At 55.9% G+C, this 230,686-nt stretch carries 213 protein-coding genes, 5 tRNA genes, 3 rRNA genes, 1 pseudogene and 1 riboswitch (1 of these 223 only partly in view); of the genes and pseudogenes, 103 read left to right on the top strand and 119 right to left on the bottom strand.

Annotation, left to right across the window (positions count from 1 at the left end):
* Positions 1-838: the 3' portion of an aldose epimerase family protein gene (locus HZ995_RS04355; RefSeq protein ID WP_209357456.1), read on the top strand. Its footprint begins 149 nt before the window's first position; only the last 838 of its 987 coding nucleotides appear in the window; its start codon lies beyond the left edge, outside the window; its stop codon occupies positions 836-838.
* 49 nt (positions 839-887) lie between these two features.
* Here HZ995_RS04355 and HZ995_RS04360 read toward each other — a convergent pair whose 3' ends face one another.
* The 3 genes from HZ995_RS04360 to dgcN form a co-directional block, all read right to left on the bottom strand.
* Positions 888-1,751 carry a D-amino-acid transaminase gene (locus tag HZ995_RS04360; protein WP_209357457.1) on the bottom strand — a complete coding sequence of 288 codons (864 nt, stop codon included), beginning with the start codon at positions 1,749-1,751 and terminating at the stop codon, positions 888-890.
* 17 nt (positions 1,752-1,768) lie between these two features.
* A complete protein-coding gene (gene dgcA, locus HZ995_RS04365) occupies positions 1,769-2,734 on the bottom strand; it encodes an N-acetyl-D-Glu racemase DgcA (protein WP_209357458.1) in 966 nt (321 codons plus the stop codon).
* Positions 2,735-2,820: 86 nt separating this feature from the next.
* Positions 2,821-3,822: an N-acetyltransferase DgcN gene (dgcN, locus tag HZ995_RS04370; RefSeq protein ID WP_209357459.1), complete on the bottom strand. Its 1,002-nt coding sequence runs from the start codon at positions 3,820-3,822 to the stop codon at positions 2,821-2,823.
* 302 nt (positions 3,823-4,124) lie between these two features.
* Here dgcN and HZ995_RS04375 point away from each other — a divergent pair, with 302 nt between their 5' ends.
* Together HZ995_RS04375 and HZ995_RS04380 are read left to right on the top strand one after the other, a co-directional pair.
* Positions 4,125-5,087: an L-malyl-CoA/beta-methylmalyl-CoA lyase gene (locus tag HZ995_RS04375; protein WP_209357460.1), complete on the top strand. Its 963-nt coding sequence runs from the start codon at positions 4,125-4,127 to the stop codon at positions 5,085-5,087.
* A 119-nt stretch (positions 5,088-5,206) separates the two neighbouring features.
* Positions 5,207-5,827 carry a hypothetical protein gene (locus HZ995_RS04380; protein WP_209357461.1) on the top strand — a complete coding sequence of 207 codons (621 nt, stop codon included), beginning with the start codon at positions 5,207-5,209 and terminating at the stop codon, positions 5,825-5,827.
* On the opposite strand, the gene HZ995_RS04385 is transcribed toward HZ995_RS04380, so the two are convergent.
* Positions 5,824-6,276, bottom strand: a complete 453-nt coding sequence (locus HZ995_RS04385; protein WP_209357462.1) for an Lrp/AsnC family transcriptional regulator — start codon at positions 6,274-6,276, stop codon at positions 5,824-5,826. The two genes, HZ995_RS04380 and HZ995_RS04385, sit on opposite strands and share 4 nt — an antisense overlap.
* A 73-nt stretch (positions 6,277-6,349) precedes the next feature.
* On the opposite strand from HZ995_RS04385, the gene HZ995_RS04390 reads away from it, so the two are divergent.
* Both HZ995_RS04390 and HZ995_RS04395 read left to right on the top strand, forming a co-directional pair.
* Positions 6,350-6,943, top strand: coding sequence for a LysE family translocator (locus HZ995_RS04390; RefSeq protein ID WP_209358153.1), 594 nt, complete (start codon positions 6,350-6,352; stop codon positions 6,941-6,943).
* A gap of 76 nt (positions 6,944-7,019) precedes the next feature.
* The gene (locus HZ995_RS04395) at positions 7,020-7,982 is read left to right on the top strand and encodes an acetyl-CoA carboxylase carboxyltransferase subunit alpha (protein ID WP_209357463.1); all 963 of its coding nucleotides are present in this window, start codon (positions 7,020-7,022) and stop codon (positions 7,980-7,982) included.
* Here HZ995_RS04395 and HZ995_RS04400 read toward each other — a convergent pair.
* Together HZ995_RS04400 and HZ995_RS04405 are read right to left on the bottom strand one after the other, a co-directional pair.
* Positions 7,979-8,629 (bottom strand): GntR family transcriptional regulator, encoded by a 651-nt coding sequence (locus tag HZ995_RS04400; RefSeq protein ID WP_209357464.1) that lies wholly within the window; start codon positions 8,627-8,629, stop codon positions 7,979-7,981. The genes HZ995_RS04395 and HZ995_RS04400 overlap by 4 nt on opposite strands.
* Positions 8,630-8,660: 31 nt before the next feature.
* Positions 8,661-9,350 (bottom strand): M48 family metallopeptidase, encoded by a 690-nt coding sequence (locus tag HZ995_RS04405; protein ID WP_209357465.1) that lies wholly within the window; start codon positions 9,348-9,350, stop codon positions 8,661-8,663.
* Between the two features lie 106 nt (positions 9,351-9,456).
* Between HZ995_RS04405 and HZ995_RS04410 the strand changes: the two genes are divergently transcribed.
* Positions 9,457-9,780 carry a TIGR02300 family protein gene (locus HZ995_RS04410; protein ID WP_209357466.1) on the top strand — a complete coding sequence of 108 codons (324 nt, stop codon included), beginning with the start codon at positions 9,457-9,459 and terminating at the stop codon, positions 9,778-9,780.
* A gap of 87 nt (positions 9,781-9,867) precedes the next feature.
* Positions 9,868-9,943 (top strand) — tRNA-Ala (locus HZ995_RS04415).
* Positions 9,944-10,349: 406 nt separating this feature from the next.
* Here the strand turns inward: HZ995_RS04415 and HZ995_RS04420 are convergent.
* From HZ995_RS04420 to HZ995_RS04460, 9 genes are all read right to left on the bottom strand, one after another.
* On the bottom strand, positions 10,350-11,477 hold the full coding sequence (locus HZ995_RS04420; RefSeq protein ID WP_245168750.1) for a Gfo/Idh/MocA family protein: 1,128 nt from the start codon (positions 11,475-11,477) through the stop codon (positions 10,350-10,352).
* The gene (locus tag HZ995_RS04425; RefSeq protein WP_209357467.1) at positions 11,474-12,535 is read right to left on the bottom strand and encodes a sugar phosphate isomerase/epimerase family protein; all 1,062 of its coding nucleotides are present in this window, start codon (positions 12,533-12,535) and stop codon (positions 11,474-11,476) included. Before HZ995_RS04425 ends, HZ995_RS04420 begins: the two co-directional genes overlap by 4 nt.
* Complete coding sequence (locus HZ995_RS04430; protein ID WP_209357468.1) at positions 12,523-14,163, bottom strand: glycoside hydrolase family 43 protein; 1,641 nt, start codon at positions 14,161-14,163, stop codon at positions 12,523-12,525. Before HZ995_RS04430 ends, HZ995_RS04425 begins: the two co-directional genes overlap by 13 nt.
* A 12-nt stretch (positions 14,164-14,175) precedes the next feature.
* Positions 14,176-15,294: a Gfo/Idh/MocA family protein gene (locus HZ995_RS04435; RefSeq protein ID WP_209357469.1), complete on the bottom strand. Its 1,119-nt coding sequence runs from the start codon at positions 15,292-15,294 to the stop codon at positions 14,176-14,178.
* 9 nt (positions 15,295-15,303) lie between these two features.
* The gene (locus HZ995_RS04440; RefSeq protein ID WP_209357470.1) at positions 15,304-16,053 is read right to left on the bottom strand and encodes a sugar phosphate isomerase/epimerase family protein; all 750 of its coding nucleotides are present in this window, start codon (positions 16,051-16,053) and stop codon (positions 15,304-15,306) included.
* 25 nt (positions 16,054-16,078) lie between these two features.
* Positions 16,079-17,182, bottom strand: a complete 1,104-nt coding sequence (locus HZ995_RS04445) for an ABC transporter ATP-binding protein (protein WP_209358155.1) — start codon at positions 17,180-17,182, stop codon at positions 16,079-16,081.
* Between the two features lie 48 nt (positions 17,183-17,230).
* Positions 17,231-18,169: a carbohydrate ABC transporter permease gene (locus HZ995_RS04450; RefSeq protein ID WP_245168751.1), complete on the bottom strand. Its 939-nt coding sequence runs from the start codon at positions 18,167-18,169 to the stop codon at positions 17,231-17,233.
* Entirely contained in the window at positions 18,162-19,031 is an 870-nt protein-coding gene (locus tag HZ995_RS04455; protein ID WP_370394449.1) for a carbohydrate ABC transporter permease, read from the bottom strand. The genes HZ995_RS04450 and HZ995_RS04455 overlap by 8 nt, the downstream gene beginning before the upstream one ends.
* Positions 19,032-19,175: 144 nt before the next feature.
* Positions 19,176-20,411: an ABC transporter substrate-binding protein gene (locus HZ995_RS04460; protein ID WP_209357472.1), complete on the bottom strand. Its 1,236-nt coding sequence runs from the start codon at positions 20,409-20,411 to the stop codon at positions 19,176-19,178.
* Positions 20,412-20,593: 182 nt separating this feature from the next.
* Between HZ995_RS04460 and HZ995_RS04465 the strand changes: the two genes are divergently transcribed.
* A complete protein-coding gene (locus HZ995_RS04465; RefSeq protein ID WP_209357473.1) occupies positions 20,594-21,619 on the top strand; it encodes a LacI family DNA-binding transcriptional regulator in 1,026 nt (341 codons plus the stop codon).
* Between the two features lie 101 nt (positions 21,620-21,720).
* Here HZ995_RS04465 and otnC read toward each other — a convergent pair whose 3' ends face one another.
* The 7 genes from otnC to HZ995_RS04500 form a co-directional block, all read right to left on the bottom strand.
* Complete coding sequence (gene otnC / locus HZ995_RS04470; RefSeq protein WP_209357474.1) at positions 21,721-22,365, bottom strand: 3-oxo-tetronate 4-phosphate decarboxylase; 645 nt, start codon at positions 22,363-22,365, stop codon at positions 21,721-21,723.
* On the bottom strand, positions 22,362-23,591 hold the full coding sequence (gene otnK / locus HZ995_RS04475; RefSeq protein WP_209357475.1) for a 3-oxo-tetronate kinase: 1,230 nt from the start codon (positions 23,589-23,591) through the stop codon (positions 22,362-22,364). The genes otnC and otnK overlap by 4 nt, the downstream gene beginning before the upstream one ends.
* Positions 23,588-24,397 (bottom strand): N-acyl homoserine lactonase family protein, encoded by an 810-nt coding sequence (locus tag HZ995_RS04480; protein WP_209357476.1) that lies wholly within the window; start codon positions 24,395-24,397, stop codon positions 23,588-23,590. The genes otnK and HZ995_RS04480 overlap by 4 nt, the downstream gene beginning before the upstream one ends.
* Positions 24,394-24,675 carry a putative quinol monooxygenase gene (locus HZ995_RS04485; protein ID WP_209357477.1) on the bottom strand — a complete coding sequence of 94 codons (282 nt, stop codon included), beginning with the start codon at positions 24,673-24,675 and terminating at the stop codon, positions 24,394-24,396. The genes HZ995_RS04480 and HZ995_RS04485 overlap by 4 nt, the downstream gene beginning before the upstream one ends.
* On the bottom strand, positions 24,676-26,187 hold the full coding sequence (locus HZ995_RS04490; protein WP_209357478.1) for a tripartite tricarboxylate transporter permease: 1,512 nt from the start codon (positions 26,185-26,187) through the stop codon (positions 24,676-24,678).
* Position 26,188: 1 nt separating this feature from the next.
* On the bottom strand, positions 26,189-26,938 hold the full coding sequence (locus HZ995_RS04495) for a hypothetical protein (RefSeq protein WP_245168753.1): 750 nt from the start codon (positions 26,936-26,938) through the stop codon (positions 26,189-26,191).
* Between the two features lie 75 nt (positions 26,939-27,013).
* Positions 27,014-28,021 carry a Bug family tripartite tricarboxylate transporter substrate binding protein gene (locus tag HZ995_RS04500; protein WP_209357480.1) on the bottom strand — a complete coding sequence of 336 codons (1,008 nt, stop codon included), beginning with the start codon at positions 28,019-28,021 and terminating at the stop codon, positions 27,014-27,016.
* 137 nt (positions 28,022-28,158) lie between these two features.
* Here HZ995_RS04500 and HZ995_RS04505 point away from each other — a divergent pair, with 137 nt between their 5' ends.
* The 3 genes from HZ995_RS04505 to HZ995_RS04515 are packed head-to-tail and all read left to right on the top strand — an operon-like array spanning position 28,159 to position 30,952.
* Entirely contained in the window at positions 28,159-29,256 is a 1,098-nt protein-coding gene (locus tag HZ995_RS04505) for an isocitrate/isopropylmalate dehydrogenase family protein (RefSeq protein ID WP_209357481.1), read from the top strand.
* Positions 29,253-30,272, top strand: coding sequence for a Gfo/Idh/MocA family protein (locus tag HZ995_RS04510; RefSeq protein ID WP_209357482.1), 1,020 nt, complete (start codon positions 29,253-29,255; stop codon positions 30,270-30,272). Before HZ995_RS04505 ends, HZ995_RS04510 begins: the two co-directional genes overlap by 4 nt.
* 5 nt (positions 30,273-30,277) lie before the next feature.
* Positions 30,278-30,952 carry a GntR family transcriptional regulator gene (locus HZ995_RS04515; RefSeq protein WP_245168796.1) on the top strand — a complete coding sequence of 225 codons (675 nt, stop codon included), beginning with the start codon at positions 30,278-30,280 and terminating at the stop codon, positions 30,950-30,952.
* Between the two features lie 239 nt (positions 30,953-31,191).
* Here HZ995_RS04515 and HZ995_RS04520 read toward each other — a convergent pair.
* The 9 genes and pseudogenes from HZ995_RS04520 to HZ995_RS04560 form a co-directional block, all read right to left on the bottom strand.
* Positions 31,192-32,357 (bottom strand): annotated as a pseudogene (locus tag HZ995_RS04520) (IS3 family transposase).
* A gap of 314 nt (positions 32,358-32,671) precedes the next feature.
* Positions 32,672-34,549: a bifunctional sugar phosphate isomerase/epimerase/4-hydroxyphenylpyruvate dioxygenase family protein gene (locus HZ995_RS04525; protein WP_209357484.1), complete on the bottom strand. Its 1,878-nt coding sequence runs from the start codon at positions 34,547-34,549 to the stop codon at positions 32,672-32,674.
* Between the two features lie 3 nt (positions 34,550-34,552).
* Complete coding sequence (locus tag HZ995_RS04530; RefSeq protein WP_209357485.1) at positions 34,553-35,752, bottom strand: Gfo/Idh/MocA family protein; 1,200 nt, start codon at positions 35,750-35,752, stop codon at positions 34,553-34,555.
* A 9-nt stretch (positions 35,753-35,761) separates the two neighbouring features.
* A complete protein-coding gene (locus HZ995_RS04535) occupies positions 35,762-36,418 on the bottom strand; it encodes a hypothetical protein (protein ID WP_209357486.1) in 657 nt (218 codons plus the stop codon).
* Positions 36,408-37,607: a Gfo/Idh/MocA family protein gene (locus HZ995_RS04540; RefSeq protein ID WP_209357487.1), complete on the bottom strand. Its 1,200-nt coding sequence runs from the start codon at positions 37,605-37,607 to the stop codon at positions 36,408-36,410. The genes HZ995_RS04535 and HZ995_RS04540 overlap by 11 nt, the downstream gene beginning before the upstream one ends.
* Before the next feature lie 3 nt (positions 37,608-37,610).
* Complete coding sequence (locus tag HZ995_RS04545; RefSeq protein WP_209357488.1) at positions 37,611-38,906, bottom strand: TRAP transporter large permease; 1,296 nt, start codon at positions 38,904-38,906, stop codon at positions 37,611-37,613.
* A complete protein-coding gene (locus HZ995_RS04550) occupies positions 38,903-39,463 on the bottom strand; it encodes a TRAP transporter small permease (protein WP_209357489.1) in 561 nt (186 codons plus the stop codon). Before HZ995_RS04550 ends, HZ995_RS04545 begins: the two co-directional genes overlap by 4 nt.
* Positions 39,464-39,503: 40 nt before the next feature.
* A complete protein-coding gene (gene dctP / locus HZ995_RS04555) occupies positions 39,504-40,508 on the bottom strand; it encodes a TRAP transporter substrate-binding protein DctP (RefSeq protein ID WP_370395964.1) in 1,005 nt (334 codons plus the stop codon).
* Positions 40,509-40,570: 62 nt separating this feature from the next.
* Positions 40,571-41,665 (bottom strand): Gfo/Idh/MocA family protein, encoded by a 1,095-nt coding sequence (locus HZ995_RS04560; RefSeq protein ID WP_245168754.1) that lies wholly within the window; start codon positions 41,663-41,665, stop codon positions 40,571-40,573.
* A 187-nt stretch (positions 41,666-41,852) separates the two neighbouring features.
* Between HZ995_RS04560 and HZ995_RS04565 the strand changes: the two genes are divergently transcribed.
* From HZ995_RS04565 to HZ995_RS16145, 3 genes are read left to right on the top strand one after another with little or no spacing between them, the layout of a single operon-like run.
* Positions 41,853-42,524 (top strand): GntR family transcriptional regulator, encoded by a 672-nt coding sequence (locus HZ995_RS04565; protein ID WP_209357490.1) that lies wholly within the window; start codon positions 41,853-41,855, stop codon positions 42,522-42,524.
* Entirely contained in the window at positions 42,521-43,177 is a 657-nt protein-coding gene (locus HZ995_RS04570; RefSeq protein WP_245168755.1) for an HpcH/HpaI aldolase family protein, read from the top strand. Before HZ995_RS04565 ends, HZ995_RS04570 begins: the two co-directional genes overlap by 4 nt.
* Complete coding sequence (locus HZ995_RS16145) at positions 43,147-43,281, top strand: hypothetical protein (RefSeq protein ID WP_280720305.1); 135 nt, start codon at positions 43,147-43,149, stop codon at positions 43,279-43,281. Before HZ995_RS04570 ends, HZ995_RS16145 begins: the two co-directional genes overlap by 31 nt.
* A 24-nt stretch (positions 43,282-43,305) precedes the next feature.
* Here HZ995_RS16145 and HZ995_RS04575 read toward each other — a convergent pair whose 3' ends face one another.
* Positions 43,306-43,662 carry an AEC family transporter gene (locus HZ995_RS04575; RefSeq protein WP_209357491.1) on the bottom strand — a complete coding sequence of 119 codons (357 nt, stop codon included), beginning with the start codon at positions 43,660-43,662 and terminating at the stop codon, positions 43,306-43,308.
* 334 nt (positions 43,663-43,996) lie between these two features.
* Here HZ995_RS04575 and HZ995_RS04580 point away from each other — a divergent pair, with 334 nt between their 5' ends.
* Both HZ995_RS04580 and HZ995_RS04585 read left to right on the top strand, forming a co-directional pair.
* A complete protein-coding gene (locus HZ995_RS04580) occupies positions 43,997-45,781 on the top strand; it encodes a site-specific integrase (RefSeq protein ID WP_209357492.1) in 1,785 nt (594 codons plus the stop codon).
* 271 nt (positions 45,782-46,052) lie between these two features.
* Positions 46,053-46,412 (top strand): hypothetical protein, encoded by a 360-nt coding sequence (locus HZ995_RS04585; protein WP_209357493.1) that lies wholly within the window; start codon positions 46,053-46,055, stop codon positions 46,410-46,412.
* On the opposite strand, the gene HZ995_RS04590 is transcribed toward HZ995_RS04585, so the two are convergent.
* From HZ995_RS04590 to HZ995_RS04625, 8 genes are all read right to left on the bottom strand, one after another.
* On the bottom strand, positions 46,402-46,902 hold the full coding sequence (locus HZ995_RS04590) for a hypothetical protein (protein ID WP_209357494.1): 501 nt from the start codon (positions 46,900-46,902) through the stop codon (positions 46,402-46,404). The two genes, HZ995_RS04585 and HZ995_RS04590, sit on opposite strands and share 11 nt — an antisense overlap.
* A gap of 9 nt (positions 46,903-46,911) precedes the next feature.
* A complete protein-coding gene (locus tag HZ995_RS04595) occupies positions 46,912-48,540 on the bottom strand; it encodes a hypothetical protein (RefSeq protein WP_209357495.1) in 1,629 nt (542 codons plus the stop codon).
* 526 nt (positions 48,541-49,066) lie between these two features.
* Positions 49,067-49,627, bottom strand: a complete 561-nt coding sequence (locus HZ995_RS04600; protein WP_209357496.1) for a hypothetical protein — start codon at positions 49,625-49,627, stop codon at positions 49,067-49,069.
* Positions 49,628-49,776: 149 nt separating this feature from the next.
* Positions 49,777-50,253: a ribonuclease H family protein gene (locus HZ995_RS04605; protein ID WP_209357497.1), complete on the bottom strand. Its 477-nt coding sequence runs from the start codon at positions 50,251-50,253 to the stop codon at positions 49,777-49,779.
* Positions 50,254-50,429: 176 nt separating this feature from the next.
* Positions 50,430-51,107 carry a recombinase family protein gene (locus HZ995_RS04610; RefSeq protein WP_209357498.1) on the bottom strand — a complete coding sequence of 226 codons (678 nt, stop codon included), beginning with the start codon at positions 51,105-51,107 and terminating at the stop codon, positions 50,430-50,432.
* Positions 51,108-51,232: 125 nt separating this feature from the next.
* On the bottom strand, positions 51,233-52,045 hold the full coding sequence (locus HZ995_RS04615) for an HNH endonuclease (RefSeq protein ID WP_209357499.1): 813 nt from the start codon (positions 52,043-52,045) through the stop codon (positions 51,233-51,235).
* Positions 52,046-52,367: 322 nt separating this feature from the next.
* Entirely contained in the window at positions 52,368-53,144 is a 777-nt protein-coding gene (locus HZ995_RS04620) for an NYN domain-containing protein (protein ID WP_209357500.1), read from the bottom strand.
* A gap of 65 nt (positions 53,145-53,209) precedes the next feature.
* Entirely contained in the window at positions 53,210-53,677 is a 468-nt protein-coding gene (locus tag HZ995_RS04625; protein WP_209357501.1) for a BRO-N domain-containing protein, read from the bottom strand.
* Positions 53,678-53,929: 252 nt separating this feature from the next.
* Between HZ995_RS04625 and HZ995_RS04630 the strand changes: the two genes are divergently transcribed.
* The 8 genes from HZ995_RS04630 (at position 53,930) to HZ995_RS04665 (ending at position 62,249) form a co-directional block, all read left to right on the top strand.
* Positions 53,930-55,150: an AAA family ATPase gene (locus HZ995_RS04630; protein ID WP_209357502.1), complete on the top strand. Its 1,221-nt coding sequence runs from the start codon at positions 53,930-53,932 to the stop codon at positions 55,148-55,150.
* The gene (locus tag HZ995_RS04635) at positions 55,143-55,889 is read left to right on the top strand and encodes an HNH endonuclease (protein WP_209357503.1); all 747 of its coding nucleotides are present in this window, start codon (positions 55,143-55,145) and stop codon (positions 55,887-55,889) included. Before HZ995_RS04630 ends, HZ995_RS04635 begins: the two co-directional genes overlap by 8 nt.
* 386 nt (positions 55,890-56,275) lie before the next feature.
* Positions 56,276-56,488: riboswitch (cobalamin riboswitch) on the top strand.
* 105 nt (positions 56,489-56,593) lie between these two features.
* Positions 56,594-57,001, top strand: a complete 408-nt coding sequence (locus HZ995_RS04640) for a DUF1636 family protein (protein ID WP_209357504.1) — start codon at positions 56,594-56,596, stop codon at positions 56,999-57,001.
* Positions 56,998-57,780: an ABC transporter ATP-binding protein gene (locus HZ995_RS04645; RefSeq protein WP_209357505.1), complete on the top strand. Its 783-nt coding sequence runs from the start codon at positions 56,998-57,000 to the stop codon at positions 57,778-57,780. The genes HZ995_RS04640 and HZ995_RS04645 overlap by 4 nt, the downstream gene beginning before the upstream one ends.
* Before the next feature lie 11 nt (positions 57,781-57,791).
* Positions 57,792-58,727 carry an ABC transporter substrate-binding protein gene (locus HZ995_RS04650; RefSeq protein WP_209357506.1) on the top strand — a complete coding sequence of 312 codons (936 nt, stop codon included), beginning with the start codon at positions 57,792-57,794 and terminating at the stop codon, positions 58,725-58,727.
* The gene (locus HZ995_RS04655) at positions 58,727-59,776 is read left to right on the top strand and encodes a FecCD family ABC transporter permease (RefSeq protein ID WP_209357507.1); all 1,050 of its coding nucleotides are present in this window, start codon (positions 58,727-58,729) and stop codon (positions 59,774-59,776) included. The genes HZ995_RS04650 and HZ995_RS04655 overlap by 1 nt, the downstream gene beginning before the upstream one ends.
* Before the next feature lie 77 nt (positions 59,777-59,853).
* Positions 59,854-61,419 carry an acyl-CoA synthetase gene (locus tag HZ995_RS04660; protein WP_209357508.1) on the top strand — a complete coding sequence of 522 codons (1,566 nt, stop codon included), beginning with the start codon at positions 59,854-59,856 and terminating at the stop codon, positions 61,417-61,419.
* Positions 61,419-62,249, top strand: coding sequence for a hypothetical protein (locus HZ995_RS04665; RefSeq protein ID WP_209357509.1), 831 nt, complete (start codon positions 61,419-61,421; stop codon positions 62,247-62,249). Before HZ995_RS04660 ends, HZ995_RS04665 begins: the two co-directional genes overlap by 1 nt.
* Here the strand turns inward: HZ995_RS04665 and HZ995_RS04670 are convergent.
* Genes HZ995_RS04670 through hutI form a run of 5 tightly spaced genes read right to left on the bottom strand, consistent with a single transcriptional unit; the run spans position 62,246 to position 68,827 of the window.
* Positions 62,246-63,607, bottom strand: a complete 1,362-nt coding sequence (locus HZ995_RS04670) for a formimidoylglutamate deiminase (RefSeq protein WP_209357510.1) — start codon at positions 63,605-63,607, stop codon at positions 62,246-62,248. The genes HZ995_RS04665 and HZ995_RS04670 overlap by 4 nt on opposite strands.
* A gap of 4 nt (positions 63,608-63,611) precedes the next feature.
* Positions 63,612-65,282 (bottom strand): urocanate hydratase, encoded by a 1,671-nt coding sequence (hutU, locus tag HZ995_RS04675; RefSeq protein WP_209357511.1) that lies wholly within the window; start codon positions 65,280-65,282, stop codon positions 63,612-63,614.
* A gap of 4 nt (positions 65,283-65,286) precedes the next feature.
* The gene (gene hutG, locus HZ995_RS04680; protein WP_209357512.1) at positions 65,287-66,090 is read right to left on the bottom strand and encodes an N-formylglutamate deformylase; all 804 of its coding nucleotides are present in this window, start codon (positions 66,088-66,090) and stop codon (positions 65,287-65,289) included.
* Positions 66,090-67,589: a histidine ammonia-lyase gene (hutH, locus tag HZ995_RS04685; protein WP_245168756.1), complete on the bottom strand. Its 1,500-nt coding sequence runs from the start codon at positions 67,587-67,589 to the stop codon at positions 66,090-66,092. The genes hutG and hutH overlap by 1 nt, the downstream gene beginning before the upstream one ends.
* A gap of 23 nt (positions 67,590-67,612) precedes the next feature.
* Positions 67,613-68,827, bottom strand: a complete 1,215-nt coding sequence (gene hutI, locus HZ995_RS04690) for an imidazolonepropionase (RefSeq protein ID WP_209357514.1) — start codon at positions 68,825-68,827, stop codon at positions 67,613-67,615.
* A gap of 139 nt (positions 68,828-68,966) precedes the next feature.
* On the opposite strand from hutI, the gene HZ995_RS04695 reads away from it, so the two are divergent.
* Positions 68,967-69,671, top strand: a complete 705-nt coding sequence (locus tag HZ995_RS04695; protein ID WP_245168757.1) for a UTRA domain-containing protein — start codon at positions 68,967-68,969, stop codon at positions 69,669-69,671.
* Here the strand turns inward: HZ995_RS04695 and HZ995_RS04700 are convergent.
* Both HZ995_RS04700 and HZ995_RS04705 read right to left on the bottom strand, forming a co-directional pair.
* Entirely contained in the window at positions 69,666-70,988 is a 1,323-nt protein-coding gene (locus tag HZ995_RS04700; RefSeq protein ID WP_209357515.1) for a GH1 family beta-glucosidase, read from the bottom strand. The genes HZ995_RS04695 and HZ995_RS04700 overlap by 6 nt on opposite strands.
* 2 nt (positions 70,989-70,990) lie before the next feature.
* The gene (locus tag HZ995_RS04705; RefSeq protein WP_209357516.1) at positions 70,991-72,022 is read right to left on the bottom strand and encodes a LacI family DNA-binding transcriptional regulator; all 1,032 of its coding nucleotides are present in this window, start codon (positions 72,020-72,022) and stop codon (positions 70,991-70,993) included.
* Between the two features lie 247 nt (positions 72,023-72,269).
* On the opposite strand from HZ995_RS04705, the gene HZ995_RS04710 reads away from it, so the two are divergent.
* The 6 genes from HZ995_RS04710 to HZ995_RS04735 all read left to right on the top strand — a co-directional run bounded on the left by HZ995_RS04710 (position 72,270) and on the right by HZ995_RS04735 (position 79,677).
* Entirely contained in the window at positions 72,270-73,628 is a 1,359-nt protein-coding gene (locus HZ995_RS04710; protein ID WP_209357517.1) for an ABC transporter substrate-binding protein, read from the top strand.
* A 91-nt stretch (positions 73,629-73,719) separates the two neighbouring features.
* A complete protein-coding gene (locus HZ995_RS04715; RefSeq protein ID WP_209357518.1) occupies positions 73,720-74,727 on the top strand; it encodes a carbohydrate ABC transporter permease in 1,008 nt (335 codons plus the stop codon).
* Positions 74,728-74,741: 14 nt separating this feature from the next.
* The gene (locus tag HZ995_RS04720; RefSeq protein WP_209357519.1) at positions 74,742-75,890 is read left to right on the top strand and encodes a carbohydrate ABC transporter permease; all 1,149 of its coding nucleotides are present in this window, start codon (positions 74,742-74,744) and stop codon (positions 75,888-75,890) included.
* A gap of 10 nt (positions 75,891-75,900) precedes the next feature.
* Positions 75,901-77,550 (top strand): alpha-glucosidase family protein, encoded by a 1,650-nt coding sequence (locus HZ995_RS04725; protein WP_209357520.1) that lies wholly within the window; start codon positions 75,901-75,903, stop codon positions 77,548-77,550.
* A 4-nt stretch (positions 77,551-77,554) separates the two neighbouring features.
* Complete coding sequence (locus tag HZ995_RS04730) at positions 77,555-78,640, top strand: ABC transporter ATP-binding protein (RefSeq protein WP_209357521.1); 1,086 nt, start codon at positions 77,555-77,557, stop codon at positions 78,638-78,640.
* 68 nt (positions 78,641-78,708) lie between these two features.
* A complete protein-coding gene (locus HZ995_RS04735; protein WP_209357522.1) occupies positions 78,709-79,677 on the top strand; it encodes a LysR family transcriptional regulator in 969 nt (322 codons plus the stop codon).
* On the opposite strand, the gene HZ995_RS04740 is transcribed toward HZ995_RS04735, so the two are convergent.
* Positions 79,674-81,197 (bottom strand): trimethylamine methyltransferase family protein, encoded by a 1,524-nt coding sequence (locus tag HZ995_RS04740; RefSeq protein WP_209357523.1) that lies wholly within the window; start codon positions 81,195-81,197, stop codon positions 79,674-79,676. The two genes, HZ995_RS04735 and HZ995_RS04740, sit on opposite strands and share 4 nt — an antisense overlap.
* A gap of 178 nt (positions 81,198-81,375) precedes the next feature.
* Between HZ995_RS04740 and HZ995_RS04745 the strand changes: the two genes are divergently transcribed.
* Positions 81,376-83,811: a GcvT family protein gene (locus tag HZ995_RS04745; RefSeq protein ID WP_209357524.1), complete on the top strand. Its 2,436-nt coding sequence runs from the start codon at positions 81,376-81,378 to the stop codon at positions 83,809-83,811.
* Here HZ995_RS04745 and maiA read toward each other — a convergent pair.
* The 3 genes from maiA to hmgA are packed head-to-tail and all read right to left on the bottom strand — an operon-like array spanning position 83,808 to position 87,062.
* Positions 83,808-84,428 (bottom strand): maleylacetoacetate isomerase, encoded by a 621-nt coding sequence (maiA, locus tag HZ995_RS04750; RefSeq protein ID WP_209357525.1) that lies wholly within the window; start codon positions 84,426-84,428, stop codon positions 83,808-83,810. The two genes, HZ995_RS04745 and maiA, sit on opposite strands and share 4 nt — an antisense overlap.
* Positions 84,429-84,448: 20 nt before the next feature.
* On the bottom strand, positions 84,449-85,690 hold the full coding sequence (fahA, locus tag HZ995_RS04755; RefSeq protein ID WP_209357526.1) for a fumarylacetoacetase: 1,242 nt from the start codon (positions 85,688-85,690) through the stop codon (positions 84,449-84,451).
* 10 nt (positions 85,691-85,700) lie between these two features.
* Positions 85,701-87,062 carry a homogentisate 1,2-dioxygenase gene (hmgA, locus tag HZ995_RS04760; protein ID WP_209357527.1) on the bottom strand — a complete coding sequence of 454 codons (1,362 nt, stop codon included), beginning with the start codon at positions 87,060-87,062 and terminating at the stop codon, positions 85,701-85,703.
* 72 nt (positions 87,063-87,134) lie between these two features.
* Here hmgA and HZ995_RS04765 point away from each other — a divergent pair, with 72 nt between their 5' ends.
* From HZ995_RS04765 to HZ995_RS04775, 3 genes are all read left to right on the top strand, one after another.
* Positions 87,135-87,569 carry a MarR family winged helix-turn-helix transcriptional regulator gene (locus HZ995_RS04765; protein ID WP_209357528.1) on the top strand — a complete coding sequence of 145 codons (435 nt, stop codon included), beginning with the start codon at positions 87,135-87,137 and terminating at the stop codon, positions 87,567-87,569.
* Between the two features lie 141 nt (positions 87,570-87,710).
* Positions 87,711-88,580, top strand: coding sequence for a bile acid:sodium symporter family protein (locus tag HZ995_RS04770; protein ID WP_209357529.1), 870 nt, complete (start codon positions 87,711-87,713; stop codon positions 88,578-88,580).
* The gene (locus tag HZ995_RS04775; RefSeq protein WP_209357530.1) at positions 88,570-90,225 is read left to right on the top strand and encodes an FAD-binding dehydrogenase; all 1,656 of its coding nucleotides are present in this window, start codon (positions 88,570-88,572) and stop codon (positions 90,223-90,225) included. Before HZ995_RS04770 ends, HZ995_RS04775 begins: the two co-directional genes overlap by 11 nt.
* Here the strand turns inward: HZ995_RS04775 and HZ995_RS04780 are convergent.
* From HZ995_RS04780 to HZ995_RS04790, 3 genes are read right to left on the bottom strand one after another with little or no spacing between them, the layout of a single operon-like run.
* Entirely contained in the window at positions 90,222-91,715 is a 1,494-nt protein-coding gene (locus HZ995_RS04780) for a malonate--CoA ligase (protein WP_209357531.1), read from the bottom strand. The genes HZ995_RS04775 and HZ995_RS04780 overlap by 4 nt on opposite strands.
* Positions 91,712-92,968, bottom strand: a complete 1,257-nt coding sequence (locus HZ995_RS04785) for a malonyl-CoA decarboxylase domain-containing protein (RefSeq protein ID WP_209357532.1) — start codon at positions 92,966-92,968, stop codon at positions 91,712-91,714. Before HZ995_RS04785 ends, HZ995_RS04780 begins: the two co-directional genes overlap by 4 nt.
* A gap of 8 nt (positions 92,969-92,976) precedes the next feature.
* The gene (locus tag HZ995_RS04790; protein WP_209357533.1) at positions 92,977-93,363 is read right to left on the bottom strand and encodes a YciI family protein; all 387 of its coding nucleotides are present in this window, start codon (positions 93,361-93,363) and stop codon (positions 92,977-92,979) included.
* A gap of 92 nt (positions 93,364-93,455) precedes the next feature.
* Between HZ995_RS04790 and HZ995_RS04795 the strand changes: the two genes are divergently transcribed.
* Genes HZ995_RS04795 through HZ995_RS04825 form a run of 7 tightly spaced genes read left to right on the top strand, consistent with a single transcriptional unit; the run spans position 93,456 to position 99,311 of the window.
* A complete protein-coding gene (locus HZ995_RS04795) occupies positions 93,456-94,346 on the top strand; it encodes a fumarylacetoacetate hydrolase family protein (RefSeq protein ID WP_209357534.1) in 891 nt (296 codons plus the stop codon).
* Positions 94,347-95,009: a malonic semialdehyde reductase gene (locus HZ995_RS04800; RefSeq protein ID WP_209357535.1), complete on the top strand. Its 663-nt coding sequence runs from the start codon at positions 94,347-94,349 to the stop codon at positions 95,007-95,009.
* 2 nt (positions 95,010-95,011) lie between these two features.
* Positions 95,012-95,467, top strand: a complete 456-nt coding sequence (locus HZ995_RS04805) for an OsmC family protein (RefSeq protein WP_209357536.1) — start codon at positions 95,012-95,014, stop codon at positions 95,465-95,467.
* Positions 95,468-95,503: 36 nt separating this feature from the next.
* Entirely contained in the window at positions 95,504-96,586 is a 1,083-nt protein-coding gene (locus tag HZ995_RS04810; RefSeq protein ID WP_209357537.1) for a C4-dicarboxylate TRAP transporter substrate-binding protein, read from the top strand.
* A gap of 9 nt (positions 96,587-96,595) precedes the next feature.
* Positions 96,596-97,120, top strand: coding sequence for a TRAP transporter small permease subunit (locus tag HZ995_RS04815; protein WP_245168758.1), 525 nt, complete (start codon positions 96,596-96,598; stop codon positions 97,118-97,120).
* A complete protein-coding gene (locus tag HZ995_RS04820) occupies positions 97,117-98,424 on the top strand; it encodes a TRAP transporter large permease (RefSeq protein WP_209357538.1) in 1,308 nt (435 codons plus the stop codon). The genes HZ995_RS04815 and HZ995_RS04820 overlap by 4 nt, the downstream gene beginning before the upstream one ends.
* Before the next feature lie 17 nt (positions 98,425-98,441).
* Entirely contained in the window at positions 98,442-99,311 is an 870-nt protein-coding gene (locus tag HZ995_RS04825) for a dioxygenase (RefSeq protein WP_209357539.1), read from the top strand.
* On the opposite strand, the gene HZ995_RS04830 is transcribed toward HZ995_RS04825, so the two are convergent.
* Complete coding sequence (locus tag HZ995_RS04830; protein WP_209357540.1) at positions 99,291-99,986, bottom strand: GntR family transcriptional regulator; 696 nt, start codon at positions 99,984-99,986, stop codon at positions 99,291-99,293. The genes HZ995_RS04825 and HZ995_RS04830 overlap by 21 nt on opposite strands.
* 146 nt (positions 99,987-100,132) lie before the next feature.
* Here HZ995_RS04830 and HZ995_RS04835 point away from each other — a divergent pair, with 146 nt between their 5' ends.
* Complete coding sequence (locus HZ995_RS04835; RefSeq protein ID WP_209357541.1) at positions 100,133-100,966, top strand: FAS1-like dehydratase domain-containing protein; 834 nt, start codon at positions 100,133-100,135, stop codon at positions 100,964-100,966.
* Here the strand turns inward: HZ995_RS04835 and HZ995_RS04840 are convergent.
* A complete protein-coding gene (locus tag HZ995_RS04840; protein ID WP_209357542.1) occupies positions 100,951-101,997 on the bottom strand; it encodes a LacI family DNA-binding transcriptional regulator in 1,047 nt (348 codons plus the stop codon). The two genes, HZ995_RS04835 and HZ995_RS04840, sit on opposite strands and share 16 nt — an antisense overlap.
* Positions 101,998-102,243: 246 nt before the next feature.
* On the opposite strand from HZ995_RS04840, the gene hisD reads away from it, so the two are divergent.
* The 3 genes from hisD to HZ995_RS04855 are packed head-to-tail and all read left to right on the top strand — an operon-like array spanning position 102,244 to position 105,300.
* The gene (gene hisD, locus HZ995_RS04845; RefSeq protein WP_209357543.1) at positions 102,244-103,551 is read left to right on the top strand and encodes a histidinol dehydrogenase; all 1,308 of its coding nucleotides are present in this window, start codon (positions 102,244-102,246) and stop codon (positions 103,549-103,551) included.
* A gap of 1 nt (position 103,552) precedes the next feature.
* Positions 103,553-104,314: an SDR family NAD(P)-dependent oxidoreductase gene (locus HZ995_RS04850; protein WP_209357544.1), complete on the top strand. Its 762-nt coding sequence runs from the start codon at positions 103,553-103,555 to the stop codon at positions 104,312-104,314.
* Complete coding sequence (locus HZ995_RS04855; RefSeq protein ID WP_209357545.1) at positions 104,311-105,300, top strand: zinc-dependent alcohol dehydrogenase; 990 nt, start codon at positions 104,311-104,313, stop codon at positions 105,298-105,300. The genes HZ995_RS04850 and HZ995_RS04855 overlap by 4 nt, the downstream gene beginning before the upstream one ends.
* 1 nt (position 105,301) lies before the next feature.
* Here the strand turns inward: HZ995_RS04855 and HZ995_RS04860 are convergent, their stop codons facing one another.
* Entirely contained in the window at positions 105,302-106,003 is a 702-nt protein-coding gene (locus HZ995_RS04860) for a GntR family transcriptional regulator (protein ID WP_209357546.1), read from the bottom strand.
* A 124-nt stretch (positions 106,004-106,127) separates the two neighbouring features.
* Here HZ995_RS04860 and HZ995_RS04865 point away from each other — a divergent pair, with 124 nt between their 5' ends.
* The 3 genes from HZ995_RS04865 to HZ995_RS04875 are packed head-to-tail and all read left to right on the top strand — an operon-like array spanning position 106,128 to position 108,664.
* Complete coding sequence (locus HZ995_RS04865; protein ID WP_209357547.1) at positions 106,128-106,418, top strand: UxaA family hydrolase; 291 nt, start codon at positions 106,128-106,130, stop codon at positions 106,416-106,418.
* Between the two features lie 11 nt (positions 106,419-106,429).
* The gene (locus HZ995_RS04870; RefSeq protein WP_209357548.1) at positions 106,430-107,611 is read left to right on the top strand and encodes a UxaA family hydrolase; all 1,182 of its coding nucleotides are present in this window, start codon (positions 106,430-106,432) and stop codon (positions 107,609-107,611) included.
* Positions 107,612-107,662: 51 nt separating this feature from the next.
* Positions 107,663-108,664 carry an Ldh family oxidoreductase gene (locus HZ995_RS04875; RefSeq protein WP_209357549.1) on the top strand — a complete coding sequence of 334 codons (1,002 nt, stop codon included), beginning with the start codon at positions 107,663-107,665 and terminating at the stop codon, positions 108,662-108,664.
* On the opposite strand, the gene HZ995_RS04880 is transcribed toward HZ995_RS04875, so the two are convergent.
* Entirely contained in the window at positions 108,661-109,536 is an 876-nt protein-coding gene (locus HZ995_RS04880; RefSeq protein WP_209357550.1) for a LysR family transcriptional regulator, read from the bottom strand. The two genes, HZ995_RS04875 and HZ995_RS04880, sit on opposite strands and share 4 nt — an antisense overlap.
* Before the next feature lie 97 nt (positions 109,537-109,633).
* Between HZ995_RS04880 and HZ995_RS04885 the strand changes: the two genes are divergently transcribed.
* The 6 genes from HZ995_RS04885 to HZ995_RS04910 all read left to right on the top strand — a co-directional run bounded on the left by HZ995_RS04885 (position 109,634) and on the right by HZ995_RS04910 (position 117,081).
* The gene (locus tag HZ995_RS04885; RefSeq protein ID WP_209357551.1) at positions 109,634-111,079 is read left to right on the top strand and encodes an aldehyde dehydrogenase family protein; all 1,446 of its coding nucleotides are present in this window, start codon (positions 109,634-109,636) and stop codon (positions 111,077-111,079) included.
* Complete coding sequence (locus HZ995_RS04890; protein ID WP_209357552.1) at positions 111,079-112,053, top strand: membrane dipeptidase; 975 nt, start codon at positions 111,079-111,081, stop codon at positions 112,051-112,053. Before HZ995_RS04885 ends, HZ995_RS04890 begins: the two co-directional genes overlap by 1 nt.
* Complete coding sequence (locus tag HZ995_RS04895; RefSeq protein WP_209357553.1) at positions 112,050-113,717, top strand: hypothetical protein; 1,668 nt, start codon at positions 112,050-112,052, stop codon at positions 113,715-113,717. The genes HZ995_RS04890 and HZ995_RS04895 overlap by 4 nt, the downstream gene beginning before the upstream one ends.
* Complete coding sequence (locus tag HZ995_RS04900; protein WP_209357554.1) at positions 113,714-114,289, top strand: DUF3726 domain-containing protein; 576 nt, start codon at positions 113,714-113,716, stop codon at positions 114,287-114,289. Before HZ995_RS04895 ends, HZ995_RS04900 begins: the two co-directional genes overlap by 4 nt.
* Before the next feature lie 12 nt (positions 114,290-114,301).
* Positions 114,302-115,309 carry an Ldh family oxidoreductase gene (locus tag HZ995_RS04905; RefSeq protein WP_209357555.1) on the top strand — a complete coding sequence of 336 codons (1,008 nt, stop codon included), beginning with the start codon at positions 114,302-114,304 and terminating at the stop codon, positions 115,307-115,309.
* A 176-nt stretch (positions 115,310-115,485) separates the two neighbouring features.
* On the top strand, positions 115,486-117,081 hold the full coding sequence (locus HZ995_RS04910) for a tetratricopeptide repeat-containing sulfotransferase family protein (protein ID WP_209357556.1): 1,596 nt from the start codon (positions 115,486-115,488) through the stop codon (positions 117,079-117,081).
* 48 nt (positions 117,082-117,129) lie between these two features.
* Here HZ995_RS04910 and HZ995_RS04915 read toward each other — a convergent pair whose 3' ends face one another.
* From HZ995_RS04915 to hydA, 6 genes are read right to left on the bottom strand one after another with little or no spacing between them, the layout of a single operon-like run.
* A complete protein-coding gene (locus HZ995_RS04915; protein WP_209357557.1) occupies positions 117,130-118,110 on the bottom strand; it encodes an ABC transporter substrate-binding protein in 981 nt (326 codons plus the stop codon).
* A gap of 29 nt (positions 118,111-118,139) precedes the next feature.
* Positions 118,140-118,985 (bottom strand): ABC transporter permease, encoded by an 846-nt coding sequence (locus HZ995_RS04920; protein WP_209357558.1) that lies wholly within the window; start codon positions 118,983-118,985, stop codon positions 118,140-118,142.
* Complete coding sequence (locus HZ995_RS04925) at positions 118,982-119,842, bottom strand: ABC transporter permease (RefSeq protein WP_209357559.1); 861 nt, start codon at positions 119,840-119,842, stop codon at positions 118,982-118,984. The genes HZ995_RS04920 and HZ995_RS04925 overlap by 4 nt, the downstream gene beginning before the upstream one ends.
* Complete coding sequence (locus HZ995_RS04930; protein WP_209357560.1) at positions 119,839-120,264, bottom strand: GNAT family N-acetyltransferase; 426 nt, start codon at positions 120,262-120,264, stop codon at positions 119,839-119,841. Before HZ995_RS04930 ends, HZ995_RS04925 begins: the two co-directional genes overlap by 4 nt.
* Complete coding sequence (locus HZ995_RS04935) at positions 120,264-121,040, bottom strand: ABC transporter ATP-binding protein (RefSeq protein ID WP_209357561.1); 777 nt, start codon at positions 121,038-121,040, stop codon at positions 120,264-120,266. Before HZ995_RS04935 ends, HZ995_RS04930 begins: the two co-directional genes overlap by 1 nt.
* Positions 121,041-121,094: 54 nt before the next feature.
* Complete coding sequence (gene hydA / locus HZ995_RS04940) at positions 121,095-122,549, bottom strand: dihydropyrimidinase (RefSeq protein WP_209357562.1); 1,455 nt, start codon at positions 122,547-122,549, stop codon at positions 121,095-121,097.
* 119 nt (positions 122,550-122,668) lie between these two features.
* Between hydA and HZ995_RS04945 the strand changes: the two genes are divergently transcribed.
* Complete coding sequence (locus tag HZ995_RS04945; protein ID WP_209357563.1) at positions 122,669-123,373, top strand: hypothetical protein; 705 nt, start codon at positions 122,669-122,671, stop codon at positions 123,371-123,373.
* A 44-nt stretch (positions 123,374-123,417) separates the two neighbouring features.
* Here HZ995_RS04945 and HZ995_RS04950 read toward each other — a convergent pair whose 3' ends face one another.
* Positions 123,418-124,668, bottom strand: a complete 1,251-nt coding sequence (locus HZ995_RS04950; protein WP_209357564.1) for a Zn-dependent hydrolase — start codon at positions 124,666-124,668, stop codon at positions 123,418-123,420.
* 123 nt (positions 124,669-124,791) lie between these two features.
* Between HZ995_RS04950 and HZ995_RS04955 the strand changes: the two genes are divergently transcribed.
* Positions 124,792-125,424, top strand: coding sequence for a TetR/AcrR family transcriptional regulator (locus HZ995_RS04955; RefSeq protein WP_209357565.1), 633 nt, complete (start codon positions 124,792-124,794; stop codon positions 125,422-125,424).
* Between the two features lie 59 nt (positions 125,425-125,483).
* Entirely contained in the window at positions 125,484-126,101 is a 618-nt protein-coding gene (locus tag HZ995_RS04960; RefSeq protein WP_209357566.1) for a TetR family transcriptional regulator C-terminal domain-containing protein, read from the top strand.
* Between the two features lie 59 nt (positions 126,102-126,160).
* On the opposite strand, the gene preA is transcribed toward HZ995_RS04960, so the two are convergent.
* The 3 genes from preA to HZ995_RS04975 form a co-directional block, all read right to left on the bottom strand.
* Positions 126,161-127,465 carry an NAD-dependent dihydropyrimidine dehydrogenase subunit PreA gene (gene preA / locus HZ995_RS04965; RefSeq protein ID WP_209357567.1) on the bottom strand — a complete coding sequence of 435 codons (1,305 nt, stop codon included), beginning with the start codon at positions 127,463-127,465 and terminating at the stop codon, positions 126,161-126,163.
* Positions 127,466-127,483: 18 nt separating this feature from the next.
* Positions 127,484-128,803: an NAD(P)-dependent oxidoreductase gene (locus HZ995_RS04970; RefSeq protein ID WP_209357568.1), complete on the bottom strand. Its 1,320-nt coding sequence runs from the start codon at positions 128,801-128,803 to the stop codon at positions 127,484-127,486.
* A 163-nt stretch (positions 128,804-128,966) separates the two neighbouring features.
* The gene (locus HZ995_RS04975; RefSeq protein WP_209357569.1) at positions 128,967-129,908 is read right to left on the bottom strand and encodes an ROK family protein; all 942 of its coding nucleotides are present in this window, start codon (positions 129,906-129,908) and stop codon (positions 128,967-128,969) included.
* Between the two features lie 195 nt (positions 129,909-130,103).
* On the opposite strand from HZ995_RS04975, the gene hemP (HZ995_RS04980) reads away from it, so the two are divergent.
* On the top strand, positions 130,104-130,262 hold the full coding sequence (gene hemP, locus HZ995_RS04980; protein ID WP_209357570.1) for a hemin uptake protein HemP: 159 nt from the start codon (positions 130,104-130,106) through the stop codon (positions 130,260-130,262).
* Positions 130,263-130,455: 193 nt separating this feature from the next.
* The gene (gene hemP / locus HZ995_RS04985) at positions 130,456-130,614 is read left to right on the top strand and encodes a hemin uptake protein HemP (protein WP_209357571.1); all 159 of its coding nucleotides are present in this window, start codon (positions 130,456-130,458) and stop codon (positions 130,612-130,614) included.
* A 74-nt stretch (positions 130,615-130,688) separates the two neighbouring features.
* Here hemP (HZ995_RS04985) and HZ995_RS04990 read toward each other — a convergent pair whose 3' ends face one another.
* The 3 genes from HZ995_RS04990 to HZ995_RS05000 form a co-directional block, all read right to left on the bottom strand.
* Positions 130,689-131,990, bottom strand: coding sequence for an ABC transporter permease (locus HZ995_RS04990; protein WP_432417987.1), 1,302 nt, complete (start codon positions 131,988-131,990; stop codon positions 130,689-130,691).
* A 5-nt stretch (positions 131,991-131,995) separates the two neighbouring features.
* Complete coding sequence (locus tag HZ995_RS04995) at positions 131,996-132,802, bottom strand: taurine ABC transporter ATP-binding protein (RefSeq protein ID WP_209357573.1); 807 nt, start codon at positions 132,800-132,802, stop codon at positions 131,996-131,998.
* Between the two features lie 100 nt (positions 132,803-132,902).
* A complete protein-coding gene (locus tag HZ995_RS05000) occupies positions 132,903-133,895 on the bottom strand; it encodes a taurine ABC transporter substrate-binding protein (RefSeq protein WP_209357574.1) in 993 nt (330 codons plus the stop codon).
* Positions 133,896-134,295: 400 nt separating this feature from the next.
* On the opposite strand from HZ995_RS05000, the gene HZ995_RS05005 reads away from it, so the two are divergent.
* The 11 genes from HZ995_RS05005 to HZ995_RS05055 all read left to right on the top strand — a co-directional run bounded on the left by HZ995_RS05005 (position 134,296) and on the right by HZ995_RS05055 (position 148,164).
* Positions 134,296-135,696 (top strand): aspartate aminotransferase family protein, encoded by a 1,401-nt coding sequence (locus HZ995_RS05005; protein ID WP_209357575.1) that lies wholly within the window; start codon positions 134,296-134,298, stop codon positions 135,694-135,696.
* Between the two features lie 104 nt (positions 135,697-135,800).
* Positions 135,801-137,261 (top strand): PLP-dependent aminotransferase family protein, encoded by a 1,461-nt coding sequence (locus HZ995_RS05010; RefSeq protein ID WP_209357576.1) that lies wholly within the window; start codon positions 135,801-135,803, stop codon positions 137,259-137,261.
* A gap of 103 nt (positions 137,262-137,364) precedes the next feature.
* Positions 137,365-139,140 carry a sulfoacetaldehyde acetyltransferase gene (gene xsc / locus HZ995_RS05015; RefSeq protein ID WP_209357577.1) on the top strand — a complete coding sequence of 592 codons (1,776 nt, stop codon included), beginning with the start codon at positions 137,365-137,367 and terminating at the stop codon, positions 139,138-139,140.
* Position 139,141: 1 nt separating this feature from the next.
* Positions 139,142-139,891 (top strand): sulfite exporter TauE/SafE family protein, encoded by a 750-nt coding sequence (locus HZ995_RS05020; RefSeq protein WP_209357578.1) that lies wholly within the window; start codon positions 139,142-139,144, stop codon positions 139,889-139,891.
* Positions 139,888-140,904, top strand: coding sequence for a phosphate acetyltransferase (gene pta / locus HZ995_RS05025; RefSeq protein ID WP_209357579.1), 1,017 nt, complete (start codon positions 139,888-139,890; stop codon positions 140,902-140,904). Before HZ995_RS05020 ends, pta begins: the two co-directional genes overlap by 4 nt.
* Positions 140,901-141,374: a hypothetical protein gene (locus tag HZ995_RS05030; RefSeq protein ID WP_209357580.1), complete on the top strand. Its 474-nt coding sequence runs from the start codon at positions 140,901-140,903 to the stop codon at positions 141,372-141,374. The genes pta and HZ995_RS05030 overlap by 4 nt, the downstream gene beginning before the upstream one ends.
* A gap of 77 nt (positions 141,375-141,451) precedes the next feature.
* The gene (locus HZ995_RS05035; RefSeq protein WP_209357581.1) at positions 141,452-144,250 is read left to right on the top strand and encodes a molybdopterin oxidoreductase family protein; all 2,799 of its coding nucleotides are present in this window, start codon (positions 141,452-141,454) and stop codon (positions 144,248-144,250) included.
* Complete coding sequence (locus tag HZ995_RS05040; RefSeq protein ID WP_209357582.1) at positions 144,247-145,017, top strand: 4Fe-4S dicluster domain-containing protein; 771 nt, start codon at positions 144,247-144,249, stop codon at positions 145,015-145,017. The genes HZ995_RS05035 and HZ995_RS05040 overlap by 4 nt, the downstream gene beginning before the upstream one ends.
* Positions 145,017-145,889 carry a dimethyl sulfoxide reductase anchor subunit family protein gene (locus HZ995_RS05045; RefSeq protein ID WP_209357583.1) on the top strand — a complete coding sequence of 291 codons (873 nt, stop codon included), beginning with the start codon at positions 145,017-145,019 and terminating at the stop codon, positions 145,887-145,889. Before HZ995_RS05040 ends, HZ995_RS05045 begins: the two co-directional genes overlap by 1 nt.
* A gap of 452 nt (positions 145,890-146,341) precedes the next feature.
* Complete coding sequence (locus HZ995_RS05050; protein ID WP_209357584.1) at positions 146,342-147,610, top strand: hypothetical protein; 1,269 nt, start codon at positions 146,342-146,344, stop codon at positions 147,608-147,610.
* Between the two features lie 38 nt (positions 147,611-147,648).
* Positions 147,649-148,164 carry a hypothetical protein gene (locus HZ995_RS05055; protein ID WP_348521227.1) on the top strand — a complete coding sequence of 172 codons (516 nt, stop codon included), beginning with the start codon at positions 147,649-147,651 and terminating at the stop codon, positions 148,162-148,164.
* A gap of 15 nt (positions 148,165-148,179) precedes the next feature.
* On the opposite strand, the gene HZ995_RS05060 is transcribed toward HZ995_RS05055, so the two are convergent.
* Together HZ995_RS05060 and HZ995_RS05065 are read right to left on the bottom strand one after the other, a co-directional pair.
* Entirely contained in the window at positions 148,180-148,824 is a 645-nt protein-coding gene (locus tag HZ995_RS05060) for a DUF1523 family protein (RefSeq protein ID WP_209357586.1), read from the bottom strand.
* Between the two features lie 11 nt (positions 148,825-148,835).
* Entirely contained in the window at positions 148,836-149,099 is a 264-nt protein-coding gene (locus tag HZ995_RS05065; protein WP_209357587.1) for a hypothetical protein, read from the bottom strand.
* A 215-nt stretch (positions 149,100-149,314) separates the two neighbouring features.
* Here HZ995_RS05065 and HZ995_RS05070 point away from each other — a divergent pair, with 215 nt between their 5' ends.
* The 4 genes from HZ995_RS05070 to HZ995_RS05085 all read left to right on the top strand — a co-directional run bounded on the left by HZ995_RS05070 (position 149,315) and on the right by HZ995_RS05085 (position 154,361).
* Positions 149,315-150,097 (top strand): ion transporter, encoded by a 783-nt coding sequence (locus HZ995_RS05070; RefSeq protein WP_209357588.1) that lies wholly within the window; start codon positions 149,315-149,317, stop codon positions 150,095-150,097.
* 30 nt (positions 150,098-150,127) lie between these two features.
* Positions 150,128-151,117 carry a P1 family peptidase gene (locus HZ995_RS05075; protein WP_209357589.1) on the top strand — a complete coding sequence of 330 codons (990 nt, stop codon included), beginning with the start codon at positions 150,128-150,130 and terminating at the stop codon, positions 151,115-151,117.
* 93 nt (positions 151,118-151,210) lie between these two features.
* Positions 151,211-153,397, top strand: a complete 2,187-nt coding sequence (locus HZ995_RS05080; protein ID WP_209357590.1) for an esterase-like activity of phytase family protein — start codon at positions 151,211-151,213, stop codon at positions 153,395-153,397.
* 106 nt (positions 153,398-153,503) lie between these two features.
* Positions 153,504-154,361, top strand: a complete 858-nt coding sequence (locus tag HZ995_RS05085) for a DMT family transporter (RefSeq protein WP_209357591.1) — start codon at positions 153,504-153,506, stop codon at positions 154,359-154,361.
* On the opposite strand, the gene HZ995_RS05090 is transcribed toward HZ995_RS05085, so the two are convergent.
* From HZ995_RS05090 to HZ995_RS05120, 7 genes are all read right to left on the bottom strand, one after another.
* On the bottom strand, positions 154,358-155,152 hold the full coding sequence (locus HZ995_RS05090; protein WP_209357592.1) for a phytanoyl-CoA dioxygenase family protein: 795 nt from the start codon (positions 155,150-155,152) through the stop codon (positions 154,358-154,360). The two genes, HZ995_RS05085 and HZ995_RS05090, sit on opposite strands and share 4 nt — an antisense overlap.
* Positions 155,153-155,293: 141 nt before the next feature.
* Positions 155,294-155,764 (bottom strand): Hsp20 family protein, encoded by a 471-nt coding sequence (locus HZ995_RS05095; RefSeq protein ID WP_209357593.1) that lies wholly within the window; start codon positions 155,762-155,764, stop codon positions 155,294-155,296.
* A 117-nt stretch (positions 155,765-155,881) separates the two neighbouring features.
* On the bottom strand, positions 155,882-156,694 hold the full coding sequence (locus HZ995_RS05100; RefSeq protein ID WP_209357594.1) for a trypsin-like serine peptidase: 813 nt from the start codon (positions 156,692-156,694) through the stop codon (positions 155,882-155,884).
* 3 nt (positions 156,695-156,697) lie between these two features.
* A complete protein-coding gene (locus HZ995_RS05105; protein WP_209357595.1) occupies positions 156,698-157,408 on the bottom strand; it encodes a trypsin-like serine peptidase in 711 nt (236 codons plus the stop codon).
* Positions 157,409-157,500: 92 nt separating this feature from the next.
* Positions 157,501-158,811 (bottom strand): glycolate oxidase subunit GlcF, encoded by a 1,311-nt coding sequence (gene glcF / locus HZ995_RS05110; protein WP_209357596.1) that lies wholly within the window; start codon positions 158,809-158,811, stop codon positions 157,501-157,503.
* 3 nt (positions 158,812-158,814) lie between these two features.
* Positions 158,815-159,939 carry an FAD-binding protein gene (locus tag HZ995_RS05115; RefSeq protein WP_209357597.1) on the bottom strand — a complete coding sequence of 375 codons (1,125 nt, stop codon included), beginning with the start codon at positions 159,937-159,939 and terminating at the stop codon, positions 158,815-158,817.
* Entirely contained in the window at positions 159,936-161,384 is a 1,449-nt protein-coding gene (locus HZ995_RS05120) for an FAD-linked oxidase C-terminal domain-containing protein (protein ID WP_209357598.1), read from the bottom strand. The genes HZ995_RS05115 and HZ995_RS05120 overlap by 4 nt, the downstream gene beginning before the upstream one ends.
* A gap of 78 nt (positions 161,385-161,462) precedes the next feature.
* On the opposite strand from HZ995_RS05120, the gene HZ995_RS05125 reads away from it, so the two are divergent.
* Positions 161,463-162,158, top strand: coding sequence for a DUF599 domain-containing protein (locus HZ995_RS05125; protein ID WP_209357599.1), 696 nt, complete (start codon positions 161,463-161,465; stop codon positions 162,156-162,158).
* On the opposite strand, the gene rlmH is transcribed toward HZ995_RS05125, so the two are convergent.
* Both rlmH and rsfS read right to left on the bottom strand, forming a co-directional pair.
* A complete protein-coding gene (gene rlmH / locus HZ995_RS05130; RefSeq protein WP_209358161.1) occupies positions 162,159-162,629 on the bottom strand; it encodes a 23S rRNA (pseudouridine(1915)-N(3))-methyltransferase RlmH in 471 nt (156 codons plus the stop codon).
* A 39-nt stretch (positions 162,630-162,668) separates the two neighbouring features.
* Positions 162,669-163,025, bottom strand: a complete 357-nt coding sequence (gene rsfS / locus HZ995_RS05135; RefSeq protein ID WP_209358162.1) for a ribosome silencing factor — start codon at positions 163,023-163,025, stop codon at positions 162,669-162,671.
* 309 nt (positions 163,026-163,334) lie between these two features.
* On the opposite strand from rsfS, the gene HZ995_RS05140 reads away from it, so the two are divergent.
* A complete protein-coding gene (locus HZ995_RS05140) occupies positions 163,335-163,862 on the top strand; it encodes a DUF2975 domain-containing protein (RefSeq protein ID WP_209357600.1) in 528 nt (175 codons plus the stop codon).
* Positions 163,862-164,068 (top strand): helix-turn-helix domain-containing protein, encoded by a 207-nt coding sequence (locus HZ995_RS05145; RefSeq protein ID WP_209357601.1) that lies wholly within the window; start codon positions 163,862-163,864, stop codon positions 164,066-164,068. Before HZ995_RS05140 ends, HZ995_RS05145 begins: the two co-directional genes overlap by 1 nt.
* Here HZ995_RS05145 and HZ995_RS05150 read toward each other — a convergent pair.
* A complete protein-coding gene (locus tag HZ995_RS05150; protein ID WP_209357602.1) occupies positions 164,032-165,411 on the bottom strand; it encodes a mechanosensitive ion channel family protein in 1,380 nt (459 codons plus the stop codon). The two genes, HZ995_RS05145 and HZ995_RS05150, sit on opposite strands and share 37 nt — an antisense overlap.
* 253 nt (positions 165,412-165,664) lie before the next feature.
* Here HZ995_RS05150 and leuC point away from each other — a divergent pair, with 253 nt between their 5' ends.
* The 5 genes from leuC to HZ995_RS05175 all read left to right on the top strand — a co-directional run bounded on the left by leuC (position 165,665) and on the right by HZ995_RS05175 (position 171,116).
* On the top strand, positions 165,665-167,065 hold the full coding sequence (gene leuC / locus HZ995_RS05155) for a 3-isopropylmalate dehydratase large subunit (protein ID WP_209357603.1): 1,401 nt from the start codon (positions 165,665-165,667) through the stop codon (positions 167,063-167,065).
* Positions 167,066-167,077: 12 nt separating this feature from the next.
* Positions 167,078-167,683 carry a 3-isopropylmalate dehydratase small subunit gene (gene leuD, locus HZ995_RS05160; protein WP_209357604.1) on the top strand — a complete coding sequence of 202 codons (606 nt, stop codon included), beginning with the start codon at positions 167,078-167,080 and terminating at the stop codon, positions 167,681-167,683.
* Positions 167,684-168,048: 365 nt separating this feature from the next.
* Positions 168,049-168,882, top strand: coding sequence for a hypothetical protein (locus HZ995_RS05165; RefSeq protein ID WP_245168759.1), 834 nt, complete (start codon positions 168,049-168,051; stop codon positions 168,880-168,882).
* 81 nt (positions 168,883-168,963) lie between these two features.
* Positions 168,964-170,070, top strand: a complete 1,107-nt coding sequence (leuB, locus tag HZ995_RS05170; protein WP_209357605.1) for a 3-isopropylmalate dehydrogenase — start codon at positions 168,964-168,966, stop codon at positions 170,068-170,070.
* Positions 170,071-170,171: 101 nt separating this feature from the next.
* Entirely contained in the window at positions 170,172-171,116 is a 945-nt protein-coding gene (locus HZ995_RS05175) for a DMT family transporter (RefSeq protein WP_209357606.1), read from the top strand.
* 306 nt (positions 171,117-171,422) lie between these two features.
* Here HZ995_RS05175 and HZ995_RS05180 read toward each other — a convergent pair.
* The 7 genes from HZ995_RS05180 to HZ995_RS05210 all read right to left on the bottom strand — a co-directional run bounded on the left by HZ995_RS05180 (position 171,423) and on the right by HZ995_RS05210 (position 178,624).
* Positions 171,423-171,499, bottom strand: a tRNA-Met gene (locus HZ995_RS05180).
* Between the two features lie 55 nt (positions 171,500-171,554).
* Positions 171,555-171,669, bottom strand: a 5S ribosomal RNA gene (gene rrf, locus HZ995_RS05185).
* A 100-nt stretch (positions 171,670-171,769) separates the two neighbouring features.
* A 23S ribosomal RNA gene (locus HZ995_RS05190) occupies positions 171,770-174,598 on the bottom strand.
* 461 nt (positions 174,599-175,059) lie between these two features.
* Positions 175,060-175,135: transfer RNA gene (locus HZ995_RS05195), tRNA-Ala, on the bottom strand.
* A gap of 18 nt (positions 175,136-175,153) precedes the next feature.
* Positions 175,154-175,230, bottom strand: a tRNA-Ile gene (locus HZ995_RS05200).
* Between the two features lie 149 nt (positions 175,231-175,379).
* Positions 175,380-176,846, bottom strand: a 16S ribosomal RNA gene (locus HZ995_RS05205).
* Together the 16S, 23S and 5S rRNA genes with 3 tRNA genes alongside form the textbook arrangement of a ribosomal RNA operon.
* A gap of 617 nt (positions 176,847-177,463) precedes the next feature.
* A complete protein-coding gene (locus HZ995_RS05210) occupies positions 177,464-178,624 on the bottom strand; it encodes an acetyl-CoA acetyltransferase (protein ID WP_209357607.1) in 1,161 nt (386 codons plus the stop codon).
* A gap of 214 nt (positions 178,625-178,838) precedes the next feature.
* Between HZ995_RS05210 and HZ995_RS05215 the strand changes: the two genes are divergently transcribed.
* Positions 178,839-179,723, top strand: coding sequence for a UTP--glucose-1-phosphate uridylyltransferase (locus HZ995_RS05215; RefSeq protein WP_209357608.1), 885 nt, complete (start codon positions 178,839-178,841; stop codon positions 179,721-179,723).
* 45 nt (positions 179,724-179,768) lie between these two features.
* Here HZ995_RS05215 and HZ995_RS05220 read toward each other — a convergent pair whose 3' ends face one another.
* The 3 genes from HZ995_RS05220 to HZ995_RS05230 form a co-directional block, all read right to left on the bottom strand.
* Positions 179,769-180,563, bottom strand: coding sequence for a 3-deoxy-manno-octulosonate cytidylyltransferase (locus tag HZ995_RS05220; RefSeq protein WP_209357609.1), 795 nt, complete (start codon positions 180,561-180,563; stop codon positions 179,769-179,771).
* 11 nt (positions 180,564-180,574) lie between these two features.
* Positions 180,575-181,540, bottom strand: a complete 966-nt coding sequence (locus HZ995_RS05225) for a KpsF/GutQ family sugar-phosphate isomerase (protein ID WP_209357610.1) — start codon at positions 181,538-181,540, stop codon at positions 180,575-180,577.
* A 124-nt stretch (positions 181,541-181,664) separates the two neighbouring features.
* Positions 181,665-182,246, bottom strand: coding sequence for a TetR/AcrR family transcriptional regulator (locus tag HZ995_RS05230; protein WP_209357611.1), 582 nt, complete (start codon positions 182,244-182,246; stop codon positions 181,665-181,667).
* Positions 182,247-182,327: 81 nt separating this feature from the next.
* Here HZ995_RS05230 and HZ995_RS05235 point away from each other — a divergent pair, with 81 nt between their 5' ends.
* The 5 genes from HZ995_RS05235 to HZ995_RS05255 all read left to right on the top strand — a co-directional run bounded on the left by HZ995_RS05235 (position 182,328) and on the right by HZ995_RS05255 (position 186,908).
* On the top strand, positions 182,328-182,789 hold the full coding sequence (locus tag HZ995_RS05235) for a (2Fe-2S)-binding protein (protein WP_209357612.1): 462 nt from the start codon (positions 182,328-182,330) through the stop codon (positions 182,787-182,789).
* 2 nt (positions 182,790-182,791) lie between these two features.
* Positions 182,792-185,038, top strand: a complete 2,247-nt coding sequence (locus HZ995_RS05240; protein WP_209357613.1) for a xanthine dehydrogenase family protein molybdopterin-binding subunit — start codon at positions 182,792-182,794, stop codon at positions 185,036-185,038.
* An 8-nt stretch (positions 185,039-185,046) separates the two neighbouring features.
* Positions 185,047-185,670 (top strand): hypothetical protein, encoded by a 624-nt coding sequence (locus tag HZ995_RS05245; protein ID WP_209357614.1) that lies wholly within the window; start codon positions 185,047-185,049, stop codon positions 185,668-185,670.
* A gap of 12 nt (positions 185,671-185,682) precedes the next feature.
* The gene (locus HZ995_RS05250; protein ID WP_209357615.1) at positions 185,683-186,030 is read left to right on the top strand and encodes a hypothetical protein; all 348 of its coding nucleotides are present in this window, start codon (positions 185,683-185,685) and stop codon (positions 186,028-186,030) included.
* Between the two features lie 212 nt (positions 186,031-186,242).
* On the top strand, positions 186,243-186,908 hold the full coding sequence (locus HZ995_RS05255) for a L,D-transpeptidase (RefSeq protein ID WP_209357616.1): 666 nt from the start codon (positions 186,243-186,245) through the stop codon (positions 186,906-186,908).
* Between the two features lie 87 nt (positions 186,909-186,995).
* Here the strand turns inward: HZ995_RS05255 and HZ995_RS05260 are convergent, their stop codons facing one another.
* The 18 genes from HZ995_RS05260 to HZ995_RS05345 form a co-directional block, all read right to left on the bottom strand.
* A complete protein-coding gene (locus HZ995_RS05260; RefSeq protein ID WP_209357617.1) occupies positions 186,996-187,262 on the bottom strand; it encodes a hypothetical protein in 267 nt (88 codons plus the stop codon).
* Between the two features lie 165 nt (positions 187,263-187,427).
* Positions 187,428-188,036: a TetR/AcrR family transcriptional regulator gene (locus HZ995_RS05265; RefSeq protein ID WP_209357618.1), complete on the bottom strand. Its 609-nt coding sequence runs from the start codon at positions 188,034-188,036 to the stop codon at positions 187,428-187,430.
* A gap of 77 nt (positions 188,037-188,113) precedes the next feature.
* Positions 188,114-188,635: a GXWXG domain-containing protein gene (locus tag HZ995_RS05270; RefSeq protein WP_209357619.1), complete on the bottom strand. Its 522-nt coding sequence runs from the start codon at positions 188,633-188,635 to the stop codon at positions 188,114-188,116.
* 45 nt (positions 188,636-188,680) lie between these two features.
* On the bottom strand, positions 188,681-190,294 hold the full coding sequence (locus HZ995_RS05275; RefSeq protein ID WP_209357620.1) for a GMC family oxidoreductase: 1,614 nt from the start codon (positions 190,292-190,294) through the stop codon (positions 188,681-188,683).
* Positions 190,295-190,359: 65 nt separating this feature from the next.
* Positions 190,360-191,478, bottom strand: coding sequence for a CaiB/BaiF CoA transferase family protein (locus tag HZ995_RS05280; RefSeq protein ID WP_209357621.1), 1,119 nt, complete (start codon positions 191,476-191,478; stop codon positions 190,360-190,362).
* Positions 191,475-192,638, bottom strand: a complete 1,164-nt coding sequence (locus HZ995_RS05285; RefSeq protein ID WP_245168760.1) for an acyl-CoA dehydrogenase family protein — start codon at positions 192,636-192,638, stop codon at positions 191,475-191,477. The genes HZ995_RS05280 and HZ995_RS05285 overlap by 4 nt, the downstream gene beginning before the upstream one ends.
* Positions 192,639-192,640: 2 nt before the next feature.
* Positions 192,641-194,788, bottom strand: coding sequence for a 3-hydroxyacyl-CoA dehydrogenase NAD-binding domain-containing protein (locus HZ995_RS05290; RefSeq protein WP_209357622.1), 2,148 nt, complete (start codon positions 194,786-194,788; stop codon positions 192,641-192,643).
* Positions 194,789-194,797: 9 nt separating this feature from the next.
* Complete coding sequence (locus tag HZ995_RS05295) at positions 194,798-196,006, bottom strand: acetyl-CoA C-acetyltransferase (RefSeq protein WP_209357623.1); 1,209 nt, start codon at positions 196,004-196,006, stop codon at positions 194,798-194,800.
* 97 nt (positions 196,007-196,103) lie between these two features.
* The gene (locus HZ995_RS05300) at positions 196,104-196,982 is read right to left on the bottom strand and encodes an SDR family NAD(P)-dependent oxidoreductase (RefSeq protein ID WP_209357624.1); all 879 of its coding nucleotides are present in this window, start codon (positions 196,980-196,982) and stop codon (positions 196,104-196,106) included.
* Between the two features lie 17 nt (positions 196,983-196,999).
* On the bottom strand, positions 197,000-197,905 hold the full coding sequence (locus HZ995_RS05305; protein ID WP_209357625.1) for an alpha/beta hydrolase: 906 nt from the start codon (positions 197,903-197,905) through the stop codon (positions 197,000-197,002).
* A gap of 1 nt (position 197,906) precedes the next feature.
* Positions 197,907-199,373: a flavin-containing monooxygenase gene (locus tag HZ995_RS05310; RefSeq protein WP_209357626.1), complete on the bottom strand. Its 1,467-nt coding sequence runs from the start codon at positions 199,371-199,373 to the stop codon at positions 197,907-197,909.
* A 93-nt stretch (positions 199,374-199,466) separates the two neighbouring features.
* The gene (gene speB, locus HZ995_RS05315; RefSeq protein WP_209357627.1) at positions 199,467-200,429 is read right to left on the bottom strand and encodes an agmatinase; all 963 of its coding nucleotides are present in this window, start codon (positions 200,427-200,429) and stop codon (positions 199,467-199,469) included.
* Positions 200,426-201,154, bottom strand: coding sequence for a type 1 glutamine amidotransferase (locus HZ995_RS05320; protein WP_209357628.1), 729 nt, complete (start codon positions 201,152-201,154; stop codon positions 200,426-200,428). Before HZ995_RS05320 ends, speB begins: the two co-directional genes overlap by 4 nt.
* Before the next feature lie 10 nt (positions 201,155-201,164).
* Entirely contained in the window at positions 201,165-202,511 is a 1,347-nt protein-coding gene (locus HZ995_RS05325) for a glutamine synthetase family protein (RefSeq protein WP_209357629.1), read from the bottom strand.
* Between the two features lie 9 nt (positions 202,512-202,520).
* The gene (locus HZ995_RS05330; protein ID WP_209357630.1) at positions 202,521-203,324 is read right to left on the bottom strand and encodes an ABC transporter permease; all 804 of its coding nucleotides are present in this window, start codon (positions 203,322-203,324) and stop codon (positions 202,521-202,523) included.
* Complete coding sequence (locus tag HZ995_RS05335; RefSeq protein WP_209358165.1) at positions 203,321-204,211, bottom strand: ABC transporter permease subunit; 891 nt, start codon at positions 204,209-204,211, stop codon at positions 203,321-203,323. The genes HZ995_RS05330 and HZ995_RS05335 overlap by 4 nt, the downstream gene beginning before the upstream one ends.
* A gap of 10 nt (positions 204,212-204,221) precedes the next feature.
* The gene (locus HZ995_RS05340; RefSeq protein ID WP_209357631.1) at positions 204,222-205,358 is read right to left on the bottom strand and encodes an ABC transporter ATP-binding protein; all 1,137 of its coding nucleotides are present in this window, start codon (positions 205,356-205,358) and stop codon (positions 204,222-204,224) included.
* A 66-nt stretch (positions 205,359-205,424) separates the two neighbouring features.
* On the bottom strand, positions 205,425-206,510 hold the full coding sequence (locus HZ995_RS05345) for a polyamine ABC transporter substrate-binding protein (RefSeq protein ID WP_209357632.1): 1,086 nt from the start codon (positions 206,508-206,510) through the stop codon (positions 205,425-205,427).
* A 140-nt stretch (positions 206,511-206,650) separates the two neighbouring features.
* Here HZ995_RS05345 and HZ995_RS05350 point away from each other — a divergent pair, with 140 nt between their 5' ends.
* The 4 genes from HZ995_RS05350 to HZ995_RS05365 all read left to right on the top strand — a co-directional run bounded on the left by HZ995_RS05350 (position 206,651) and on the right by HZ995_RS05365 (position 211,481).
* Complete coding sequence (locus HZ995_RS05350) at positions 206,651-207,301, top strand: GntR family transcriptional regulator (protein ID WP_209357633.1); 651 nt, start codon at positions 206,651-206,653, stop codon at positions 207,299-207,301.
* An 80-nt stretch (positions 207,302-207,381) separates the two neighbouring features.
* Positions 207,382-208,764 (top strand): glutamine synthetase family protein, encoded by a 1,383-nt coding sequence (locus HZ995_RS05355; protein WP_209357634.1) that lies wholly within the window; start codon positions 207,382-207,384, stop codon positions 208,762-208,764.
* A gap of 11 nt (positions 208,765-208,775) precedes the next feature.
* Positions 208,776-210,170: an aspartate aminotransferase family protein gene (locus HZ995_RS05360; RefSeq protein WP_209357635.1), complete on the top strand. Its 1,395-nt coding sequence runs from the start codon at positions 208,776-208,778 to the stop codon at positions 210,168-210,170.
* Positions 210,171-210,179: 9 nt separating this feature from the next.
* Entirely contained in the window at positions 210,180-211,481 is a 1,302-nt protein-coding gene (locus HZ995_RS05365; protein WP_209358166.1) for an NAD(P)/FAD-dependent oxidoreductase, read from the top strand.
* A 27-nt stretch (positions 211,482-211,508) separates the two neighbouring features.
* Here the strand turns inward: HZ995_RS05365 and tmpB are convergent, their stop codons facing one another.
* Together tmpB and tmpA are read right to left on the bottom strand one after the other, a co-directional pair.
* Positions 211,509-212,099 carry a (R)-1-hydroxy-2-trimethylaminoethylphosphonate oxygenase gene (gene tmpB, locus HZ995_RS05370; protein WP_209357636.1) on the bottom strand — a complete coding sequence of 197 codons (591 nt, stop codon included), beginning with the start codon at positions 212,097-212,099 and terminating at the stop codon, positions 211,509-211,511.
* Positions 212,096-213,232: a 2-trimethylaminoethylphosphonate dioxygenase gene (gene tmpA, locus HZ995_RS05375; protein ID WP_209357637.1), complete on the bottom strand. Its 1,137-nt coding sequence runs from the start codon at positions 213,230-213,232 to the stop codon at positions 212,096-212,098. The genes tmpB and tmpA overlap by 4 nt, the downstream gene beginning before the upstream one ends.
* A gap of 105 nt (positions 213,233-213,337) precedes the next feature.
* On the opposite strand from tmpA, the gene HZ995_RS05380 reads away from it, so the two are divergent.
* Complete coding sequence (locus tag HZ995_RS05380) at positions 213,338-214,189, top strand: LysR family transcriptional regulator (protein ID WP_209357638.1); 852 nt, start codon at positions 213,338-213,340, stop codon at positions 214,187-214,189.
* Positions 214,190-214,223: 34 nt separating this feature from the next.
* On the opposite strand, the gene HZ995_RS05385 is transcribed toward HZ995_RS05380, so the two are convergent.
* From HZ995_RS05385 to HZ995_RS05395, 3 genes are read right to left on the bottom strand one after another with little or no spacing between them, the layout of a single operon-like run.
* On the bottom strand, positions 214,224-215,282 hold the full coding sequence (locus tag HZ995_RS05385; protein WP_209357639.1) for a 4-oxalomesaconate tautomerase: 1,059 nt from the start codon (positions 215,280-215,282) through the stop codon (positions 214,224-214,226).
* A gap of 33 nt (positions 215,283-215,315) precedes the next feature.
* Positions 215,316-215,987 (bottom strand): 4-carboxy-4-hydroxy-2-oxoadipate aldolase/oxaloacetate decarboxylase, encoded by a 672-nt coding sequence (locus HZ995_RS05390; RefSeq protein WP_209357640.1) that lies wholly within the window; start codon positions 215,985-215,987, stop codon positions 215,316-215,318.
* Positions 215,988-216,008: 21 nt separating this feature from the next.
* Complete coding sequence (locus HZ995_RS05395; protein WP_209357641.1) at positions 216,009-216,740, bottom strand: PIG-L deacetylase family protein; 732 nt, start codon at positions 216,738-216,740, stop codon at positions 216,009-216,011.
* 215 nt (positions 216,741-216,955) lie between these two features.
* Between HZ995_RS05395 and HZ995_RS05400 the strand changes: the two genes are divergently transcribed.
* Complete coding sequence (locus tag HZ995_RS05400; RefSeq protein ID WP_209357642.1) at positions 216,956-218,140, top strand: LysR family transcriptional regulator; 1,185 nt, start codon at positions 216,956-216,958, stop codon at positions 218,138-218,140.
* Here HZ995_RS05400 and HZ995_RS05405 read toward each other — a convergent pair.
* Entirely contained in the window at positions 218,127-219,020 is an 894-nt protein-coding gene (locus tag HZ995_RS05405; protein WP_209357643.1) for a LysR family transcriptional regulator, read from the bottom strand. The two genes, HZ995_RS05400 and HZ995_RS05405, sit on opposite strands and share 14 nt — an antisense overlap.
* Positions 219,021-219,159: 139 nt before the next feature.
* Between HZ995_RS05405 and HZ995_RS05410 the strand changes: the two genes are divergently transcribed.
* Genes HZ995_RS05410 through HZ995_RS05425 form a run of 4 tightly spaced genes read left to right on the top strand, consistent with a single transcriptional unit; the run spans position 219,160 to position 221,350 of the window.
* On the top strand, positions 219,160-219,858 hold the full coding sequence (locus HZ995_RS05410) for an alpha/beta fold hydrolase (RefSeq protein WP_209357644.1): 699 nt from the start codon (positions 219,160-219,162) through the stop codon (positions 219,856-219,858).
* A complete protein-coding gene (locus HZ995_RS05415; protein WP_209357645.1) occupies positions 219,859-220,191 on the top strand; it encodes an extradiol ring-cleavage dioxygenase in 333 nt (110 codons plus the stop codon).
* On the top strand, positions 220,191-221,033 hold the full coding sequence (locus HZ995_RS05420; RefSeq protein WP_209357646.1) for a class III extradiol dioxygenase family protein: 843 nt from the start codon (positions 220,191-220,193) through the stop codon (positions 221,031-221,033). The genes HZ995_RS05415 and HZ995_RS05420 overlap by 1 nt, the downstream gene beginning before the upstream one ends.
* Positions 221,033-221,350: a YciI family protein gene (locus HZ995_RS05425; RefSeq protein ID WP_209357647.1), complete on the top strand. Its 318-nt coding sequence runs from the start codon at positions 221,033-221,035 to the stop codon at positions 221,348-221,350. The genes HZ995_RS05420 and HZ995_RS05425 overlap by 1 nt, the downstream gene beginning before the upstream one ends.
* 298 nt (positions 221,351-221,648) lie before the next feature.
* Here HZ995_RS05425 and HZ995_RS05430 read toward each other — a convergent pair.
* A tRNA-Leu gene (locus tag HZ995_RS05430) sits at positions 221,649-221,735 on the bottom strand.
* A gap of 261 nt (positions 221,736-221,996) precedes the next feature.
* Between HZ995_RS05430 and HZ995_RS05435 the strand changes: the two genes are divergently transcribed.
* Positions 221,997-222,974: a complex I NDUFA9 subunit family protein gene (locus HZ995_RS05435; protein WP_209357648.1), complete on the top strand. Its 978-nt coding sequence runs from the start codon at positions 221,997-221,999 to the stop codon at positions 222,972-222,974.
* A gap of 46 nt (positions 222,975-223,020) precedes the next feature.
* Here the strand turns inward: HZ995_RS05435 and HZ995_RS05440 are convergent, their stop codons facing one another.
* A complete protein-coding gene (locus HZ995_RS05440) occupies positions 223,021-223,824 on the bottom strand; it encodes an undecaprenyl-diphosphate phosphatase (protein ID WP_209357649.1) in 804 nt (267 codons plus the stop codon).
* A 218-nt stretch (positions 223,825-224,042) separates the two neighbouring features.
* On the opposite strand from HZ995_RS05440, the gene HZ995_RS05445 reads away from it, so the two are divergent.
* The 3 genes from HZ995_RS05445 (at position 224,043) to HZ995_RS16205 (ending at position 230,618) form a co-directional block, all read left to right on the top strand.
* Positions 224,043-225,476 carry an NAD(P)-dependent oxidoreductase gene (locus HZ995_RS05445; protein ID WP_209357650.1) on the top strand — a complete coding sequence of 478 codons (1,434 nt, stop codon included), beginning with the start codon at positions 224,043-224,045 and terminating at the stop codon, positions 225,474-225,476.
* Between the two features lie 84 nt (positions 225,477-225,560).
* Positions 225,561-230,099: a glutamate synthase large subunit gene (gene gltB / locus HZ995_RS05450; protein ID WP_209357651.1), complete on the top strand. Its 4,539-nt coding sequence runs from the start codon at positions 225,561-225,563 to the stop codon at positions 230,097-230,099.
* Between the two features lie 144 nt (positions 230,100-230,243).
* The gene (locus tag HZ995_RS16205) at positions 230,244-230,618 is read left to right on the top strand and encodes a DUF4189 domain-containing protein (protein ID WP_432417988.1); all 375 of its coding nucleotides are present in this window, start codon (positions 230,244-230,246) and stop codon (positions 230,616-230,618) included.
* Positions 230,619-230,686: the final 68 nt, after the last annotated feature.

Below are 230,686 nucleotides of genomic sequence, written 5' to 3' on the forward strand. Positions count from 1 at the left end.
ATTGGTTCTGGGCTACGAGAACGTCGCCTCCTATGTCACCAATCACGGGTTTCTTGGGGTCATCGTCGGGCGCTATGCCAATCGGCTGAAAAATGGCCAGTTTGAGATTGATGGTCGGCGGTTTCAAGTGGACCGCAACGACAATGGCAACGCCTTGCACGGCGGATCGCAGGGCACTTGGGCACAAATCTGGGAGATAGCAGAGCAAGGCGATGACTTTGTCACGCTGACGCTGACGCTGCCGGATGGGCATATGGGTTTTCCGGGCCAGTTGGACATCGCGTGTCGCTATAGCGTGATGCCAAATGCCACGCTGGATATTCAGATCACCGGAAAGACCGACGCGCCGACGTTGTGCAATCTGACTCCACATTGCTATTTCAACTTGGATGGGCTCGCGGATGTCGCCAATCACCAGTTGCAGATCAATAGCGCGCGCTTTGTTCCAGGCGACACGTTAGGCATCCCGTTAGGACATATCGAGTCTTCCGATGCTTCTATGGATTTTCGCAGCCCGCGCCCCGCGCATGACGCGAACATTGACGTCAGCTATTGCTTTGACACATCGCAGGGCTTGCAGGAGCACGCGCGGCTTACCAGTGACATATCGGGGCGATCTGTGACGGTACTGTCAAATCAGCCCGGGCTTCAGGTGTTTAACGCTGCTGAAATGCAGACCCCCGAAAACGGTCACGCAGGCGCGCCCTACGGGCCCTATTGCGGCGTCGCCTTTGAGCCGCAAATTTGGCCCGACGCGCCAAATCAGCCGGGTTTCCCCGATGCCGTGCTTAGGCCTGGCGAGACCTATCTGAACCACAGCCAGTTCCGGTTTTCATAAAGAAAGGCGCTCGAGATCGAGCGCCTTTTTCGCAGTACTCTAGAGTGGATCAGATCGCTTTCGCGCGCGCCTCATCCAAATAAATCTCGCGCAGACGTTTCGCCAGAGCACCCGGGGTCCCATCGCCCAAAGCGACACCGTCAATCTCGACAACAGGCATCACAAAAGCGGAGGCCGACGTGGTGAATGCCTCATCCGCCTCTTTGGCCTCATCAATCGTGAACAGACGCTCTTCAATCTGCATCTGAGCCTCTTCGGCCAGACGCAGAACCGCCTTACGGGTGATCCCATGCAGGATGTCGTTGGACAAAGGCCGCGTGACGATCTTGCCATCTTTGACGAAATAAGCGTTGTTCGAAGTGCCTTCCGTCACGTGACCATCCTCGATCATCCACGCATCATCCGCACCAGCCGCCTTCGCCATCATCTTGCCCATGGACGGGTACAGCAGCTGCGTGGTTTTGATATCGCGACGACCCCAGCGGATGTCCTCGATGGAAATGATCTTGGCACCCTTTTGCGCGGCAGGGCTATCCGCCAAACCTGGCTTGTTCTGGGTGAACAGAACCAAGGACGGCTCGGTCGTCTCAGGATCAGGGAAAACGAAATCGCGATCCCCATCAGAGCCGCGAGACACCTGCAAATATACAAGCCCTTCGTCAATCTCATTGACCTCGACCAGCTTACGGTGGATCTCCAGCAGCTCTTCCTTGGTGCAAGGCGCCTTCATATCCAGCTCTTTGAGCGAGCGTTCCAGACGCACCGCATGGCCCTCAAAATCCACCAGCTTGCCACCCAGAACCGAGGTCACCTCATAGACCGCATCGGCCATCAGGAACCCGCGATCAAAGATGGAAATCTTGGCTTCGGTCTCTGGCAGATATTCGCCATTCACAAAAACGGTGCGGGTCATGTTGGTCTCCGTAAGTCCTAACCCCAGAGCGCCGTCGTGGACGGATGCACCCCAGAGTCGTCAAATCTCAATGCGTGGTCACGGTCTTCTGCCAGAAGCAGCGGGCCGTCAAGGTCTGTTACGCGCGCACCCTGCGCGACGAGCACGGCGGGGGCCATGGCCAGCGAGGATCCCACCATGCAGCCGACCATGACGTCATAGCCCTCAGCCAACGCCGCCTCGCGCAATTTCAGTGCTTCGGTCAGGCCGCCGGTTTTGTCGAGCTTGATGTTCACCACATCATATTTGCCTTTGAGTGCAGGCAGGCTCGCGCGATCATGGCAGCTTTCATCTGCACAAACCGGCACGGGGCGCTCCATGCCCAGCAAGGCATCATCTTCGCCCGCTGGCACGGGCTGTTCAACCAAGGCCACACCCAAGCGGAGCAAATGCGGAGCCAGATCGGCATATACCTCGGCCGACCAGCCCTCATTCGCGTCTACGATAATGGTCGCATCCGGCGCGCCGCGTCGCACGGCTTCCAGACGCGGCATATCATCCGGCGTACCCAGCTTGATTTTGAGCAGCGGGCGAAATGCGTTCTCGCGCGCCTGAGCTTCCATCGCCTCTGGCGTATCAAGCGACAGGGTGTAGGCCGTGATCTCTGGCCCGGGCTTGGGCAAACCCGCCAGCTCCCAAACGGGCTTTCCAGCCAGTTTCGCCTCCAGATCCCAAAGCGCGCAATCCACAGCATTGCGCGCAGCCCCTGCAGGCAAGAGATCTTGCAACTCGGCCCGTGTGAAATCCGCCGGGAGCCCTTCGATCTCTGCGGTCACGGACTCAAGCGTCTCATCATAGCGCGCATAGGGCACGCATTCGCCCCAACCACTCGCGCCGTCTTTGGAAACCTTGACCGTCAAAACCTGCGCCTCTGTCCGCGCGCCCCGCGCAATTCGAAAGACCTGCGCCAGCTTAAACACATCGCGCGATACTCTTATGTCCAAAAGCTCAGCTCCCAGCTTTCATCTTGCTAAAATACTCCCGCCGGAGGCATTCCAGATCGCCCACAACGCCTCCCCGTGAGGGTAGATCAGATCGCTGCCAGCGCGTCCACCAAGCGACCCGCGCCGTGGCGGTAGGGATCGACCGTCGGCAAGCCCATCTCGGCCTCAACCTTGGCACAATAGGCCAAAGCGTCTTCATCGCTCAGATGCTGAGTGTTGATGGAAATACCTGCCACAACCACATCAGGATTGGCGACCCGCGCCAATGTCAGGGCGACATCCTGCAGCTCAGACAGGGATTTCAGCTTATAGCCCGGCAGCCCCCGCATATGGTCACGGGTCGGCTCATGACAAAGGATCAGCGCATCCGGCTGCCCGCCATGCACCAGCGCCATGGTCACGCCGGAATAAGACACGTGGAACAATGAGCCCTGCCCTTCGATCATATCCCAGTGGTCATCATCATTGTCGGGCGTCAGATACTCGACGGATCCCGCCATAAAGTCCGCGATCACCGCGTCCAAAGGCACGCCGCTGCCGGTGATCAGAATGCCCGTCTGACCTGTCGCGCGGAAGGTCGATTTCAACCCGCGCTCCTGCATCTCAGCGTCCATCGCCATCGCCGTGTACATCTTGCCAACGGAACAATCGGTCCCAACCGCCAAGCAGCGTTTGCCTGTGCGTTTCACACCGGTTGCAATTGGGTAAGCAACCGTTGGCACCCGCACGTCATGCAGGGTCCGACCGTTGGTCTGCGCCGCCGCAACCAGATCGCCCTCATCTCGCAGCAGGTTGTGCAGGCCGGACGCCAGATCATAGCCCTTTTCCAGCGCTGAAATCAGCACGGCTTTCCATTTCTCGGAAATCACACCGCCACGGTTCGCTACGCCAATCACCAAAGTGCGCGCGCCGGCCGCGAGGCCTTCGTCCAGAGTCATCTCGGTCAATCCAAGGTCAGCGCCGCAGCCGTCCAGGCTGATCTGCCCAACCGCGTTTTCCGGACGCCAATCGCGAATACCAATCGCCACTTTCGCCGCCAACATGTCAGGCGCGTCGCCCAGGAACAGAAGATAAGGAGTTTCAATCATAGCCAAGCCCCACAGAATTCGAGTCACGCAAGAATTCCCGAAAATCTGCGCAAGTTTCTCTCAAATTGACGGCGCATCGGGGCTGGATAAATAATTTTCTTATGTATCTTCCAAATTATTCGAATATTCTCCCAACATCTCATAATATCCTCGAAGATCCTGCGACTTTCCGCGATATGAGACCTATGACGCGGCGTCGCAGCAATCTCATGCCGCAATTGCGAAAAGAACCTTGCGAACGTGCGCGCAATTTAATAACCAAACCACAACACTAGACGCAATATCCTTTCCAGGAGACCGAAATGAGCTTTCGCATCCAACCCGCCGCACCGGCCCGCCCAAACCGCTGTCAGCTGTTTGGCCCAGCCTCTAACACTAAACTCTTCGCCAAGATGGCAGCCTCTGCGGCCGATGTGATCAACATCGACCTCGAAGATTCTGTCGCGCCAAGCGACAAAGAGATGGCGCGCGCTAATGCGATTGAAGCGATCAATACGGTCGATTGGGGCAACAAATATCTCTCCGTGCGGATCAACGGTTTGGACACGCCCTACTGGTATCGCGACGTCGTGGATCTGCTGGAGCAATCCGGTGAGCGCCTGGATCAGATCATGATCCCAAAAGTGGGCTGCGCTGAGGACATCTATGCAGTCGACGCACTGGTCACCGCGATTGAAGCCGCGAAGGGTCGTCAGAAGAAAATCTCTTTTGAGGTGATCATCGAATCTGCAGCGGGCATCGCCCATGCCGAGGAAATCGCGGCGGCGTCGCCACGTCTGCAGGCCATGAGCCTCGGAGCCGCGGACTTCGCAGCCTCGATGGGCATGCAGACGACTGGCATCGGCGGCACGCAGGAAAACTATTACATGCTGCGCGAAGATCAGAAATACTGGTCCGACCCATGGCATTGGGCTCAGGCCAAGATCGTGGCGGCCTGCCGCACACACGGCGTTCTGCCGGTCGACGGGCCATTTGGTGATTTCAGCGACGACGAAGGCTACATCGCGCAGGCGATGCGCTCGGCGACGCTGGGCATGGTCGGCAAATGGGCGATCCATCCGAAACAAATCACGCTGGCGAACCAGGTCTTCACCCCATCGGAAGAGGCCGTCAACGAAGCCCGCGAAATCCTTGCGGCGATGGAACAGGCCAAAGCCAATGGCGAAGGCGCGACCGTTTACAAAGGCCGTCTTGTCGACATCGCGTCCATCAAACAGGCCGAAGTGATTGTGGCGCAAGCCGAACTGATCGCAGCCTCAGCTTAAGTCGCGTGCCGCTCCCTCGGGCGGCGCGCTCTTGGCAACCCGGTTGATTGCTCTTTCCTGCCGGGTTGCCATTCTTGGTCAAATCTGCGCCATTTGCCGTGCCTAGAACGAGACCGAACATGACCCAGCCCATCACCCTGATTCACACCGCTGAAATCCACCGCGCGAGCTTTTCGGCACTGCGCGACCGGATCGCGCCAGAGGCAGAGCTTGTGCAACACGTCCGCACGGATTGGCTGGACAAAGCGCGCAAACATGGGGTGCGTCAGGGTTTGATCGACGAGATCGCGGACCTTATCCACCAAGCCCCAGGCCCCGTCGTCTGTACCTGCACAACGCTTGGTGAAGCGGCGGCCGCGCTTGGCGCGATCCGTATTGATGCACCGATGATGGCGGAAGCGTCGCGGGCGGGCGGGCCGATCCTGATGGTCTATGCGCTTGAAAGTACCTTTGAGCCGTCCCTCGCACTTCTGGACTCCGCGCTACAGAACGCGCAGCAAGAAACCCAGGTGCTTCCGCTTTTCATCGGACAGTTCTGGCCGCTATTCGAAGCGGGCGAAGTCGAAGCCTTTACCGCCTGCGTCGCCGGAGCGGTCAAAGATGCGGTTGCCCACAATGACGTGGGATGCGTCATCCTTGCACAAGCCAGCATGGCCGCGGCTGCGCCTTTGCTGACCGACCTGGGCAAACCGGTCCTGACCTCTCCCGGAAGCGCCTTACGCGCGGCCCTTTCGGCCTAAGCGCGCTCGTCTTTAGGGGAGCCCATAACAACATAGGATGTGATGGAGTTGACCTGAGGCACAGTGCCCAAAACATCCGTGTGAAAGGCTTTATAGGCCACAAGATCAGTGGCCTCGACGCGCAAGAGATACTCAACAGACCCTGTGATATTGTGGCATTCCACTACCTCGGGCGCGCGGGCAATCGCGCGTTCGAAAGATTCCTGAGCCTCTTTCGTGTGCTGGTTCAACCCAACGGTAATATAGGCCACAAAACCGATGCCCCGTTTCGAGCGATCCAAGACCGCGCGATACCCTGCAATGACACCAGATCGCTCCAGATCCTGCACCCGTCGCAGGCAGGCAGACGGCGATAGCCCGACACGATCGGCCAGTTCCAGATTTGAGATGCGCCCATCGCGCGAGAGTTCGCGCAATATCTTGTCGTTGATATGATCAGTTTTCGCCATTGATTGCAAAAATAGATACAAAGTGACAAAGAACGCAATTCAAATGCGCAAATTTTCCGCCACATTCACCCCTATGACCTACGAAATCCTCACCGGCCTTATCGGCTTTGCCTTTGTCACCTCGATCACTCCGGGGCCCAATAACCTGATGCTCATGGCCTCGGGCGCCAATTTTGGCTTTATGCGCACCATTCCGCATATGTTGGGGATCGGCATCGGCTTTACGGTCATGGTCGCTCTGGTGGGCTTTGGGTTGATGCAGATCTTCGATCTGGTGCCATACAGCTACGAAGCGCTCACGGCCGCGAGCATCCTCTACTTGCTTTGGCTTGCTTGGAAGTTCGCCAATGCGGGCGAACCTGAGACCCAAGGCGCTTCCGCCAACCCGATGAATTTTCTGCAGGCAGCGGCGTTTCAATGGGTGAACCCAAAGGCGTGGTACATGGCGCTCTCCGCGATCACGCTTTACGCGCCCACGCGCGACATTACGGCTGTGCTTTTGGTCGCACTGGCCTTCGGCGCCGTCAACCTGCCCTGCGTCAGCAGTTGGACCGTTCTGGGCCAACAGATGCGCCGTTTCCTGACCAACAGCGTCAGGCTCAGACTGTTCAACTGGACAATGGCCCTGCTCTTGCTGGCCTCAGCCCTTCCTGCGCTATTTGGCTAGAACTTCGCACCCAGATCTGTTGCAATTCCCGATCCGCGTCGTCATATAGCACAGTCAAGGTGACGTGGAGTGAACGATGACCAACTACCTCGATTTTGAAAAACCGCTGGCGGAAATCGAAGGCAAAGCCGAAGAATTGCGCGCGATGGCGCGGCAGAACGAGGAAATGGACGTCACAGACGAAGCCGCAGCGCTGGATCGCAAGGCCGAAGAGCTGCTGCAAGAGCTTTATAAAACGCTGACCCCTTGGCGCAAATGTCAGGTCGCACGCCACCCCGAGCGCCCGCACTGCAAAGACTATATCGAAGCGCTGTTCACGGAATATACGCCGCTCGCGGGCGACCGGAACTTTGCCGATGACCATGCGGTTATGGGCGGTCTGGCACGGTTCAACGACCAGCCTGTGGTCGTGATCGGCCATGAAAAAGGCAATGACACCAAGTCGCGGATCGCGCGCAACTTTGGCATGGCGCGCCCGGAAGGCTATCGCAAAGCGATCCGCCTGATGGAGATGGCGGATAAGTTCGGCCTGCCGATCATTGCCTTGGTGGACACGCCCGGTGCCTACCCCGGCAAAGGTGCCGAAGAGCGTGGCCAGTCCGAGGCCATTGCCCGCAGCACCGAGAAATGCCTGCAGGTCGGCGTACCAGTGATTTCGATCATCATCGGCGAAGGCGGATCCGGCGGGGCTGTGGCCTTTGCCTCGGCCAATAAGGTCGCGATGCTGGAACATTCGGTTTACTCGGTGATTTCCCCCGAGGGCTGCGCGTCCATCCTTTGGAAAGACGCCGAGAAGATGCGCGAAGCAGCGGAAGCCCTGCGTTTGACGGCTCAGGACTTGCTGAAACTGGGTGTGGCGGATCGCACCGTGTCGGAACCTATGGGCGGTGCACATCGCGATCGTCCGGCGGCTATCGAGGCTGTCGGAAAAGCGATCGGCGATATGTTGAAAGAACTGTCCGAACTGGATCGCGACGGCTTGATCGCTGCGCGCCGCAAGAAGTTCCTCGACTTGGGCAGCAAAGGCCTCGCGGCCTAATTCGCGAGCAACCTCAGACCCTGCGTCACATCTGACCGTACCGCCAATCGCAATCCCGGCTCGTCTCCCGCCTTTAGGGCTGCGAGGATCAGTCTGTGATACTGTGGCGGCTCGGTTTTACGCAGCTTGCCATAGAGAGCCCGCATCGTCGGACCAAGTTGCAGCCAAACGGTCTCTGCCATCGCCAACATAGCAGGCGCCTGCGCGCGCAAGTAGAGCGCTCGGTGAAAATCCAAATTCGCGCGGATATATTTGACCGGATCACGCATCGCGACCGCATCAGCGACACGCCCATTGATGGTCTGCAAACGATCAATCAGCGCCATGTGCGCACGCGGCAAGGCACGGCTGGCGAGCTCCACCTCAAGGAGCGCACGCAAGGACGCGAGCTCTTCGATCCGGTCAGGGGTCAGCTCTGGCGTCGAAATGCGCCCCGAGCTGGACATGGTCAACGCCCCTTCGGCAACCAAACGCCGTACCGATTCCCGCGCAGGGGTCATCGAGACCTCATATTCCGCCCCAATCCCCCTGAGGGTCAGAGGTACGCCGGGCAGGATTTCCCCATGCATAATGCGACTGCGAAGGCCGCGGTAAACGCGATCATGGGCGGAGGTCGAGGCCTCTAGTGGCTTGGTCGTGGGCAACATTCAGCAAATGTGATCACAAACCTAGAGGCCGTCAATCCTCAAATCTATAGCGATGCAGCTTTTCGCCATGCTGCCTCAGCCAGGTGCGTTCTGCTTTATGGGGGCCAAAGAGCGTATGGACCTCGTCCCAGAAGGCCTTGGAGTGGTTCATCTGCGCCAAATGCGCGACCTCGTGGGCCGCCACATAGTGCAGCACTTCTTCGGGTCCCATCACCAAACGCCAGGAAAACATGAGCGCGCCCGCGCTGCTACAGGATCCCCAGCGCGACCGAGTATCTCGCAAGGTTATCCGCGCGTAAGGACGCCCCAGATCCCGAGAATACCCATCACAGGCCTCAACAAGCCTGTTCCGGGCCTCGGTTTTCAAAAACGCCTGCACCCGCGCCCCTACGCGCGCGCCGGAAGGCACCAACAGAGCCTCTCCGTCACGCTTCACTGACCGTCCCTGCCCCGCCCCAACAGTGAGCAATTCACCCTGGAACGGCAGCTCAGTCCCAAGCGTCACCTGCACAGCCTCAGGCCGTGCCGCCATATTGCGCACAAGCCAATCGGCCTTAGATTGCGCAAATTCCAACGCCTCAGACTCAGGGACTCGGTTCGGCAGGGTCAGCGTCACACGCCCATCCAGCCGAGACACACGCAAACTGATCCGACGCGCCCGCGCAGAGCGTCGCAGCACAATCGGAATATCCGGCGCGCCTGGCACAAAAAATTCAGTCATTTCGCCCCCCACGCCACTTGTTTCACGTTACCCTTTGACTATCTCCGCCACTTATGGCAGTTGGCCCGAACTGTCGACAAGACTCACGTGATTAAAGGGGAAACCTATGCCCAAAGAAGAATGGGGCGTAAAGCGTCTGTGCCCAACCACTGGCAAGCGTTTCTACGACCTGAACAAAGACCCGATCGTCAGCCCATACACCGGCGAAGTCGTCGAGCTGGACACCGGCAAGAGCCGCATGATCGCAGCCGATAGCGAAGACGCAGCGACGCTGAAAGCCAAAGCCAACGACGGCGATGATGCGGACGTGTTGGATGATGATGACACCGTCGATCTGGAACTGGATGATGATGTTCTGGACGAAGACGAAGACGACAATGTCTCTCTCGAAGAGATTGCGGACATGCCGTCTGAGGACGACGACTCTTAAATGAATAAAGGTGGGATTTTTCACTTGATCCCACCTTTCCCAACGCCTAACTAGGCGCGCAGGGATCGCGATAGATCCAACAGGTTTGGGGCCTTAGCTCAGCTGGGAGAGCGCTACAATGGCATTGTAGAGGTCAGGGGTTCGATCCCCCTAGGCTCCACCAAATCTCCGAAAATAAATCAGCATTATTTTCAAATGGTTGCACGGTACCCGGCTACCTCCAGGCAATCGTGTCACCGTTTTTCTAGTAGTCCTCGGTCACTGTCGTGTCACACGTTTGTATCGTTCTTAGTATGCTGAACAAGGATTGGCTATCGGCCGCATTCGGCTCATAGCGGACATTCATGCGATTTACCCAATGCTGCGGTGCTGCTCGTCAAACCGGACTATCGCCACGCTGGCGTATTCCGAGCATAGTTGGTTGTCAGCTATGGGCACAAAGCTGCCGCGCTGCAATTTGCCTCAACAAATATACATAGCGAAATAGGCTGTTGAATGAACAACCATCGCGCACTTAGCCCTCGACGCGATCCCCCGCTAATGGATCGTGATGTTGTCCAAACATGTTGCTAAGAATTTACCTTCACCCAAGCACTATTGTTTTCCGAAGATTTCACACAGGCCGAGACAAAAGCCATCCCGAACACACCATCATTGATGTTGGGAAGTGGATCACTTTGCGGTGCGTCAGATTTCCTGTCATGAGCCCGAATGAGTTTTGCTGCATCAGCATAAATAGTTCCAAAGGCCTCAAGATATCCTTCGGGATGCCCAGACGGAATACGCGTGTCGGCAGGAGACGTTCCTGGACCACCCCTAGTCAAAACCTGTTTTGGTTCGCCGAAACGAGTGAATAGCAGCACATTCGGGTTCTCTTGCGACCATTCGATACCCGCCTTGCTCCCATAGATCCGTAAAGTGAGATTGTTCTCGTTGCCAACAGCCACCTGGCTAGACCAGAGCATTCCTTTGGCCCCACCTCCGAAGCGCAGGAACACTTGTGCATTGTCGTCCAAGCCCCGCCCAGGGACGAAAGTGTCAAGGTCAGCGGCAACTTCTTTCACTTCGAGGCCAGTTACGAAAGTTGCCAAATTTATCGCGTGGGTCCCAATGTCGCCAATGCATCCCCCCGCGCCAGATTTGGCTGGGTCCGTGCGCCAGTCAGCTTGTTTATTTGAAACTTCCTCGGCCAACCAGTCCTGCGCGTATTCAACTTGAACAACGCGAATGTCACCCAGTTCACCACCGGCAATCATCTGTCGGGCTTGGCGGACCAAAGGATATCCCGTGTAGTTGTGAGTCAAAACGAAACACTTGCCAGACTCTTTCACAGCATGTGCGATGTCGCGTGCTTGATCTAAAGTTGCAGACAGTGGTTTGTCGCAGATGACGTGGATGCCGTAGTTCAAAAATGAAATCGCCGGACCCGCGTGAGCATGGTTCGGTGTCACGATTGCAACGGCGTCAATTCCATCAGCTCGGTCCGCTTCAGCTTGGGCCATGGCCGCAAAGTTGCTGTAGCTGCGGTCGTCAGAAATTCCAAGCTCACGTGATGAAGTCAAAGCGCGCTCAGGATCAGAACTCAACGCACCGGCGACAAGCTCCCATTGATCGTCGAGACGTGCTGCCATCCGGTGCACAGCGCCAATGAAAGCTCCCTGCCCCCCGCCGACCATGCCAAGCTTCAATCTTGTCATTTATTCAGCCCCAGCATCTTGTTAATCTGCGCCTTGTCGACCTCGCCTCCAGCAAAGTCATCAAAGGCTTTGTCCGTCACTTCTATAATGTGATCGCGGATGAACGGAGCCCCCTCCGCTGCGCCCTGTTCTGGAGACTTCAGACAGCATTCCCATTCTAATACCGCCCAGCTTTCATAGCCATGCGTCGCCAAACGCGAAAAAATGCCTTTGAAGTCAACTTGCCCATCGCCCAGGCTCCGGAAACGCCCAGCGCGATTGAGCCAAGGCTGATAGCCAGAATAGACGCCTTGCCGACCGTCCGGGTTAAACTCGGCATCTTTGACGTGATAGGCGCAGATTCTTTCGTGGTATATGTCGATAAAGCTGAGATAATCCATCTGCTGCAGGAGAAAGTGCGATGGATCATAATTGATCTGCGCACGCCGTTGACCGTTGACGGCGTCTACAAACATCTCAAAAGTTGCGCCGTCAAAAACGTCTTCGCCCGGATGGATTTCAAAGCCAATGTCTACGCCATTATCCTCGTAGGTATTCAGGATCGGCGTCCAGCGACGGCCAAGTTCTGCAAAGGCCTCTTTGATAAGCCCGGCTGGGCGCTGTGGCCAGGGGTAGAGGTACGGGAACGCAAGGCTTCCTGTGAAGCTGACCGAAACATCAAGCCCTAGTTTACGGCTGACTTTGGCAACTTTGGTCACTTGATCCACAGCCCAGGCCTGACGCGCTGCTGGCTTGCCCTTTACATGGTCAGGCGCAAAAGCGTCAAAGGCAGTGTCGTAAGCTGGGTTAACTGCAACCAACTGACCCTGCAGATGCGAGGATAACTCGGTGACGGAAACACCTGCATCCGCACAAATGCCCTTTACCTCATCGCAGTAGCAGTCGCTTTCCGCCGCTAAATCGAGATCAAATAGGCGCTTATCAAAAGTCGGGATCTGCACGCCCTTATAACCAAGGCCCGCCGCCCATTTCGTAATGGTTTCTAGTGAGTTGAAGGGAGCATCGTCCCCTGCAAATTGAGCGAGAAAGAGCGCAGGGCCTTTAATCAATCCTGGCATAGTAAACTCCTCTTTTTCGTGGTGTTCGCAGCTGCCAAATCCTGCGGTGCATATGTAAATGCTGTGAAGTCTGCAGTTCGTGCTTGTCCTGTGATGTCAAACGCAAACATTCCGACGAAAGCGCCAGTAAAAGAAGCATGCTCTCCGCGACCACCTTCGTCAGAGATAACGCTAGCGTCTAACTCTGGCCCGATGGACTGCCAGCTGCCAGATGTTCGATAAAAGAACTGTTGCATCTTGCCGTTTACCTCAACGCCAAGCTCTATCGCATCATCACCCAGTCCAACGGGCGCACACGGAAAGCTGAGTTGCCCGTCGGGCCAATCTCCAGCACAGGATAAGATCGTTAAGACACGACCAAGTTCTTCTGTCCATGTCACCGTGAGTGCGTGAAATTTATGACGATTATAGTAGGTCGTCAGCCCAGCACCGTGTTGGTACGCCGTTGGGTCAAATCTCTGCAATTGGCAGGTCGCCGTATACGTGTGATCCTCTTGGCGGCGTGCCACGAGAGATTGTTCAAACCAGCTGCCTAGGCTTTCTCGTCCAATCAGACGCAGTGCGTCGCCAGTCATCTCAAACAGGCGACTATGGTCGGGAGTGCGAAGCCACTGGAAGTCTTTAGGTAATTTTGGTGCGCTGAGATCGTAAGACACCGGTTTTCTCTTTGGAACTAGTACAGGTTCAGCGAGTGTCACGCGCTCTGGTGGTGCCAATCCGCCGTCAGCCAAGTACAGCCAGCCGTCATCGCCCCATTTGCATTTCGCTATCCCGGTTTCGCGACCACATGGTGAGAATAGACCTTCCAACGGACGACCACATAGATAGGTATGAAAGACTTCACCCGATGGCGTCTCAACCATCTGACCATGCCCTGTGCGCTGCATTGCATTATCTGGAGCATCTTTTGCTGTCATAACAAAGGTATTGGGGTGTATCTCATACGGACCCCAAATGTCGCGAGACCGCGCCAGTGTCACAGCATGCTCGTAGCCCGTGCCTCCTTCGGCGGTTGTAAGATAGTAATAGTCGCCGCGTCTAAAAATATGCGGCGCTTCGGTCAAGCCGTGCGCGCTGCCCGCGAAAATGTTTTTGACTGGGCCAATCAAACCCTGCTCCGGATCCCATTCCTGCAGAAGAATGCCGTCAAATGCGGGATGTTTGGGATGACCACCCACAGAATTCGAGACATGGTTCCATTGCATATTGCTGAAGTATTTCCGGCCGTCCTCGTCGTGAAAAAGGCTTGGGTCAAACCCTGACGAGTTGACGTAGATTGGATCGCTCCATGGCCCTTCGATAGATGGAGCCGAAACAATGTAGTTGTGCGCATCCTTGAAGTTTCCATCCAAACGTTTGACGTCGGTGTAAACCAACCAAAACAGCCCATCGGCAAAACTTAGGCACGGAGCCCAAACACCGCAGCTGTCGGGATTTCCGCGCATGTCCAGTTGTGATGCACGGGACAGTGGGCGCGCCACCAGATCCCAGTTCGCGAGATCCTGAGACGCATGGATCTGTACGCCAGGGTACCATTCGAACGTCGAGGTGGCGATGTAGTAGGTATCGCCCGCACGACAGATCGAGGGGTCAGGATTAAAGCCGCGAAGAATTGGATTCTGAATCATCGGCGCTCCCGCTTATGCAAGCAGTGCTTGGGCTGCCGTTGCGGACAGAGCCGCGGGGCGCTCGCACGTAGTTGTCATTTCGACAAAACGACCTTCCTCGCCTGACGTGAGAATGGCTGTCATCACATCAACGACGTGCAACGAAAACTCGAGTGAACAGCGATGCGGGCGATCCTCTAGAATTGCTTGCGCCATATCGGCAAGGCCAGCTGCGCGATAGTTCGCATTTGGCCCATCATTCGCGACAGACAAAGGATGCTCCCAGCTGGGTACGTTTACGAACGTTTCTTTGTCCGTCATGCGCACCTCACCCCCAAAGAAATTAGGGTCCGGCACGTGCAGGGTTCCTGTCTCTCCGTAAAGCTCCATATTGGCATGACCGTGCTGCCAGACATCCCAGCTGGCGCAATAGGTCACTTGCGCGCCTGATTTGAACTGAAGAACCGCGTGAATAGTCGTTGGTGTTTCGACAGCGATTTTCTCACCGTTTCGAGGTTCACTTGTGATTGTGCGCTCGTCGGACCCTTTGGATGACATTGCGACGACGCGCTTTACTGGCCCCAGAAGCTGAACAAGGTTCGAGACGTAGTAAGGCCCCAAATCAAGAATTGGCCCGCCCCCTGGCTTGAAGAAAAAGTCTGGGTTCGGGTGCCACATCTCCATACCCGGGCTTTGAACAAAACAAGTGCCCGAGGTGACTTTTCCAACAGCACCCGCATCGATCAGCGATCGAGCCAACTGATGCGCGCCGCCCATAAACGTGTCTGGAGCCGACCCAACACGCAGCCCTTTGGCATCCGCTAGAGCCTTTAGGCTTTGCCCCTCTTCAACGGTCAGGACAAATGGTTTTTCTGAATATGCGTACTTACCAGCCTTAAGAATGCGCGTTGAAACTTCGTGGTGTGCGTTTGGTACGGTCAGGTTAACGACAATATCTATGTCGTCAGAGGCCAAAAGCCCGTCCACGGTTTCTGCACGCAAGCCAAATTCTTCCGCCCGAGCTTTTGCAGCATCCATATTCATATCGGCGCAGGCGCGCATTTCGATACCTGCAAACATCGGGGCGAGCCGCATGTAAGCCGCCGAGATATTGCCGCAACCGATCACGCCTATTCCAAGTGTTTTGCTCATAACTGCCTCTCAATATGTGCGGAAAGCTTCAATGGACCGCGTCGCAAAGCGGGTCACATCAGAAGGGTTGTCATGTTCTGCCACAAAAAGCGTCACGCCATGGGCCCTTAGCGCAGCGATCAATGCCGCCCAATCCATTGTACCTTGACCCACGTCAGCCCAGCCGTCCTCGTCTTCGCATTCTCCTTCGGGTGCGATGTCCTTAACGTGTGCAGCTGTAATCCGCGCCCCGTGGTCGGCAATCCATTGCATCGGATCATGACCGCCACGAATGACCCAGGCGACGTCCATCTCCCACTCGATATCCGGCGCGTTTTCCAACAGGATGTTCATCGGCAGCGTACCGTCAGCCAAAGGCATGAACTCCCAATGGTGGTTGTGCCAACCAAACGCGAGGCCTGCATCCTGTACGCGCTTGCCTACATCGGACAAACGAGCAGCATAGGCTTTCCAATCCGCACGCGTTGCACCGTTTTGCAGTTCTTGATCGGGTGCAGGACAAAAGATCTTTTGGATCCCCAGTGTTTTCGCCGCTGCGATTGAGACCACAAAATCATCCTCGCAGCTTGCCAATGGGAAGAAGTGACCGCTTGTCATGGTCAATCCATGCCGATCTAGCAGGTCTTTAAACTCCGCCGGGTTTTCATAAACCCCGCCAAAGCCTTCGACCTGAGTGTAGCCCAATTTAGCAATGCTTGCGATGACATCAGCCCAAGGCGTGAAGTTCCGTGCAGAATAGAGTTGGAACGAAAAACTCATAATTGTCTTCCTGTATACTTCGCCTCTATAGGCGTTCTTCGGTTGTACTATCGAAAATGTTCGCCAATGCGGCAGAGAACCCGATGGTCAGTGGATCCCCTGTTCTGAGTTCGGCCTGTCCGTCCAGGCGAACCCAGATTTGATGTTCTCCAACAAGCACGCGGGCTAATGTGTCCGAGCCCAATGGCTCGACCAGTTGCACTTTGCTTTCCAGTTTGATCGGGCTGGATGCTGCTTCCTCGCCGCATTGAATATGCTCGGGACGAATACCAAACCACGCCGCACCGTTGTCTGCTGATGAAGTGCCAAATTCATATCCGGCGGTAGAAAAGTCGCCTGCCGAGCACGTGAAGCTGCCTTTGGAGAGGTCACCGCTAAAGAAGTTCATTGTTGGGGAACCGATGAACTCCGCTACATACTTATTTGCAGGGCGGCTGTAGATCTCATTGGGGGTTGCGAGTTGCAAAATCTTTCCCCCCTTCATAATCGCAATGCGGTCAGCCAAAGTCATAGCTTCGATCTGGTCATGGGTCACATAGATCATTGTGTTGTCGAGGGTCTGGTGCAGTTGCTTAATTTCAACCCTCAAATCTGCACGCAATTTCGCATCGAGGTTGGAAAGCGGCTCGTCGAAAAGAAAGACATCAACGTCGCGTACCAAGGCTCGGCCAATCGCGACCCGTTGCCTTTGACCTCCAGACAGAGCGGCAGGTTTGCGTTTCAATAAAGGCTCGATTTGCAGAGTCTTCGCGGCGCGTGCGACACGCTCAGCGATTTCCGCCTTCGGCACGCCCGCATTCCTCAAGCCAAACGAAAGATTCCCTTCGACACTCATTTGCGGATAAAGCGCATAGCTTTGGAACACCATGCCAATGCCGCGATCCGAGGGTTCTTCCCAGGTGACATTGCGACCACCGATGTGGATCTGACCATCGGTGACGTCCAATAGCCCAGCGATGCAGTTTAGCAATGTCGACTTGCCACAGCCAGATGACCCCAAGAGAACTAGAAACTCACCTTTGCCAATTTCAAGGTTGAGGTCTTTGAGCACTTCGACAGAGCCAAAACTTAGATGGAGGTTCTTTATTTCGATGCTGGAATCCTGATGCACGGGCTTAGCCTGTCTCATCAAATCAGGGTCGAGCTCGATACCATTCGTTGTTGTATTTCCCATGACTTATCCTTTCACGGCACCGGCGGCGATACCGCGGACAAACAGTTTTCCAGAGACGAAGTAGATCACCAGCGGCACCAGGCCCGTCAGCAAAGTCGCGGCCATATTTACGTTGTATTCTTTGACGCCCTGGACCGAATTCACGATGTTATTCAGCTGCACCGTCATTGGATAGATTTCAGGCTTGGTGTAGATCACGCCGAACAAAAAGTCGTTCCATATGCCGGTGACCTGAAGAATGATCGCGACAACAAAGATCGGCAGCGACATCGGCAGCATGACCTGAAAGTAGATCCGCCAGAACCCTGCCCCATCGACCCGCGCCGCTTTGAACAGCTCTTCAGGAACGGAAGCGAAGTAGTTGCGGAACAAGAGCGTCAGGATCGGCATACCAAAGATCGAATGAACAATCACAAGCCCCCCGAGCGTTCCCATCAGACGAAAGTTGGTACCTGTTGCCGCTGCGATGACATCGCCAGTTTCACGAAGTAGGATAACGATTGGATAAATCATCACCTGATATGGGATGAAGGCTCCAAAGATCAGAATAGTGAAGAACACTTCAGACCCTTTGAACTTCCAATTCGCTAGTGCATAACCGTTCACCGAAGCGATGATGATCGAGATAATCACCGACGGAACCATGATACGTACGGAGTTCCAGAAACCGCGCGACAAACCTTCACAATTGATGCCGGTGCAGGCCTGTGACCAGGCTTTCACCCAAGGCTCAAATGTAACCTCCACAGGCAAGGCGAATACATTGCCCAGACGGATCTCTGGCATGCCTTTCAAAGACGTTACGATCATGACGTAGAGCGGGAGCAGATAATAAACCGAAGCCACAAACAAGGTGCTGTAGAGCATGATGTTGGCGGGCGACAACCGCTTGCGCGGCTTTGGGCCACGTGGACCCTCGAGGCGTGTCGATGGATTAGTCACGACGTTTTCCTCCGAATTCCAAATATGCCCATGGGATGAGAACAACGAGCACGCTGACGAGCATCATCGTCGAGGCTGCGAAGCCCTGACCGAGGTTCTGTGACTGGAACATTTTTTCGATAACGTATTTGGCAGGCACTTCCGAGGCGATGCCCGGCCCACCCGATGTTTGGGCCACCACAAGATCGTAAACTTTGATGATACCAGAGGCGATTAGGACCAATGCGGTCACAAAAATCGGGCGCATCATAGGAATAATCACCACCAGATAGGTCTTCCAGGTCGCGATGCCATCGACGCGCGTGGCCTTCCAGATGTCCTCATCAATGCCGCGCAGACCCGCGAGCATTATCACCATGATAAAGCCCGAGCCCTGCCAGATCCCTGCGATCAGAATGCCATAGATCACGATGTCCGGGTTGTTCAGTGGGTCAAAAGCAAACCCGCTCCACCCCAGTTTCTGCACGACAGATTGAATGCCGAACTGAGGGTTCAGGATCCACTGCCACACAAGGCCTGTTACGATAAAACTCAGCGCGAAAGGATAGAGGAAAATTGTGCGAAATACTGCTTCCCCTCGAATTTTGCGATCCAAGAGAGCCGCCAGTGTAAAGCCGATCACAAGGCTAAGGATCATCGAACAGATCCCATAGATTGCCAAGTTCTCAATCGAAACCAACCAGCGCCGCGTGCTCCACAGACGTTCATATTGATCCAAACCCACCCATTTGTCTGGCGCGGGTAGCAAGCGAGATCGGGTGAAGGAATGATAGATCGTCCAGACCGTACAGCCGATAAAAACCACCAGAGCAGTGAACACCATAGGGATCGACGCGATCTTCGCTGTCATGTTTTTGAACATGCGATTGGGCGGCTTTCGCGAACTTCTGTCCTGTCGCACGGACGCATTCTCGGTGATCGACATGAAAATTACCTACGTATTGAAGCGACCACACATTGGCGGTCAGCGCGGGTTCAGCTCCGAAAAGCTGAACCCAACGGTGGATTAGTCAGCGTCTGCAATGATCGCCGCGAAACGCTCTTGGGCGTCAGCCGCGGAGTATGACGGATCATTCCAAAACTCGACCATCAGGTCTTCGATCTGACCTGAAGTGTCCGGAGACAACGTCTGATCGCCACTTGGGAGGATGGCGCCGGAGGCCAAGATCTCGAGACCCTTCTGCATACAGTCATTCGCTGCAGACAGATCGACGTCGCCACGCACTGGCAGCGAGCCTTTTTTCAGGTTGAAGGAAACCTGAACTTCTGGAGACAACAACAGTGCCGCCAGCTCTTTCTGAGCGGCTTCGATGTCTGCGTCGTTCTGTTTCGGGAAGTAGAACGCGTCACCGCCGGTTGAGATGATCTCATTCACACCCAAGCCTGGCAGACAGGTGTAGTCTACGCCTGCGGTCTGTTCTGCAACGGCGAATTCACCTTGCGCCCAGTCACCCATAATCTGACCTCCTGCTTGGCCGGTAATGACGAGGTTGGTCGCTTGGTTCCAATCCTGAACGTTTGAGTTTGCAGCAAATGTCCGCGCGTTGGCGGCTGCTTCAAATACGCGTGCATAGTCCGCGCCACCGGCAACTGCAGCATCTTTGTCAACGTTGACGGCTGTCCAGGCATCAATGCCTGCGATTGCGATCGCCATCACGCCAAAGGCACCTGAGGACTGCCAAGGCTGTTGGCCCATCGCCAGTGGGATCTTGCCAGCAGCTTCAAGCGCGGGCGCTGCAGCGACAAACTCGTCCCAATTGCTTGGTACGTCGACCCCTGCGTCAGCGTAGGCTTTGTGGCTCAGCCAAATCCATTGCCAGGAGTGAATATTCACAGGCGCGCAATAAACGCGACCATCCACGGTACAACTGTCCAGCAGTGAAGACGGGTTTACGATATCTTTCCATCCCTCAGCTTCGGCAACATCGGTGAGGTCGAGAAGCAATCCTGCTTCGATCAACTCTTCTGCCTGACGGCCATGGTTCAGCTGGGTGGCATGCATTGGGTCACCGCCGAGAATACGGCTGATGATGATTGGCCGCGCCGTACCACCAGAGCCAGCGATCGCACCATCCACCCAATTGTGCTCCGTCTTTTCGTTCAGCGCCTTAGCGAATTCAGACACCGCAGCGGCTTCACCGCCGGACGTCCACCAATGAGTAACTTCGAGATCAGCAGCTGTCACAGCGGTCGCTGCACACAGTGCTGTTGTTCCCACCAGAATGTTCCGGATTATGTTCATTTTTTCCTCCCTTTTCGGACCCACGGGTCCAGCGCTCAATTTAGAGCGCAACACTTTGTAATCGATTACATTGCGAAACAAACGATTGCTTGTAATCGATTACAAAGATAGTCTAACTGGCAGCCCCTCTGTCAACACTATAATAATTTGATCGTGAAAATAAGTTATGAAGGCTTTGAGCATTGGATAGAAAAGCGGTTACAGTACAAGACGTTGCAAGAGTTGCTGGCGTTTCAACTGCGACAGTGAGTCGAGCACTTTCAGACCCAAATAAAGTCAGTGAAGATGCCCGTACCGCTGTCAGAAACGCCATTTCAGCAACCGGATACAGACTAAATAAAGCTGCAAGAAACCTGCGAAAGCAGCAAGCAGGTGCTGTACTGATTCTAGTGCCGAATCTCGGAAACCCATTCTTTTCGCAAATTCTTCAGGGAATCTCGGCCGTATTCTCAGAGACCGAGTTCTCGATTTTGGTATCCGACACATCTGATCAATCGAAACGTGATCTGAATCTTGTCGACTACTTCCTCGACCGCCGGATCGATGGTTTGATTTCTCTGGATGGCGCCCTTTCGATTTCCGAACTAGAATTGTTTAAGCATCACTCCGTCGACGACAGGATTGTATTTGCCTGTGAATGGAGCCCTCTCGTCGACTTCCCTTCGGTTCGAAGCAACAATGCTATGGGTGCGAAGTTGGCAATCCAGCACCTATACGACCTTGGCCATCGAAAGATTGCACACATCACCGGACCAGAAGGCAACGTTCTAACGCGCGAGCGCCGCGAAGGAATGCTTCAGGCACGGCAAAAGTTGAACCTTCCAACCTGTGCAGAATGGATAATACGAGGTGATTTCTCGCTGAACTCTGGCTTTCTCGCAGCACAAGAAATTGCAGGTATGGACGATCGTCCAACAGCCGTTTTTTGCGCCTCTGACATGGTGGCAATCGGGCTTATTTCTGGCCTAAAGCGTGAAGGTATCTCGGTACCTAACGACATTTCTGTGGTTGGCTTTGACGATATTGAAATCGCAGAGTTCTGTGATCCGCCGCTGACTACGATCAAGCAAAATCGGGTAGGACTTGGACGCGCCGCTGCAGAGCAACTACTTGCGCAAATGGGCGCTCGCGCTGGAAAACCAGACGGAATAGTGCAGCTGGACGTTCAATTACAGACACGCGAAAGTACCGTGGCACCAGCACCATAGACCGTCGACTGACGACGTTTAGACATCTCAAATTGCCTCAGAAAATTTTGGTCGACCCGCACTCAAATTGACTCGCTCCACCCATAGCACTTTGCCATCACTCATTTGTCGACAGGATACTTGCGCTTGATGAGCTCGACTTGGCACTGTGTCAATAATCTTGGATTTAACCCCCTTGCCAATACCGCAAGTTTCGCGGTTTCCTCTAGCTCTTCATAGGCATAGGCCGCTTTCCGGAGGCTTCGTCCTGAAACTACCGGACCATGGTTTGCCAGAATAACCGCGGCGTGTTCGCCGTTTAGTTCTCTCACCGATTGCCCCATACCGTTATCACCTGGAAGAAAGAATGGGAGAAGCTTCACCTTGCCCAGCAACATGATTGCATAGGGTGTCATCGGTGGCAGCACATTGTCCGGATCAATACCAGGCAACATCGATAACAGCGTCGCGTAGGTCGAATGCAAATGCACGACTGCTTTTGCAGAAGGTCGAGTTTCGTAAAACGCCATGTGAAGAGGGATTTCCTTGGTGGGCGGATCACCATCCAACAACTCCAATGTGGGACTAAGGTGACTAATTCTGGACGGCTCCAGAGACCCCATAGAACTTCCTGAGGGCGTGATTAAGAATGAACCATCTGACAGCTTGACCGAAAGGTTTCCGGTGGACCCAGGGGTAAGTCCGCGATCGAACATAGATTTCGCAATGCGAGCAATGTCTTCGCAAGTTTGGGACAGCTCGCTCATGCACCTTCCTCCATCAACGCTAGTGCCCTTTCGAAAAAATCGGCCGAACCAAAATTTCCAGACTTAAGCGCTAGCGCTAGAGGTCGGTTGGGCAATCGAACCACCGGAACTCCAGGTGCGATCCTTGGACCAATAATCAGGCTCTTGGCGTCTAAGCCATTAACAACTGAACCGGAGGTTTCACCTCCCGCCACGACAATTCGCGAGACGCCACTATCCGCAAGCAATTTGGCAAGCTTGGCAAAGAGTTTTTCGATCGCTTGTGCTGCGATCTCTGTGCCAAACCGTTGTTGGGCCTCTTTCACAACTTCGGGATCTGCCGAAGAGTAAACGATGGGAACCTTTGTCTGTTCGACTGCCCAGTCTCTAATCGTCTCTGCTGACAAGACGCCGTTAATCACATCTTCGGCCAGCACTTCAAATGAAGGGTTTGATGCTTTGAAGTTTGCGACCTGTTCGCGTGTCGCTGCAGAACAACTGCCTGAAATTACGACGCCTTTTCCGATCAACGATGCCCATCGAGGTGTCGCAGGCTCCACTCCAAAATTGTGCGGCAGCCCCAAAGCAATCCCCGACCCGCCACACAGCAATACTTGTCCGTTGGCGGCATCTCCAATGGTGAATAGATCTTCATCGTGGATGGCATCGACGATGGTCATGGCTTTTGAAGACGGCAATGCCTCGCGGATGGCGATAGAGCCCCGTTTTACGACTTGTGCTGGAATATGCCTGACGTCCCAAGACGTCTGCGCGGCCAGAACACGCCTCAGGTCTGCATCTTTCATTGGTGTAAGCGGATGATCCTTCATGCCACTCTCATTGAGCAATACATCATTGACGAAAAGATGCCCCTGATAGACGCTGCGGCCGTTTTCGGGAAATGCGGGGCATGTTAATATATGCTTGGCGTCCAGACGGTCTGCCAAGGCTTCAAGAACAGGCCCGATATTTCCTTTTGGGGTGCTGTCAAACGTAGAGCAAACCTTCAAAACGACTTGTTCAACGCCCTGTTCCAGCAACCACTCGCAAGCCGCAAGGCTATCGGCCACGGCTTCGTTGACCGGCGCTGTTCTTGATTTCAAAGCGATGACGCCAGCCTGCAACGAAGCCTCTGCGGGCTCGTTTGGGACACCAATAAATTGAGTTACCGACATGCCAGCCTCGGCAAGAGTCAGGGCTATGTCGGATGCTCCCGTGAAATCATCTGCGATGACACCTAGTTTCATTTTGGGATCTCTGAGATTGGGCCAACGTCTAAGCGACTTATGTGATCCGCCAAACCTTTGGGAAAGATCTGTCGAACGATTGGATCATGGCCGGGAATGATAAGCTCTGGTTTAGAGGCCAACGTCTCAAGCGTCTTGAAACCATCCAGCATGTTCTTGAGGTCGACGACAATTGGGAATGGCTTTCGCGCGATGAAATTCTCGTAATAGTGAGCTGCGTCCGAGGCCAAAACCATCCAACCCGATTGCGTGCGCACGCGAACTGCCTGCAGGCCGCGCGAATGCCCCCCGATACAATGCACGGTGACACCGTCAGCAATCTGGCTGTCACCCTCATGAAACGTGAGTTTCCCGCGGTATAAGCGCGTTACGGCCTCGCACACATGGCCCGCAGTGAAAGGCGCGCGTAAATGATCGTGACACATGCATGGCCCTGTTGCGAAGGCCATTTCTTCGGACTGCATATGAAGATGCGCATTAGGAAACAGTGCCAACCCGCCTGCATGATCATAGTGCATATGTGTCACGATGATCTCGTTGATATTCTCAGGCAAAAGCCCAAAAGGTGCCAGAGCCTCGCCCGGATCTAACCGGATCGGGCGACCACGCAGCTTGGCTTCAGCGTGGTCATACCCCGTGTCGACCAAAATCGATCTGTTTCCATCTCGCAAAAGCCACATGAAGTAGTCCATTGCGTGGGGCGCATCATGATTGTCGTCAAAGATAAAGCTGTCCGCGCGGGTACGCTCATTTCTGTCCGCGTATTTAATCGCGTGAACTTCCCAAATTCCAGTGGCACCACTCATCTGTAGACCTCGCTAAACAACCGAACGTGTTTATCCAAAACCATATCCGCAATTTGGGCGTCGAACGTCAAAAAGTGGTCAGACGCAAGATGGACGTCAAAGGCAGCGCGGTCATCGTAGACTTCGTAGAGGACGATATCTTGAGCATCTCGACAGATCTCGAAAACATGGCATCCCGGCTCCGCATTCAGCGACTGCGCAGCATTCGCCTTCATGAGAGGTAAGAAATCCTTCATCCGCCCTTCTTTGATGGCAAAGGTGACGAGTACTACGAACACTTAAACTTCCTTTCCACGCAACCGGGCAAACCCGCGTTTCAACATCGGAATCTGCGCTGCAATCAGAGCGATATTCAAAGCTAAGAGGACTGCGGCACCTGGTCGAGACACAAAAAGACCCAGACTTCCATCCGACAGGAACAGCGACCGGCGGAAGGTTTCATCAAAAAGCCCCCCCAGAATAACCCCGATGACGAGCGGTGCGATCGGATATTTCATCATGTTCATAAAGTAGGCCACAAAGCCAACGCCGAGCATGAGGTAAAGGTCGTTGATACCGCCGCCCACGCTAAACGATCCGATGGCCGTCAAAACCATCACTATCGGCAGGAAAACAGTCTGTGGTATTCGCAGAATCTTGATAAAGAACTTCGCCGTAAACAGGCCCAGAACAAACATCGTAAAGGACGCCAAAACCATGATCGCAACGACACGCAGAATGATCTCTGGGTCGATTGTCGGACCAGGAATAACGTTGTTGATTTTAAACGCCCCCATGAGGGCTGCTGCAGGCGGTGATCCGGGAATGCCTAAGACCAACAATGGGATCAGCGCACCACCAATGCAGGCGTTGTTCGCAGTTTCCGAGGACAAAAGGCCTTCCAATGAACCTTTACCGAACTTGTCCCCTTCTTTGGAAACTGTTTTCCCGACTCCGTAGGAAACCCAACCTGCCACGTCTTCTCCGACGCCGGGCAACGCTCCCACACCTGTGCCAATAACTCCTGAACGCGAAATTGTCGGCATGTATCGGCGCACTGCGGCCAGATTTGGCAATATGCGCCCCTGCAATGCAACCATCTGCCCAACGTTCATGTGGCGCAGGCCGTCTATAATCTGAGGCACGGCAAATGCGCCCATCAAAACAGGTACGACCTGAAAGCCTGACAGCATGTAAGACCAGCCAAATGTGTAGCGAGGCTCCGATAGGAGTGGGTCCAGCCCGACCATCGCCATTGCGAGTCCAATCAGCCCAGATATCCAGCCCTTGATGACCAGATCTTCGCTCATCAAGGTACCTGACAAAAGGATTCCAAACAGCGCAAGAAGCGCCTTTTCAGGGCTGGCGATGTTCTGTGAAAGCAAAAGCAGCACCCATACAAAGATCAGGAGAGCGACAGTCCCAATCAACGTCCCAATAAAACTTGCTGTCGTCGTGAGGCCCAGCGCTTCGCCACCTCTTCCGGCCTTCGCCAAAGGATGTCCGTCCATTGCCGTCGCCGCGCTGGCCGCAGTGCCGGGAATATTGAGCAGAATGGATGGATATGACCCCCCATAAATTGCACCTACATAGGCCCCCAAAAGCGCGATAAGCGAGTAATCCAACGGGATTTTGTTGCCGAAAAACCCTGTCAAAATGGTAACGGCCAGCGTTGCAGTGAGCCCGGGAAGCGCACCGAATGTGATGCCCAGAAAGACTGAGATAATCAGATAGGCATAGGTTAATGGGTCGACGACCAGAGCGACAAAAGCGGCTCCAAATCCAGCCAATTGCAAGAAAATGAAGTCCATTCTAGCGGCTCCAGAGCGGTTTGATGTTCACGAAGTAATGATACTCAATTTGACTGAAGAGCAGTCCTGAACGGTTCGGGACATTCTGACGAAACCCAAACGCCATGGCCAAAACCAGGAGTGTTGGTGCCAGTATCGCAATGATCGGAATTGCACGCGCCACACGATCTTGGCGGTTTGTAGCAAGGACCCACAGAGTCAGTCCAAACCAGAGCACCAGCGCCACCCAATCGTCGTCATGGGCTTTCCATTCCGATCGCGGAAGATGCGCTGCAAGGGCATATAATCCTGCAATCGCGACGATCAGCGTCACCAGGATCATACGATCAGATCGACCTCCATGATAGCCATAGATAAGGCCCGTAATCAGCAATCCCGACCCGATGATGAAGTCGACCCGTGGCACCAAGCCAACGATGTAGAAAAACAGAATGAGCGCGAGCGTGCTAAATCGCAAAGCTTCGCTGCGATTCCAGCCTATCCCAACCCGTGTCAGAGCGAGCCTAGCCCCGCCCGCCTTTATTGAAATGTTCATGAGAACAAGCGACAGAACAAGCAGTGCTCCAAAGATGCCAAAAGGCACGAGGGCTGCAGAATTGTACCAATCAGCACCGCTTACTCCTGCGCGGTTTTGCCCGAACAGGGGGATGAAAGACGTGCGCCAAAGGAAAAATACAGACAGGAAAAACAGGACGATTGCGCCCCAAAAGTCCCTTGCGCGAAGGATTTCCTGTTCGGTGGGAGAGTTCAATTTTGCCTCCAGTGCAACCATGTTCGGGCAAGTGAAAGGCGCGCCTGGCGACGCGCCCAACTTGAGTTGATTGTTTTAAGGTTTCTCGATGCCAAGCGACGCGGGATCGACGGTCGTCGCGCCAAGGTCTTTCAGCGTGTAAGCAAATGTGCTTTCCAGTGTCGCGAACAGCGCCTGCGCTTCTTCGCCGTACTGGCCGCCAACATCATAGTTATTCGCGACAGCCCACTCGGCAACGACGTCAGACGCAATCGCCTTTTCAAAAGCATCGCCCAATTTCGCCTTCACATCATCAGACGCCGAATTGTGCACGGCAAAGCCGATGGCTTGCTTGAGTGGCAGGTATTTGTCCAACCCGTCATAGATGTCAAAGGCCGAAGGAACACTCATGCCTGCGATCTCGACGGACTCTGGTGTCAGCATTGCCAGCGGTTTAAGTTTCCCGCCTTCAATCAAAGCGGCCTGTTCTGCCAAAGAGGTCACAACCAATGCGACTTCACCTGCAATCGCGGCTTCTTGGCCCGGAGCAGACCCTTTGTAAGGTACGAATTTGAATGTGGCATTTGCACCATTCTCGATCGCCAAAAGGTTCAGGTGATGGATAGAGCCAGCGCCTGAAGCTGCTGCCGGAATAGTACTAGGCGCAGCTTTGGCTGCATCAACCAGCTCTTGCAATGTGTTGTAAGGGCTGTTCGCAGGCACAGAAATCAGGTCTGGCGAACCTCCGACGATAAACGGATACCAGTAGTCAAATTTCTGGTCCCAGCCGCCTTGTACAGCAGCCGTCACGTTGGATTCCGAAAGACCGACCAAAGTGTAGCCATCGTCCGCTTGGTTTTGCACATAGACCATGCCGTTGGATCCGGCGACACCACCAGTTTGGTTGATAACGTTGATCGACACAGGAAGGTGTTTTTCCATCTCGGCCATGATCATGCGATTGATGGAGTCTGTGCCTCCACCTGCGCCCCACACAACCGCTGTGGTGATATCGCGGAATGGATATTCTTGGGCCAAGGCACCGCCTGCCAGCCCTGTCACGAGCGCGGCTGCACCCGCAATTTTTGCAATGTTGAGTTTCATTTGATGTCGTCCTCCCAGACTCAATGCGTTTATTGTTGCATTCATTTGCGTATGCATTAATTAATGCGTTGTCAAATTTTTTTGCGCAATCTCGTGCAAAATGCCAAAGTTAAGAAGTCAGAAGGGGAACAGTGTCTATGAGTAAGACATTTGAAATCGCGGTATTCGCAGGCGACGGTATTGGCCCGGAAATCACTGATCCTACAGTGAAAATCCTTCGTGCAATGTCAGATGCGTCCAATGAATACAGCTTGAACTTTCAAGACTTACCCGCTGGCGCAGCACATTACGCAGCAACCGGAGAATCGCTTCCAAAAGACTCTATGGACGCAGCTCGCCAGGCGGATGCGATTCTACTTTCCGCAATGGGTTTGCCAGATGTGCGCTATGCGGACGGAACGGAAATCTCGCCACAGATCGACCTTAGAAAGGAACTGACGCTGTTTGCTGGCGTCAGACCAGTTACCGTTCGCGAGGGACAGCGTGGACCACTCTCCCTTCCTAAAGGCAAAGAGATCGACTTTGTCCTCATTCGCGAAAGCACAGAGGGCCTTTTTTATTCGCAGGGCTGTGGCGAAATTACTAACGACGAAGCCCGGGAAACACTTCTGATCACGCGCGACATTTCGGAGAAATTATTCAAATTCGCCTTCGAACTTGCGGGCAATCGAAAGAAGGCAGGTCGCGGACCGGGACGCGTAACCTGTGTGGACAAAGCCAATGTCTTTCGCGCGTTTGCTTTTTTCCGAGAGTTGTTTGATCAGGAAGCCCTCCGCAACCCCGACTTAGTTGCCGACCATGCTTATGTTGACGCAACTGCGCTTTGGATGGTTCAGAAACCATGGGACTTTGACGTTCTCGTAACAGAAAACATGTTTGGTGACATTCTATCAGATCTTGGAGCGGGGCTAATGGGCGGCCTTGGGCTCGCTCCTTCCGCTGACATCGGGTTGGAGCATGCGGTCTTCCAACCCTGCCATGGATCGGCGCCTGATATCGCCGGTCACGGCCTAGCGAATCCTTTCGCCATGATTTTGTCGGCCGCGATGATGTTGGATTGGCTAGGGATCAAACATAGCAATGAGGCTCTAGTTGCAGACGGCAATCGTCTTCGCGAGGCTGTCGAGCGCGTTGTCGCGAGGGGCAAAACATTGACGCGAGATCTGGGCGGTACGTCTGGAACTGACGATGCCGCTGCGGCGGTCCAAGCCCTTGTTGCGATGGAAACCGTATGACACAGAGTATCAAAGTCGCGTGCGTCGGAGCAGGTTACTTTAGCAAGTTTCACTACGAAAGTTGGGCGCGTATGGACGATGTCCAAGTCGTCGGCTCATGCAACTGCGATATCAGCAAAGCACAGGCGACGGGATATGCCGCCTATGACGACCTTTCAAAAATGCTGTCGGACACCAACCCAGACTTGCTGGATGTTATTTTACCCCCTGTTGCACATGCTCAGACGATAAAAACGGCCATTGCACAGGGCGTTAAAACGATCATCTGCCAAAAGCCGTTCTGTCAGGATATCCAAGAAGCCAAAAGCATGATCGCGTTGGCAGACGAGGCGGGAACAAGGATTGTTGTCCACGAAAACTTTCGGTTTCAACCTTGGTATCGTCAGATCAAAAATGCACTAAGCGAAAATGCGATTGGCGAGGTTCAACAACTCACATTCAGACTGCGGCCGGGTGACGGACAAGGCATGGATGCTTACCTGGATCGGCAACCATATTTTCGCGAGATGAAGAGATTCTTGATCCATGAAACTGCGGTCCATTGGGTCGACACGTTTCGTTTTCTTTTGGGTGAACCAACCGCCGTTTACGCAGACTTGCGCAAGGTGAACCCAGTCATTGCCGGCGAGGATGCCGGCTATGTGATTTTTGATCACCCTAATGGCGTGCGCGCCATATTCGACGGCAATCGCAACCTGGATCATGCCGCTGACAATCTCCGCCGCACGATGGGTGAAGCGTTGATTGAGGGCTCTAAGGGCTCTCTTGTTTTACGCGGTGATGGGTCAATCTCGCTACGAAAATTCGCGCAAACGGAAGAAGCAGAAATTTCAGCAGCTGACACTTGGGACGGCTTTGGCGGCGACTGCGTACATCACTTGCAGAGCCATGTGATTTCTGGCCTAATCCACGGATCGGACATAGAAAACGAAGCTAAAGACTATATTCGTGTCATCGAAATAGAAAACGCGATCTATAGTTCCGCCGAGACAGGGCAAAAAACAGCATTGGACTAAACTTGGTGCAACCATCGGGCAAACAACTTTCAACGACCCAGCGCGCGGTTCATTTGCTTCGCGAAATGATTTTTCGGGGTGACTTGGCGGCAGGCTCTGATCACCTTGAAAGTGAACTGGCCGTGCGTCTTGAAATGTCCCGCACCCCAATTCGCGAGGCTGCGTTGACTCTGGAAAGCCAAGGCTTGTTGGAATTGAGGCCTCGCAAAGGCGTTCGAATTTTGCCGGTTTCGCCAGATGACATGGAAGAGATTTATGACGTTCTCACAGAGCTCGAGTGTTTGGCAGCACGCCGTGCAGCGGAAGCTAACTATTCTCAGCCCGACTTGAAAGCACTCGCCGCGGCTATTGAAAATATGGAGCTTGCCCTCGAGAGTAACGACCTTGAGAACTGGGCGAAATCCGATGACTTGTTCCACAGAGAGCTTGTCAGGCTCGGGCAAAACTCGCGCGCTTTCTCGGTGTTTGAAATGATGAATGACCAGGTACGCCGTGCGCGATCAGTTACGCTGTTTATGCGCCCCCTGCCCGTTCAATCTAACGAGGATCACAGGCAACTGTATGAAGCGATTGCGAATGGAGACGCGACAAGAGCTGTCGAAATTCACCGTGACCACAGACAAAACGCGAAACATATGATGTTGGATTTGTTAAGCAAACATCGCCTGAACAGCGTCTGAATAACCAGTTTTGGTTAATTGGTTTTATAACGGTGGCGCTAATGGAACTTATGAAGTTTCTTGGAATAGTTCAGTTTCAACAACACTTTAGTTTCAGCCGACTGTGTTTGGCAATGCATAAACCCCGCGGTTAACGGTACGAAGAGTCCAAATTTAAGTCTTCGCGCAAGTAGCGAAAGTCAGCTTTCCGCCCTTACCGATCCTCTGAGCAGCCTCATCTGACTGGTCCAGTTTGATTGTTAGTGCATCGTTGGCCTCTGATCCATCTGTATGATGGTTTCCGGCGCCTGTGGTCTGTAACCCAATGCGCTGTGGGGCCTCTTCGTGTTGTAGTGCTTCCTCCATTCTTCGATCAGTATTTGAGCTTCACGCAGGCTGTAGAATACCTCGCCATTGAGAAGTTCATCTAGCATCCGCCCGTTGAAGCTTTCACAGTATCCATTTTCCCAAGGTGATCCCGGTTCAATGTAAGCTGTCTTTGTGCCTACGGCAGTTATCCAATTCCTAACGGCCTTTGCGACGAACTCTGGGCCATTGTCGGAACGTATGAATGCTGGTGGTCCACGCAGGATGAACAGATCCGTCAGGGCGTCGATGACATCTGCAGAGTTCAATTTGCGCTGCACCTTGATAGCCAAGCATTCACGGCTGTGCTCATCAAGAATGTGCAGCGTGCGAAAGACCTTGCCATCATCTGTCCGGCAATGAACGAAGTCATAGGACCAGACATGGTTACGGTATTCCGGCCGCAGCCTTACGCATGAGCCGTTATTCAGCCAGAGCCGACCCTTCTTTGGTTGTTTAGCTGGAACCTTAAGCCCCTCTCGTCGCCATAGTCGTTCAACACGACCATCGCTGACTGACCAACCGGCTTCTCTTAACAAAGCGGCAATCCGACGATACCCGTATCGACCAAACTGACGAGCCAGCTCAATCATATCCGCAACCAGTCTGTATTCATCTGGGCGACCTCGGGGAACATGCCTTTGTGTCAAACGATGTTGTCCCAGTACGCGGCATGCTCAGCGCTCAGAGACCTTGAACTGGCTGCGCACGTGATCAATGCAGGCCCGGCGACGAGCGGGGCTCAGAAGTTTCCCCGTGCAGCTTCCTTCAGGATCAATTTGTCCAACGTCAAATCCGATACGGCTCTTCTGAGCCGCTCATTTTCCTTCTGAAGCCGCTTCAGTTCTTTCAATTGATCTACGCCCATTCCACCCGTCGCCATTGTCGCTCGGACCAATGGCGCTCTCAATGGCTCCATTCTTTCGCCAGCGGTAATAGGTTGTTCAACAACACCGATCTGTCTGATCGCATCAAGACGAGACATGCCTTGCCCCATAAACACCTCAACTTGCCGTAACTTCGAAACTATCTCTTCTGGCTTCGGTCTCTTGTTTGCCATTCTTGGTCCTCCGCTTCCTAAACATAAGGGCGGACCAGTTCAGTTGGGGAGGCTCAGGCCAAGTAGGACAAAAGCATATCACGAGATTCTCGCAAAGCGCGATGAGACACCCTTGATCGTTTGCTCAGCTAAAAATTGGATTCATATACTAAACGGGCGGAAAACCGACCTTCGCTGCAGGCGCAATCACTTGAAAGGCGATAACCGAAAGCCGACCATCAAAAAAATGCTGCCGGTACGTGAGTCCGAAAGTGCGGGTAATCCACACAAAGTCACTTTTCTCATCGTTCCCAACGCTAAATCAGATCATTACATTATCGAGCAGGTACCCCCTTTGGCCTTTGCATGCGCTTTTGGGCCGCAATGCGGAAGGGGGCGTTGGGGCCACCGAACCCGCGATAGCCGTCTACACGCTGGATGATTTCAAAGAAAAACCCAGCGGCCGTGGTGGGTGCGTAGCATTGAAAGAAGCTGCCGCTATCGTCTTGATCGTAAAGCACATTGTGTTGCTGCATCTGCGCCAGAAGGCCCGACGGCAAATCAAAACGCGCGGTCAGATCGGCATAGTAATTTGACGGGATCTCAAGTGTTTCAAACCCTCGATCTTTAAGGGTCGCCAGTGTGGCAAAGATATCTTGCGTCGCAAGCGCGATGTGCTGGACCGAGGCCCCAAATGTCTCTGCCAAAAAGGATCCCGCCAAGGTGCGGTGTGTGTCGGCCCCATTAAGGGTGACTTTGAACGCGCCATCCTTGGTTTCTACGACCTGACTGCGCACCAGCCCATCAGGATCAATCACATCAGCGATCGGGGATTTCTGCATCTCAAACAAGGAGGTGTAAAACAGCGACCAGCTTAGCATTTCATCATAGCTCATGGTCTGAGCCAGATGGTCGATATGGGTCATGCCAGCGCCCGTCGGGGCGGCGTCAGAGGCAAATTCGCGGCTCCAGACCTGATCCATGTCTGCAGTGTCATCCAGCAAATGCATTAACGATCCCGACAGGCCTTTGATCGCGGGAATAGGCAACTCACCGGGTCCCAGAGGTTGCGAAAAAGGGTCCGCCCCAAGCGCCTTTGCCCGTTCCGCGGCCGCTGTGGCATCCGCCACTTTGATCCCCAGATCACAGACTGACGTACCCCGCGCGCTCCACATGCTGGCGGCATGTCCCGAGGTTTCTTCATTGATCACAATACGAATATCGCCCTGCTGCCAGAGCGTCACCGCCTTGTTGAGATGTGTGCCGACCTTCTCGAAGGCCAGCGCGGACAAGAGGCTTTCAAGATTGCGCGCCTCTTCGCCCCTGCTGGCGAACTCGACAAAGCTCACGCCCAAGGGCTGCGCGCGAGCAGGTATAGTCGGGCCGTCAATGTCGGGTTCTGCTCGGGCCACATCGTCCATCAGGGCCACCAAAGACCGATAGCCGTCTTGCGCAATCGACTTCGTATTGCCGCCCCGGAACTGATCATTGAAGATCTCAAGGCTGATCGGCCCCGCGTATCCCGTCGCCATGACCGCCTGCATAAAGCGTGTGACATCCAGATCGCCTTCACCCGGCATGTTGCGGAAATGGCGCGACCAATAGAGCAGGTCCATCTCGATCAAAGGCGCGTCGGCCAGTTGAACAAAGAAGATCTTGTCGCCGGGGATCGAGCGGATCGATTCAGGGTCGAGCTTGCGACCTAGCGTGTGAAAACTGTCTAAAATCAGGCCTGTATTGGGGTGATCTGCGCGGCGCACGACCTCCCAGGCGTCGCGGTGGTCATCGATGTGACGCCCCCAGGCGAGGGCCTCGTATCCCACGCGCAGCCCCCGTTTGGCCGCACGTTCCCCCAGCTCGTGAAAGTCTGCAGCAGAGCGGTCGATGCCCCCTAGCGATTTTGGATGCACGGACGAGCAGATCAGGATCAGATCCGTGCCCAATTCCTGCATCACATCGAACTTGCGTTCCGCCCGATCAAAGGCCTTGGCGCGATAAGGTTCGGGTAGGGCTTCAAAATCGCGGAAGGGCTGGAAAAGCGTGATCTCCAGACCATGATCGCGGATCATATCACCGATTTCGCGCGGGCTGGCCTCATCAGCGATAAAGTCTTGCTCAAAGATCTCGATGCCATCAAAGCCCGCCGCCGCAATGGCTGCGAGTTTCTCTCTGAGGTTGCCAGAGATCGATACTGTGGCGATCGAGGTTTTCATCGCTTAAGCTCCTGTTATTGAGACCCATTTTCCGTCTGCGGCATTGGATTGCACCGAAGCGTCGACAAAATGCACACCCGCCGCGCCTTCGCTGACTGTTGGATAGCCAAGCCAGCCTTCGGGCGCTTGGATCCCATCTCGCCGCGCGGCCACGGCCATGGCGAATTCTGTGTAAAGATTGGCCCAGGCCTCAATCAGCCCTTCTGGGAAACCGCGTCCTGTGCGCACAAACCGTTCGGTAGCGTGCGAAATCCCGTGCCCGTGGCCACGGGTCAGAATCTGATCGGGCTGGCCGAAGATGTTCAGCTTTAGGTGCTCGGCCTGTTCCATGTCCCACTCTAAGCCGCCGTCAGATCCAAAGATCCGCAGCCTTAGCCCCCCGCGATTGCCGGGCGCGAGGCGTGTGGCCATCAAGGTGCCGGGGACTTCGCCTTCATAGCAGGTGGACATAAACACCGTATCTTCCAGCGGCTTTGGGCTGCCGCAGACGTGGAATTCGGCCCGTAGATTCGTCATGCGCAGACCCGACACGAATTGCGCCAGATGCGCCGCATGGGTTCCGATATCTCCGACACAGCTGGTGGGCCCAGAGATCTTGGGATCCAGCCGCCATTTCACATGCGGCGCGTCGCCTACGTCTTCGGGCGTCATCCAGTCCTGCATGAATTCCACGTGAATCTGGTTGATTTTGCCCAATGTGCCCGCCGCCACGATCTCACGCGCCTGGCGGATCATGGGATAGCAGGACATGGCATAGCCGACGGCAAAGACCCTGCCGCTTTGCGCGGTTGCGGCGACCAAGGCGTCGGCTTCGGCTGTTTCATTGGTCAGGGGCTTGTCACAGATCACGTCGATGCCTTGTTCCATAAAGGCTTGAGCGGCAGGGAAATGCATGTGGTTGGGTGTGGTGATCATCACCGCATCTACGCCGTCGGCGCGGGCGGTTTCGGCCTTGGCCATTTCTTCAAAGGACACATAAGAGCGGTCTTCGTCAAAATACCATTCAGCACCGCGCGCTTTGGCACGTTCAGCGTCGGAAGACAGCGCACCGGCAACGACCTCCCATCGGTCACTGAGCCGCGCGGCCATTGCTTGGGTCTGCGAGATCCGGCCGCCTCCGACGACGCCCAGCCGCAGACGGCGGCTCAGGCGAGGGAATGGGCCGTTGAAATCAATCTGATCAGGAAGGAGTTTTTCAGTCATAAGCGGTCTCTAAGCCGGCGGGCTTGCGCCTTCAGGCAGCATCTCGACTGCCATGAAGATCGACGGGGTGATGGTTTCAAACTGATGCCACGGGAAATTGCCCTCGGCGTCATACATGGGACGATGGGTGGTGCCCGGCGCCATGGGTTCTTCGAGGTAAAGCGTGCTCACGTCCTTTTCCCGGCACTGCTGCATTTTGCCGAAACCCATGATCTGGGTGTGGACCTCGCGAAACCCCGGCACAGGGCAGAAATCGTGATCCTTGTGCAGGCCCACATTCAGCGGCACCGAGCCTGAGTGATACATGGTAAAGCCAAACTGCCCACGCCAGACTTTCTTGGACATGTAATGGCTGATCCCGCGCAGACGTTCCTCGCCGCGCACATCAAAGGCCGAGGGCCAAGTGTCGCGGACCTGCTCCATGAGCGCGAGCTCGTCGGGGTGAGCGTCGATCCCGCCGATGACAACGGCATGGGTCAGCTCTGACAGCGCGACATCCGATACGATCACCGATTGCAGATGCGCTAGGCTCTGGGCGCGGATCCGGATGGGTGTTTCAGACAGGTTCAGCACAATCGCCTTGCCCGTTACGCTGTAACGCGGCTCCTTTGTGATAAGGTGAACCGAGAAAAACGGGTCCGCAAAATCCAGTGTCTCAACCGGCATGAGCGATGTCCTTTTGGTGTTGGTTTTCTGACAGAGGAAAATTTTCGGGCAGGATCTCGGGCATTGGGCACTGGCTCGAGATATCAACAAAACCCCCATGACGCGGCGCGGCCTCGATGCTGCTCATGACTTCGAGCACATGCTGGGCGAGCGCTCCGCTGGCGCGCACAGGGCGGTCATCGCGCACCGCATAGGCCAGATCCAACAGGCCAAGGCCGCGGCTGTCTTGGTTAAATCCATGGGTGTTCTCTGCCACCAGCCAGTCGCCACGACCCGTCGGGCGCGGCTGGAATTCCCAGCGGGATTCCTTGCGGGTGCGATACCACACAGGGCCTTGGAAGATATTCGCGCCATGCACCGGATCGGGATCGGGGATACAGATCGTGCCGTCTTCGCCATAGATCTCGAACCGGGGCGTTTCCGAGTCCCAGATATCAAAGCTCATAGTCATCGAGGCGATCGCGCCATTTTGAAATTCGAGCATCGACTGCGAATGGGTGTCGACCTCGACATCCATCCACTCTCCATGACGCGGGCCGTTTTCGATCATGCGTCTATCGAATGTTTTGCGGGCCATACCGCTGACGCGAGAGATGGGGCCAAGGAGGAACACCATTGCGGTCAGATAGTATGGCCCAAGGTCGAGCAATGGCCCTCCGCCGGTCTTGTAGTAAAAGTCCGGGTTCGGATGGTGCCGCTCGACCCCATGCGTGCCGACAAAGGCCATGGCGCCGGTTGGCTTGCCGATGACGCCTTGGTCGATGAGTTTGCGCACGGTCTGCCAGCGTCCACCGAGGAACGTATCCGGCGCATTGCCCACTTTAAGCCCCTTAGCACGCGCCAGATTGAGCACGCGTTGACCGTCTTCCACCGTGGTCGCGAAAGGCTTTTCGGAATAGACATGTTTGCCCGCGCCCAAGGCCTGCATGCTGATCTCGGCATGTACCGCAGGGATCGTCAGGTTCAGCACGCAGTCGATACTTGGATCCGAGATGATCTCTTCTGGCGTGCAACTGCGCGCGATGCCGTATTGGTCCGCCTTGGTGCGGCTTTCCTCGGGGTTGAGGCTGCCACAGGCGACGATCTCTAGCTCGGGAAACCGCGCGCAAGTCTGCAAATAGATATCACTGATACGCCCGGTTCCTATCAAACCGATCCGAAAGGGGCTCTCCCCCTTGATTTTACTCATGTTTTACCCCTGGTATCCGAACATGCGCGGCAACCACAGCACGATGTCGGGGATCAAGATCATGGCCAGCAAGGCGGCCAGAAGGATGGCCAAAAAGGCCCAGATTTCACTGATAATTTCCTTGAGCGGGATGCCCGTGACTGCGTTGATCACGAACAAAAGGATGCCATAGGGCGGCGTGATCAGACCGATCATCGAGTTCACCACGATCAACACGCCAAAATGCACCAGATCGATACCCAGCTCTCGGCAGGTCGGGATGAAGAGCGGGATGATCACGAGGATAATCACAGTCGCGTCCAGAATACAGCCTAAAAGCAGCACGAGGATATTGACCAAGAGCATGAACATCAAAGGGCTGATGTCGGCACCTGCAAACATGTCCGAGATCGCTTGGGGCACGTTTTCCTGAATGACGATATAGGTCAGGATCATCGAAGCGCCGATCACCAAGCCTACAGAGGCCGCAGAGCGCGCGCTTTCGACAAAGATTTCGTAGAGCGTTTTCAGTTTGATCGCCCGATAAAGACCTGCGGCGACCATCAGGGCATAAAGTGCAGCAATCGCAGCGGCCTCGGTCGGCGTGGTGACGCCGGAATAGATGCAGCCCAAGAGGATCACTGGCATCAACAGTGCAGGCGTTGCACGCACGGTCAGACCAGGGATTTCGCGCAGAGGCACAGGTTCTTCCTGACCAAAGCCGCGACGGTGGGAAATCACAGAGTTCATGCCCATCAACACCACACCCATCACAAGCCCGGGCACGATGCCAGCAAGGAAAAGATCTCCGACAGAGGCGTTGGACACGAGCGCATAGAGGACCATCGGGATCGACGGTGGAATGATCGGGCCGATGGTGGCTGTCGCGGCGGTGATTGCGGCTGCGTAACCTCGGGTGTAACGCCCGCTTTTGACCATCATGTCGATGATGATCTTGCCGATACCTGCCGCATCCGCGACCGCAGATCCTGACATGCCCGAAAAGATCAGGCTGGCGACCACATTCACATGGCCCATACCGCCTCGGAAGCGACCTACGAGGGCAATGCAGAACTGCAGCAAACGATCCGAAATCGAGCCTGCATTCATGATATTGGCCGAGGCGATGAACAGCGGAACTGCCAGCAATAGGAACCCATCAAAGAGGCGTTGCACCATGGTGGTGCCCGCAATTGCAAGGTCTTGTCCAGAGACGCCCAGATAAACCAGAACACCCACGATGATCGCATAGGCCACAGGCGTGCCAATCGCGGCCATCCCGAAGAGGGCAATCATGCCCATGATCAGCTCAAGGCTCATTGCTTTGCCTCCTCATCATCAGAGACATTGCCCACAAGCATGTCGATCTCGGTCTCAGGCGGGCCGAACCGCAGCACGGTATAGATCCGCCACAGGTAGCGCAGCGTGACCACGACCATCAGCATCACAAAAGGCGCAAAGAGCCATTTGATCGGGATCCGGTCTCCGGTGATCGGAATGCGGATGGTTTGGATTTTCTTGAGTTCCATCAGGCGGTTGGCAAAGACCGTCTCGTAGGTTGCCGGAAAGGCGTAGAGCATGGCGGCGACCATCAACACGGCGGTAATCAAAGCCAGAATTTTGCGAACGGGCGGCGGTGCGGCCAGATAAACCACGTCAAAGGTCACGTGATCCTGCTCGCGTACGATAAAGGAGCAGCCGAAGAAAATCACAAAGACCCAGAGCAGCGAGATGAGGACAACCGACCAGCCAATCGGCTCAAGGAAGGGCACATAGCGAAAGATAATCTGCAAAAGAAAGGTAATAAAAATCGCCGCCAAGGACATGGCGGCGATAAATTCTGCGCCGCGGGTGAACCATTTTGAAATCGTCTTCATTGCTGGGTCTCCCGCGGTATGAGTTTAGGAACGTCTAGGCTTAGTTGCCCAATGCGTTGATGCGATCCAGAACGCCTTCAGGCCAGGACGCTGCAGCTTCGCTGCCGACATACTGAGACTGCACATGGGTGCGGAAGGCCGCAAGGTCTGGGGTGTAGATCTCGACACCTTGGCTGCGGATGAAGTCAGCCAGGTTGTTTTCTTTGTCGAGCTGCTTCAGGCGACCATAGGCGGCGGCTGCATCAGCTGCGCGCTGCACGGTGATCTTCTGATCTGCGCTCAGACCGTCCCAAGTTGCCTTGGAAAACGCGATGTAGTTCAGGTCAACAAGGTGAGATGTCAGAGAGATCTGCTTGGTGACCTCATAGAACTTCTGGTCAACCACTGTTGGCAGCGGGTTGTCCTGACCGTCAATCGCACCGGATGCAAGAGATGTATACACCTCAGAGAAGGCCAGAGGCGTTGGGGACGCGCCCAGAGCCGCACCCAGGAATTGCCATGCATCGGTGCCCGGCATCCGCAGGTTCACTCCCGCCAGATCTGCTGGTGTCTGAACGTCCAGTTCCGCGCGGGTCTGGCGCAGGTTCACGTGGCGACGGCCCAGATACATTACGGACAGCAGCTTCACGCCCAGCTCGTCTTCAACCTTTTGCTTGAAGGGATCCATCAGAGGATCGTTGAACACGCGCACCTGATGCGCTGCGTCCTGGTGGACGTAGCCGGTCGCAAAAATCGAGAACTCTGGGAAGAACTGTGCCAGTTCTTGCGCAGACGCAATCGACATTGTCAGGTTGCCAGCAGCAATCGCTTCAAGCTCGGTGCCTTGCGCGAAAAGCGTGCCGTTGTAGCCGGCCTGATAGTCCGCAAAGCCTGCAACCATTGGCGCAAAGACTTCTGCCATCGCCACAGAGCGCTGGTCGGTCTCAGAACCGGATGTCGCCAGCGTAAAGGTCATGTCGGCAGCGTAAGTTGGCGTTACAGCGCCTGCTAGAATGCCGGTCGCGGCCAAAGCCGAAAACACAGCGCGGCGGGTCAAGGTCATCATGGTATATCCTCCCAAATTATACGGCGCCTCTCTGGCACCTGACCGTTTCTTTCGTCTCTCTGTCAATTGCCCTCTGCAGGAAGCGGTAAATGTACCGTCTCACCAGAAAGGGCTGCAGTTTGAATGGCTTCGATCACGCGCAGGGTGCGCAGGCCTTCTTCGCCCGAGACCAGTGGCTCGGCGGTTCCAGCAATGACTTCGACCAGATGTTCGATTTGATTGAGCAACGGGTCGGTGCGTTCACAGGGCATCGAGGCCGCTGAGATCGGCGACCACCAGTCGCGCTCTTCTTTGTGGGTCCACAGGCGCAGATCCGGGATCGATAGGGATCCATGCGAGCCGCCAATCAGATAGCAGCTCTCGGGCGCGTTGGGGTACACAGGGTATTCCTTGGAGGTCATCTCCCAGCTCCAGGGGGCGACGACGCCGTCAGAAACCGACACGGTCGCAATGGCGCCAGTGTCAAATTTCAGCACTGCAGAGGCCACGTCTTCGTTCTCAAACCCACGCTCTGATGGGGCGGCCTGGGCTTGAACCGAGATAACCTCTCCGCAGAAATGACGCATAAGATCAACGTCATGCACGAGGTTCACAGAAATCGGTCCCGCGCCTTTGAGCTTGCGCCAGGGGGCTGTGTCGAAATAGCCGTCGGGTTTATAGAACCAGCAGGTCACCTGCAGCGCACGGACTTTGCCGATGCCGCCATCTTGGATCAGACTATGGGCCTTGCGAATGATCGGGTTGTGGCGACGATGGTGCCCAACCAAGAGGGGCACCTCGGCGGCGCGCGCCTCGGCAACCAGCTCCATCGCGTCTTCGACAGAGGTCGCCAGAGGTTTTTCCACCATCACTGGCGTGCCTGCGCGAATGCAGGTCAAAGCCTGCTCCACATGCAGGCGCGTCGGGGTGGAAATGATCACTCCGTCTGGATTTTCCGCAGCAATCATTTCGGACAGATCGGAAAAGCAGGGAACGCCAAGCGTAGCCGCCGCCTCTTGCCCTTGGGGGCTGGGGTCGACGACTGCGACCAACACGGCTTGGTTTAGTTGCGCAATGGCCTCTGCGTGGCGCAGGCCAACCAGCCCAATCCCCGCGATCGCCAGACGCGTATGCCGCGTCGCATTATTGTCTAATTTGTGGACTGCGCTGGCGCTCACAAACTTTCCCCCACTTAACAACCACACTCGCAGATTCGCTGCATCTGACCGACACTAGGTGTTAAAAATGATAAAAGCAATAATATATGATATTTTTAAAAACAGATGATTTTTGCAATTCTTGATGATACTATGAGAAGCTGTTAGCCATTCCTTAAGAACCAAAGTGAGTCAGGCGGTGAGAGCCATGTCCAAACAATCCGTGACCGTCGGCCTGTCGACTTATGAAAAGATCAAGCACGATATTATCTTTGGCATTCTGGAACCCGGCGCGAAGCTGAAACTCGAGCATCTCAAGACCCGCTATGAGGCCAGCGTCTCGACATTGCGCGAAACGCTTAACCGTCTGACAAGTGAGGGGTTTGTCTCGGCTGCCGAGCAGCGCGGGTTCTTTGTTCCGCCGGTTTCACCCGAAGATCTGACCGAGATCGCGAACCTTCGGGTGCTGCTGGAATGTCATGCTCTGAAAGAGTCCGTGGAAAACGGCGACACCGAGTGGGAGGCCAATCTGGTCGCGGCCCATCACAAGCTGAATGTGATGGAAAAACGCATGCTGGCAGGCGATGATTCCGAGAAGGAAACCTGGAAGCGGTTTGACTGGGAATTTCATCTGGCGCTTATTCAGGCCTGCAATTCCCAGAACCTCTTGTCGCTGCACTCGACGCTCTATGACAAGTATCTGCGCTATCAGATGTTGGTACTGACATACCGTGGCGAAGAAGCCGTGCAGGAACACCGCGATATGTTTGATGCGGCCTTAGCGCGCGACGGCGACGCGGCCGCGACTGTGCTGAAACGCCATATTCTGCGCGGTCTGGAACATACCCTGGCCGCCATGAGAGCTGAGGAGGCGTCATGAAGAACCCGAAGAACCTTTTCAAGGCGGGGCTTAAAGCCGGGTCGCATCAGTTCGGTATTTGGAACTCGATCGGCGAAAGCGGCGTCACAGAGATGCTGGGCAATGCAGGCTATGACTGGGTTATGATCGACTGCGAACACAGCCCGATTGAGGCCACGGCCGCTCTGCCAGCCTTGCAAGCTCTAGCGGCCTATCCTCAGACCTCGGCGGCCGTGCGGGTTGCGGGGAATGACACCGTTCTGATCAAACGCGTTCTCGATATGGGCGCACAGACCATCATGGTGCCTTATGTGGAAAGCAAAGCCGAGGCGAAGGCCGCCGTTGATGCTATGCGCTATGGCCCACGCGGGATACGCGGCATGGCGGGCATGACTCGCGCCACGCGCTTTGGGCAGGTTGAGGACTATTTCACAACCGCCGAAGAAGAGCTCTGCCTGATTGTGCAGGTCGAGACCGCCAAGGGCATGGCGGCGCTTGAAGAGATCGCGGGTGTTGATGGGGTGGATGCGGTCTTTATTGGCCCGGCGGACCTCAGCGCGAGCATGGGCTATCCGGGTCAGTTCGACCACCCTGAGGTCGTGAAACCATCGAGCAGGCCTTTGAGAGGTGCAAGAAAATCGGCATGCCCATTGGGCTCATGGATCTCAATGTAGAAGCCGCGAAACGCTGGATCGCATTAGGCTCGAGCTTTACGGCTGTGGCTGTAGATCAAGTCCTACTCAGTCAGTCCATTCACGCGCTTCGTGCTGAGTTTTAAAACCGCGAACCCCCACGTGCTGAACTAGGGGAGAACCAATAGCCAGAATGATGCGGTGATCACGGTCAGTGCGGTTCCGATCAAGACAGACGTCGCGATTACGCGTCTCGCGACCCCATACATATCTGCAAAGAGATAGGCGTTGATCCCGGGCGCCATTGCGGCGGTCACGACCACCGACCGGAGCTTGGCGGTTTCCAGCACGCCCAAATGCGCAAGGCCAAAAGCCATCGCAGGTTGGACCATCAGCGAAAGCGCACAAAGGAACAAAATCGTTCGAAGATCTCCCTCAGGCTTATAGCGAAACAGCACGCCTCCCATGCCAAAGAGCGCGGCTGGCAGGGCGGCGAAAGTCCGGTGTGATGGGCCGCTCCGCAGCATTGGGTAAAATGCATAAATGAATGCAAAGGGCCGATTGCGGCTTGGTCACCCGTCGGTCACTATTACCTGTTTCAAACAGATTTCACTTAAATCCATACTTGTTAAGTTTCATTTGGACGCTGCCGATGAATTTAGAACTTCTATTCAAGTGTCTTATTCCCTCTTTTCCTCGATTTGCATCTACTTTTCTCACGATTCAACCGCGCCCATGGCATTGTAGAGGTCAGGGGTTCGATCCCCCTAGGCTCCACCAACCAACCACTTTCTAATTTCTTTCAATAAGTTACTGGAAAATAAAGGTGAATTTCTTTGGGTGCTACGCTGAGGTGCTACAGTGAGTGAACCTGAAGACATGCCAAGACACACCCGACTAGCGCTCCGCAACGGTGTCTATTATCACCGAGCAGCTGTCCCAAAGGACATCGTCCAGACCTACGGAAAAAGGGAGGAATCTATCTCCCTCAGAACTAAAGACCCGAAAGAGGCTCTGCGTAAGATTAAGGTCGTGGCCGTTGAGGTTGATGAACGGTTCGATGCCCACCGTAGATACCTGGCTGCAATGGAGAGACCTGCACTTGCTGAACTGACAGCAGCTCAGATAGCGCACATAAAGCAAATCTACTTTGCGTATATTCTCGAAGAGGACGAACAAGAGCGCCTTGAAGGGTTTGACGAATTCTCCGTGGACGAGAACGGAACACTGACCTGGCATTCTGAGCGGCCAGAACTACCCCGCAAGGCCTTCGAGGAACACCAGGACGATAGCGAGATGCTCTCTTCGCTGACTAAAAGGGACTACGCTCGCGGGCGACTCGATGAATTTATCCGTGGCGAGGCGGAAGAGGTCCTGACATGGGAAGGTGTAAGCCTTCGTCTCGATAAGGATTCACCTAGTTGGAGAGTTCTAGGAAGGGCATTGCAAGAGGCCATAATAGAGGCTCACAGCGCCATTAAGGGGCGGGATGACGGAGAGGTGATCCAGACCCCGAATGTAGCCCCCAACGACCTCTCAAGGTCTCCTACGAGTGGTTCTCTCCCATTATTCTCGCAGGCCTCCCAGCAATTCATTGAAGAGCGAAGCCAGTCAAGCTGGACCGAGAGAACCAAACTCGATTTCCAAGCTCAATTGAGAAACTTCCAAGAAGCCGTAGGTGATAAGCCGCTTGATCAATACTCAAAAAGGGATGGTCGGGCTTTCAAGTCTATTCTCCAAAAACTACCCGCTAATTGGAGAAAGAAACCAAAACTCAAGAGTAAGAGTATCGAAGCGGCTGCCGAGTTAGCGAGCAAGGCTGGTCTGAGCCCAATGAATGCCACCACAGCGAACAAAATTATGGGCCGCGTGTCGAACTTCTGGACGTGGGCCGACCACAACTATTTCGACGACAAGGGCCCTGAGCCACTCAAAGGAATGGCGTTTAAAATCCAAGTTTCTGCACGTGACCGCAGAAGCCCTTTTGAGATAACTCAGTTGAACTCGATCTTTGCCTCGCCGATTTATAAAGGTCACGTCTCTTCTAGAAAATGGAATGAACCCGGAACTTTTGTCGATCCTGCAAGCTCTCGCTATTGGGCTTTTCTAATATCGCTGTTCTCCGGTGCCCGCGAGGGAGAGATTTTCCACCTTTTGACCTCAAACATCGAAGTTCGTGATGGTGTTAACGTGATGGTCATTGAAGAAGGTGATGATGGAAAGCGCGTTAAAACTAGCTCCAGCAAACGAACCATCCCAATACACAGCCAACTGGAACGCTTGGGTTTGATTAGATTGGTTGAAGACAGGCGCAGCGCGGGGCACGAAACGCTGTTCCATGACTGTGAAGACAAAACCGCAGAGCGAGCAAAGGACAATTTTTCTAAGTGGTGTAGTCGGTTCTTAGAAGCGCAGGGGGTTAAGTCCCCTCTTCACGTGTTTCACAGCCTCCGTCACAATTTCGAAGACGGTTGCAGAGCTGGCGGTGTCGAGCCTTACCTTATGGATGCTCTTCAAGGTCACGCTGAGAGCGGGATGCGTGGAGTCTACGGTCACGGGCGCTATCCGCACACAGTTTTAAAGGAGGCCGTTGAGAAGGTAAAATATCCTGGCCTTTCGCTTGGACACCTAAAAGGTTACCACTGAGGGAACTGTGCAAACAACGGAGTAGCAAACACAACTAACTGCTTGTTCTTCGCGAATTGTTAAGTGTTAGGTCCACCAGCGCAGGCTTCAGAAGAAATTTCTTTCAGATTGCCCACTCTATACATATCACGCTACGCCAACTCTGCGACGAAACTCGATTTGTGAAAGTTCACCTTATACAGAGAAACAAAGCAAGTGCCTTGAATATGGATTTTCCTTCAAATCGGGTGAGAATTCTTTTAAGCTGTCACAACCCTGGACATGAGGCGTTATGAAAATAAATATTTTAAAATCAATACTCTACACACATTTTGCCTTGTTGATTTCCTCAACCACTTTGCTTGCTGACAACCAAAGAAACCTGTCCTTGAGCCAACCATATTCAAACTGCTTGGCCAAAGCATATGTACGTAACTTGCAAAAAAACGATCCACCAACGAAGACCATAGACCAGATACGTCAGCTCGCCGAAAGAAATTGTCGACGCCAAGAAACAAAAATGAAAAAGAACCTATCAAAAGCTTATGAGTGCTCTGACGAATGTCCAATCGCAGTTGAAACAGCCGAAATGATTAAGCAGGGCATGTACTTGACGATAAAATTTGAGCTTTTTGGCCCCCCTAGCAATTAGTAATTTTCATGGCCAAACAGTCTTTGACATACTGCTCCTTGTTTCCGGCCGACCTTTGCCAAATAACGCTCTTATCATAAGTCATTGTTTTTTCGCCCTTTTCGAGGGCCTTTGGAGCGGCCTGGCAGGCACCCCTAGAAAGTTGGTTACATCCCTTCTTAAAATAGGCCAGGCCTATATTCACGAGTACTCCCAGAATCTTCTGTTTGTCGATTTCACTGTTTCCCGCACTATCAGATTGAGGCTTGGGCTTTTCCGGATTCAAAAACTTGTTTTCCAACTCATTTATGTCAAGAGGAACAGTGCTGTACCTACATCCTGCCGAGGTGCAATAGTGGTATAGCTCACGTAGGTCTGGTTTTTTTTCTGGAATAGGCGGACTTCCAGAATAGTTTTCAACATCAAAACTAGATGGTCCTTGTCCCTGATTGGCAGTTGCTGATGATGCAATCAGGACAATTGATAGAGGTACTATAATCCTTTTGAACAATTTAATCTCCTAACGCAAATTTCGGGGATTGCCGGGCAAAAGTTGTCCGCGGAAAACGATACCGCCATGCTCGGCAACCGCTATGTAGAGGTTTTCTCGTGGCCACTTGTAAAGCGAGTAGCACCCGTTGCTTCCGTTCTGCTGGAAGTAAGCCGCGCGGGCGCAAAGCGTTGAGCCATTCAAGCCAAATGGTACGCGCTGCACATCGCCATTATTGTAACCAGAACGAAACTCCACGAGCATTTGCTGCTTGTTCGCAAAAAACACGTTGATTAGGTCACTACCCGCACGGCCTGCAATTGTGTTGCCCTGCAGGATCGAACGCGCTTCGTTGGCATCGACTAAAGTCGCACCGCCCTGTTCAAGATGTGTCTTGTTCGTCATCCAACGATGATCGCGTAGGGACAAGCTTTTCTTCGGACAGGAAAACCCTCTCCCGGGTGAAGTCAAATATCGAGCAAGGCAATCACCATAGACATAATCAAATGCATCAAGCCAAGATGCTCCATGTCCATTAAATCCGGCCGGACGATCTACCACACTGACATTTTGATATCTTGCGTTTGCCACACCATCCTGAACGCGAGGCGTATAAAACTCATCGCCTTCGAACAAGAACACGAGCCCGGAAACACGGCTTTTTTGGCTCATGGGAACGATCTCCAGCATGCTAGATTCCCACTTGGATCGATTGCGAGCGTTCTTTGCCATTCCAAATGTTGCAGGAACAACAGCGATATATTTGTCGAACTGAGCGTTCTCCGATGCACGCAGAATATTCCAGCCACCAAATGATTGGCCGATAAATACGACCTTCCGGTAGCCTTCTGCTTTCGCTTCTGCTGCAAGACGATTCATGTTCTCAACAAGCAGCGAACGAGAAGAACTATTTCGGTATTTTATCGGAGGATTTGCACGGTATACATCCCAACCCTTGCTGTTCAAAGAAACAACGTATGGCGGAACTACATTATCAGTTATTGGCGTCGGACGAGCTGTGCTGTGACCGCCAAAATAGTATACCGCTCCTTTTGAATCGGACGGGCCACGTTTGGCAGTTTGAAATCCCGTGGCAACGGAAAAGATATTCCGCGCAGTAGTGGACGAACTCAAATCTGCCGGTTTTTGCGACTGCCAGTCCAGGTACTGCTTACTTTCGCTGATCTTCTCTGCACGGGGTCTTTGATCAAAGAGCACTCCAGGAACGCAGTATTCATTAGCATCCATCCAATAGCTCGCCCCTCCGAAAACTCCATCCGGGCCCATGAAGGCAACGTTTCTAATTCGCCCCGCACGGTTGTGGAAAATCGTAATAGATTCAATGCCAGACGCATTTTCAGCGACCTTCCAGTATGCCCATTCTGCCTGCCCAGTGTGACGCCAAGCCTGTGGCCGCCCGTGTTTGGCCAACACTCGCACTAACGAGCGATCTAACTCTATCGCGTCCCTACAAATGGCACGAGCAACAGACAACTGGATCGGCGGTTCTGAAACTTGCTGGGGTTTTCGTTCTCGCGTCTGCATAAAAGCGGAGTATTCAAATGCGGCAGATGCCGGCTTTTCTGTCGCCGGCGTCTCCTCAGTATCTACACATCCAACCAACACTAAGAATGAAAAAAACCAAAGAAAAACGCGCATAAACACCTCACATCATCACGATCTATCATTACGATTGTTTTGTTTAACTCAACCCTTTGTGAGTAGTTTGCACCATGCCAATCCGAGGTTTTGCGGTTTCGTTGAGTAACGGCATTAAGTTTCAGGCAGCGCGGCTTCCTGTTTGACGTCAAACATCTGGGACCTTTGTATTGGCAATGCCTACCAGGCAACCGCGGTTTTGATATTGTGAAGGCGGGTTGGTATCCCGCACTCCTACCCGCCCTCCGACCTAGCTCTGGCAGACCCATAAACTGTGCCACTGTTTGTGTTGCATAGGAGGGATAGGAGATTGCTCGGAAGCAGAAATTAGAGGAAGATGTGTCAAAGTTGTTGCGTGAGTGTGCAGAGGTCCAATGAATTGGCACCCCTCGGACAACAGACAAAATTCCCGCATCTACTATATCGAAGGTCTTGTTTTTTCAGGTGTTGACCTCTTGCGTAATATACATCTCTAAGGAGACCCACGTGGGCGGTCACAAAGAGCAATTCAGAAGGAACTAAAAGTTCATTTTGCCAGCCTCATTCTCTTCTTAGTCCTCATCTCATCCTCGAATTCAGCCACAATCTTGGAGACCCTTTGCTTAGAGACCCCGACTACTTTTGCTATGTCTACGTTCATCAAGAATGAGTAATGGTCCATGAGCCATTTCACCTTGCAACGAGTATCCATGTCATCAGGAATATCCCTTCGTTGAACGAAGAACGTAAGGCACTCACTGGCTGATTGAACATCTTGAGGAAGTTCGTTGAGGGAGGATTGAGCCTTCTCCCACCGTTGAGCGATCCATCTTTGAGCGTCCTCATTTATGACATCGAATTCAAAGCCATTCCTTGGATGGATCGTTCGCCCCCAGCCTTTCTTCTCGACCCATGGCATTATGCTGGTCTTGTTCCTATGCTCGCCAATGGCAACAAACATGAAACCCATCTCGATCAAAACGGCCCTGGTCTGCCTCGGCCCCGCGTCATACCGTTTCCCCAATTCGGTGATAGTAATCCAGTCGCCAATGCTGACGTTTGTCACTTCGCCTGTTGAGCCATCAATTGTCTCTTTGAAGTATTCCATTCGGTTTCATCTTTCTGAGGATTGAAATAAAAAAGGAGACCCCAAAGGGTCCCCAGAAAATGGCCAGTGTTGTCTTGTTCGGGTGCTGTCCTAAAACCCCGCAAGGAGATTTTTCTGGTCAACAGTTTGGTTCTCGGGGAACGAGTCATTCATTTAATAATGATCTCGCCAAGCGCTGCTTGGTTAGCCAGCTCATCTACGTGTTCGTTTCCTGGATTTCCCGCATGTGCCTTCACGTGCTCAAAGGTGACCCTTCGGGATTGCAAAAGCTCGTCCAGCCGGATCCACAAATCTTTGTTCTTCACTGGCTTCTTAGAAGAGTTCTTCCAGCCTTTTGCCTTCCAATCGTCAATCCATTCTGTGCATCCCTTGCAAAGATACTGGCTGTCTGCATGCACATGGACTCTTTCACCCGGTTCCAGATTTTCGAGGAGATCAATCGCAGCAGCGAGCTCTTCGCGGTTGTTTGTGGTCATTGGCGCGTGAGCAGAACCCTGTCCAGTCGAACCATCGGGGCGAATATAGTGGTATGCCCGTCCACCGGGTCCCGGATTGCCGTGGCAGCTTCCATCGGTGAAGGCGCGTGTGATCGCTTCCGCCGGAGCGGATTTGAGTTGTTCGTTCATTTTGGGAACTCCAATTGAGTGTTGAAATTAAAGGGAGGAGTTGGCCAGACTTCTCTCCTTTATACTGCAACCTAATTGGCTGGGTCCTCGCGCCTTTCCGTCTCAAACGAGCAAAACAGATGGAAATGAAAAAGGCAGCATTGCTTATTCTAGAACAATTCCTAAGCGCTAAAAATTCAGAGTCCCCATCGCTCAAGTGCTTGGGCTGCACCCTTAGGGTCATTCCTAATCCTGATCACGGTTTGCCGAGTCAGCTTACTTGCGTTCTTGCCGTTCATCTCGCTGTTCATCACTGGATCGGTGGCATTCACAATCGCAGTAGGCCCTTCTCCTTTTGCCGACATCTGACAAACGACATTGTATTGTTGCCGCGTGAAACTGGGTTTCTTACCCCTGTATTTTGATCCATCTGCTTTCGCCGCCTCGATGCCTGCCTTCTGGGCCTCTTTGATGGCTTCGGCTTGTGCCTCGGCAGTAGCTGCCATGAACGCAATCAATGCGTCCCGAACGGCTTGCTGCATGGGGTCCTTGGTAGCTCCATTGAAAGTCAGATTGTTAATAACCGTTCTGATTACTACACCTTGTTTCATGAAATGCCGGATCGCCTCGGTCACATCTTGGTAATTACGCCCCAGCCGGTCCACCCAACGTACAACCAGTATGTCTCCATCGCGGAGCTTGTCATACAAGCGCTTGCCTTCAGCTCGTTGAGATAACTTTGTACTCACCCCCGAAACACCGTGATCAGCGACAACTTCGTCAATCACAAAACCTGCCGCCTCAGCCTGGCTAAGTTGATGTTCAAGGTTCTGATCATTTGTCGAGACTCGCGCATATAATAAGGTCTTGGTCATTGGGCCCCCTGGTGTACGTTGAAATCGCGTCCGGTGATTGGAGTGTACGAAAAAATGAACACACCCTAACGGACTCTTATACTGCAACCTAATTGGCGTACATTGCAGTATACCCTAGTGGACATCTAATTGTCGGTAGGCGCACTTTCTGATTTCCGCGAAATCTCAGCCATTTGTTCGTTGCAAGCCTCCCGGTCCGCGCCATAATGCGCCTGGCGGTGACAATTTGGGCAAAGGCCAATGAGATGTTCAGGACTGTCGGGACCGCCATCAGAAAGCCTCATGATGTGGTGAACTTCTAAAAAAGGTGATCCTTTAGTGGTGATAAACGGTGCGGTCGATTGGCAGTATTCGCAACGGCCATTCGCACGAGCCAGTACGTAATCTCTAACTACGCGACTTCTTTCAAATAAAGACGAATTAGCACTACGCTTTCTTGGGTCACTTCTTGCCGCCTCATATGCTTTTTCACGCATTTTGCGCAGTTCATCTTGAGTGGGTGGAGACTCCGCGAGATCCTCCGATAGAGCTTCTATTGGAACAAGCTCAAATACGATTGCCTGGCGGCTGTTTCCCTCGGTGTCTGGAGCAATTTCATGATGGAAACCTTGGCAAACGAATTCACCCTCAAAACGGAGCCCCTTGTTTACTTTCTGGAAAAGCAGAAGGTCTCGACCTTGCTCAGAGTGTTCGAGGATTCTTTTGTTTCCACGAACCATCTGCATGTCTCCGACTTGCCCTTCTCCAAAGTACTCGAAAACGCCATCGTCCCTAATCCGGTCGCCATACCCATGTTGTTCCCCAGCACTACCTGTTATTAGGATCACCAAATTATGGTTTGCGGGTGTTATGATGCCGCCTTGTTGCTGACCCGAGAAATGCTTGTGGATGTCGTTTCGGCGATGGTAAGTGCGGCCAGGCAAAAAACCCCACGACATAGCAAACTCCTAATACAAAATGTGTCTCACAAGAATCCTAGGGTGTGCCCGACAGCTAGGCAACAACCAGAAGGCGCAATAAACTCTATGTTTTGGTTTTGATTTCGATGTCTCTCTGGAGCAAGGCCTAGTGAGGCACCCCTGGGGTAACCTTCAAGTGGGCACCCACTTGCTGTCAGTTCAGGAAAAAGACCCCAGGGCGGACTAAACCACGTGGAGGAGCGAGCCAAATCCAAGCACGGAGGGGGTACGGGGGGTAAATTAGGGTGCGATACAACCGAAAAAGGGATTCAAAAATTTGCTGCAAAAATAGTCGCTGCTTTCAGGGCAGAACAAATATGTTTCGTCTCACATAGCTTGGGGACATTAGATAGAAAATGATAGCTTCTTCGACGCTCTTAAATCGATACGTTGCTTGATTGAACGCGGCCACAACCGACCTCAGTTCAAACACAAAGGAGGAGCCAAATAGATGGTCCACTTTCCAAATCGGAAGCTTCGCTCCTTCCAGTTCAAACACGGCTGTCGTAGCATCGGGTGTGATGAAGGGTTGGTTAGATATAGATTTTGGTTGAACGCTGTTCTCTTCAACCGGAATGCAGGACAATATGGCAGCTCGATCCAACCGAATGTAATTATCGGCTCGGTTCCGTAACTCAGGGGCAACGGTCCCTTTCTCAGGGTTACCAAAACTGTGCACCTGCACGATGGTCCCGTTATTTGTTAATGCATCAATCAAGGGCAAGAAGTCACCGTCACCCGAAAACAGTCCGCACTTGGTCATTGTACCACGATAGGAATGTTGAATTGCCTCGATAGCTAAATGAACATCGACACCCTGTTGCTTAGTCTGCTTACCTTTCTGGGTGGTCTTGGAAAGCCGGAGAATGAACCCACTACTTCGCTGCAGGTCTACCACCCAATCGGGTAATTCTTCATCATCTTTTCGTGCATAGTAGACGTAGCTTCTGGCATATTCGCGAAAGAGGTTGTTAATGCGAATTTTCGGTATGCAACTCTCGGGGACACCCGCCTGGCTTAGCTTATCACAAAGCGCCCTATAGATGTTGTCGGCGTCGATAAAAGCAAAGCCAGTCATCTAATTTCCTGAATTAAATTTAAAACCATCTTGCACTGAAACCGAAGCTTATACCAGTCGATAACCTAAATTCGCCCCTGCATGATCTCCATGGCTTTGTCGGCGAACTCCACCACTTTGAAGACAAACTCATCCTCAGACATCTCACCGGAGGCCAGCTTCTCCTCACCTTCTACGTAAGCCCCATCCTTTCGGATCGCAGGGAGGACCACCTTGGTCACCCAGTCTTGGAACTGAGCGGCTTCAGGTTTGTTGGACCGCATGATCAGCTTGTAGAGGCCGGACTCTGAAATGAAGAGATACGAGGGAGCGCGACTACCTTCGAAAAACAGAGGTAGTTCGTTGCGAGTTGCTTTGAACTTCTCATCCTTCGGTAGTGAAACGGTCCATCGGGAGGGGCCAGACCGTAAACTGAGGTCCAGCGCTTGGCACACCTCCTTGGCGATAAACCAAGGCTCACCTTCACGGTCCCATACAGTGAATTTAAGGTTGCCCAGTTGAGGCGCTTCGAAGGTTCTCAGTTGGTCAGTCATCAGATCGCCTCCTCACACTTAGGGGAAAAAATTTAAGCGTGTGACACAGCGACTGGTTAACTGTGTAGGTCAGGAATTAATGGCGGCAATATTTGGACGTGCCGTTGGACAGTCGCTTGTCAATGGCGAACTCTAGGTTGGATATGCAACACAGGTGTTTTGGTCCGCCAATTTTGCTTACTGGTTGCCAATCAATTCTTTTGATCACAATAATAGGATTATTAAAATTTAGTAAAATAGCGGGAAGTGATTTTGAATAGTCCAGCTTTGAGAATAAACGAACTTCATCTGTCAAATATTGGCCCTTTTCCTTCGTTGGATATGAATTTCGGAGATCAAGCTGGGATTCATTTAATTTGTGGAGAAAATGGAGTTGGCAAAACTACGATCCTGGAAGCCATTACAGCTTCATGGAGCCGTGGTGAACATCATCGAATAAAAAGACGCCAAGCTGCTGAGAGTGGCTCGGTTGCGCTTAAGTACAAGACGTTAGGTTCCGGAAATGAGCTCAGGAACGACTTTAATGAAATGAGTCCAGAGAAAGGTGAGTTCACTAGGGCTAATTTGCCAGAAGCTGTGAATTTAATCCATGTCAGGGCCTCTAGAGACCTCAAGTATTTTGTTCAAAATGCCATTTCGCGCGACCCTAAATTTGATCTCCAGCAAATCAATCAGAAAGTCGCCGCTGATCTCAGTGCCAACGAGATTAAGTCTTGGCTCACCAATAGATATTTGCTGTCTCCGCACGCGGAGAAAAGTAGCTGGACGCCTCATATGACTGAAAATCTTGCCACTGCCACTTGGCTTTTTTCAGTCCTTGACGAAGATATTTCACTTGCAGAAGTCGATGTTACTACGTTCGACATACTTGTCTCAACGCCCAACGGCACTATCCCTTTTGAGCTAATGTCATCCGGTTTTCGGTCAACCTACTTTTTGCTTCTAAGCATTATTAAGGAAATTGAGTTCCGCAGGTTAGATGTGTCCGCCAAGCAGTTTTCTGGTGTTATCTTGGTTGATGAGATTGATCTTCACCTTCATCCAACTTGGCAGCAACAGATCGGGCGTATTCTCACAACCGCTTTTCCAATGGCGCAAATCATTGCAACCACACACAGCCCTCACGTTGTGCAGGCCGCTCACGCAAACGACGTAATTTCGCTTAGGCGTGACCGAATGGGCAATGTTGAATGCAAGAACACTTTGACAGGGAAGTACGGATTTGCGGGTTGGACGATAGAGGAAATTCTTGAAGAAGTTATGGGAGTCGAAAACACACGAACCAAAACTTTCCGCGATGCTATGCGGAAATTCGACTTCGCCTTGGATGCGGAAGATTCTCAACGAGGAAATGAAGCATTGGCCGAACTAGAGAAAATGCTCCATCCAAATAACCCATTATTAAAGCTTATTAAAATTCAATCTGCACCATTTGCATATGACGATAGGGCCGAAGAGGCTAAAGATGATTAAACTCACAAGAGCGCAAAAACCTGATTTTCTAGACGAAGAAACCGTTCAAGAATTAACAGATAAATATGCCGAGACTAGGCAGTCTGTTTGGAACAAGAAACAAATTAAAGCACCTCTACTCGCAAGCTCCTCTGACAAGTGCGCCTATTGCGAAGTCAATATTGCCGAAGAGTCTAAATATATGGAAGTCGAGCATTTTCGACACAAAGACGAATTTCCGGAAATGGTCGTCGAGTGGGAGAACCTCCTGCCTTCTTGTAAAAGATGCAACGGGAGGAAAGGCACCTACAATGTTGAAACTGATGGTATGATCTTAAACCCGTATGACGCGGACCCATCAGCGCATATGTTCTTTAAAGACTACCGGCTAAGGTGGCGAACCGAGTTGGGACGGAGGACGATTATCGATGCTCTTTACCTAAACGATTCCCAAAAGCTGGTGGGCGTTCGCCTGAAAGTGGGAGAAGCAATCTGCGAAGCTCTCGAGGGCCTCCGCGCTGACCTGGAGGAATACCAACAGGGCAATCAAACCGCTCGCAAATGGGCAAAAATCAAGCGCGGCGTAGAGCGGCTGCTTCGTGAGGCACAGCCAAGTGCCGCCTTTAGCGCGGTTGCAGCGACTGTACTGTTAAGCGACCCCGATTACGTGTGGATTCGCGACACTCTGGAGGCCTACGATGAATGGGCGGACCTTGAAGAACTTGAAGAAAACGCTCGCACCCTTATGCTGGATTTTTAGATGGGAACGAAACAAGAGATTTAATCAGTTAAAGCTTGCTTAGTGCTACATTTGAGTGCAACAGTGAACACAGTAGAGTGCCTGTAACATACTGTATTTTAATAACTTTAACAGCCAATACGCGTCCCCCCTAGGCTCCACCAAATCTTTCAACTCGATTTGAGTTGTTCCCAGATTGGCAAAAGCGTCAACGCGTGCCTTTCGCACTTGGGTTCATTGACTTCGAATTCGACGACCTCCGACCCATTTATGTTGGTGGGCTAATACCCCCGATCAGGTCTGCAGAATGCTGTATTGACACAGCAGCAAGTCCACTCAAACTTGCACAAACTAGATCGCAAACTTGCGCTCAAGCAATTGCCGACTTGACAGACTCAACAAGGACAGGCACGTCGGTTTGTGATGGTTCTCGACGTGCCAAGGCACATAGGGATGAAAAGGGAACGCTGTGCGGCGCGATAAATGTGCCAATTCAGCGACTGCCCCCGCAACTGTGAACGGTAAGCGCTCTGTCAAACCACTGGCCCTCATTCGGGCTGGGAAGGGACAGACCGATACAAGCCGTAAGTCAGGAGACCTGCCATCGAGCGTGTAACTTAACCCGGGCGGGGTGGCTCGGAAGGTAGCTAATATGACTTATTTTTCGGCCGTAGCCGTTCAAAAATCTGGCTCCTTTTTCGCCTCGCACATGCGCGGAGGGCGACATGGGCAAAACGACGTCTCATAGAATAACAGTTTGCACGAGCTGCAAGCACAAGGGCACGAGCTGTAAGCCGGGCTTTGACCTCATCAAGAAACTACGCAGCGCCATCGAGATGGCAGGTGATGCGATTCCCGAGGATTTTGAAATCTCTGGGGTCGCCTGCATGGCAGGGTGCGACCGGCCCTGCACCGTGGCGTACTATGGTTCGCAAAAGGCGACCTACCTGTTCGGCGATATTGACCCGGACACCGACATTCAGGACCTGGTCGAATTCGCTCAGCAATACGCCTATCTCCACGACGGCTGGTGTTCTTCGGTCGATCGTCCCGGCAAACTGCGCAAGTCGACGCTCGCGCGGGTACCTTCGAGCATGATCGCGCTGGAACCTACAGAGGAGTTTGCGCATTGAGCCACGCGAAACTCACAGTCGAGAACCTCAGCTGGCGCCCTTCGCGGAAAGCGCCGTTTATTCTGCATTCCACCAGTTTTACGCTGGACTGCGGTCGTATCCTTGGCGTGGTCGGAGCCAATGGCGCGGGTAAATCCACACTGCTGCGGTCCTTGTATCGCTATCAGGCCCCAACGACGGGAACGATCAAAGTTGACGACCAAGACATCTGGGCCATCGCGCCAAGGTCCGCGGCACGCATTGTCGCCGCTGTCTTGCAGGAACAACCCAACGACTTTGCTCTGACCGTCCGAGACATCGTGACCCTCGGCCGCCTACCCCATCGTTTGGGATTTTCCTCGCCGGGCCAGAATTGTGCGCAGATCATCGACAGGGTTCTGGAACAGGCAGACCTGTCACAGCTCGCGGATCGCCAGCTTGGCACCCTGTCTGGCGGAGAGCGCCAGCGCGTTATGATGGCGCGTGCTCTCGCGCAAGAGCCGCGCTTGTTGGTTCTGGACGAACCCACGAACCACCTCGACATCCAACACCAGCTCGAGCTTCTGCAGCTGGTGAAAGATATGGACGTGACGGTCGTCGTCTCTTTGCATGACCTCAATGTAGCCGCAGCCTATTGCGACGATATTCTGGTTATGGAACACGGCCACACAATCGCATTCGGACCTCCTGAAGAGGTTCTGACAGAAACTCTGGTCTCTGGCGCATTCAGCGTGACTGCTCAGCTTGAAAAGCTCAGCAAGAGCCAGAACAACCACTTCTCTTTCCAATTGAATTCATGAAAGGTTCCCCAATGAAACTCCTCCCACTCGCAATGGGGCTGTCTTGCGTTGCATCCATGACGCTTGCTGAGACTACAGTGCAAAGCTGTAACCGCGAGGTAACTTTTGACGGCGTGCCGCAGGCCGCGATCTCGAACGACGTCAACCTGACTGAAATGATGCTGGTGCTGGGACTGGCGGACAAAATGGTTGGCTACACAGGCATATCTGGCTGGAAAACGCTGGACGAAGAGATGCGCGCGGGCGTTGAAGAACTGCCAGAGCTTTCGGCCAAATACCCAACCAAAGAAGTGCTGATCGGCGCGGATGCGGATTTCTTCTTTGCGGGCTGGAACTATGGCATGAAGGTCGGCGGCGAAGTCACGCCAGAGACCCTCGCGCCCTTTGGCATCGACGTCTATGAGCTGACCGAAAGCTGCATTCACATCAGTGAAAAAGGCAAAGCCAGCATGGATGACATGTACAATGACATCCTGAACCTCGGCGCGATCTTTGACGTCAAAGACAAAGCCAACGCGCTGGTAGACGGCTATAAAGCAGAGCTGGCCAATTTCACCGGATCTCTGGAAACCGCAGACGAGCCTCTGCGCGTGTTCGTCTATGACTCTGGCGAAGACACCCCCTTCACCGCAGGTCTGTACGCGATGCCAACCGCGCTGATCGAAGCAGCAGGCGGCACCAACATCATGAACGACTTCGAGAAAAGCTGGGGCACCGTCACGTGGGAAGCCGTGGTCGAGCGTAACCCTGAGGTCGTGGTGATCGTGAACTACGGCAATGTGACCGCCGCAGAAAAGCGCGCCTTCATGATGAACAACCCTGCTTTTGCAGATCTGGACGCCGTCAAAAACGACCGTTTCGTGACTCTGGAATATGTTGAAGCGACCCCAGGTCCACGCAACATCAACGCAGTCAAGAAACTGGCCGACGGATTCTGGAGCAACTAATGGTCCGCACCGAAGCCAGCAAAGCCCGCCCGTTTAAATGGGCAGGCTCTTTGTCTCGCAACATTGTGCTTGCGGCGATTTTGCTGCTGGCTTCGGTCACCGTAGCTGTCAGCGTGGGCGCAGTTCCTGTGCCCGCGAGCACCGTCTGGGGCGTGGTGCTGAACAAGTTTTCCCCTGATTTGATTGAAGCAACCTGGTCCAAAGGCCGTACCGCGATCGTCTGGGACATCCGTTTCCCGCGCGCGTTGCTGGCGTTAATGGTTGGCGCTGGTTTGGCCGCCGTAGGAGCGTCGCTGCAAGCGGTGACACGCAACCCACTGGCCGATCCGCATCTGCTAGGAATCTCCTCAGGCGGCGCTTTTGGAGCGATTCTTGCATTGCTGCACACGGGGCTTTTTCTTGGCCTTCTGACCGTGCCTCTGTTGGCCTTCGCAGGCGCATTGGTGGCAACCCTCTTGGTGCTTGCGGTGTCCAGTTTTGCGTCGGCCACAAGCGCTGACCGCCTCGTCCTGACGGGCGTTGCGATTTCCTTCATCATTATGGCCTGCGCCAATATTCTGATTTTTCTGGGCGATCCGCGCGCAACCCATACTGTCGTCTTTTGGATGCTCGGAGGCCTCGGCCTCGCGCAATGGTCCCACCTCATCTATCCGCTGATCATTCTGCTCCCTTGTCTGGGTTGGCTCTATGTCCGATCCGCTGACTTGAACGCCATGACCATTGGCGACGAAACAGCCGCCACGCTTGGCCTAAACGTCGTGCGGTTTCGCCTGTCGGTCTTTGTGATTGGCGCACTGATCACTGGGGTCATGGTCGCCTTTTCAGGTATGATCGGCTTTGTCGGCTTGATGATGCCCCATATCGCACGGCTTTTGGTCGGTGGCGACTATCAGAAACTCATCCCCGTTTCAGCTTTGCTCGGCGCGGTTTTCGTTTTGTGGGCCGACATCGCCGCCCGCACGATCATGGCACCCGAAGACATGCCCATCGGCATCGTAACAGGCCTTATTGGCGGGTGTTTCTTTGTCTGGTTGCTGAGCAGACGCTAGGTGCAATCAGATCTCTGGCCCGCGATGGATTTCAGATATAGCCTAGACCCAGCTTAGCAGTTGCAAAGGGCCAGCACATGACGATCCCGCCATTTTCCACTCGGACGATGAACCTGGCCCATTTCCCCGAACAACAGGCCCGTCGCCTTAAAGACCTGCCTGCAGTGATCTGGGGAGACAAGGTATGGAACTGGGCCGAGTTTGATGTGCGCGTCAAGGCAATGGCCGCTGTTTTCGCAGATCACGGCGTCTCTAAAGGAGACCGGGTTCTGGTGCAGTCGCGCAATTGCAACCAGATGATCGAAAGCATGTACGCCTGCTTTCGCGTAGGTGCGGCCTGGGTGCCCGCGAATTTTCGCGGCGCACCGGATGATCTGGCGTGGATGGCCGAGCTGTCAGGGGCCAAGCTCCTTTTGTGCGACGCAACCTTTCCCGAGCACGCGAAAGTCAAAGGCCCCGAAACCGTCATCGCAATCGGTGATGCGGATTTCGCCCCGAGCATTGATGTCTTGATGTGCGAGGTCACATCTACGCCACCTCTGGCCGTGGTTGACCGCGACGATCTGGCTTGGCTGTTTTTTACATCCGGCACGTCTGGCCGCCCCAAAGCCGCGATGCTTACCCATGGACAGTTGGGGTTCGTGATCAACAATCACCTCTGCGATCTGGTTCCCGGTGCTACAAAGGCGGACGCCTCCTTGGTGGTCGCGCCTTTGTCACATGGCGCGGGCATGCATCATCTGATGATCGCGGCCAAAGGCGCGCCGACGATCCTCACCACCTCGCGACAGTTTGACACCGAGGAAATCTGGCGTCTGGTTGAGACATATGGCGTCACCAATATGTTCACGGTCCCCACCATACTTAAGCGTATGGTCGAGGCGCCCGCAGTCGCGAAGTTTAACTACAGCACGCTCAAGCATGTGATCTATGCCGGCGCGCCTATGTATCGGGCCGATCAGATCCGCGCACTGGAAACTCTGGGGCCGGTGATCGTCCAATACTTCGGTCTCGGAGAGGTCACGGGCGCGATTACCGTCTTTCCAACCGAGGACCACAGCACCACCGATCACAGCCGCGACGGCACCTGCGGCTATCCACGCACCGGCATGCAGGTCGAAATCCAAGCCGACGACGGCACCCACTGCGCGCCGAATGTCACCGGTGAAATCTGCGTCACCGGCCCTGCGGTCTTTGCGGGCTATTGGCAAAACCCGAAAGCCAATGCCGAGAGTTTCCGCAATGGCATGTTCCGCACCGGCGACCTTGGGCATATGGACCCCGACGGCTATGTCTATATCACCGGGCGGGCGTCAGACATGTATATCTCGGGCGGCTCCAACATCTATCCGCGCGAAATCGAAGAGAAGTTGTTGACCCATCCGTCGGTCTCAGAGGTGGCGATCTTTGGCATTCCTGATGAAACCTGGGGAGAGATCGGCGTTGCGGTCGTAGCGCTGGACGCTGGTGAAGATGTTGAAACAGCCGAACTGGAGGCCTTTCTTAAGGACAAAATCGCGTCCTACAAGATGCCCCGTCAGTTCCATATCTGGGACGAGATCCCGAAGTCAGGCTATGGGAAAATGGCCAAACGTCTCGTGCGCGCGGAACTGGAACGGCGTCAATCAGAGGGCTTAACCTGATGCGAACGATCAAACATCCGGGGCCGATCATAGTTGAACGTCAACAGGTCGTGGCCGGCGAGGGCCGCCCCATCTCTGTGACCCTCGCGGCGCGTATCCCACTGGAAACCGCAGTCGCCGAAGCCCTGAAAGATCAAGAGGTCGACAGTGCCTGGCTCACTCTTTCCGGGGCTCCGTTTGAGAGTCTGAACTACGTGATCCCTGACCACGCGCCGGACGACCAGCATGTGGCGTGGTACTCCAAAACCCACAGCCTTGAGAACGGTCTGATCACGCGTCTTGGCATGATCGTTGGGCAGCACGAAGGTCAGAGCTTTCTGCACGGCCACGGGCTATGGGGCGATGCGGCAATCGAGGACGCCTTCGGCCATATCCTCGCGCCCACCAGCGTTTTGTCTGAACCCGTTGTGGCAAAAGGCATCGGCTTGATCGGGGCTCAATTTGATCGACAACCCGATCCTGAGACGAATTTTGACCTCTTCTCTGTGAAGGACTTGGATGCGCGGGACCAAGGCTATGCCGCGCTAAGATTAGCGCCGAACCAAGACGTCACAATCGCGCTGGAAACTGCCGTGCACAACCTCGGATGGGGCTCTGCCGAAGTTGTGGGATTGGGCAGCCTGATCGGCGCCGTGTTTGAGGACGGCTCTGTTTTGGACAGCCATGCCACCGAGTTTCTGATCACAGACGCGCGCGTTGGTCCCGACGCACCAACGCCGGAAATCGTGATCGTAGGGATTGACGGCAGCAAGATCATGAGTGGCCGACTTGTCCGCGGCGAAAACGCAATTTTAGTGACTGCTGAACTGGTTTTGCGCCGCACCAGCTAGAGGGCGGAGACCAAGTCCGACATTGCAGATCGATAGCGCGAAAGGATTGCCTCTCGATGCGCATGCTGGCCGTCTTTCACCATATGTCGGCCCGCTGACCAGCAATCGGTGACAAGGTCATTACCTCCCGCAAAACAAAACCCATCAAGGAGTTGATCTGGCTTTAGGGCGCAAAGAGACGGATGATCTTGATCAAGCGCCACGAGGTCCGCCCAAAGCCCGACCTTGATCTCTCCGGACGCGCGCGCAAGGGCCTGTGCGCCGCCCTGTGCCGCCCATTTATACAAGGCTTGGCCGACCGATCCGCTCCCCTTGATCATGAGATTGCGTTGCATGTCCCGCAGCCGTTGCGAATACTCCAGCGTTCGCAATTCTTCGGCCACGGAGATCCGCACGTTTGAATCCGAGCCTATGCCAAAAGCTCCGCCGTGCTCGAGAAACCTGGGCCCGTTAAAGGCTCCGTCTCCTAGGTTGGCTTCGGTGATCGGGCAGAGACCCGCGACCGCGCCACTTTCGGCAAGCGCGGCGGTTTCAGCATCGCTCATATGCGTTGCATGAACGAGGCACCACCGCGCGTCGACCTCCACGTGATCAAGCAGCCATTCCACGGGGCGCGCACCTAGCTTGGCCTGCACCTCGGCGACTTCGCGCATTTGTTCTGCGATATGGATGTGGACGGGGCCGCTGGGTCTGGCCCCAAGAACCTGCGTCAGATCGCTCGGAGAGGTGGCTCGCAAGGAATGGGGCGCGATGCCGAGATTGGAATCTTTCGGCAAATGGCCAAGCTGCGATGCGCAGGCCTCGTGCAGTTTGAGAAAGCCCTCGACGTCGTTGGCAAATCGCAGTTGACCACCTGACAAGGGCTCTTGATTGACCCCGCCATAGGTGTAGAGCACCGGCAAATGCGTCAGGCCAATGGCTGTTTCATTGGCCGCTGAAAACACACGCGCACTGAGTTCGGCCGGATCGTCATAGGACGCGCCACACTGTTGGTGATGCACATAGTGGAACTCACCGACCGAGGCGAAACCGGCCTCTTGCATCTCCATAAAGGCCAAGGCGGCGATGGCCTCGTAGTGGTCTGGCTTCAGGTGGTTCAGGAAGCGATACATGAGGTCGCGCCACGTCCAGAAACTCTCTTTGCCCGCCGCGCGCACTTCGGTCATTCCGGCCATGGCACGCTGAAACGTGTGGCTGTGCAGGTTAGCAAGCGCGGGCAATAAGATGTCGACACGGTGGTCTTGAGGTTCGGGCCGAACGCCAAGATCGATGGATGCGATTTTACCGGCGGCGCTGGTCACCAGCGCGTCAGAAACCCATTTGTCCCCCATCAACATATGTCGGGCGTGAATACGCATCCCCTCAGCCCAAAATTGCCGGAAGCCGAAGACCGTTGACCCTTGCGCAGTCTTTCGCGGCCTCATATCCCGCATCCGCGTGACGCCAAACGCCCGAGGCTGGGTCATTCCACAAGACCCGCTTCAGACGCTCCGCTGCTTCATCGGTGCCATCTGCGCAGATCACGACGCCCGCGTGTTGGCTGAACCCCATGCCAACGCCTCCGCCATGATGCAAGGAAACCCATGTCGCCCCTGACGCAGTGTTCACAAGTGCGTTCAGAAGCGGCCAGTCTGACACCGCATCAGATCCATCCATCATCGCTTCGGTCTCGCGGTTGGGGGAGGCGACAGAGCCTGAATCCAAATGGTCGCGCCCAATCACAACCGGAGCCTTCAGTTCTCCGTTTTTGACCATCTCGTTGAAGGCCAGACCCAAGCGGTGGCGATCCCCTAGGCCCACCCAGCAGATCCGCGCAGGCAGACCCTGAAACGCGATGCGCTCGCGCGCCATGTCGAGCCAATTGTGCAGATGGGTGTTGTCTGGCAGCAGCTCTTTGACCTTCTGGTCGGTCTTGTAGATATCCTCTGGATCACCGGACAAAGCGGCCCAGCGAAACGGGCCAATACCTTTGCAAAAGAGCGGGCGGATATAGGCGGGCACGAAGCCTGGGAAGGCGAATGCGTTCGTGAGCCCTTCTTCCAAGGCCACCTGACGAATGTTGTTGCCATAATCGACCGTCGGCACGCCGTCGTTCCAGAAATCCACCATGGCCGCGACGTGCACTTTCATCGAGGAGCGGGCCGCGGCCTCGACCTCTTTCGGGGCGGTCTCCGCCTTGGCGCGCCATTCGGCGACACTCCAGCCCTGTGGCAAATATCCATTCAGCGGGTCATGGGCCGAGGTTTGATCCGTCACGATATCCGGGCGAATACCGCGCTTGTAGATTTCTGGGAAGACGTCAGCCGCGTTGCCAATAAGGCCAACGGATTTGGCCTCTCCTGCCTTTGTCCATTGCTCGATCATAGCAATGGCGTCGTCCAGATCATGGGTGATCTCATCGACGTAGCGTGTACGCTTGCGGAACTCGGCGGATTTTTCGTCGCATTCCACGGCCAGACAACAGGCCCCCGCCATAACGGCCGCCAAGGGTTGCGCGCCGCCCATGCCGCCAAGACCGCCTGTCAGGATCCAACGCCCTTTGAGGTTGCCGCCATAGTGCTGCCGGCCTGCCTCCATAAAGGTTTCATATGTGCCCTGAACGATGCCCTGCGAGCCGATATAGATCCACGATCCCGCGGTCATCTGGCCGTACATCGCAAGACCCTTCTTATCGAGCGCGTTGAAGTGATCCCAATTCGCCCAATGCGGCACGAGGTTAGAATTCGCGATCAAGACCCGTGGAGCATCTTTGTGGGTTTTGATGATTGCGATGGGTTTGCCGGATTGCACGATCAGGGTCTCATCGGCCTCAAGATCCTTGAGGCTGTCTACGATCAGATCGAAGTCCTTCCATGTCCGCGCCGCGCGGCCGATACCACCGTAGACCACCAGCTCATGCGGGTTCTCGGCCACATCCGGATGCAGGTTGTTCATCAACATCCGCAACGGCGCTTCCGTCAGCCAGCTTTTGGCATTGAGCTCGGTGCCTGTCGGCGGAAAAACGTCGCGACTGTTCTTGCGAGGATCGCTCATTGGGTCACTCCTTTGTCAATGCGCCCGACAGGGCGAGGTCGTTTAGGGTTTGAAGCATGTGCTGCAGCACCGGGCGAACATGACGCGCGCGGTCCTCGGCATAGGTCCAAGGCGCGGCCTCATGCATGTACGCGCGCTGTGCGAGCTCCATTTGGATAGCGTGAGTTCCACTGTCAGGCCGCCCATAGTGGCGTGTGGTCCAGCCGCCTTTGAAGCGGCCATTGAGGACAGAAGACACACCCGAGGATCGCGCGGCGTCATGCACTGCTGACTCGATCTGCGCGGCACATGTTTCACCCGAATTGGTTCCCGTGTTGAAAACCGGCAATTCTCCGTCAAACAAGAACGGGATGTTTGAACGGATTGAGTGGCAGTCAAACAGGATCGCAACGCCATGCCGGGCCTTTGCCTTGTTCAAAGCATCCGACAAAGCCTGATGATAGGGCGCGTGATAGGTTCTGCGACGGGTTTCGATCTCGTCCTCGGATGGCTCTTGCCCGTCCTTCCAGATCGCCAACCCATCGAAATCAGTCAAAGGCACCAGCGTCGTTGTGTTTTGACCGGGATAGAGCGACGCGCCTTCAGGGTCTCGATTGGCGTCTATCACATAGCGATGGATGTTGGATTTAACCACTGTTGCTGACGGCAAAAGCCCTTCATAGAGTCTGGTTACGTGCCAGTCTGTATCCGCCAAAGCTGCGCCATTCTGGTTTAGCCGCGTGGCGATTTCAGGCGGCACATGGGTTCCCCCGTGCGGTTGGCCCAGCACAATCGGACCATCGCCAGCAATGACATCAAATACCTGCATCACCCAAGCTCCGGCATGTCAGAGCCCATGGCTGCTATGATCGCACCAGATGCGACAAGCTCTTTCGCTCGGCTGAGATCGGGCGCCATATAGCGGTCTTCCGTCAGAGGCGGAATGTCTTCACGTAGGCGCGCGACAGCGTTCTGCAAAGGCGCGCTCGTGACCAAAGGCGCGCGGAATTCAACGCCTTGGGCGGCACACAAAAGCTCTACGCCCAGAATGTGGTTCAGGTTTTCGCACATCTGCCCCAATCGCCGAGCCCCATGGGCGGCCATCGAGACATGGTCTTCTTGGTTGGCCGAAGTAGGCGTGCTGTCGGTCACGCAGGGGTTGGCGAGATGTTTGTTTTCGCTCATCAGGGCGGCGGTGGTGACTTCGGCAATCATAAGACCAGAGTTCAAACCAGGCTCAGGAGTCAGAAACGGAGGCAAGTCAAAGCTCAGCGTAGGATCGACCATCAAGGCAATGCGCCGCTGGGCGATGGCGCCTATTTCTGACAGGGCCAAGGCGATCATATCGGCAGCGAAACCCACAGGTTCCGCATGGAAATTTCCGCCGGACACAATCAACCCTGCTTCGGTCAAAACCAAAGGATTGTCCGTCGCGGCATTTGCTTCGATTTCCAGAGTCACGGCGGCTTGGCGCAAGACGTCCATCGCAGCGCCTGTGACCTGCGGTTGGCAGCGAATGCAGTAGGGATCCTGCACGCGGCTGTCGCCTTCACGGTGGCTCTCGCGGATCTGCGAGCCCTCAAGGATCGCGCGCATCGCACTGGCCGCCTCGATCTGGCCGCGATGACCGCGCAAGGAATGAATCTCTGGCTGCAGCGGCGCGGTGGAGCCCATAATCGCGTCAGTGGACAACGCCGAAATCGCCAAAGCGTTCCCTGCCGCGCGCCATGCCTCAAACAGGCCCGACAAGGCGTAGGCTGTCGAAAACTGTGTGCCGTTGATAAAGGCCAGCCCTTCTTTCGGGCCGAGCTCAATGGGTGTGAGACCCGCTTTGGCCAAAGCTTCTTGTCCGGGGAGTGTTTCGCCCTGAAAACCCGCTTCGCCTTCGCCGATCAAAACCGCCGTCATATGCGACAAAGGCGCGAGGTCGCCTGAGGCTCCGACGGATCCTTGGGCGGGCACGATAGGGGTCACGCCGAGGGCCAACATATCCTGCAAAAGCTGAACGAGTTCCCATCGCACACCGGACGCGCCACGCCCAAAACTAAGCAGCTTGAGCGTCATCATCAGCCGGACCAATTCAACGGGCATTGCCTCGCCGACGCCGCAGCAGTGGCTCAGGATCAGGTTGCGCTGGAGCTTAGCCGTGTCTTTGGCTTCGATCTTTAGGCTCGCGAGTTTCCCAAAGCCGGTATTTACGCCATAGACGGGCACATCCCCATCTGCAGCCTCCGCAATCCGCGCCGCCGCACGATCAACTGCGTCGCGGCACCCTTCGTCAAGCTGTGCGACCGCCTCTTGACGATAGACGGCCTCCAATTGGGCCATGCTCACTTGCCCAGGTACGAGCGTTATGCGCTGCACAGGTCACCTCCGAAAATACGTGTGTGTAGAGGGTTGAACCCGATGCGATAGGCAAGTTCAGACGGGTGGCTGACGTCCCAAATCGCAAGATCCGCGCGCAACCCGCGTGAAAGGACACCCCGGTCCTCCAGACCCAAAGCCCGCGCCGCATTGCGCGTGACGCCGGCAAGAGACTCCTCTGGAGTCAATCGGAACAGCGTGCTCGCCATATTCATCGTCAGCAAGAGTGAGGTCAGCGGAGACGAGCCCGGATTGCAATCCGTCGCCAGCGCAATCGGTACATTATGTTGGCGCAACAGATCGATGGGCGGCTTTTGCGTTTCGCGCAGCGTGTAAAATGCCCCCGGCAGGACCACCCCAATTGTGCCCGCGTCTGCCATCGCGATCACGCCGTCTTCGTCGAGGTATTCGATGTGATCCGCGGACAAAGCACCGTAAGACGCCGCGAGTTTTGCGCCCCCAAGGTTGCTGAGCTGTTCTGCATGTAGTTTGACTGGCAAGCCAAGCGCTTTTGCCGCGTCAAAGACTCGCGCGATGTGATGGGGCTTGAACGCGATACCCTCGCAGAATCCGTCGACCGCATCGACCAAACCCTCAACATGGGCGGCATTGAGCGCTGGAAGAACAACTTCGTCGATATAGGCATCCTCTCGGCCCTTATATTCTGGGGGAGTCGCATGCGCGCCGAGGTAGGTGGTCTTAACGTCAATCTGGCGCAGGGTCGCGATCTGGCGCGCGGCCCGCAGCATCCTCAACTCTGTTTCCAGATCCAGCCCATAGCCGGATTTGATCTCGATAGCAGAGACCCCCTCGGCGATCATCGCATCCACGCGCGCCAATGCGTCTTGCACGAGTTCATCGAGCGGCGCAGCGCGGGTCGCTTTGACTGTCGAGACAATGCCGCCCCCTGCCCGCGCGACCTCTTCATAGGTCGCGCCTTGCAAGCGCATTTCGAATTCCCGCGCACGATTGCCGCCGTAAACGACATGCGTGTGGCAATCGATCAAAGCAGGCGTGATCAGGCGGCCTTTTAGGTCGTGCTTTTCATATCCCTCAAAGGCTGTAGGCACATCGCTTGCAGCCCCAACCCACGCGATCAAACCATCCGCAACGGCAACGGCCCCATCAGGCAAAAGCCCATAGGGCGCATCCCCATCCATGGTTGCGACCGGACCTCCAGCAAAGATTTTCCCTGACGACATGAGCCCTCTTTCATCACTTCACACATTAGGTATGCTTTTTAACATTTTATGTCTATACATAAAAACAGAGCTTCTGGCTTCTTATTTTGGGTTATGTCCACTATTAATGTGATTAACCTCGGCAAATCAGGCACCCGGCATGGCGACCCAACGTGACAACATGAGCTACAAAGACATCAAGCGCGTTGTCTTGGACCGCATCCAAAAACGGATTTGGGCCCCTGACAGCCTTTTGCCGAGCGAGATCGAACTGGCCGATGAGTTTTGCAGCACCCGCACCACAGTGAACCGCGCCTTGCGCGAATTGGCCGAAGAAGGATTTCTCGAAAGAAAACGCAAAGCGGGCACACGCGTCCTGAACGCGCCCTTGCGCAAGGCTCAGTTCACCATTCCGCAAGTGGGCGACGAAATCATCGAGGCGGGTCGGACCTATCGCTATTCATTGGTGAAACGAGAGGTCATCGACATTCCAAGCTGGCTGTCGGCGACGCTGGCCACGGGATCTGAGCAATCCGTTCTCTATCTGGAATGCATGCATTTTGCCGACAATACGCCGTTTCAATTCGAGGTACGCTGGATCGTGGTCGAGAGCGCCCCGGCCGCTTTGGATACAGATTTCACCCAAATCGGCCCGGGCGCTTGGCTTGCGCGGGAGTTGCCCTTCACGGATCTTGAAGTCTCGTTCAGCGCCTCCAAGGCCGACAAGCATATCGCGGAATTTCTGGACGCGCGCGACGGCGACCCGATCTTTACCACGCAGCGCACCACCTGGCTGCGTGCGCAGCCGGTGACTCACGCGCGGCTTTACTTTGCCCCCGGCTACAAAATGACCACGCGCCTATGAGCGCAGCATCTGCGCAAAGGCCTTCATCGAGTCCTTGGGCGTGCGTTTAAGCGTGTCAAAATCCACGTGCACGAGGCCGAAACGTTTTTCGTAACCTAGCGCCCATTCGTAGTTGTCGAGCAACGACCATGCGACGTATCCCGCGACTGGAACACCCTCTGAGATCGCTTGCTTGACCGCACCAAGGTGCTGGTTGAAATAGTCGATCCGAGCCTGATCCGGCACCACCCCATCCACGCAGACATCCGCATTGGCCATACCGTTCTCGGTGACAAAAAGCGGCAGGTCTCCGGTATATTCATCAGCCGTTCGCTTCAGAAATTTAAAGAGGCCTTCTGGGTAGATTTCCCACTCCATCTGCGTTTTGGGCAAGGGGCCTTCGATCTCGTCGTGATGCGGCCAGGGGCCGTCATTTGGTGCGAGAAGTTTGCGGGTGTAGTAGTTGATACCGCACCAATCCAATGGCTGGGAAATCGTATCGAAATCATCCTGCCACCCGTCGGGCAAGTAACGTTCGAGCTCTGCTAACACATTCTCGGGATAGGCTTTTTTAAACACACCCCCCAAGAAGAACCGATTGTAATATCCGTCATAAAGTTCTGCTGCTTCGGCGGCTTCAGCACTGTCATCCGCGGGATCTGCCCATTCGAGATTGAAGACGCCGCCGAGGTTTTTCATACCCAACCCACGCATGGCCTGGATCGCAGTGCCGTGCGACAAAAGCACATGGTGCATCGCCCGCGTGGCCGCGCGAATGTCTCGACGTCCGGGCGCATGGTGACCCAGGAAATGACTTAACCAGCTGACACACCAAGGTTCGTTGATCGGCGCGACTGAATACATGCGGTCCCCGATGCGACCCATGATGATCTCGGTGAAATCTGCGAACCACTTGGCGATGTCACCATTCGTCCAACCGCCTTTGTCCGCGAGGGCTGACGGCAGCTCCCAATGATAAAGCGTGGCCATAGGCTTCAACCCGCGTTCAAGCAGGGCATCCGTTAGGCGATCATAGTAATCCAACCCCTGTTGATTGACCGTTCCCGTCCCCTCCGGCAGGACCCGTGCCCAGCTTGTGGAAAACCGATAGGCGTCAAAGCCTGCGTCCTGCAGCAGGTCAAAGTCTTGTTCATAGAGGTGATAATGGTCACAGGCGCGCGCGCCATCCTCGGCCCGCACGACATTGCCGGGAGCCTTGGCGAATGTGTCCCAATGGGTTTCGCCAGCGCCACCAAATTGGTGACCTTCGATCTGATACGCAGAGGTGGCCGCTCCGAACAGAAACCCGTTCGGGAAATCGCGTCGTGTGAATTGCATGTTTAGTCTCCAGTTGGGGCCGGTCCTGTGGACCTGCCAACAACAAGTTCAGCTTCTAGAAGTATTTGCTCTGGAACCACTGATGGATCCTCGATCCGCCGTAAGAGCATTTCGGCCAGCACCCGCCCCGCTTGATGCACGGACGACCGGGTCGCGGTGAAGATCGGAACATCTTGCCCGTTACGCAGATAGGACAGCTCATCGTCATGAGTGATGACCGAGACATCCTTGCCAATCGTCAGCCCCGCTTCTTCGATTGCGCGCCGCACGCCAATTGCAGAAATCATCGAGGCCGCGAGGATTGCGGTCGGCGGGTCGGACAAGGCCAACATGTCGCGTGTTTCGTGGTGACCATAAACCTCGGTCATCTCGGCGCTGCGCATGAGTGCAGGATCCGGCGTGACACCACGCTCAGCCAGCGCCTCAAGGTATCCAGCGCGGCGACGTTGCGCGAAGTCCATGTCTTCGAGACCGTTGATCAAAGCGATGCGGCGATGCCCAAGATCCAGAAGAAACTCTGTTGCCCGCTTAAAGGAACGGCGGTTGTTCACATCGACCCAACTATAGTCCTGCCCAGCGCCCGAAGAGCGGCCATGCACAACAAAGGGTAGCCCGAGCCGCGTCAAAACCTCGATCCGCGCGTCGTTTACTTTTGGGCCCTGCACAATCACGCCATCGACCGTCCCTTTGCGCTTCAGATCTGTGTAGGCGCGTTCTTCGTCCCCATCGGTGACATGCGAAAACAGCATGTCGTAGCCTTCCTCGCCATAGACGCCAGCTGCTCCAGCCACGAAATCTCCAAAGATCGGGTTGACCATTTCATGCTGAGTCGAGGCAGGAATAACGTGACCAATGGTCATTGACCGGCCAGTCGCCAAGCTCGTCGCCCGCCGGTTCGGACTGTAGTTATGCTTGCGCGCCGCAGCCTCAACCCGCTCGCGCGTTTCCGCGTTCACCTCAGGATAGCCGTTCAGCGCGCGGCTGACGGTTGTTTGGGACAATCCCAAGATCTCTGAGAGCTCTTTCAGGTTCATACTGCGTCCAAAGCGGTTTCAAATTTCCTAAGGCGTACGATTCGCCTCAAAGGTTTACATCGGTTTTCGCGAACCACGCAAGAAAGTTAATTTTGTCCATATTTAAAAGGGGATTATTTAGAGTCTGAAATTTCCTTGTTGACATCCGGGCCGTCGTTAGCGCTATAAAAATGCCATTCAAAGCGCTTTGAAAGCCTTTGGAAACGAATTACGAGTTAGCGCGAGAGCGCATTTTGGGAGGAAAACCATGAAATCTGCACTTTACGCAGGCGCAGCGGCTATTGCCCTGTCCGCCGGTGCTGCTTCTGCCGGTGGCCATTTGGCATTTCCGGTGGGCGAAGGCCCCTTCAGCTGGGACAGCTACACAACCTATTCCGATGGCGCTCCGGACCTGTCCGGTCAGTCCGTCACCATCTCTGGCCCATGGCTGGCCCCAGAGGATGGCTTCTTTGACAACATGATCGCTTACTTCGAAGCAGCGACCGGCGCGGATGTGACCTACGTCGGCTCTGACAGCTTTGAGCAGCAGATCGTTATCGACGCCGAAGCAGGCGCAGCCCCCAACATCGCGGTCTTCCCGCAGCCGGGTCTCGCAGCAGACCTTGCGGCGCGTGGCCTTCTGAGCCCACTGCCAGCAGGCATGGGTGACTGGGTTGCGAACAACTATGGCGCAGGGTCTTCCTGGGTTGATCTGGGCACCTATGCAGACGCAAACGGCGCGGATCAGCTGTTCGGCTTCTTCTATAACGTGAACGTAAAGTCTTTGGTCTGGTACAACCCAGAAAACTTCGAAGACGCGGGCTATGACATCCCAACCACAATGGAAGAGCTGCGCGCTCTGACCGACCAGATCGTCGCCGAAGGTGAAACTCCATGGTGCATCGGTCTGGGTTCTGGCGCAGCAACCGGTTGGCCAGCGACCGACTGGGTCGAAGACATCATGCTGCGCACCCAGCCAGCAGACGTCTATGACGCATGGACCAGCAACGAAATGGCCTTCAACGACCCACGCGTCGTTGCTGCGATCGAAGAGTTTGGCTGGTTTGCACGTGACGACGCGAAAGTGTCCGGCGGCGCAGGCGCTGTTGCCTCCACCGACTTCCGCGACAGCCCTAAGGGTCTCTTCTCTTCGCCGCCACAGTGCTACATGCACCGTCAGGCGTCCTTCGTTCCAGCATTCTTCCCAGAAGATGTTGAGTTCGGCGTAGATGCGGATTTCTTCTACTTCCCATCCTACGCAAGCAAAGACCTCGGCAACCCGGTTCTGGGCGGCGGTACTTTGATGGCGATCACCAATGCGTCTGATGCGACCACCGAGTTCATGAACTTCCTGCAGCTGCCAATCGCTCACGAGATCATGATGGCGCAGACCGGCTTCCTGACACCACATAAAGGCGTCAACCTGCAAGCCTATCTGAACGACACGCTGCGCAAGCAGGGTCAGATCCTGATCGATGCGACCACATTCCGCTTTGACGGTTCTGACCTGATGCCAGGCGGCGTGGGTGCAGGCACTTTCTGGACCGGTATGGTCGACTATACTGGAGGCAAGGACGCTCAGACCGTTGCGGATGAGATCCAGGCCTCCTGGGATGCTCTGAAGTAAGATCTTCCTCCTGCTCTAGGGGCGGCATGACTTAGCCGCCGCCCCTAGGCTATCCTTCTCCTTAACAATTTCTCAACGGTACGAGGGCCCCATGCATCCAGCGCTTCAAGGCGTGATGACCATCGCAATTGGTGTGATTGGCTGCGTCGGATATTTCTACTTTTCAAACCTGTTTCTGGATAAGGTGCTCTACCCTGCCAAGGGTCCGAACGCCGGTCGCAACATCAACCGCGCCAACCAGATCCGCCCTTGGCTTTTCCTGTTTCCAGCCTTTTTCGCCCTGTCGCTCTATCTGGCCTATCCGGTGTTTGAGACTCTGCGCCTCTCGCTGACCGAGCGCCTTCCTGGCAATCGTTATGAGTTCGTGGGGCTTGAGAATTACACAAAGATGTTCGCGGAACCCAAGTTCTGGGAAAGCATGCGCAACAATATGCTCTGGCTCTTTGTGGTGCCTGCGGCCTCGACCGGCTTTGGTTTGCTGGCCGCGCAGCTGACGGACCGCATCTCCTGGGGCAACATCGCGAAATCTCTGATCTTTATGCCCATGGCGATCTCTTTGGTCGGCGCATCGGTGATCTGGAAACTGGTCTATGACGCGCGCCCCGAAGGCACCGAGCAGATCGGTATCCTCAACGCGCTCTATATCTTCTTTAGCGGCGGAGAGCCGCAGACCTGGCTGACCGTTCCCTTCTGGAACAATTTCTTCCTGATGATCGTTCTGATCTGGATCCAGACGGGCTTTGCCATGGTGATCCTGTCGGCCGCCCTACGAGGCATTCCTGAAGAAACCGTCGAGGCCGCGATTGTGGACGGCGCAAATCCGTTCCAGATATTTTTCAAAATCAAAGTTCCGCAGATCCGCAATACGATCCTTGTCGTCTGGACGACGATCACCATCGCCGTGCTCAAGGTCTTTGACATCGTTTTCGCCATGACCAACGGCCAATGGGAAACGCAGGTCTTGGCCAATTACATGTTCGACAAGCTGTTCCGTGCCAATGACTGGGGCATGGGGTCGGCAGCCGCCATGATCATCATGCTGCTCGTGACGCCGATCCTTGTCTGGAACGTGCGCAACGCGCGCCGAGAAATGCGCTGAGGGAGGGCGGATCTATGGACAATATTGCAGGCCAAAAATCGACGCTCACCTGGGTCGTACATATTTCGGTTGCTGCCCTGGTGGTGCTCTGGATGTTCCCGACGGTTGGGCTTTTTGTGTCATCATTCCGCACGACGGATCAGATCTCGACCGGCGGCTGGTGGAAGGCCCTGTTCCCGGCTGAGCAGAACCTGACGATCCGGGCGGCTGCGCCTGACACGCAGGTCAATATCGACGGCATGTTCGTGATCGAAGGTACGCTTTTCGAAGAAGGCTTTGACGCTGCAGTATCAAGCTGGGGCATCAGTTCCCGTGACATCAACGCTTTCGTTCCCGGCGAGACCGCAGAGTTGCGAAGAGGCGGCACGATTACCGTGGATGCAGCGGGCAACTACCGGATGGAAAACACCGAGGAGTTCTCGGGCTCTCGCGGCCAACGCGTCTTTGTAACAGCGACCACGCCACCAGAATTCACCTTGGACAACTACAACAAGATCCTCTTCAGTGGGTCGCCTTCGGAAAATATGGGGACCGCTTTTGTCAGCACACTCACGGTGACAATCCCTGCAACCATCATCCCGATCTTGATCGCAGCTTTTGCGGCCTATGCATTGGCGTGGATGGAATTTCCAGGCCGCCCGCTGTTGATCGCCTTCGTTGTGGGCCTCTTGGTCGTGCCGCTGCAACTTGCGCTGATCCCTTTGTTGAAACTGCACCTCGGCATTGGCATCGGCAAAGGCTACCTCGGCGTTTGGCTTGCACACACCGGGTTCGGCCTGCCGCTCGCGATCTATCTATTGCGCAACTACATGGTCGGCCTACCGCGCGACATCATCGAGAACGCGCGCGTTGACGGAGCCACGGATTTCCAGATCTTCACCAAGATCATCCTACCGCTGAGCTTTCCTGCGCTGGCCTCTTTCGCGATCTTCCAATTCCTCTGGACATGGAACGACCTCTTGGTCGCCAAGGTTTTCCTGATCGACGCCACCGGCCAGACCACCGTGATGACGAACCGCATCGTCGAGATGCTGGGCACACGCGGCGGCAACTGGGAGATCCTCGCCACCGCAGGCTTTGTGTCCATGGCGGTGCCCCTTCTTGTTTTCTTTGCAATGCAGAAATACCTGGTCCGCGGTTTGCTGGCTGGGTCCGTGAAATAGGACGAATTGAATGACTCAGGCAGCAGAACTCGCACCTGTTAAATCCACATCAAACGCCGATTGGTGGCGCGGCGGGGTGATCTATCAGATCTATCCGCGCAGCTTCCAGGACAGCAACGGCGACGGAATCGGAGACCTTAAGGGCATCACCAGCCGTCTTGACTACATCGAGTCCCTTGGGGTCGATGCGATCTGGATTTCGCCCTTCTTCAAATCCCCGATGAAAGACTTTGGCTACGACGTCAGCGACTATCGCGATGTCGATCCGATGTTTGGCACATTGGCAGATTTCGACGAACTGCTCGACAAGGCGCACGCCCGCGGCATTCGTATCATGATCGATCTGGTCCTGTCGCACACCTCGGATCAACACGTCTGGTTCGGCGAAAGCCGCAAGTCGCGCGACAATCCGAAATCTGACTGGTTCGTCTGGGCCGATCCTAATGAGGACGGCACGCCGCCCAACAACTGGCTGTCGATCTTTGGTGGCTCGGCTTGGCAATGGGACACACGTCGTGAGCAATACTTTCTGCACAACTTCCTCGCCTCTCAACCGGATCTGAACTTCCACTGTGTCGACGTACAGGACGCCCTTTTGGACGTGGCACGGTTCTGGCTGGATCGCGGTGTTGATGGGTTCCGTCTGGACACGATTAACTTCTATTTCCACGACAAAGAACTGCGCAGCAACCCGGCCCTGCCGCGCGAGGCCCGCAATGCCTCGATCGCGCCGATGGTGAACCCCTATAACCATCAGGATCACCTCTATTCCAAGAGCCAGCCCGAAAACATCGCGTTCCTGGAACGCCTCCGCGCACTGTGTGACGAATACGAGGGCCGCGCCTGCCTTGGCGAAGTCGGCGACGCCCAGCGCGGACTCGAGATCATGGGCCAGTACACCGACGGCGATAAGCGCATGCATATGTGCTATGCCTTCGAGTTCCTAGAGTCCAAACCCGCAACAGCAGATTTCGTCAAAGACGTGATGGACAAGCTGAACGCGGTGGCTAGCAACGCATGGGCCTGCTGGGCGTTTTCGAACCACGACGTGAAACGCCATGCGTCGCGCTGGAACCTGTCTGACGAGGCCGCAAAAACCTACGCCACACTGATGATGTGCCTGCGCGGATCAGCCTGCCTTTATCAGGGCGAGGAACTTGGCTTGCAGGAAGCGGACGTGCCGTTTGAAGCGCTACAAGACCCCTATGGCATTGAGTTCTGGCCGGAATTCAAAGGGCGCGATGGCTGCCGGACGCCAATGGTCTGGCAGGCACAGGACGAGTTTGCGGGCTTTGGATCCAGCAAACCGTGGTTGCCGGTCAGTGAAATGCAAGCGGCTATGGCCGCGGATCGACAGCAAGATGACCCGGAGTCGATGCTGAACCACTACCGCCGCGCGATTGCCCTGCGCCAATCAAACCCAGCCCTTGCAACCGGCGATCAACTGGATCTGGCAGCCGAAAACCGCGTTCTGAGCTTCACCCGTAAAAGTGAGGCGCAAACGATTTTCTGCGCCTTTAACCTGTCTGATGCGCCCTCAGAGGTGAATATGCCAGCCGGCGCATGGACCTCGATTGGCGGCACTGTCGGCGCCGTTGCGCCAAACTCCACCCTCACCCTTGCCCCCTGGCAATGCGTGATCGCGATAAAACAAGGATAGACCCATGGCTGACCTTAAACTGACCGATGTCGAAAAGACCTATGGCGGCAGCGTCAACGTCCTCAACAACATCAATCTGGACATCAAAACCGGAGAATTGATCGTATTTGTGGGCCCATCCGGCTGCGGTAAATCCACCTTGCTGCGCATGATTGCGGGGCTGGAAAAGATCACCGGCGGCGTGCTGGAAATCAACGGCGAAGAGATGAACGACATCCCGCCGGCCCAGCGCGGCATTGCGATGGTGTTCCAAAGCTATGCGCTCTATCCGCATATGACCGTGCGCGAGAATATGTCCTTTGCTCTGAAAATCGCGAAGAAGAGCAAAGCCGAGATTGATGAGGCCGTAACCCGCGCGGCCAAAATCCTGCAGTTAGACGAATATTTGGATCGCCTGCCCAAGGCGCTTTCTGGTGGTCAGCGTCAGCGGGTCGCGATTGGCCGTTCGATTGTGCGCGATCCCAAGGTCTATCTGTTTGACGAACCGCTTTCCAACCTCGACGCAGCCCTTCGGGTGGCGACGCGGATCGAGATCGCGCGTCTGAAAGAGGCGATGCCCGACAGCACCATGATCTATGTGACCCACGATCAGGTCGAAGCCATGACTCTGGCCAGCCGCATCGTGGTTCTGGCCAATAAGGGTATCGCGCAGGTGGGCACGCCGCTTGAGCTGTATGAAACTCCACAGAATGAGTTCGTGGCGCAGTTCATTGGTTCGCCCGCGATGAACCTCTTTGCAGGCGAAATCGTTGAGACTGGTGCGCAGACGAAAATCGCGCTGAAGAATGGCGGCAGCGCTGTGTGCAATTTGGCGACTTCTGACGGGGACAAAGGCCGGTCGGTCAATCTGGGTGTCCGCCCAGAGGATCTGACCCTCACCGACGGGGATGCGGTACTTTCGGGCGATGTGAGCTACACCGAAGCGCTTGGTGAGGTCACCTTAATCTATATCGACAAGGCAGAGGGCCAAGACCCTTACATTGCCAAACTTCCGGGTATCCACAAAAACCTGCGCGGCACGTCGGTGCGCCTGACGGCGGATCCCGCCAAGATGCACGTCTTTGACGCAACAACTGGCCTGCGCATGTAAGCCACAAATCTTTTGCGAGCGGGGCGTTTCTCGAACTATAGTTTCGAGAAACCCGAAGGAACCTGCCCATGCCCGCTCATCGCAAGGATCTCAGCCTCAAGTGGCTCGAGCTATTCCAGATCTGTGCGCGCAAAGGGTCTTTACAGGACACGGCGGCCGAAACCGGTTTGTCGATCAGCACGGTATCTCATCACCTCAAAAGCCTCGAAGATCACCTTGGCACTGCGCTGTTTGAACATAGCCGCAGACCGATGGTCCTGACGCCCAAAGGGCAGGTCTTCCTGCGCAACATCGATGATGCGTTGCTCGCGATCCGCAAGGCTCAGGCCGAGGCCTCATCAGGCAATCTAACCGAGGCGCGCTACTTGCGGATCGGCAGCATTGAAGATTTCGACAGCGATATTACGCCGGCGCTGGCTGTGCATATGGCACGTTTGATGCCCGAATGCGATTTCCTCTATCACACGGCCTCAAGTCGTGACGTTCTTGCCAAGTTGCGTGACCGAAAGCTGGACATGGGCATCACGGTCAGCCCGCCGGAACGGCTGCGCGATCTGGAAGAAAAACCTCTTCTGCGCGATCCCTTCGCTGTCGTCCTGCCGGCCAAAGGCGCGCCGAATGTGGATGAGATTTTTGCAGGCGCGGGCGATCTGCCGTTTCTGCAATTCACCAGCGATCTGATTATTGCGCAACAGATCGAGGCGCAACTGGCGCGCCTTGGCATTTCCATCCCAAGGAAATTTGCATGTGACAGCAACCAAACGCTGATGGCTATGGTCGCAGCGGGCGCAGGCTGGACGATCACGACACCGCTTTTGTTCGCCCGTGCCCGACGGTTTCAGCCGGATCTGGTGCTTCATCCCTTTCCGGGCAAGAGCTTTGGACGCCGGTTGTCTTTGGTCTGGACACCTGATTGCGCGCGGTCAGTTTTGCGCCAAATCGACACATTCCTGCGCGCGCGCATTGAAACGGATCTCATTGCCTCGATGCATGCGCAGGCTCCGTGGCTTAAGGGCCAATTTGGCCTGATCGACTAGGCCGAAAGAATGTTGAACCGCGCTCTAATTTCTGCGTCTTGCTCGGGAGTCAGATAGGCTGGATGATGCTCTGCGAGGATGGTTTTCGCCCTCTCGCGCGCCCGCGTCCAAGCATCCACAGATCCCGCGTCCGTCCATGCTTTGGGGTCATTCCGGTCCGCCAGATCGGGATAGAAATAGTCCCGCTCCATCGCCTCAAGCGTTTGCTGACCGCCCAGAAAATGCCCTTCGCCGAGAACCGCCTCGCAGATGGCGTCGAACCCAAGGCTGTCTTCGCTGACTTCAATCCCGCGCAGCGCGCGATAGGTGTTGGAGTGCATCTCATCGTCCAACACAAACCCCTCAAAACTGGCACCCAAAAGCGACGATGTCATGCCCGAGCTTTCGTAGATCAGGTTGCCCCCTGCCAAGGCCGCGGCCATCGACGTCAGCCCCTTTTCAGCCCCATATTGCGCATCAATTGCCTTGGCGTCGGTCATCGAACTGGCCACGCCCGACGGCAGCCCCAACCAGTTCGACAGTTGCGCTGAGGCCGCGTTGAGAACGGCGGTCTCCCCGCTCCCTCCGGCAAAAGCTCCGGTACGCAGGTCGATGACGAAGGGCCAGTTCGAAAAGATCATCGGAAAACCCGGCTGGATCGCATGGACCATAACTAGGCTTGCCAGAGTCTCTGCCAGCGACTGCGCCAGAAAACCAGCCAAAGGTGCAGGGGCCGTTGCACCCGCCTGCGCGGCGGTGATGCAGGACATCGGCACGTTGTGTTTGATGCATTCATAGACCACGTCCACCGCGTCCTCACCGTAGCGCATCGGTGAAATAATCGGGCTGATGTGGGCCTTTACAAAGGGGCGCTTGGCGAATTCACCAGGGCCTCCGGCGGCGATGTCAAACATCTCGACGATTGGGGCGACATGTTCGGCCAATGTGAATGCGGTCGCGGTGGGCTTTGTGGTGTTCTTGATCAAGGCATAGGCCGTGTTGATATCCAGATCATAGATATCCTCGACGTCCGTTGCGATGCAGCAGCGCGTGAACCAGCTGACATTGGCAAGCGTATCCTGAAGGCGTGTGAAATCATGCAGGTCCTGCAACGTCGACGGGCGATAGGCCTGCGTGTCGATATCAAGCGCCTGAACCGCGGCTCCTCCTGTCCCGAAGTAGACTTTATTGCCTCCGACCTCGATCGAGCGCGCGGGATCGCGGCCGTGCAGGACGAAGGTCTTGGCCGCTTGATCAATCGCGGCCTCAACGAGCGCAGGGGGAAAGAGAACCCGCCCGTTGCTGGCTTCCTCAGCACCGGCCGCCAGCAGATCTTTGCGCAAACGATCGGGCACCTCGCCCAAGCCCAGCTTAGCCAATAGAGCGAGCGTGGTGTCATAGATCTGCGAAAGCTCGCCTTCGGTGAGAGGCTTATAGGCGCCGCCGATCTGACCTGGAGGACAGGGATCGATCACGGGCTTCGCCGCCCGTTGCGCAAGGCGGGATTTGCGGCCACCTCTTTTGCTGCGTTGTATGTCCATGGATCTCACTGTGTTTGACCGGTTCAGTGAAAGCCGCATGCGGGTGTTTCGCAATCAGAAGCGTGTTGATTAGAAATATTCGAAATAGAATTTCTAAATTCTCAAACACCGCCGGTTTCCGTTGATCGCAAAGGATTTCTGGCAAACCTGAAGACTGCACCGCCTTTAGGAGTTCAAAATGAAGTCGCGCACGAAAGTTGTTGTCATCGGCGGAGGCATCGCCGGCTGCTCCACGCTGTATCATCTGACCCAGGAAGGGTGGAGCGACGTGGTGCTGGTCGAGCGCAATGAGCTGACGTCTGGGACAACCTGGCATTCAGCCGCGCAGGTAACGAACTTTGGCATGAACCAGACGATGGTCGGGCTGAAGTCCCACTCCATCGCGCTTTACAAAGAGCTGTCCGAAGACCCCGATTATCCGATCAACTATCATCACTGCGACGGCGGCATTCGGCTGGCCAATACGGCGGAACAAATGCAGGGCTATCACCACTTCGCCTCTATGGCGCGCGGGATGGATGTGCATTTCGAAGTCATCGACGCCGAGGAATGCGCGCGCAGGCATCCTTTGATTTCCACCGACAATCTGGTGGGCGGCCTTTGGGATCCTTTGGACGGTGACATCGACCCAGCGCAGCTCTGTCAGGCCTTGGCACGGCGGGCACGCAAGGCAGGGGCCGAGGTCTATCGCAATACGCCTGTGGTCGCCTTGACCCAGCACAAGGATGACACTTGGACAGTTCATACCGAACACGGCGACATAGACTGCGATATTGTCGTGAATGCATGCGGCTATCGCGTCAATGAGGTCGGCGCGATGATGGGCGTTCATCACCCGGTTGCCTCGATGGAGCACCAGTATTTCCTGACCGAAGACATCCCAGAAATCGTCGAGGCTGGCCACCGCATGCCCCTGCTGCGCTGTCCGATCAGCGACTACTATTGTCGTCAGGAAAAACAGGGTCTGTTGCTTGGGTTCTATGAACAGGATTGCAAACCCTGGGGCATGGATGGGATCGATCCGAACTTTGTGAACGCTCTGTGTCCTGACGATCTGGACCGCGTGACCGATGTTCTGGAAGGAGCTTTCGCGCGCATGCCTGCGCTGATGGAAACCGGCATCCGTACGGTGGTGAATGGTCCGATCACCTATACGATAGACGGCGCGCCTTTGGTAGGCAGGGTCCCCGGCAAGCGCAACGCCTTCTGCATCATCGGGCTGCGCGCGGGGCTTGGTGAAGGCGGCGGTCACGGCTGGCTCTTGGCGCAGCAGATCGTGCATGGTGAGGCATGCTATGACACGTGGTGTCTGGACCCGCGTCGTTTTACGGGCCACGCGAATGTGGAACTGACCTCGCTTAAGGCGATTGAGGATTATCAGAACGAGTTCCGTTTTCACTTCCCGCATGAACATCGCCCTGCGGGTCGACCTGCGAAAACCACACCGCTCACGCCGATTTTGGCGGCTGAGGGTGCTGAGTTCACTGTGGTGAATGGCTGGGAACGGGCAGAGTATTTCAAGCCAACCCCAGACTTTCACCCCTCCCTCAGTTTCCATTTTGACGAGGCCTTTGATGTCGTAGCGAAAGAGGTTACCGCCGTTCAAACCGGCGTTGGACTGGCTGAAGTCAATGGGTTCAACCGCATCGAAATCACAGGCAAGGATCGCCACGCCTTTCTGGACCGCATGTTCTGTGGTGCCGTAACGAAACGCGACGGGCGAGTCGGTCTGGGCTATCTGTTGAACCACCATGGCATGGTCAAAGCCGAGGCAACCGTTGCGAATATTCCGGCCTCTGATCGGGGACCAGACCGGGTCTGGTATGGCTCTGCCGCCGCTGCAGAGTTTCATGACATGGATTGGCTGACGTCACATCTGCACGATGACGAGGACGTTCAGCTCAAAAGCCTCACGAACGATCAAACCATATTGGTCCTCGCCGGTCCAAAGGCGCGCGATGTGATGTCAGAGGTCAGCCGAGGCGATTGGTCTAAAGAGGCTTTCCCCTGGCTTTCCGCGCGCGAATGTTTCATCGGCTTTGCGCCTGCGACAGTGATGGGCGTCAGCTTCTCAGGAGAGCTGGCCTATGAGATTCATGTCCCCAATGCCTCGCTCTATGCCGCCTATCTCGCTTTGCGAGCGGCGGGAGAGGCACATGGGATGACTCTGTTTGGCGCCCGCGCGGTGGAGTCCATGCGCATGGAAAAAGGCTTCCTTCACTGGAAGAGCGATCTGATCACCGAATTTGATCCCTTCGAAACCGGCTTGGATCGGTTTGTAAAAATGGACAAACCCGGTTTTGTCGGCAAAGAGGCCCTGATGGTGCGTCAATCTGAGGGCCCGCGCAAAATGCTGGCCTGCCTAGAGATTGATGCCGCCCATGCCCCCGCCCACCCGGGGGCGTCTTTGATGCAGGATGGGGCTGTGGTGGGCACGATCACCTCGGGCAACTGGGGGCATCGGGTTGGCAAAAACCTCGCCTATGCCTTTGTCGATCCGGAAATGGCTGCCGATGGTACCGAAATGGCGCTCGACCTTCTGGGCCAGCATGTGACGGCAAAGGTCATCACCGCCGTCCAGTATGATCCTGATCACAGCCGGATGCGCGCTTAGACCTTGTCGGGGTGCGCGTCTTGAAAGGCAGGAAGCGCGCCACAAGCGGTTTCGAGCGCTTGAATGCGCGGGCAGTCTTCATAAGGAACGCCCCAACGGTTGGCATTGTAGAGCTGAGGGATCAGACAAATCTCGGCCAGCCCAGGCGTTTCGCCATTCACGAAATCACCCTCGGGGAAGCCACCCAGCAGAGCCTCAAAAGCACGCAGCCCGGGGGCGATGAAATGATGCATCCAGTCGGTGCGCGCAGGTTCCTCGCCACCCGTCGCGTGCTTCATGACCGACAGGTTGCAGACCGGATGCACATCGACCGCAAGTGACATCGCCAAAGCACGCGTCGTGGCGCGCAACGCGGAATCCTGCGGTAGGAACCCCGCATCACGAGTCTCGTTCAGATAGTCGAGAATGGCCAACGACTGGGTCAACCTTTGGCCATCAATATCCAGAACCGGCACAAGCCCTTGCGGGTTGCGCGCCAGATGATCCGCACCACGATGGCTGCCATCCAGCAGGTTCACGGTTTCGATCCGATAGCTTTCCCCAAGCAGGTTCAGGGCAATGCGCAGCCGATAGCTGGCCGAGGATTTGGGGTAGTCCCAGAGGACGGTCTCAGTCATGGCATTGCCCTTTCACAGGTTTACTTTGGAAACGTCACGGCAGGCTTGATGGTGCCGACCACTTCGCCAAATCCGATTTGATAGCCGTCGCCCTTGGCAGCCCCTTTTAGGGTCAGGGTATCTCCGTCCTCGATAAAGGTTCGGACCTCGCCGGTGTCCAAGGTCAGAGGCTCTTTGCCGCCCCATGTCAGTTCCAAAAGGCTGCCGCGTTCGGATTTCTCTGGGCCCGAGATGGTGCCCGATCCCAAGAGGTCGCCTGTCGACATGGCGCAACCAGAGCTCGCGTGATGCGCCAATTGCTGCGCCGCCGAGTAATACATCCGGTTGTAGTTGGTCTGAGCAATCGTGGTCGCAGGCTTGCCTTCGGGTGCCATGGTGACATCCAACGCGATATCAAACAGCATCGGGGACGGTTCCTGCAGATAGGGCAGAAGGTCTTTTTCCCGCTCTGGGGTCGACGTGCGGAACGGTTCAAGCGCGGCAGGCGTGACGATCCAAGGGCTGATCGAGGTGGCAAAGGCTTTGGCCTGGAATGGGCCGAGTGGCTGGTATTCCCAGGCCTGAATGTCCCGCGCCGACCAATCGTTCAGCAGCACGTAGCCAAAGATCATCTCATCGGCCTGCGCGACAGAAATTGGCTGACCAAGCTCAGATCCGGTGCCGACAATCGCGCCCATTTCCAGTTCGATGTCCAGCCGCTTGCTTGGGCCAAAGCTTGGCATATCCGCGTCAGGCGCTTTCGTTTGCCCATTGGGGCGCACAACATCTGTGCCCGAGACAACGACAGAGGAGGCGCGGCCATTATATCCAATCGGAATATGCAACCAGTTCGGCGGCAAGGCGTTTTCCGGACCGCGGAACATTGTACCGACGTTCATCGCATGGTGTTTGCCTGCATAGAAATCTGTGTATTCGGTGACCTGAAACGGCAGGTGCATCTGCGCCTCAGCCTGCGCAACCAGCGGCGCCGAGGTATCACCGCCTTCGCCAAGCAGAGCGGTCAACTGAGCGCGCAAATCGGCCCAGACGCTTGGCCCCATCCCCATCAGCTTGTTCCAACTTGGCGCATCAAAGGCGGTCTCTGGCAAGGAGACGAGACCTTTGGCCTCCGCCTCGGTCAGATCCAGAATCATATCGCCGATCGCAACGCCACATCGCGCGGGTGCATCCCCAACAGAGAACACGCCATACGGCAGGTTGTTGAGCGGAAATGGTGTTTCTGCAGAATTTGCCGAAGGCACCCAGCTTGTCATCAAAGTCATTGTCATAGTCCTATTTCTTTCCTGGCGTGCCATCGAATTTCTTTTCGATGTCGGCCCAGCAATCGATGTAGTCGTCCTGCAAGGGGGCTTCGTTTGCGGCAAAGGCAGTCAGATGCTGCGGGAAGCGCGTCTCAAACATGAAGGACATGGTGTTGGCGAGATATTCCGGTTCCAGCTCTGCATTGGACGCGCCCTCAAAAGCCTGTTTGTCAGGCCCATGCGGCAGCATCATGTTATGCAGGCTCATGCCACCGGGTACAAAGCCCTCGGGTTTGGCATCATAGACGCCATAGATATTGCCCATCAGCTCGGACATGACATTCTTGTGGTACCAAGGTGGACGGAAGGTATCTTCGGCCACCATCCAGCGATCCCGGAACAGAACAAAGTCAATATTTGCGGTGCCTTCGACGCCGGAGGGCGCGGTGAGGACCGTAAAGATCGAGGGATCAGGGTGGTCAAACAGGATCGCTCCGACGGGGCAATAGGTGCGCAGGTCGTATTTGCAGGGCGCATAGTTTCCGTGCCACGCGACCACGTCCAGCGGGCTATGGCCGATCTTGGTTTCGTGGAATTGACCAGCCCATTTCACGGTCACTGTCGAGGGCACTTCGCGGTCCTCGAAGGCAGCTACAGGCGTTTTGAAGTCGCGGGGGTTCGCCATGCAGTTCGCACCAATCGGTCCACGTCCCGGCAGTTCGAACTTTTGACCATAGTTTTCACAGACAAACCCGCGGCACGGGCCGTCGATAACCTCGACACGATAGACCAAGCCGCGCGGGATCACGGCGATCTCTTGAGGTTCCAGATCGATCACGCCCAATTCGGTGCAAAACCGTAGACGACCTTCTTGCGGCACCACCAACAACTCGCTGTCGGCCGAGAAGAAATAGGCATCTACCATGCTTTCGGTGACCAGATAGATATGGCTCGCCATGCCGACCTGCGTGTTCACATCGCCCGCCGTTGTCATGGTTCGCATACCAGTCAGCCAGGTCAGAGGCTGATCGGAATGCGCCACGGGATCCCAGCGGTTTTGACCTAAAGAGGTCACATCCGGATCAACCAGTGGCGCGGATTTCCAATAGGGCAGATCGATCTTTTCAAACCGATGCGTGTGTTTCACAGACGGGCGGATCCGGTAGCACCATGTGCGTTCGTTCTGGTGGCTTGGCGCTGTAAAGGCCGTTCCAGACAGCTGCTCTCCGTAAAGGCCATAGTTCACCTTTTGCGGCGAGTTCATACCTTGAGGCAAGGCGCCCGGCAGAGCTTCGGTTTCAAAGTCATTTCCGAACCCCGGCATATAGCCGGCATGAGTCCCCACAGGCGTATCCGCAACGTGTAATTCAATCGAGTTTGCGCTCTTGGTCATGAGATAGTCCTTTTTGAAACTAACACCGACCTAGTAGTTGCTTTTGTAACTAACAACATTTATTTTCACGCAATGACTCACGATGACACTTTCGAACTTCAGGGCTTCACGCCCTATCTTCTGAACCAGGCTGCAGAGGCCACGGGGTCTCGGTTCCAATCTATCTACAAGTCCAAATACGGAATGCTGCGTACGGAATGGCGCGTGCTGTTCCACCTGGGCTGTTACGGAGACATGACGGCGAAGGACGTTTGCGACCGAGCTGGATTGCATAAAACCAAGGTCAGCCGCGCCGTAAGCGCTTTGGCTCAGAAGAGGTTTCTAGAGCGACATGAATTGCCCGAGGATCGTCGGCACGAACGCCTAACCCTTACACGCGCAGGCCGTCGCGCCTTTGAAGACCTCGTCGAGGACGCGCAAAATTTCGATCAGCAACTTATCGAGCACTTTAGCGAAGGTGAGATAGACACCCTAAGGCTGATGTTGAAAAAACTTGCTGAGCTCTAGGACGTCGGAAACTTTAAAAGTTTCCGACGTCGATTTCTTTCAAAGAAATCGCGCTGACGCTGGGTTAGCTTTCACCCGCGTTGATTTCGTAGCCGTGATATGCTGCCGTACCCATGTTTCAGGTATTTTGGGAGGGGTATCATGGAAATCTTAGTAGAGGTGTTTTTACCGCTATCCTTGGCAATCATTATGCTGAGCCTTGGGATCGGGCTTACGCCTTCAGATTTCAGACGCGTGGTCGAACGGGGCTGGGCTTTTGGCATAGGCGCTCTCTGTCAGCTTATACTCATTCCACTCTTCGCTTATTTAATCATTCTGGCCTTTGGCTTCACGGGTGCCATTGCAGCAGGCATTATGCTTTTGTCCTTTTGCCCCGGCGGCGTCACCACCAACGTCATGGCGCGCTTAGCGAACGGGGATGTGGCTCTGTCGGTTTCGTTGACCGCATTAATCTCTCTTTTGTCCATTATCACGGTGCCGGTTTTGGTGGGCTGGGCGGTTACGCGTTTTATGGGAGCAGATGTGCCTGAATTCTCGGTGACCGAGATCGCAATTGCGATGTTCCTGATCACCACCCTTCCCGTTTCCATCGGAATGCTGATCCGCTACTTGGCGCCCGGTTTCGCGGATCGGGCCGAACCTAAGCTCTTCGTGTTGGCCAGTGTGCTCTTTGTGGTCATTGTTCTGGCTGCCATCGCCACAAACTGGGACCTGTTCGTCGCAAATTTCACCGCCCTTGGGCCTGCATTGGCCGTGTTAAGCATCACGACAATGCTCGCAGGTCTGACGATAGCTGGAGTCTTTGGGCTTACTTGGGCAGAACAGAAAACGGTGGCCGTCGAGGTGGGTCTTCAAAACGGCACATTGGGGATCACGCTGGCACCAATTATCGCAGGCGTGGCAACAGGTATTCCTGAAATCGGCCTGCCCGCGGCGATTTATAGCGTGATCATGTATCTGACTGGGATTCCCATCGTGCTCTGGCTACGGAGCCGACGCCATGAAAGCTGATGTCATCGTTGTTGGCGCAGGGCTCGCAGGCCTTGCCGCGGCAGCCGAACTTGGCGATCGCGGCAAGCATGTCATTGTCGTCGATCAGGAAGGCCCGCAGAACCTGGGCGGTCAGGCGCATTGGTCGCTTGGTGGTCTCTTTATGATCGACACGCCCGAGCAGCGGCGTATGGGGATCAAGGACAGTCGCGCCTTGGCCCTGAATGACTGGATGGGCTCTGCCCAGTTCGATCGACCAGAAGACGACTACCCGCGCCAATGGGCCGAAGCCTATTTAGACTTTGCAGCAGGCGAGATGCGTCCATGGCTTTATGATATGGGGTTGCGCTGGTTTCCGGTGGTTGGATGGGCAGAACGCGGGGGGAGTTTCGCCAATGGCCATGGCAATTCTGTTCCGCGCTTTCATATCACATGGGGCACGGGTCCCGGTGTGCTGGAACACTTCATTCGCAGGTGCAAAGAGCACGAAGCCGCTGGGCTGGTTTCCTTCAAGTTCCGTCATCAAGTCGACCGGATCGAGATGCAAGACGGTGCGGCAGTGGGTGTCAGCGGATCGCTTTTAAGCGAGGATTCTGCGGTACAGGGTGCCGAAACCTCTCGAGAGGTGGTAGGAGAGTTTCGCCATGACGCGGGATCCGTCATCGTGGCCTCTGGCGGCATCGGCGGGAACTTTGAGCTGATCCGCAAAGTCTGGCCGAAGGATCGGCTTGGCCGTGCGCCCAAGTCAATGCTGTCCGGCGTGCCAGCTCATGTAGATGGTAGGATGCTGGGTATCTCAGAAGAAGCCGGCGGCCGTGTTATCAACAAAGACCGACTGTGGTTCTACACCGAAGGCGTCAAAAACTGGGATCCGATCTGGCCGCACCACGGCATTCGGATTCTGCCCGGTCCGTCCTCGATGTGGTTTGACGCAGAGGGTAACCGATTTGCTCCACCTGCCCTTCCCGGCTTTGACACCAATGGCACGTTCAAGGCCATTCTGGACAGCGGGTATGATTACAGCTGGTTCATTCTGACTCAGAAGGTGATCAAAAAAGAGTTTGCCCTGTCTGGGTCGGAACAGAACCCAGACTTCACCGATGCCAAGTGGAGCAAAGTGATCAAAGAACGCTTCTTGGCGGGTGCAAAGGCAACAGGGCCAGTTGAGAAATTCAAAGAACACGGCGAAGATTTCGTCGTAGCGGATACGTTGTCCGAACTGGTCAAGGGCATGAATGCTCTTACCCAGGACGCTTTGATTGACGAAGCGCACATTCGCGCGCAGATCGAGGCGCGGGACTCGCAGGTCGACAACCCGTTTTGCAAAGACGCACAAGTCATCGCGATCCAGACGGCGCGGCACTATCGCGGTGACAAACTCAGCCGCACAGCCAAGCCTCATCGCTTCCTTGATCCCGACAATGGTCCTCTGATTGCGGTGCGCTTGAATCTGATCACACGCAAAACACTCGGAGGCCTGCAGACAAATCTCGACAGCCAGATGGTGGGCTCAAACGGCCAAGTCATCCCGGGCCTATTCGCAGTCGGAGAGGTCGCCGGTTTTGGCGGCGGCGGCTATCACGGATACAATGCACTTGAGGGCACATTTCTAGGGGGTTGCATCTTTTCGGGCCGCGCGGCGGGGCACAGCAAGGCGATTTCCTAACCGTAAGTCTCGCGCAGAAGGTTTTTCTGCACTTTACCCATCGTGTTTCGGGGCAGAGCCTCAATCAATTCATATCTTCTTGGATGTTTAAATCGTGCGAGCTTCTCCTCGACCCCAAGCGCCAGGGCCTTTGGGTCGAGAGCGGCGCCAGCCTTTGGCACGACCGCCGCTATGATCGCTTCACCAAAATCCGCATCGGGCACACCAAAGACCGCGCTTTCCACGACGCCTTCGATGTCATTCAGAACGTCCTCGACTTCTTTGGGATACACATTGTAACCGCCTGTAATAATCAGGTCTTTTGAACGCCCGACAATCGAAAGATATCCATCCGCACTGAGAGACCCGAGATCACCGGTGATAAAAAAACCTGACTCACGCAACTCTGCCGCGGTTTTCTCCGGCATGTTCCAGTAGCCCGCAAAAACATTCGGGCCACGCACTTCAATCATGCCGACCTCGCCTTGAGAGACATCTTTGCCAGTTTCGGAGTTAGTCAGGCGCACCTCGATATCAGCAATCGGGTGCCCAACAGTGCCTGCCCGCCGTTCGCCGTCAAATGGGTTTGAAGTGATCATATTGGTTTCTGTCATACCATAACGTTCCAATATCCGGTGGCCGGTTCGCGCAGTGAAGGCTTCATGAGTTTCTGCTAGCAAAGGAGCGCTCCCAGAGACGAAGAGGCGCATCTTCTGCGTCGCCTCTTTGGTCAAACGCGCATCCCCGAGCAACCTCGTGTAGAACGTCGGCACGCCCATCAGCATGGTGGACTGGTGCATCGCTCCAAATATCGCATTCAGATCAAATCCGGTTTGGAAATCCAAACGAACTCCCGCCAAAAGAGATGTGTTCAATGCGACGAACAAACCATGCGTATGAAAGATCGGAAGAGCATGGATCAACGTGTCAGAACTTGTGATTTGCCAAAGATCACAGAGAGCGCGCGCATTTGAAAGCAGATTGCCGTGGGTCAGCATAGCGCCTTTACTGCGACCCGTTGTACCTGAGGTATAAAGCAATGCTGCCAAATCGTTCTTAGTTCTTGGAACAGGGTCGAAATGACCAGGCTGGCCTTCGATTCCGTCGGTCAGAGTGCCCCTTCCATCGGAGTTCAACGTGAGAACATGCCCGTCACCAGCCACAGCCCGCACTTCGATTTCGCGGCCCCCATCACAAACGACAATTCTTGGTGTCGCATCCGCGATGAAATACGCCAACTCGTCCCGCTTGTAAGCGGTGTTCAGAGGTAAAAACACGCCTCCCGCCTGAAGGGTCGCGATATACAGTGCGACCATTTCAACGGTTTTCGGGGCTTGCACGACAACCCTGTCACCCGGCAAAAGCCCTGCCTCAACAAGTCGATTTGCCAGACGTGAGGCGAGTGTTGCAAACTCCCGAAAACTCAAATCAGGTTTACCCGATTGGCGCACAAAACAACGCTCGCTCAAGACTTGAGGCGCCATAAGGGCGTCGTAGAGATGATTACTCATGCGAGGATCCGTTTTCTATTTGTGGCCATGCCTTGGGAGTTTTTGAATTGTGGTGCGAGGCTGACCTCTTGGTCCTGCACGAAACGCTCGTGGTTCTGTTCAATCTTCGACAAGTCATATTGATAGTTCACCATAGCGCCAAAAGATTGCGACACGCCGTTCTCGCTTAGGTCGGCTTCGGCATGCACCGCATAGACCTGAGCACCATTGCCAAGATGAAACCGCGCTACAGGATCAAAGGGACGGCCTTTTGCATCCTTAGCCGTCAGTAGATAGTCGCTGGCTGCTGCTCTGACAGACCTATCGTCTGATGGGTCTTCGCCATTCACAGATCGCGTCCACTCTGCCAGTCTTGGGATTGGCGAGAGAGTTACGAAAGTTTCGAGCTGCGGCAATTCTCTCGACAGTTCCGCAACCACCTGCTTGATCAGCATCGAGCCAAAGGACACGCCCGCCAAGCCCTCTTGGCAATTGGAGATCGAATAGAATACCGCGACCTTGGTTTCTTCAGCTTCACGTTGGTCTCTATGCTCGGAAAGCACGTGCTGGATCGAGTGTGGAACACCCAGCGTCAGCGCCACCTCGACGAATATCAAAGGCTCGTCGGGCATACTTGGGTGAAAAAACGCGAAACAGCGCCGATCTTGAGGGTAAAGCCTGCGCCTGAGGTCATCCCAGTCTTGAATGGCGTGGACGGCCTCATAGGCGACGATCTTTTCCAGAATACTTGCAGGCGTATCCCAGTTGATTTGGCGCAAAACAAGAAAGCCGCGATTGAACCAGCTGCGCAGAAGATGCTGGAAATCCTGATCAGTGCGCGCGAGATTCGTATCCCGCGCTTTCGCACGGGTCAAATCCGCCCGCATATTGACAAGAGCTTGCGTGGCGCCTGACGGCTGATTGAGGCGGCGCAGCAATTCCTGGCGTCGCGGCTCGGCTAGTCGTCCTATTCTGCGATAGTCTTCGATAGACTGTCCGTTTTGGAACCCACTAACAGCCGCTCGCAACGCTGCCGGATCGATCTCGAGATCTGTATTTAGAAACTGGAAGAACCGCAGTTTCTCGTCCGGGTCCATGCCTGCGTAGCGGTCGAGAACGGCTTCGGCCAAAGCAATGCCGGACACTTCACCTTCCACATCCAAGAGCGCATGGCACATCTCTTCAATGGACCGAGACTGAAGCGCACTGCCTTTTGACCCCCGCCGCTCAAATAGTGTCTGCACAATATCTGCAAAGGTGCTGCGACCCGACATGGCAGGTTCTAACCCAATTGAACCGTTTGCGCGGACAGCTTGACCGACAGAGACAAGCTGCCCTCATTGATCAGCCAGCGTCGAAGCGTGAAGCTGCGCGCGCCTTTGGAATGCATTGGGTCATTTTCGGCCAGACTGCGCGCGACATTCAGGCTTTCGGCACGATAAATGATTAGCCCAACACCCTGCATTTGATCACCTGTCTCATCAGACATGGGCCCTGCAAGGAATAGATTTCCAGCTGCCTCTTGCTCTGCCTGATACGCCAGATGCTCTGGCAACACCGCCCTGACCTCTTCCGGCGATCCGACCGGCGTTGACTGCACCACATAAAGCTCATGAGCGAGCGCTCCGCGTGCTTTGGCCTCGGTCTTGTAGTCATTCCAAAGGGGCATACCGACCTCCTGCGTGATTTAAAAAAATCGATTTTATTTGACTTAGGGATTTTTTATCGTCAAAAAGTGAGTCGATCAACAGGGAGTTTTCTATGCGTTTTCTCGTTGGAACAATCGGACCCACTCAGAGTGTTTTCGCCGTAAACGGAGACATGGCCGTTAATCTGACCGAAGCTGTTCCAGCCATCGGAAGGGATCTCGCAGCACTCACGGCCTCTGATGATCTCATGGCGCAGGCCAAAGAGATTGCCGAAACTCGGACAGGGGATGCGGTCCCAGTTTCGGCAATCACGCCTGCCTTGCCGATCGCACGCCCGCCATCGGTTCTATGCCTTGGCCTGAACTACATCGAACACATCAAAGAGGGCGGCTATGACATTCCGGACTATCCGGCGATGTTCATCCGCACGCCCAATTCGATCATGGCAGCCGGCGCGCCGATGGTGCGCCCTGCCTGCTCTGAAACGCTCGACTATGAGGCCGAGATGATGATCATCATCGGCAAAGGTGGGCGGCATATCTCCGAGGAAACCGCCCTAGAACATGTCTTTGGATACACCGTCTTCAACGACGGCTCCGTACGCGAATATCAGCGCAAAACTCACCAATGGACGCCCGGTAAGAACTTTGATGATACCGGCGCGATTGGGCCTTACGTCGTCACGCCCGATGAGCTGCCTGAGGGCGGAAAGGGTCTGAAAATCGAGAGCCGTGTTGGCTCGGAAATTCTGCAGTCCTCCAATACGTCGAATATGATCTGGTCCGTGGCCCAAACCATCGCGATCATGTCTCAGTTCAAGACACTCGAAGTCGGCGACCACATCGCGCTTGGAACGCCTCCGGGTGTGGGACACGCCAAGAAGCCCGGCCCACGCTGGCTGCGCCCTGGTGAAACTGTGGATATCGAGATCGAAGGTATTGGCATCTGTTCCAGTCCCATCGTCGCCGAAGAGTCCATGACCAAGACCGAGGCGGCTGAATAAATGACCACAGACGCGCCTACTCTGGATCACGCACGACAGGCCGCGCAGCAAGCGGTGCGGGACTTGCGCTCGCGCGTGACGCGACTGGGGGATGGCGAAATCGATCTGATTCTGCGGGATGCGCGCTCGCATTACGCGTGGACTGACAGGCAGGTGCCCGACACCATCCTGCGCGCGCTGTTTGAGATCACGATCCAAGGCCCCACCAGCATGAACACCTGCCCCGCTCGGTTCATCTTTGTAAAAAGCGACACGGCCAAGGATCGACTGGCGAAGTCTTTGAAAGCAAAGAATATCGACAAAATGCGCGCCGCACCAATGACGGTAATCATCGCGTGGGATCCGCTTTACTGGCAACGTCTGGACTTCTTATTCCCGCATGAGGATCGCAAGCCGCTGTTTGCCGGAAACGAGACTTATGCCCACGACACCGCCTATCGCAATTCCACCCTGCAGGGGGCGTATTTCATGATCGCCGCCCGCGCCTTGGGCTTGGACGTTGGCGCGATGTCTGGCTTCTCTAACGAGATCGTGGATCAGGAATTTTTCAGCGAAAACGGATGGAAATCGAATTTCCTCTGCAATTTCGGCTATGCTGATGAAACCGCATTGTTCCAAAAACTCCCGCGGTTCTCCTTTGATGACGTCTGCGAGGTAATCTAGCCATGGCGATCAGACAAAAGACAGTGATGACGATCAAACTGGCAGGGCGTGGCACAAACCACTCTCGCAGCGAGGCCCATGTGCGCGATCTGGTTCAGGTCGTGGACGAGCCGATCGAGCGTGGCGGCACCAACGAAGGCCTTGCGCCAACCGAAACAGCCTTTTCCGCGTTGATCGGCTGCACCAATGTCATCGGTCACAAATGCGCCGCCAAACTGGGCGTCGATATCGGAGATCTGGACTTCGCGATGGAGGTCGATTTCGACCGTCGCGGCGTCCTTTTGATGGAAGAAGTGGAGGTGCCGTTCAAAGCCATCCGCCTCTCTGTCACATCCAAAGGCAGTGCCACCGCAGAAGAGCTTCAGCGCGTGGCAGAGGAGACTGCCAAATATTGTCCAATCGCAAAACTCTATGAAAACGCGGGCACTGAGCTGACCGTGACTTGGGAGAGCGGCTGACGGGCAAGTTTACGTAATGGTACTGGGAGGAGAACTATGACGACATTCAAATCAACGGCCTTTGGCCTGGCGCTTGCGACGCTCGTCGCGGCTCCGGCCTTTGCGACAGAGACGATCAAAGCGGTCGTGATCGACGGCTATCCGGCGCGGGCGCTCTGGGTGAAAGAGTTCACGAACTTCTTTATCCCCGAAGTCGACAAACGCCTTGCGATGACCGGCAACTACAAGATGGACTGGCAAGAAAGCTATGGCGGCACGATCGTGAAGCCAAAAGGCGTTCTTGAGGGCGTTAAGCTGGGGCTGGGCGACATCGGCATCGTGACCACGATCTTCCACAACTCGAAACTACCAAGTCAGGCGATTTCTGCGGCGACGCCGTTCATTGCGGCAGACGCGCGTGCGGTTGCGAAAGCGGTCGATGAGATCGCCAAGGAATTCCCCGCGATGCAAGCGGAATTTGACAAGCAGAACCAGGTCTATCTGGCGACCGGCGTCGTTCTGGACACCTACCAGGTCTTCTCGCGCAACCCGATCAACTCGCTGTCTGATCTTGAAGGCAGCAAAGTCGCCGGCGCGGGTATGAACCTGCGGTACCTTGAAGGCATCGAAGGCGCAGCCGGTGTTCGCGGCGGTCTGACAGACTTCTACAACATGGTCCAAACGGGCCTTGTGGATCACGCAATGCTTTGGCCTGAGGCCGCCAAGACCTTCAAGATCGCAGAGGTCGCACCTTACATGCTGCGCGCTGATCTGGGGGCTGTGAACTCCAAGACCATCACGGTCAACAAAGACTATTGGGCGAAGCTTCCGGATGAGGTCAAAGACGTGCTTCTTGAGGTCGCCGTTGCCTATCGCGACCATGTTGCGGGCATCGCTATGGACCGCGCGGAGGCCAGCCGTCAGGCCTATGTTGACCAAGGTGGCACCGTGGTCGAGATGGATCCAAACGAGCGTCTCGCTTGGGCCGCCAGCATGCCAAACATCGCTGCAGAATGGGCCGCAGGTCTTGACGCATCAGGCCAGCCGGGCACCGAGATGTTGAACGCCTACATGGCGAAGCTCTCTAGCGCAGGCTTCACCCCAGTCCGTGACTGGGCCGCCGAAGCGGCAACGAACTAGGGCCCCTTCGTGAAGGAGCTGATCCATAAAATCGCAAGCGGCGTGGCCATCATGGCCAACGCCGCTGGCACATTTGTCGTGGTCGGACTGATCGCCGTGGTGAGCTATGATATCATCGCGCGCGGGATCTTTAACCGCCCGTTCTTAGGGGCTGTCGAGGTCGTACAATTCTCGATGGTGCTGATTGTTTTTCTGCAGTTGCCTGACGTGATCCGCGTTGGGCGGCTGACCCGCTCTGACGGTTTTCTCGGCCTGTTGCGCCACCGTCGCCCCGCCGCGGGGCGCATGCTGAGCCGCGTGATCGATCTGATCAGCGCGACTTTTATGGTGCTGGTCGCCATCGCAATCTGGCCCGAGTTTGTCGAGATGTGGGAGACCCGCGATTACTTTGGCGTGCCCGGCGTTTTCACCGCGCCTTGGTGGCCTGTGAAACTCGTGATCTTTCTCAGCGCCTGTCTCTGCACCGTGCATTTCGCGCTGCATATTTTGTTCAACGCGGGCGATGACGTCCCAAGTCAGGAAAGCGGTTCATGAGCCCAGTTGAAATTGGCCTGATTTCCATCGGCGCCATCATCTTCATGATCTATCTAGGCGTTTACATTCCGATTGCCCTTGGCGTCGTGAGCTTTGTTGCGATCTGGATCATGCGTGACAGTTACGAGCTGTCCTTTGCGCTGCTGAAAATCGCCATCGGCGACAGCGCGATGGAATATACATTTGCGACGATCCCCTTGTTCACCTTTATGGGATTAATCGTCTCTAAAGCTGGGCTTGGGGCCGATATTTACGCCGTGATGAACCAAGGGTGCCGCCGCATCACAGGTGGCATCGGCATGGCAACCGTCGGAGCAAATGCGGTCTTTGCGGCGGTCACTGGGTCTTCGATTGCCTCGGCCTCGGTGTTCTCGAAGATGTCCGTGCCAGAGATGCTCAAACACGACTACAATCCGCGTTTCGCGGTGGGCGTTGTTGCAGGATCGTCGGTCTTGGGCATGATCATTCCACCGTCGGCCATGCTGATCATCTATTCCTTTGTGGCCGAACAATCTGTCGGAGAAATGTTCCTCGCAGGCGTCGTGCCCGGACTGATGTTGGCGGCTGCTTACGTCCTGGCAATTTGGTTCATGGGGCGGTTCACACCGGCCTTCGTCGGCGGCAGCAAGATCGAAACCGAAACCCTCATGCCATGGTCCGAGATCGCGGCGAAAACGATCCCGATCCTTGTGCTGATTGTCGTCGTGCTGGGCGGTATTTATACCGGCTGGACTACCGCCGTTGAAGCGGGGGCCGCTGGATCGCTGCTCGGCATCCTGATCGCCGCCGTCCGAGGCCGCATCAATCTGCGCAGCTTTTGGGAAACCGTGATCGAAACTGGCCATATCACGGCAGCCATCTTGTTCCTGATCACAGCCGCGTCGATGTACGCGCGGATGCTTGGTCTTGCAGGTCTGCCAAACGAGCTCCAGACCCTTTTGGCGACTGTGAATTTCGACTTCTTTTGGATCATGGTGATCCTCGTTGTCCTGATGCTTTTCCTTGGCACAATCCTGGACACCGCCTCGATCATCCTGATCGTGGTTCCGCTATTTCTACCTTTAATAGACTCTATGGGCCTGAGCCTCGTGTGGTTCGGCATCGTCGCCGTTGTCGCGGCAGAAATAGGGCTTTTGACCCCGCCACTAGGTCTGAGTTGCTTCGTGATCAAAGCCACCCTGGACGATGACGGCATCAAACTGAAGGACGTCTTCCTAGGCGCCCTGCCCTTCGCCTTCGTCATGCTTTTGGTGCTGATCCTTCTGATCCGCTTCCCAGCATTGAGCCTTGCAATCCTATCCTAACCTGAACGAGTCCTCACATGCGTAACGTCACAAAAGAGAACATCACCGATGTCTTCATGGGATACCTCGGAGACGACGTGAACCCGCGTCTGCGCGAGGTCATGGCCAGCCTTGTGAAGCACCTGCATGACTTCGCCCGCGAGGTGAATCTAACGCATGAGGAATGGAACACAGGCATCGCGTTCCTAGAACGCGCGGGCGAGATTTCGGACGCCGAGCGACACGAGTTTGTCCTGCTCTCTGACGTGCTTGGTCTCTCGTCCTTGGTCGATATGCTGCACTCGACACAAGAGGGCACCTCGTCCTCAGTCCTTGGCCCCTTCCACATCTCGGGCTCTCCGCCACTGGCTGTGGGTGGCGACATGCGCAAGGATTTCGATGCGCCGGTTCTTTTGGTTGAAGGCACGGTCAAAGACACCAACGGCAACCCCATTCCGGGTGCAACTTTGGACATCTGGCAAACCGCGCCGAATGGTCTCTATTCCAGTCAGGATCCGGATCAGGACACCTATTCTTTCCACGGCCTTCAAACCGTCGGCGAGGACGGTCGCTATGCCTTCACCACCGTGCGTCCTGTGGAATACACCGTGCCCTCTGATGGCCCCGTCGGAGACATCCTGCGCGCCTGTGGGCGTCATCCGTGGCGCCCGTCTCACCTGCATTACATCGCCGAGGCGGATGGGTTCAAACCACTGGTTACAGAGGTCTTTCCCGAAGATGATCCCTACCTCGACCAAGATACCGTTTTTGGCGTGCGCGATGACCTTGTGATGAGTTACCAACAGATGCCCGCAGGCAGCTTTCCCGAAACTGGCTTTGATCTAAGCGGTCACGTTGAGGGCGATTATCTCAAGGTCACATTCGACCTAGTTCTTGTTGCCAAATAACTCGGCATTCAGCGCCGAGCCTTCACCCCAAAGCCCCGCCAAATAGGCACCCGTCAGCTGGTAGTGTTTGAACAGCCGCTCGCTCGCCATATCCCCGTCCCTCGCGACGGCGGCTTGTAGGATGCTCGCGTGCTCTTCGTCCACATCGCGCAGCTGATAATTCAACCCGCTGCCCGCCAGATAGCGATAGCGGATGTTCAAATCATAAAGCTGCGAGCAGAACTGCAGCAGGATCGGCGACGGCGCATTGGCGATAAGCGCCATGTGAAAGCCTTTGTGCAGCTCTTCGAAATCGTCGCCGCCTTTGGCCTTCACCATGCGGTGATGCGCGAGCACGACATTCTCTTCCCAGTCTTGGGTCGCGTTCGCGATGCTTTCGCGCAGGGCGAGGTCTTCGAGCGTGCGCCTGAGTAGCAGAATCTCCTGAAAGTTCTCAGCACTCACTTCGGCGGTGCGAAACCCGCGTTGATCCAAACGATCGACCAGTTTATCCGACGTCAAAAGGCTGAGCGCCTCGCGGATCGGAGAGGCGCCCGTGTCCAGCCGTTTGCGCAGAACTTCGATCTTGAGTTTCTCGCCAGGTTTGAGGTCTCCGGTCACGATGAGGTGTCGCAAACGCCGATACGCCTGCTGCGTCGCAGAGCCGTCTGATCCGGAAATATCAAGCGCGTTCATCGTGTTGGCCTCCCTCACAAAATATCGATTATTTTGCTTCTTCTGTCAAATAATCAACTAGCGCAAATTTCGCGGTTTCCAAGGGAAAACCACGACTTGCGACAGAGGGTTTTCGATGCAAATCTCGGGATCGCAAAGGGCAGAGTATGACAGACAAGCGGTACGAAAATTGGATAGGTTCCCAGAAGTCCTCGCGGGATTGGCTCGCCCCTCGACCTGCGCGGTTCATGCAGGCCACTTTGGACCGAGATCAAGACCTGCGCGACGGGGACCACTTGCCGCCTCTGTGGCATTGGCTCTACTTTTTAGAGGCAAAACCCGCCAGTGAGTTGGGGCGCGACGCGCATCCTAAGAAGGGTGGGTTTCTTCCACCAATCGATCTGCCGCGTCGAATGTGGGCGGGTGGTAGGTTCGAATTTCATGCGCCGCTCAGACTGGGGGATTGGGCCGAAAAGCGCTCGACCATTTTGAATGTTTCCGAGAAGTCGGGTCGTAGTGGGGCGCTGTGCTTTGTCACTGTCCAACACGAAATCTTCCAACAGGACCGGCTCTGCCTGATTGAAGAACACGACATCGTCTATCGCGAAGACCCTGCCCCCGGATCCCCGAATCCAGCGAAGCAAAAAGCGCCGGAGAGCCATGAGTTTTCGCGCAGCGTCACCCCTAAGGAAGTCATGCTCTTCCGCTATTCGGCCCTAATGTTTAACGGTCACCGCATCCACTATGACGTAGACTACGCGCGCGATGTCGAGGGGTATGACGGGCTGGTTTTTCACGGCCCCCTTACGGCCACGCTTTTGGTGGATCTCGCCTGCGCAGAGACGGGTCGCCACCCCAAGTCCTTTTCGTTTCGCGGAGTTTCCCCGCTGGCAGGCATGCAGCCGTTTTACATCCAGGGCACCAAGTCTGGGTCAACTCTCGACCTTTGGGCCAAAACCGCGGGCGGGGATCTGGCGATGTCGGCTCAGGCCGTTTTTTGAGGCGCTGGTCCTAGAGATCCGCGCAGCCTGAGCGTGGCTTCCAACTCGACGCTTTCTCCCAAGCTGGGATCATTGCGCATTGCAATCAATGTGGTGGCCGCGTGTTTGCCCATGTTGCGATGGGGGACATGCACCGTCGTAAGGCGCGGCGTCACGATTTCGGCGATCTCGATGTCGTCAAAACCTGTAATGGACACATCCCCCGGCACATCAACGCCCATCCGATGCGCCCGCGAAAGGGCTCCTGCGGCCAGAACGTCGTTGCCGCACATCACCGCTGTCGGAGGGGTTCCCGAACGCATCAACCGTTCAAAGGCATCGCCTCCATTGGCGATGGAATACGTCGTTTCTATCACGTTAAGGTCCCGGGCATTCAAACCAAACTCGGCAACAGCATCCATGGCACCCTCATAACGCTGCCGCGCGCGGTCATTGCGATCTCGTTTACCCGTAATAAGCGCCAGCTTGCGGTGGCCTTGCTTTAGAACTTCAAGAGCAAGGGCTTTCATGGCTTTGCGATTGTCAAAGCCAACTGAGACCCTTGGTTCAGCTTCATCATAAACCCAGGCCACGACATGAGGGATCTGGCGCTTTTCTAGGAACTCATAGCTTTCTGCGGTCCGAGTGTGGCCGATCAAAAACAGGGCATCTGCCCCCCGCGCGACAAGGTTGCGGATTTGCTCTTCTTCGACGTCAGGGTCATATGAAGAGCTTGCCACGAGCAAGGTAATTCCATGCTGCCCGAGCTCTTCTTGAAAAGCCTGAAGTCCGCGCGCAAAGATCGCGTTTTCCATTGTGGGCACGATCGCCCCGAAGGTATTTGTGCGTTTCGCCGCCAAGGCCTGAGCCCCGAAATTTGGAGCATAGCCCAGTTCGTTAACCGCTGCCATGACTCTGTCTCGCGTGGATGCGCTGACTTGCGATGGCGAGTTCAAACACCGGGACACGGTCGCCGTCGAAACCCCAGCCTGCTTGGACACATCCGCCAGAGTTGGCGACAGCGAGGGCTGAGTTGTGCGGGTCTTGGCCATTGGGTCGTCTTAGTCCGTCCAGATCTGATTTCGGCGTTTTATCATATTTTGAGCAATCGTAAGCACCAAAAGCTTGTAGCTCTTCAGGCGCAAAGATGTAAGCGCTTGCAGTAAAAATTGTAAGCGCTTACATTTGGCGCGAATCGTCCGGTGCAGGTGCGCATTGAACGGATCGTCTCGCGAATGATTTCAAACTCGCTGACGAACTGTTTGCACCAAAGCCACTAGCTGCAAATAGGATAGAACATGGCCAGAGAATACCTCAAAAAAGCAACGCTGACCGCCAAAAGCGATGCGACAGAAACCAAGAAAATCGTTCGCGAAATTCTAGACGACATTGAAGCAGGTGGTGATGAGGCTGCGCTGAAATATGCGGCGAAGTTTGACCAATATGACGGCGAGATCATCCTGTCAGAAGCGTCAATCGCTGCGGCCTCGGCCCTGGTGCCGGAAAAACTGAAACGCGATATTCAGTTCGCCCATGCAAATGTGAAACGTTTCGCCGAGGCTCAACTCGGCACCGTAAACGACTTCGAAGTCGAAGTCGTTCCGGGCCTTGTCGCAGGTCAAAAGGCGATCCCTGTCACGGCGGCGGGGTGCTACGTGCCCGGTGGCCGCTATAGCCACATCGCCAGCGCAATCATGACCGTGACGACCGCAAAGGTCGCAGGGTGCAAGAACATCGTGGCCTGCTCTCCTCCGCGGCCCGATGTGGGCATCAACCCCGCGATCATTTATGCCGCCCATGTTTGCGGCGCAGACAAAATCCTCGCTATGGGAGGCGTGCAGGGCGTCGCGGCCATGACATTCGGCCTCTTTGGATTGCCAAAGGCCAATATCCTCGTCGGCCCCGGCAACCAATTCGTGGCAGAAGCCAAGCGGATGCTCTTTGGTCGTGTCGGCATCGACATGATCGCGGGCCCGACCGACAGCCTGATCCTTGCTGACAGCAAAGCCGATCCCGCGGTTGTTGCCGCAGACCTCGTGGGGCAAGCCGAGCATGGCTATAACTCTCCGGTTTGGTTGGTCACGGACAGCCGCGCCTTGGCCGAAGAGGTCATGACGCTGGTGCCCGAACTGATCGACGACCTCCCAGAAGTGAACCGCGATAACGCCACCGCCGCGTGGCGCGATTATGCCGAAGTCATTGTCTGCGCGGATCGCGAAGAAATGGCAGCAACCTCGGATGACTACGCGCCTGAACACCTGACCGTGCAGGCCGAGGATCTGGATTGGTGGCTTGACCGGCTCAGCTGCTATGGCTCACTCTTCCTTGGTGAAGAAACCACAGTTGCGTTCGGCGACAAGGCCTCGGGCACGAACCACGTCCTGCCAACGTCTGGCGCAGCCAGCTATACGGGAGGGCTCAGCGTTCACAAGTACATGAAGATCGTCACATGGCAACGCGCCACCAAAGAAGGTGCGCGTCCGGTGGCCGAGGCAACGGCACGTATTGCCCGCCTTGAGGGGATGGAAGGTCATGCCCGCACCGCGGACATTCGCCTGAAGAAATACTTCCCTGACGAAGTCTTCGACCTGACCGCTGAAGTATAAAATGAAAGCAGACGACAGTATATTTTCGGTGCGCGGGCGTGTGGCCTGTGTCACTGGGGCGAGTTCCGGTTTGGGTCAGCGCGCAGCGACCGTGTTGGCGGGGGCCGGAGCAAAAGTGGTCGGTGTTGCACGTCGCGCTGAGGCGTTGGAACAATGGTGCTGGGAAACCCAGGGCGATTGCGCCTCTGTGGCGGGCGATGTCGCAGATCGAGACGGTCTGGATGATCTCGTGGGTCAGATTTCCGCCCCCTTTGGAGCGCCTGACATCGTGATCCACGCAGCGGGTTTGAACACACGTCAGCCCGCGGATGAAGTAACAGCCGAAGGCTGGGATGCCACCATCGCCATCAATCTGTCGGCGCCGTTCTTCCTTAGTCAGAAATTGGTTCCAGCCATGCGCGAAAAGGGCTGGGGCCGTATTGTCAACTTTGCGTCTCTCCAGTCCTTCCGCGCGTTTCCCGGTGGAATCGCATACGGCGCGACCAAGGGGGGTGTCGCGCAGTTGACCCGGGCAATGGCAGAGGCCTGGTCCAAAGTGGGTGTGACCGCCAATGCCATTGCTCCGGGCTTTTTCCATACAGAGCTGACGGCGGCGGTCTTTGACGACCCCGAGCGTGCGGCCCGCAACGCCGCTCAGACCTGCATCGGCCGCAACGGAGAGGACGCAGACCTTGACGGGCCGCTGTTATTTTTGTGCTCTGACGCGTCCCGTTATGTGACGGGGCAAGTGATGATGCTGGATGGGGGGTTCACAGCGAAATGAAGGCTCTTGTTTACACAGGTCCTGAACAACTGGAGTTTCAGGATTTCGCAGACCCTACGCCTGCGGATGGTGAAGTCATTGTCAACGTTGAAAGCGTTGGCATTTGCGGATCCGACATGCATGCGTTTCTGGGTCATGATGAACGTCGCCCGGCGCCTCTGATCTTGGGGCATGAAGTGGCGGGCAACATGATGAAATGGGGCACGCATGAAACCCGCGTCACGGTGAACCCGCTTGTGTCCTGCGGCGAATGTCGTGCCTGCAAGGCTGGGCAAGACAACCTCTGCCCCAATCGTCAGATCATCTCGATGCCGCCGCGCGAAGGTGGTTTTGCTGAGCAGATCACCATGCCGACTGGCAATCTGGTGGAAGTCCCAGATCATGTCAGCGCGGATCAAGCCGCCTTGGCAGAACCGATTGCCTGTGGCTGGCATGCTGCCCGTATCGCGCGGAGTCATCCGGCAGGCGCTGGAATGGACGTGCAAGCCTTGGTCATTGGCGGAGGTGCCATCGGCCTTGGCGCGGCGCTAAGCCTGAAAGCCCAAGGCGTGTCAGACGTGGTCATGATCGAACCCAACGATTTGCGGCGTCGGTATTTGATTGATCACTGCGGACAAACGGTCATTACCGAAGACGACCTCTTTGAGGAGCATCAGTTTGACGTGGTCGTAGACGGCGTCGGCTATGCGCCGACCCGCGCATTGGCTTCGGCCAAAGTGAGGCCTGGTGGCGTGATCGTCCACATTGGCCTAGGCAGCGCCGAAGGTGGCCTTGATATCCGTCGCGCGACCTTGCAGGAGATCACCTTTGTCGGGACCTATACCTACACGGCGCAGGACTTCCGGGATTGTGCGCAAGCCATGTTTGACGGCAAACTCGGCGCGTTGGATTGGGTGGAAACGCGGCCCCTATCAGAGGGCGCGCAGGCCTTTGCGGACATTCGCGCGGGCACCGTTGCGGCCCCAAAGATCATCCTGAAACCTTAGGCTATTTCAGGTCCACAAAATAGGACGTCGCACCGGTCAGATACCGGCTGGTGCGCAGTTCTACCACGCGGTCTTGCAGGTCCTGCGCTTGTCTGCGCGCAACGATCACAGGAGTGCCTTTGGGTTGATCCAACGCCTCTGCCAAATCATCCGACAAAACCTCGGCCACCAGATGCTCCTGCGCTGAAATGATGATGCAGGAATAGGCGTGCTGAAACAGAACGTAGAGCGCGTTTGGCAGGTCTCCGCGATCCTTAAGACCGGGAAAAAGATTGGCCGGAACGACACTGCGTTCATGGCACAAAGGCGTGCCTTTGAATGACCTTACACGGTTGATTTCATAGACTTTATCGGGCGCACCAAAGAGCGCAGTCTTCTCGTCTTTTAGTGCATTGCGAAGAACGATGGACTCTTGCTTCAACTCCGGCGCAACCTGCTGGCCGTCCTGATCCCGCAGCCGGAAAAAATGGAACAGAGAATTCTCCGGTGTCCGTAGCGTGACGAAGGTGCCCTTGCCCTGACGGCGTTGCACAATGCCCTTCTGTTCAAGCTCGATAAAGGCCTTTCGCGCGGTGCCCTGACTGACCTCTAGTTCACCTGCCAGATCAAACTCGCTGGGCAACATAGAGCCGGGCACATAGATGCCCTCTACGATACGCTGCACGACCGTATTGAAGACCTTCATATAAAGCGGTTCTGACACCCTGCCCTCCGTTTTCGGTCTGCTACCACACCCAAGCCAAGCCTCGCAATAATATAGATTGACTCTTATATAAGAGTAAATATACATTTTGCCCAAGCTGTTTTAGTAAGAATCGGAGTACCCCATGGCTGAAATCCCGCATCTTTTGGTTCACGAGCACGACGACAACGTCGGCGTTGTCGTGGTCGAAGGTCTGACCGCCGGCACTGACATGCTGGTCTGTGTGACCCACGACAATTCCACCTTCCGCCTCACCTCGGGTATGGATGTGCCCATCGGGCACAAGATCGCTCTGAAGGATTTCAAAGAAGGCGACACCGCGATCAAATACGGCGAAGACATCGGCAAAATCATCGCCGACATCGCCAAGGGCGATCACGTCCACACCCACAACTGCAAAACCAAACGCTGGTAAGGAGAGACGTCATGGCTTCTAAATATTCCAACCTGACCGTCAAAGGCTACCGTCGTGAAAACGGCCGTGTGGGTGTGCGCAACCACGTGGTGATCCTGCCGGTCGACGACATCTCTAACGCTGCCTGTGAAGCGGTTGCGAACAACGTCAAAGGCACTATGGCCCTGCCCCACGCCTATGGTCGTCTGCAGTTCGGCGAAGACCTCGAATTGCATTTCCGCACCATGATCGGCACCGGCGCGAACCCAAATGTGGCCGCTGTTGTGGTCATCGGGATCGAGCCTGGCTGGACCAAGCGTATCGCGGACGGCATCCGCGCGACCGGCAAGCCTGTTTCGGAGTTTTCCATCGAACAAAAGGGCGACTTTGAAACCATCCGCGCCGCGAGCTGGGCCGCGAAGGAATACGTCCACTGGGCAACCGAGCTGCAACGCGAGGAATGCTCGATCAGCGAGCTGTGGGTCTCGACCAAATGCGGTGAGAGCGACACGACCACGGGTCTCGGTTCCTGCCCGACTGTTGGCAACATGTATGACAAGCTGCTGCCAGAAGGCATCTACGGTTTCTTCGGCGAGACCTCTGAGATCACCGGTGCCGAGCACATCTGTCAGAAACGCGCGATCAACGAAGAGGTTGGTGAGCGTTGGTACAAGATGTGGAAAGCCTACCAGGACGACGTGATTTTCGCACACCAGACTGATGACCTTTCTGACAGTCAGCCGACCAAAGGCAACATCGAAGGTGGCCTAACCACCATCGAGGAAAAGGCCCTCGGCAACCTCGAGAAGATCGGCCGGACATCGCAATACATCGACATTCTGGAGCCTGCGGAAATGCCGGCGTCGGGCAATGGCCTCTACTTCATGGACAGCTCATCCGCGGCGGCGGAATGTGTGACCCTGATGGCGGCGGGTGGCGCTGTGATCCACACCTTCCCGACCGGGCAAGGTAACGTGGTCGGCAACCCAATTGTGCCAGTGATCAAGATCACCGCGAACCCGCGCACCGTCCGCACCATGGGCGAGCACGTCGATGTGGATGTCTCGGGCATCCTGCGCCGCGAAATGACCATCGATGAGGCGGGTGATGAGCTCATCGACATGATCTGCCGCACCGCGAATGGCCGCAACACAGCAGCCGAGGCTCTGGGGCACCGCGAGTTCTCGATGACCAAGCTGTATCGCTCGGCATAAACCCTTTCGGCGGCCCTTGCCAAAAGCGCCGCCGATCTGCCTAATCCCGCAATGAGTGACGTTGAAACCATCAGCCTTTCTGAGGCCAGATCCTTGATGACCCGCGCCTTTCGCGCTGCGGGCGCACCAGAGGCCACAGCCGCGTCAGTCGCCGCAGCGCTCGTGCAGGCCGAGGCCGAAGGGCAAGTCGGCCATGGGTTTTCCCGGCTTTCGGACTACGTGGCGCAGGCCAAGAGCGGCAAGGTAGATGCCGACGCCGTACCGCAGCTTTCGAAACCGTCCGCCACGGCCATTCACGTCGATGCCGGAAACGGCTTTGCCTATCCAGCTCTCGATCTGGCGTCCGCGACCTTGATCGAGACGGCTCAAACCCACGGATGCGCCTTTGCGACCATTTCAAACTCTCACCATTGCGGCGCACTTTCGGTTCAGGTCGACCGGCTCGCACAGGCCGGACTGGTTGGCATCATGATGGCCAACACGCCCAAAGCCATAGCCCCCTGGGGAGCAAAAGACGCCATGTTTGGCACGAATCCAATTGCGTTTGCTGTCCCGCGCGCGGATGAGCCGCCGATGGTGATCGACTTGTCCCTATCCGTCGTTGCCCGTGGCAAAGTCATGCATGCCAAGAAGTCGGGCAACGCGATCCCCGCAGGCTGGGCCTTTGATGCGGAAGGCAATCCCACGACCGATCCGGAAGCTGCGCTCGCAGGGACAATGGCCCCAATCGGTGGCGCAAAAGGCACCGCTTTGGCGCTGATGGTGGAAATCCTCGCAGCCTCGATGACCGGCGCCAATCGCAGCACCGAGATGTCGTCCTTCTTTACCGCCGATGGCCCGCCGACGGGCGCAGGGCAATTCCTTATGGCGCTAAAACCACATGACGCAGAGGGGTTTTCGGCAAGGTTAGAGCCGCTTTTGGCCGACATCGCCGGACTTGAAGGCGCGCGCCTTCCCGGCACGCGGCGCATCGTGTCTTTGGAAAACGCGCAGGAAAACGGGTTGAGTGTTCCTAAGGCCTACTTGGACCAAGCACGCGAATTGGAGGGTTAGGCTTCAACCCACATTTTTGAGATCTCTGAATGCGCCGTCTCTACAATGTCTGGGAAGGCCACGTCTGATCGCCGCAGCAGAAACACCTTGCGGCGCTCCGTCAGCTCTTCGATGTCGCGAAAAACCAGACCGTCGCCGCCCAAAGGCACCACCGAAGGTGGCAGAACTGACACCCAATCCCCTTCACGCAGCATCGCCAGCAGAGACTGTAGGTTTCGGACAGTCAGGCCCACGTTGCTCAATTGTGAGCGAAACTTGGACAGCTGAATCTGGTCGCAAAGCTCGTTTCGAATGAACTCGGCGTCAAACACGTCGGCCAGCGTGAGCGGACCCTGTTTCAGCGCCATAGGATGCGTTGCGGACATAACGAGGCCAAAGGCATCGCTGAACAGCTCGACCGCCGTCACGCCTTTGATCGGCTGTGTTGCCGAGGCGATTCCGAGGTCCGCCCATCCGCTGCTCAGCGCGTCTATGACCTGCGGAGTGTCAGTGTCGCGTAGCTCCAGTTTAATGCCCGGATACGCGCGCGAAAGCGCCCGCACTAGTTTGGGAAATACCAGAGCTGCCAAAGACGGCACGGCGGCCACTTTCAAAACCCCTTGCGGCGCCTGCGCCAAAAGGTCGATTGACTGAACTGTCGTGTCAAAACTGCGCACCTGAGACTGGCTGAGATGCAAGACCTGCTGGCCGAGAAGGGTCAGGCGATTTTTGCGGTCGCTTTCAAACAAGGGGCGCCCAAGATGGGCCTCAAGCCCTTTAAGGGTCATGGACACCGCAGATTGAGTCCGCCCGAGTTGTACTGCGGCATCCGATAGGTTTCCCGCCTCGGCCACCGCACAAAAGGCACGCAGCATCTCTAGTTTGATCGTCACTTCAGATTTCCTGAAATTTACTTCAACTGTTTGAATTTGACTGATGCAATGGAGAAAGTCCACTCTGGCCCAAACTTCCAAGAGATCGAGAGCGCACGTGACTCACAAAAACCTCATCGCCGGTGACTGGCTGGATGGCGAAACAAGCATCGAAAACCGCAATCCTTCGGATGTGACGGACCTCATTGGCCACTATGCGCAGGCCTCATCGGATCAACTCGAGGCAACGCTCGATCAAGCGCGTCAAGCCCAGCGCGAATGGGCGGCCTATGGGTTGGAACGCAAACAGGCTGTTCTGAACGCAATCGGCAATGAAATGATGGCGCGGGCCGAGGAACTTGGCCACCTGCTCAGCCGCGAAGAAGGCAAGCCGCTGGCTGAAGGCAAGGGCGAGGTTTACCGCGCGGGTCAGTTCTTTACCTATTATGCGGCCGAATGTCTGCGCCAGATCGGTGAGAACGCGGATTCTGTACGCGACGGGATCGAGATCGACGTGCGGCGCGAGCCCGTCGGCACGGTCGCCATCATCAGCCCTTGGAATTTCCCGACGGCCACCGCCTCGTGGAAAATCGCTCCGGCGCTCTGCTACGGCAATGCCGTGGTCTGGAAGCCGGCCAATGTGACACCTGCCTCCGCAGTCGCACTCACGGAGATCATCGCAAAACAGGACATCCCGAAGGGCCTGTTTAGCCTTGTGATGGGGGCGGGTGGCACGATTGGTCAAGCTTTGGTGGAAAGCTCCAAGGTCGATGCGATTTCTTTCACTGGGTCTGTGCCAGTGGGCAAAGGGATCGCTGCTGCGGCCATCCAGAACCTGACCAAAGTGCAGATGGAGATGGGGTCTAAGAACGCTCTGGCCGTCATGGATGACGCTGATCTGGATCTGGCGGTCTCGCTTGCTTTGGGTGGGGCATTTGGTGGCACGGGGCAGAAATGCACGGCCTCGTCGCGGCTGGTGGTGCATGCGGGCGTGCATGATGCCTTTGTAGAGAAACTGATCACTGGCGCGCAGGCAATGAAGGTCGGACACGCGCTGGAAGACGGCACTCAGATCGGTCCGGTGGTCAGCCAACAGCAGCTTGATGAAAACCTTGCCTATGTAGAGCTTGGGAAATCGGAGGGCGCTGAATTGGCCTGTGGCGGGGCACGCCTGACGATGCCGCATGACGGGTTTTATATGTCTCCGGGCGTATTTCTGGGCACGAATAACCAGATGCGGATCAACCGCGAAGAAATGTTCGCGCCGCTCACCTCTGTGATCAAAGTCGACAGCTATGACGAAGCTCTGGCGGTTGTGAATGACACCAACTTTGGTCTGACCTCCGGCATCGTCACCCAAAGCCTCGCCCGCGCCACGCATTTCCGCCGCAACGCGCGCACAGGGGTTGTGACGGTGAACCTGCCCACCGCAGGCACCGACTACCACGTGCCATTTGGCGGACGTGGAGACAGCTCTTATGGCCCGCGCGAACAGGGCAAGGCAGCGGCTGAGTTCTATACGACGGTCAAGACGGCCTATATCTCGGCCGGGGATCCGAGCTGATGCTCATCGACGGCCTCCAGTATGCCAATTGGTCGGAAAAGATCTTTCGCCAGATGCGTGAAGGGGGTGTTGATGCGGTGCATGTCACCATCGCGTATCATGAGACATTCCGCGAGACGGTTCTGAACTTTGAGAGTTGGAACCGCTGGTTTGAGCAATACCCGGATCTGATTATGAAGGGCCAATGGGCCAGCGACATCGACCGCGCGCGAGAAACGGGTCGCACCGCGGTGTTTTTCGGCTTTCAGAACCCCTCCCCGATTGAGGACGACATTTGCCTTGTCGAAATCCTCCACACGCTCGGCGCGCGGTTCATGCAGTTGACCTATAACAACCAGTCGCTGCTTGCGACCGGTTGTTACGAAACTGAGGACACCGGCATCACGCGCATGGGCAAGCAGGTCATCAAGGAAATGAACCGCGTCGGACTTGTCATCGACATGAGCCATTCGGCAGACCGATCCACGATTGAGGCTGCCGAGATCTCGGAACGCCCCATTGCCATCACCCATGGCAACCCCCACGCGTGGCACCCTGCCCTGCGCAACAAACGCGACGACGTGATCCGCGCGGTCACCGAGAATGGCGGTATGATTGGCTTTTCCGTCTATCCGCACCATCTCAAGGGGAAGACAGATTGCACTCTTGAGGACTTCTGCGAGATGATTGCGCGTACGGCCGACAGGTTCGGCGTAGAGCATTTGGGGATTGGCACCGACCTATGTCAGGATCAACCGGATTCGGTTGTAGAATGGATGCGCGTGGGACGCTGGAGCAAGGATATCGACTATGGCGAAGGCTCGGCCGCAGCGCCGGGTTTTCCGAAAATGCCGAGCTGGTTCAAGGACAACCGCGACTTTGGCAATATCGCCCAAGGCTTGCGCGCGACTGGCATGAACTCTGACGAAGTGGCAGGGATCATGGGTGGCAACTGGTACCGTTTCTTTGCTGAAAACTTCGGACCTCAGGGATGATCGAACGCCGCCCCGCCCGTCAGGTCATGCGCCTCAAACGGCTGGGGTCTTTGCATCAATGCCGGCTGAGCTTCATGCGCCAGCTCACCCGCCGTATGGCGTCAGAAAACTGGACGTTTGAGCGTAAGGTCTTCGATATTGATGCGGCGGGCGTGGGTCATGCGGTCTATACCACGACGGGGCCTCACAGGTCATACTCATTGGTCGCCTTCGCACATGACCTGCCAGACGACATGCGCAGCGACAGAGTCATCGCGACCGCCTGGGATACGACCTTTGCTCTGTTTGATGGCACCCCTACTGCGGGCGACGTCGCGCGTTTGTCAAAGAACGTGCCCTTCCAGGAAGCCGGGCGGATCTCGGAGAGCGAGCTGACGCTTTCGCGCGCCAATCGGTCGATGCGGCTTTGGTCCCATGTGGTCTCGACTTTGGCGGACGGGCAACAGCCCGATCTCGCACAGATCGAAGCGGTTGGATATCTAATGCGCACGACGGCGGTCTATGGGTCAGGAAAATTCGGCGCTGCAGATCGCGCGACATATGCAGAGAGGTCAGAGTTCCAGAGCCCGTTCCAAGCTGAACTTCTAACGGTTTATCTGATCCGCTGGTTTGTCCGTGATCTGATCGAGCATATGGCACGCATTCAGGGCGGTGCATCTGCGGTGCCTCTGGCCCCAGCCATCGCCCGACAACTTGGAATTGGAAACTCGACTGGCCTTGGCATGGCGCCTTTCCTGATCAATCACCCAGTGCTCTTCAACAACTGGATCATGGCGCGCGAAGAAGCGATTGCCCGCGTACGGCGTATCCCCGAGGCTTCGCCGCTGGAGGTGTCGACTTTTGAATCGCTCTTTGCGCGTACCAATGTTTCAGTGGCGCGCTGGCGGTCGGAGCACCCGATACAGGTTGAGAAACTGGCCGACTTGCGGCGGGACTTAGGGGAACTAGAAGCAAAGCTGGCTGATGGTGTTCTGAACCAGAAAGATCCATGGAACTCACTCTACCGATGGAGCGAAGAGAACCTGAGCGAGGAGGGACAGGAGCTCGTCGCCTCGCTCATGCTGGAGGCCTATCCAGAGCTAACGGACGGTTTGGCAAGCTGCATGACCGATGCCCGCGAAGATGCCTTGGCTCTGGATGGCAGCGCGACGGTGGCACAAACCCGTGGACAGCTCGAAACCGCCTTCGGCTGGGCAAAGGAGGTCGACTGGCAAGAGCAAGCGCATTGCGCACGAGCTTGGTATGTCTCGGAAGAAAAGCTGGAACCGCGTCTGGGCGAGCGTTTTCAAGAACCTATTGCGGACTATGAGCAACCGCTTGCTCCGGCGCGCGACGCCGTTGCTGCACTGAAGGATTTGGAAAACTGGACCCCTGACGCTCCGATTGCAGAGTTTCTCGAGACGCATCCAGAGCATCGCCACACAGTCCGTCGCGCTCAAGTCGTGGAGTTCGCGCCCTACAGCGAGATACAGGACAATACGATTTCGTCCGAGGTGATGCCCATCGATATGCTGCGCGCCAAACTGTCATTTTTTGGGGCCACGCATTTTGATCCCAGGTCCGACCGATGGGTGCGCATCTGCATGTATGCCGGCGCGCCCTATCCGGAGGAGTTGACATCTGAGACCTCAGACTTGTGGGTTTATCCTGAGGCCACGCCATGAGCTTTTCGCTGAATGAGGTCGAGGCTCAGGCCAAAAAGGCGACACGTGGCGCTGGGTATTCCTGGGGCATGGCTGAAGAGGCGGGAAGAGCCACAGCATGGCTCTGTGCACAGGGGCGAGATGGGGTTGCTGTCCTCGCGGCTGTTTTGGACGCGGCTTCGGACGCTGACCATTGTCCGCTAGCGCAAGGCACGCGGCTTTGCGATCGCGCGAAGATCGCGCCATCACAAAACCGCGTGCTGCACCGCGTTTTCCAGCCGTTTCTTTTGTTGCCTTTTGTTGGATTTGCGTCGCGGCAAATCGGGCAACCACTTTCCATCACTTGGGAGGGTGGCAGTGCAGTCACCGACGGAGCCGCGCTGTGCATCTTGGGTCGGGATCCAGATGCGCAGGCTCATCTGGCAATCGCGATCCACGCAGGTACTTTCACCGCCGGCACCAAATTCACCCGCGCCACACCCGACAGCAGCGCTTGGGACATGCTCTCGCACTTCGCGCATCGCACCTATGCCCCCGCTACCGAGGAAAGCCGTCGCCTCGGCGCTGGCGACTCTCAATCAAACGCCCTTTAGACCGAGGTTCTTATGATCGAAACCAAAACACTCTCACTGTCTGAAATCGAAGACATCTCGTTTCGCGCCCTCACGGCGGTTGGCACATCTGACAGCAACGCAAGGCCACTGGCCGTGGCGACCGCGGCCACCGAAGCGGACGGCGTTGCAAGCCACGGGCTCGCCTATATCCCGATCTATTGCGAGCACGTCACCTGCGGCAAGGTGGACTGCCAGGCGACACCTATCGTCTCCACGCCGCGTCCCGGAGTCGTGACCGTAGATGCGGCAACGGGCTTTGCTCATGCGGCCATTGATGCAGGCTTTGACGCCTTAATCCCCATGGCAAAATCACAAGGCATTGCGGCTTTGGCCATCCACAACAGCTACAATTGCGGCGTGCTTGGCTATCACACGCATCGGCTCGCGAAAGCTGGCCTTTTGGGGCTTGGGTTCACGAATGCCCCTGCATCGATTGCACCTTCTGGTGGAGCAACACCCGTTGTAGGAACCAACCCTTTTTCTATCGCCGCGCCCGGCGCTGATGGGCCTGCGGTTCTGATCGACCAAAGCGCAAGCACAATCGCCAAATCCGAAGTCATGAAACACGCCCGTGAAGGCAAACCAATTCCGGTAGGCTGGGCCTTGGACGCAGATGGCAACCCGACCACTGATCCAAACGTTGGCCTAAAGGGTTCTATGGCGCCATCGGGTGGCTACAAAGGTGTCGGCGTCGCGCTTTTGACTGAGATCATGGCGGCGGCCATGACCGGCGCGACCTTGGGCATCGATGCCTCGCCGTTTTCAGGCACAGCAGGTGGGCCGCCCAAGACCGGCCAGTTCTTCATGGCGATAGATCCTGGTGCCACGTCGGCAGGCGCATTTGCCCAGCGCATGGAGGCTTTGGTCGGTGCTGTAAAGACGCAAGACGGTGCGCATTTGCCCGGCGACGGACGTGGTGCCGCACGCAAACGTGCCGCGACAGAAGGCGTCGCTGTCAATGTTGCGACCCTTGAAAAAATCGAGGCGATCATAGGTTAGTCGCCGATCAAACCGTACGGTGCTACTTGCAATCTTGGGTGTGCTTCTGAGCGCGCCCCAGACTTCAATTCGAGGCTGCAATCCCCAAAACCCGATTGACCTCCGGATTGCTGAAACGATTGGGACGTGTCAAACATGCGGGCAATCCATCGGATTTTCTGACGCAGCGGGACAACATGGCCACACTCCTTTCTACAGAAAAAGCCTTGCAATATGCGCGGAGTGCGGAAAGCCAAAAGGACTGGCAAACTGCATTTGATCTCTACAAAGGTGTGCTGTCTCAATTCCCAAAGAACCGTCGTGCGCAAGCTGGGTTAAAAGGTCTGAAATCCAAAGCCGTTAAGAGCCTGTTACAACACGCGAAAGATGCGCAGGCAAAACAAAACTGGTCGAAGTCACAAGCGCATTTGGCCCTGGCTTTTCGGATGGCACCCGAGGTGCCGGAAATCGGAACCGCTCTTGCGCAGCTTCATTTGCAAAATGGTGCGCCATCTGAAGCCCTAGAAACAGTTGAAACGTTGCTTTCAAACCGACCCGACCACGATGAGGCATTGCTGATTAGCGGCATCGCTTTGCGCGATCTTGGCCGGTTTCAAGAGGCGAAGCGTGTCTTTGAAGACATGACCGAGACAGCCGACTCTTTGACCAATCTTGCGATCTTGGCCCGCGCGAAGGGAGATCAGGACACGGAGTATGACCTGACCCAAAAAGCCGTGAAACTCGCGCCCCAGTCGCCTACCGTCCACTGGAATTTCGCCAACGCTCAAACATACGAGGCGGGCAACCTTCACGTGTCTCAGATGCTAGAGCTTGTTGACGCCTACGCGCCAAATGACACGAATGCAGCCCCTCTTCGCATGGCCCTTTTTAAGGCGTTTGATGATCTAGGGGACAGTGCTGTCGCCTTTTCGCACCTGAAAGACGCCAAACGTTTGGCGCAGAGCGCAACGCCATACGATTTCAAAAAAGATGCTCTGCGCTATGCCTTAAGCAAAAACATTTTTGCGAACATCCAATTACCGGCTCCGACAGACGCACCTAAGGGCCCGATATTTGTGACTGGGCTGCCTCGCAGCGGTACGACGTTGGTAGAGCGGATCGTGTCGCAGGATCCAAGAACCACGGCCTGCGGGGAGCTGTCGGTGGTAGAACGCGCAGCAAGTGGACTTTTGCAACGCTTCATAGATCGAGAGATCAGTGCGATTACGCCTCAGATCTTGCAGGACTTACGGTCAGAAATTCTCGAAGATATGGCGAAACACGCGCCAACGGGTCAAATCATTGTCGACAAGATGCCTTTGAATTTCAGATGGATCGGCTACATCTGTGCAGCCCTGCCAGAGGCACGCATTATTCACCTGAACCGCGATCCGATGGCCGTTGCTTGGTCTCTTTACAGGCATCTTTTCGCAGGGCTGGAGAATGGCTTCTCAAACTCGATGGAGGACATTGCTCGGTTCATGGTTCTGCATCGCGAACTGATGACATTCTGGAAAGGCGTCTGTCCTGCGCAGGTGCTCGACATCAACTACGCGGATTTAATTGCGCACCCAAAAGACACCACGCAAAGAATGGCAGAGTTCACAGGTCTGACTTGGACAGAAGACTGGCTGCACCCAGAGACGGCAAATAGCCATGCTTTGACGGCGAGTGCGGCGCAGGTGCGAAAACCCATTTATCAAGGTAGTGACGAGGGGTGGAGACGCTACGAGGCGCAACTTGCGCCTCTGAAGCAAATGCTGATTTCGGCAGGATTTCTTTCGCCTCGGTGACATAGAAAAGGGGGCCGAAGCCCCCTGATCTAACGTATTGCATTTGTCTTAGTTCAGCGCCGCATCTGTGATCGCGTGGGTCCAAGCACCTTCTGGCGCTTTGGTGATCACTGGGTCAGAGCCGCCAGCCAGCAAGGACGCGACTGTGCGCTCATAGTCTGCTGGGTCCAGAGCACCATTGCTGCCCGCAGTTAGCTTGGCGATTTCACCCATCATGCGTTTCTGGTGTTTTTCGGTCTGAGCACCGGTCGCATCATTGTCCAGAACGATCTCTGCCGCCTCATCAGGGTTCTCTTCGGCGTATTTCCAGCCCTTCATGGAGGCGCGCACAAAGCGGACCAGCTTGTCGACTTCGGCTGGGTCAGACAGCTTGTCTTCCAGCACATAGAGGCCGTCTTCCAGTGTTGCCACGCCATTGTCTTCGTATTTGAACACGACGAGTTCTTCTGGCGTCAGACCCGCATCAATCACCTGCCAATATTCATTGTAGGTCATGGTGGACACGCAAGCCGCCTGACCTTGCAGGATTGGATCGACGTTAAAGCCCTGCTTTAGAACGGTCACTCCGTCCGCGCCGCCATCGGTAGAGATGCCGAGCTGGCTCATCCAGCTGAGGAACGGAAATTCGTTGCCGAAGAACCAAACACCAAGGGTTTTGCCCGGGAAGTCGGCGGTCGTGGACACGCCCTGATCCTTTCGGCAGGTCAGCATCATGCCAGAAGATTTGAACGGCTGCGCGATATTGACCATCGGCAGACCTTTTTCGCGCGCGGCCAGAGCTGCCGGCATCCATTCAACGGTGACATCTGCGCCACCGCCTGCCAGAACCTGTGTTGGCGCGATGTCAGGGCCACCGGCGTTGATCGTGACGTTCAGGTCTTCTTCGTCATAAAAGCCTTTGTCCAAGGCCACATAATAGCCCGCGAACTGGGCCTGCGTGACCCATTTCAATTGCAATGTAAAATCGTCAGCCGCCTGCGCTGTGGACGCAAGTGCCGCGAGGGCGAAAGCTGTGAGAGTCTTTTTCATCGTAGTCTCCTTGTTGGATTTACTGGGTGCTATTGTTTTTTTCTTTGGGACGGGTGCCAGAAGGTCACGGCCTTCTCGACAAGGGCAACCCCTCCATAAAATGCCGAGCCCGCGAGAGCGGCGACGACAATCTCTGCCCACACAAGGTCAAGGGCGAGCTGCCCGACGCTGGTGGAAATTCTAAATCCCATGCCTTTGATGGGAGAGCCGAAGAACTCGGCCACGATTGCCCCGATCAGCGCCAGGGTGGTGCCGATTTTGAGGCCGTTGAAAATAAATGGCATAGCCATCGGCAGGCGCAGTTTCAGCAATGTGGTGAGGTGGCCCGCCGCATAGGTACGCATCAAGTCGCGTTGCATAGCCGAACTTTCTTGCAGACCTTGCACCGTGTTCACGAGCATCGGGAAGAATACCATGACAACGACGACGGCGGATTTGGACTGCCAGTCAAAGCCGAACCACATCACGAGGATGGGCGCGATGCCGATGATCGGCAGGGCTGCCATGAAGTTGCCGATGGGCAAAAGGCCGCGTTTCAGAAAGTCGTAGCGATCCACCAAGATCGCCAAAAGGAAGGCCGAGCCGCAGCCAATGATATATCCACTAAGTGCGCCTTTCACGACCGTTTGCACGAAGTCGACCCAGAGGATGTCGAGTGAGCTCGCAAAGGTCACGGCAATCACGCTGGGCGCGGGCAGCAGCACCGGTGAAATGTCGAACCCATGCACGAGGCACTCCCAGACAAAGAGCAGCGTTGCCCCAAAAACAGCAGGTGGCAGCAGCGCATAGATCCCTTTGTTGGGCAGACGCGACAGGCGCACGTTCAAAAGCCATCCCGCGACCCAAGCGATCACTCCGAAAAGAAGCCACATCATGCCATGCCCATCCTTTTCAAAGAGATACGTTGCAGCATTCCGATAATGCCGACCATCGAGGCCGCAAGGGCTGCGGCCATCAGAAGGGCGGACCAGATCTGAATGGTTTGACCATAGTAAGACCCGGCCAAGAGGCGCGCACCGAGGCCTGCGACGGCACCCGTGGGCAGCTCTCCGACGATGGCGCCGACAAGGCTCGCGGCCATGCCGATCTTCATCGAGGTGAAGAGATAGGGCATTGAGGACGGTAGGCGCAGTTTCCAGAATTCCTGCGTGCCGCTGGCGCTCCAGGTTTTCATTTGGTCAAGCTGCATGGCATCGGGGCTGCGAAGACCTTTGACCATGCCGACAACGATTGGGAAGAAGGACAGATACATCGAGATGATCGCCTTAGGCAGCAACCCCGAGATCCCGATGGAATTCAGAACCACAATGATCATCGGTGCGATTGCTAGGATCGGGATGGTTTGACTGGCAATAACCCAAGGCATCACCGTGCGATCCATCACACCGCTGTAGACAATGCCAACGGCCAAAGCGAAGCCCAGCGCCGTACCCAGACCAAAGCCCAGCAACGTGGCCTGCATGGTGATCCAGCTGTGGTAAATCAGCGAGCGTTTGCTGGTGATTTTCTTTTCGACGGTCGTCTTCCAGATTTCCGCCCCAACCTGATGCGGGGCGGGCAAGCGTGGCTTTTCCTGGCTCCACGTGTCTGCAATCAGTTCAGACGTTGAAAGCGTCACATCAGCCCGCTTGGCCTTGTCCAAAGCCCAGGCAGAGTTCAGCGCAACAGCCGAGCCATACCAGATAACAATCAGCGCCGCGATCATGGTGAGGACTGGGATAATTGATCTCATCGCGTCCACTCCATGCGCAATTCACGGATGGTCGAGGGGGGATCGGGATCGAATTCTTTGACCGGCTTAAAGCCCTCGCGTTTATAGAACCGTTGCGCGCCTGTGTTTGGAACATGCGTGTTCAGGCTTAGGAAATCGCGGCCCTCTTTCACTTTGTTCATCAGCCGCTTGCCGTGCCCCAGCCCCGGCGTGGCGCAGTAAAAGCCCCAGATGTGATTGGCCTCTGCCTCGCAAGACAGATAGGCCTGCACGGGATCGCCCAGAACCCACATTTCTCGATGCGGCAGGCCTTTGCCGATCATGGCCTCGATCTCTTCTGGGGGTACGTCACGATCCATCCATGGCGTCTCATCAATCCACGCGTTTATGATTGCCGCAATCGCTGGCACATCTTCCTGAGTGGGACGACGGACCTCCATCATCACACCTCATGTCCTGCACGCAGACCGTCGCGGACGCGATGCGCGATTTCGATGAATTCTTTGCTGTCGCGGATATCTAGTGGCCGCTCCTTGGGCAGAGTGCTTTCGATCACATCGGTGATCCGGCCCGGGCGCGGAGACATCACGACGATCTTGGTTGAGAGATAAACAGCCTCGGGGATCGAGTGGGTCACAAAGCCGATGGTTTTGCCGGTGCGTGCCCAGAGCGCGAGCAACTGCTCATTTAGGTGATCGCGCACGATTTCGTCCAAAGCGCCGAAGGGTTCATCCATCAACAGGATATCCGCATCGAAGCTCAGCGACCGCGCAATCGACGCCCGCTGCTGCATGCCGCCCGAGAGCTGCCACGGGAATTTCTTACCGAAGTCTTCCAGTTCGACCAGCTCGAGCACCTCTTTCACGCGACGCTCTTGCTCGGCCTTGTCCATGCCCATGATTTCCAAGGGCAGCTTGATGTTGCCGGCAATCGTGCGCCAGGGGTAAAGGCCTGCCGCCTGAAAGACATAGCCATACGCCCGCGCACGGCGCGCCTCGTCTGGGGACATCCCGTTCACAGTCAGCGACCCGCCCGTCGGAGTCTCAAGTGCCGCCACGCAGCGCAGGAATGTGGTTTTGCCACAGCCTGACGGGCCAATGAACGACACGAAGTCTCCCTTGTTGATTTCAAGATCCACGTTCTTCAGCGCGTGCACCGGGCCGTCGTTGGTCTCAAATGTCAGGTCCAGCGCCTCGGCGCGGATCACGGCATCTGTCATAGTTCCCCCTGTCGCAGATTTCGCGAGCATGTTTTCGCCCTTTGGGCTGTCGTTCTATACCCCGGTGGCCGGAATGCCTGTGCGCTGCACAGGACGGGGCGCGGTGAGATCTTTCCAGGTCGAAAGGGCTTTGTTCACGGTGCCGTTCGCGTCACGGGACACGAACTTGCCATGGCCCTCTTGGGTTTTGATTTCCCCGTCCGCGACCGCGACCTGTCCACGGGTCAAGGTATAGCGCGGCAGGCCTTTGACGTGCTTGCCTTCGAACACATTGTAGTCGATCGCAGACTGTTGGCTTCCAGCCGTAATGGTCTTTTCCTTCTCAGGGTCCCAGACCACGAGGTCTGCATCCGCACCCACCAAAACAGCGCCCTTCGTCGGATAGCAATTCAGGATCTTGGCGATATTGGTCGACGTCACAGCCACAAATTCATTCGGCGTCAGACGACCTGTCGCGACGCCGTGCGTCCAGAGCATCGGCATCCGGTCTTCAAGGCCTCCGGTGCCATTCGGGATCTTGGAGAAATCGCCAACGCCATAGCGTTTCTGCTCTGTCGTGAAGGCACAGTGGTCTGTGGCAACCACACTCAGAGACCCCGATTGCAGGCCCGCCCAAAGCGATTCCTGATGCCGCGCATCCCGGAACGGAGGCGACATCACACGGCGCGCGGCATGGTCCCAATCATCGACGAAGTATTCCCGCTCATCCAAGGTCAGGTGCTGAATCAGAGGCTCGCCCCAAACCCGTTTCCCCTGTTGACGCGCGCGGCGGATCGCTTCGTGGGCCTCTTCGCAGGAAGTATGCACTACATAGAGCGGCACGCCCGCCATGTCGGCGATCATAATGGCGCGATTTGTGGCCTCTCCTTCGACCTGGCTGGGGCGCGAATAGGCGTGGCCTTCGGGGCCGGTGTTGCCTTCGGCGATCAGTTTTGCGGTGAGTTCTGCAACCACGTCTCCGTTTTCGGCATGGACCATGGCGATGGCACCAAGTTCGGAGAGGCGGTTGAAGGAAGCAAAGAGCTCGTCATCATTGACCATCAACGCGCCTTTGTAGGCGAGGAAATGTTTGAACGTATTGATGCCGCGCTGCTGAACCACGGTCTGCATGTCGTTAAAGACCTGCTCGCCCCACCATGTGACCGCCATGTGGAAGGAGTAATCGCAATTCGCGCGGGTGGATTTATTATCCCAACGTTTGATCGCGTCCAGAAGGCTCTCACCCTGATTTGGCAGGCAGAAATCGACCACCATCGTGGTGCCGCCAGCCAGTCCAGCGCGAGTGCCGGATTCAAAATCATCGCTGGAATAGGTACCCATGAATGGCATTTCCAAATGCACATGCGGATCGATACCGCCGGGCATCACATAACAGCCTGTAGCGTCCAATTCTTCGTTTCCAGACAAACCCTTACCGATTTCTGTGATCACGCCGTTTTCGATAAGAACATCGGCCTCATAGGTCAGATCTGCGGTGACGATTGTACCGTTCTTAATAACTGTCGACATGGCTACACACTCCCTTAGGTGTTGGCAAATTGCGCTGAGTAACGGGCGTTTAAGAAATTTCTGACATCGTAACGCTCAACAGAGTTTTGCAGGCGGAATCGATGACACGACGATGGATAATGGCCAGTTTTCTGGGGCTGATCTTGTCTTTGATGGTGCCCCGCATCGCGGTGGCAGAAGACTGGCTCTTGGTGGAAACGCGCAAGGTGCCAGGCAGTTGCGCGCATCCGCTGCTTTGCTTGCCAAAATCCGAGTTGGCCTCGCGCCATTTGCTGAAGCTCACGCGTAAAAACCAAAACAGCTTCTTTGGCTTTTTGAAATCTGTTGCCAGTGTCAGCGGCATTCCCGATGCGGCTGTGGCCGGGCTGCATCCTCCCGAACCCCAAGCGCTGCACAAACTGGACCTCGCGCCCAAACTGCGCCCGCTTGTTGATCACCCCGGCGTCTATTTTGACACGGTAAAACTGGATGAGGGCGAGGTTACCGCGGAGTTTTCGGAGTATGTCAAACGCAAGCTGGGGGCCCTTGGGCTGAAGTTTCTGACCGAAGAAGAATGGGAGGCCACGCCGGGCAAGCCGACCCTCTCGATCCGCTATGCCGCGCGACTTGAGTCCGCTGGGTGCATCGTGCCCTTTTCTGTCTCTATGACCCTCAAAGAAGAGGTCGTTCTGGTGCGTGACCCAAGCCAGAAAATCAGCGCGACGATCTGGACTTATTCGCGCCGACAGAATCTTGCGAATACGAACTACGGCCCCACTAATTCGCTTTGGGAGATCGTTGCGAAATTCGAAAAGGACTGGCGCGAAGCGAATAGCGCTGGCTGATCTTTGGCCAGAAGCGGACACGATATGATCAGCCAAACTGCGCATCAGCTGACGATTTCGGCCGTCTCTAGTACGGCATGCATCAAGACATCCGCACCTGCCGCAGCCCATTCTTTGGAAATTTCCTCGGCTTCATTGTGAGACAGGCCATCCACACAGGGACACATGATCATTGCCGTGGGCGCGACATCGTTGATCCAACACGCATCATGCCCAGCGCCGCTGACGATATCCATATGGGAATACCCCAGGCGTTCAGCCGCATCGCGGATTGACCCAACCAGCGTTTCGTCAAACGCTGGGGGATCGAATTGACCGACGATCTCGCAGGAAAATTCCACTCCAATGTCCTCACAAAGCTTTGGCGCTTTCTCCATGAGTTCTTCTGCCATCGCGTTGAGCTTGTCCAAAAGATGCGTCCGCATATCGACGGTAAAGACGACCTTGCCCGGTATGATGTTGCGCGAGTTTGGATAAACGTCGATGTGACCGATCGCTCCAACTGCGTTGGGCTGGTTCTTCATCGCGATTTCTTGCACGAGCTCGGTAATCAGGGCGAGGCCTCGCCCTGCGTTCTTGCGCATGCTCATGGGGGTCGATCCGGTGTGGCTTTCTTTGCCCGTCACCGTGCATTCGATCCAGCGCAGGCCCTGTCCGTGGGTCACGACGCCAATATCCTTGTTTTCGGCCTCTAGGATCGGCCCCTGTTCGATGTGCAATTCAAACATCGCATGCATCTTGCGCGCGCCGACTTCTTCGTCGCCAACCCAGCCAATGCGTGCCAATTCGTCACCAAATCGTTTGCCCTCAGCATCAACGCGGTCATAGGCCCAATCCTGCGTGTGTTTGCCCGCGAATACACCGGACGCCAGCATCGCGGGGGCAAACCGCGTGCCCTCCTCATTCGTCCAGTTGGTCACAACAATCGGATGTTTCGTCTTGATCCCAAGGTCATTCATCGTGCGGATCGCTTCGAGGCCACCTAGGACGCCAAGTACCCCATCGTACTTGCCGCCCGTGGGCTGGGTATCCAAATGCGAGCCGACATAGACCGGCAGCGCCTCTGGATCCTCGCCAGCGCGGGTTGCAAACATATTGCCCATGGTGTCCACCCCCATGGTCATGCCTGCAGCCTCGCACCATTCCTGAAACAGGGCACGCCCTGTCGCGTCGTCATCAGTCAGAGTTTGGCGATTGTTGCCGCCTGCGATGCCGGGACCAATCTTGGCCATCTCCATCAAGCTGTCCCACAGCCGATCCCCGTTGATCTTCAGGTTTTCCCCTGGAACCGCCATCTTAACCCTCCACCGAAAACATCAAACATACACTTGTCTGAAAAAGTTCCTGACCATATGGTCAAGAAGAGGTCACCATATGTTGACTAACCGGTCAAGATTTTTTTCAGGATGAATCCCCCCATGGCGCAAGCAAAACGCGCAAGCAGCAAAAAAGAGCGTCGCCAGGAAAGCGAAACGCTTATTTTGGCAGCAGCAGAAAAAGTCTTTGCCGAAGCAGGTTATGGCGGTGCCACAATGCAACTGATCGCTGATCTGGCGGGTCTGCCAAAGGCCAACCTGCACTATTACTTCCCGACCAAAGAAGCGCTTTATCGTCAGGTGGTTGAAAACATTTTTCAGATCTGGCTTGAAGCTGCGGATGCCTTCGACGAAGCGGATGGTCCTCGAGAGGGATTGGGCGCTTATATCGACGCAAAGATGGAGATCAGCAGACGCCAGCCCGCAGGCTCCAAGGTTTGGGCCTTTGAGGTCATGCACCGCGCACCTATCATTCAGGATTATTTGGAAACCACTTTGATGGAGTGGACGAAAGGGCGGGCTCAGCTGATCCAGGGCTGGATCGAAGAAGGCCTTATGGACCCGATTGATCCGCAGATTCTCTTGAATATGATTTGGGCCACGACCCAGCACTATGCGGATTTCAGCCACCAAATCGAGGTCCTGAACGGCAGCGAACCCCTGTCGGATGAACAGTGGGCTGCCGCCAAAACGGATGTGAAAAACATCATTCTAAAGGGTTTGGGCGTCAAATAACGCGTCTGGACCCCGCGCCAAAGCTCACTTAGGCTAAAGAATGAGACAAGAGACTTTCTATGGCGCCGAACGAGCAGACAGCTAAGAAACCAAGCCGCATTCAGCTTCGCAACCGGAGTAAAATTCTGGAAGCGGCCCTGGATGTGTTTTCGACGCATGGATATCGTGGTTCAACGCTTGATCAGATCGCCGAGGCCGCGGGCCTGTCTAAGCCCAACATCCTCTATTACTTTGACGGCAAAGAAGAGATCTTTGTCACGTTGCTGGGCAGCCTCGTAGATCAATGGATCGAGCCTCTGCGCCAGATTGATCCCGACGGCGAGCCCCTGGAAGAAATCCGCCGCTATGTTGCTCGCAAAGTACAGATGTCCAAAGACATGGAGCGTGAAAGCCGTTTGTTTGCGAACGAGATCCTGCAAGGTGCACCACGGATTGGCGAGCATTTGTCTGGCGACCTGCAAGAGTTGTTTACGCGCACGACGGGCATTTTAACGGCATGGATGGACCAAGGGAAAATTGCCCAGGTGGATCCAGAACACCTGCTCTATTCCATCTGGGCGACAACGCAGCATTACGCGGATTTCAGGTCGCAGATTGATATGCTGTCTGGCCACGGAAAGATCGATAGTGCGGACGCTTTTCTTGACCAGCTCTACGTCAAACTTCTGACCCCTTAAAATAGGAAAGCCGACCCAAAAGGGCCGACTTTCTCAGGGTTGGGAAAGTGGGGTTAACCCTATTCTGCGGCTTGAACAGACGGGTTATTAGGGTGTCCCAACCAGTTGCCATACTCTGCTTCAACGGGCTGCCCTGTGCGCTCATCCATGGCGCCGGGAGCGAGCGTTTCCATGGTGATGCAATTGTCGACAGGGCAGACATTGACGCAGAGGTTGCAGGCCACGCATTCATCGTCTTTGACGTCAAACACGCGATCTTCTGACATCGAAATCGCTTGGTGGCTCGTGTCTTCACAGGCTGCATAGCAGCGCCCACACGAGATACAGAGGTCCTGATTAATCCGTGCCTTGGTGACGTGGTTCAGGTTCAGGTATTGCCAGTCGGTGACATTTGGCACTGCGCGCCCGACCAGATCAGCGATCGAGGTCATGCCCTTCTCGTCCATATACTGGCTTAGGCCTGAAATCATTTCCTGCACGATTTTAAAGCCATAGGTCATCGCCGCCGTACAGACCTGCACATTGCCCGCGCCCAGCGCCATGAACTCGGCCGCATCGCGCCAAGTAGTGACACCGCCAATGCCTGAAATTGGCAACCCATGTGTTTCCGGGTTCCGCGCAATCTCTGCCACCATATTCAAGGCAATAGGCTTCACCGCCGGGCCGCAATAGCCACCATGGGTGCCTTTGCCGTCAATCGTTGGCTCTGGCGCGAAGCTATCCAGGTTCACCGAGGTGATCGAGTTGATCGTATTGATCAGGCTGACCGCATCGGCCCCTCCTCGTTTGGCCGCTTCGGCGGGATAGAGGATATTCGTGATGTTTGGCGTGAGCTTGACGATCACCGGCAGGTCGGTGGCCTCTTTGCACCAGCGCGCGACCATTTCGATATAGTCAGGCACCTGCCCAACTGCAGAGCCCATGCCACGTTCAGCCATCCCATGTGGACAGCCAAAGTTCAGCTCGAACCCGTCACATCCGGTTTCCGCGATCATGGGCAGGATCTTTTTCCAGGAGTCTTCTTCGCAAGGTACCATCACCGAGGCAACCAGCGCGTGATCGGGGTAATCCCGTTTGACCCGCAGCATTTCCTCAAGGTTCACCTCAAGCGGGCGATCTGTGATCAATTCGATATTGTTTAGGCCCAAGAGCCGCCGATCCGCACCATGGATCGCGCCATAGCGGGGCCCGTTGACGTTCACGACCGGAGGCCCTTCTTCGCCAAGGGTCTTCCAGACGACCCCGCCCCAACCGGCCTCAAAGGCGCGGCGGACGTTGTATTCTTTGTCCGTGGGCGGCGCAGAGGCCAGCCAGAAGGGGTTCGGGGATTTGATACCTACAAATTCGCTTTCGAGATTGGCCATTTTGCTGATCTCCTCTGCTTAGGCCGACAAGGCGGCGTGAATGTCTTCGGCCGCATCACGGCCTTCGGCGACAGCGGTCACGGTGAGGTCTTCGCCACCAGAGGCACAGTCGCCTCCGGCCCAGACGCCTGACATGCTGGTGCGCCCTGCTCCGGAGACTGTGATCTTGCCTCGGTCGATGTCTGGCAGATCGTCTCCGACGAGCGTCTGACCAATGGCCTTGAACACCTGATCTGCGGCCAGTCGGAAAGTTTCGCCCGTCGGAGCCAAATCGTCATCGGTATACTCGAACTCAATCTCGCGCACCGAGCCGTTGCCAATCACAGCACGAGGCGAAGCGTTGGTGATGATCCGCACGCCCTTGGACGCCGCCAGATCCTGTTCGAACTCAGAGGCGTTCATCCGGTCTTTGCCACGACGATACACCAAGGACACATTAAGCGCGCCCAAAAGCTTTGCCTGAACCGCCGCATCAACAGCGGTCATGCCGCCGCCAATCACAACGACATCACGCCCGATCGCAACGGAACCGAACTCCGAGGCTTGCCGCAGGTCCGCGATGAAATCCACCGCATCCAACACGCCATCCTTGTCTTCGCCCTCACACCGCAGCGCATTCACACCGCCAAGTCCAATGCCCAGGAAGACAGCATCGAACTCGGAGGTGAGGTCGCTCAGGGTCATCCCCTCCCCAAGCGACTTGCCGGTCTCGACTGTGATGCCTCCGATCTGAAACAGCCAGTCGACTTCTCTTGCGGCAAAATTATCGACGGATTTGTAGGTGGCGATGCCATATTCATTCAGGCCGCCTGCCTTCGGACGCGGGTCAAAAATCACCACGTCATGGCCCTTGCTGGCCAAACGGTGCGCACAGGACAATCCCGCAGGCCCCGCTCCGACGACCGCCACTTTTTTGCCTGTAGAGGCCGCGCGCTCAAACGGATGCACATTCGCATCCATCAGTGTATCAGTTGCATAACGCTGGAGTTCGCCGATCTTCACCGGCTTGCCCTCAGCCGCCTCGCGCACACAGGCTTGTTCACACAGAGTTTCCGTCGGGCAAACCCGCGCACACATACCGCCCAGAATATTCTGGGACAGGATCGTCTTGGCCGCCGCCTCTGGCGTACCAGAAGCGATTTGCCGGATGAACAACGGGATATCGATGTCCGTCGGGCAGGCCGTGATACAAGGCGCATCGTGGCAGAAATAGCAACGATCTGCGGCGACCATCGCCTCATGCCCATCAAGCGGCGAATGAAGATCGGCGAAGTTGTCGTCAATCACATCCTTTGCCAATCGACCGGCCACAACACCCGGCGTCATTTGACTCGTCATAACTCTCTCCTGTCTGGGTTTTCCCTGGATCGGAATTATTTTTATCATTCGGTCAAATTTTTATTTAGTCAACGAATATTTTCGAAAGGGGACGCGAACACGCAAAAACAAAAAGGCGCGCTCAATATTTGAGCACGCCAAAATTTCCGCGATATCGATGATTTTAATCTGAAATCTGTCTCAGATAGCGCGCGCAGCCTTTAAGGGCCGCAAAGTCATCGTCAATCAGGGTGACCGTGAAACCATTGAGCAACTCGTTGAACTCTCCTTTGTCCGCCATCTGCGCGGCAAAACCGAGACTTTCAAAATATGGCGTCACGGCGCGGGACACGCCTCCGGTGAAATAGATGCCACCGTAGGGCAAATGCGTGATCGCAAGATCTCCGGTAACTGCGGCCAATACGGTCATGTAATCGCGCATGGCGGCCGCAGCAGTCTCATCCCCCTCTGACACAAGCTGCATAACCTCTCCTGCTGGCAAACGGGTGCCCGCATGAACTTCGTATATATTTTGCAAGCCCTGCCCCGCCAGCAGCCATTCGATGCGGACGCCGCCGCATTTCGCTTCGATTTTGGCATAGAGGTCGGACAGATCTGATCGGTAGGGCGCAGTCATGTGGCCAGCTTCGCAGGACGGCACGATCAGGCGGTCTTTGTCTTTGTGGACCGGCACGATATTGAACCCTGTTCCCAGACCGATCACCAACCGAGACCCGACACGCCCAGGCGTACCTTTGCTCAGCGTTTTCAACGATCCAGCCGGCAAGTCATCCAAAGCAAACCCCTGAGCTTGCAAGTCGTTGATAACATCCACTGCCGGGGCTCCTGTTACGCGCGCGATGACGTCCCGGTCGATCTTCCAATCCAAGTTGGTCATTTGCGCCACACCATTGACGACCAAACCTGCGGCCCCTGCGCATGCGCCGGCCAACGGCCCTGGCTGTGCTTTGGCCAAATAGGCTTCGATCACGGATTGGAAACTCCCGCTGTCGGCATTTTTGTAGCGCTCTGTGGACCCTTCGATCAGACCGTTTTCATCCGCCAATCCGACGCGGGTGTTGGTGCCTCCGATATCGGCAACAAGGAAGAAACGGCTTGAAGACATAGGTGCGACTTTCGGGCTCTGCGATAATGTTAGCGCTCAACAACGCCCTTTCTCTATGAACAGTGTTTGCCCATCCGTTCAAGTGGTTCTTGTCGCGCTGACCCAAAAAACAATTTCCGATTAAAATAATAGGAATTGACTTTACCGATTAAATTAGTCAGAAATTAAGCGTAACCTACAGACAGGAAGCTCGACATGACTTTGCAAACCCAAATCTCGACCGCAGCCGATACGACACCGATCCATAGTGCAGATCTATTGACTGGGGAAAATGGATTGGCACGCATCGTTCTGAACGACCAGATTTATACTCTTCGCATCACGCGCGCCGGGAAGCTTATTCTGACTAAATAGCGTAAACATTCCCGAACCATGCAATTAAGGCGCTGATTTTTTCAGCACCTGCTTTCTTTTCGCGCTCGATCTGATCGAAAATTTAGCATTTCTAAATAATATGTAAAATATTTGTGAAACTAATCGCATCTAGGTTGACTCGCCCTATAGTGGCATTTATGTAATATCATAACCGATGAAAGAAAAGAAACGCATGTCAGTACAAGATCCTGTCCCGCCGAAACCTACGAGCATCCCATACTACAACGCAAAGGCCCTTCTCGGGCGGGGCAGCGAAGCGCGGATCATGTTGGACGACAAACTCTACACGCTTCGCATAACACGTGCAGGCAAACTCATTCTGACTAAATGAGCACTCTGAACCAGCACGCAAAAAAGGCGCCCTCCTTCCCCTGGCGCCTTTTTTCGTTTTTATAGTGCTTTGACTTAGACTTTACCCTTCCACGGGATCAGCCAGTTTTCCAAAGCGCGCATCCCTACCTCGATCATAAAGCCGATGATCCCGATCACGATGATCCCGACGATAATGATGTCGGTTTGCTGGAATTTCGACGCGGTCACAATCATCTTGCCAAGGCCAACGTTCGCCGCAACCAGCTCGGCCGCAACAACGGTGCCCCAACAGACCCCCATCGCAACGCGCGCGCCGGTGAAGATATCCGGCAGCGAGTTCGGCACGATCACGCGGCTGAGGATCTGCCACTTGGACGCCCCCAGCGAATAGGCCGCATGGACCTTGGAAATCGCCACGCCGGACACGCCGGATCGGGCCGCGATGATCATAATCCAGAGCGCGGCAAGGAAGAGGAGAACCACCTTGCCGAGCTCTCCGATCCCGAACCAAATAATGATCAGCGGGATCAAAGCGAGTGGAGGAATAGGACGCATGAATTCGACGATCGGATCAAACCATCCGCGCGACCAGCTGGTCAGGCCCATGGCGTAGCCGATTGGGATGCCGACCAAGGCCCCAAAGAGGAAGCCAAGCAGAACACGTTGCAGCGAGAACCGCGTGTGTTCGAGCAGCGTGTAGCCCTGATAGCCCTCTTGGTTCAGCCAGAAAAAGCGGCTGAACACGATCTCGGGCGCTGGCAGATAGAGCCGCGCCATGCGCAGACCAGTGGCCGGCGCGAAGGTCGGCGTGCCTTTGTCAGTCAAGGAAATCGTGCCCTCTGGGATCTCGACGGCCTCGCCCGGACCAACCGGAATACCGTTCAAGGCAACGACGGTAGAGCCCTCTTTCTTGGAAACCTCATCGTTTTTCCAAACGTTGATCACCTTGAACCCATAGCGCGCCACGGTAAGGGAATCGTTTTTCGCGAACCCTTCGCCCGGATCAACTGCAGCAGGCTCAGGCTCTTGACCCGGATTGCCGTCGGCATCCACCGTCTGCTGAATGTCTTCGCGATAGACTCGCATGGTGACCTCAGCATCATCCGTCGTGCCGTCTTCAAGCTGCGCTGTGTAGGTAAAGGTCACATCGCCGCTAAACGGACCCGGCAGTTTCGGCAAAGGAATCACCGAGTTGGTGAAGGCCACCCAAAGCCAAAACACTGTAATCACAGAGATCACAGAAGCCACACGATTGGCTTTGACCGCGCTTTCGTCGCCAAAGGTCACCGTCTTAAGCGAGTTGAACCCTTCACGCTCAAAGAAGCTTTTCAACAAACGCGAGGAGATAAGATACGTTCCAAAGAACGCGACCACATAAAGGCCGAGAACAAGCAAACCGGTCATGCGTTTTCCTCCGCCCGGCCCATGATTTCTTCTTCCATGTTCCAGATCATTTCCAGGATCTCTTCGCGGGTGCCCGCATAATCCTTATGTTTCTTAACTTCGCGCAGGTCATTGCCGACGCCGAGGTCTGCAAATGGCAGGCGATATTCTTTGTGAACACGCCCCGGACGTGGTGCCATCACCAAAAGGCGCTCGCCCAACAGCAGTGCTTCTTCGACCGAGTGGGTGATCAGAATGATCGTCTTGCCCGTGTCTTTCCACAGATCCAAAACAAGGCTCTGCATCTTTTCCCGCGTCAGCGCATCCAGTGCGCCCAGCGGTTCATCCATCAGGATCACGTCAGGGTCATTGGCCAGACAACGGGCCAAGGCCACACGCTGCTGCATCCCGCCGGAAAGCTCGTAGATCGCTTTCTCTTTAAAATCCTGCAGCCCGACAACTTCGAGAAGATGCTCCACCTTCTCTTTGCTCTCCGCGCGGCTGACACCCTTCATGTCAGGTCCGAACGAGACGTTGTCACGCACATTCATCCATTCAAACAACGCGCCCTGCTGGAATACCATGCCACGTTCCGGGCTTGGTCCCGTCACCAGCTTGTCGTTGAGTTTAATCTGACCCTCCGTCGGAGCCAAAAACCCGGCCACGATGTTCAAGAGAGTTGTTTTACCACAGCCCGACGGCCCGAGCACACTCATGAGTTCGCCGGATTTAATATCCAACGAGACATTTTGCAGCGCCTGAACATGACCGCCGCTGGGCAAATCAAAGCGCATTGAAATGTTGTCTATGAAAAGTCCAGACACCTGGATCCCCTTCTTACAAAGATGGGTCGCACACGTTTAACGTGCACGATAACGATGAAAAAAGGGCGCTAAACTCGGTTAGCGCCCTCTCTCAATACTCTTATTGAGACGCCGCGAGCGGGTCTGCGTTCACATTGTCCGCATAGGATGCTTTTGACGCATCAATAGAACCGGAGTTCACGAATACGTCTGCAACACCCTTCATGAAGGTCTGTGCATTGCCACCAAGCCATGCGCTGGACAGCTGCTCTTCAACAGTTGGGAAGACGAAAGTTGCCAGAGTCGCCGCGGTATCCGCTTCGCTCATACCCGCGTCTTTCGCGATCACTGGCAGCATTTTCGCGCGGTTGGCTTCATCCGCCCACATCGCGTTTGCCGCTGCAGTCACACCCAGGAAGGCCGCCGCTTGGTCGCTGTTTTCCGCAACATAGGAGGTTGGCGCGGTTGTCGCGTCAAACACCAGAATGCCCAGCTCGGTTTTCTCGGCACCGGTCAGCAGCACGTTGCCAGAGTTCAGCATACGACGCAGCGCGCCACCCCAGCCACAGGACATGTCCACGGCGCCTTGGCTCAGCGCCGCTTCACCTTCGGCTGGTGCCATGTCGACGATTTCCAGGCTCGCCAGATCAACACCGAAGTGCTCCATCTGCTTCAGGAAGCCGTAGTGCGCCGCGGTACCCAGAGGAACAGCGACTTTCTTACCGGCCAGTTCGCCTGCGGAATCTTTGTCGATTTCCAGATCCGCACGCACAACGCAGTTGTCATTGTCCGCGTAGGAGACGGCCACGTCCAGAACCTGAAGGTCCTGACCCGCGGAGGTCGCAACCACGAACGGTGGGATACCTTGGCTGACAGAGATCTGAACGTCGCCAGATGCCATCGCCGCGCTCATCGCGGTACCTGTGTCAAAGCTGACCCAGTTGATGTTGACGCCCAGGGCCTCTTCATACATGCCAGTTTCTTTCGCGTACTGGAATGGCATTGGCCACTCGAGGAAGTATGCGACGGTGATATCATCAGCCTGCGCCGCTTGAGCCCCTGCCAGGATCGAAGTCGTGGCGGCCAATGCGGCGAAAGTTGTCTTGAATTTCATAGTTTAGCTCCCGTTGATACGATGCCGCAAAAACACGCGGCTTGGTTTGGGTCGCAGCTTTTCGCTGTCTATTAAGTGCGCAGGTTCCCCTGCTGCCCCTTGATCCGACGGCATTTTTTCCAATCTGGCAAATAAAAAATGAAACCGCTTACAGGGTAATTCTTTTTTTGACCAGTTGGTAAATTAGCGATATGATACGCAAAATCACACGATTTCATGATGTTAGAAAGTGCATCCCATTGACGCGACTGACGAAGACCTTAATTTTGGACTTAATCAGAGATGGATCTGGACCTATTCGAATGCCCAAGATCAGAGCGAGGATGCGCCACAACGGGGCGAGTCTGTTCTCGCTCAGAATCTCGTGAAAACGCTTTAGAAACAATAAGGAGAGCCTGCGATGGATGGCAATCACCTCGACAACGACCTGTCCCGAGTCATCGCGGCAGATAAGGCCAATGTCTGGCACCACCTGTTCCAACACAAGGTGCTCGAAGAGAACGACCCGCGCATTATTGTCGAAGGCAAAGGCATGCGCGTCTGGGATCAGAACGGCAAGGAATGGCTGGATGCTGTGTCCGGCGGCGTCTGGACTGTAAACGTTGGCTATGGCCGTGAATCCATCGCAAAGGCCGTGCATGATCAGATCTTGAAGATGTGCTATTTCGCGCAGGCGGCTGGGTCCGTTCCAGGTGCTTTATTCGCCGAAAAACTCATCGAGAAAATGCCAGGCATGAGCCGCGTTTACTATGTGAACTCGGGCTCTGAGGCCAATGAGAAGGCCTTCAAAATGGTGCGCCAGATCGCGCACAAGAAATACGGCGGCAAGAAAACCAAGATCCTTTATCGCGACCGCGACTACCACGGCTCGACCTTGGCGACGATGTCCGCGGGCGGTCAGCAAGAGCGCAACATGCAATACGGCCCCTTCGCGCCGGACTTCATCAAAGTTCCGCACTGCATGGAATACCGCAAGCACGAACATGGGATGGAGCATCTTGAAGGCGAAGAACTCGGCATCGCGATGGCAAACCTCATCGAAGAGGTCATCCTGCAAGAAGGCCCTGACACCGTCGGCGCGCTTTGCCTAGAGCCCGTCACCGCAGGTGGTGGCGTGATCGAGGCGCCAGAAGGCTATTGGCCGCGCGTTCAAGAGATCTGCAAACAGTATGATGTGCTGCTGCACATCGACGAAGTGGTCTGCGGCATCGGCCGGACGGGCACCGAGTGGTTTGGCTATCAGCACTATGGCATCAAGCCGGATTTCGTGACGATGGCGAAAGGTGTGGCCTCTGGTTATGCGGCGATTGCGGTGATGGTCACGACCGAAGAGGTCTTCAATATGTTCAAGGACGACGCCAGCGATCCGATGAACTATTTCCGCGATATTTCGACCTTTGGCGGCTGCACAGCCGGCCCTGCGGCGGCGCTGGAAAACATGCGCATCATCGAAGACGAAGGCCTGCTGGAAAACTGCACCGCCATGGGCGCGCGCTTGCGCGGCAACCTCGAAGCGCTGATGGAGAAACACTCAGTGATTGGCGACGTGCGTGGCAAGGGTCTCTTTATGGGGGCCGAACTGGTCAGCGACCGAGACACCAAAGAGCCGGCGCCTGAGGCCAAAGTTCAGGCGGTCATCGCCGAATGCGGTGCGCAGGGTGTGATCATCGGCGCGACCAACCGCTCGGTTCCGGGCCGCAACAACACGCTCTGCTTCAGCCCAGCGCTGATCGCGACAGCGGACGACATCGACAAGATCACAGAGGCCGTTGACGTGGCCCTGACTCGCGTCTTTGGCTGAAAAATCGGGCTGCGCCACTACGGCGCGGCCCATTCGCCCGATTTGAATTGAGAATCGCGGCAGACCAGATTGATCCCCCTCTAGGTCCAGTTTAACGTGGCACCATGGCCATCTCTGTCGACACGTTCTTTCTGAACCCGCATTTCCAAGGCACTCTGCAGTCGCAGATCCAACAGATCATCGCCGAGGCGATTCTATCGGGGCGTTTTCGGCAGGGCGAGAAACTGCCGTCGACGCGCAAACTGGCAACGCATCTGGGTATCAGCCGGATTACGGTGACGCTGGCCTACACCGAACTCTTGGCGAATGACTATCTTACGTCGCGTGGTCGGTCAGGGTATTTTGTGTCCGAGAACGCACCTGAACCGCCGTCTTTCAATACGTTGCGCCAAACCGAAGACGCGGTGGACTGGTCCCGCGCCATCGGCAGTCGCTATACAGGTGGCAATGCGCTGAGCAAGCCGCAGAACTGGGCGAAATATAAGTATAATTTCATCTACGGACAGTCGGACCCCTCAATTTTTGATCACGCAAACTGGCGGCTATGCGCGCTTCAAGCCCTTGGTCAAAAAGACTTTTTCGCACTGACATCCGACTATTATGAACACGACGACGAACGTCTGGTCGAGTTCATTCTGCGCCATTCCTTAACGCGCCGTGGCATTCTTGCGCGGCCAGAAAACGTGTTGATTACGCTTGGCGCGCAGAACGCTCTTTGGCTGACGGCCCAAGTTCTTCTGACCCAGCGCCGCACGGCCGTGATTGAAGATCCCTGCTATCCTGCCTTGCGCGATATCCTCAGCCAATCACGCTGTCACGTTGTGCCTCTTCCCGTTGACCAGGACGGTTTGCCACCTGATACGATCCCGCCGCATTCCGACGTGATCTTTACCACGCCCAGCCACCAGTGTCCGACCACGGCAACCATGCCGATGGCCCGCCGCGAAGCGCTTTTGGAACGCGCCCGCGACATCGACGCGCTGATTGTCGAGGACGACTACGAGTTCGAAATGTCTTTCCTCAAGTCGCCATCGCCTTCGCTCAAATCGCTCGATGAAGATGGGCGCGTGATCTATGTCGGTAGCTTTTCCAAATCTGTCTTCCCCGGCCTGCGCCTCGGCTATCTCGTTGGTTCTGAAAGCTTTATTCGCGAGGCCCGCGCCTTGCGCTCGCTTGTTTTGCGCCATCCGCCGGGCCACACGATGCGCACTGCGGCCTATTTCCTTGGCCTTGGTCACTATGACGCTTTGATCCGCCGCACCCGAAATGAATTCGCCAAACGTCGCGATGTGATGCAAACAGCCATCGCGAATTTCGGCCTGCAGATCGCCAGCCATGAAACCCACGGAGGCTCGTCTTTCTGGATGCAGGCCCCGCGCGGCACCGACACCGAAGCCCTCGCGGCCAAGCTGATCGAGAAAAGCGTTTTGATCGAACCGGGCCGTCCTTTCTTTCATGGGCGCACCCGCCCTCGCGAATATTTCCGACTGGCCTATTCCTCGATCAATACCACCCGAATCCCGGAAGGGATCGAGTTGATTGCCAAGGCCTTAAAAGAGGGTTAGCACCTTCTGGACTTATCGGCGCATCATTCTGGCCCTACGCGCCAGCGCGCCGAGCCGCATATTCTGTTGCAGATGAATTCACGCCTGCCACGGAGCGCACCTCATGAAAATGACCACCGAAGAAGCCTTTGTTAAGGTTCTGCAACGCCACGGTATCGAACATGCATTCGGTATCATCGGTTCCGCCATGATGCCAATTTCAGACATCTTCCCTGCCGCGGGCATTACCTTCTGGGACTGCGCACACGAAGGCTCTGCAGGCATGATGTCTGACGGCTACACTCGCGCGACCGGCAAAATGTCGATGATGATCGCGCAGAACGGTCCGGGCATCACAAACTTTGTGACCGCTGTTAAGACGGCCTACTGGAACCACACGCCCCTTTTGCTGGTCACCCCTCAGGCGGCGAACAAGACCATCGGTCAGGGTGGCTTCCAGGAAGTCGAACAGATGAAACTGTTTGAAGACATGGTGGCCTATCAGGAAGAGGTCCGTGACCCGACGCGCGTCGCCGAAGTCCTGACCCGCGTGATCGCGCAGGCGAAACGCTTCTCGGCGCCAGCCCAGTTGAACATCCCACGCGACATGTGGACCCAAGTGATCGACATCGAGATCCCTGATCCGATTGAATTCGAGATGTCCTCTGGCGGCGAAAACTCCGTCGCGGCGGCCGCCGCACTGCTTTCCGAGGCGAAGAACCCGGTGATCCTGAACGGTGCGGGCGTTGTCCTGTCCAAAGGTGGCATCGAAGCCTCCATGGCACTAGCTGAACGTCTCGATGCGCCGGTTTGCGTGGGCTATCAGCACAATGACGCCTTCCCGGGCAACCACCCGTTGTTCGCCGGTCCTCTGGGCTACAACGGCTCCAAAGCGGGCATGGAATTGATCAAAGAGGCCGACGTGGTGTTGGCGCTTGGCACCCGCCTGAACCCGTTCTCGACCCTGCCGGGCTATGGCATGGAGTACTGGCCAGCGGATGCAAAAATCATTCAGGTCGACATCAACCCTGACCGTATTGGCCTGACCAAGAAGGTCAGCGTCGGCATCGTCGGCGACGCCGCCAAAGTGGCGACCGGCATCCTTGGCCAGCTGTCCGGCACAGCCGGCGACGAAGGCCGCGCGGATCGCAAAGCCAAGATCGCGGAAAAGAAATCCCGCTGGGCTCAGCAGCTGTCCTCCATGGACCACGAAGACGACGATCCGGGCACCACTTGGAACCAACGCGCCCGTGCGGACAAGCCTGACTGGATGAGCCCTCGCATGGCGTGGCGCGCGATCCAGTCTGCCCTGCCAAAAGAGGCGATCATTTCGTCCGACATCGGCAACAACTGCGCCATCGGCAACGCCTATCCGTCCTTTGAAGAAGGCCGCAAATACCTCGCACCGGGCCTATTTGGTCCTTGCGGCTATGGCCTGCCTGCCATCGTTGGAGCAAAAATCGGCCAGCCAGACGTGCCAGTTGTCGGCTTTGCAGGTGACGGCGCCTTCGGCATCGCGGTGAACGAGCTGACGGCCATCGGCCGCGGAGAGTGGCCTGCGATCACGCAGATCGTCTTCCGCAACTATCAGTGGGGTGCGGAAAAGCGGAACTCTACCCTGTGGTTTGACGACAACTTCGTCGGCACCGAGCTGGACACCCAAGTGTCCTATGCCGGCATCGCGCAGGCATGCGGCCTGAAAGGCGTCGTCGCGCGCACGATGGAAGAGCTCACCGACGCGCTGAACACCGCAATCGAAGACCAGAAGAACGGCGTAACCACTCTGATCGAAGCCATGATCAACCAAGAGCTGGGCGAGCCATTCCGCCGCGACGCGATGAAAAACCCTGTGCGCGTGGCCGGCATCGATAAGGCCGACATGCAGCCGCAAGAGGTCTGATTTGCTCGCCTTGCCATTTGGCTTTTCAAGTGGCGAGGCGCTTTTCCTCGCAGCCGCCCTCTTTGGGGCGGCTGTCATTCGCGGACTGTCTGGGTTCGGCTTTTCCGCGATTTTCGTACTTTTCGCAGCCCTCGTGACCAATCCATTGAGGCTTATCCCCGTTGTGTTTTCCTGCGAGATCCTAATGACCATTTTCCAAGCCAAAGGCATCGGCCCCTATATCGCATGGCGACGTGCGATCACGATGTTGATCGGCGCAGGCTTAGCGACGGTGCCTGCGATCTACATCATGGCGCGGCTCGATGATACGATGGCGCGGCTTGTGATCTCGGGCCTGATCCTGTGCCTTTGTGCTCTGTTGTTCAGCGGGTGGCAGATCAAACGGCCTGTCGGCGATGGTGGTCATGTCCTTGCAGGGATGGTCTCGGGCACAGCCAACAGCGCGGGCGTCGGGGGCTTGCCGATTGCGGGCTTTATGGCCGCACAACCCATTCCCCCTGCTATGTTTCGCGCGACGATGATCGTGTTTCTGACCGGCATCGACATGATGGCTCTGCCGGTGATGGCGATGAATGGGCTGGTTGGGCCTGATCTTGGTGTCGGCATACTCTTTGCGCTGCCGATTATCGGCACGGGTGTCTGGGTCGGCAGTCTCAACTTCGAACGCATCCCGCAAAATAGATTCCGGCAGGGCATCATTGTTCTGATGACGCTCCTTGCCCTCGCCAATATTGCGAGGCTGGCTCTATGACACTCACGCCTGTCCAACAGCTTCAATCTCTTGCGCCGAAAACGCGCGCAAAGATTGCCCTGAGCGAGGGGGCAGAGCCCCGGACGGTCGCCGCAGCACTACAGGCGGTCGATCTGGGGCTCGCTGATATCGTCTTGGTCGGAGAAACCGACGAAATTCTTTCGGAACTTGGCAAATTGGGAGCCGCGCCCTCTGAGAGCATAGAGATCCAAGACCCAAAAACCTCCGAACTGACCGAGGCCGTTGCGGAAGCAGTTTACGAGAAACGCAAACACAAAGGGATGAGCCAAGAAGGCGCGGCTGCCAAAGCGCAAGATCCGCTGGTTTTTGCCGCGGCCCTCGTGCATATGGGATTGGCGGATGGAACCGTCGGCGGCGCGATTACTGCGACAGCCGACGTTATCCGCCCAGCGCTGCAAGTGATCGGCAAGGCCGAGGACGCGGAGCTTGTGTCTTCTTTCTTCTTGATGCTTCCGCCCAAGGACGCGCAAGTCGGCCAACGTGCCATGCTTTATGCGGATTGTGGCTTCGTCGTAGATCCAACAGCGCTGGAACTCGCCGCCATCGCAGCCAGCGCGGCGCAATCGGCGGACGCCCTGCTTGGGGAAACGCCAATCGTCGCGATGCTCTCGTTTTCCACGACCGGCAGCGCACGTCACGCAAAGGTCGACAAGGTCACCGAAGCCACAGAGATGCTGCGCGCGTCCCACCCTGATCTTGTGGTCGACGGAGAACTTCAATTCGACGCCGCCTTTGTGGCCGAAACCGGCGCGCGCAAAGCACCAGACTCACCGGCGGCAGGCCGTGCGAATGTGATGATTTTCCCGTCGCTGAACGCGGGCAACATTGCTTATAAAATCACGGAGCGCGTTGGGGGCTATACAGCCATTGGTCCGATCCTTCAGGGGCTTGCCAAACCGGCCAACGACCTATCGCGCGGATGTTCTGTCGAGGATATCGTGCAGATTATCGCGGTCACGGTTCTGCAGTCCCTGAGATCGCAAACTTCATGAGTGTCGCAAGTCAGAGTTTTGGGTTTGATTCGGCAGGGCTAATGGCGACCCTGCGCCATTGTCTTAAACATGGCCCAAGGACATCTGACGACCTCAAAAAAATTTCCAAACTCTCTGCGACCCGCAAGCCGCACAAAAGCGGATCAATTGTGCATCAATTTCGCACGTTTGCTGAGAACCGAGGGTCTCATTTGGTCTCGGCGGCTGCATCAATGTTGGGAAATTTGCGTTCGACTTTGATCAAAGCACAGACTGAGAATCTCCTAGAGTCCAATCCCGCGAAAAAAATTATGGCGCTTCATGCGGTTTTGGGATTTTGTCCTACGGAAATGAACGCTACAAGAACGCACACCCACATCACAAATCGACGGTTTTCAGCCTTTTCTTTGGGTCTTCGTCGAACAGACAAATCCTCCTCCAGCACCTGTCAGGCGCTGTTGGACCTGATGACGGGGACTGCACCCAAATGACCAATCGACCACTCAGATTTCGCCTAAGCGTACTGCGCCCAGCGATCTTCGCACAGGTGTAGAAGAGAGGAAGCCAGATGCCATTCAAGCAACCTGACATCGACACATCCCCCAAGGTCTCGGACGAGATCCGCAAGACCACATGCTACATGTGCGCCTGCCGCTGCGGGATCAACGTGCACATGAAGGACGGCAAAGTCGCCTATATCGAAGGCAACCGTGACCACCCGGTGAACCAAGGGGTTCTTTGCGCCAAAGGCTCTGCCGGGATCATGCAGGTCAACGCACCGTCGCGACTTCGTAAGCCGCTGAAACGTGTCGGTCCCCGTGGATCGGGCGAATACCAAGAGATCAGTTGGGAAGAAGCCATGAGCACAGCCGTGGGCTGGCTCACCGAATTGCACGAAACTGCACCTCATAAGCTCGCGTTCTTTACCGGCCGCGATCAGTCGCAGAGCTTCACCTCCTTCTGGGCACAGCATTTCGGCACACCAAACTACGCAGCCCATGGCGGTTTCTGTTCCGTCAATATGGCGGCGGGCGGCATCTATACGATGGGCGGGGCGTTCTGGGAATTTGGGCAACCCGATTGGGATCACACCAAGCTCTTTATGCTGTTTGGTGTGGCCGAGGACCACGATTCCAACCCGATCAAAATGGGCATCGGCAAGATCAAAGCGCGCGGTGCAAAGGTGATCGGCGTGAACCCTGTGCGCAACGGCTATAACGCAGTGGCGGATGAATGGGTCGGGATTACTCCGGGCACAGATGGCCTGTTCATTCTGGCGCTGGTGCATGAGCTGATGAAGGCCGGCAAGATCGACCTTGACTATCTCGCGCAGTTCACCAATGCGCCGGTTCTGATCGACAAAGATACTGGCCTCTTCCTGCGCGATGACGATGGCAAACCGCTGGTCGTGGACCGCGTCACGGGCAAGCTGACGCCGTTTGATCAAAAGGACGTTCAGCCGAGCCTCTCCGCGACGCATGAAGGTCATCGCACAGTCATGGCCTTGATGGCCGAGAAATATCTCGATCCAAAATACGCGCCTGAGGCTGTGGCTGAGGCCACAGGCGTTTCCGCGAAGAAGATCAAAACCATCGCTGCCGAACTCGCGCGCGTCGCCTTTGACGAGGCCATCGAACTGGACCGCGAATGGACCGATTTCCGCGGCAACACACATAGCAAAATGACCGGTCGTCCCGTGTCCATGCACGCCATGCGCGGGATCTCGGCACATTCCAACGGCTTCCAAACCTGCCGCGCGCTGCACGTCTTGCAGATCCTGCTGGGCACGGTCGAGACCCCCGGGGGTTTCCGGTTCAAACCGCCTTATCCAAAGCCTGTTGAAGCCCACCCGACCCCACACGGCGACCGTCGCCCAGGCAAAGCGCTCGAAGGCCCGCACCTTGGTTTCCCTCGCGGTCCCGAGGATTTGCTTCTCGACAGCGACGGCAACCCGCAACGCATCGACAAGGCCTTCTCTTGGGAAAACCCCATGAGTGCGCATGGCCTCATGCATATGGTGATCTCAAACGCCTATGCGCAGGATCCTTATCCGATCGACACGCTGTTTATGTATATGGCGAATATGTCGTGGAACTCTTCGATGAACACCTCTGGTGTGATCGAAATGCTGACCGCGCGCAACGACAGTGGCGGATACCGCATTCCACGGATCATCTATTCTGATGCTTATAGCTCGGAGATGGTCGCCTATGCCGACCTGATCCTGCCTGATACGACCTATCTGGAACGCCACGACTGTATCTCTCTGCTGGATCGCCCGATCTGTGAGGCCGACGGGGCTGCGGACGCAATCCGCTGGCCGGTGATTGAACCGGATCGCGACGTGCGCGGGTTCCAGTCAGTTCTGATCGAACTCGGCGCCCGCATCGGCCTGCCTGCCTTCATGAAAGAAGACGGCTCGCCCAAGTGGAAAGACTACGCCGACTATATCGTCAATCACGAGCGCAAGCCTGGGATCGGGCCTTTGTCTGGCTGGCGCGGTGAAGACGGCGACAAGACCGGACGTGGCGCAGTGAACCCTGATCAGATGGACGCCTATGTCGCAAACGGCGGTTTCCATATTCACCATGTCCCAAGCGAGGCGGCTTACTACAAACCGTGGAACACTGCATATCAGGACTGGGCCGTGGACCTTGGCCTTTATGACAGCCCGCAACCCTACCTGTTCCAGCTCTATTCTGAGCCCATGCGCAAATTCCAACGCGCCGCCGAAGGGCATGGGGACCGTGTCCCGCCAGAACACCTGCGGGATCGCCTGAAAGAAGTCATGGACCCTCTGCCGATCTGGTATGAACCGTTTGAGGAGCAGGCTGTGGACACCAAGGAATACCCCATCCACGCGCTCACCCAGCGCCCGATGGCGATGTATCACTCTTGGGGCACGCAAAACGCTTGGCTGCGTCAGCTACATGGGAAAAACCCGCTCTATGTGCCGCAGAAACTCTGGGACGAGCATGGGTTCAAAGAGGGCGATTGGGCGCGGGTAACCTCGACGCATGGATCGATCACCGTACCTGTGGCGCTGCAAGCCGCGCTGAACGAAAACACCGTCTGGACTTGGAACGCCATCGGCAAACGCAAAGGCGCTTGGGCCCTGTCCGAGGACGCACCCGAAGCCCGCGAAGGTTTCCTTTTGAACCACCTCATTCACGAGCTCTTACCGCCCAAGGGCGACGGGCTCAGATGGGCCAATTCAGACCCAATTACAGGCCAAGCGGCGTGGTTTGACCTGCGCGTGAAAATCGAACGGGTCGATGCCCCTGCCGAGGCGCAACCAGCTATGAAACCGCTGAAATCTCCGGTCGAACAAGGGCCAGACACACTTGAATGGAAGGTGGGCAAATGACAACGCTTCCTCAATCCACAGAAAAGAAACTCGGCCTTGTCATCGATCTGGACACCTGCGTGGGCTGCCATGCCTGCGTGATCTCCTGCAAAGGCTGGAACACGGAAAACTACGGCGCGCCGCTGTCGGATCAGAACCCTTATGGCGATGAACCGATGGGCACCTTCCTCAATCGCGTGCACAGCTATGAGGTCACAAGCCCCGGCGAGACTGCCAAGACCGTGCACTTCCCGAAATCCTGTTTGCACTGCGAAAACGCGCCTTGCGTGACCGTTTGCCCGACAGGCGCGAGCTATAAGCGGCAAGAAGACGGCATCGTTCTGGTCAACGAAAAGGACTGCATCGGATGTGGCCTTTGCGCCTGGGCCTGCCCCTATGGCGCGCGGGAACTGGATCAGGCCGAGGGGGTGATGAAGAAATGCACCCTTTGCGTTGACCGGATTTATAACGAGAACCTGCCAGAGGTCGACCGAACCCCTGCCTGTGTCCGCACCTGCCCTGCTGGCGCACGTCATTTCGGGGACTTCGCGGATCCAGAGTCCAACGTATCCAAACTGACCGCAGAGCGCGGTGGCATGGACCTGATGCCGGAACTCAATACAGCTCCGGTCAACAAATACCTGCCACCCCGTCCGAAAGACACGTGGGATTCTGAGGAAAGCGTGCTTGCGCCCTTCCTCGCCCCAGTGGCCGAAGAAACCACCGGCTTCCTTGGATGGCTCGACAAACAGCTTTCCAAACTGCCCGGCGATAAGGAGACCAACTGATGCATCCAGCTCCTTCAGTCATCATCTTCACAACCCTCTCCGGCATCGGCTTTGGCATGCTGGCGTGGCTCGGTATCGACGCGACGCCGCCGCAAGGATGGGTCGCTTTCGCCTTCTTCTTCATCGCCTATGCCTTGGCGGTCGGAGGGTTGATTTCCTCGACCTTCCACCTTGGCCATCCAGAACGCGCGCTCAAAGCCTTTACTCAATGGCGCACTAGTTGGCTGTCGCGAGAGGGCGTGTGTGCGGTCGCGGGCTTGTGCGTGATGGGCCTTTATGCGGCAGCGCTGATTTTCCTAGGGACGCATGTGCCCATACTCGGATGGATTGGCGCTGCGCTCAGCTTGCTGACCGTGTTCACAACCTCGATGATCTACGGCCAACTGGCGACGATCCCTAGGTGGAATACACCACTAACATCAGTGCTTTACCTTGCCTATGCGCTCACGGGCGGCGCTTTGCTGACCGGGCGCGTATCCGTTGCGATCACGCTCCTATTGGTCACCACCGCCGTTCAAATCATGTGGTGGCTGCGCGGTGACAAAGCCTTTGCAGATCGTGGCAGCTCACTGGAAACAGCAACGGGCCTGGGTAACTTGGGATCCGTGCGCTCGGTTGCGCATCCGCATACGTCTCCGAACTATCTTATGAAAGAATTCATCCACGTGGTCGGCCGCAAACATGCGCAGAAACTGCGGATCATCTCGCTGATCTTGATGGCAGGCCTGCCGATCCTGCTCTTGTCGATCCACGTCGGCCATATCTTTGCGCTCTTGGCCGTGCTCAGCCATGTCGCAGGCGTCGCCACGTCGCGTTGGCTGTTCTTTGCAGAGGCGGAACATACCGTCGGCCTCTACTACGGGATGCGCTAACCCCCAAAATCAAAAAGCCCGCAACATCTTGCGGGCTTTTTTGATGGAAAGACTACGCTGCTTACTTAGCAGGAGTGTGCAGGTAATCCGTCCAGTGGTCGCATGCCTCAGAAGACTTCGCGACGGCGGCGATTTTGGCAAAAGTCGCGGCAAAAACAGAAGCGAGTTTGGTCATGGTGACATCCTTTCGGGAGCGTCGTTTCGATGACAGGGTGATACGCGGGCCGTAGCGCTCGTGGTAGATGCGATTCCGCAAGCCCGATATGCGTTCAGCGCAAGGCGCTCAGATCATTGACCTTTTCCAAACTGGAAACAATCGCCGCCACATTTGTGACACATTTGCATCGCCGCACCCTCTAGCCTTTGGCATATAACTTACGTTGCATAGACCTTTAGCGGCGACTCGCCCTAGATCGACTCTCTAGCCAGTAAAAAGCCAACGGAGTGAATGGATGACCATGGGTCGCAAGTTCAACACTTTAGCCACTCTTCTCGTAACCTCGTCTATTGCCTCCGGTGCAATTGCCGCGGATTTTGTCGTGAACACCGCCGAGACCGTAACCAACGCGGGCATTGGCTATGACGACCACGATACGATGACGATCACGTCCAGCGGCTCTATTCAGGTGACAGTAAACGAAGCAGTCAGCAACGAGGTTGATTTCTTTACCCTGACTAACAATGGCATCTTGTCAGCGACCAACGCAGTACCTCCGGTGTTCCCGCCAATCACACCTTTCGCCACAGCTGGCGTGGCATTTCTGGGCACCAACAACACGATCATTAACAACAACACGATCACCTCTTCGCATTTTGATGCAGTCAACGTGAATGGCGCAAACACAACCGTCATCAACAATGGCACCATGAATGCGGGCACCGACGGTATCGCCGTCAACGGAGCCAACACACGCGCCACGAACAACGGCACGATCACCTCGACATTTGATGGCTTCTACCTGTTCGGAGACGGCGCCATCGTGACCAACACTGGCACGGTCACCGCGGGCGACGATGGTATCGATACTGACGGCGACAATGATGTGATCGTCAATCGCGGCACAATAACAGCGACACAAGACGGCATAGAAACCAATGGCACCGGAGTTGTCGTAACCAACTACGGCGTCGTTGTCGGTGGATCGGACTCCTATGACCTGAATGGTGCCAACAGCACGCTGAACCTGGTCTTTGGATCTCGAACTGAGGGCCTGCTCAGCTTTGATGGGGCTAACGCGACTTTCAATATCGGCGCGGGGTTCAACGGAGCCTTCACCACTGACGGCGGCAACCCGACCACGATCACAGCCGCGCGTGGTGCGTTCGTTCAGGACGGCAACACGATCTACGTCGTAAACCTGGACCAGAATTTCAACGGGCTGTCCCAAGCGGCCAATACCGCTTCAAATCTGCACGCGACGGCCCAAGGCCAATCCCGTGCCGGGCGCAACGATGTGGCGACTCAAGGCCTGACGCCAAATCGCGCGGGGCCATGGATCCAACTGTCCACCGACTTTGCTCAAGGCCTAAGCAGTTCCAACAGTGGAGGGTTCACCACCCGCGGCGGCCAGATCACGGCTGGCTTCGCGCTCTCAGACAGCCTCGGCTTCTATGCTGGCGTCAATGATGCCCGCGCGAAGCTGGCAAATAGCTTTGAGACCGACAGTGAAACTCTGGTTGCTGGCCTCTATGGCACGTTCGATCTGGAAGGTGTGATCTGAACTGGTCCCTATCGGCTGGCCGCACCAGCAATGACGCACTGCGCCAAATTCAGAACAACACGATTGCCGGCGGCTGGGAAACGGCGACTGCGGCCTATGACCAAAGCTTTGTCGCGCCATCGCTAAGCTACGCCCGTCGTCTGCAGCCGGGCCTGATGATGGATCTGGAACTTGGATATGTGGCCTTGGAAACCGATGGCTACACGGAATCCGGCGCGACCAACAACGCTACTTTTGGCGCGCGCACCACGCATGTGGCGAGCCTGACGCCGAAGCTCAGCTGGACCACAATCGACAGCCCGATCCCCTTTGACATGTCCGCAGGTGTTCAGTTCCGCAAGTACTGGGGCGATCCGGTCAGCGTGACCATCGGCGCGGCCAATGGAAGCTTTGTCGACCACGACAACGGCATCGAAGCCCGCGCCTTTGTGTCTGGCCGCGTGGAATATCCTTTAGGAGATTCATGGATGTTCACAGGATTTGGCGAAGCAGGTCTGTCCACCTATCGCACCGTGAACCTTAGCGCAGATTTCCTAATCAGTCGCGATTTCTAAACGCGCTGCGCGGGATTATTTCCCGCGCATCCGATCAATCCATCCGCGCAAACGCCCCCGGCTTTCAGCGATTGAATCGCCTGCGTCAGCGAGGCTATCACCGACGTCTTCGATCACCGGATCAATGCGCGCACGGCGGAACCGGACCCAGCGCACGCGGATTGACCAAAAGATCGCCGCAAAGATGGTCAGGATGATGATGTTCATCCATGGGATAAAACTGACATCTGGCCCCTCGACCACGCGAATACGCACGGCATTTGGAAAGATAGACAGGAACTCGTTGCGCCAGCCATAGTGGCGCACAGCCACCCATTCCGGCGCGTCTTTGGTCGAGATCGCGTCATTGGCCTCGGTATAAAGGTTCGCCGTGTCGAATTTGAAATAGAACGGCCAGCCCCAGCCAGTGTCCTCATTGCGATAGACCATGGCTTCGCCGTCAGGTTTCACGCCCTGAATGAACTGCACGTCGCGATTGGTCAGCTCTGCCGATTGCGCATCAGGACTGGACCAGAACATCCGCGTCCAATCGTTCAGCTCCTGGCGTTCCTCATAAGTATTCACGATCCGCACAATATCGTTCTGCGGCAACGTGTAGTGAAACACCGCAAAAACCAAGAGCCAGAACGTGCCCCAGAAGCCCCATTTAACATACGCCATCGAGGGCTCCTTCAGTGAAAATTGGTGAAATAGATCGTGGCCACCATCGCCACAAACGGCAGGATGTAAACCCCAAGGATGAGGCCGCGGCGCAAGCGGCTTTCATAGGCGAGTAACTCTTGGCTGACTTTGGTTTCCTGCGCCTCAGCACCCATGCTTTCGTACTCGGCCAACAGCCGATCACGCCGGTTCGCGCGCAGATGGAAGTAAAGCGCGAAATACAGCACCGTCAAAAGCACGAAGGCGATGATCAAAAGCCGAGCAAAACCTGCCATTGAGAAAGTCCCCTTATTCCCGTTCCCCCATAACATAGGGGCTCGGGCGTGAAATCCCTAGGGTGAAGCCCCGCCAGATTTTCCCCACTGCCCATTCCTTACGCGATTTTCGCGGGCTTGCCACTTCATGTGCAAATTCTACTTGAAGGCCAGCCGCGCGGATTGCTACGCAGCGCGCGAGGTTTTTGCAGTCACTTTGCCCCACAGGAGGCCCCATGACCCAAAGAGAGAAAATCGCGCGTCTGGTGGACAGCACCCGATTCCAAAATGCGATCCTTGCGGTCATTTTGGTCAATGCCGCGACATTGGGGCTTGAGACATCGGCCACCATGACCGACTCATACGGGACCTTAATCAAATTAGTTGACCGCACGTGCCTCGCGATTTTTGTCGCCGAGCTTTTGCTGAAATTCTACGCCCGCCGCATGGCGTTTTTCACCAATGGCTGGTCTATGTTTGACTTGGTCATCGTCGCCGCCTCGCTGATCCCCGGTGCCTCCAATGTGTCGGTCCTGCGTGCAGCCCGCGTGCTGCGCGTGTTGCGCGTGGTCTCTGCGGCCCCCCGGATGCGGCGCGTGGTCGAGGGGCTGGTCTTGGCTCTGCCGGGTATAGGATCGGTGTTCCTATTGATGGGGATCGTCTTCTACATCGGCTCGGTTATGGCCACGAACCTCTTTGGCGACGCCTTCCCAGACTGGTTCGGCACACTCGGTCGCTCTGGCTATTCCTTGTTTCAGATCATGACGCTGGAAAGCTGGTCCATGGGCATCGTGCGCCCTGTGATGGAGGTCTACCCCTTTGCATGGCTGTTCTTTGTGCCCTTTATTCTGGTGACCACCTTCGCCGTGGTGAACCTTTTGGTCGGTCTCATGGTGAACTCGATGCAGGACGCGCATGAAAGCGATGTGGATGAGCAGACTGGCGACTACCGCAAAGAAGTCATGGCGCGGCTGGATCAAATCCAAGCGCAACTGGACGGGATGAAAAAGCAGGGCTAGCTTCGCATTCAAGCAATGCGAGACCAGACCATGCAAACCGGACCAAAGAACCTGATCACCGATGTCGCGGGCCTCAAGGTCGGCAATGCACAGGATGCACGGGTTAAGTCAGGGACCACGGTTCTGACGGCCGACGCACCCTTTACCGCAGCCGTGCACGTCATGGGTGGTGCACCGGGTACAAGGGAAACGGACTTGCTTGCGCCGGATAAAACCGTCGAAAAAGTCGATGCTTTGGTGCTGTCGGGCGGATCCGCCTTTGGTTTGGACGCGGCCTCTGGCGTCGCGGACAAGCTTCGCGCAGATGGCCGAGGCTTTCTGGTCGCGGATCAGAACGTGCCGATTGTGCCCTCTGCGATCTTGTTTGATCTGCTCAATGGCGGCGACAAAGGCTGGAGCCGCTCGCCTTACTACGAATTGGGAAAAGCAGCCCTCGCAGATGCATCAGAGGACTTCACCCTAGGCACGCAAGGCGCTGGAACAGGCGCAACCACCGCCTCGTTCAAAGGCGGTCTTGGCTCGGCATCGCTCCTCACTCCCTCCGGTCACACCGTCGGAGCGCTCGTCGCTGTCAACGCGCTCGGGGATGCGGTTGTACCGGACACCGGCAATTTCTGGGCCGCCCCGTGGGAAATCGGCAAGGAATTTGGCGGACGCGGCTGCGCGGCCAAAATTCAAACCGCATGGCCCAAAACCAAACTGTCTGACCAGAACACCACGATCGCCATTGTCGCCACAGATGCCGACCTCTCCAAAGCAGAACTGACCCGCTTTGCCACCGCCGCGCATGACGGAATGGCGCGCGCACTTGTTCCGTCCCATACCCCAATGGACGGAGACCTCGTCTTTGGCGTGTCCACAAATGCGAGGCCGATCCAAGACCCTCTCGCCGATCCAATCCTGCTTGGCCATGCCGCAGCCACCTGCCTTGCCCGCGCAATTGCCCGAGGCGTCTATGCCGCCACCTCATCCGAAGGCGACCTCCTCCCCAGCTACAGTGCGGCCTATCCACACGGCTAACCCGCTTTGTCATAAAACCGCTGCGCTCACGTCACATAGGCTTAACACCCGCCCGTCATCCCGCCCCCACCTATATTGAAAATGGAGGGATTGATGTCTGCGCGTTTCCTTTGCCTGACATCGGCCGTAGCCCTGACCGCTGGTCTGGCCCACGCCGAAATGAATTTTAACCGTATCGCAAGCTTTGCCACGCCTTTGAACATGGCGGCGGGCGAAGACACTAAACGCGAAACCAGCCCCGAGATCATCGATGTGACGGCCGACGGGATGACCCTGGTCTACACCGACAGCCCTCTCGAAGCGCTTGGCCGCGTCGACATCACCGATCCAGCAAACCCGCAGCCTCTTGGCAATATCGCTCTGCCAGGCGAACCGACCTCTGTCGCTGTGATCGGTGCGACCGCCTATGTCGGCGTGAACACATCCGAAAGCTACACCGCCCCCTCCGGCATGCTGAAAGCCATCGACGTGGCAACCGGTGCGGAACTGGCGTCCTGTGATCTGGGCGGTCAGCCTGACTCCATCGCGAAGTCCAAAGACGGCGCCTTCATCTCTGTCGCCATCGAAAACGAGCGTGACGAAGACCTGAACGACGGCCTCATCCCTCAGCTGCCAGCTGGCAACTTAGTGATGATCAACACAACCAAAGGTGGCCTGGACTGCGCGTCGTTGAAAATGGTGGACCTACGTAGCCTCGCAGACATCGCGCCGAGCGATCCAGAGCCGGAATATGTGTCCATCAACGGACTGGGTGAAACGGTGATCAGCCTTCAGGAAAACAACCATATGGTTGTTGTGTCCAAAGACGGCGAGATCGTGAACCACTTCTCTGCAGGTGCGGTTGACCTGACCAACATCGACGCCACCGACGAACGCGCGATCCTGTCTTTCACAGAAACCCAAATGGGTCGCCTGCGCGAGCCGGATGCGGTGGCATGGATCGACGACAACCACTTCGCGACCGCGAACGAAGGCGACTATAACGGCGGCTCGCGCGGCTGGACCATCTTCAACAAGAATGGCACCGTTGTTTACGAAAGCGGCACTGATTTCGAGCACGCCATTGTGCAGATCGGCCACTACCCTGACAAACGTTCCGACTCTAAAGGTGTCGAGCCTGAGTCCGTAACATTCGACGTCTTCAACGGAACACCATTTGTCTTCGTCGGCGCAGAACGTGCCTCCGTTGTGGGCGTCTATAACGTCACGAACCCTGCCGCTCCGGTTCTGGAACAACTGCTCCCATCCGGTGTCGGCCCAGAGGGTTACGTGACAATCCCATCCCGCAGCCTGCTGGTCTCTGCGAACGAAAAAGACCTGATCGAAGACGGCGGCGCGCGTGCGCATGTCATGATCTTTGAGCAACAAGAAGCACCTGCAGTTTACCCACACCTCACCTCTGAAGACATGGACGAGCTGACCGGTTGGGGCGCGATCTCTGGCATGGTGGCTGACAAGGACGGGATCATCTGGGCAGTTAACGACAGCTTCTATCTGTTCCAACCGACGATCTTTAAGATCGACACCACCCAAACCCCTGCGAAAATCGTCGATGCGATCCGCGTTGTCCGCCAAGACGGCAATCCAGCGCAACAGATCGACATGGAAGGCATCACGCTGGACGGCAAGGGCGGCTTTTATGTTGCATCCGAAGGCCGCACCGAGCGTGTGATCCCGCATGCGATCTATCACGTCTCTGCAGAGGGCGTGATCAAGAACCGCAAGGGCGAAATCGGCCTGCCTGCCGAGCTGATGGCGGTTGAGAAACGCTTTGGCTTTGAGGGCATCACCCGCGTCGGCGACACCCTGTGGATGCCAGTTCAGCGCGAATGGAAAGATGACCCGAAAAACCATGTGAAACTGGTGGCCTATAACCTGAAGACCAAAGAATGGGGCGCGGTGCATTATGAAAAAGCCGAGCCAGCCAAAGGTTGGGTTGGCCTTTCGGAAATCACAGCCCATGGCGACTATGTCTACATCATCGAGCGCGACAACCAGCATGACGCGCGCGCGGTGACCAAAAAGATCTACCGCGTGGCTCTGTCCGATATGGCGCCAGCGCCTCTGGGCGGTGCGCTGCCTGTGGTCAAAAAAGAGCTGGTCCGTGACCTGATCCCGGACCTGACCTCGACCGGTGGCTATGTTCTGGACAAAGTCGAGGGTCTTGCGATCTTTGAAGACGGTACTGCGATTTTCTCAACCGACAATGACGGCGTGGATGATCACTCTGGCGAGACGATCTTCATGAACATTGGCAATATCGAGAGCCGCAATTTCTAAGACTTCAATCTAAATCAACGACACCGCGCGGAGCTCCTTCGCGCGGCTTTTTATTGGGCTTGTGGTCGAGTACCGCTCGCCTATGCTGCAGCCGAAAGGGGCAGCCATGACATTTCAGGATCTTACTCGCCTCGCAGCTCTGGTCTTTATATCAGTAACATTGATCGTCATCGGGGATACCTGCGGCAAGCTGTTGGGGCAACGCGGAGTCGATCCTGCCTTTATCGCCTTCTCGCGGTTTTTCATCGGCGCATTGGTGATCCTACCCATCAGCGGCATTCGGTTGCACGAGATCAAAGGCTTGCTGAACTGGCGCATCATCCTGCGTGGTGCTCTGATTGCAGGAGGGATCCTGTCTATCCTCACCGCCTTGAAAACAGAACCCATCGCTAATGTTTTTGGCGCGTTCTTCATCGGGCCTGTGGTCGCCTATGTTCTGGCTATCTTTCTCCTTGGTGAGCGCCCAACGCTTGGCCGCAGCCTGCTGCTTGCCCTTGGCTTTGGTGGCGTCATGCTGGTCGTAAGGCCCGGCTTTGACATGAGCCCTGGCATCGGTTTTGCGCTCTTGGCAGGTACGTTTTACGGCTGTTTTCTGGTTGCCACCCGGGTAGTTGCGAATGAGGCACGCCCTAGGCTCTTACTCCTCTCGCAACTTGTTGTTGGCAGCATACTTCTAGCGCCCTTGGGGGCCTCGATCCCGTTGCCCGAGGGATCAGCCGCGCTTTACCTTTTGATCCTCGGCAGCGCACTTGGATCCGCATCTGGAAATTATCTGCTCGTCGTGGTCAATCGTCGTGCCGAAGCCAGCCTGATCGCCCCGCTGATTTACACACAGCTTATTTCCGCGACGGCCGTCGGACTCTGGGTTTTCGGAGACGCACCTGATCCCGTTGCAATGCTTGGACTGATCCTGATCCTATTGTCTGGCACCGGGTCTCTCTGGCTACGCTGGCGCTCAGCCTAGCGTTCAAAGATCACTGGAAACCAATCTTCTCGCAACACCTGCCCCGCGACCATATCATGCCCGGGAAATGGCGGAGATGTGCGCCCCGGCCGTTCGACATAGCGCGCGTCATCCCCAATCATGCGCAAAGAAAACGCCCGCCGCCGCGCCTTGGCTTCATTGCCCCGCGCGCCATGTAAGATCGCAAAGTTGAACGCCACAGCGTCGCCCGGTTCCATCGCCCATTCCCGGATCTCCATGCCCTCGGCATCCGGATCCGGCACCGGCATATAGGCGTCCTCATCGGGATAGAAATTCTCTTCTGACAGCCAGCGCGTCGGCAAGACCGGCTTTTCCCATTTGTGAGACCCCGCCACGCAGCGCAAAGATGCTTCGGTCACAGGATCGACCGGAGACCAGAAGCTGACGTTTTGAGTACCGTCGACGAAATAATAAGGCCCGTCCTGATGCCAAGGCGTCGGCTTGGACGTGCCGGGTTCTTTGACCAGAATATGGTCGTGAAACACCTGAACGCGCGATGATCCCATCAAATCCGCCGCGACCTCGGCGGCTGCAGAAGTGCGGATCACCTCTTCAAACTCGGGAATGCGCGTCCAGTTGCAATAGTCATCAAAGAACCGGCCGGCCTCGCCCTCTTTGAGGTTTTCGGCCGCGTAAGGGCCTGGTTCTGCCATGTTGCGATCTATGCCCGCACGCAGGGTTTCAACGTGATCGGCAAACATGCCTTTGATCAGGACAACGCCATCGCGTTGAAAAGCATCAATGTGGTCTTGGCTCAGTAACGCGTGCATGGGCAGTCCTCCGAGGACAGAGCCTATGACCGACGGCTAGGCAGGGTCAACTTGGAAACACACCTCCAAGCCTGTCACAGCAAAACAAAAAGCGGAGGCAGATGCCCCCGCTTTGATCATCTAGAAAACTGATAAGTGCCGTTAGTTGACAGCCTTCGCGTCGACCACATCCGCTTCAATCGCAGGCTTGCCACGCGCGATTTCGATGCGACGGGGCTTCAGCGCCTCAGGCACTTCGCGCACAAGCTCGATGTGCAGCATGCCGTCTTCGTGGCTCGCTCCGGTGACTTTCACGTGATCGGCCAGCTGGAACTTGCGTTCAAAGGAACGGGTTGCAATGCCACGGTGCAGGAAGGTTTTCTCATCCTTCGCAGGCGTCTTTTTTGCAGTCACGATCAGCGCGTTTTCCTTGACCTCGATGGCCAGGTCTTCGGCGGCAAAGCCGGCGACAGCGAGCGAGATGCGGTAGGCATCATCTGCGGTTTTCTCAATGTTGTAAGGGGGATAGCTGGGCACCGACACATCAGAGGTCAGAACGCGATCCATCATGTCTGCGATTTGGTCAAAGCCAACAGAGGCACGGTAGAGCGGTGCGAAATCAAAGCTACGCATAGAGTCATCCTTTCAAAGCGACAACGTTTTGGGCCTTCCCATTGGGGACAGGCGGTTATGTCCCGGACCCGACTTCGGCGTCCGATGAGGATGAGATATGAACGGGAATTTCGCGTTTCAAGGCTTGAGAAATTTTGCGCCGCTCGCGGGGCGATTTTGATCCACTGTGATGCGTTTTGCGCCGGTTGAAACCTGCGGCAGGCCCTGTGGACGGGCAGCATTGCTCAGCCTGTCGACAATGCCATTTAGCTTCATACCAATGGTGCGGTTTTCACCTGCCTCAGTCTGCCAGTTCCCCGATACGAGCGACAAAACACGGATGCGACCGTCTTCCATAGCAAACACCGGAGCACCTGAAGATCCAAAGGTCGTGTCGCAGTCAAACTCCCAGAGCTGCGCGTTCTGGCGCATGACATTGCACTCGGGTTGCCAACTCATCGCCTGGGCGCGACCCCGGCCATAGGACATAACTTGCACACGATCGGCACGGTCGTGGCCTTGGTGGATCTTAAAGGGGGAGGCTTCCAGAAAGGATACAGGCCGATCCAAACGTAAAATGGCGACATCCAATGCGGCGTCCTTGGCCATCATAATGGGGCCGTTGTAGCGAAACTCTGGCGACATCGTGTAGGACACCACGCGGCGTTCAAACAGAGACTGGCCGTTCAGGTAACCCGCCCGAAATACCGCACCTTTGACGTCGATTTTGCGCGCTGTCTTGCGTTCAAACAGGCAATGCGCCGCCGTCAACACCTGATCTTTGGAAATCAAAACACCCGTGCAGAAGCCCGATGGCAAATCGAGGCGACCAACCGCCTCCCATCCCAGCATATCGCCGCGGTTTTCCATGACTTCCAACGCGCTGCCTGCTTGCACAGCGGACGCAAAAGAAGCGAAAATCCCAAAAGCGAGCGCAGTTAAACTCTTCACGGATTAAGAGCCTATTGCCGAGGTCAGCGTCGCCAAAACATTACTCACGCCAACTGCCAAAGACACGGGTTCTCCATTGGCCTTCGCCATCGCGGAAACCACGGAAACCACACGCGGGTGGCCCTGCTGGATCTGCACCACAGGCGCGCCGCTGGTGCCAAAACCGGCTTGGCAGGTCGTCACAAAAACTCCTTCTGGACGCGCGGACATATCACAAGAGCTTTGCGTCAGCGCCGTATCCGCACGGTTTCTGGCATAGCTCACAACACCCACGTTGCGCCCCAATTGCGGGGTCGACACGCCAAGGCTTGCGACATCAAAAAGGTTCACCGGCTCGCTCAGCCGAAGCAAAGCCACGTCATAGCGCATATTGCTCAGCTCACCTTTTTTGGCACGAATATATTTCGGGTGGATGGCCGCGCGTTTCACACGCAACGTGCTGACGGCATTCCCGCGCCTGAGACCTGCGTTAAACCTGAATTCTGAGACATCTAAACGTCGATCAGTCTTGCGATCATAAAGGCAATGCGCCGCGGTCAGAACAAGATCTGAGGACACCAAAGTGGCCGTACAAAACCCCGTGTCGCCTATATCCAGCCTGCCAATCGCTTGCATCTGAGCCGTCGACATCGACTGCTCTAAAGGCGTGAGGTCCTTGGCAAGGACAGGCGCGGCAATGGCAAGCGCCGCGGCAAGGCATAGGGATCTGATCATGACAGCTCCAGGTTTCAATCCAGAGCAAGATCGGATCCCCAAGGGGCGAAACTAGGGTCGCTTTGAGGCTTTGTCGCGGAGTCTTTGGCCCGCTATTGCCGCAGTTGTGTCTCAAATGAGGCGGGGAGCTTCGCCGGGCGCGGCCCCCCGGTGGCCCAATCCACCAATTCGACCGTATGCAGGATCGGCACCTCGGTGCCCGAACCGATCTGCATCATGCAGCCGATATTGCCTGCTGCGATCAGGTCAGGCGACTTGGCCTCAAGCGTTTTGACTTTGCGTGCCTTGAGTTGGCCGGAAATTTCCGGCTGCAGAAGATTATAGGTCCCCGCAGAACCACAACAGAGATGCGGATCAGCAGGCTCTACGATCTTGAACCCCAGCTTCTTGAGCACATCTTTAGGTGCGGTTTTCACTTGTTGACCGTGCTGCAAGGAGCAGGCCGCGTGGTAGGCCACAGTCATGTCCTGTTCTGGCAGCGCCGGAATGTCGAGCTTGGTCAGCAGCTCGGAAATATCCATCGCGATCTCAGACACCTTCACCGCATCTTCGGCCAATGGCTCATTGCGGAACATATGGCCATAGTCTTTGACCGTCGTGCCGCAGCCCGAGGTGTTGATGACAATCGCATCTAGTCCCTCGCCGTCCATTTCCTTGCGCCACGCGCGAATATTCGCAGCCGCGCTGGAGTGGCTCAAGTCCGTCTTGCCCATATGGTGTGTGAGCGCGCCACAACAACCTGCGCCTTCGGCTACGACCACTTCACAGCCCAAGCGCGTCAGCACCCGGATCGTGGCGTCGTTGATATCCGTATCGAGCGCCTTTTGCGCGCAACCTGTCATCAAGGCGACCCGCATCTTGCGCGGAGCTTCAGACGTGAAGCTCTGAGGATCATCGTTGCGGCTGACAGGCGGGATCTGTTTTGGCGCCATTTTGAGCATCGCTTTGATCCGCGCATCAGGGATCAACGGCGCGAAAGGTCGTCCGATCTTGGCCGCCAAAAGCGCCAGACGGAAGCGCATGGGGTATGGCAGGATCTGCGCCAACGCCCAGCGTAGGGCACGATCTGTGAACGGCCGTTTGTAGTTCTCGTCAATATAGGCACGCGCGTGATCGACCAAATGCATATAATGCACACCCGAAGGGCAGGTCGTCATACAGGCCAAACAGGACAGACAGCGGTCGATATGTTTGACCGTTTTCTCATCCGGCACCCGCTCGTTTTCCAGCATGTCCTTGATCAGATAGATCCGACCCCGCGGGCTATCGAGCTCATCGCCCAAGACCTGATAAGTCGGACATGTTGCCGTGCAAAACCCGCAATGCACACAGGCCCGCAGGATTTCATTGCTGCGCTGGAAATCGGGGGCTTCCAGCTGCTGTTCCGTAAATTCCGTCCGCATGGCTTACCCCATCAAACCGGGGTTCAGGATGCCCCGTGGATCAAATTTCTTGCGCAAAGACTGGGTGAGCTTCGCCACCCCCGGCGCTTCTGGATGAAAGCGGTCATGGCCTGTGCCGCGCATGAGCGTTGCATGACCTGGCAGCCCCCCCATCTGAGCGCGCGGATCCACGCTGTCTGGCAAGACCATCCAGATAAGCCCTCCCCCCCAGTCATAGAGCGCATTCTCTGGCGCGAGCTTTGCCACCAAGCCCGGCGCATCGGAAGGCTTCACCGAGACCCGCCAAAGATTGCCCACTTTGCCTTCAAAGACCGAGCAGTCCCGCACCCAAGCCCAACCGGCCTTGGTCCGCGCCGGATCAGTTTCAATCGCGACGTCTCCAAAGCGGCCCAACAGCTCTTTGAGTTGCGCCAAGCGATAGGTCACAGACTCCTCAAACCCTTCGATCCGGATCATGGTCACGGGATGTGCATCAACACCCGACTGCGCATGCGCCGCGCCGGTCACCTCGTAAGGCGCACCCAATGCCGCACTCATCGCGGCGACGGCGTCGGCGTCCGAAAGACCGTTCAACAGCAAGACGCCGGTCATCTCAGGCGTCGGCAAGACCTTGAGGCTGACCTCTGTCAGAACCCCGAGCGTGCCATGGCTGCCAGACATAAGCTTGACCAGATCATAACCCGTCACATTCTTCATAACGCGCCCGCCATTGCTGACGATGTCGCCAGAACCATCGACAAAGCGCACGCCCAGCATGAAATCGCGACATGCGCCTGCCGTCACACGCGCAGGTCCCGAGTTGTTCATCGCTGCTACAGCGCCAATCGTCGGCGCGCCTTTGGTACCCAGAACCCCGCGCAGGTCTCTTGGATCAAACGCAAGGCGCTGGTTCTCTTTGGCGAGCATGTCCGAGATATCCGCAACCGGCGTCCCCGCCTTAGCAACCAGCGTCAATGCCCCCGGTTCATAGAGGGTCACGCCATTCAGACCAGCCGTACTTAGGCGGGTCGCGTCGGCGATGCCCATACCATTCGTACCGCCCCCTTGGATCGAAAGCGGAGCATTCGCGGATGCAATGACCTGCGCCAAATCCGCCTCGGACTGTGGGCTTAGAATATCCGTCGTCATGCTGCGGCTCCTTGCGCACCGCGACGGCTCTCGCTTGTGTCTAATGGGAAGACCTTGGCCGGATTGAGAAGCCACTTGGGATCAAACACGTCCTTAACCTTCATCTGCGCCTCAAGGTCTTCGGGCGTATACTGGTGGCTCATTAGGTCACGTTTCTCGATGCCCACGCCGTGCTCTCCGGTCAGACAGCCGCCCACCTCGACACAAAGCTTGAGGATATCTGCCCCAAAAGCTTCACATTTCTCGAGGTCTCCGGGTTTGTTGGCGTCAAACAGGATCAGGGGGTGCATATTGCCGTCGCCCGCGTGGAACACGTTGCCGACGCCCAGCCCATAATCCTTGGACAACTCCCCGATCCGTTGCAGCACATAAGGCAGTTCTGACACGGGGATCGTGCCGTCCAGACACATGTAATCGTTGATCTGTCCCATCGCGCCGAAGGCAGACTTGCGCCCCAACCAAATCTTTGCGCTTTCATCAGAAGAGCGGCTTTCGCGCAGCTCAACCGGATCGTGTTTCCGAGCGATCTCGGAAATCCGCGCGAGTTGCGCGTCGATTTCGGCGTCCGAGCCTTCGACTTCGATGATCAGCAAAGCCTCGCAATCGGGATAGCCCGCGCCTGCGAAGGCCTCGGTTGCACGAATACAAGGACGGTCCATGAATTCGATGGCCACCGGCAGGATGCCCGCTTTGATAATGTCGCTCACGCAAGCCCCTGCGACCGCATTGTCGTCAAACCCAATCAACGCAGGCCGCGCGCCTTCGGGTTTTGGCAGGATGCGCAGCGTGGCTTCGGTGACAACGCCAAGCTGGCCTTCGGATCCACAAATGACCCCCAAAAGGTCCAGACCCGAGGCATCCATATGCGCCCCGCCGATCTCGACGATTTCACCTTCCATCGTCACCAGTGTGACGCCCAAAAGGTTGTTCGTGGTGACGCCGTACTTAAGACAATGCGCGCCACCAGAGTTCATGGCGATATTGCCAGAAATCGCGCAAGCCAATTGCGACGAGGGATCTGGCGCATAAAAGAAGCCGTTTTCCTCTACCGCTCCAGAGACGCTAAGATTGGTACGACCCGTCTGAACGCGGATGAACCGGTTGGGATAGTCTGTTTCCAGAACATCCGTCAGCCGCGCCACACCCAGCACGACACTGTCAGAGGTTGGCATAGACCCACCCGCCAGGGACGTGCCTGCCCCACGCGGCACAACAGGGACATTCATCTGGTGACACACCTTCAACGCAGCGGCGACCTGCTCTGTTGTCTCCGGCAAAACCACCGCCAGCGGAGGGCAGCGATAGGCGGTCAGCGCATCACATTCATAAGCGCGCGTCTCTTCCGGCGCGTCGATCACGCAGCCTTCAGGCAGAACGGCCTGCAACGCGGCCACGATCTCGGCCTTGCGCGACAGAACAAACGAATCTGGGGTGGGTAGCTCCATGCCTTCCTCCATTTTGGTAAACTATTATAACCAATTTTAGAGAATGACAAGATATCGGTGACACTTTAGGTAGGAGGCATGATTTGGATGGATCGCCTCGCGCTTTTTACAACCCTCGACTTTGTCGCCGTCGGGTTTGTTTTGGTGATCTGGTGGGGGATGACCCATCTGATCGAGAACCCACCCAAATCCCGACCTTCCATGTCCAACCTCATGGCTGATTACCGCCGCGAATGGATGCAGCAGTTCATTCACCGCCAACCACGCATCTATGACGCGCAAATTGTCGGAGGCTTACGGCAGGCCACGGCGTTCTTTGGATCGGCCACATTGCTTGCCATCGGCGGAGCCTTGGCCCTGATTGGAAACGCGGATCAAGTCAGTGGCGTGGCGAGCGATTTTGCCTTGATGGAGGCCCCAAGATTCGTTTGGGAAATCAAAATAGTGCTGATTTTAGTCTTTACGACCAATGCCTTCCTGAAGTTCGTCTGGTCTAATCGCCTGTTCGGGTATTGCTCGATCGTCATGTCCGCTTTGCCAGTGGACACCACGGACCCGCTTTGTGACTTGCGTGCGGATCAGGCGGCGCAGATCAATATTTCCGCGGCCCGCGCGTTTAATCGCGGCTTGCGGTCGGTCTATTTCGGACTGGCGGCCTGCGCCTGGCTGGCTGGCCCATTGGCATTAATTGGAACCACCATCCTGACCGTCTTCGTGATCTATCGCCGAGAATTCGCGAGCCTGTCGCGCGCAACCTTGCTGCGCAAACTCTGATCACACCCGGTGATACGGAGATCCTGCCAGGATCGACGCAGCCCGATAAAGCTGTTCGCTCAGCATCACCCGCGCCAGCATATGTGGCCAAACCATCTTACCAAAACTCAGCGACATATCCGCTCGGTTGCGTAAGCTCGGGTCAATTCCGTCCGCACCGCCAATGATAAACGCCAGATCTCCGGCCCCATCATCGCGCAACCGCGCCATCTGCTGCGCGAACTCTGGCGAACTCATCAGCTTGCCACGTTCATCCATCGTGCAGATCCGTGCGCCTTTCGGCAGAACACCGGCCAACAACTGAGCCTCAGCTGCCATGCCTCCGCCTTTACGATCCTCGACCTCATGCAGCTTCACCGGCCCGAGGCCCATGGCCCGGCCGGTTTTGTCAAAACGGTCCAGATAGTCGTCAAGCAATGTGCGCTCTGGGCCTGACCTAAGCCGGCCCACCGCACAGATGTGAATTTTCAGCGCCATCTTAAATCCTCGGGCTAAATGCCCTTTGATAGCTTAGGCGGAACCGCCCTGAACCCACATCTTTTCAAGCTGATAGAACTCGCGCACTTCCGGACGGAAGACATGCACGATCACATCACCTGTATCAATCAACACCCAATCGCCAGTGTCCTTGCCCTCGATCTTAGAGGTGCGCCCCGTGGTCTGTTTGATCTTGTCCACGAGTTTTTCGGACATCGCCGCGACCTGACGGGTCGAGCGCCCGGAGGCCACGACCATATAGTCGCCAATCGAAGACCGCCCGCGCAGGTCGATTTGCACGATATCTTCGGCTTTGTCGCTTTCCAGGGATTGGATGATGAGCTCTAGCAGCTCGGCACCGCCAAGATCGCTTTTCGCAACCTGCGGCATTTCGTTTTCAGCGGCTTTCGCCACGTCCACATTTAAAGACAGAGATCTGCCCTCCTTTCATACGCACCGTAACGCCCCGGTGCCGGGCATAGGTTCAAGATAACCCTTCTTTTGGATATTTCCAATGCGCCTCACGTGATTGCGAAGCAGTCATGGTAATTTTGCCGACAGGCGCGACACAATGGGCTGTTCGTGCTGGTTTTCCGGGAAATCGCCGTCGGGGACCGTTTTCGCAAGGGGTGTTGACGAATCTAGAATCAATAATTAATTGCTGTTTTACGATAATTTTTATGCCTTAAAGGTGAACCCATGTTCGAATCCAAATCTCTCGCCCGACTGCTCAAATGGGCCTGCACCACCGTCCTCGTGGCCCTGCCTCTCCTGATCCTTGCCTATGTTTTCTTTGAAAGGCCGACGCCTGCGAACGCGTCAGACATATACACCGATGTTATGATCCTAAGCGCGCCTCCGACTTGGGCCTTTATGCTGGCCAATGCGTTTTCACTCGGTAGCCTGGTCGTTCTTTTGGCCATGGTGCTCAATATGCGCCGCTTGTTTGATCACTATAGCCAGGGTCGTGTGCTGACGTTTGAGTCGGCAAAACTGCTTCAACGCATCGGTCGGTTCTTGCTTGCTGTCGCGCTGCTGCGACTGGTGTCTTACCCTGTCCTGAGTGTGCTGCTCACGCTCGGAAACCCTGAGGGGCAGAGGCAGCTGAGCATGGCACTCACAGAAGGCGACATCGGCTTTTTGATCGCGGCGGGCTTTGTGTTTCTTGTGGGAACCGCGATGCATGAGGCCGCGCAAAACGCAGAAGACATCAAAGGGTTCGTCTGATGCAGATCATCGTAAGACTGGATGTCGTCATGGCCCAACGCAAAATGAAGGGCAAAGACCTCGCAGAGCAGATCGGCATCACTGAACAGAACCTGAGCCTGCTTAAATCCGGCAAGGTGAAAGGTGTGCGTTTTGAAACGCTGGCGCGGATCTGCGAGGTGTTGGACTGTCAGCCCGGTGACTTGCTTGAGGCGTCGGCGTCCTGATCGGACAGCATGCGAACTTCCCGTTGTGGGAACGGGAAGTTGATGCCCGCCTCTTTGAAAGCATCCCAAAGCGCGAGGTAAACGGCGCCTCGGATGTTCGTGAGGCCTCCGGTCGGGTCGCTGATCCAGAAGCGGAGGATGTAGTCCACGGAACTGTCGCCAAACCCCACGATGTGGCAAACGGGAGCTTTTGGGTTGTTCAGAACACGATCCACAGACGTCGCGGCTTTGATTGCCGCTTCGCGCACCAGATGCGGGTCATCGCCATAGGCCGTGCCGAAAAAGATATCGAGGCGGACGAAGTCATTGGAATGGGACCAGTTGACCACTTGGCCTGTGATCAGGTCTTCGTTGGGGATCAGATATTCTTTGCCGTCCCGCGTAACCACGCTGACATAGCGCGCGCCAAGAGAGTTGATCCACCCAAAGGTATCGCCCAAGGAAATCACGTCGCCGGGTTTGATCGACTTGTCCAAGAGGATGATGACGCCCGACACGAGGTTGGACACGACCTTTTGCAGACCAAAACCAAGGCCGACACCGATAGCACCGGACAAAACGGCGAGGCCGGTGAGGTCTACGCCGACGATCCGAAGGCCGATAAAGAAGGCAGCACCATATAGGAGCACCTGCAGGAACTTGATCATCAGGACCTGCATCGAGGGGCTGATGTCTTCGTTGCGTTTGATGCTGGCCGAGGATGTCCCCGACAGAAAGCGCGCGACAGCAAAGGTCAGCCCCAGCATCACCGCCGCCTGAACGACCGTCCATAGAGAGAGGCGTATGGAGCCGACGTTCAGGGCCGCAGCGTCCAGCAATTGGCGGGTTTCGTCACTGACGCCGAGAACGACCAAAGTGACCCATATCCATGCGCCATAGCGGATCACGGCTCGGATCAGATTGTTGTGCACAAGTCGCGCCACAAGGGCGATCACAAGCCACGCCAGCGACAGGTTCGCGATTATTCCGAGGATATAACTGCGGCTCGGCCAAGTGACCTCGCGCATGACAAGAACTGTGGCCCAGATCAACACCACAAAAAAGATCAAAGCCAGACGTTTGTGAAGTAGGAGCAAATAGCGATAGCGCCACTTGGGCCAACCTTCTCGGCTGCGCATCCAATCCAGCAACATAGGCCCGAAAATCCGCGATAAGGCAAAGGCCACAAGGATCAAGCCAATCGCGATGCCGACTTGATAGGCATTCCAAGGCCGCATCAAGCCAACGCCGAAATCAAGCACCTGATCCCAGAGGCTCAGGGCGATGTCTTGGGTATCTTGGACGCCTTCTACTGGGGTCGCCTGTTCGGCCGCCTCATCAAGGCCAGAGGTTTCGTCGGACATACTTTGCTTTCTTTTGTCCGATCAAAACACGGGGGTGGCCCGCAAAACAAGGGAATTCCCTTGCGGCACTGGGCGACTCTCTATATCTGCGGACCCATGAAACGCATCTATGACATTGCGGACCGCGCCTTTCTGCCTTGGCGCTTTTACGGTCAAAGCAAATCCGTCATCGCCGCCCTATGAGGGCGCGGCGCGCTTTCGCGTGCCCGTATTGCAGCCTTAATCGCCAATTTCATCAATACGGAGAGGACCCATGTCCCCCAAAACACTCTATGACAAAATCTGGGACGCTCATGTCGCCCATGAAGCCGAAGACGGCACCTGCCTGCTTTATATCGACCGCCATCTGGTCCACGAAGTGACCAGCCCGCAGGCCTTTGAGGGTCTGCGTATGGCGGGCCGTAAGGTGCGCGCGCCGGAAAAGACCATCGCTGTGCCGGATCACAACGTGCCAACCACTCTGGATCGCACCAAGGGCATCGACAACGAAGAGAGCCGCATTCAGGTCGAAGCCTTGGATAAGAACGCCAAGGAATTTGGCGTGCATTACTATCCGGTCTCTGACGTACGTCAGGGCATCGTGCATATCGTTGGCCCAGAGCAAGGTTGGACCCTGCCCGGCATGACCGTTGTTTGCGGTGACAGCCACACTGCGACTCATGGTGCGTTTGGCGCGCTGGCGCATGGTATCGGCACATCCGAGGTGGAGCATGTTCTGGCAACCCAGACGCTGATCCAGAAGAAGTCCAAAAACATGAAGGTCGAGATCACCGGCAAACTGAAGCCCGGCGTGACCGCGAAAGACATCACTCTGGCAGTCATCGGCGAGACCGGCACCGCTGGGGGAACCGGCTATGTGATCGAATATTGCGGTGAAGCGATCCGCGATCTGTCCATGGAAGGCCGGATGACCGTCTGCAACATGGCGATCGAAGGCGGTGCACGCGCGGGTCTGATCGCGCCGGATGCGACCACCTATGAGTACTGCAAAGGCCGTCCGCACGCACCAAAAGGCGCTGCATGGGAACAGGCGCTGGAGTATTGGAAAACGCTCTTTACCGACGAAGGCGCTCATTTTGACAAGGTCGTCACGCTGAAGGGCGAAGACATCCAGCCGGTTGTGACTTGGGGCACGTCTCCTGAGGACGTTCTGCCGATCACTGGCGTTGTTCCAAACCCAGAAGATTTCGAAGGCGGCAAGGTCGAGGCGGCCCGTCGTTCCATCGAGTATATGGGTCTGACACCGGGCCAGCGTCTGGATTCCATCGAGATCGACACCGTATTTATCGGGTCTTGCACCAACGGTCGTATCGAAGACCTGCGTGCCGTTGCCGAAGTCGTCAAAGGCAAGAAAATCGCCGTGAACCGCGCGATGATCGTGCCGGGTTCCGGCTTGGTTCGGGCGCAAGCGGAAGAAGAGGGTCTTGCCGAGATCTTCCAGGAGGCCGGCTTTGAATGGCGCATGGCAGGATGCTCGATGTGTCTGGCGATGAACCCAGACCAGCTGGCGCCAGAAGAGCGCTGTGCCGCAACATCCAACCGGAACTTCGAAGGTCGTCAGGGCTACAAAGGGCGTACGCACCTTGTGTCCCCTGCGATGGCTGCAGCCGCTGCCCTCACCGGCAAGCTGACCGACGTACGTGAACTGAACTAAGGAGCCTGACAGATGGAAAAGTTTGAAAAACTCCAGGGTATCGCGGCCCCTATGCCGCTGGTGAATATCGACACCGATATGATCATCCCAAAGGTCTTTCTGAAGTCGATCCAACGCTCGGGTTTTGGCAAGCACCTCTTTGACGAGATGCGCTTTAACCGCGACGGCTCCGAGATCGAAGACTTCGTGCTGAACAAACCGCAGTATCGCGACGCGGAGATCCTAATTGCAGGCGACAACTTCGGCTGTGGGTCCTCACGTGAGCACGCCCCTTGGGCCATCGCGGATTTCGGCATCAAATGCGTTGTCTCGACGTCTTTCGCGGACATCTTCTTTAACAACTGCTTCAAGAACGGCATTCTGCCGGTTGTCCTGCCCCAAGAGCAGGTCGATATTCTGATGGCAGACGCCGAGAAGGGCGCGAACGCGCGCGTGACTGTGGATCTGGAAGCACAAGAGATCACCACATCCGAAGGCGAGGTCATCAAGTTCGACGTGGATTCTCACCGCAAGCATTGCCTGCTGGAAGGCCTGGATGACATCGGTCAGACCATGCAAAAACAGTCGGCAATCGACGCATTCGAAGCACAGGCTTCTGCGGCCCGTCCTTGGGTCTAAGACGCGAAACGGTGGTTGCGAGGCACATGCCCCTAGCCACATTTCTGCCATAAGGTTTAACGCGCCCCGGTCTATCGGGGCGCGTTTTTTGTATTCGGGTGGGGGCATTTGACGCCGAGCCGTGTATCGACCTGACGTCGTGCAAATCCAAAAATTCCTTGTTTTCAGGCATTTCGGTGCAATTGAGCACCATTTTTCACAACCAACACGCGAAAATTGTGAATATCCAAACAAATTCTTGAGCAAATTGAAAAACATAGGCACAATTAACGAAATATGAGGCAAGCCGTCCTGAACTGGCGGATCAAGCTTGAAACAGCACGCGACAAAGAATTGCGGCGGTCGAGTTTGAAGGGAAAAAGGCAGTGTTCGCACAAATCACAAGCGCGATGACACGCGCGATCCTTATGGCGGTGCTGGTGGCGACTCCGGCTCTTGTGCTTCCGGACATCACGTCGGATGCGCAGCAATTCGCGTTCATTTGTGCTTTCTTCGCGGCCGCCTTGGTCTTTATCGAGTATTTCTCGGCCTACCCCAGCATTCTGGAATTTCGCTTCGCGCCACCGTTTAACCGGATCCGCTTTGCGACGGTCTTCTTTTCGGTGTTCACACTGTCCTCGGCCTTCACCTTTGGCACCTCATCCAATCTCGTGAATGGCGTCATGCATGCGCTGGCGTCCGTGCTGGGCAATATGACCGACGTGCCCTATTCGCCCGTCCGCCTAGTTTTGCTGACCTTGCCTGCCCATGCAGACGGAGAGGTATTCTCTTATGTACGCATGGCCGCGGGTGTATCCTATACGGCTTCGATATTGAGCCTTGTCCTGTTTTATTTCTTTGTCCGGGTTTTGGATTGGCCAACACGTAACGGAGCGTTCAATGTCTGGGTCAACCTACCCCTGTTCGACCCGACGGCCGGCGGAGACGTCCTGCCGCGGCTTATTCGCGATGGGCGCGTGAATATCGTTTTGGGCTTCTTGTTGCCGTTTATCTTCCCTGCATTGGTGGAAATTACATCAGGCTCACTGGGTCCGGCGCTGTGGTCAGATCCTCAGACCTTGATTTGGACCATGACAATCTGGGCGTTTTTCCCAGCCAGCATGGTCATGCGTGGCATTGCCATGTTGCGGGTTGCGAACATGATCGATCAGGATCGTCGTCGTGCCTATGCAGAAGCGCAGAACCTGCAGCACATCTGATCCAAAAACACCCTTCGTTTCTTGATCTTTCCGAGGCTAGCCGCTAGGCCCAAGGCAACGTGAAAATCGAAGGATAGTTCCATGGGCAACCCCTCACTGCTGATCCTGCCGGGCGACGGCATTGGCCAAGAAGTCATGAATGAAGTGCGTCGTATTATTGACTGGTACGGCGAAAAACGCGGCCTCAAATTTGACGTCTCCGAAGATCTCGTCGGCGGCGCAGCTTATGATGCGCATGGCACCCCATTGCATGATGACACAATGGCCAAGGCTCAAGAGGTTGACGCGGTTCTGCTCGGCGCTGTTGGTGGTCCGGCCTATGATGATCTGGATTTCTCGGTGAAGCCAGAACGTGGCCTGCTACGCCTTCGCAAAGAGATGGACCTCTTCGCCAACCTGCGTCCTGCACAGTGTTTTGACGCGCTGGCGGATTTCTCGTCGCTGAAAACTGACATCGTGTCTGGTCTGGACATCATGATCGTGCGTGAGCTGACTTCGGGCTCTTACTTCGGCGAGCCTCGCGGCATCTTCGAAGAAAACGGCGAGCGTGTTGGCATCAACACTCAACGTTACACCGAAAGCGAAGTCGATCGCGTGGCGCGCTCTGCGTTCGAGCTAGCGAAACGTCGTGGAAACAAAGTTTGTTCGATGGAAAAAGCCAATGTGATGGAATCCGGTATCCTCTGGCGCGAAGTCGTCCAGAAGGTCCATGACGAGGACTATCCTGAGGTAGAACTGTCCCACATGTATGCCGACAATGGTGCAATGCAGCTGGTCCGCGCGCCGAAGCAATTCGACGTCATCCTGACCGACAACCTTTTCGGCGACCTGCTGTCTGATTGCGCAGCAATGTTGACTGGCTCTCTGGGCATGCTGCCCTCCGCATCGCTGGGTGCTCCGATGGAAAATGGACGTCCAAAGGCGCTCTATGAACCGGTACACGGTTCTGCACCTGATATCGCGGGTCAAGGCAAGGCAAACCCATGTGCGTGCATTCTCAGCTTCGCTATGGCGCTGCGCTATAGCTTTGATCAAGGCACGGAAGCGGATCGTCTGGAAGCAGCGGTCGAAAAGGTTCTGGCCGATGGCGTTCGAACTGGGGACTTGATGCAAGCCTCTGATGCACAACCTGTGAGCACTTCGCAAATGGGCGACGCTGTTCTCGCCGCTTTGGACGCATCTCTCTAAGATTTTGACCGCGCAGCCGCAGGGTTGCGCGGTTCACCCTTGTCAGACGCACAGCCTATGGTATTGCTGACGTTAGCGATAACGCTTCAGGATTCCAAACCATGTCTGACAATGTGAAAGGCGCAGTATTCGCGCTGTGCGGCTTTGCTATTTTCGCAATCCACGATGTTCTCGTGCGTATCGTTGGCGGAAGCTTTTCGCCGTTTCAGATGCTCTTTTTCACGAGCCTTCTGAGTTTTCCACTTCTGACAATCGTGCTTGTTCAAGACAGCACACATGGCACCATGCAACCCAAACATCCTTGGTGGGTGGCACTCAGGTCCCTTGTGATGGTCGGAGCCAGCATTTGCGGGTTCTTCGCCTTCGCCACGCTTCCTTTGGCGCAGGTTTATGCAATCTTGTTTATGGTGCCTTTGCTTGTCACCCTCATGTCCATTCCTCTTCTGGGTGAAAAAGTTGGCGCGCATCGCGCGGCAGCGATCCTAGTCGGCTTGGCGGGCGTGATTGTTGTTGTTCAACCGGGCTCTACACAGCTTGGCCTAGGTCACCTTGCCGCCGTCCTAGCGGCCTTTGGAGCAGCGCTCCAATCTGTGATATCCCGCAAAGTGGGCAATGACGAGCGGCCCGTTGTCATGATGCTTTTCCCTCTGCTTGCAATCTTTGTCACAATGGGAGGCAGCCTCGCATTCGTATATGAGCCGATGGCTCTGATTGACATAGCAGGCATGGCAAGCATCGCCGTATTGGGGTTCATCGCGACCTTCTGTTTGGTTGCTGCTTATCGCAAAGGCGAAGCGGCGATCGTCGCACCTATGCAGTATAGCCAGATAATCTGGGCGACGATTTATGGAAGCTTGTTATTTAACGAACAAGTAACAACGTCGGTGCTCGCAGGTTCTGCTTTGGTGATCACCAGCGGCCTTTACATTGTAGCGCGAGAGGCGATTTCCGGCACATCTTCGAACCAACCTGTAACGCGCACTAGGTCGCGTGGCTTCGCACCTGGCAGCCTGAGGGTCTCGACATTGTTAAAGTGGCGCAAATAAACACCAGGTTTGCGTGGCTATCCGCAAGCACAAAACGCGTTCAGTAGCGTCGCATCCCTGACGGAATTGGAGCACGAGGCGTTACAGTTGAAGCAGCTGATAGTTGGGTAGAGATAGACACAAACGACCGTTTCAATTGGCGTGCAGCGGTCAGTTCTTGTTTTGCATGTTCGCTAAAGTTGGTTTTCGTGAGCAGGCTTTGGCCCTTTGCCCTTGAGGGTGTGAGCCTGAGGATGTGCAGACGTTAATCGATTGATGCTGTGTATCGATTGTATTCTGAATGTGGTTTGTTTTTGTTATTCGACCTGGTTGCGGGAGTAGGATTTGAACCTACGACCTTCAGGTTATGAGCCTGACGAGCTACCGGGCTGCTCCATCCCGCGTCAAGGTCGAATAGATATATCATCGTTTTGAGAGATATGTGTTTGTTTTTGCTAGGTTTGGCGATGCCCTACTCTCCCACACCTTAAGATGCAGTACCATCGGCGCAACGGTGCTTAACTTCCGGGTTCGGGATGGGACCGGGTGTTTCACTCGTGCTATGATCACCAAACCGAGTAAAAACAAACGTTAAGTTTCCAAGTCAGTACACTGAGGTGTGTATGGCTTTTGGATCGCAGTGATTGAAGACAGATGTCTATCTATTACTGGATCAAATCAAGCCTATCGGACCATTAGTACCGGTCAACTGAACGCATTACTGCGCTTACATCTCCGGCCTATCGACGTGGTGGTCTACCACGGTCCTCAGGGATACCTTGTTTTGAGGGGGGCTTCCCGCTTAGATGCCTTCAGCGGTTATCCTGTCCGATCATAGCTACCCTGCACTGCTGCTGGCGCAACAACAGGTCCACCAGTGGATCGTTCACCCCGGTCCTCTCGTACTAGGGGCAACTCCTCTCAAGTATCCTACACCCACGGCAGATAGGGACCGAACTGTCTCACGACGTTCTAAACCCAGCTCACGTACCTCTTTAAATGGCGAACAGCCATACCCTTGGGACCTGCTCCAGCCCCAGGATGAGATGAGCCGACATCGAGGTGCCAAACACTGCCGTCGATATGGACTCTTGGGCAGTATCAGCCTGTTATCCCCGGCGTACCTTTTATCCGTTGAGCGATGGCCCTTCCACTCGGGACCACCGGATCACTATGGCCGTCTTTCGACTCTGCTCGACTTGTCAGTCTTGCAGTCGAGGCAGGCGGCGCCATTGCACTCAACGAGCGATTTCCGACCGCTCTGAGCCAACCTTCGCGCGCCTCCGTTACGCTTTAGGAGGCGACCGCCCCAGTCAAACTACCCGCCACACAGGGTCCCGGATCCGGATAACGGACCGCGGTTAGACATCAAGCAATGCAAGGGTGGTATCTCAAGGGAGGCTCCACCGGAACTGGCGTCCCGGTTTCAATGCCCACCACCTATCCTGCACATGCATGGCCTGATGCCAGTGTGAAGCTATAGTAAAGGTGCACGGGGTCTTTCCGTCTCGACCGCCGAAACCTGCATCTTGACAGGCAATTCAATTTCCGCTGAGTCGATGTTGGAGACGTGGGGAAGTCGTTACGCCATTCGTGCAGGTCGGAACTTACCGAACGAGAATTTCGCTACCTTAGGACCGTTATAGTTACGGCCGCCGTTTACTGGGGCTTCAATTCAGAGCTTGCACTCCTCCTCTTAACCTTCCAGCACCGGGCAGGCGTCAGACCCTATACGTCGTCTTGCGACTTCGCAGAGCCCTGTGTTTTTGATAAACAGTCGCTACCCCCTGGTTTGTGCCCCCAGCCAATACTTGCGTAGAAACTGGGCCTCCTTCTCGCGAACTTACGGAGGTATTTTGCCGAGTTCCTTCAACATCGTTCTCTCAAGCGCCTTGGTATGCTCTACCAGTCCACCTGTGTCGGTTTAGGGTACGATCTCATGATGGAGCTATTTCCAGGAACCGATTAGCGGCCCCTCCAATCCGATAAGGAGGAACAACCGTCACGATCCGTCACTTCCATCTGGCCCAGGAATATTAACCTGGTTCCCATCGACTACGCCTTTCGGCCTCGCCTTAGGGGTCGGCTTACCCTGCTCAGATTAGCTTTAAGCAGGAACCCTTGGACTTTCGGCGAGAGTGTCTCTCACACTCTTTGTCGCTACTCATGTCATCATTCTCACTAGTGATCTCTCCACGGGATCGCTCACGCGCCCGCTTCATCGAAAGCTCCAAATATCCTCCATGGTGCCCGAAGGCACTAAAGAGGATAGGAACTATGTCACACTACGCTCTGCTACCGTGCATTACTGCACCCTAGACTTCGGCTCATGGCTTGAGCCCCGTTACATCTTCGCCGCAGGACAACTTATTTAGACCAGTGAGCTGTTACGCTATCTTTAAAGGATGGCTGCTTCTGCCAACCTCCTGGTTGTTTTGGTCGTCCCACCTGCTTTCCCACTTAGCCATGAATTGGGGGCCTTAGTCGTAGGTCAGGGTTGTTTCCCTCTCCACTACGGACGTTAGCATCCGCAGTGTGTCTGCCATCTAGTACTCCCGGGTATTCGGAGTTTGGTTAGGATCAGTAAGCCTGTGGGGCCCCATTACCCATCCAGTGCTCTACCCCCCGGGGTATTCGGATGACGCTCTACCTAAATAGATTTCGCAGAGAACCAGCTATCTCCGAGTTTGATTGGCCTTTCACCCCTAGCCACAAGTCATCCCGACCTTTTCAACAGGTGTGGTTCGGCCCTCCAGTACGTGTTACCTTACCTTCAGCCTGGTCATGCCTAGATCACTCGGTTTCGGGTCTAATGCATCTAACTCAATCGCCCTATTAAGACTCGCTTTCGCTGCGCCTACACCTAACGGCTTAAGCTTGCTAGATACACTAAGTCGATGACCCATTATACAAAAGGTACGCTGTCAGCCCTCAAGGGGCCTCCAACTGATTGTAGGCGTTCGGTTTCAGGTACTGTTTCACTCCCCTTGTCGGGGTGCTTTTCACCTTTCCCTCACGGTACTGGTTCGCTATCGGTCAGTAAGGAGTACTTAGCCTTCGAAGGTGGTCCTCCGATCTTCAGACAGAATTTCACGTGTTCCGCCCTACTTAATACATCCCTCAAAGCTTCCTATACGGGGCTATCACCCGCTATGGCTGCGCTTCCCAACGCATTCTAGTCACTCATCAGGCTTGGCTGGTCCCCGTTCGCTCGCCGCTACTAGGGGAGTATCAATTGATTTCCTTTCCTCCGGGTACTTAGATGTTTCAGTTCCCCGGGTTTGCTCTTAAAACCCTATGTATTCAGGTTAAAAGTACCTAATTCAGCACATTATAAGCAGCACCGAAGTGCTATTATAACGAACTGTTAGGTGGGTTCCCCCATTCAGAGATTCATGGATCAAAGCTTATTCTCAGCTCCCCATGACTTATCGCAGAGTATCACGTCTTTCATCGCCTCTTACTGCCAAGGCATCCACCAAACGCCCTTCTCGCGCTTGATTTGATCCAGAAAGAGAGAGACATAAGTCACTCGCGATCCCAACAGCTGGCAAGCAAGGGATCCTGTTTCTGAACCAAAAGTCATACTTTCCCGCTCTTTATCCTGGAACCCAAGCTGCCGATGTCGGTCGGCCCCGCTTGGAGGACAAAGAACAAAATGAGCAACCGCTTGGTTGCTCGGGTTAGTGTACTTGACTTGGACAACTCTGTTCGTTTCAGCCGGCAGACCCTTGGAAGACCGAGGAAACAGTCTTGATCAAAGGCTCGCATCACCCAAGAAGGGATCAGCACCAAACTGAGATCCACCTCTTACTCAAGGGGATCAAACAGTGTTGATTTGTAGTTTTAAGACTAGTCTTAAAACTACTTTGTATCTCTCTAAACGATGTCAAAACGTCCGAATGGACGGTTGCAGAACCAAGTGGTGCTTAACGATCAATTCGTAACAGACTGAAGCGAAGAATGGTGGAGCCTAGGAGGATCGAACTCCTGACCTCCTGAATGCAAATCAGGCGCTCTCCCAGCTGAGCTAAGGCCCCATTGTTTGCCAACAGATTTGGTGGGTCGAGGAGGACTTGAACCTCCGACCTCACGCTTATCAGGCGTGCGCTCTAACCACCTGAGCTACCGACCCAAAACAGACCGGCAGGTCTGTGACTTAACGAAGAGATATGAGGACGGCCTGGCCGAGTTTGACCAACTATTGTTGATCTATATGTCCATATTGGACTGCTAAGTGTTCCACGACGTTGGACCAAGTCAATGTTCTAGGAACATCCTTAGAAAGGAGGTGATCCAGCCGCAGGTTCCCCTACGGCTACCTTGTTACGACTTCACCCCAGTCGCTGATCCTACCGTGGTCCGCTGCCTCCAAAAGGTTAGCGCACGGCCGTCGGGTAGAACCAACTCCCATGGTGTGACGGGCGGTGTGTACAAGGCGCGGAACGTATTCACCGCGTCATGCTGTTACGCGATTACTAGCGATTCCGACTTCATGGGGTCGAGTTGCAGACCCCAATCCGAACTGAGATAGCTTTTGGAGATTAACTCACTGTCACTACCATTGTAGCACGTGTGTAGCCCAACCCGTAAGGGCCATGAGGACTTGACGTCATCCACACCTTCCTCCCGCTTATCACGGGCAGTTTCTCTAGAGTGCCCAGCCGAACTGCTGGCAACTAAAGATGTGGAGTTGCGCTCGTTGCGGGTTAACCAGTAACATCTCACGGCATGGGCTGACGTACTGCCATGCAGCACCTGTCGCTGCGATCCATTGAAGAACACTCCATCTCTGGAGTTAGCACAGGATGTCAAGGGTTGGCAGTAAGGTTCTGCGCGTTGCTTCGAATTAAACCATGCTCCACCGCTTGTGCGGGCCCCCATCAATTCCTTTGAGTTTTAATCTTGCGACCGTACTCCCCAGGCGGAGATGCTTAATCGTTAGGTGCTGTCACCGAATAGCATGCTGACCCGACAACTGGCATCTCATCGTTTACGGCGTGGACTACCAGGGTATCTAATCCTGTTTGCTCCCCACGCTTTCGCACCTCAGCGTCAGTATCGAGCCAGTGAGCCGCCTTCGCCACTGGTGTTCCTCCGAATATCTACGAATTTCACCTCTACACTCGGAATTCCACTCACCTCTCTCGAACTCAAGATTAGGAGTTTTAGAGGCAGTTCCAGGGTTGAGCCCTGGGATTTCACCCCTAACTTTCTAATCCGCCTACGTGCGCTTTACGCCCAGTAATTCCGAACAACGCTAGCCCCCTTCGTATTACCGCGGCTGCTGGCACGAAGTTAGCCGGGGCTTCTTTACCGGTTACCGTCATTATCTTCACCGTTGAAAGAGCTTTACAACCCTAGGGCCTTCATCACTCACGCGGCATGGCTGGATCAGGCTTGCGCCCATTGTCCAATATTCCCCACTGCTGCCTCCCGTAGGAGTCTGGGCCGTGTCTCAGTCCCAGTGTTGCTGATCATCCTCTAAAACCAGCTATAGATCGTAGACTTGGTAGGCCGTTACCCCACCAACTATCTAATCCAACGCGGGCCCATCCTACTCCGATAAATCTTTCCCCCGAAGGGCGTATACGGTATTACTCACCGTTTCCAGTGGCTATTCCTTAGATCTGGGCACGTTCCCACGCGTTACTAACCCGTCCGCCGCTCCCTCCGAAAAGGGCGCTCGACTTGCATGTGTTAGGCCTGCCGCCAGCGTTCGTTCTGAGCCAGGATCAAACTCTCAAGTTGAAACGATGTTACCATCGTATCCTTAACGTCTGAACCTCTGCACATCACTGACATTCCCCTCGTCACAAGAGGAATGGCAATCCAACCTTCCCGGCAGGAAAAGTTGGAATAAACTGTTTGTGTACTTCAGTTTCCAAAGAAACAAAAAGTCCGACAAACAGTGAAGCTGTTAATTCCATCATCGAGCCGAAGCCCTAGGAACCAGATATACAGAAGTCCGTCTGTCGATTACAAACCAAACCGCCCGCATATCTCTTCGATATCATCACAATGTCAAAAAACGTGGCCAGCCAAAAACCAACCGAAGAGACAAACAAGACCAGATGCGCCCTAACTTCCGGCGCGCCCCGCCTCACCAACCTCAAGAATTTGTCCAGAACCGCGTCGCCGCCGCTCCGGTGAGGGGCGTTCTACGTATAAGGCGCAGAGGGCGCAAGAGGTTTTTTTAGAAATCTGACAAATTTCTGGCTTATCGCTGATGTTTGCCAGTTTTGAGGGCGCCGATAGGTCAGCCGGGCTGCCAATGTTTAGGAAATCTTCAATTTCCGGAGCAATTCTTGCCAAAAAATCGCGCGCCGCGTGGAATCAATGCGCACGGCGCGCCTATTCGGTGCCCTTTACGCGCGATTCTCAAGAATCGAGCAGAAGTTCGCGACGCCAGATCCGCCCATATTGAACACCATTCCCAGATTAGCGTGCGACAATTGCATATCACCCGCCGCGCCGGAAAGCTGTTGCGCCGCCAGCACATGCATCGACACTCCGGTCGCGCCCACAGGATGCCCTTTGGCTTTCAGGCCACCAGACACATTCACTGGAAGTTTCCCGTCCGGCAGAACCATGCCCTCGTTAATGGCACGCGCGCCCTGCCCTTTCGGAGCCAGACCCATTGCTTCATAAATCAACAACTCGGCGATCGTGAAGCAATCATGGACTTCGGCAAAACTAATATCATCCAGCGTGACACCCGCCGCGCCTAGAGACGTATGGATCGCTTTGGACGGACCTTCAAAGGCCAGAACATCACGCCGTGACATGGGCAGATAGTCATTAATATGAGTCGCAGCGCGGAACCCAATGTTATGGGCCATGTCTTCGGCCACATCATCGGCCGCGAGGATGATCGCAGCTGCACCATCGGAAATCAGGGAACAATCCGTCATGCGCAAAGGAGCCGCAATGATTGGATTGCGATCGGACACAGTATTGCAGGCCTCAAAGCCCACATCTTTGCGCAGATGCGCCAGGGGATTGTTCAGAGCATTCGCATGGTTTTTCGCAGCGATACGCGCAAGCGTGGCGGATTGGTCACCATATTCTTGGAAATAGGCCTGGGCAAAACGGGCAAAGATCTGAGGGAAAGACGTCCCCGCCTCTTCTTTTTGATAGGAGGCACTGCCCAGAGCTTCGGTGACACCCTCGGTCGTCTGCGAGGTCATTTTCTCGGCACCGATCACAAGTGCGACTTTCGCTTGACCCGCCTGAATGGCCGCGCGCGCAGAATAGAGCGCCGCTGCTCCCGAAGCACAGGCGTTCTCAACCCGCGTAGCCGGTGTAAAGCGCATTGCTTCATCGGCATGCAGCGCGAGTGAGGATGCAAAACCATCAGGAACCAGACCGGCGTTGAAATTACCCAACCAAATGCCGTCAATGTCTGCATAGTCGACACCCGCATGGGCCACGGCCTCTTTGGTGACGTCGACGATCATGTCTTCTAAGGTCGAGTCTTCGAGACGACCGAATTTAGTGTGACCCCAGCCTACAATGCGCGCATCCATATATTTTCCTCCATTTTGCAGCCGCAGCGTAACCCCAAAAGCGCAATTCTCAACCGTATCGACGTGGCGTCTTAAGGTTCGCTACGTTACGTTCCAAACCATTCGAGTGGGGAAAACCGCCACAAATTCTCCACGACTTCATACTGGTTTTGGCCCAATCCTTGATATACCCAAAAAACAACAGGCAAAGCTTATCGTAAGAGTGAACAGTAGGATGAAGAATAAAGTCACCAAAGCCATTTTTCCCGTGGCGGGTTTGGGCACTCGGTTTTTGCCCGCAACCAAGTCCGTTCCCAAGGAAATCATGACTCTAGTGGATCGCCCTTTGGTGCAATATGCGATTGATGAGGCCCGGGCGGCAGGGATTGAGGATTTCATCTTTGTCACCTCGCGCGGCAAGGACGCGCTTGAGGATTATTTTGACCGCGCGCCGAACCTTGAAGCTGAGCTTGAGGCCAAGGGCAAAACCGATCTCTTGGACATTCTAGAACAGACAAACATGGGCTCCGGCCAGATTGCCTATCTGCGTCAGCACAAGGCCCTTGGCCTTGGTCATGCGGTCTGGTGCGCGCGCCGCCTGATCGGAAACGAACCGGTCGCCGTTATGCTTCCCGACGATGTGATCGCCGCGGAAAAGCCATGTCTTCAGCAGATGGTCGAGGCCTATGCCGACGTCGGAGGCAATATGGTGGCCGCGATGGAAGTTCCTGGCGAGCAGACCTCGTCCTTCGGTATTCTGGATGTGGAGAAAGACGCCAAAGGGCCGGTGTTGCCTGTGAAATCCATGGTTGAAAAACCGCCAAAGGGGACAGAACCCTCCAATCTCGCCGTGATCGGTCGCTATATCCTTGCGCCGGAAATCATGGGCCAATTGGACAATGTAGGCAAAGGCGCTGGCGGTGAGATCCAACTGACCGACGCAATTGCTGCAGAGATCGCCAGCCCGCGCCCAGTGACCGGCTTTTGCTTTGAAGGCACGCGGTTTGATTGTGGCTCTAAGGCTGGGTTTTTGCAGGCAACCGTGGCGTTTGCTTTGGATCGGCTAGAGTTGCGTGATGATCTGGCGGGCTATCTGAAACAGATCGCGCCGACTCTGTGATTGCGGCGGCGGCGGGGTAATCGGTGTGGCGGGCTGAAGCCCGCCCTACTGCAGATCGCGTAGAACGCTTTCGATGCGAGGGACATCTTCGGGGTTGTTCAACTCCCAGAATACACGCCCTTTGCCGTCGACTTCGACGCAGCGCACCGTGGTGCCATTATAAAGGAACCGCAACTGCTCGAGTCCTTCTAGGGTTTCCAACTGGCTCACGGGCCAAGAGGAATAGGCCGCCAAGGCTTCGGGGCGATAAGCATAGACGCCCACGTGGTGATAAACCGGAATGTCGGTGTCAGGCACCTTGTCCGGATCGATAAAGGGCAAGACCTCTTTCGAGAAATAGATCGCATGGCCTTTGGCGTTGAACACCGCCGTCGTGCCTCCGACGCGGCCGGCTTTGCGATCCTCGACAAAGTGGCCATAGGTCAGCGCATCGCATTGCGAAACAGGTGTCGCGACCTGAGCCTCTGGGTCAGATTTCATTGCCGCGATGAGATCCTCGACAAACCAAGCAGGTGTCAAAGGCGCATCGCCTTGCAGGTTCACGATCAAATCCGCATCCAGCCCCGCTTTAGCCAAAGCATCCGCGCAGCGCGCCGTGCCATTCTCACAGGATTCTGAGGTTATAATTACCTCGGCCCCAAAGGCCTCGGCGGCGTCTTTGATGCGGTCGTCATCGGTTGCCACATAGACAGCATCCACGCCAGCAACGCCAATCGCTGCCTCCCAACTCATTTGGATCAGGGACTTCTTGGTGCCGTCCTTTTGGGTAAGCTCCGCCAAGGGCTTGCCGGGATAGCGAGAGGACGCATAGCGTGCAGGGATCAGGATAACTGTCTTCATGCTCAAATCCTCTAGGCCACGCCAGCGCGCAGCAAATCATGGACATGCAAAATACCAACCGGCGCACCCGAGGCATCCACCACAGGCAAAGCGGTAATCTTGCGTTCGTTCACAATTGCAAGCGCTTTGGCGGCCAGCATGTCAGGCTCTATTTTGGTTGGATCCGTATTGGCGATCTCACGCGCAGATTTGCCAAGCAGGCTGTCCATATTGCGACGAAGGTCCCCATCTGTAATGACACCTTCGAGCTTGCCGTCGGCCACAACAAAGGCCACGCCGAACCCGCCGGATGTCATCGTCAGCAACACCTCAGACATAGGGTCATCCGGCGCCACGACCGGCAGTTGATCCACACCATGCATCAGATCCGCAACGCGGCTCATTTGGCTGCCGAGTTTACCGCCTGGGTGAAACACCTGAAACTGATCAGCATCAAACCCACGTTTCTCCATCACCGCCACCGACAAAGCATCGCCCAGCGCGAGCGTCAGCGTTGTTGACGTGGTCGGAGCCTTGCCGATCGCGCAGACCTCGGGCGCTTTTGGCAATGCCAGTTTGTAGTCTGCCGCCTGCATCAAAACACTGTCAGGATTAGACGAAATCGCAATCAGCGGAATATTAAAGCGGCGGGTATAAAGCGTGATATCTCGCAACTCGGCGGTCTCGCCAGAATTCGAAATCAGAATGCAAATGTCATGCGAGGTCACCATGCCCAGATCGCCATGGCTCGCCTCGGACCCATGCACGAAATAGGAAGGCGTCCCGGTGCTTGCCAATGTCGCCGCGATCTTGCGCCCGATATGGCCGGATTTCCCGACGCCAGACACGACAACACGTCCATCGATTTCCAAAATCCGCTCAACAGCCGGCACAAAATCCGGCGGCAGTTCCTCGGCCATTAGATAAAGCGCGTCCGCCTCTTTTCGAAGCGCCTGTTTCGCAATGCCCTCAACAGAGCCGGTCTTTGGATCAGACATAGATGTCCTGGATGGCTTGGCCCATCCACCTCATTACAGTTCGTGATCCTCTATTGGCACGAATTGCGGGTGATTTCCTAGTGCGGAAATGGTTGGTGCTTCACCAACGAAACCTGCACCACGTTCAGCGTTTGACCAAATTCAAAAAGGCGATCTTGCAGGCCCGAAGCCTCTTTCGCATATGGTCTGAGGACTCTGCCCCGTATTTGGCTGTTTTCCCCGAATAAAACAGGAAATCCGCGAGATCCTGATGCGACAAATCCGGATCGACGCTTTCTACACCCTGCTGCTCGAACATTTCGATGAACATGTTTTCCCAGGCCAGTTGGCCCTTCTGCATCTCTTCGGCCGCGATGTGATGCAGGCCTTCTAAAAGCTCGGCGATGTCTGGGTATGTTTGAACAATTTCATACCACCGCAAAGGCCCAACCTCGTGAAAGATGTCGATGCGCTCTTCCAGCGATGCAGATTTCTCCCAAGCCGCGCGGACTTCGGCGATAGTTTTCTCAGTTTCAAGCCTCACCGTTGCGCGCAGAATATCATTTTTTGTTGCAAAGGCATTATACACCGTTTGCCGGGCCACACCCGCTGCCTCTGCGATGTCACCCATGGTGGTCTTTGAAACCCCATATTTCGCAAAAACCGTCTGAGCGGCGTCAAGGATGCTGAGTTCTCTTTTGTTCATAACCTGGGTTTGACATTTCATTGGGAATCCGTCAATTTACAAAAATACATTAAATGTCCAAACTTTCATGGACATCCTCAGCCAGCATATAAAGAGGCTAGCATGCAACTTACGATCAACGGTACCTCCCACGAAGTGGACGTCGAAGACGACATGCCACTGCTCTGGGTTCTTCGCGATGAACTTGGTTTAACTGGAACAAAATACGGCTGCGGCGTTGCACAATGCGGAGCCTGCACCGTGCATATGGACGGCGTTGCTGTCCGGAGCTGTCAGGTCGCTGCAGCCTCTGCCGATGGCGCAGACATCACAACTATCGAAGGGCTGGGAACGCCTGCCTCACTACATGCCGTACAAGAAGCTTGGGTCGAGAATCAGGTCGCGCAATGTGGGTATTGTCAGTCAGGCCAGATCATGCAGGCCGCTGCGCTGCTAGACATGAACGATGCGCCAAGTGATGAAGAAATCGACATCGTCATGGGCGGCAACCTCTGCCGCTGTGGCACCTATCCACGCATCCGCGCCGCTGTTCACAGCGCCGCCGCGAAAATCCGGGAGGCATAATTATGGGTCGTCTCCGTACAATCACACGTCGTAGCTTTCTGGTTGGATCTGTCGCCGTCGGCGGCGCAGTTGCTTTCGGGACCTATCGCGCCTTCGCGCCCTTTGAAAACCCGAACGAAGAAGACCTTGCGAGCGGGTCCGCCACCTTTAATCCTTGGGTAGTCATCGATTCAGACAAGATCACTCTGATCGCAACCCATGCGGACAAAGGTCAGGGTGTTCAATCCACGCAGGCTTCTTTGATTGCAGAGGAACTCGACGTTGAACTGGATCAAGTCGAGATCAGTTTTGGCGTTCCAAGCCCAGCTTACGCCAATGAGGGCATTGCTGACGCCATGGCGGGTTTCCCGCTCTATGACTACAGCGACTCGGCAGAACGCATGCGGGGTTTCGTAAACGGCGCGATGCGTGCAGCATTGCCGATGATGACGACTGGCGGCTCTTCGGCCATGCCAGACGTTTTCGACAAACTGCGCAACGCAGGCGCAACCGCGCGCGAGACGCTGAAACTGGCGGCATCACAAGTCTCAGGCGTGCCGGTGGATCAGCTGAAAACAGCCAAGGGTGCGGTGATCCTGCCCGACGGCTCCGAGCTGAGCTACACCTCGCTGGCCGGCACCGCCGCCGAAATCGAACCCGTTCGGTTTGTCGAACTCCGTCAGCCTTCTGAATGGCGCATCCTCGGCAAATCCCATGGCCGGACGGACATGCTGCCAAAATGTACCGGCACGCTGGAGTATGGCATCGATTTCGAAATCGAGAACATGGTGCATGCGACGGTTAAGACAAACCCGAACAAGGGCGCAGCGATGAAGTCCTTCGACGCGGCCGAGGCCCGTCAGATGCGCGGCATTCAGGATGTCTTTGAAATCACCAACGGTGTCGCCGTCATTGCGAATAACACCTGGCGCGCGATCAAAGCGGCGAACACGATTTCCTTTGAGTGGGAAAAGCCGAACTACCCTCTAGAGCAAGCCGAACATTGGGCCGTTCTGGAAGAGGCCATCGGTAAAGAAGAGCATCTGAACGCAGAAGCGCGTGAAGTTGGCGATGTTGAGACCGCCGAAGGTACTGAGGTCAAAGGCGACTATCGCTCTCCTTATGTAGCCCACGCACCGCTGGAGCCTCTGACAGCAACGATCCTCGTGACCGACGATCGTGTGGACATCTGGACAGGTCACCAAGTTCAGCAAATGGTTGAAACCGTGGTCGCCGAAATCAGCGGAATCGACGTTGAAGATGTGCATCTGCACAATATGTTCATCGGCGGCAGCTTTGGTCACCGGCTCGAGTTTGACTACATCCGTCAGGCCGCAGAGATCGCGACCAAACTCAAAGGCACACCAGTCAAACTGACCTATTCCCGCGAAGAAGACTTCGTGCAGGACTTCCCACGCCACATCACAATCGGGCGCGGTATCGGCAAACACAAAGACGGTAAAGTCACCTCGATGAATGTCGATATTTGTGGGGCCTCGGTTCTGGCGTCTCAGATGGGACGCATGGGCATGAGTCTGCCAATGGCAGACACCCAGTTGCACGAAGGCGCATGGGACTATCCGATGCTGAACCTGAACAACAACCGGGTGCGCTCGTTCCGGGTCGACAATCTTGCACCGACCTCCTCTTGGCGCTCTGTGGGTGCTGCTCCAAACGTGTTCATCTATGACACGCTTCTGGATGAAACCATCCACGCCGCCGGTGCGGATCCAATGCTAGAACGCATCCGCTTGATGGGCCATGGCCAATCGGAGAAGGTTTTAGAAACCGTCGCCGAGATGTGCTCTTGGAACGGCCACAAGGTCGGACCAAACACGGGTCGCGGCGTTGCCTATGGCTTTAGCTTCGGCGTTCCAGTTGCAACCGTGGTTCAGGTCACCAACACGCCAAATGGCATCAAGCTGGACGAAGTCTGGGTGGCTGCTGACGTGGGCATCGTGATCGATCCGAACAACCTCGACAACCTCGCCACCGGCGGAACGGTCTTTGGCCTTGGTCACGCGATCAACTGCGAAATCACCTACGCAGATGGTGTGGCGCAGCAAGAGAACTACTACGACCACGAAGCCATGCGCATCTGGCAATGTCCGACAATCCACTTCAAAGCCTTGGAGAATATGAAGAAAGTCCGCGGGTTCGGCGAACCTCCGATCCCGCCGGCAGCGCCTGCACTTGGCAACGCAATCTTCGCGGCGACAGGCCAACGCCTGCGCGAAATGCCGTTCAATAAATTCGTAGACTTCGTGTGAGGCCAGCTATGACAAAGTCACTTATCTCTGGCATCGCTTTGGCGCTCTGCCTGTCGACATCTGCTTTCGCCGCTGGCGAAGAAGGTGAAAACGTCACGATCAATCCACCTGCGTCTGTGACCCTGGAAGAAGGCCTCGCGGCTTGGGATCGCGTCTACGAAGTCGCGTCCCACCCACGCTGTGCCAACTGCCACACGGGCGAAAGTGATCGCCCCATGTGGTCGGGCCCTGCCTATGGCAAGACCCGCGTTCACGGCATGAACATCCGCGCTGGCGAAAGCCGGATCGGTGCGGAGTTCTTGCTTTGCTCGACCTGCCACGCCTACCGTGAGGACGGCAACGACGCGCCGCATATGGCACCGCAAGTTGCCATGAACTGGCAGCTGGCCCCTGTAGAAGCCGACTGGTTCGGCAAGACATCTGACGAGATCTGTACCCAGTTGCGTGACCCGGAACTTAACGGCGACCGCGACTATCTGGATCTGGCCAGCCACCTGGATCACGATTTGATCCTGCATTGGGCTTGGAACCCGGGCGGAGGCCGCGAACCCGCGCCCTATAGCCTGCAGGAACATGTAGATGACATTTTGGCATGGGGCGTCGCCGGATACCCTTGCCACAGCGACAACTAAGGAATTGAGAAAATGATTGATGCAAAAGGTCCATATCGTGTCGGTGCCCTCTTCGTGGCTCTCAGCGGCCTCGTCCATCTTTTGGCGCTGTTTGTCAGTGGCTTCGCAAGCGGAGCGCTGGTGCTCGTGCCCGCGGGGATTGTCTACCTTGGTTTTGCCTACGGGCTGCTTCAGGGATGGCGCTGGCTGGCCTATGTTGTCTTCCTCTTGATGATGGTCGGAAGCCTCGTGGCGCTTTCCTCTGCCTGGACAACACCGTCAGTTCCTACTTGGATTTACCTGACCATTGTCGCTCTGGACTGGCTTACCGTCCTGGCCCTCTTCGGAGCACTCTGGCGAAGCCGCCCCGTCGCGGCGTAAACACGCCACACTGCATTATCTTCAAAACGCGGGCCTCTCGCCGAGGTCCGCGTTTTTTGTATCCGGCAGGGAAACAACCGAGCTTTCAAGTGTCACTCAATCAAAACACAAAGGCACTTCTGCAGCGGATCACGGGAATTTTAGTAGCCATAACTTTATTAAATAAAGGATGTTGGGCGCGGTTGGGGCCTGTGTATGAGGCTATTGTAAAGATGTTTAATCGCAGAACATTTATGATCTCGAGCGCTGCTTTGTTTTCCGCGCCTATTTCGGCGCCGGTGATGGCTGCGCCTGTGACACGCCGATCCATGTGGGATGCATGGGACGCACAGGTGACTCCTGCAAACTTCGATCCTTACAAAACCAACCCCTGGGACCTGCACGCGCGCTTTCTGCCGCAAAAAGTCCGGGTGAACGATGGGCTCTCGCCCGGAGACATTCATGTCGATGCGGTGGCCCGCTATCTCTATCACATCGGAAACGACGGCACGGCGATGCGCTATGGCGTCGCGATCGCCCGCGGAGATCTCTACACACCGGGCGTCTACACAATTCGGCGCAAGGCAAAGTGGCCCGTTTGGACCCCAACTGCTGCGATGATCAAACGCGAGCCTCACAAGTATAAACAGCACGCTGGCGGTATGAACGGTGGCCCAGACAATCCGTTGGGGTCACGCGCGCTCTACCTCTATCGCGGCAATCGCGACACTTATCTGCGTATTCATGGTACGCCGACGCCTCGGTCTATCGGCCTGAGGGCAAGCTCTGGCTGCGTGCGCATGGTGATGGCACATATCAACCACCTCTACGAAAATGTAGACCTCGGCGTTCGGGCACATTTTTATTCGCCTGATCCGACTGTCACGGCCCGTAGCTAGGTCGAAATTCATAGCCCAAAGAAAAAGCCGCGGATCCAATTGGATCGGCGGCCTTTTTGTTTTGCCACATATAAGAGCGAACGCTCGCTAACTCTGCGCTCGAGTGCAAATCGGATTGCCATTGGCAGTGCGCACCGGCAAATAGGTCGTCTCAATTGGTCCGCGATAGCGATAGAGATAGCAGCCATTGGATGGGTCAATCTTGATCCGGCTTAAATCCTGACCCGGGGCAGCCAGTCGCGCCAATTCCGCCGAGGCTGGACGGTCGTTACTTGAACTCGCCTGATTGGCAGCATCCGTACAAGCGCCAACGGCAAACACGCATATCACAGGTACAAGCCATTTCTGGATCATCGGAGTTTCCCTCAAAAAATTACGCGCCTGCCACCGCAAAACGACACTAGAGACTTTGAAGACTGGATCAACTTTTCCAGAAAAACGGTGTATTGCACGGGCAAAGCCACCGTTAATCGACACTCACCCGGCGCATTGTTTCCAGATCACTGGCAATCAACGTGCTCAGAGGCTTTCGCTTTCACGGGCCATAGAGAGCCGTTCCGTGATGGTGCGGGCTTCGGCATCAGACATCCCAAGCGCGCGCAATTGCAACATCGCGAAATTATGCGCCGCCTCGCGCCAGCCGACCTGGCCGTCTTGGATCAAAAGCATCGTGCTCAGAAGACCGCCTGCCATCTGCGCCCGGAACACCGTGACTTCGGACTTGGAAATCACAAAGCGACCACTTTCAATCCCAGTCATCAATGCCTTTTCAGGAACACCAAACCAGTATTTCTTAAGCTGACTTTCGCGAAGAGCGAACTCGGTTACGAAGCGGCCAACCTGCGGGTCGTTGTGAAACTCTTCAAGCGGAAAAGCCAATGCATAGGTCAATTGGATCGCTGGATCTTCTACACCGTCCAAAAGAGCCATCAGCTTTTCGTTGAACTGTTCAGTCACCTGATTGGCAACCTCAGAAAACAACGTGTCCATATCTGGGATCAGATTATAGATGGTGCTGCGCGCGACATTCGCCTCGCGGGCAAGTTCAGACACCGAAACGCCTTTGTTCCGTTTCTCGGCGAAAATCTTCAAAGCCGCCGAATACAGTCTGTCTCTTGCTGCGTTCATCGTTTTAAGTCTGTTCCATCTTTGTCATCTTTGGTTTTGCCTGTCTTCGCAGGGCGCTGCAATCATTGATCGGTCCGTCAGTTCATCTTCTCACGGTGCAGCTTAAAGAAATAAGGTTGATCCATGCCTTTGAAATCCATCCAGCCCAAAACAGAGTCAGGCCCAAGCGAGGCGAAGACATCATTGATGGGCTTTGCATCGTAACACATGGCCGCATGCTGACGTCCGCGGAAACTGATGGTACGCAGGCGCGCTTTGGGCTTACTCGTGCGGATCAGAGGTACAAGGATCGGAAACAGGACAGGCGCCAGAATATCCCGAAGCGGCAGATAGGTCGAAAGTTTGATCGGCAAGAGCGCCGGATTGACCGAGACTTTCCCCCACAGAGGCACCTTATGTACCAAAGGATGCACCGCATCGGGGCCTTCAAAAGACTTGCCATACCAATAAGAGCTTTCCAGCATCCCATCCATATCGTGATCCGTATCCACGCCCTCGCCATGCCAGCGCCCGAGCATTTGCTCTTCGGTCGCGGGCGGTAGGCTGTCAAACAGGGCCATGGCCTCTTCGGTGGTCATCTTATCGTTCTGCTTTGGCATGGTTTCGTTACTTACTCCCCGTAACGTCATCTGTGCAGGTCACCCCTAGATCCGAGCGTCCTCTTTGATCATATCGGCGGCTTTTTCTGCGATCATGATCGTGGGCGCATTGGTGTTGCCGCTGATCAGATTTGGCATCACCGAAGCATCCACGACGCGAAGCCCCTGAACGCCGCGCACCCGCAGCCTCGTGTCCAGAACGGCATCCTCATCCGAACCCATGCGGCAGGTGCCCACAGGGTGATAAACCGTATCCGCCAAATCGCGGATCGCGTGATCTAGCTTCGCCTCATCCGTAATGTCTCCGAAGACCAGCTCTTTCACGACGGCCTTGTCAATCGGCGCGCTTTTCATGATCTCTTGGGTCTTTTTCAATCCGGCCTTCAGGCGGCGGAAATCGGCGTCCGACTCAAGGAAGCGCGGATCAATCACAGGCGCGTCGCGCATGTCTGCGGAGGCCAAGCGCACGCTGCCACGGCTTTCGGGCCGCAAGATACAGACATGAACCGAGATCCCATGTCCCGGTAGAAATTTGCGCCCGTGATCCTGAATGCACCCCACACCGAAATGCAGCTGGATATCCGGCCAATCCGCCTCGCTTTCAACCGAGAAAAACGCCCCAGATTCGGCGATATTGGACGACCAGAACCCGTGCCCGCGCCGCCGATAGGTCCTGATGTCGCGCAGAGACCGCCATACGGTTTGCGGGGAAATCCCCATCACATCCGGACGATTGACCTTATAGCCCATGGTGACGTCGACGTGGTCTTGCAGGTTTTGACCCACCTGCGCGCGATCCGCTTTCACTTCGATGCCCAGAGCTTTCAAATCCTCCGCCGGGCCAATGCCCGAGGCCATCAAAAGCTGAGGCGACTGGAACGCACCAGCGCAGACGATGACTTCGGCGCGCGCCGAGACCGTCTTAAGCTGGCGGCCCTCGTAATATTTCACACCCGTCGCGCGATCGTCCTCGATCACCAACTCTTGCGCAAGAGCCTTGGTGATCACATGCAGAGAGCTGCGTTCCATATTGGGATGCAGATAGGCCGCCGCCGCGGAACAGCGTTGGCCGCGCCGTTCGTTGTGGAACTGGGTGACCTGAAACATCCCGGCACCCTGTTGCTCGGGCCCATTGAAATCATGGGTACGCCGAAGCTGAACCGCCTCGCAAGCCTCTAGGAAATCGTCATTGATCGCATAGGGCGTCGGCAAATCCGAAACATGCAACGGGCCGTCAGAGCCGTGCAATTCATCCGCACCGCGCATATTCCGCTCGGACTTCTTGAAATAGGGCAGCACATCAGACCAGCTCCAGCCATCGCACCCATTTGCGGCCCAATTGTCATAGTCACGAGGGTTCCCGCGAATATAGATCATCGCGTTGATCGCAGAACTGCCGCCCAACCCTTTGCCACGCGGCTGATAGCCCACACGCCCGTTCAGCCCAGGCTGTGGCACTGTTTCAAAACCCCAGTTCAGATTAGTCAAACGCCCGCCATGCACCGCACCAATGACCAAGGACGGCACCCGAACGAAAAGGGATTTCCCTTCGCCCCCAGCTTCAAGCAAACAAACAGAGACCTTTGGGTCTTCGGACAAGCGCGACGCAAGAGTTGCCCCTGCCGAACCGCCGCCAACGATGACATAGTCAAATTCCATGTTGTTTTACCCTCCGCTTTGGCACGCGGCCTGCGATCTTTTGAAGCCTGAGACACAGGTGATGCTTAGGTCAGTATGCCTTTCTTTTGCAGCTGCTCAATCTCTGCCAAGTCAAATCCGCATTCCCTCAACACTCCGACGGAATCCTCCCCTGATCCCGCCGGAGACTGAGGCACCCGCGCGACGGATCGGCTGAACCGAGGTGCGGGTGCCGGGTGAATGGTGCCGTCGATCGTTTGAAAAACGCCGCGCTCCGCCATATGTGGATGCGTTGAAGCCTCCCTCAACTTCAATACAGGCGTCACGCAAGCATCCGAGGTCTCAAAGATCGCGGTCCATTCATCTCGTGATTTTGTTTGGAAATGGGCGGCAAAGCGCGCGTGCATATCCGGCCAATGTTTGGGGTTCTGCTGGTTCTTGGCATCCTCTTGCGGCAGACCCGCAAGCCGCAGGAACTCTGCAAAGAACTGAGGCTCGATGCAGCCGACAGCAACATATTGCCCGTCTGCACATTCATAGGTGCGATAGAACGGCGCCGACCCGTCCAGAAAATTCTGCCCTCGGGTTTCGCCTGCCATGCCCTTGGCAATCAGCATATTGATCAAGCCACCCATCGCGGCCACGCCATCCACCATGGCCGCATCAACGACCTGACCTTTGCCAGAGCGTGATTTCTCGATCAAAGCGGCCAGAATGCCGAAGACCAGAAACATCGAGCCGCCGCCGTAGTCTGCCACGTAGTTCAGCGCCGAATGTGGCGGTTTCCCGGGCGCTCCGAACATATTGAGCGTCCCGGTGAGCGCGAGATAGTTCATATCATGGCCCGCAGTCTGCGCCGCAGGTCCGTCCTGCCCCCAGCCTGTCATGCGGCCATAGATCAGGTGGTCACCCGTGTCCTGAGGGCCCAGACCCAGCTTCTCCATGACGCCAGGGCGGAACCCTTCGATCAGCACATCGGCGCTGTTCAAAAGCCGCAGAACAGCGGCCTTGCCTTCGGTCGACTTCAGATCAATCGCAAGAGAGCGTTTGCCGCGCCGGTTCACATCGGTGGGGTCAGGCTTGGCGCTTTTGCGGTCAATGGTGATGACATCCGCACCCATATCCGCCAGCAATTGGCCTGCCAGGGGTGCAGGACCAATCCCTGTGAACTCGACAACTTTTATGCCCTCAAGCGGTGCGCTCATCGGCCTGCACCCCGATCATCCAGCCCAAGGCCACGGCCGATGATCTCTTTCATGATCTCAGAGGTGCCTGCATAAATCCGGCTGATCCGCGCATCCGCATAGAGCCGCGAGATCTCGTATTCATCCATGAAGCCTGCACCGCCGTGCAGTTGAAGACAATCATCCACCACACGGGCTTCAATTTCAGACGTCTTGAGTTTTGCTTCAGCCGCCACTTCAGCGCTCAGCTTGCCTTGCAGATGCAGCTTGGTGCAGTGGTCGGTAAAGACCCAGCCCATGTCCAGCTCTGTACGCATCTCGGCCATTTTGAAACGGCTGTTCTGAAACGTGCCGATGGGCTTACCGAAAGCCTTGCGCTCGGTGATATAGTCCATCGTCACCTCAAAGGCGCGCTCGGCGCGACCCATGAAGGCCGCAGCCCCTGCAAGGCGTTCTTCGGCAAGGCCCGACATCATGTATTTGAAGCCTTTGTAAGGGTCGCCCAAGACATTCTCTTTCGGGATCTTCACATCCTCGAAGAAGAGCTCCGCCGTGTCCTGCGCATGTAAGCCCAATTTCTTGAGCTTACGCCCGCGCTGAAACCCTTCCATACCGGCTTCGACGATAAAGAGCCCCATGGCGTGCGGATTGTCCGGATGGGTGCGCGCCGCAACCAGAACCACATCAGAAATCAACCCGTTAGAAATATATGTCTTAGAGCCATTCAGAACCCAATGATCGCCCTTGTCCTCAGCACGTGTGCGAATGCCTGCCATGTCAGACCCGGTGCCAGGTTCAGTGATCGCAATCGCGAGGATCTTGTCGCCAGAGACGATCCCCGGCATCAGGCGATCTTTCTGTTCCTTGGTGCCGAATTTCTGGAAATACGGCCCCACGATGCGGTTGTGCAGCGGCAGGAATAGACCCGAGCTATATTTGGTGATCTCTTCCATCAGGATCTGGTCATAGCGGAAATCATCCACGCCCAGACCGCCATAAGCCTCATCCGCATACATGGCGAGGAACCCGGCCTCTCCGGCCGCTTTCCAGACCTCCTTGCTGACCTGACCATCGGCCAACCATTGCTCGGCATGAGGAACGATGTGCTCCTCACACCATTTCACAACCGAGTTGCGAAAGATCTCGTGCTCTTCTTCGTAAAGGTCGCGTGGGATCATCATGTTTAGGCTGCCTTCTGCTCTGCATCAAACATCTTGGCGATGGCGCCTTCTGGCACCACAAAACGCGCTCCGTATTTTTCTGCCAGTTCAGCGGCACGTGCCAGGAAGACGTCTTTTGTTTTGCCGTGAATGAACTGGAGCGCGCCGCCTGTGTGAGGTGGGAACCCGATGGCGAAAATCGAGCCGATATTGGCCTCGGTTTCCGTGTTCAAGACGCCTTCATCAAGGCATCTTAGGGTCTCGATCACCTGACGATAGATCAGACGATCCACCGCATCTTCAATCGAGACATCGCGGTCCTCGACCACAAACTGAGACAATTCAGGCCAGAGGGTTTTCGTGCCATCCGCGTGATAGTCATAGAATCCTGCGCTGTCCTTGCGACCGCGACGGCCCAGATCCACCATCGCGTGGCCGATATGACGGGTGGCCGCGTTGTCTTTGCCGAAGGCTGAATTCTCGCCCAGACGTTCGTCAAGTTCCTTATGGGTCTCCCAGGCCTTGCGCGTCAGTTCCATCGAGACCTCGTCATGCACGGCCAGTGGGCCTACAGGCATGCCCGCTTTCCAGCCCGCGCGTTCAATCGCAACGGGGGACACGCCGTCCTGCATCAGGGCCAGACCCTCGTCCAGATAGGTCGCGAAGACACGGCTGGTAAAGAAGCCACGACTGTCGTTCACAACGATGGGCATATACCCAATCTGCGCGACATAGTCATAAGCCTTGCGCAGCGTTTCCTGACTGGTCTTCTTGCCGCAAATGATCTCGACGATCTTCATTTTGTCGACCGGAGAGAAGAAATGCAGGCCGATAAAGCGGCTCGGATCCGGGCAGAATTCAGCCAGAACGCTGATCGGCAAGGACGAGGTATTGGAGCCATAGATCCCGTCATCCGCCAGCATCTCAAAACTTTCTTTGATCACCTTTTCCTTGAGGTTGATGTCCTCAAAGACCGCCTCAACGATAATATCCGCGCCTTTGTAGTCCGCGTCCTTATCGGTTGGCGTGATCAGATCCAACAACCCGTCTTTGCGCTCTTGCGTCATGCGTTTGCGCTTGATGCGTTTATCCGCCAGCGTGTTGGAATAGGCTTTGCCCTTCTCGGCATTCTCGACAGAGACATCCTTCAGAACGGTCTCAAGCCCCTTATAGGCCTGCGCCCAGGCGATACCCGCTCCCATCATGCCAGCGCCCAAAACGGCAGCATTCTTGAACTTGGTCGGCGCACCCTCTGGGCGGATCTTGCCGGATTTCACGGCCTGCATGCCAAAGAAGAACGTCTTAATCGCAGCCTTTGCCTCGGGTGAACGCAAGAGCGCCACCAAGCCACGGCTTTCGGCGCGCAGCGCGCTGTCAAAACCCATGCGCATCGAGTTTACCGCGATATCGACGATCTTTTCCGGTGCCGGCATCAGGCCACGCGTTTTGCCATAGAGCATCGTCGGAGCCATCGCCGCCGCCATGCGCACATTTGGCGCAGTCGCGTCGCCTCCCGGGTATTTAAAGCCCTTCTTGTCCCAAGGTTTGGTGCCCGCTTTCGGGTTCGCCTTGATCCAGTCTTTGGCCACCGGGATCAGCTGATCCTGCGCCTCAACGATGGCATCCACCATGCCCGCTTTCAGCGCCGCATCCGGACGCAACTGCTTGCCTTCGGCCAACAGCGGCAGTGCCGCCTCAAGGCCGAGCATTGCGACCATGCGGCACACGCCGCCCGCACCCGGCAGAACGCCAAGGGTCACTTCGGGCAGGCCAACAACCGCTTTGGGGTCTGCCACGACAATCCGGTGATCACAGGCCAGACAGATCTCATATCCTCCGCCCAGTGCCGCGCCATTGATGGCGGCCACGAAAGGCACCGGCAGTTTTTCCATCGCGCGAAACGGCGCTTTGTTGCGTTCGACATAGTCGTACATTTCCTGCGCGGTCTGGTTGGAATTCAGCATGAAATCCAGATCCCCTCCGGCGAAGAAGGTTTTCTTGGCAGAGGCCAGAACGACCCCCGCCAACCCTTCTTCGGCCTTCAGGCGCTCGATCATTTCTTCCATGGCATCAAGCCAGGCAAAGGTCATTGTGTTGGCGGATTTATCCTGCGCGTCAAAGGTGACCGTGACGATGCCGTCCGCATCTTTTTCGTAAGTATATTCAGACATTATCTCTCCTCAGACGCGTTCGATGATGCTGGCGATCCCCATGCCGCCACCCACGCACATACAGATTAACGCGCGCTTTGCATTGCGGCGCTCAAGCTCGTCGAGCATCGTGGAAACGAGGCAGGATCCGGTCGCGCCCAGAGGGTGCCCCATCGCAATCGCGCCGCCCACGACATTGAGTTTCTCGTCAGGAACTTTGAGATCATTCTGAAGACGCAGAACCACAGAAGCAAAGGCCTCGTTGATCTCGACCAGATCGATGTCTTCTGGGGTTAGACCGGCTTTTGCCAAAGCTTTATGCGCGGCCGGACCCGGACCGGTCAGCATGATGGTCGGCTCTGTCGCTGTCACTGCAACGGACACAATACGCCCCCGTGGGGTCAAGCCCAGATCCTTGCCAACCTTCTCATTGCCCACCAGCACCATCGCCGCGCCATCCACGATACCAGAGCTGTTGCCGGGCGTATGAACGTGGTTGATCTTTTCAACGTCGGCATATTTGGCCAAGGCCACGGCGTCATATCCAAAAGCGCCCATCTGCTCAAAACTTGGACGCAGCCCGCCAAGGATCTGCATATCGGTGTTTGGCTTAATGAAGTCGTCACGCTCCAGAATGACCAGACCGTTTTCGTCCTTTACCGGCACAACAGAGCGATCAAAATACCCTGCCTCCTGCGCGGCAGCCGCCTTCTTTTGGCTGTTCATCGCCAGTTCGTCCACGTCATCGCGGCTGTAGCCGTCCACGGTCGCGATCAGATCAGCGCCGATGCCTTGCGGCACGAAGTTCGTCGCGAAGACGGTCTCTGGATCCTCGGAAAATGGCCCGCCGTCCGAGCCCATTGGCACGCGGCTCATGCTTTCATAGCCACCCGCGATAATCAGGTCTTCCCAACCAGACGCCACCCGTGCGGCCGCCGTGTTGAACGTATCCAACCCGGATGCACAAAAGCGGTTCACCTGAGCGCCGGGCACGCTTTCATCCCAACCGGCTTTTTGCAGAGCCACCTTTGGCAGAACCGCGCCCTGCTCTTTCACTGGGCTCACGCAGCCCAGCACCATGTCATCGACGCGCGACGTATCCAGATCCAGACGGTTTTGCATTTCGTCCAGCAGTGTCGTGACCAAATTGATCGGTTTGACTTCGTTCAAGGATCCATCCGCTTTCCCCTTGGATCGCGGAGTCCGGATGGCCTCATAGATAAATGCAGCGTCTGTCATACCTGCGCCTCGCTTGCTTCTTGACTGTTCGCGGGACCAAGCCCGCGAATCTAAACATGGTCAAAACGCTACACTACTGTCCAATTTCGAACAAATTCTATTTTTGAGTTTGCCTAGGTGACGTCCCGTCGCTTTTGTCGGAAAACGGCAGGCCATAGTGACTTTTGATGAACTTCGGCAGCCCCATCACATAGCGACCCAGAAACTCGTCGGACTGCGCATAGAGTCCCCGCAGCGCGTAGGTCAGCCTGATCACACCGGGCGTGTAGCTGCGAGCTTTGCGTTTTTCGATGTCGTTCAAAACCCGCTCGGCCGCCTGCTGCGGCGTGAGGTAGGGCGTCAGACCCAAAAGCGGGCGCGGCATCCATTTTGACAGGGCGGCGACTCCGGGGTGCGCGGTCACGCGCTCTCCCATTTCCGAGGCGATAAACCCGAAATAAGCGGCCCCTGCAGTGGCCTCGGTCGCTAGAAGCTCCAGGCGCATGACGCGCATCATCATGTCGACCGCCGCCTTAGACGTGGAATAGGCCGCGCCAAAGGGAAAGGGGATAATCCCGGCGATCGATGACACCGCAAACAGATGCCCCCCGCTTTGGATGATCGGCGCCAGACAGGGCTGCAGAGTCCGGTAAACTCCAAGCACATTCACATTGATAACGGACTCGAAATCCTTCGGGTCTTGCGCCCAAATCGGATCGATCTTTTCGATCCCAGCGTTCGCGATGGCGACATCCAGCCGCCCATGGTCTGCCAGAACCTGCGCCACGATCTCGCGCATACGCTCCGCGTCACAGACATCGGCCACAGCCTTGGTCAGAGACGATCCGCTCAGGCTTTCAAGCGCCTCTGCGTCCCGCTCCACAGCAATGACATGCGCACCACGCCGCAAAGCTTCTTCGCTGAGGGCCCGTCCGATCCCGGCCCCCGCGCCGGTGATCAGAACCACTGCGTTCTCAAAGTCTATGCGTTTTGGCATTTGTCCTCCGTGGGCCGTCACACGTGACGTTTTGCAAAGTCGCCGATCTGGCGAATTGTCTGATCCGCCGGTGCGAATTTTCCGTGATAGAAGGTCCAGACATGCGGCAGGTTCTCTTCTTCGTGGAAGTCTACCTCTCCGCCTGCATCACACAGCATATCCCGCAAGGCATAGCTGTCGCTGGCAAGCAGCTCGTCCTTCGCGACGACCAAAAAGCTGGGTGGTGGTGCATCAAACGTCCCAAAGATCGGCGAAAGATCAGAGTTTTTCGGATCATGATCGCCAACATAGGCATTGCGCCCGCGTGTGATCCACCCAATCGGCAACATGATATCACTCGCGATGTTCTCGCTGAAAGACGCCCCTGACATCGACAGATCTCCCCACGGAGAAATCGCGACGCAGGCCAAGGGTTTGGCAAGGCCGAGCCTCTGCAGGCGCTGCAACAGCGTAAAGACCAACCCACCGCCAGCGCTGTCACCCATTAGGATGATGTCTTCGCCTGCATAGCCTCGTTCCAGCAACCCTTCGTAGGCGTATTGAGCATCATCAATTGCTGCGGGATAGGGGTGCTCTGGCGCCAGGCGATAGTCCACCATCGCGGCGCGCTGTCCAACCTCTCCGGCGATCCGAGCCACCATTGCGCCATGGCTGATCTCATCGCCAAGCGTAAAGCCTCCGCCATGCAAATAGAGGATCACCTTCTTGGCCGATGCGGCCTGCATGCTGCACCATAGGATGTCTACCGATCCGGAACCGGACACCAAGCGATCCGGCGCGAAACTCATGTCGCGCGAAGCTGGGAACATAGTCTTGGCATAGAGCCCTGCCGTCCAGCGCAGCTTTCGTTGATCGCGTAGAAAGGCCATCAGGGGCTTGGTGCCATAGCGCAGATGCGCGTTAACGAACCTTCGCGACAACATCCTAAGCCACCTTGCCCTTCGGTGCCGAGGCCACCAGTTCAGACGGATCCGGCCTTTCCGTGATCCGCAGGAACTCGTCCCAGTCATAGGGGAAGATCGTGGGCTGCCCAGAGGCATCCAGATACCAGCTTTGACAGCCACCAACCCAGACCGTGTCCTTCACGCCGGCGGATATGTAATTGGCAAACTCCTCAACCGCTTTTGACGTCGGCTCGATCGCATCGGTTTCCCCATTGCGCCACATATCGATCAACTGCATCACATAGCCCATCTGGCGTTCCGCAATCCCAATGATCGTGTTGTTGCCAATTGGCGTACCTGGCCCCAGCATCAGGACGAAATTCGGGAAATGTTCCAACAAGACGCCACGGTGCGTGCGATACTGCCCCGCGCCCCAACTGTCTTCGATACGATGTCCGCCTCGGCCCACGAGGTTCATCGGACGCATGTAGTTGAAGTTGTGAAACCCCGTGGAATAGATCAGCACATCCAATTCGTGCAACGTGCCGTCCTTGGTGCGGATGCCGCCGCTTTCGATCTTATCAATGCCCTCAGTGATCAGATGCGCGTTGGGTTTTTGAATGGCCCCATAGAAACTCGTATTGATCACAAGCCTTTTGCAGCCCACCTCGTAATCCGGCCTTAGCTTGGCCCGAAGGTCTTTGTCCCGTATGCGCCAAAGGTGGCCCTTGCAGAGAACATTCATCACCTGATTGGGCAGCCATTTTCCGACCGTCGCATTGATGAACACATTCTGAACCAGCCACCTATAGGCGGCTTTCCAACCCTGCATCCGCTCGGGCTTGCGCTGCCAGCGTCGGCGCAGCCATTCTGGAAAACGAATGTTAGGAACAGGCGCGACCCATTGCGGCGTGCGCTGAAAGATCGAGACCTCGTTGCCGCCTTTGATCAGCTCTGGGATCACCTGATGCGCGGTGGACCCGGTGCCGATCACGCCAATCCGCTTGCCTGTCAGGTCAACATCATGCCGCCACTGTGCCGTGTGCCAGTGCTCTCCCGCAAAGTCGTCCTTGCCGTCAATCTCGGGCCACTTGGGATGGTGCAAAATCCCCGTCGCCGAGATCACAAAATCCACCGCAAACGCGTCACCCTTACTGGTTTCGACGTGCCATTTGCCGTCATCCCCATAGACACAGGACGTCACCGCCTCGCCAAAACGCGCGTTGTCCGTGACGCCATATTTGCGGCCTACATGTTCCATGTATTCCTGAAGCTCGCCGCCAAACGCGAGGTGGTGCGTCCAGACATAGGGCTCGAAGGAATAGCAATAATGCGGCGCGGGAATATCACAGGCGATCCCGGGGTATGTGTTCTCACGCCATGTTCCCCCGACCTTGTCGGCTTTTTCGATAAACGTGAGATCTGTGATCCCCGCTTCGCGCAGCTTGATATAGACAAGCATGCCCGTCGCACCGGCACCAATGATCAAGACAGAGGGTTGACGCATCGCCTCTTTGCTCCGAAGAAATACATTAATGAACAAAACACTACACTACTGTAGTATCTGTCAATGGTTTTCCGGACCAAAAGGCGAATGCCCCTACGTCGCTGCGCCTTGGCGTTCCTGACCACGCGCCACCAAACAAAGCCAATCATGCGCAATCGTCGCCGCAGCAATCGCAGTGATTTCGGCATGATCATAAGCCGGCGCGACCTCGACCACATCCATGCCAACCAAATTCAGCCCTTCCAGACCACGCATCAACTCTAGCGCCTGCCATGATGCCAGACCACCCGCGACAGGCGTCCCCGTCCCGGGGGCAAAGGCCGGGTCCAGACAATCGATGTCAAAGGAAATATAGACCGGCCGATCTCCGGCTCGAGACCTCAGAACCTCAAGCGCTGCATCGACACCGTTTCTGTGGACCCAAGGCGCGGTTAACTTCTCGATACCAACATCCGCGTCATTGTGGGTACGTATCCCAACCTGCGTCGAGGAAGCCACATCCACGATCCCTTCGCTGACCCCACGCGCGAACATCGTGCCGTGGTCGAGGCGCGAGCCGTCGTCCTCCCAAGTGTCGCAATGCGCGTCGAATTGGATCAATGTCAAAGGACCATGGTGTTTGGCGTGCGCCTTCAGCAACGGGTAGGATACAAAATGGTCGCCCCCAAGGCTTAACAACTTGGTGCCCTGTGCCAGGATCTGATCGGCATGCGCCTCAATAGCCTCTGCGATCGAACCCGGATGATGCGGGTCCAAAGCACAATCTCCGTAGTCGACGACCGACAGCATATCAAAGGGATCAAATCCAAAGGGAAACGCCTTGAGTTCGGCCAATTGCACAGAGGCCGCGCGAATGGCGCGCGGGCCAAGGCGGCAGCCGGGCCGATAGGTGACCGCGCAATCATAGGGGATGCCCGTGACGGCAACATCCACATCTGAAAGGTCTCGGGAATAACGGCGGCGCAGAAAACTGGTGACGCCACCATAGGTCATCTCGTGCCAGCGCCCCATATTGCTGTCTGAACGGAATGCGAAATCGCCGTCTTGTTCGCTCATGACGCAGCCCTCGTTTCCTTGTCCAGCAAGAGGGATTTCAGCACCCTCACCAAATCCGCCGCCGTGTCTGCGCGGTCATAGGACGCCTCGGCAGCTTCGGCCTCGGCCTGCGAGAACACCTGACCCGCGCGCAGCTTCGCAAGATCGCGCAAGTAGGGTTCTCGGAACTCCGGATGGCCCTGCACCGTCAGTGCAAAGCCCGGATAGTACAAAGCCGCATTCTCGCAAAACTCGGAACGCGCCACCCGCTGCGCGCCTTGCGGAATGTCCACGACCTGATCCTGGTGAAACGCAGAGAGTGTCATGATTGACTGATCCGAGGTATCCTCAAGCGGCCCTTCAGAGCGATAGTCATGCAACCCAAGCCCCCAGCCCTTGTCAGATTTCCGAACCTCGCCCCCCAAGGCCTGCGCGATAATCTGATGCCCGAAACAGATGCCAAACATTGGCCTGCCTGCGTCTCGGCAAGCCCGAATGAAATCCTCTAGAGGCGCAATCCAAGGATGGTCCTCATAGGCTCCGAACTTTGATCCCGTAATGACCCAAAGATCGTGATCCATGGGCGAGGATGGGATCTGCCCATCCAGAACCGCATAGTCCGAAAACTCTGCGCCCAACTCGGCCAGCCAAGCGGCGACCATAGCGGGATAGTTCGAATAACGGCCCGCCAATTCTTCAGGGGGCCGCCCCGTTTCCAGAACTCCGATAGACAGGCGCTTTGTCATGGTCACACCCTCACAGTCTCGACAAATAGGCGCTGTATTCCACAGGCGAGATCACCGTGGTCAGCTCAGCGATCTCTTCGCGGCGCACGATGGCATAAAGATCCCGGAACGCCTGCCCAAAGACATCTGCCGCAACCTCAGACTGTGCAAACCGCTCGACGGCCGTGGACCAGTCATGGGTCAGCAGTGGTTGCGGTTTCGCATCTGGGTGGTCAATCTGAAGCTGAAGATCGGGCTGGTGTTCAAGCCCGTAGAGGATGCCGCCCAGAATCGCTGCCAAAGCGAGGTAGGGGTTCACATCGGCACCGGAAATCCGATGTTCCAACCGCGCCGCTTTGCCAGATGTTTCCGGAAGTCGGATTGCAGCCGCGCGGTGATCAAAGCCCCATTCAGGCGCCGAGGGCGCGAAGCTCTTTGGCTGGAAGCGACGGTAAGAATTCAGATGCGGTGCAAAGATGGCCTGCAGGTCGCGCATGGTGGCCAAGGTTCCGGCAATCGCATGACGCATCGGGTCTGACAGGTCACCGGAGGCCTCCGCCGCCAGCACATTTGTGCCCTCCTCATCGACCAAAGACACATGTGCATGCATGCCATTTCCGGGGTGTTGCGCATAGGGTTTCGCCATAAAGGTCGCCTCATAGCCGTGTTTTGACGCGACTATTCGGACCAACCGCCGGAACAACAACGCTGTATCCGCAGCGGCCAAGACATCACCCGTGTGGTGGAAATTGATTTCAAACTGCCCGGGCCCGTATTCCGCAATCAATGTGTCTGTGGGCAAGCCTTGCTGTTTCGCGGCCTCTTTGATCTCTTCGAGCATAGCCGAATGACGCCCCAGAACCTCAAGATCGTAGTTCTGAGCTTCGGGCAAACGGTCTGGCGGCTCTGGCGCGTCTGACGCTGCGCCACGCGCTTTCACGATGTAAAATTCCAATTCTGTTGCAACGACAGGCTTCAAACCGCGCGCGGCGAAACGATCTCCAACTTTGCGCAAAAGCTCTCTAGTCGAGGACTCCCCGATCTCGCCCGTGGCATCCTTCATTTCAACCAATACCTGCGCCACATTGCCGTCGGCCCATGGCACGGGTGCCAATGTGCTCGCAACGGGCGTCAGTACCCCATCCGGGTCTCCGACAACGATCCCCTGCCCTGTTGCTTCGACTTCCCAACCAAGGATGCAAGGCGTGTAGGTCGAAATCGGCAACCGCGCGGCCCCAGAGGTCAGCTTGCCGATATCCTCGCCGGGCAACCACTTGCCGCGCAAAATCGCGTTGATGTCGCAGAGCATCAGCTCGACGCGATCAGGCTTGCCGTGTTGGGCGCAGTAGTCCTGCCAGATCTTTTCAAAGTCGCTCACGGGTACCCTCTATGTTTTGCTGTCGAGATCACGCTGCAGGGCGGCGCGTTTGGAAATAAGAGATGCGGAGATCACGCCTGTCGCCACGATGGCGATCAGGATCGTAGAAAGCGCGTTAATTTCAGGACTGACGCCCAGGCGGATCGACGACCAAATCTTAATCGGAAGCGTCGTTGCCGACGGGCCGGAAGTAAAGCTCGCGATCACCAGATCGTCGAGCGATAGGGTGAAGGCCAATAGCCAGCCCGAGATCACTGCAGGTGCGATGACCGGTAGGGTCACAAGCCGAAAGGCTTCAAACGGGGTGCAGCCTAGGTCCAGCGCGGCTTCTTCGAGCGATTGATCAAAGCTTGCCAAACGCGCCGAAACCACGACCGAGACAAAGCACATAGAAAACGTCGTGTGCGCCAGAACAATCGTCAGAACACCGCGATCCAGCCCGAGCGAGATAAACAGCAACAGCAGCGACAGGCCGGTAATGACTTCGGGCATTACCAGCGGTGCATAGATCATGCCGGAGAAGATCGTTCTCCCCGGAAAACGCCCTGCCCTGACAAGCACATAGGCGGCCATTGTGCCCAGAACCGTCGCCAATAAAGACGAGAAAATCGCCACGCGTAGGGTCACATAGGCCGCATCCAGAAAGGCCTCGTTGCGGAAAAGCTCACCGTACCATTTGGTCGAGAACCCGGCCCAGACGGTGACCAGTTTTGACTCGTTGAAGCTATAGATCACAAGGATCAGCATCGGCAGATAAAGAAACGCAAAACCAATCGTCAGAGAGGTCGCGTTGAACCAGCTAAACCGCCTCATTGCTCTGCCTCCCTCTGTTTCTGCTCATTGCGTTGGAAGAGAACGATTGGGATGATCAGCACCAACAAAAGGATGATCGCGACGGCGGAGGCCACGGGCCAATCGCGGTTCGAGAAGAACTCTTCCCACAGGACTTTGCCGATCATCAGTGTTTTCGATCCGCCCAAGAGCGCGGGGATCACGAATTCGCCGATCACGGGGATGAACACGAGGAAACAGCCCGCGATCACGCCGTTTTTCGACAGTGGCACGGTCACCAGCCAAAAGGCTGAGATGCGCGAGCAGCCGAGGTCTTCGGCGGCTTCAATGAGGCTTTCGTCCAACCGCTCAAGCGTCGCGTAGATCGGCAGGATCATGAAGGGTAGATAGGTATAGACGATGCCAATGTAGACCGCCGTTGAAGTGTTCAAAATCACCAGCGGATCGCCGATGATGCCGATACCCATCAGGAATTGGTTCAGATAGCCCTCGGTGCTAAGAATGCCGACCCAGGCGTAAACGCGGATCAGAAAGCTCGTCCAAAACGGCAGGATCACCAGCATCATCAAAGTCGGCCGCCAGTCCTCGCGCGCTTTGGCCATGCCGTAGGCCATCGGGAATCCGATCAGAAGGGCCAAAAGGGTCGAGATCGCTGCGATCTTGAGGCTTGAGAGGTAGGCCTTCCAATAGAGGTCGTCGGTGGTGAGGAACTCGAAATTCTCTAGATCCAATTCGCTGAGGAAATCCCGAAATGCCTGCCAGCCACCGGAAATATCCAGCGTCGGCGTATAGGGCGGGATCGCCAGCGCGATGTCTGACAGCGAGATCTTGAGTACGATCCCAAAGGGGATCAAGAACAAGGCCAAAAGCCAGAAGTACGGGATCCCAATCAGGGTGAGGCGGCGCAGCTTCATGATGTCAGACCGCCAAAACGATGCCGGCGGTGTCCGTCCAGCTTAGCCAGACTGGATCTTCCCAGGTGAAGTTGCGGCGCGCGATGCGGCGTGTGTTGGCAATCTGGGCTTTGATGACCGTGCCGTTGTCCAGTTGCACGTGATAGGTCGAGATATTGCCGAGATAAGCGATATCAAGCACCTTGCCTTGCAGCACATTCGTCCGATCCGTCGGCTTTTCCGAGCTGATCGCGATCTTTTCAGGCCGGATCGCCATGGCGGCAGAGGCCCCTTTGGAGATCGGCTGATTTGCGGAACCAACCAAGGCAGGCTGCCCTTCGGCCCATGTCAGTGAGACGCCATCGTCATTTACCTCGGCTGTGCCTTCGATGATGTTCACATCGCCAATAAAATCAGCCACATAGATAGAGTTCGGCGTCTCGTAGATCACGTCGGGCGTGTCGACTTGCACCAATTTTCCGTGGTCCATCACCGCCACGCGGCTGGCCACGGTCATCGCCTCTTCCTGATCGTGGGTCACGATCACAAAAGTGGTGCCGGTGCTTTCCTGAATGTCCATCAGTTCAAACTGTGTATCCTGACGCAATTTCGCATCCAACGCCCCAAGCGGTTCGTCCAACAGCAAGAGTTTCGGTGCTTTGGCCAAAGAGCGCGCCAAGGCCACACGTTGACGCTGACCGCCGGAAACCTGATGCGGCTTGCGACGCGCGAATTTTTCCATTTTGGTGAGGCGCAGCATCTCTTCGACACGCGCTTCCATCTGGTCCTTGGGCATTTTCTCGCGGCGCAGACCGAAGGCGATATTGTCCCAGATGTTCAGATGCGGGAACAGCGCGTAGGACTGAAACATCATATTCACTTCGCGCTTGTTCGGCGGGATCGCCGCGATGTCTTGTCCCGCCAGTTCGATCACGCCTGACGTCGGTGTTTCAAAGCCCGCCAGCATGCGCATCAACGTGGTCTTACCGCAGCCAGACGGCCCTAACAGCGCAAAGAATTCACGGGCGTAGATGTCGAGGTTCAGGTCACTAATCGCGACGAACTCGCCAAATTTCTTGGTGACATTCTTAAAAGTAATAAGTGGCTTTTCGCTCGCGTCGTTCCACGGCGCAAATGCTTTGCCAGACGTGTCTTGGTTCATGCCCGCCCCCAATAAGTGACGACCGCCCTACGCGTGGCGCAAGGCGATCGACGTGGTCTTCAATGATCAGGTGCCAGACTTGATCTTGGTCCAAAGACGCGTCACGACACGCTGGACTTTGGCCGGATAAGGCGTGGTGATGAACAGTTTTTCCAAAGTCGCAGCATCTGGATAAACCGCTGGATACTCTAGGATTTCCTGGTCAATGAACTCTTGTGCCGCAAGGTTGCCGCTTGCGTACCAAACATAGTTGGTGGCCGCCGCAGCGTTTTGCGCGTTCAGGATAAAGTTGATGAACTTATGCGCCGCTTCTGGGTTTGGTGCATCGGTTGGGATCGCCATCTGGTCAAACCACATCTGAGCCCCCTGCGTGGGGATCGAATAATCGATCTCGTGGCCGTTTTCGGCCTCGGCGGCACGGAACTGCGCGAGGAAAACATCGCCGGACCAACCGACCGCAACGCAGATATCGCCGTTCGCCAGCGCGTTGATATATTCAGAGCTGTGGAACTTTTGAATATAGGGGCGCACGGCGTCGTAGACGGCCTCTGCCTTGGCAATCACTTCTGGATCATGGCTGTCAGGATCCTCGCCGATGTAGTTCAGCGCAGCCGGGATCATCTCTGTAGGTGCATCCAGGAAATGCACGCCACATTCGGCCAGCTTCTCCATATTGGCCGGATCAAACACCAGATCCCAACTATCAAGCGGTGCGTCTTCGCCAAGAACCTCGGTGACCTTGCCGATGTTATAGCCGATGCCCGTCGTGCCCCACATGTAGTTCACAGAATATGCGCCACTTGGGTCATATTGATCGGTGCGCTCTTGAATGACGTTCCAGAGGTTACCGTGGTTGGGCAATTGGCCAACGTCCAGCTTTTGGAAGGCCCCCGCCGCGATCTGGCGTTGCAGGAAGGTCGCCGACGGCACCACCACGTCATAGCCAGAGCCACCCGCCAGAAGCTTGGTTTCCAAAACTTCGTTGCTGTCAAAAACGTCATAGATCAGCTTGATGCCGGTCTCGGTCTCGAACTTTTCCAGCAGACTTTCGTCGATATAGTCGGACCAGTTGTAAACGCGTACTTCCTCGGCGGACAGCGAAGATGCAGCACAAAGCGCAGCCGCTGACACAAGGGTCAGGTGTTTCTTCATTTTGGTAGCTCCCGGTTGTCAGTTTTATTTTGATTGGTGTAATTTTGATCAAAAGATACGATTCGGCGCAAGCGTTTCGACATCCTTGCCCCGCATCACCCCGCAGACCGGCGAAAAATTTCGCCTTAAGGATAAGCAAATTGAACGCCGAGCCCAAAAAGATCACCGAACATGAGGCCATCTATCGCCGCATCAGCGACGCGATCTTGTTTGGCGAATTGGTGCCGGGACAGGCCGTCACGCTACATGGTTTGGCCGAGATGATCGGCAGCGGCGTTATGCCCGTGCGCGACACCGTGCGGCGCTTGACATCTGCGGGCGCGCTGCGTCGTTTGGGCAATCGGCGGATCGAAGTGCCTCGATTGAATGCCTCGGAACTTGAAGAGTTGAGCTTTGCGCGTTGTTCCATTGAACCCAAGCTGGTTGAAATGGCCGTTGAAAATAAAGCGAAATCCCTTGCGAAATCGCTTAAGGACATCGATTTAGAGCTGGATCAGGCCATCACGGATGGTCAAGTCGAGGGCTATCTGCTGCATAACTTTCGGTTTCACTTTCATCTCTACGAAAACGCGAACTCCAGCATTTTGCTGAGCATGGTCGAGGCGCTATGGCTGCGCACAGGCCCCTCTCTGCGGGTTGTGTGCGGGCGGTACGGCACAGCGAACCTGCCCGACATGCACGATGAGACCATTTCAGCGATCCGTGACGGAGACGCTGGGCGCGCCGCTCAGGCGATCCGCACAGATATTTTGCAGGGAATGGGTCAGATCAAGAAATCTTTGCAGGAATGAATGCCCGCGCGGATTGACGCAAAATCAATTCCTTCATAATTTGATCAAAATATTCGAAACACAAGATCCACAGGTGACTCGTGTCGTTAGAAAATGAAAAGTCTTGGCTCGGGGATTTGCCCAAGGCCTTTGGAACCTATCTGGGCGGGCGACGTCTGGACGAGGTGGAATGTATTGTGCCGGACCTCGCAGGCATGTCGCGCGGCAAAACCATGCCCGCGCATAAATTCGATCCCGATCAAGCGCTCTTTTTGCCGGTTTCGCTGTTCTATCAAACCATTTCCGGTGAATGGGTCGATATGGAGATCCAGAACCAATGGCTTGAAAGCGATATCGTTCTGCGCCCCGATCTGTCGACCGCCTGCGCCGTACCCTGGGCGGACGATGCCTCGGTTCAGATCATCCATGATCTTGAAACCCGCGACGGAGAGCCTCTGGGCATTGCACCGCGCAACGTGCTGAAACGCGTTCTGTCGTTCTATAAGGAAAAGGGCTGGCAACCCATCGTCGCGCCGGAACTCGAGTTCTACCTGACCAAACCCAACGACGACCCCAATGCCGAAATCGAGCCACCAATTGGCCGGACAGGTCGACGTGGATCCAGCCGTCAGGCCTATTCCATGGTCGCTGTGGACGAATTCGGGGAGGTGATCGACACAATCTATGATTTCGCCGAAGCCCAAGGGCTGACGATTGACTCTGTCATCCAGGAAAGCGGCGCGGGGCAGATCGAGATCAACCTCAACCACGGCGATCCGCTGCAACTGGCCGATGAGGTGTTTTACTTCAAACGCAGCATCCGTGAGGCGGCACTTAAGAACGGCGTCTTTGCCACCTTTATGGCGAAACCGATCCGCGATGAGCCGGGCTCGGCCATGCATCTGCATCAATCCGTTGTAGATATCAAAACCGGCCAGAACATCTTTTCCGATGCCTCGGGCGCACCCACGCAGGCCTTTCACGATTTCATCGGCGGAAGCCAGAAATACCTGATGGAGGCTGTGCCCTTCCTAGCGCCATACGTGAATTCCTACCGCCGCATTTCCATCGAAGGCTACGCGGCCCCGGCGAACCTGGAATGGGCCAGCGACAATCGCACCACCGGTCTGCGTATTCCAATTTCCGGCCCCGAGGCGCGTCGCGTCGAAAACCGCGTCATCGGCTCGGACACCAACCCATATCTGTCGATCGCAGCCTCCTTGGCCGCGGGTTATCTGGGCATGGTGAACGGCGAAAAAGCGCGCCCCGAAGTCACGACCAATGCCTACGGACATCCGGGATCCGATCAGCTTCCATTCTCACTTCGCGCAGCAATGGAAAGAATGGAAGAGGCCGAGTCGATGCCAGATATGCTTGGTAAAGAATTTTGGCAGCTCTTCTCTGATATCAAAAATGCAGAGCTCGAAGAGCACCAACGCGAAATCAGCCCATGGGAACGTCAGCACCTGCTGCTCAATGTGTAAAGGTCAATGAAATGAATATGATCACCAATCATTTGCCGACGGCGGAACTTCAGGCGCTGGATGCGGCGCACCATATGCATCCCTTCACGGACTCAAATGCGCTGGCCGCGAAAGGCGCGCGGGTGATTACAGGGGCGCAGGGCGTACATCTGCGCGACAGCGACGGGCAAGAAATCATGGACTGTATGGCCGGTCTGTGGTGCGTCAATATCGGCTATGGGCGGGACTCTATCGCCGAGGTCGCGCGGCGGCAGCTTTTGGAACTGCCTTACTATAACACCTTCTTTCAGACGACCCATGTGCCCGCGATTGCATTGGCCGAAAAGGTCACCTCGCTCGCGCCGGACCACATGAACCATGTGTTTTTCGCGGCCGGAGGATCGGACGCGAACGACACGAATATCCGTCTGGTGCGCCACTATTGGGCACTGAAGGGCAAGCCCGAAAAGCAGGTTATCATCAGCCGCAAAAACGCCTATCACGGCTCGACCGTGGGTGCGGCGTCTCTGGGCGGCATGCAGGCGATGCACGGGCAAGGCACATTGCCGATCCCGGGGATAGTGCACATCAACCAGCCGCATTGGTATCTTGAGGGCGGCGACATGACGCCCGAGGAATTCGGCCTGCAGCGCGCGCGCGAACTCGAAGAAAAGATCGCGGAACTCGGCGAAGACAATGTCGCCGCCTTCATCGCGGAGCCGATCCAAGGCGCGGGCGGCGTTATCATTCCGCCGTCGACCTATTGGCCAGAGATCCAGCGGATCTGTGACGCCCATGAGATCCTTTTGATCGCGGACGAAGTCATCTGTGGCTTTGGGCGCACTGGCAACATGTGGGGTTCTGACACGTTCTCCATTCGCCCCGATATCATGACCATCGCCAAGGGTCTGTCCTCTGGTTATGCGCCGATTGGCGGCTCGATCCTGTCCGATGAGGTTTTCGACGTCATGGCCACGGACGAGTTTTACCACGGCTACACCTACTCAGGGCATCCGATGTCCTGCGCCGTCGCGCTGGAAAACCTGCGGATCCTTGAAGAGGAAAACCTGATTGGCAACGTGCGCGATGTAACGGCCCCCTATCTCGCAGAGAAATGGGCCGGGCTGGGCGAGCATCCATTGGTGGGCGAAGCGCGCATTTGCGGTTTGGTCGGCGCGCTGCAACTGACGCCAGACAAAGCTTCTCGCGCAGCTTTTGCGGAGGGCCCCGGCAATGTGGGCGTGATTGCACGCGACCTCTGTTTTGAAGACAACTTCATCATGCGCCATGTGGGCGATCAGTTGATCATTTCTCCGCCCCTAATTTTCAGCAAAGAAAATATCGACACACTGGCTGAAAAGGCTTGGAAGGTGCTGGACAAAACCATGGCCAGTGCGACTGAAAAAGGCCTGATGAAAGCGGCATAGATGGGGCGGTTGGACCTGCTGACAGCCAACGATGGGATTGGGGAATACCCCCAATCCTATTATGCGGTCGTCAATCCAAAACTGGATCCTTTCCCCAAAGCCTTGGGCGAAATCTCTTGCGATGTCTGTGTCGTGGGCGGAGGCTTTACCGGTCTCTCCTCAGCGATCCATCTGGCCGAGAAAGGCTATGACGTGGTTTTGCTCGAGGCCCAGCGCGTCGGCTTTGGCGCGTCAGGGCGCAACGGGGGACAAGTCGGCTCGGGTCAAAGGCAGGATCAGGATTTTCTGGAAGAGCGACTGGGCAAGGACGCGGCACGCACCCTCTGGGACATGGCCGTGGATGCCGTTCAAATGGTACGCGGCTTTTGCGCCGAAGAGATCATCGATTGCCCGTTCCACGAAGGCGTCATCCACGCCGCACATCGCAAACGCTTTGTGGCCGAGGATCATAGTTACGCAGAAAAACTGCGCCGTGAATATGACTACGATCTGATTGAGGACCTGTCACAGACCGAGATCCGCGACCTGCTGGCCAGCCCTTTGTATTTCGGAGGCACGCTTGATCTTGGCAGCGGGCACATTGATCCCCTTCGCTATGCTCTGGGCTTGGCGCGCAAGGCGGCCTCACTGGGTGTCAGGATTTTTGAAGAGAGCCGCGTGCAATCTTTGGAAACAACCGAGCCTAACGTGATCAAAACCGAAGGCGCGACGGTCACGGCAAAATTCCTGGTCTTGGCCTGCAACGGCTACCTTGGAAGCCTGCGCAAAGACGTTGCCGCAAGGGTCATGCCGATCAACAATTTCATAGTCGCGACAGAACCTCTTGGACCGGAACGCCAAGAAGACTTGATCCGCAACAACAGAGCCGTTGCGGACAGTAAATTCGTCATCAACTACTTCCGGTTTTCCGATGATCATCGTCTGCTTTTTGGCGGCACCGAAAGCTATGGCTACCGCTTCCCAAAGGACATCGCGGGATCCGTGCGCAAGCCGATGGAGCAGGTCTTTCCCCAGCTTTCTGGCACGCGCATCGACTATGCTTGGGGTGGAACCTTGGGGATCACCCTAAATAGAATGCCGCATTTCGCGCGGCTTTCAGATACGGCGATTTCGCTCTCGGGCTTTTCAGGTCACGGGGTCGCTATGGCTACCATGAGCGGGAAAATCGCGGCCGACACAATAGCGGGGCAAGCCGAGAAATTCGACGCCATCTCTATGCTGCCCAGCACGCCGTTTCCTGGGGGTACGATGTTCCGATGGCCGCTTTTGGTCATGGCGATGGTGTATTATTCGCTGCGGGATCGGCTTTGAGCACACCAGATCTCGGGTTTTCAAGTCTCAATCACGTCCGACATGTGCATCGACCAATCTCTGGACGCGTGGTGCGAAATGCCGAAAATCCGGCGTTTCCATGCCAGCCACTTTACCAGCTTCGTCTAGATAGCGGATCGCAATAATTTGCTTGAGGTTGGGATTCTTTTCGAACTCGGCCACCTCCGTGTCGCTCATAGGACCGCCTTGCAGGTTCAATGAATGCACCGAGGCCTCTGACAGACGATCAAAGTAGGACGGCTTCGTCGCACAAAGGTATCTTTTCGCGGCCACGTGATAGCGGCAGCAATCGGTCACAACCGACGGGAAAAACCTTTCGAGAATCTCGGCACCGGCGTCTTCATGGTGCCGGTCTTCGGTGTCATCCATCGTGAAACTCCCGAACTCGGAGGTGAAATGGCCGATATCGTGCAAGAGCGCCCCCACGATGATTTCGTCCGGCTGGCCGTTCTGTTCTGCAATGGTCGCCCCCTGCAGCATATGCTCGCCCATCGTGACCTCTTCGCCGAGGTATTCCTCAGACCCGCGGCGCTCAAAAATCGAGGCAAGGAATTCAACAATAGTGTCGGCGGTCAGATCTTGTCTTGGTGTGGTCATTCCGCGGCCTCCTGTGTCGAACGCAATAGCGCGTCGCGGGTTGAGCGTAACCCGTCTTTGTCGGCGTAGCACCCCTGCAACCAGCGCGTGCCGGTCCCGGAATAGGCCTTGCGTGCATGAAGCACCCGCGTGTTGTCCACCACAAAGGCCTCACCCGGCTCTAGGCGGAAGACGACCTCCATCGCTGGGTCGTCAATGATCTCACCTAACCGACGATAGGCGGCATACCAGAGTTCCATTTTGTCGAAAGGGACATCGGTCACTGCGGCCAAAGAGCGATTATTAAATCGCACCCCGATCAATTCTCCGTCCGGTGCGAGTTCGATCAAGGGGCGACGCGATGTCAGGCAAACACCCGCTTCACCCGAATACTCAAACCGCGCGCAATATTGCGCCAGCACGTCAAAATACTCTGGATTTTCCTCTTGCAGACGACGGACGCAGGCAAAGCCGTCTACCACCATATTCTCGCCCCCGGCTGCGGAGCTTTCTAAGCAATAGAGTACCTGAACCGTCGGAACCGGATCGCGATAAGGATTGTCGGTATGGGCCTGGAGCCCCAGTCCCGTGAACGCCAAATTCGTCGGGTTCACTTCGGTACGCACATCAAAGTGTTTGCCGTAGTTGGTTTCGCGCACAAAGCCAAAGAAGTCGACCACTTGAAACAGAGCACCCTCTTGGATCGGGCCACCTGTGATTTTGCCGAACCCAAACCGGGCGACCTGCTCTACCCACTGCGCCAAGGTTGCACCATCCTCAGACAGAGACTGAAATGCGGCAGTGGGAACATCGGCCTGCAACCCTGCATCCCAGACCGAAATCTCATCGGACAGCCAGCCGATATCAGCGCGCGCCTTGATGTCATAGGCATGTGCAATCAGCCATTCGACGCTGAAGGCCACGCTCTTTTGTTCGGGCGCGAAGGTCACATGCACCATGGTTTCACCGCCCTCGACGGACGCAATGCGTGTGTTGTCCGGAATGTCGCGCAGTGCAATCAGACGCTGACCATTCCCAGGCGCGCGCGTTTCATCGTCTTGCGCATTGTCGCGCAGCCAGATTGCATGAAACCGCAACTCTGCCTCAGCGTGGAGCGTTAGAAAGCGTCCTTCCTGGTCCATTGTAACATGCATGAGCAAAATCCTACTGCTGAGTGACGTGAACAATGTCTTTACGATGCGCCGTACAAAACCATAAACTCAAATAATAAATGACTCACATGAGGGGCGTTTTACTTTATGGATAACACCTCCTATTCCCTGCCGCCCTTGGAATGGGTGCGCGCGTTTGAAGCCGCCGCGCGTCTTGGCAGCTTTACCGCTGCTGCCAGCGAAACAGGCCTGACCCAACCCGCGATCAGTCAGCGGATTGGACAACTGGAAAAACATCTGGGGACGCGACTGTTTGTCCGCAAAGCGCGAACGATCACTTTGACGGTTGAAGGGGAAACTTGGCTGCCACATGTCCAAACAGCGCTTCGCGGGCTGAGCGACAGCTCAGAAACGCTGTTTGCACGGGGTAGACGTCGTTTAACGATCTCGGCCAGTCAGTCGGTGATTTCCCTTTGGCTCGCCACGCGGTTGGGTCGCGCGAGCGCAGACACTGGCGCGGAGATTTCGGTTCAATCCTATATTTTGGGTGGCCAGACCGCGACCGAGGATTCCACTGTTCAAATCAGATATGGAGCTGGCGATTGGGCGCATCCTTTTCAAACTCCTTTGTTTAAAGAAGCCATCGCACCGGTTTGCGCGCCCCGTCTCACCTCCCAAGCATGGACGCGATTGCCCCGCATTGCCTGCACCGGGCCGCGCCCGGATTGGGATCAGTATTCCACCAGATTCGGCATTCCCTCCACGCCGGTTCCAACCCTACGGTTCGACACATTGCACGGGGCGATTGCAGCCGCCAAGGCAGGGCTTGGAGTTGCACTTGTTTCCCTTCCCCTCTGCGCCGAGGACATCGCCAGCGGCGCTCTCGTTCAGTTGGGGGACGAGGTTCTCGACCCACCCGAGACCTATTGGTTGCTCGCGTCACGAAATGTCATAGGGCACCGCCAATGGACGGCGCTTTCGGCGGCTTTAACCGCCTAAAGGCTTCAAAAGAACTAGAGCGCGAAAAGCGAGCCTATTTGGGTGCAGGGAACACGAGACCGTCAAAAAGTTTACGGGCTGTCCGCAGTGTTCCGGCGCGCAACACCGCCCCATCTTGGCTGAGCTCCAACATGACATCGGCGGCTCCGCTTGGGTGTTCTACCGACACCAGGCTGCCCCCCGATAGTTGGGCCACAGAAGCCGCAGGCGACCCTTCAAGCGTGCACGCGGTCGCGACGCTGACAGCGGCGAATACGCCAATCGTGGCGTGGCACCTGTGAGGAATGAAGCTGCGGGTCGAGATCGCGCCACCGGATTTTGGAGCCGAGACCAACGTCATCTTAGGCACTGATTTTTCTGCGACGTCGCCCAAATTCATCATCGGGCCGCATTCCAGACGGATCGCTTCTACACGAGCCTTGAGCTCAATGTCCGCGTCCAGCGCCTCTCGGCTTTCCTGTCCCGTCAGACCAAAATCTTCGGCGCGCATGACAACGCAGGGCATACCGTTGTCGATCATGGTGCAGTCCACGCCACCCACGACATCCACAGCGTTGCCTGTGGGCAAGAGGGCACCCGTCATGGACCCCGCGAGGTTTTCAAACATCAGAGGCACGGCGGCATGCTGGCCGGGCACACCGTCGATGCGGGCCTCGCCGTCATAGTCAACCCGTCCATCAGGCGTTTGGATCTTGGCTGAAGCAATTTCACCAGTATTCAGCATATGAATGCGCACGTCGGTTTCGACATTTGTGGCAGGCACCAAACCACGCTCAATCGCGGCTGGCCCGACGGCGGCCAGAATATTGCCGCAGCCCTGAGCATCCGAGACAAGCGCCTGATCGACAAAGACCTGCAGGAACAGGTAATCGACGTCGGCATCGTCTCGTGTGGGTTCGGATAAGATCGCAACCTTCGAGGTCAGCGGGTCCGCCCCGCCGATCCCGTCGATTTGCCGCGCATCCGGAGAGCCCATGACGCGCAACAAAACTGCGTCGCGTTCCGCTGCGTCGGACGGCAAGTCTTTTGCAAGAAACACTGCGCCTTTAGACGTGCCGCCCCGCATCCAGAGGCAGGGAATTCCATCTGTCATTCAAAAAGCCCCTTTATGCGTTGTGTGACCGGATCAGATATATTTAAGGCCTTTTTCTTCAAGCCGTGGACGCATGTTGTAGATATCCAGACCCAATTCACCCGCCGCAAGGCGCTGACGTTTGGCTTCTTCGGCATCCAGACGTTCCTGCGCTTTGACCAGAACCGCTTCGGCTTCGTCGCGTTTTACCACGACGACACCATCGTCGTCCGCCACAATGACGTCGCCCGCTTCGATCGCTTGGCTTGCGCAAACGATGGGGACATTCACGGACCCAAGCGTCTCTTTGACGGTGCCTTGTGCGGAAACCGCCTTTGACCAGACCGGAAAATTCATCTCTGTCAGATCTTTGACATCGCGCACACCTGCGTCGATCACCAAGCCAAGGCAACCGCGTGATTGCGCGGAGGTCGCAAGCAGGTCGCCGAAATAGCCGTTGTCACAGGGTGAGGTCGGCGCGAGCACAAGGATATCGCCCTCTTGCAACTGCTCGATGGCAACGTGCACCATCCAGTTGTCGCCAGGGGCTGCGCTGATCGTGACCGCGGAACCCGCGATCTGAGCACCGCGGAAAATCGGAGACATATAAGACGCCAGACACCCTTTACGACCCTGCGCTTCATGCACAGTTGCGACACCTGCTTCGCCCAGTTTCTTAATGGTTTCCGCATCGGCGCGCGCGATGTTTTGAACAACAACACCCATATCTTATCCCCCTCGCTCGGCTTAAAGTTCGTCAACAGTGCGCGGGAAGATGCTTTGGAAGCCTTCCGCATATTGCACGTCGCGGCCACCGGCCATGCCGCCAGAGTTGCGTTTAAAGTGGTTCGCACGCTGTTGCGCCACGCGGGTGTAGTATTCCCACAGGTGCACCTGACCATTCATGCATTCCATCGCCGCGCGCTTTTTGTCCCAAACGTTGGTGATGTCGAGGAAATGGTCTGGCTTCCAGCCCATTTGCTCGGTCTGATGCGGCTCAAACAGGTAAAGCTGCGGCGCGCCCAGAACTTTCTCGCCAGGATTATGGCCCAAGGCCTGCGCGATCATCCGGCATTCCAGAGCGATCTGCGTCATATACATGTGGTCGGTATTATAAGGGTCGTACTGTGAGTGGCTGAGCATGAAATCAGGCTGCACTTTGCGGATCAGATCGACCAGCTTGTACTTGTCGTCTTTTTCCAGATGCAGCGGGTAGTCACCCAGATCAAAGCATTCCAGATGATGCACGCCCAGAACCTCTGCTGCCGCTTCGGCTTCGCCGCGACGAATATCCTTAACCTCTTGCAAAGATTTGCCTTCTTTCCAGAGGCGCGCGCTTTCGCCACGTTCGCCAAAAGACAAGCAAGCTACGGTTACATCGTATCCCATTTCGGCGTGCTTTGCGATAGCACCACCGCAGCGCCATACAAAATCGGCGGCGTGGGCAGAGATCACGAGGGCGGTTTTCTTGTCAGACATGGCTGATTTCCTCACATTTCGCGTTTGGTGAAATCTTTCAGTCAGGACTGAGAATCGCAACTTCAATTGGCAACAGAAGCAATAAGCTGAAGCTATAATTGCACTGAGGCTGTTTGCCGAGTAGCCTGCTAAAAGCTAGGGGAAAGCCGCTGTTCAAGAGCGTTTAACTAAGACGTTTTTGACATAGCGAAGATCGGTTGAGGAGCATTGGAAATTTGCAAAATTGGAATCTGCGCCATTTCAGAGTTTTCCTATCCGTCGTGGAAACGGGATCGCTGACTCAATCCGCAATCCAATGCAACATTTCACAACCTGCCGTCTCGCAGTTGATTGAGAAACTAGAGGCTTTTGCCGGTGGCGCCTTGTTCCAACGGTCTCCGAACGGCTTGTTCATCACCGAAAAAGGCGAGATTTTAGCTTTCCGTTTGAAACGCGCCTTAGAACGTTTGGACAGTGCCCTTACTGAAATATCCCCACGTCTGATGGTGACCGCGAGCTGGCCACAGTTGCGCGCCCTTGAAGCAGTGGCGGAAACCAAGAACTTTACGTTGGCGGCGCGGCGCATTGGATTGGCCCAATCAACGATTCATCGCTCGATTACACGTATTGAAGCCGAGGCAAAGGAAGCGCTGTTCCAAAGGACGTCAACTGGAATTCTCGCGACAAAAGCCTGTAGTCGCCTGGCCAATACGATACGTCTGGCAACCGCCGAAATCGACCAAGCTATAGCGGATCTAGCGGAATTTGATGGTCGAGAGGTCGGGGTGATCTCGGTCGGCACCTTACCTCTGGCGCGGTCTTATGTATTGCCCCAAGCCATTGTGATGTTTCGGCAAAAACATCCAAATCGACAATTGTCGGTTGTGGATGGCCTTTATGATGATCTTCTGCACTCGGTCCGGCGGGGCGAGTTGGACTGCATGATAGGCGCGCTGCGGTTTCCGTCGCCGATTGACGACGTGGTGCAGGAAGAACTGTTCAAAGATCAATTGGTCGTTGTCGCCAAGCCGACGCATACTTTGGTCAACAAAGCCTCGGTGTCGGATGAAGACCTGGCTGCGCAGCAATGGGTGCTCCCACGAGACGGCGCACCGGCTCGATCACAATTTGACGCCCACTTCGAACACATAGGCCAGCCAAAAAGTCTGATTGAATGCGGCTCTATTCTTCTCATGCGTGAGATCCTGATGGAAAGCGAATTTCTTGGATGTATCTCGCTTCGCCAAGCTCAGGCGGAAATCGATAAGGGGCTATTAGCGCCGATCAACACAGGTATCAAATGGCAAGGTCGCCCTATTGGAATCACACACCGAAAGGATTGGGTGCCCACGAAGGCGCAGTCTCATTTCCTAGAAATGATCCGACAGGCCGCAGCTCAGGCGAACATCAAAGCGACTTGACCGCAGACACCACAAGATCCCGAAACCATTTCTGCGTCACAGAGCCATGAGTGCGTGCAGACCACACCAGCCCGATTTCAAGCGAGGAGGGCAGCGGGAATTCAGCCATAGTCAGATCAGGTAGCAGGGTCATGGCAAATTTGCGCGGGAGAGTGGCAATCAAGTCCGAGCCTTGCACAATCGTCTGAATATCTCCGGGACTGGGTACCGTCACGACGGGTGTCAGCTCGTTACGCGATTCAGGTGGCAACTGATCAAGGTAGTCTGATGTCCAGCCATCGCCATAAGCAACCGCTACGTGCTGGGCGCCGATATAGCGCTCTAATGTCAGCCGGCGCGACGCCAGAGGATTGCTTGGATCCATGACGCAAACATAGGAGTCCTTCAAAAGAGAACGGCAATAATAGCCGTCTTCTTCGGGGCGCATCGGGCCAATCAACAGATCAGCTGCGCCTTGCACCAAATGGCTCGCGCCCTGTGTGCCGGAATGCATGATGGTGAGCTGAGATTTGGGCGCAGACTTTCGCAATTCTTTGATCACGGGAGCCATGATCCAAATGCGTTCAAAGTAATTACAGCTGACGCGAAAGTTCTTTGTGACCTTGTCTGGGTCCAAATCTTGCGGTGTGATCATCGTCTCAAACCGCTGCAACATCGCCTCGACCTCACCGATCTCGGCGATGCACCGATCAGTAGGGACAATCCCGCCGCCTTGCCGAAGAAACAAAGGATCGTCAAAGACGTCCCGCATGCGATTGACCGCATAGCTGACCACCGATTGATTGACACCAAGCGCATCCGCGGCCGCGGAGAAGGATTTCAGCTCAAAGACCATGCTCAGCACACGCAGCGCGAAGAAGTCGATTTTATAGGGGTCCATGAGGGTTGCTCCTTGGTCGCGCTCGGCTTTGAAAGCTGAATCCTCAGTACGATATCTACAAATCAGATATACGTCATTCATTTTATCGCATTGTCGAATTTTACTGATTTTGACAGGTAGGACTCTAAAAGGAGACACCATGCAACCGACGCTCGTTCTGATTCCCGGTTTGCTCTCGGACAATAGTGTCTGGGAACCCGTGGCGGCTTTGGCGGATATGCCGACATATTTCGCCGATGCGACCAAGGATCCCTCCATCGAAAGCATGGCCGCGCGGGTCGTGTCCGAGACCAAAGGACCTTTGATCGTCGTTGGGCATTCCATGGGTGGTCGTATCGCAATGGAAGTCACGCGTCAGGCACCAGATCGGGTGACCCGTTTGGTCTTGGCCAATACCGGGCATCACCCTCTGAAAGATGGCGAGACCGAAAAACGCCAGGCAAAGATCGATGAGGGCTATGCGGATTTCGCGGGCATGATCAAAGGCTGGTTGCCTCCAATGATGGCAGCGAGCCGTCACGACGATACAGCGCTGATCGATAGCCTCACCAGCATGGCCCTAGAGATCGGACCCGAGGTTCACGAACAGCAGATCAAAGCCTTGGTCAACCGCCCGAACGCGACGGAATACCTGCCACAGGTGAGCTGTCCTGTGTTGCTTTTGACAGGCACCGAGGACGTCTGGTCGCCTGAAAAACAGCACCGCGAAATCCAGGAGATGGTGGCGGACGCAGAGCTTCATGTGGTGGAAAACGCAGGTCATTTCCTGCCCGTTGAACAGCCTGACCTGACGGCTGAACTGATTACAAACTGGTTGAATTGCAAAGAGGAGGAGTGAATGGACAAGATACCTGAGACCCCCTTGTTCGACCGCGAAGGATCCTTGCGCGGCTACAAAATGAACAAGATGGCCATGGCCCTTGGCACGCAAGAGGGGCGCGACGCCTTTTTGGCGGATGAAGAAGCCTTCATCGACAAATTTGGTCTGGATGCAGAGAGCAAAAAGGCTGTGATGGATCGCGACTGGCAGGAAATGATCCGCTTGGGCGGCAACCTGTTTTACGTGTTGAAAATCACCGCAGTTGACCCAACGCCGATTATTGCAGTCGGCGCTGCGCAAGCCGGCATGTCTGTCGAAGACTTTTTAAGAGAACGTTTGGGGAAAGAATAATGGCACAGCTTATCGGAGGGCTGGGAACCAGCCACGTACCATCCATCGGTGTTGCTCTGGACAAGGGCATCGATCAAACTCCGGATTGGAAACCGTTTTTTGACGGATATGACTATCCGAAACAGTGGGTCGCCGACAAAAAGCCTGACATCGCGATTCTGGTGTTCAACGATCATGGCAACTCGATCTTTTTGGATCGCGTCCCTACATTCACATTGGGTGTCGCCGAGGAATATCTGCCTGCGGACGAAGGCTGGGGCCGTCGTGACATTCCGTCTTTTGAAGGCGCTGTCGATTTTTCCTGGTATCTTGCGGACAAGATGGTCGAGAACCACTTTGACCCGATGATCGCCCGCGAAATCGATGTGGACCACGGGTTTCAGGTTCCTATGGAACTCTTCTTTGGCAGCCAGAAGGAAAACTGGCCGGTCAAAGTCGTGCCGATCTTTGTGAACACCGTGCAGTTCCCGATTCCAACGCCTCAGCGTTGCTGGGATCTTGGCGTTCTGCTGCGTAAAGTTATTGAGTCCTACCCAACGGATGAGAAGATCGTCGTTCTTGGCACTGGCGGGTTGTCTCACCAGTTGCAAGGCGCGCGCGCTGGCTTCCTCAACCCAGAAGCTGATCAGGAATGGATCGAAACTTTTGCAAGCGATCCGGAAAAATGGCGCAATCTGACCCGCGAGGACTATGTCGAGAAATTTGGGTCTGAGGGTGCAGAGCTGATCATGTGGCTCGTTATGCGCGGATGCATGGACACTGAAGTCGATCAAAAGCACAGCCACTACTTCTCGCCCGCGTCCATGACCGGTGCTGGTTGTGTTGTTCTGGAGAATAAATAATGGCTTTCTTTACAATGCATTGCCACCACCATCCTGACAAGGACGAAGCCCGCGACGCGGTGCGCCCGACGCACCGTGAGTGGGTCAAATCCGGCGGCAACGGGCTCGCGTCAGTTCTGATCGGTTCGGCTTTTCTTCATGATGACGGCTCGCCAGCTGGGCACTGGGGCATTCTTGAAGCGGACACCCGTGAAAACGCCCAAAGCTTTGCGGAAGGCGATCCTTTCAACAAGAATGGCATCGTCGAACGGATCCAGATCACCGCGCTGCCGGATGGTTTTCAAGCACACCGGATTACGGAACGCATGAGCGGCTAAACGCTGCAATCCAATGCAAGAACCTACGATGCGACCGGCGCTCACGTTGTGCCGGTCGTTTTTTTGCACCAAAGCAAGCACCCTTGGTCACACAAGAACGCGCTAACACCGCATAGCAACAGGTTTAGATCTATCTGAGCGAGTTCAAGACAACGATAAACGTGTTGATGGTAGAGGTCAGCGAGACAGAACCAGCCAATTTCTTAACATCGCAGAGAGACGACCGGGCTACAGAGTGCAGACACTCAACACTCCAAAAAGCTTTGCCAAGAAAACCAAATTTTTGCGGTGAGTTTTTTGGTGCCCAGAAGAGGACTCGAACCTCCACGTCCATACGGACACTAGCACCTGAAGCTAGCGCGTCTACCAATTCCGCCATCTGGGCTTAGATGTCGTGAAGGGGGATTTAGATATCTCCCCAAGGAGAGTCAACGCGGTTTCTTACATTTTTGCGAAAAAGTATTTGGGGCGATTGTTTCTCTCGTTCGCCCATTTGAGACCTCGGAATTTGAGCGAGAAATTGAGGGCTTGCGCCTACGCTCGCGTCAAGAGATGGGATTAAACCGCGCATGCGATCAGTTGCGACTTGTTCCTAAGGCGACGGGCGCGTATCACAGGGTCAACTTGACGAAAGCGGAGGCCACGCATGTCTAAACTTGTCACGATTTATGGCGGTTCAGGATTTGTCGGACGCTATATCGCGCGGCGAATGGCGAAAGAGGGATGGCGCGTGCGCGTAGCGGTGCGGCGCCCGAATGAGGCTCTGTTCGTAAAACCCTACGGATCCGTTGGTCAGGTCGAGCCCATCCTTTGCAACATTCGCAATGATGCTTCTGTGGCGCAGGCCATGTCTGGTGCAGACGCCGTGGTGAACTGCGTGGGCATCCTGAACCAAGTCGGCAAAAACAAATTTGATGCCGTGCAGCACGAAGGTGCCGAGCGCATCGCGCGTCTTGCCGCGGCGGCTGGCATCGAAACCATGGTGCATCTTTCTGCTATTGGCGCGGATGCCGAAGCAGACAGCGATTATGCACGCACCAAGGCTTTGGGCGAAGAAGGCGTGCTGGCGCATATGCCGAACGCTCTGATCCTGCGGCCTTCAGTGATTTTCGGCCCCGAAGATGACTTCTTTAACCGCTTTGCGGATCAGGCGCGGTTCGGCCCAATCCTGCCAATTGCGGGTGCGGACACAAAATTTCAGCCGGTCTACGTGGACGACGTCGCTCAGGCGGCCGTTAAGGGTATTCTTGGCGAGGCGACCGGAACCTATGAACTGGGTGGACCAGAGGTGAAATCTCTGCGCGGCTTGCTGCAAGATATGCTCTCCAGCATTCACCGTCGTCGTTTGATTGTGAATCTGCCTTTCTTTGCAGCCGGTCTCGTCGCCTTTGGCTTTGATCTATTGCAAACGATCACGCTTGGGCTGTTCACCAATTCGATCGTGACGCGCGATCAGCTTAAGTCACTGCGCAACGACAATGTGGTCGCAGCCGACGCAAAGACCCTGGCGGATCTTGGTATTCAAGAGACTCCGATGAACAGCGTTCTGGACAGCTATCTCTGGCGCTTCCGTCCGTCTGGACAATACGACGCCATCAAGAACTCGGCAAAGAACCTGAGCTAAGCGTTTACAGACCACCGAGACAAACGAGGCCCTTCGGGGCCTCTAATTATGTGTAGGCAACGACCAGAAGAATTGCGCCAAGGATCACGCGATAGATCACGTAGGGCGTAAAGCTGACCGACTTCAGAAGGCGCATCATCAACTGAAGGGCCAAAAGCGCGGAAACAAAGGCCAGGGCTGCCGCGATTGCGCAGTCTCGGATCATGCGCGGAGTCCAGTCGGATCCCGTCTCCAGCAGCAAATACCCTCCGCTTGCAATGATCGCAGGAATACTCATCAGCATTGCCAAGCGCGCACTGCTTTCGCGGTCATAGCCAAGCGCGCGAGCGCCCGTGATGGTAATGCCCGACCGCGACGTGCCGGGGATCAGGGCAATGGCCTGCCATAGGCCCAGTTTGATCGCATCGCCCAAAGTCCAATCAGTGTCTTTCTTGGTCACCGCGCCGCGTTGATCCATCCACCAAAGCAAAAGACCAAACCCAAGCATCGTCCAACCGATAACCGCCATTGATCGCAAAGCATCATTCAGCCCTGTCACGGCCAGAAACACGCCAAAGATCATGACGGGGATCGTCGCGATCAACAGATGAAACGCGAGCCGAGCGCCCGGCGTGGTCAATCTCCCCATCAACATCAGGGGGATGCCCGCCAACCCAATTTTCACATCGCGCCAAAAATAGAGCACAACGGCCCCAAGCGTGCCCACATGCACCGCGACGTCCAAAAGCTGCCCCTGATCCGCAGCACCCATGGCTTGGGGCAGCAGTATAAGGTGTCCTGATGATGAAATGGGAAGGAATTCGGTAATGCCCTGCACAACCGCCAATAGAATCAAATGATAAAGCGCCATGAAAACTGCCCGCGTTGCCTGCTTTCTCCGTATATTCTATCGCGATTTTAATTGATAGGCGGGCATTAGGTCCGGTTCGGATTTAATTTTTCGAGATTTTCTTCCTTTTTCTCTCTTTCTGCGACGTTTTTTCCAAAATAGGTCAGTATAATTTACTTTTATCTCGAAAGATGCTTGTTTATGACCTGCGCTACGAAGAATTTTAGGAGGCAGCGACTGTGGCCAAGCAACCGATGCTGAAATTTGTGACTGTTGAACGGGATATGCCCGAAAAACGGTCAGCCGATGTGCGCAACGAGGATTTCCTTGAAATCTATGCGCCGTTCATCAAGGCCAAGGCCGAAGAACAAGCCAGCCGTTGCAGTCAGTGTGGCGTGCCCTATTGCCAAAGCCACTGCCCGCTGCACAACAACATCCCTGATTGGTTGAACATGACAGCCACCGGCCGTTTGGAAGAAGCCTATGAGCTGAGTCAGGCTACCAATACTTTCCCCGAGATCTGCGGCCGCATCTGCCCGCAGGACCGTCTCTGCGAAGGTGGATGTGTCATTGAGAATTCCGGCCATGGCACAGTTACCATCGGCGCGGTCGAAAAATACATCACCGACACTGCGTGGGAAAAAGGCTGGGTCAAGCCGATCACACCTTTGGCCGAGCGCGCTGAGTCCGTCGGCATCATCGGCGCAGGCCCCGGTGGTCTGGCTGCAGCCGACATGCTGCGTCGCGCGGGCGTTCAGGTCACTGTCTATGACCGCTATGACCGCGCAGGCGGCCTTCTGACCTACGGCATCCCTGGCTTTAAGCTGGAAAAAGACGTCGTGATGAAGCGCAACGATCAGCTGACCGAGTCTGGCGTGACCCTCAAGCTGAACTGCAACGTCGGCGAGGACATCTCTTTTGACGACATCCGCGGCGCGCATGACGCTGTGATCATCGCAACCGGCGTTTACAAATCCCGCGATCTGGGTGGGCCGGGTGCTGGTGCGAAAGGCATCGTAAAGGCTCTGGACTATCTGACCGCGTCGAACCGTCTGAACTTCGGCGACACCGTGCCGGAATTCGAGAGCGGCGAGCTGAATGCCGCAGGCAAGAAAGTCGTCGTGATCGGTGGCGGCGACACCGCGATGGACTGTGTCCGCACCGCGATCCGTCAGGGTGCCGAAAGCGTGAAATGTCTCTATCGCCGTGACCGCGCGAATATGCCTGGCTCGCAGCGCGAAACGAATAATGCCGAAGAAGAGGGCGTGATCTTTGAATGGCTCTCTGCCCCCAAAGGCTTCACCGGTGATGCGGTTGACGGCGTGATGGTGCAAAAGATGCGTCTGGGCGCGCCCGATGCGTCTGGCCGTCAATCCCCCGAGGTGATCGAAGGCGCGGATTATGTCGAAGAAGCGGATCTGGTGATCAAGGCGCTCGGCTTTGAACCCGAAGACCTGCCAAGCCTTTGGAACCAGCCTGACCTGCCTGTGACCCGCTGGGGCACCGTGAAAGCAGAGTTCACCACCGGCGCGACCGATCTGGACGGCGTCTACGCAGTGGGCGACATCGTGCGCGGCGCATCCCTCGTGGTCTGGGCGATCCGCGACGGCCGCGACTGCGCCGAAGCGATCCTCAAGAAATTCGACGCCACCAAAGCCGTCGCTGCGGAATAACCGCTTACCTGAATTCGCTGGCCAGATGCTACGCGCTCTGGCCGGTCTCAAGATTGACCTACCGCACAAAGGAAGGCCTACGATATGACGAAATATGATGAAAACTGGGTCCGCGACGAAGAAGCCAAGCGGGCATATATGGCCGAGAACGGTCTTTATTCTGAATCCGAGGAACATTCCTCTTGCGGCGTGGGCCTTGTGGTCGCTGTCGACGGCAAACGCAGCCGCAAAGTCGTGGACGCAGGCATCGACGCGCTGAAAGCGATCTGGCACCGTGGTGCCGTGGACGCGGACGGCAAAACCGGCGACGGCGCGGGTATTCACGTGCAACTGCCTGGCGAATTCTTCTACGACCAGATCAAACGCACTGGTCATGAGCCAAACAAGGACGAGCTCTTCGCAGTAGGTCAAGTCTTCCTGCCACGCACCGATTTTGGCGCTCAGGAAACTTGCCGGACCATCGTGGAATCCGAAATCCTGCGCATGGGGTATTTCATCTACGGCTGGCGTCATGTGCCCGTCGATGTGACCTGCCTTGGCGAAAAGGCCAACGCGACGCGTCCAGAAATCGAACAGATTCTGATCTCCAACTCCAAAGGCGTTGATGAGGAAACCTTTGAGCGCGAGCTCTATGTGATTCGTCGCCGTATCGAAAAAGCTGCCGCTGCCTCTGGCATCGGAGAGCTTTATATCGCGTCTCTCTCCTGCCGCTCTATCATCTACAAAGGCATGATGCTGGCCGAGCAGGTTGCGGTGTTCTACCCCGACCTGATGGACGAGCGCTTTGAGTCCGCTTTCGCGATCTACCACCAGCGCTATTCCACCAATACCTTCCCGCAGTGGTGGCTGGCCCAGCCGTTCCGCATGCTCGCACATAACGGCGAGATCAACACGCTGAAGGGCAACCTCAACTGGCTGAAAAGCCACGAAATCCGTATGGCATCCGATTATTTCGGAGATCTGGCCGAAGACATCAAGCCCATTGTTCCGGGCGGCGCATCAGACTCGGCCGCGCTGGATGGTGTGTTCGAAGTCCTCGTCCGTGCGGGCCGTTCGGCCCCAATGGCGAAAACCATGCTGGTTCCGGAAAGCTGGTCCAAACAGGCGGTCGAGCTGCCGCAAAGCTGGGTGGACATGTATTCCTTCTGCAACTCTGTAATGGAGCCGTGGGATGGCCCAGCTGCTCTGGCGATGACCGACGGCCAATGGGTATGCGCGGGTCTGGACCGCAACGGTCTGCGTCCGATGCGCTATGTCGTCACCGGCGATGGCCTGCTGATTTCCGGCTCTGAGGCCGGTATGGTGCCGATTGATGAGGCGTCTGTCGTCGAAAAAGGCGCGCTTGGTCCGGGCCAGATGATCGCGGTCGATATGGCCGAGGGCAAACTTTACCACGACACCGAAATCAAGAACACGCTGGCCGAAGCCCGCCCCTATGGCGATTGGGTTGGCAAGATCCGTGATCTGGACAGCGAACTGCTGGCTGTCACCGAAAAGCCGAACTTCACCGGCAATGATCTGCGTCGTCGTCAGGTGGCTGCGGGCTATTCCATCGAAGAGCTGGAACAGATCCTCGCGCCAATGGCCGAGGACGGCAAAGAGACTCTCGCGTCCATGGGTGATGACACCCCATCGGCGGTTCTGTCCAAACAGTACCGCCCGCTGAGCCATTTCTTCCGTCAAAACTTCAGCCAGGTGACGAACCCTCCGATCGATAGTTTGCGCGAATTCCGCGTGATGTCGCTTAAGACGCGCTTCGGCAACCTTAAGAACGTTCTTGACGAAGACGGCAGCCAGACCGAGATCATCCTTCTGGACAGCCCATTTGTTGGCAACGCGCAGTTCGACACGCTGATCTCGTCTTTTGACGATACCGTTGTGACCATCGACTGTACCTTCCCAGCCGGCGGCGAAGCGGGCGCATTGCGCGCGGCGCTGAACCGCGTGCGCGACGAGGCCGAAGACGCTGTCCGTTCTGGAGCGGGTCACATCGTTCTGACCGATAAAGCCCAAAGCGCGGATTCTGTGGCCATGCCGATGATCCTTGCGACATCTGCGGTGCACAGCCACCTGACACGCAAGGGCCTGCGGACCTTCTGTTCCCTGAATGTGCAGTCTGCCGAATGTATCGACCCGCATTACTTCGCAGTTCTCGTGGGCTCTGGCGCGACCGTCGTCAACGCCTATCTGGCCGAGGATTCCCTTGCCGACCGCATCGAGCGTGGCCTTCTGGACATCGACCTGACCACCGCCGTCGCGCGCTATCGTGAGGCGATTGACCAGGGGCTTCTGAAAATCATGGCGAAGATGGGGATCTCTGTGATCTCGTCCTACCGTGGTGGCCTCAACTTCGAAGCCGTAGGCCTGTCCCGCGCGATGGTCGCGGAATTCTTCCCCGGAATGACCAGCCGTATTTCCGGCATCGGCGTTGCGGGCATTCAAAAGAAAGCCGAAGAAGTCCACGCCAAGGGCTTTGGTGGCGCGGACACGATCCTGCCCATCGGTGGTTTCTACAAAGCGCGGAAATCCGGCGAGAGCCACGCTTGGGGTGCGCAGACCATGCATATGATGCAAGCGGCCTGTGACCGCGCGTCTTATGACCTGTGGAAGCAATACTCCAAAAAGATGCAGGCGAACCCGCCGATCCATCTGCGCGACCTCTTGGCGATCAAGCCTCTGGGCGAAGCAGTGCCTTTGGAAGAAGTGGAGAGCATCACCTCGATCCGTAAGCGTTTCGTAACGCCGGGCATGTCGCTTGGTGCGCTTTCTCCCGAAAGCCACAAGGCGCTGAACGTCGCGATGAACCGCATTGGCGCGAAATCTGACTCGGGCGAAGGTGGTGAAGATCCAGCGCACTTCCACCCAGAGCCAAACGGCGACAACCCATCGGCAAAGATCAAGCAAGTGGCCTCCGGTCGTTTCGGCGTCACTGCCGAATATCTGAACCAATGCGAAGAGCTTGAGATCAAAGTGGCCCAGGGTGCGAAACCGGGCGAAGGCGGCCAGCTGCCGGGCATGAAAGTGACCGACCTGATTGCGCGTCTGCGCCACTCGACCAAAGGCGTGACGCTGATCTCCCCGCCTCCGCACCACGACATCTATTCGATCGAAGACCTTGCGCAGCTGATCTATGACCTCAAGCAGATCAACCCACGTTGTAAGGTCACTGTGAAATTGGTGGCGTCCTCGGGCGTTGGCACGATTGCAGCGGGTGTGGCCAAGGCGAAGGCTGATGTGATCCTGATTTCGGGTCACAACGGTGGTACTGGCGCCTCCCCTGCGACCTCGATCAAATACGCGGGTCTGCCATGGGAGATGGGTCTGACCGAGGCGCACCAAGTCCTCGCGATGAACAACTTGCGTGAACGCGTGACCCTTCGGACCGATGGTGGCCTGCGCACCGGGCGTGACATCGTCATGGCCGCGATGCTGGGTGCTGAGGAATACGGCATCGGCACCGCGGCTCTGATCGCGATGGGCTGTATTATGGTCCGCCAGTGTCAGTCTAACACCTGCCCTGTCGGCATCTGTACCCAGGACGAAGCCCTGCGCGGCAAGTTCACCGGGACTGCGGATAAGGTCGTGAACCTGATCACCTTCTACGCACAAGAAGTCCGCGAAATCCTCGCAGAAATCGGCGCGCGGTCTTTGGATGACGTGATCGGTCGCGCGGATCTGTTGGCGCAGGTCTCTCGTGGCTCCGCACACTTGGATGATCTGGACCTTAACCCGCTCTTGATCACCGTCGATGGCGCGGCAGAGATCGTCTACAACCGCGACAAAGAGCGCAATGCCGTGCCAGACACTCTGGACGCAGAAATCGTCCGTGATGCGGCACGATTCCTGCAGGATGGCGAGAAAATGCAACTGTCCTACGCGGTGCAGAACACGCACCGGACTGTGGGCACGCGCACCTCGAGCCACATCGTTAAGAACTTTGGCATGCGCAATTCTCTGCAAGAGGATCACCTGACGGTGAAACTCGCGGGTTCGGCGGGTCAGTCACTTGGGGCCTTCGCAGCTCCGGGCCTCAAGATCGAAGTGTCGGGTGACGCAAACGACTATGTGGGCAAAGGCCTGTCCGGCGGCACCGTTGTAGTGCGGCCTCCGATGAACACTCCCCTTGTTGCCAGTGACAATACGATCATCGGCAACACGGTGCTCTACGGCGCGACCGACGGCCACCTCTTCGCAGCCGGTCGTGCCGGAGAGCGATTTGCGGTCCGGAACTCGGGCGCAAAAGTGGTGATTGAGGGCTGTGGCAGCAACGGCTGTGAGTACATGACCGGCGGCGTCGCCGTGATCCTTGGCAGCATCGGCGCGAACTTTGGCGCGGGTATGACGGGCGGCATGGCGTATCTTTACGACCCAGACGGCACAGCCGAAGCCGTGATGAACATGGAAACTCTGGTCACCTGTCCCGTCACAGTCGCGCATTGGGAAGACCAGCTGAAAACTCTGGTGGAACGGCATGCCAAAGAGACCGGCAGCCGCAAGGCGCAGGACATCCTGCAGCATTGGGATCTGGAGAAAGGCAACTTCCTTCAGGTCTGCCCGAAAGAGATGCTCGACAAGATCGCGCATCCGATTGCGGTCGAAGACGCGGCGATCCCCGCGGAGTAATTCCACCATATCGCGAAATCAGCCAAAGGGCGCTCAACCAGAGCGCCCTTTTTGCGATGCAGCCCCGCAACATAAACCTTTAAGCGGAGAGCTGTGGACGTTGGTTTATATTCAATGCCTTCGAGACATCGCAAATTTTCGGGCATGAAAAATACAATAATCCGAGCCAGTCTATTGGGGCTCGTTTTGGCGGTCTCATCGAGCAGTGGACACGCCGGGGAATGCGGATACGAAAAATGCTGGGGCGCAGTTGCCTTCGGGCACAAAGGACGCATCAGCTATAGCTTCGGCAAATGGTCAGAACGGGCAGCCCACAGGAAGCAACAAAATCCCTGCCGATGGATGTGCTCAGAAGTGCATACTTTCTACAATAAATGCGCAGCAGTTGCGCGAGGAGCGGACCAGAAATGGGCGATCTCGACTGCGCGGACCCGAGATCTGGCTAAGGACAAAGCCACAAAGGCCTGCAGCGCGACGTCCTACGAATGCCGCGTGATTGTTTGGGCCTGCTCACGCTGATTTCTTGCGAAAACCAGCAGTGACGCGTATCTCGTGAAGAGATAGAGTGGTGATGCAGTCAATCGGGT

This window comes from Cognatishimia activa (assembly GCF_017798205.1).
Taxonomy (GTDB): Bacteria; Pseudomonadota; Alphaproteobacteria; order Rhodobacterales; family Rhodobacteraceae; genus Cognatishimia; species Cognatishimia activa_A.

Excerpts from the sequence above, each read along its gene's own strand:
- HZ995_RS04360 (WP_209357457.1), bottom strand. The coding sequence starts at position 1,751 with ATGACCCGCACCGTTTTTGTGAATGGCGAATATCTGCCAGAGACCGAA.
- dgcN (WP_209357459.1), bottom strand. The coding sequence starts at position 3,822 with ATGATTGAAACTCCTTATCTTCTGTTCCTGGGCGACGCGCCTGACATG.
- HZ995_RS04375 (WP_209357460.1), top strand. The coding sequence starts at position 4,125 with ATGAGCTTTCGCATCCAACCCGCCGCACCGGCCCGCCCAAACCGCTGT.
- HZ995_RS04380 (WP_209357461.1), top strand. The coding sequence starts at position 5,207 with ATGACCCAGCCCATCACCCTGATTCACACCGCTGAAATCCACCGCGCG.
- HZ995_RS04385 (WP_209357462.1), bottom strand. The coding sequence starts at position 6,276 with ATGGCGAAAACTGATCATATCAACGACAAGATATTGCGCGAACTCTCG.
- HZ995_RS04390 (WP_209358153.1), top strand. The coding sequence starts at position 6,350 with ATGACCTACGAAATCCTCACCGGCCTTATCGGCTTTGCCTTTGTCACC.
- HZ995_RS04395 (WP_209357463.1), top strand. The coding sequence starts at position 7,020 with ATGACCAACTACCTCGATTTTGAAAAACCGCTGGCGGAAATCGAAGGC.
- HZ995_RS04400 (WP_209357464.1), bottom strand. The coding sequence starts at position 8,629 with ATGTTGCCCACGACCAAGCCACTAGAGGCCTCGACCTCCGCCCATGAT.
- HZ995_RS04405 (WP_209357465.1), bottom strand. The coding sequence starts at position 9,350 with ATGACTGAATTTTTTGTGCCAGGCGCGCCGGATATTCCGATTGTGCTG.
- HZ995_RS04410 (WP_209357466.1), top strand. The coding sequence starts at position 9,457 with ATGCCCAAAGAAGAATGGGGCGTAAAGCGTCTGTGCCCAACCACTGGC.
- HZ995_RS04420 (WP_245168750.1), bottom strand. The coding sequence starts at position 11,477 with ATGACAAGATTGAAGCTTGGCATGGTCGGCGGGGGGCAGGGAGCTTTC.
- HZ995_RS04425 (WP_209357467.1), bottom strand. The coding sequence starts at position 12,535 with ATGCCAGGATTGATTAAAGGCCCTGCGCTCTTTCTCGCTCAATTTGCA.
- HZ995_RS04430 (WP_209357468.1), bottom strand. The coding sequence starts at position 14,163 with ATGATTCAGAATCCAATTCTTCGCGGCTTTAATCCTGACCCCTCGATC.
- HZ995_RS04435 (WP_209357469.1), bottom strand. The coding sequence starts at position 15,294 with ATGAGCAAAACACTTGGAATAGGCGTGATCGGTTGCGGCAATATCTCG.
- HZ995_RS04440 (WP_209357470.1), bottom strand. The coding sequence starts at position 16,053 with ATGAGTTTTTCGTTCCAACTCTATTCTGCACGGAACTTCACGCCTTGG.
- HZ995_RS04445 (WP_209358155.1), bottom strand. The coding sequence starts at position 17,182 with ATGAGACAGGCTAAGCCCGTGCATCAGGATTCCAGCATCGAAATAAAG.
- HZ995_RS04455 (WP_370394449.1), bottom strand. The coding sequence starts at position 19,031 with ATGTTCAAAAACATGACAGCGAAGATCGCGTCGATCCCTATGGTGTTC.
- HZ995_RS04460 (WP_209357472.1), bottom strand. The coding sequence starts at position 20,411 with ATGAACATAATCCGGAACATTCTGGTGGGAACAACAGCACTGTGTGCA.
- otnC (WP_209357474.1), bottom strand. The coding sequence starts at position 22,365 with ATGAGCGAGCTGTCCCAAACTTGCGAAGACATTGCTCGCATTGCGAAA.
- otnK (WP_209357475.1), bottom strand. The coding sequence starts at position 23,591 with ATGAAACTAGGTGTCATCGCAGATGATTTCACGGGAGCATCCGACATA.
- HZ995_RS04480 (WP_209357476.1), bottom strand. The coding sequence starts at position 24,397 with ATGAGTGGTGCCACTGGAATTTGGGAAGTTCACGCGATTAAATACGCG.
- HZ995_RS04490 (WP_209357478.1), bottom strand. The coding sequence starts at position 26,187 with ATGGACTTCATTTTCTTGCAATTGGCTGGATTTGGAGCCGCTTTTGTC.
- HZ995_RS04500 (WP_209357480.1), bottom strand. The coding sequence starts at position 28,021 with ATGAAACTCAACATTGCAAAAATTGCGGGTGCAGCCGCGCTCGTGACA.
- HZ995_RS04505 (WP_209357481.1), top strand. The coding sequence starts at position 28,159 with ATGAGTAAGACATTTGAAATCGCGGTATTCGCAGGCGACGGTATTGGC.
- HZ995_RS04510 (WP_209357482.1), top strand. The coding sequence starts at position 29,253 with ATGACACAGAGTATCAAAGTCGCGTGCGTCGGAGCAGGTTACTTTAGC.
- HZ995_RS04525 (WP_209357484.1), bottom strand. The coding sequence starts at position 34,549 with ATGAAAACCTCGATCGCCACAGTATCGATCTCTGGCAACCTCAGAGAG.
- HZ995_RS04530 (WP_209357485.1), bottom strand. The coding sequence starts at position 35,752 with ATGACTGAAAAACTCCTTCCTGATCAGATTGATTTCAACGGCCCATTC.
- HZ995_RS04535 (WP_209357486.1), bottom strand. The coding sequence starts at position 36,418 with ATGCCGGTTGAGACACTGGATTTTGCGGACCCGTTTTTCTCGGTTCAC.
- HZ995_RS04540 (WP_209357487.1), bottom strand. The coding sequence starts at position 37,607 with ATGAGTAAAATCAAGGGGGAGAGCCCCTTTCGGATCGGTTTGATAGGA.
- HZ995_RS04545 (WP_209357488.1), bottom strand. The coding sequence starts at position 38,906 with ATGAGCCTTGAGCTGATCATGGGCATGATTGCCCTCTTCGGGATGGCC.
- HZ995_RS04550 (WP_209357489.1), bottom strand. The coding sequence starts at position 39,463 with ATGAAGACGATTTCAAAATGGTTCACCCGCGGCGCAGAATTTATCGCC.
- dctP (WP_370395964.1), bottom strand. The coding sequence starts at position 40,508 with ATGATGACCTTGACCCGCCGCGCTGTGTTTTCGGCTTTGGCCGCGACC.
- HZ995_RS04565 (WP_209357490.1), top strand. The coding sequence starts at position 41,853 with ATGTCCAAACAATCCGTGACCGTCGGCCTGTCGACTTATGAAAAGATC.
- HZ995_RS04570 (WP_245168755.1), top strand. The coding sequence starts at position 42,521 with ATGAAGAACCCGAAGAACCTTTTCAAGGCGGGGCTTAAAGCCGGGTCG.
- HZ995_RS16145 (WP_280720305.1), top strand. The coding sequence starts at position 43,147 with ATGCCCATTGGGCTCATGGATCTCAATGTAGAAGCCGCGAAACGCTGG.
- HZ995_RS04575 (WP_209357491.1), bottom strand. The coding sequence starts at position 43,662 with ATGCTGCGGAGCGGCCCATCACACCGGACTTTCGCCGCCCTGCCAGCC.
- HZ995_RS04585 (WP_209357493.1), top strand. The coding sequence starts at position 46,053 with ATGAAAATAAATATTTTAAAATCAATACTCTACACACATTTTGCCTTG.
- HZ995_RS04595 (WP_209357495.1), bottom strand. The coding sequence starts at position 48,540 with ATGCGCGTTTTTCTTTGGTTTTTTTCATTCTTAGTGTTGGTTGGATGT.
- HZ995_RS04600 (WP_209357496.1), bottom strand. The coding sequence starts at position 49,627 with ATGGAATACTTCAAAGAGACAATTGATGGCTCAACAGGCGAAGTGACA.
- HZ995_RS04605 (WP_209357497.1), bottom strand. The coding sequence starts at position 50,253 with ATGAACGAACAACTCAAATCCGCTCCGGCGGAAGCGATCACACGCGCC.
- HZ995_RS04610 (WP_209357498.1), bottom strand. The coding sequence starts at position 51,107 with ATGACCAAGACCTTATTATATGCGCGAGTCTCGACAAATGATCAGAAC.
- HZ995_RS04615 (WP_209357499.1), bottom strand. The coding sequence starts at position 52,045 with ATGTCGTGGGGTTTTTTGCCTGGCCGCACTTACCATCGCCGAAACGAC.
- HZ995_RS04620 (WP_209357500.1), bottom strand. The coding sequence starts at position 53,144 with ATGACTGGCTTTGCTTTTATCGACGCCGACAACATCTATAGGGCGCTT.
- HZ995_RS04625 (WP_209357501.1), bottom strand. The coding sequence starts at position 53,677 with ATGACTGACCAACTGAGAACCTTCGAAGCGCCTCAACTGGGCAACCTT.
- HZ995_RS04635 (WP_209357503.1), top strand. The coding sequence starts at position 55,143 with ATGATTAAACTCACAAGAGCGCAAAAACCTGATTTTCTAGACGAAGAA.
- HZ995_RS04640 (WP_209357504.1), top strand. The coding sequence starts at position 56,594 with ATGGGCAAAACGACGTCTCATAGAATAACAGTTTGCACGAGCTGCAAG.
- HZ995_RS04650 (WP_209357506.1), top strand. The coding sequence starts at position 57,792 with ATGAAACTCCTCCCACTCGCAATGGGGCTGTCTTGCGTTGCATCCATG.
- HZ995_RS04655 (WP_209357507.1), top strand. The coding sequence starts at position 58,727 with ATGGTCCGCACCGAAGCCAGCAAAGCCCGCCCGTTTAAATGGGCAGGC.
- HZ995_RS04660 (WP_209357508.1), top strand. The coding sequence starts at position 59,854 with ATGACGATCCCGCCATTTTCCACTCGGACGATGAACCTGGCCCATTTC.
- HZ995_RS04665 (WP_209357509.1), top strand. The coding sequence starts at position 61,419 with ATGCGAACGATCAAACATCCGGGGCCGATCATAGTTGAACGTCAACAG.
- HZ995_RS04670 (WP_209357510.1), bottom strand. The coding sequence starts at position 63,607 with ATGCGTATTCACGCCCGACATATGTTGATGGGGGACAAATGGGTTTCT.
- hutU (WP_209357511.1), bottom strand. The coding sequence starts at position 65,282 with ATGAGCGATCCTCGCAAGAACAGTCGCGACGTTTTTCCGCCGACAGGC.
- hutG (WP_209357512.1), bottom strand. The coding sequence starts at position 66,090 with ATGCAGGTATTTGATGTCATTGCTGGCGATGGTCCGATTGTGCTGGGC.
- hutH (WP_245168756.1), bottom strand. The coding sequence starts at position 67,589 with ATGGCCCAATTGGAGGCCGTCTATCGTCAAGAGGCGGTCGCACAGCTT.
- hutI (WP_209357514.1), bottom strand. The coding sequence starts at position 68,827 with ATGTCGTCAGGGAAAATCTTTGCTGGAGGTCCGGTCGCAACCATGGAT.
- HZ995_RS04695 (WP_245168757.1), top strand. The coding sequence starts at position 68,967 with ATGGCGACCCAACGTGACAACATGAGCTACAAAGACATCAAGCGCGTT.
- HZ995_RS04700 (WP_209357515.1), bottom strand. The coding sequence starts at position 70,988 with ATGCAATTCACACGACGCGATTTCCCGAACGGGTTTCTGTTCGGAGCG.
- HZ995_RS04705 (WP_209357516.1), bottom strand. The coding sequence starts at position 72,022 with ATGAACCTGAAAGAGCTCTCAGAGATCTTGGGATTGTCCCAAACAACC.
- HZ995_RS04710 (WP_209357517.1), top strand. The coding sequence starts at position 72,270 with ATGAAATCTGCACTTTACGCAGGCGCAGCGGCTATTGCCCTGTCCGCC.
- HZ995_RS04715 (WP_209357518.1), top strand. The coding sequence starts at position 73,720 with ATGCATCCAGCGCTTCAAGGCGTGATGACCATCGCAATTGGTGTGATT.
- HZ995_RS04720 (WP_209357519.1), top strand. The coding sequence starts at position 74,742 with ATGGACAATATTGCAGGCCAAAAATCGACGCTCACCTGGGTCGTACAT.
- HZ995_RS04725 (WP_209357520.1), top strand. The coding sequence starts at position 75,901 with ATGACTCAGGCAGCAGAACTCGCACCTGTTAAATCCACATCAAACGCC.
- HZ995_RS04730 (WP_209357521.1), top strand. The coding sequence starts at position 77,555 with ATGGCTGACCTTAAACTGACCGATGTCGAAAAGACCTATGGCGGCAGC.
- HZ995_RS04735 (WP_209357522.1), top strand. The coding sequence starts at position 78,709 with ATGCCCGCTCATCGCAAGGATCTCAGCCTCAAGTGGCTCGAGCTATTC.
- HZ995_RS04740 (WP_209357523.1), bottom strand. The coding sequence starts at position 81,197 with ATGGACATACAACGCAGCAAAAGAGGTGGCCGCAAATCCCGCCTTGCG.
- HZ995_RS04745 (WP_209357524.1), top strand. The coding sequence starts at position 81,376 with ATGAAGTCGCGCACGAAAGTTGTTGTCATCGGCGGAGGCATCGCCGGC.
- maiA (WP_209357525.1), bottom strand. The coding sequence starts at position 84,428 with ATGACTGAGACCGTCCTCTGGGACTACCCCAAATCCTCGGCCAGCTAT.
- fahA (WP_209357526.1), bottom strand. The coding sequence starts at position 85,690 with ATGACTTTGATGACAAGCTGGGTGCCTTCGGCAAATTCTGCAGAAACA.
- hmgA (WP_209357527.1), bottom strand. The coding sequence starts at position 87,062 with ATGACCAAGAGCGCAAACTCGATTGAATTACACGTTGCGGATACGCCT.
- HZ995_RS04765 (WP_209357528.1), top strand. The coding sequence starts at position 87,135 with ATGACTCACGATGACACTTTCGAACTTCAGGGCTTCACGCCCTATCTT.
- HZ995_RS04770 (WP_209357529.1), top strand. The coding sequence starts at position 87,711 with ATGGAAATCTTAGTAGAGGTGTTTTTACCGCTATCCTTGGCAATCATT.
- HZ995_RS04775 (WP_209357530.1), top strand. The coding sequence starts at position 88,570 with ATGAAAGCTGATGTCATCGTTGTTGGCGCAGGGCTCGCAGGCCTTGCC.
- HZ995_RS04780 (WP_209357531.1), bottom strand. The coding sequence starts at position 91,715 with ATGAGTAATCATCTCTACGACGCCCTTATGGCGCCTCAAGTCTTGAGC.
- HZ995_RS04785 (WP_209357532.1), bottom strand. The coding sequence starts at position 92,968 with ATGTCGGGTCGCAGCACCTTTGCAGATATTGTGCAGACACTATTTGAG.
- HZ995_RS04790 (WP_209357533.1), bottom strand. The coding sequence starts at position 93,363 with ATGCCCCTTTGGAATGACTACAAGACCGAGGCCAAAGCACGCGGAGCG.
- HZ995_RS04795 (WP_209357534.1), top strand. The coding sequence starts at position 93,456 with ATGCGTTTTCTCGTTGGAACAATCGGACCCACTCAGAGTGTTTTCGCC.
- HZ995_RS04800 (WP_209357535.1), top strand. The coding sequence starts at position 94,347 with ATGACCACAGACGCGCCTACTCTGGATCACGCACGACAGGCCGCGCAG.
- HZ995_RS04805 (WP_209357536.1), top strand. The coding sequence starts at position 95,012 with ATGGCGATCAGACAAAAGACAGTGATGACGATCAAACTGGCAGGGCGT.
- HZ995_RS04810 (WP_209357537.1), top strand. The coding sequence starts at position 95,504 with ATGACGACATTCAAATCAACGGCCTTTGGCCTGGCGCTTGCGACGCTC.
- HZ995_RS04820 (WP_209357538.1), top strand. The coding sequence starts at position 97,117 with ATGAGCCCAGTTGAAATTGGCCTGATTTCCATCGGCGCCATCATCTTC.
- HZ995_RS04825 (WP_209357539.1), top strand. The coding sequence starts at position 98,442 with ATGCGTAACGTCACAAAAGAGAACATCACCGATGTCTTCATGGGATAC.
- HZ995_RS04830 (WP_209357540.1), bottom strand. The coding sequence starts at position 99,986 with ATGAACGCGCTTGATATTTCCGGATCAGACGGCTCTGCGACGCAGCAG.
- HZ995_RS04835 (WP_209357541.1), top strand. The coding sequence starts at position 100,133 with ATGACAGACAAGCGGTACGAAAATTGGATAGGTTCCCAGAAGTCCTCG.
- HZ995_RS04840 (WP_209357542.1), bottom strand. The coding sequence starts at position 101,997 with ATGGCCAAGACCCGCACAACTCAGCCCTCGCTGTCGCCAACTCTGGCG.
- hisD (WP_209357543.1), top strand. The coding sequence starts at position 102,244 with ATGGCCAGAGAATACCTCAAAAAAGCAACGCTGACCGCCAAAAGCGAT.
- HZ995_RS04850 (WP_209357544.1), top strand. The coding sequence starts at position 103,553 with ATGAAAGCAGACGACAGTATATTTTCGGTGCGCGGGCGTGTGGCCTGT.
- HZ995_RS04855 (WP_209357545.1), top strand. The coding sequence starts at position 104,311 with ATGAAGGCTCTTGTTTACACAGGTCCTGAACAACTGGAGTTTCAGGAT.
- HZ995_RS04865 (WP_209357547.1), top strand. The coding sequence starts at position 106,128 with ATGGCTGAAATCCCGCATCTTTTGGTTCACGAGCACGACGACAACGTC.
- HZ995_RS04870 (WP_209357548.1), top strand. The coding sequence starts at position 106,430 with ATGGCTTCTAAATATTCCAACCTGACCGTCAAAGGCTACCGTCGTGAA.
- HZ995_RS04875 (WP_209357549.1), top strand. The coding sequence starts at position 107,663 with ATGAGTGACGTTGAAACCATCAGCCTTTCTGAGGCCAGATCCTTGATG.
- HZ995_RS04890 (WP_209357552.1), top strand. The coding sequence starts at position 111,079 with ATGCTCATCGACGGCCTCCAGTATGCCAATTGGTCGGAAAAGATCTTT.
- HZ995_RS04895 (WP_209357553.1), top strand. The coding sequence starts at position 112,050 with ATGATCGAACGCCGCCCCGCCCGTCAGGTCATGCGCCTCAAACGGCTG.
- HZ995_RS04900 (WP_209357554.1), top strand. The coding sequence starts at position 113,714 with ATGAGCTTTTCGCTGAATGAGGTCGAGGCTCAGGCCAAAAAGGCGACA.
- HZ995_RS04905 (WP_209357555.1), top strand. The coding sequence starts at position 114,302 with ATGATCGAAACCAAAACACTCTCACTGTCTGAAATCGAAGACATCTCG.
- HZ995_RS04910 (WP_209357556.1), top strand. The coding sequence starts at position 115,486 with ATGGCCACACTCCTTTCTACAGAAAAAGCCTTGCAATATGCGCGGAGT.
- HZ995_RS04915 (WP_209357557.1), bottom strand. The coding sequence starts at position 118,110 with ATGAAAAAGACTCTCACAGCTTTCGCCCTCGCGGCACTTGCGTCCACA.
- HZ995_RS04920 (WP_209357558.1), bottom strand. The coding sequence starts at position 118,985 with ATGATGTGGCTTCTTTTCGGAGTGATCGCTTGGGTCGCGGGATGGCTT.
- HZ995_RS04925 (WP_209357559.1), bottom strand. The coding sequence starts at position 119,842 with ATGAGATCAATTATCCCAGTCCTCACCATGATCGCGGCGCTGATTGTT.
- HZ995_RS04930 (WP_209357560.1), bottom strand. The coding sequence starts at position 120,264 with ATGATGGAGGTCCGTCGTCCCACTCAGGAAGATGTGCCAGCGATTGCG.
- HZ995_RS04935 (WP_209357561.1), bottom strand. The coding sequence starts at position 121,040 with ATGACAGATGCCGTGATCCGCGCCGAGGCGCTGGACCTGACATTTGAG.
- hydA (WP_209357562.1), bottom strand. The coding sequence starts at position 122,549 with ATGTCGACAGTTATTAAGAACGGTACAATCGTCACCGCAGATCTGACC.
- HZ995_RS04945 (WP_209357563.1), top strand. The coding sequence starts at position 122,669 with ATGGCCAGTTTTCTGGGGCTGATCTTGTCTTTGATGGTGCCCCGCATC.
- HZ995_RS04950 (WP_209357564.1), bottom strand. The coding sequence starts at position 124,668 with ATGGCGGTTCCAGGGGAAAACCTGAAGATCAACGGGGATCGGCTGTGG.
- HZ995_RS04955 (WP_209357565.1), top strand. The coding sequence starts at position 124,792 with ATGGCGCAAGCAAAACGCGCAAGCAGCAAAAAAGAGCGTCGCCAGGAA.
- HZ995_RS04960 (WP_209357566.1), top strand. The coding sequence starts at position 125,484 with ATGGCGCCGAACGAGCAGACAGCTAAGAAACCAAGCCGCATTCAGCTT.
- preA (WP_209357567.1), bottom strand. The coding sequence starts at position 127,465 with ATGGCCAATCTCGAAAGCGAATTTGTAGGTATCAAATCCCCGAACCCC.
- HZ995_RS04970 (WP_209357568.1), bottom strand. The coding sequence starts at position 128,803 with ATGACGAGTCAAATGACGCCGGGTGTTGTGGCCGGTCGATTGGCAAAG.
- HZ995_RS04975 (WP_209357569.1), bottom strand. The coding sequence starts at position 129,908 with ATGTCTTCAAGCCGTTTCTTCCTTGTTGCCGATATCGGAGGCACCAAC.
- hemP (WP_209357570.1), top strand. The coding sequence starts at position 130,104 with ATGACTTTGCAAACCCAAATCTCGACCGCAGCCGATACGACACCGATC.
- hemP (WP_209357571.1), top strand. The coding sequence starts at position 130,456 with ATGTCAGTACAAGATCCTGTCCCGCCGAAACCTACGAGCATCCCATAC.
- HZ995_RS05000 (WP_209357574.1), bottom strand. The coding sequence starts at position 133,895 with ATGAAATTCAAGACAACTTTCGCCGCATTGGCCGCCACGACTTCGATC.
- HZ995_RS05005 (WP_209357575.1), top strand. The coding sequence starts at position 134,296 with ATGGATGGCAATCACCTCGACAACGACCTGTCCCGAGTCATCGCGGCA.
- HZ995_RS05010 (WP_209357576.1), top strand. The coding sequence starts at position 135,801 with ATGGCCATCTCTGTCGACACGTTCTTTCTGAACCCGCATTTCCAAGGC.
- xsc (WP_209357577.1), top strand. The coding sequence starts at position 137,365 with ATGAAAATGACCACCGAAGAAGCCTTTGTTAAGGTTCTGCAACGCCAC.
- pta (WP_209357579.1), top strand. The coding sequence starts at position 139,888 with ATGACACTCACGCCTGTCCAACAGCTTCAATCTCTTGCGCCGAAAACG.
- HZ995_RS05030 (WP_209357580.1), top strand. The coding sequence starts at position 140,901 with ATGAGTGTCGCAAGTCAGAGTTTTGGGTTTGATTCGGCAGGGCTAATG.
- HZ995_RS05035 (WP_209357581.1), top strand. The coding sequence starts at position 141,452 with ATGCCATTCAAGCAACCTGACATCGACACATCCCCCAAGGTCTCGGAC.
- HZ995_RS05040 (WP_209357582.1), top strand. The coding sequence starts at position 144,247 with ATGACAACGCTTCCTCAATCCACAGAAAAGAAACTCGGCCTTGTCATC.
- HZ995_RS05045 (WP_209357583.1), top strand. The coding sequence starts at position 145,017 with ATGCATCCAGCTCCTTCAGTCATCATCTTCACAACCCTCTCCGGCATC.
- HZ995_RS05050 (WP_209357584.1), top strand. The coding sequence starts at position 146,342 with ATGACCATGGGTCGCAAGTTCAACACTTTAGCCACTCTTCTCGTAACC.
- HZ995_RS05060 (WP_209357586.1), bottom strand. The coding sequence starts at position 148,824 with ATGGCGTATGTTAAATGGGGCTTCTGGGGCACGTTCTGGCTCTTGGTT.
- HZ995_RS05065 (WP_209357587.1), bottom strand. The coding sequence starts at position 149,099 with ATGGCAGGTTTTGCTCGGCTTTTGATCATCGCCTTCGTGCTTTTGACG.
- HZ995_RS05070 (WP_209357588.1), top strand. The coding sequence starts at position 149,315 with ATGACCCAAAGAGAGAAAATCGCGCGTCTGGTGGACAGCACCCGATTC.
- HZ995_RS05075 (WP_209357589.1), top strand. The coding sequence starts at position 150,128 with ATGCAAACCGGACCAAAGAACCTGATCACCGATGTCGCGGGCCTCAAG.
- HZ995_RS05080 (WP_209357590.1), top strand. The coding sequence starts at position 151,211 with ATGTCTGCGCGTTTCCTTTGCCTGACATCGGCCGTAGCCCTGACCGCT.
- HZ995_RS05085 (WP_209357591.1), top strand. The coding sequence starts at position 153,504 with ATGACATTTCAGGATCTTACTCGCCTCGCAGCTCTGGTCTTTATATCA.
- HZ995_RS05090 (WP_209357592.1), bottom strand. The coding sequence starts at position 155,152 with ATGCACGCGTTACTGAGCCAAGACCACATTGATGCTTTTCAACGCGAT.
- HZ995_RS05095 (WP_209357593.1), bottom strand. The coding sequence starts at position 155,764 with ATGCGTAGCTTTGATTTCGCACCGCTCTACCGTGCCTCTGTTGGCTTT.
- HZ995_RS05105 (WP_209357595.1), bottom strand. The coding sequence starts at position 157,408 with ATGATCAGATCCCTATGCCTTGCCGCGGCGCTTGCCATTGCCGCGCCT.
- glcF (WP_209357596.1), bottom strand. The coding sequence starts at position 158,811 with ATGCGGACGGAATTTACGGAACAGCAGCTGGAAGCCCCCGATTTCCAG.
- HZ995_RS05115 (WP_209357597.1), bottom strand. The coding sequence starts at position 159,939 with ATGACGACGGATATTCTAAGCCCACAGTCCGAGGCGGATTTGGCGCAG.
- HZ995_RS05120 (WP_209357598.1), bottom strand. The coding sequence starts at position 161,384 with ATGGAGCTACCCACCCCAGATTCGTTTGTTCTGTCGCGCAAGGCCGAG.
- HZ995_RS05125 (WP_209357599.1), top strand. The coding sequence starts at position 161,463 with ATGATTTGGATGGATCGCCTCGCGCTTTTTACAACCCTCGACTTTGTC.
- rsfS (WP_209358162.1), bottom strand. The coding sequence starts at position 163,025 with ATGCCGCAGGTTGCGAAAAGCGATCTTGGCGGTGCCGAGCTGCTAGAG.
- HZ995_RS05140 (WP_209357600.1), top strand. The coding sequence starts at position 163,335 with ATGTTCGAATCCAAATCTCTCGCCCGACTGCTCAAATGGGCCTGCACC.
- HZ995_RS05145 (WP_209357601.1), top strand. The coding sequence starts at position 163,862 with ATGCAGATCATCGTAAGACTGGATGTCGTCATGGCCCAACGCAAAATG.
- HZ995_RS05150 (WP_209357602.1), bottom strand. The coding sequence starts at position 165,411 with ATGTCCGACGAAACCTCTGGCCTTGATGAGGCGGCCGAACAGGCGACC.
- leuC (WP_209357603.1), top strand. The coding sequence starts at position 165,665 with ATGTCCCCCAAAACACTCTATGACAAAATCTGGGACGCTCATGTCGCC.
- leuD (WP_209357604.1), top strand. The coding sequence starts at position 167,078 with ATGGAAAAGTTTGAAAAACTCCAGGGTATCGCGGCCCCTATGCCGCTG.
- leuB (WP_209357605.1), top strand. The coding sequence starts at position 168,964 with ATGGGCAACCCCTCACTGCTGATCCTGCCGGGCGACGGCATTGGCCAA.
- HZ995_RS05175 (WP_209357606.1), top strand. The coding sequence starts at position 170,172 with ATGTCTGACAATGTGAAAGGCGCAGTATTCGCGCTGTGCGGCTTTGCT.
- HZ995_RS05210 (WP_209357607.1), bottom strand. The coding sequence starts at position 178,624 with ATGGATGCGCGCATTGTAGGCTGGGGTCACACTAAATTCGGTCGTCTC.
- HZ995_RS05215 (WP_209357608.1), top strand. The coding sequence starts at position 178,839 with ATGAAGAATAAAGTCACCAAAGCCATTTTTCCCGTGGCGGGTTTGGGC.
- HZ995_RS05220 (WP_209357609.1), bottom strand. The coding sequence starts at position 180,563 with ATGAAGACAGTTATCCTGATCCCTGCACGCTATGCGTCCTCTCGCTAT.
- HZ995_RS05225 (WP_209357610.1), bottom strand. The coding sequence starts at position 181,540 with ATGTCTGATCCAAAGACCGGCTCTGTTGAGGGCATTGCGAAACAGGCG.
- HZ995_RS05230 (WP_209357611.1), bottom strand. The coding sequence starts at position 182,246 with ATGAAATGTCAAACCCAGGTTATGAACAAAAGAGAACTCAGCATCCTT.
- HZ995_RS05235 (WP_209357612.1), top strand. The coding sequence starts at position 182,328 with ATGCAACTTACGATCAACGGTACCTCCCACGAAGTGGACGTCGAAGAC.
- HZ995_RS05240 (WP_209357613.1), top strand. The coding sequence starts at position 182,792 with ATGGGTCGTCTCCGTACAATCACACGTCGTAGCTTTCTGGTTGGATCT.
- HZ995_RS05245 (WP_209357614.1), top strand. The coding sequence starts at position 185,047 with ATGACAAAGTCACTTATCTCTGGCATCGCTTTGGCGCTCTGCCTGTCG.
- HZ995_RS05250 (WP_209357615.1), top strand. The coding sequence starts at position 185,683 with ATGATTGATGCAAAAGGTCCATATCGTGTCGGTGCCCTCTTCGTGGCT.
- HZ995_RS05255 (WP_209357616.1), top strand. The coding sequence starts at position 186,243 with ATGTTTAATCGCAGAACATTTATGATCTCGAGCGCTGCTTTGTTTTCC.
- HZ995_RS05260 (WP_209357617.1), bottom strand. The coding sequence starts at position 187,262 with ATGATCCAGAAATGGCTTGTACCTGTGATATGCGTGTTTGCCGTTGGC.
- HZ995_RS05265 (WP_209357618.1), bottom strand. The coding sequence starts at position 188,036 with ATGAACGCAGCAAGAGACAGACTGTATTCGGCGGCTTTGAAGATTTTC.
- HZ995_RS05270 (WP_209357619.1), bottom strand. The coding sequence starts at position 188,635 with ATGCCAAAGCAGAACGATAAGATGACCACCGAAGAGGCCATGGCCCTG.
- HZ995_RS05275 (WP_209357620.1), bottom strand. The coding sequence starts at position 190,294 with ATGGAATTTGACTATGTCATCGTTGGCGGCGGTTCGGCAGGGGCAACT.
- HZ995_RS05280 (WP_209357621.1), bottom strand. The coding sequence starts at position 191,478 with ATGAGCGCACCGCTTGAGGGCATAAAAGTTGTCGAGTTCACAGGGATT.
- HZ995_RS05285 (WP_245168760.1), bottom strand. The coding sequence starts at position 192,638 with ATGATGATCCCACGCGACCTTTACGAAGAAGAGCACGAGATCTTTCGC.
- HZ995_RS05290 (WP_209357622.1), bottom strand. The coding sequence starts at position 194,788 with ATGTCTGAATATACTTACGAAAAAGATGCGGACGGCATCGTCACGGTC.
- HZ995_RS05295 (WP_209357623.1), bottom strand. The coding sequence starts at position 196,006 with ATGACAGACGCTGCATTTATCTATGAGGCCATCCGGACTCCGCGATCC.
- HZ995_RS05300 (WP_209357624.1), bottom strand. The coding sequence starts at position 196,982 with ATGCCAAAACGCATAGACTTTGAGAACGCAGTGGTTCTGATCACCGGC.
- HZ995_RS05305 (WP_209357625.1), bottom strand. The coding sequence starts at position 197,905 with ATGTTGTCGCGAAGGTTCGTTAACGCGCATCTGCGCTATGGCACCAAG.
- HZ995_RS05310 (WP_209357626.1), bottom strand. The coding sequence starts at position 199,373 with ATGCGTCAACCCTCTGTCTTGATCATTGGTGCCGGTGCGACGGGCATG.
- speB (WP_209357627.1), bottom strand. The coding sequence starts at position 200,429 with ATGAGCGAACAAGACGGCGATTTCGCATTCCGTTCAGACAGCAATATG.
- HZ995_RS05320 (WP_209357628.1), bottom strand. The coding sequence starts at position 201,154 with ATGACAAAGCGCCTGTCTATCGGAGTTCTGGAAACGGGGCGGCCCCCT.
- HZ995_RS05330 (WP_209357630.1), bottom strand. The coding sequence starts at position 203,324 with ATGAGGCGGTTTAGCTGGTTCAACGCGACCTCTCTGACGATTGGTTTT.
- HZ995_RS05340 (WP_209357631.1), bottom strand. The coding sequence starts at position 205,358 with ATGAACCAAGACACGTCTGGCAAAGCATTTGCGCCGTGGAACGACGCG.
- HZ995_RS05345 (WP_209357632.1), bottom strand. The coding sequence starts at position 206,510 with ATGAAGAAACACCTGACCCTTGTGTCAGCGGCTGCGCTTTGTGCTGCA.
- HZ995_RS05360 (WP_209357635.1), top strand. The coding sequence starts at position 208,776 with ATGAATATGATCACCAATCATTTGCCGACGGCGGAACTTCAGGCGCTG.
- tmpB (WP_209357636.1), bottom strand. The coding sequence starts at position 212,099 with ATGACCACACCAAGACAAGATCTGACCGCCGACACTATTGTTGAATTC.
- tmpA (WP_209357637.1), bottom strand. The coding sequence starts at position 213,232 with ATGCATGTTACAATGGACCAGGAAGGACGCTTTCTAACGCTCCACGCT.
- HZ995_RS05380 (WP_209357638.1), top strand. The coding sequence starts at position 213,338 with ATGGATAACACCTCCTATTCCCTGCCGCCCTTGGAATGGGTGCGCGCG.
- HZ995_RS05385 (WP_209357639.1), bottom strand. The coding sequence starts at position 215,282 with ATGACAGATGGAATTCCCTGCCTCTGGATGCGGGGCGGCACGTCTAAA.
- HZ995_RS05390 (WP_209357640.1), bottom strand. The coding sequence starts at position 215,987 with ATGGGTGTTGTTGTTCAAAACATCGCGCGCGCCGATGCGGAAACCATT.
- HZ995_RS05395 (WP_209357641.1), bottom strand. The coding sequence starts at position 216,740 with ATGTCTGACAAGAAAACCGCCCTCGTGATCTCTGCCCACGCCGCCGAT.
- HZ995_RS05405 (WP_209357643.1), bottom strand. The coding sequence starts at position 219,020 with ATGGACCCCTATAAAATCGACTTCTTCGCGCTGCGTGTGCTGAGCATG.
- HZ995_RS05410 (WP_209357644.1), top strand. The coding sequence starts at position 219,160 with ATGCAACCGACGCTCGTTCTGATTCCCGGTTTGCTCTCGGACAATAGT.
- HZ995_RS05415 (WP_209357645.1), top strand. The coding sequence starts at position 219,859 with ATGGACAAGATACCTGAGACCCCCTTGTTCGACCGCGAAGGATCCTTG.
- HZ995_RS05420 (WP_209357646.1), top strand. The coding sequence starts at position 220,191 with ATGGCACAGCTTATCGGAGGGCTGGGAACCAGCCACGTACCATCCATC.
- HZ995_RS05425 (WP_209357647.1), top strand. The coding sequence starts at position 221,033 with ATGGCTTTCTTTACAATGCATTGCCACCACCATCCTGACAAGGACGAA.
- HZ995_RS05435 (WP_209357648.1), top strand. The coding sequence starts at position 221,997 with ATGTCTAAACTTGTCACGATTTATGGCGGTTCAGGATTTGTCGGACGC.
- HZ995_RS05440 (WP_209357649.1), bottom strand. The coding sequence starts at position 223,824 with ATGGCGCTTTATCATTTGATTCTATTGGCGGTTGTGCAGGGCATTACC.
- gltB (WP_209357651.1), top strand. The coding sequence starts at position 225,561 with ATGACGAAATATGATGAAAACTGGGTCCGCGACGAAGAAGCCAAGCGG.
- HZ995_RS16205 (WP_432417988.1), top strand. The coding sequence starts at position 230,244 with ATGAAAAATACAATAATCCGAGCCAGTCTATTGGGGCTCGTTTTGGCG.